This is a genomic window from Ruegeria sp. HKCCSP351 (assembly GCF_017872535.1).
GTDB lineage: Bacteria > Pseudomonadota > Alphaproteobacteria > Rhodobacterales > Rhodobacteraceae > Ruegeria.
The window spans coordinates 1-228,954 of the sequence record NZ_JAEDOV010000002.1 but is presented as its reverse complement, the minus strand read 5'-3'; the positions used below and the strand labels follow the sequence as shown (position 1 = coordinate 228,954).

Here is a 228,954-nt window from a genome sequence, read left to right as displayed (position 1 = left end):
GTCGGCGCGCAGGATCAGACCGTCGGCACCCAGTTCCAGACGAATATCTGCGGAATCTGAGGCTAACAGGCGCTTCGGGCCTGTATCTATGGCAAATCCAAACTTAGCGGGCAGAGCAGGCAATTCGGCCAGTCGATCAATCAACTCCAGTGTCAGCCGCGCGGTCAAATCGCCCGCCTGATAGAGCGGAGTGACCAGAATATTGCGGCGTACTTCGATGCCGGGTTCCGTATCAAGCAAGTTCAGCGCTGCAAGTTCCACAAGCAACGGCTGGTGGTCGCGCTCATCCACGCCGCGCAGTTGCAGGTTGGCACGATTGGTCAGGTCAATGGTGCCGTTGCCGAACCGTTCAGCCAGTTCGCACAAACCAATAGCCTGCCTGGCACTCAGTCGCGCCAGACGCGGACGGACCCGCACGACCAGCCCGTCGCCTGACATCATCGGGCGATGTGCGCCAGGGCACCAGCCTTGAACGATAGGTGCACTCATCCCAAACCCTCCAAGTCGGCACGGATCGAATTCCGGCGTGTGTTCCAAAGCCCCGCTTCCAGCAATGCACGGAACCTGTCTTGCATGGCCTGATGGGCCTTCGGGTTGGCCTCTTGCAGAAAGGCATCAACGGCCTCATTGCCCAATGTGGCTTCGTGGTAGAGATCAAATAGATGCGGAGCGACGGTTCCGGACAGATGCGCAAAAGAGGCCATGTGATCCAGCGTCGCAGCAATCTCGGCGGCGCCGCGAAAACCATGGCGCTGCATCCCCGCAATCCAGCCGGGGTTGGCAGCACGGGCATGAACGACGCGGCTGATTTCTTCCGGCAGAGTCCGGGCGCGCGGATTATCGGGGTTGGTGTTGTCCAGATGGTAAAGCTGCGCGGATCCGCCGACGAATTTCTTGGCGGCGGCAAAACCGGCCTCATGCGTGGCATAATCGTTGGCCAGCAGCAGGTCAGTTTCCGTCAGATCCTGGAGGTGAACAAAACTGTCGGCATTGGCGACACGATCCGTGATTCCCTCTTTGTCTTGCGCAATGTGCTCACCTTCCAGCGCGTACGAGCTGGCCTCCAGCCATGCCTCCCCGGCTTGGGTGCGCGCTTCGTCCGTATAGGTCTCGGACAGATGGGTCATGTTCAGGCCGTAACTGCCGGGTGCCGGGCCAAACACCCGCGCAGCCGGGGCGTGACTGGCATAGGGGTTCCAGTCGGTCGCTTCATCACGCTCTGACAAAGCCCGGACCGCCTGACCATAAAGGGCTGACAACGTAGGGAACACATCGCGAAACAAGCCTGAAACCCGCAGGGTGACGTCCAGGCGCGGGCGGCTCAGGTCGGTGATGGGCAGCACTTCGATACCCGAAACCCGCTCGGACCCCTTGTCCCAAACAGGCTTTACACCCAGCAGGTGCAGGGCCATGGCGAATTCTTCGCCCGCCGTGCGCATGGTGGCCGATCCCCACAGATCGACAATCAGCCCTTTCGGGTAATCGCCTTCCTCCTGCAAGTGCCGCCGTACCAGTTCCTCGGCCAGTTTCACACCTTGCGCGTAGGCTGCGCGGGTGGGCACAGACCGAGGATCGGTGGTAAACAGGTTTCGCCCGGTCGGCAGCACGTCAGAGCGGCCCCGATAGGGCGAGCCGGACGGGCCAGCCTCGATCCGCTTGCCGGCCAGCGCATTGATCAGGGCCTTGCGTTCGGCATGGGCGGATGGGGCTGGGTCGAAACTGCCGGTCACATCCGGGACACGCCCATAGACGTGCAGCCCGTCGCCAAACTGACTTTCCTTGATATCGCAGACAAAGCGGTCGATGCGGGTGATTGCTTCGGCGGTGCTGGTGGCCTGGTCCAGACCCAGATCGTTCTCCAGCCCAATGGCCTGTGCTTCTTCCCGGATATCTTCCTGCAACCGGTCACGGCGTCTGGGGTCAAGGCCGTCCGCGTTTGAAAACTCGTCCAGCAGGGCTTCCAGCCGCACCATCCGATCCGGCGTTCCGCTTTCTTTCATGGGAGGCGGGATGTGGCCCAGAGTCACCGCGCCGATCCGGCGTTTGGCCTGCGCGGCCTCGCCCGGGTCGTTGACGATGAACGGGTAGATCACCGGCAGGTCACGGATCAGCGCCTCGGGCCAGCAGTTTGCCGATAGGGCAACTGATTTGCCGGGCAGCCATTCCAGCGTTCCATGCGCACCGATATGGATCAGCGCATCCGCTCCTAGACCTTTGCGCAGCCACAAATAGAAGGCGACATAAATGTGGCGCGGGGTGCGCAAGAGGTCATGATAGTCGTCATCCCGCAGCTCGGGTGTTCCGCGTTCTGGTTGCAGTGCGACCAGTGCCTTGCCGCGTCGCATAGCCGTGAAGTGAAACGCGCCATGAGCGAAAGTTGGGTCTTGCTCGGGATTGCCCCATACGGTGTGCAGATCGGTGCGCAGGGTCTGGGGTAATTCAGCGAGTGCGCTCAGATAATCCTCAAGCGGCCACGATATCCGGGCGTCCAAGAGTGTGTCGGCAATTGGTTCGCCAGCCGCGATGTTGTAGCCTTCACCGCAAAGATCAGACAACATCGCCTCAGCCGAGGCCAGTGCGTCGAGACCGACCGCATGGGCCATTTGCCAGTCTTTGCCCGGATATGTGGAAAGTACTAATGCGGGAATCTGATCTGCCTTTGGTTTGTCATTCAGGGCAAGCCAGCCCGATACCCGGTCGATGATCGCCTCGATCCGGTCCGGCTCGGCCCGATGCGCAAAACGCGAGTATTCCAGTTGCGGATCGCGCTTGCCCGGCTCTTTGAAGGAGGCAACGCCTGCCGATATTCGCCCGTCCACTTCGGGCAATACCACGTGCATGGCGAGGTCGGCGGGTGACAGGCCGCGTTCCGCCTCGGCCCAGGCCTTGCGTCGCGAGGTGGCGAGGGCGACCTGAAACACCGGCACATCCGCTGCGTCCAGAGGCGACGTGCCGGATGCGCCCTTGCCCGAGAATGAAGTGGCGTTGATGATCGCCGATGGTCTCAGGGCAACGACCTGTTCCCTGAGCCAGTCGGCAGCGACCGGGGCCTTGAGTGAAGGGGCAAACAGACCCACCGCCTGGAGCCCGCGGGCGCGCAGGCTGCGGATCAGGGCCGCGACCGGGGCGGTGTCTGCGGATGTCAGATATGCGCGGTAGAAGGTGACAAGGATGCGTTTCGCATCGTTATCGAACGCGGAATCCACCGGGACGACACCCTGATCCGGGCACCACGCACCGCATTCGGGCAGGGTTTTTGCGCCTATCACTGGCCCGGCATAAAGCCCTGCTGCCAGCGCCATCTGGGCCAATGCGGCCTGCGCGGCGACTTCGCCGCCGGTGTCACACAGATGTGCCAGCCGCCGCAGGGTCGAGAGGGGCAGGGTCGAATACTCATCCAACCGAGTGTCTTCGCGCCCATCCGCCGGTAAAACGGCCAGAGCGATGCCTTTGGCCTGCGCCAGTGCCAGAACCTGTTGCAATCCGTAAGACCAATAGGGCACGCCACCGATCAGACGGATCAGGATGCCCTTTGCGCCTTCAAGTGTCTGTTCAACATAGGTGTCGACGGACAGGGGGTGTTTCAATGCAGCAAGATTGGCCAGCCGCATCGTGGGCATCCGCCCCTCAGGTCCGCCGCCGCGATGCCAGCCCGCCGCGAAAGCACCCAGGTCACTGTCGGAAAAGGACAGCACAACCAGATCAGCCGGGCTTTGGCCCAGATCGGTTGGGGTCTCGGTTTCCTCGAGCCCGTGGCTTTCGCGAAAGACGACGTGCATGACTTACTCGGCAACCTCGGTCACACCCACGAGGATATCACGGATCTCGGCCTCTTTGATGTCGTCATGCTCGGCAATCACGACCAGGCGCGAGCGGCGCTCCTCACCGGGCTCCCACGGGCGGTCGTATTGGTGACGAACCCGTGCGCCGACAGCCTGAACCAGCAGGCGCATCGGTTTGCCTGTGACGGCGGCATAGCCTTTGACGCGCAGAATATTCAGCTCAGATGCCAGACGTTCAATCCTGGCTACCAGTTCCGCCGGGTCGGTCTGTTCCGGCAACTCGACGATGATGCTTTCGAAGTCGTCATGCTCATGATCGTGATGGCCATCGTGATGTGACGGGCGGGCGTCCATGTCATCTTCGGCGGCAGCCTCAAGGCCAAGCACGACACGTACGTCGACGACACCCTCTGCAACCTCGACGACGGGAAGCGGGCGCGGCGCCTCGGCGGCGATAATCTGTTTAGCTTTCGCGACACCTTCGGGACCTGCCAGATCGGGCTTGGTCAGCAGGATGATATCCGCGCACGAGATCTGATCCTCGAACACCTCGGACAAGGGTGTTTCGTGATCAATCGAGTCATCAGCCAGCCTTTGGGCATCCACCGCTTCAACGTTCGGAGCAAAGCGACCGGCGGCCACGGCCTCGGCATCGGCCAGCGCGATCACGCCATCAACAGTGATTTTCGAACGGATATCAGGCCAATCAAATGCTTTCAGCAGCGGTTTGGGCAGTGCAAGGCCGGATGTTTCGATCAGGATGTGATCCGGGCGCGGTTCCAGCGCCATCAGCGCCTCGATGGTCGGGATGAAATCATCAGCCACGGTGCAGCAAATGCAGCCGTTTGCCAGTTCCATGATGTTTTCCGCAGGGCAATCCGGTATCGCGCAGGATTTCAGAATGTCGCCATCAACACCCACATCTCCAAACTCGTTAACAACAATCGCCAGCCGCTTTCCCTGCGGGTTCTGCATCAGATGGCGCACCAGCGTGGTTTTGCCCGAGCCCAGAAAGCCGGTGATCACGGTGACGGGAAGTTTTTCTAGGTTCGACATGATCTCAGCCTCCAATCGGGGGAATGCGCGATGCGCAGTTTTTGCGGAAATGTTCAGGACGGTCGCGCCACTTCACCAGACCATCGTCTGTGGCCAGATACTTGGTCACACCATCGATGATGACATCGACGTGATCGATTTCGTTCAGGTTCTCGTAAACAAAGGTCCAGCGATCCGGCCCGCCCCGAAGAACGATGGAACAGCCCTGATCGCAGTTCGAAAGGCATTCGACAGGTTTCAGAGTGATACCATCTGGCAAGGCAGCCTGTTCCAGGGCCTTGTGCAACAATGTGCCGGGTCGTTCGGCGTCATCCTCGACGGGCAGACCCCGGCGGCAAGTCGTGCAAACCAGTAGCTCTACCGGTGCGGTCTCGGTCATGTCTCTCATCCCCCCAAATCCTCTTCGCGGGGGACGGGGTTTCATGCGGGCACCACGTCTGCACATGGACCCGACACCGGAACACCCCGCCCGGTTTCAACTTCGGGTGTTGGCAGGTCTCCCGGCTTGCGGATGCCAGAGCGGTCGCTCTGTCGGATGTCCCGCCTTCCCGGCACAGGCCAGTGGCATTGGGCATCCTCTCCGGTCACGGTCGCGGGGGCGGCTGCGTTTGGCGGATGAACCGTTGACGCATTCCCTTTTCATCGGCTGTCGCCGACACCAACGACAGGGACATGCGGCACCGCTGACCCGCTTGTCAAGCGGTTCGCGCGCAACAAATAAGCCAAGGTGAAAAAAGCGACCTGTAGGCGTCGTTCGGCGGCATGAAGAACGTGTTCGGTATATGGTCGCATGACGGGAAAACGACGAACTTGGAGATGCGTCATATGAAAGTGGGATTTATCGGTCTGGGTAACGTAGGCGGCAAGCTTTCGGGATCCCTTTTGCGCAACGGCATTGATCTGACTGTGCATGACCTGAACGCGGATCTGGTGGCCGAGTTTGTCGCCAAAGGCGCAAAGGCGGCAGAAGGGCCCGCCCAGTTGATGCGCGATTGCGATGCGGTGATCACCTGTCTGCCGTCTCCGGCAGCATCGGACGCAGTCATGCAGGAGATGTTGCCCGAAGTGGGCCCCGGCAAGATCTGGATGGAGATGTCGACCACGGACGAGGCCGAAGTCAAACACCTGGGTGCCGAAGTCATATCGCGCGGCGGTGCGGCCGTCGATTGCCCGGTTTCTGGCGGGTGCCACCGTGCCGCGACGGGCAATATCTCGATCTTCGCGGGCTGCGACCGGGAAACGTTTGAACGAATTCTGCCGTTCCTGACGACAATGGGCCGCCGGGTTTTGCACACCGGTGAACTGGGCTCGGCGTCGGTGCTGAAAGTGATGACCAACTATCTTGCCACCGCCAACCTGATCACCTGCGCCGAAGCACTGGTTACGGCAAAGGCTGCGGGGATGGATCTGAACACGACCTATGAGGCGATCAAAATCTCGTCCGGCACGTCCTTCGTGCACGAAACCGAAAGTCAGGTCATCCTGAATGGGTCGCGCGATATTTCCTTCACCATGGATCTGGTGAAGAAGGATATCGGTTTGTTTCAGGAGGTCGCCGACCGCGCCGGGGTGCCGCTGGAAATAAATCCGGTGATGATCAACATCTTTAACGATGGTATCGCACGCTATGGCGAACGCGAGCTTTCACCAAATATTATCAAGCGGCTGGAAGAGGCAACTGGTCTGGATATCACTGCCCCGGGCTTCCCAGCCGAAATGACGGATGATGAGCCGGAGGAGCCGGGATACGAGGTTGTGCCACAAGGGCGCGCCTGAACGCCAGGCACATACCAAACCACATCGCGCCCCGTGAACGAGCAGAGGTAGGAAGGTGATCCGAAAAAACACGCCATATCTGGCCCGCAGTTCGACAGAATCGCGGGCCATGAACGTCTGAAAATACCAAGCATCGCAAGCGTGTATTGCGGGGCCAAGTCAGCGATTTGGATGTAGTTGGAGGCGAGTACCGGAATCGAACCGGTGTACACGGATTTGCAATCCGGAAACTTTTGTTGATTTCAAAGGGAAAAATTGTAAACGGACTTGTTTCGTTCAGGGTCACTTTTCAATAGGTTACGAGGCCCAGGTAAACGGTTTTTCACAGGCTCCCACTCGGGCGAAAAGGCAAAGAAAAACCGCTGAGGGGGCGGCCACCCACCTCAACGGCATAGAAGAATATTTCCGTCCCAATACCTACGGCATTTCCGGTCTGACCTCAACCCAATTGGCGGTGAGATCGTGAGTTGGCGCATCGCAAACGAATGCGCCGAGCGCCGCTTTGGCAGCGCCGCGCGCAAGCAGATCATCATGTTCCTGGCTGACAAGGCGAGCGATGACGGCTCGGGCATCTGGTGCTCGAAGGGGACGATCCAGCGCCACACAGAGCTCAGCGAGAGCACTGTGAAGCGCACCATCATCGACTTCCTGCGGGAAGGCATTCTGATCGAGACAGGGCGGCGGCACTGCAAGAACGGCTACACGGTCATTTACCGCATCGTATTGGAGCGCGTGGCCGCGCTCGAACCCACGGCCGAGCCCGACATCGACACGGGGGTCACTGTGAACCCCGTCCAGCCTGAACCCGGTACGGGGTCCACGGTGAACGGGGTACGGGGTTCACGGTGGACCCCAAACCATCCTAAAACCATCCATAAACCACCTACGCGCAGGCGCGAGGCGGCGGAGGAGGAGGTTGAAGATCTTGAATCTGAGAAGATCTTGGCGGCCTATCCCGAGGACAGGGTCCGAGACCGGCGGACCAGTCTGCGCCTGATCGCAGCGGCTGTGAAAGACGCGGTAGAGCCCGATGACCTGCTTCAGGCGGTCAAAGCCTATGCGAAGGAAAGTGAGGGCTTTACGCGCAGCAAGGTCTGTTTCTCGGACAATTGGTTCAAGATGCGCCGGTGGGAGAAGGGGCTGGCCCAGATCCAGGCCGACCGCGAGAAGGCTCGAGCGGCCGAAGCCAAGGGGCGTGCCAGTCTCGCTGAGTGGATCCACGAGCGCCATCCCCTCTGCCGCCATATCACGAACCGGCAGATCGAGGATTTGATCTTGTCAAAGCTGGTGACGCTTGAGCAGGTGCGCGCTGCGGGGTTGCAGGCATGACTTTCGAAGGAAGGCAACGCAATGGTTTCGTTCGAGCAGACGAGTTGTATGAGTGCGGTGAGGTAACCAAGCCATGTTTCGTAATGGTAACCTTAATGCCCTCAATGTTATGCTGAGGAAACATAAATCGTGATGCGAGCCGGGGCGTTGGATCGTCAGGTTAAGCGTGAAAATTGACATTAATGTTTTATCAGCGTAACATTATATCGCTTGGTGTTGCTTGGAGGTTTCATTATGGCTGTTTCGATCAAAATGCCCAGGGCGGCGCGCAAGGAGCTCGTGACACTTGGGGAAAACATTCGCGTTGCGCGACTGCGCCGCAAATTGACCGCTGAGATTGTTGCGCAGCGTGCTGGCACAACGCGGCAGACCATCGCCAAGATCGAAGGCGGGAACCCCGCGGTCAAGATCGGCACTTATGTGGCCGTGCTACAAGCGCTCGGCCTCCTGAAAGGCTGGGGGGACCTCGATGATCCGGTTGGTGAGCAGATGGCGCTGGATGACCTCCCGCAGCGTGCGAGACTGAAAAATGGTTGAGGTCTGGATCGACTGGAAAGGGTTGAAACAGGTCGGCACGCTCCACCGCACAGCGGGGCGCGGCCGAGAGCGGGTGTCTTTTACCTATCATGACGACTGGCTTGGCGACGAAAATGCCTTCGGGCTTTCGCCGGACATGCCTCTCGTCAGAGGGCAATTCGTGCCGGAAACGGGGCAGGATATGCTTGCGCCACTCGGGGATTCTGCCCCCGACACCTGGGGCAGAACGGTGATGCGGCGCTATGAGGGGCGCATGGCAGAGGCCGAAGGGCGACGTCCGAGAGTGCTGCAAGAAACCGACTACCTGCTTGGGGTGAATGATGAGACCCGTTTGGGTGCGCTGCGTTTCAAGGTTGAAGGAGTGTTTCAAGCCCGCGAGGGCATTGGCGTACCTGCGCTGGTGAGCCTCGGAGATTTGCTTCATGCGTCTCAGCGCGTTCTGCGCGGGGAGGAGACCGCTGAGGACCTCAAAATGCTGTTTGCTCCGGGAAGCTCGCTAGGTGGCGCACGGCCGAAGGCCAGCATCCTTGACCAGCACGGCCGTCTTTCTGTCGCCAAGTTCCCGAAAGAGACGGACACTTATTGCGTAGAACGCTGGGAAGCCATCGCACTGGAGCTCGCAAGGCGCGCCGGAATCACGGTTTCTGATCACACGCTTGAGATGGCTGGCGACAAGCCTGTTTTCCTGTCCCATCGGTTTGACCGGAACGAGGACGGCAGGATCCCGTTCATCTCAGCTATGGCGATGCTGGGCGGCAAGGATGGCGAAAGCTACAGCTATTTGGACCTGGCCGATATCATCACCTCAGAAAGCGTCACACCCGATCAAGACCGAGAGGAGCTCTACCGGCGGGTTGCCTTTTCCATTCTCGTGACGAACCTCGATGACCATATGCGCAATCACGGATTTCTGCGTGGGCGGGGCGGATGGCACCTCTCACCAGCCTACGACATCAACCCCGTGCCGAACCAGCCGCGTGTGCTAAAGAGCTATGTCGACGATGACAACCCGGATGCCAGTATCGCCCTGCACCGCGCGCAACATGACTCCTATCTTCTCGAACGCGGCGAGGCAGATCGCATCATTGCCGAGGTGGCCGAAGCGACTATTGCTTGGCGTGACGTTGCTCGGGCTTTGGGGGCTCCGGAGCGAGAGATCAGGGAGATGGCAACAGCCTTCGAGCACGAGGAAGCGGATCTGGCGCGCGCGTGAACTGGGGCCGCTGTTGAATTGGATTGACCGAAAGCCGTTTGGCTGCAGCGAGATTTTGAGGTCCTTGGCCATTCTGATGCGTTACGACGTGGCAGTCGATTTTGGAGTGCCGAACTCAGATCCTCAACGCCGTGTTTCTGATTGCTGAACATAAGCGGGCAGCCGTAGCAGGCGCGGTGCAAGCCCCGCTTCAACAAGAAAATTCCCCTGCGCCAGCGCATTCCTCGCGAGACAAGTTTCTCGCTGACAGCCCCTTGGTGCCAGCTTTGGTCATGTTCATCGAAACACTCAAAGTGAGGATCAAAAGATGACTACTCAAACTCTGAAACTGAACGTCAAATCCGGCGAAAAAGATGGCAAGAACTTCTGGGATCGCTGCGGCGTCCTCTTCGTCAACACCGACGACAGCGGCAACATCACGTCGATCAACGTCAAACACAGCATGTTTCCCGATGTGGAAATGGTCGCCTTCCCGCCCCGCGATGAAGATCCGGTCACCGAGTAACCTTAGCGCCAGGGCGGCTCTCCCGCTCTGGCCTTCATCGATGAAAACTGAAGTGTCAGTTAGGTTGCTTCATCTTGCGTTCGAAACTGAAGGTTCGGACTCGAAAACGCTTTGCTGAAGGCAGCTCCCAGTTTTGGGATACTAACCGCAAGTTGGCCAATTGTCTCGGGCCACGCCTATCCCGCGAAGTCGTGCAGTGCCCTTTCGAAGAGCCGCAGGAGAACTCGCACGCGATTGTTGAGGCTGCGTTCGGCCGGCTTCCTGCGGGTTTACGAGAAACGTTGCTCGCTTCGATCGATTTCGATCTTTGGCTGGCGGCAACCCTTGCCAGCGATCGCAGTATGCCATTCATGATCTTGTTTTTCAGTAAAATCCTGAAATCACGCCGAATTTCGATTGAACGCGACTTGGCTCCCCGCTAGCGTGTAGATAGCACAAAAAATGGACGCGTATATTAATCAAACGCGCCGAGTCGGGAGTGCGAAGTGGATAGTGACAAATCGGAGCTTCGTTGGGGAGTTGCACAGCGCCTCGAGTTCATCGAGTTTCGATTGTTTTGGGAGGGGCATGTGAACCGTAGCGATTTGATGGAGCAGTTCGGGCTATCGGTAAACCAGGCTTCCGCCGATCTAAACCGCTACATCGGCCTTGCTCCGGACAACATGGTCTATGACAAGAGCGCGAGGACGTATGTCCGTGGCCCAGAGTATGCCGCACACTTCCTGAAACCTGACGCGAACCGCTATCTCACGCAGCTACGTTCTTTGGCCGATGGTAACATGGATCGCGATGACACTTGGATCGCCGAACTGCCATCCTATGATGCTGCACCAACGCCCGCCCGCGGAATAAACCCCGTCATTCTGCGATCCGTTGTCGGTGCCATCCGCCGATCCGAGGCCATCGAAGTGAAGTATCAGTCCCTGTCGCGTCCCGAACCGAGCTGGCGGTGGATCGCGCCACACGCAATCGGGTTCGATGGCTTTCGATGGCACACACGGGCATTCTGTCAGGCGGATGAAGTCTTCAAAGACTTCCTGCTCTCTCGCATCCTCGATACTCGCGGTGTTGAAACCAGCGTCGTCACGGATGCTGCCGATGCCGACTGGCAAGAGGATGTCACGCTTGAGATCGGCCCCCACCCTGAACTCTCAGAGAGCCAAAAGAGCGTGATCGCGCTGGACTATGGGATGCGCGGCGGCAAGGCTCGGATAAAGGTTCGTCGCGCGCTACTGTACTACGCTCTCAAGCGTCTTGGGCTGGATACTGACCCCTCAGCGCGCAAACCACACGAACAGCAAATTGTATTGATCAATCGAGACATCGTCTTTGGCGAGCACAACGCCGGTCAGGTATTTTAGGAATTTTCATGAAAGCGTTTGAATTCGACCATCATCTTATCAATTCTTATGAACGATTTTCTCGGTCGTTCAGTTCAATTCGTGCTGAAGATCTTCGTGCTGAAATCGATGCCCAATACGATGCTGGGCGCTTTTGGCCTGATGCTTTACTTTCTCTTAACCCTCGCTTTCTTTCAGGACCAACGGTGGACGATCTGGTCAACTCCGGTGATCTGGATGAAGGCACAGGACAGGTTTTTCGATTTGGAGAAACCCCGCTTCGTTTTCACCGCCATCAGGCTGAATCGATTGCAAAAGCGAAGACTGGCAAAAGCTATGTTGTAACCACCGGGACAGGCTCCGGTAAATCCCTTTGCTTCTTTGTGCCCGTCGTCGATACGATAATTCGCGCGCTCAGGGCGGGCAAGCCGCGCAAGACCCGCGCGATCATCGTCTACCCAATGAATGCGCTTGCGAACAGCCAGTTAAAGGAAATCGAAAAGTTCATCAGTCAATCTGGATTGCCTGAAGCTCTGAAACCGGTGGTCAAACGCTACACAGGCCAAGAGAGCCGAGAAGAGCGCTTGAAAATTGCGGCCAATCCGCCAGACATTCTGCTGACGAACTACATGATGGCTGAACTGCTGCTTACCCGTCAGGATGAACTCGACGCCCAGGTCATCAACAACGCTACCGGCCTAGAATTCATCATCCTTGACGAGCTTCACACTTACCGGGGCCGCCAAGGCGCAGATGTTGCCGTGCTTGTTCGCAGGCTTCGCGACCGTTGCGCACCGGATAAAGCCCCCATCTGCATCGGCACGTCGGCGACCATGGCCTCTGAAGGCTCCGACGAAAACAGGGCCATGGCTGTTGCGAAGGTCGCGACGCGCCTGTTTGGTTCGGATATTGGACCGGACGCTGTCATTGATGAATCCCTGCAGCGTGCAACAGATGACTCTATTGACCTCGCGCAAGCCAAGGCTGGCCTCGCAGCGGTCCTGAACCAACCGATGCCGGACAACTTGAGCGATGAAGTTCTAAAGAGGCATCCGTTGGCCGTGTGGGCGGAGCTTGCGCTTGGACTTGATGACGGTTTGGAACTCAAGAGGAAGAAACCTATTCCCTTCGAGGACGCGGTCATGCGCCTCGCCGACGATAGCGGTGTTGAGGCAGGCCAATGTCGAACTGCGCTCGAAGCATTCCTGACCCGCGTCAGTCTGCCCGAATACGAACGTGGAGGACATGGTGAGGTCGCGTTCCTCGCGTTCAAGTTACACAGGTTCATATCTGGAGCTGGCGAAGTTTTCACGACTTTGGCTTCGCGGCCACGTACAGTGCTCTTCGAAGGCCAACTCGAGGATCCAGATTCGCCCGGAGACCGCCTTTATCCAACACGTTTTTGCCGGAGCTGCGGGCACGAGTATCACGTCGTCACCAAGAGCGACAACGATGGTCAAATCAAGTTCTTGCCACGGAACATTGATGACACGCCGCTGGAAGCTGATGAAGACGACGACGTCGCTGGATACCTTTGCCCGATCCCGGAAATTGATCCGGACTTTGCTTTCAACGGAGATCTTGACAGCTATCCTGAAAGTTGGAGGGAGGAACGTAACGGCATTGAACGGCTTAGGTCATACCGGAAGAAGCGGGCTCCTGTGTCCTATGTGGTCGGCTCGGATGGTCGGCACGGCGCGGGAGGAAAGGATTTCTGGTTCATACCTGGTAAGTTTGCGTTTTGCCTATGCTGCCAAGATGAACCTAACCAAGGCATGCGGGAACGAAGCAAGCTGGCTGGTTTGTCTGGCGAGGGACGGAGTTCCGCGACGACTCTGCTAATCTCGAGCGCCCTTGAGTGGATGAACCATCCTGAAAGTGGCGTCCCAGAGACAAAGAGGAAGCTTCTCGGATTCACTGATAACCGTCAAGATGCGGCGCTGCAGTCTGGGAACTTTAATGATTTCCTTTTCGTGAGCCTGCTGCGCGGCGCTATTCTCCGTGCAATTATTGCCGCTGGAGACGAAGGTCTTACCGAGGATGAGTTTGGCCTGAGAGTCGTCAAGGCTCTGGGGTTTACCTCCGCCAATAAGGACGCACGAGCCCACTGGATGCTCGATCCGTCTTCAGGTGCCGTCATTCGAGAAGATGCACAACGAGCGCTCGCAAAGGTGTTGGCTCATCGTGTCTGGACGGATCTGCGACGGGGCTGGCGATATACCAATCCGAGCTTGTTCGTTCTGAACCTGTTAGATGTCGAGTTTGTTGGCCTCAGCGACATTGCTTCGGATCGCGAGCGGCTGATGACCGTGTTGCCCGAGCTGGGAGAGCTTGATGAGGAACAACGAGCAGACGTACTGAAGAAAGTCCTCGGTGCCATGCTAGAGGGCCTGGCGGTCAATACGGAAGCGTTGGATCTGACGGTTCTTGACGGTGTCGCGCAAAAGTCGCGATCTCTGCTGCGCTCGCCTTGGGCTATCGATGCCAAGGAAAATCCGCGTGGACGTTCCTCCTTGCTTTTGCGAGCCCCCGGAAAAGGCATTATCGGACTGCGTGAAGAGCAGACTCTTTTACGTGCGGGCCACAACTCGCGCATCGCGCGATTGATCAACAAAAAGAGCGTCATTGGAACTAAACTCGGAAAGGAAGAATACCTCGAGTTCTTTTCGCGTCTGCTTGAGTTGCTTGCAGACGAAGGCGTGGTCGTCCCAGTCGAACTGGATGCGGATTTTGTCGGATGGCGGTTGACACCATCGGCTGTCAGACTCGTTCCAGGTGCGGCTCTTTCAGATGAAGGCAAGCGCGGAAACCGCTATTTTGACGACCTGTACGCTTCTATCGCAAATGATCTTGCCTCCGGCCAGAGCGCCTACTGGGGGTTGGAGGGCCGCGAACACACCGCTCAGGTATCGCAAAAGCAACGCGAGTGGCGGGAGTGGCGGTTCAGGTTCGAAGACGATGACCGCGCCAACCTCAGTACGTCAGAATATCGGTCTGAGATACGCGCTTCCGGTGAGTCTGACCAGTTTCTGCCCGCATTGTTCTGCTCGCCTACGATGGAACTTGGCGTTGATATCTCTGCGCTGAACGCCGTCTATCTCCGCAATGTCCCACCGACACCAGCAAATTATGCACAACGCGCTGGTCGCGCAGGACGTTCGGGGCAGGCGGCAGTCGTCGTAACTTACTGCGCATCCGGCTCGCCACACGACCAGTATTTTTTTGATCGCCGCAATGATATGGTGGCAGGCGTTGTCCGCCCTCCAGCCTTGGACATTACCAACGAAGAATTGGTGCGCTCGCATTTGCACGCCGTCTGGCTCGCCGAGGCAAAACTGGCCCTTAAGCCTGATATTCCAGATATCCTTGATCTTACAGGAGCAGGCTATCCGCTCAAAGAGGAGGTTTTGTCTGTAATCTCAAAGTCTGATCTGGCCGCACGTGCCCGTTCTCCGATGAAGCGGGTCCTAGATCAGATCTTGGCGGCGGACGACGGTTCAGCGCCAGTATGGATGGGGGAGCCCGAAGAGTTTGTACTTCATGTCGCAATGAACGCGCCGAAGGAGTTCGATCGCGCGTTCGATCGCTGGCGCGAACTTTACAACTCAGCTCGCACGCAACTGGCAGAGGCTAACGCGCGATCAGAAATCACCGGGCTGTCTGGCTCCGACCGTCGCAAGATCAAGGCAGCGCAGATGCAGGCGAGCGATCAGCTGGCAATCCTTGAACAGGGCAAAGCGTCAAACGGCTCTGACTTCTACTCGTATCGTTACCTGGCAACAGAGGGTTTTCTTCCTGGGTATAACTTTCCGCGTCTGCCACTTTATGCATTTGTTCCAGGGGAAGGGAAAAGTGGCTCGTTTCTGTCGCGCGCGCGCTTCTTGGCGATCTCCGAATTTGGACCTCGGAGCCTCATCTACCATGAGGGCCGCGCATACCGTGTAATGAAAGCCAAGCTTCCTCCCGAGGCGCGCGAAGGCGACGGGTCGGAACTGGCGACGAAAGACATCTACATCTGCCCAAACTGCGGAGCATGTCATGAAGGAGAGGTCGAACGCTGCCACGGCTGTGACACTCACATGGCTGGAGAAGTGCCAGTCAAACGCACGCTTCGTATCGACAATGTCGAGGCAGCGCCAATCGAGCGTATTACTGCCAACGATGAAGAGCGGGTACGCCAAGGCTTCGATATTCAGACTGTTTTCGCTTGGCCCACGAAAGACGGACAACTTCAGGTCACGAACGCCGAGTTCAATTGCGGTGATACCTCGTTGCTCGCGCTTCAATATGCCAACAGCGCAGAGATCAGCCGCCTCAACAAAGGCTTGAAGCGCCGGAAGGATCAGACTGTCTTTGGCTTCAACATCGATCCTCGAACCGGTTATTGGGCAAAAGCGGAAGACGAAGACGCAGAAACCGACACGCCGCCCGATGTTGTCAGACCTGTAAAAATCGTTCCAATCGTCCGGGATAGGAAGAACGCGCTGCTCTTCCGCTTCAAGAAGCCGGAAAGCTTTGATCCTGAAACGATCACAACTGTTCAGCATGCACTGATGCGGGGCATTGAAGTGGTCTATCAGCTTGAGGAAGGAGAAATTCTGGGTGAACCCCTTCCCGCGCGCGACAATCGCAGAGCAATTCTTGCCTACGAGGCAACTGAGGGCGGAGCCGGGGTCCTGAACCGCCTGGTCGATGATCCGAAGGCGATCAGCGAAGTTGCGCGGACAGCTCTTGAACTCATGCACTACGAGAATATCGAAGCTTCAATCAAAGAAGGTGACGCACATCTTTTAACCGAAGAAACCGACGATGCATGTGTGCGCGGCTGCTATCGTTGTCTTCTCTCGTATTTCAACCAACCTGATCACGAACAGATAGATCGAAGCAGCACAGAAGTAGCGCAGCTGCTGATCGACCTGGCGCGAGGGCAGACGCTTTTGGAGGCTCGCGCCTCATTCGACGGTTCCGGGTCTCCTTGGGCAAAGGCTTTCGAAGAAGCGGGACTTCCACATGTGGATACCATGCCGGTCAAATTTGGCGGAACCGATGTGGAGTTCGCGTGGAGGGGTCACGGGGTGGCCGCAACAGCCAACTCCGTGTCGTCTGAAATGTCTCAGGATGCTTTGGGAAAAGGTTGGGAACTGGTCTCGCTTCCAGGTCTTCCGGACGCTGGTATCCCCGAACAACTCATCAATCTACTCAAAGGATAGGCCATGACGCTAAGCTTTTCTCCTGGCGATCTTGTCCTTGCCCGCGGTCGAGAGTGGGTGGCCCTTCCTGCGCCGCGGCCGGGCATTCTTGCACTTCGCCCTCTCGCGGGAAACGAGAACGACGTGGTCATTCTTGATCCCAAGCTGGAAATCGCAAGCGTGGCGGCGGCGAGATTTGATCTGCCAGACGACGCGCGATCCACGGTACAAGCCAAAGCGGCTCTCCTGGCAGATGCGCTTAGACTGACTTTACGTCGCGGTGCAGGACCATTTCGGTCTGCCGCTCAGCTCGCCTTTGAGCCGCGAACCTATCAGCTTGTCCCGCTACTTATGGCCCTGCGGCTGCAGGTGCCCCGTTTGCTGATCGCTGACGACGTAGGCATCGGCAAGACCATTGAAGCGGGCTTGATACTTCGCGAACTGATGGATCGCGGTGAGGTCGACGCCTTTTCAGTCCTCTGTCCACCTCACCTCGTCGATCAGTGGATCATTGAGCTCAAGGATCGTTTCGGTATTGATGCGGTCCCGGTGACATCTGGCACTGCGGCCCGCCTGGAGCGAAACTTACCACTCGCCCAAACGCTGTTTGATGCCTACCCGTTCACGGTCGTCAGCCTTGATTACATCAAGGCTGAGAAACGCCGGGAGGGTTTTGCGCGTGCCTGTCCCGACTTTGTCATCGTTGACGAAGCGCATGCTTGCGTCGGTACACACAAAGGCAAACAGCAACGTTTTGACTTGCTTCAGGGGCTCGCAAAGGTTCCGGAACGCAGGATCGTTATGCTCACGGCCACACCGCACTCCGGAGATGAAGAAGCGTTCGCGCGCTTGCTCTCGCTGATTGATCAAGAGTTCGCCTCAGTAGATTTTGACAATGCGCGTTACCGCGAGCGCCTGGCGCGGCACTTGGTTCAGCGACGCCGGGTCGATCTCATCGAGGGGGATTGGGACGAAGATCGCTCTTTTCCGAAGCATGAAACAACGGAGTTCCCCTATCGCCTTTCGGCCGACCATTTGGCCTTTCAAGAGTCCGCTATCGACTACTGCCTTGAAGTCGTCTCGAAAGCTGGTGATCAGAAGAAAGATCAGCGGCTCGCTTTTTGGGGGACTCTTGCCTTGATGCGATGCGTGGGGTCTTCGCCTGCCGCTGCGCTCAGCGCCCTTAGAAATCGCGCCTCGAACGAAGCAGAACGTTTGGAGCCACAAATCTACGACGAAGATGGCGATGACGAAGACGCTGTTGATGTTGAGCCCAATACGATCTTCGCGAACGATCCAGCTCTCCAAGGTCTCCTGGATCAAGCGTTCAGTCTTTCGCTCGCAAAGGATCCCAAACTTGACGCGCTTGTCAGTGCGCTCAAGCCGCTGATCAAAGCAGGCGCCAATCCGGTCGTGTTTTGTCGATACCTGGCAACGGCGGAACACGTAAAGGAAGGCCTTCGCAAGGCTTTTCCGAAGCTAACCATCGAGGCCGTAACTGGGGAGCTGACACCGGACGAGCGACGTGACCGTGTCTCGGAGATGTCGATTGAAGAAGGTGAAAAGGACATTCAGCGGATCTTGGTTGCGACGGATTGCCTGTCTGAAGGGATCAACCTTCAGCAGCTGTTCGATACCGTCGTGCACTATGACCTGTCTTGGAACCCTACCCGGCACCAACAGCGTGAAGGCCGGGTGGATCGTTTTGGTCAACCCGCCGAACTGGTTCGATCCATAATGATGTTTTCGCCAGACAGCGCTATCGATGGCGCTGTCCTCGACGTCATCTTACGCAAAGCGGAAGAAATCCGGAAAGCAACAGGTGTAACCGTTCCGCTGCCCGATGAACGCGGCCCCGTCACCGATGCGCTCATGGCCGCGATGATGCTTCGTCGCGGTGGGCATAAACAGCTGACACTTGACTTGCGTCTGGACGATGGCACGCACGCGATGGATGCCCGTTGGCGTGATGCAAGCGAGAACGAGAAGAAATCCCGTGCGCGCTTTGCACAGAATGCAATGAAACCGGCCGAGGTTGCGCCGGAATGGAACAAAGTCAAAGACCTGCTCGGCTCGCCGGATGATGCGCGGCAGTTCGTCGAACGAGCCATCTCTCGCTTTGGCGTGCCTCTAGAGCAGAAGCGGTCGCTCTACATTGCGCATGTTCATGCACTGCAGGAGAGCCTGAGAGAAAAGCTGGAGCAACGAGGACTCGAGAAATCCGTTAAACTTGCCACTGCGGAACCCGCGCCTTCGGGCACGTCACTATTGACGCGCACACACCCTCTGACAGCCTCTCTCGCAGAATGCCTTGTCGAGGCTTCGCTGGACCAAGAAGCGCTGCCAGATCTAGGCATTGGGCGGGTTGGAGCTTGGCCTACGCCAGCAGTCTCAGCAATGACCCGTCTCGCGCTCCTACGTATCCGCTACAAGCTCACCATCCATTCTCGCAAGGAAAGACTGCTACTCGCGGAAGAGGCCGCACTGGTTGCCCTTCAAGGGAACAGCATTGTAGCGATCGGAGACACCGCACGTGAAATGCTGAACACGCCAGCAACTGCTGATCTTGCGCAAATTGCGCGAGACCGGCTGGTGAACAACGCAAAGTCGGAGTTGCCCGCGCTCATAGACGGACCGCTGGCGGCATTCGTGAAACAGCGGGCGGAGGCGCTCGTCGAAGATCATGCACGGCTGCGAGCTGCGGCTGGATCGGCCTCGCGTGTCAGCGTGGAGGCCGTAATACCGCCTGACGTCATTGGGATGTTTGTCCTGATGCCGAGCGAGGTTTAAGCATGGCCCGCAAACCCATTACCGATATGTCAGCATGGCCTTCGCTAAGCCTCGAGGGCAATCTCATCGCGCCCGCCATGATTGCAAAGATCGATCAGAGGGCCGCGCCTGAACAGGCTCCGGAGGATTATTCTGTTCGAAAGGGCCTGACGATCCGCGAAGAAATCTCGACGGCTTTCCGCGTCGGGCAGTCTCATTTCGATGCATTCGCCAAGGTCGAGAACCCAACTCAGGAAGCCACTCGGCGCTTTGTTTCGGGCCTCTTCAAGGAAACCTTCGGATACGACGATTTGCAGGCTGCTGAAGCACCCATCGCCCTGATCGCAAGTGGGCGCGTGCCGTTCGTCGTGGTGCCCATGTCCGAAACGCTCGACCGCCGCAGTCCGACCTTGTCCATCGACCGGTCGCGCTCCCCGGCGTTCGCCCTTCAGGACTACCTCAACGACAAGGACGAGGCGCTTTGGGGTATTGTCACCAGTGGCACCCATCTGCGCCTCATGCGGGACAACGCATCGCTGACCCGCCCGGCCTATATCGAAGCTGACTTGGCGCAAATCTTCTCGAACGAGGACATCGCCTCCTTCGCCGTCCTCTGGCTGCTGATCCACCGATCCCGGTTCGGCAACGAAGGGGCACCCGCTACAGATTGCCCGCTTGAGCGGTGGCGAGAGACCGGCTCCAAGGAAGGCGAAGTTGCCCGGGATCGCTTGGCCGACCAGGTTCAGATCGCGCTCAAGGTGCTCGGCTCCGGTTTCCTCGAAGCCAACCCCGATCTCGCGACAAAACTGAAATCCGGCGAAGTGAACCTCACCGAATGGTTCAATGAACTCTTGCGCCTCGTCTACCGCCTGATCTTCCTCATGGTGGCCGAGGATCGGAACCTTCTGCACCCCACCAACGCCAAGACCGACGCGCGCTCTCTCTACGCCCAGGGATACTCCCTCGCAGCCCTGCGAAAGCAGTGCTACCGGGCCGCCACATGGGACAAACACCATGACCGCTACGAAGGCGTCAAGATCGTCTTCAACGCGCTCGCCCATGGCCAGCTAGCACTTGCGCTTCCGGCGCTCGGCGGCCTCTTTGCAGACGACCGTCTGCCTCATCTTGAAACCGCCCGCCTGCGCAACAAGGCGTTCATGGAGGCGCTCTACCGCCTCTCCTGGCTCTCGGACAAAACTGGCATGGTCCCGGTCAACTGGCGCGCGATGGAGACGGAGGAGCTGGGCTCCGTCTACGAATCCCTCCTCGAACTTCAGCCCCAGCTGGGCGACGACGGCAAGACGCTGGTCTTCGCCTCCGAAGCGGCCGAGCAGAAGGGCAACCAGCGCAAGACCACCGGCTCCTACTACACGCCCGACAGCCTGGTTCAGGCTCTGCTCGACACCGCGCTCGACCCCGTGCTCGACAAGACCGAGGCCGAGGCGGACGATCCCGCCAAGGCGCTGCTGAAGCTCTCGGTCATCGACCCTGCCTGCGGCTCGGGCCACTTCCTGCTGGCCGCCGCCCGCCGCATCGCCACGCGGCTCGCGCGCATCCGGGCCGAGGGCACGCCATCGCTAGCTGACTTCCGCCATGCCCTTCGCGATGTCGCGCGCTGCTGCATCCACGGGGTGGATCGCAACCCGATGGCGGTGGAGCTGACTAAGGTCGCGCTCTGGATCGAGACGGTGGACCCCGGCCTTCCCCTCGGCTTTTTCGACGCGCAGATCCGCTGCGGCGATGCGCTGCTGGGGGTTTTCGACCTGAAGGTGCTGGAGGATGGCATTCCCGACGCCGCTTACAAGCCGCTGACCGGCGACGACAAGGACGTGGCCAAGTTCTACGACCGCGCCAACAAGGACGCGAAGAAGGGCCAAGGCACGTTCGACTTCACCGGTGGCAGGTCGGACTTGCCAACCGCGCCGCTTTCGGCCGAGTTCTCCGACTTGCGCGACCTGCCGGAGGAAACAGTCGAGGATGTGGAGGCCAAGGAAAAGGCGTATCGGTCCCTCCGCAAGCAGGACGCCTTCCTGCGGGCGCGCATGGGCTGCAACCTCTACACCGCGGCCTTCCTGCTGCCAAAGACGGGAGAGGTGCCGAACGGCGACTCCGAGCGGACCGTGCCGACCTCGCAGGATGTCTGGCTCGCGGTCGGTCAGGGCAAAGGCCGTAAGCCCATCATGGAGAACGCGAAGGCGGCGACGCGGGCCCGTGCTCTTCATTGGCCACTTGAGTTCCCAGATATTCTGGGACGTGGTGGCTTCGACGTGGTGTTGGGAAATCCTCCGTGGGATCAAATTGAACTGGACCCGGAGGGCTTCTTCGCCAACAGCGCACCAGAAATCTCAACCGCGAAAAAGAAGGCGGACAAGGACAAGCTTATTGACCGACTTTCCCGAGAAAAGCCGGAACTCTATCGTCAGTATCTTGAGTACTGCCGCGAGATCTGGTCCGTGCAAAAGTTCATTCACGGCGCAGAACGATTTCCCACTTCGAGCTATGGACGTCTGAATACCGCTCCCCTTTTCGTGGAGCTGTGCGCTGATCTGATCAATGCGGATGCGCAAGCAGGTTTGGTCGTTCCAACATCTGTGGCCACAGACTCCTTTAACCAGAAACTCTTCGATAAACTTTTCTCAGAGAAACGGCTGGCGAGTCTCGTAGACTTCGAAAACTCCGCGCCACTTTTTCCTGGAGTACACCGCAGCCAGAAGTTCTGCTTGCTTACATTGGGGCGCGATGAACCTGAGACACGATTTGCTTTCTTTCTGACTGAACCATGGCAACTTGCGGAACCAGAACGAAACTTTGTCCTCAGTCCGGAGCAGATAGCTGCGATCAATCCAAATACGAAGACCGCACCGGTGTTTCGTTCCCGCATCGACGCGGAGCTGACCACGAAAATGTACGCCGCAGCACCCGTGTTTATCGAGGAAGCGCGCGGTAGAAAAGGCAACGCTTGGGACGTTTCATTCCAATTGATGTTCATGATGGGAGGCGCGAGCGAGAAGTTCGAGACTGCTACTGACTTGGAGAGTGGTGGCTTTGTGCGCAACGGTACGGATTGGATTGCTCCGGGAACCGAACAAGAGGTCTTTGCGTGGCGTCAGCGGCTGCTGGAAAACAAGCCAATTCTAGACAGCGAACGACTCGAAGCGCCTAGCATCTTTATTCCGCTCTTCGAAGGGAAGATGATCTCATTCTTCGACCATCGTGCCGCTGGATATGGAAAGCGCGGGGATGAAAGAGGCTACCGTGTTCTTCCTGAAACCGAGCAGGAAGAGCATCAAGACCCCTCCTTCGAGGTGGAGCCCTTCTACTGGGTTCCAGAAGAAGATGTCACAGATCGAGTTGCCTCAAGAACTCGCTCGCAGTGGCTCATTGGATGGAAAGACGTAACCGCTGCCACCAACGAACGCACCACCATCGCGGCAGTGCTGCCGTTGGTCGCTGTCGGCCACACTATGCCGCTGCTGTTCACACCACATGCACCTGAAAAGGCCGCCGCGCTTCTTGCAAACCTGAATTCGATACCGCTCGACTACGTCGCGCGCCTGAAGGTTGCAGGCCTCCACTTGACCTATGGATATATCAAGCAGTTCCCGGTTCTGGCTCCGGACTTCTATAGTGAGCCACGTCTCAATTTTGTCACTTCAAGAGTTATGGAGCTTACCTACACCTCGCACAGCCTCGCCCCCTTCGCCCGCGATCTGGGCCATGACGGCCCGCCCTTCGCCTGGGACGAGGACCGCCGCGCCGACCTGCGCGCCGATCTCGACGCCTTCTACGCCCGCGCCTACGGCCTGACCCGCGACGAGTTGCGCTACATCCTCGACCCCGCCGACGTGAAGGGCCCCGAGTACCCCTCGGAAACCTTCCGCGTCCTCAAGGAAAAGGAAATCCGCCAACACGGCGAATACCGCACCCGCCGCCTCGTCCTCGCCGCCTGGGACCGCATGGAAGCGAACGGCGAATTCACGGCGATGGGGATGTAGGGGATGAGTGATGACGACCTCATGCCGCTCATCATCCTCGGAAAAATTCTTTTCTGGGTTCTGATCTGGTATCTTTTTTGGGGTCGAAAAGGCCGAACGGAGGAGCCGCCGGAACCGGTCTCCAGTTCGGTCAATGGCACGATGGAGCGACTTGGCCGTTCGTTCGGCAGAACGGATTTACCGATCATCGGGCCTATCATAAAGGAGCGCAAAAGACGCGAGGAAGAGGCGCGACGCAAAAAGGCCGAGGCCGAAGCCCGCGAACGTGCCGAGCGCGACAGGGCGCAGAAGGAACATGATGCACTGGTCGAGCGGCCCATTCCTCCGGACATCAAACGGGATATGCGCGCCTTTCTCGAAGGCTCTTTCGTCGGCGAAGACCGCTCTCCCTTGGCCTATGTCGGATACAGGGTTGGAAAAACCCGTGGCCTTGTCAGCCGTGAACGACAAAGGCGGCTGGACGTCTGTTTTCGGATCGAGATCCCGTCTGACCTTGATCCAAAATACCAGGGATGGGGCGCACCCGCGACATATCAGCGGTTCCGATCAATCGAGAAGCATCTGAAAATGCTTGCCGATATACGGAGCGGTCGCAGTAACCAAAGATTTGCCGTCGCGGACTGGGAGGCGGACCGGACGTGGTTTCAGGGCGAGTACCGCGAATTGGCCGGGTTGCTGCAACGCCACCCACCTCGGCGCTATTGGTGAGGTATCCCGATGCCAGTGATCCACCCCCAGACCTATGCCAAGTTTAAGCCGATCTTTCTGAACGCTTTGAAGACGCGCACAGAGCCGGGTGCAAGTCGAACCGAAATGATGCATGCGATCATCCATCAGCTGAAGGACGCCTCTTACACTCGGGATGATGCCGAGGATATCAGGCCGTACATCGAGCTGTTTCTGGAAGAGGTCCAGAACGGGACGATCGAGCCCTTTCCCAAGGGGCCCTATCTGGCTGGTTTGGAACCAACGCCGAACCCGGTTTTTGCACCTTTTCAGAAAGACCTGTTCACACCCAAGCCTCAGGAAAAAGCCCCGGCGGAACAAGCACTCATCGACCAGCTGATCGCCGCAACAAAGCTCTATGACTCGAGCGAGGCAATCGAGGCGCTGTTCTCTTTCACGATCAACTTGCGAGAGTTCGCGCCGTTCAATGCAATGCTGCTCCATATCCAGAAGCCGGGCCTGACCCATGCCGCGACTGCGCATGACTGGTGGCATCGCTTTGGGCGCGTCCCGAAGAAGGGCACGCGCCCCTTGCTGGTCTTGCGCACCAAAGGTCCAGTCGATTTCGTCTTCGATATTCTAGATACGGAAGGCCGCGATGTGCCGGTTGATGCGTTCGTGTTCCCGACTTTTGGAGACCTGAGTGACAACCGGTTTTCCGAGTTCATGCGCGCAGTCGCCAAGGAGCGGATTGATCTCGTCGTCTTGGATTCCGGCGATGGACAAGCAGGTTGGATACGTCTTCTGGCTGAATCCAAGGCCAAGACCGGCAAGAACGTTTATCAACTCGCCTACAATCGAAACCACGCCGCGCCGACGCGCTTTGTAACCGTGGCGCACGAGTTGGCACACCTCTATCTCGGACACCTCGGGTCCGATGCCGGACGACGGGTTCCTGATCGGCGGGATACACCGCATGCGTTGATGGAAGTGGAGGCTGAGATGGTTGCCTACCTCGTTGCCATGCGAAATGGGTTAAAACCAAGGAGCGAGAGCTACCTCGCGAATTACAAAGGCGCATTTGAGGACCTGAATCTGTATGCTGTGACGCGGGCTGCCAATGCGGTTGAAACTGCCATGGGGATTGCCTCGCACAAGCTGTGGAACGAGAAGTCATGATCGAAGCGCCCCAGTCTTTCGTTATTCGCCAGGAGTGCGACAAGATCGCGTTCCAGAACGGATTTCGCCGGACTCATGGCGAAACTGGAGGCTGGCGGCGATACAGCTCGACCACAGCGCAAGGTTCGATCTGGCTGGCGGCAGAGGAGAACGGTAATTGGCTGCTCGCGATCGACCATGCCGGTGTTTTGGGAGAAATCGGTCTCGAGATGACTGACTCCGGTGGGCCTGGGCTGGCCCGCTTTCGGTTCGCATCGCTAACTTCGCTCTACGCTATCATGCCTCGCCTCTACGAACTCGCTGTCAGTCTCCCCGACGCTCCGCTCCAAGAGTTCCTGCATCGGACGAGTGAGATGCCCAGGACGACCGAGGCCGAGCGTTTGGTGGTACAGCGTGTTGGACAGGACATATTCCGAGAACGTCTGATCACTTATTGGCAGGGCAGTTGCCCGCTGACGGGCATTTCCGACCACGCCTTACTGCGGGCCTCCCACATCAAGCCGTGGAAGGATTGCGAGAGTGACAAGGATCGACTGGACGTGCATAACGGCTTGCTTCTATCGGCGCTCTGGGATGCCGCGTTCGACCGCGGCCTCGTTACCTTCGATGATGGCGGCCAACCGCAGTTTTCAACTCAGCTGAGTGAAGCGGCTGCTGCCGAATTACGATGGAAGGCCCCAATTCGTCTTACAGACAAGCACCGCGCCCACCTAGAATGGCACCGAAGCGAAGTATTCGACAATGGCGCGGCGGTGGCCGGGTCTGTGACAATTGTTTGAAAAATGCCGTGAAGACTTCGACGATGTAAGCAGTTTGTACAAATTGAGTTGAGCCCGCGCTTAAGCGCGCGGGCAACCTCACCCAATAGACTGCACCGGAGCTCAACGGGCCGTTGGCCCGCTCACCCCGATCCAGACATCATTCCTTTTGTTTGGTCCGCCCAAACATCCCTGACCGTGGCGGTCAACCTTAGTCCATCCCCAAAATCAGCCACCAATTTCCCCTGTGTCGCGGGCGAGCCATTCCTCGCGGAGCAAATTGGCGTCGGATTTTGGCGCAGACATTTTCTTCGCAAATGTGGCCGATTGACAGCCCCGTTCAGGGCCATGGGTCGGGCTTTGCCCTCTCCCACTCTGTTCCGCCGAATACATGCGTATTCGGTCAGATCAGGTGGCCGAGGCGCAGCCCATCGGCGGAAGGGGGCACGAAGCCTCAGCCGCGTCACTTTGATCGAGGAGGCCACAAATGGCACCGAAGTTTGATGTATATGCCCATGTCACCGACACCATTATTGCAGAGATCGAGGCGGGTACGCCACCTTGGCGCAAGCCGTGGACAGGGAGCGCGTCCGGCATTGCCCTGCCGACCCGACACAACGGCGAGGAGTATCGCGGGATTAATATCCTGATGCTCTGGGTCATGGCGGCCAAGCATGGCTATGTGTCCAGCCGCTGGATGACCTACAAACAGGCGCAGGAGCTGGGTGGACAGGTCCGCAAAGGTGAAACGTCGTCGACCGTGGTCAAATACGGGACGTACACCCGAGAGAACGAATTGGGCATTGAGGAAGAACTGCCCTATGCGCGCACATACCGCGTCTTCAACGCGGATCAGATCGAAGGTTTGCCGGAGGAGTACTACATCCGCCCCGAGGCCCCGCGCGATCTTGGCACTGAGGTTGATCCCGAGCTTGAGGCGTTTTTTGCTCGCACGGGTGCGGAGATCGTGACCACCGATGAGCCGCGAGCCTATTACAGCCCGGCCAAGGATCACATCCATATGCCGCCGGTGGCGACCTTCCTTAGTGCGAAAGGGTATTTTGCGACCCTTGCCCATGAATCAATCCACTGGACCGGTAGCGAAAAGCGGCTTGAGCGGATCAAGAAATTTGCGAACCGCGAGGCCTATGCCTTTGAAGAGCTGGTGGCGGAAATCGGCGCTTGTTTCCTTGGTGCCCAGATTGGCGTCGCGCCGGAATTCGACCAAAGCGCCGCCTATGTTGAAGGGTGGTTGAAAGCGCTCAAAGAGGACAAGCGGGCGATTTTTCGTGCGGCGTCCGAGGCGCAGAAAGCAGTCGATTTTGTCCTAGCAGCCGCGGGTCAATCGAAAGCGGCCGCAGCATGAGTGGCCCCGCAATTCTACCCCCAATGATGTGCCGCAAATGCGGCGCGTCAAACCCAGTTATCTTTCTCGCACCGGTCATCGTGAAAGGCAGTTGCACCTGTATTTGCTTGGATTGCGCCGAGGCCCGTTCGTGGCTGGACCCAGACGGCAACTTGAAGCCCGGTGTTGAGCTTTGAGCACCTGCGCCCCGCCTCATGTGGCGGGGCGCAGGCATTTTGAACGGGATGAGAAATTGTGGCCCGTGCTGCTGCGCACGGGCCGCTCTGAGAAACGGACTGTGCGGAGGATCGACCGGCTTTCAGCCCGCTCACCTCCTTCAGGCTTCTTTCAATTTGATTGGTCCGCCCAACATCCCTGTCACGTCCCGTCAATGGGCAAGCGCCGCGCGTGCGCGTCGTCAAAGCCTGCAACCCGTGTCCTCGCGCGGGGCGCGCTGCGGGCCGCACCAGTTGCTGGCGTTGACCCATTGACTGGCCGCTCCTGGGCCGTGGGTCGGGCTGTGCCCCCACCCACTCTGTTCCGCCGAATACATGCGTATTCGGTCAGATCAGATTGGCCGGTGTGCAGCCCATCGGCGGAAGGGGAGCCAAGCCCCAACCGCAGCACCCAAAAGGAGGCCACAAATGGCTCACAAATATCAGCCCCCGAAATTCTGGACCTGCGACTGTGATCGCACGATCGGCGGTCACATCATCGACGGGCTTTATAGCACCTGCGTCTATTGCGGGAAGCATCGGCACGAGCTGAGGGAGATCGTTGTTCCGTCGGGTTTGGGCGGCGTGTTCTGTGTCGAGATCCTCAGCGTGAGGGATGATTGCGCCAAGGTGAAGGTGGTCAAAAGCTCAAACGGCTTTGACGCGCTGCCGCCCTTCATGGTGCCGTTCACAGACATTGCTCCGCGTTGGAAGCACAAGGCGGGAGAAATCCGATGACCCCAGACTATCACAGCGATGATTTTGCGACGGCACGTCTGGAAGACACCGTCAGCTTGCGAAGCGCTGCCCGCGAGGCGCGCGCCACGCTCTACGCGGCGTTGAACCGGCTGGAACTGAACGATCTGGAGGGTGAGGAGCAGCCCTATATCGACGATTGTCTTGGGGCTCTCGCAATCCTTGAGGAGGCGTTGCGATGACCTTGGAAGACATCAAAGCAGCAATGGACGCGGGCAACCGCGTTCATTGGGTCAACAGCGGGTATGTCGTGACGCGTGATCGCCTCGGGCAGTATCTCATCACATTCACTCGGAATGGGTCGGCTATCGGATTGACCAGTCGGGATGGCACCCGCCTGAACGGCAAGCCTGACGAATTCTTCATCAATGAAGGCGGCGGGGTTTGCCATGAAGTATTCTGACATCAAGCAGGCGGCCCGAGAGGGCCGCGCCAGCGTGCATCTGCATGGGTTTTGCAATCTGCCCGATGGCGGGCAGGAGTATTGTGATGATCCTGCAATGATCGATGGCTGGGCGATCTACGTCCGAGTTGAGACACCGGACGACCCGCAACAACCCTTTGATCTGCACGAGCTGCCCGATCATCAAACCTATGCCAGCGCCGAAGGCGCGGCCCGCGCAATAGCGCTGCAATTGCTTGGCGATGCTGAGGCGTGGAACCACGATTAGTGGTGCCATGCTTAGCGCATGTGGCCGGGCTTTGCCCGGCGGTCGCAGCCTATGGCTGCTCCAAACGGAATACAGGCAGTTGATGCAATATTATAATATTGAATCAATTATGGCGAAATGCCATAACAGGACTGCCTGTATGATGCTGGCAAGAAATAGGGGTGATTACTTCACATGGGCCGACCGCGCGCACCACGGCACAAGCGACTGACGCAGAACCAGCGTTTTGCCATCGTGCGCAAGCGTGCCGAAGGGGTGCCGATCGAGGATCTGGCCCGCGAATTCGGCGTCACGACCCGCAGCATCTTTTACACATTGAAGGCCGATCAAAGCCGCAAGCTGGATGCGCGCGTGCGCTCCGAACTGGTGAATGTCCGGCTGACGTCAAAGGAGCTTGCGAGCTTTGATGCGGTGCTGACGCGGCATGATATCAACAGCCGGGCGGAGGGGTTGAGGCGGCTGATCCATGCGTCGAACGATCTCTTCGTTCCTGACGATGAACTGGCCAACCAGATGCAGGGGTTATCGGCTTCGCTCAATCGCACCGGCAACAACATCAACCAGATCGCGCAGCGCCTGAACGAGGCAAAGCGCCACGGCAAGACGCCGCCCTATGGCAACTCTGCCCATAGCCAGGTGCGCGCCTTGGCCGGGCTGATCTTCGATATCGCCGACCAGGTTCAGGACATGGCGCAGCGCCGCCGAAGCGTGCTGTCCGGCGAGGTTGCCCGCGTTCTGGGAGGCTTTGCCGATGGCCCGGAATAGCGCTGTTGCCGCCGCGCAGGAGGCCTTTTTCGATCGCGACTGGAGCCGCATTCGTGGAAGCGTGCCGCGTACCCGTACCAAGCAAATGGCCCGGGCGGCGATGGGGCATTCGCCCGCGATCTTCAAAGCCATTCGCGATGGCGGCACGCACAACAAGACGCAGCTGCGCAACCAGTTGGAATACCTGACCACCAAGTCGAGCTATATCATCGACAGCCGTGGCACCTATGACGGCCAAAGCGTTCTGTCAGCCAAAGAGATCGAGCAGGTCACACGCCGGTTTTCAGCGCAATGGAATGAGGGTTTCCATCCCAAGCTGGGACATACCTCGCACCTGTTGATGGCCTTCCCAATTGGCACGCGCGGCGAGGATGTTGCCGAGATCGCGCGCGAGATCTGTGAGCGGTTCTTTCAGGGCGAAGGCAGCCACTTCGACTACATCGCTGCCGTGCATGAGGACCGGGATCATCCGCACGCGCACATCGTTCTGAACCGGCGCAGCAAGGACGGCGAGTTCTTCTTTCTGAAAGAAGGGCACCACTTCAACTACGACAGTTTTCGCGAGGCTATGGTGGAAGTGTCGGACCGCTATGGGGTGCGGCTTGAGGCGACCCGAAAGCTTGAGCGAGGGATCACAACGAAGAGGCCAAGCGATGCAGACCAGCGTCGTGCGGAAGCCACTGGCCAGAAGCTGGCTGAGCGCAAGCGTGTGGGGCCAGATCTTGACCGTGCCTTGGCTGAGGTGGCGCAGAACGCGCGGCTTTATCGCGGCTTGGCGGCCGAGGCTTCGCGCGAAAACCAGCATGACATTGCAGCAGCCCTGGACAAGGCCGCGACGCTCTTGGCGAAGGGAAAACCGATTGAAGCAGATGGAAAGGTATATGGCATGGCCGAAGAACAGTATTCGTTTGATGAGGTCGTGGATGCCTTTCACGACAAGATCAACCAAGCCGAGCGCATTGTAGCTGACGCCCCGGTGGAGCGGCGTGCAGCGCTGGAGCATGAGCTGAACGACATCTATCGTTCACTGTCGCATCTCAGTCCAATGGGGACGCAGTCCCACACCTTGCTCGAAGATGCGTCCCAAAGTGGGATCTATTCGGCCGCGAACATTCATGCCGAGGCTCAAGGCGCTTTGCAGGATCCAGCGCTCACCGAACGTCTTCAGCAGGCTTTGAAAGGCACTGGAATTGACGCGCAAGAGGTGACACGCCGCGTTGAAATCGGCGCGGGCAATGCCGCGCTGGAGCGGCAATGGCTTGGGCAGGATCTGAAGGCGATTGCCGAGAAGGACGGCTTTGACCTGTCACGCGCCGATGAGCTTGAGAAAGCGATCGACCGTCTTGACCAGGTGCACAGTGATCTGGGCTGTATGTTGGCCGATGCTGAAGTTCTCAAGGACAGTGGGGCGGTGGAGGCCGACCGGGAGGAAGCCATAGTCGACGGGTTGCCGCCGACCACCTCTGACATCCTGAGCCGTTTGAGAGATGATCCGACCGCAGATCCATTCCGAAACGATCTGGAGCGCGAGACCTTGAGGGCCGAACTGGAGGATCTGGCCGGTGAAGAAAATACCCCGGACTTGGCAATTGGCGATGAGACCGCGCTGGAGGAACATATCGAAGACCGCCTGGACCGGCTCTATGCGGCTAAGGCCTACCTGCAGAGCGATGCCGCTTTGACGAACAGTGTGGCGATGGAGCATGTCCTAGACGAGATCGCCAATGAAGAAATTGATGTTCAACGCGAGCGGCATGTCGATGCCGACGGCGAAAAGGGCGCGACGCATGGGTAAGGCGCGGATCGCACTCGGCGTCATGAGCTTTGCCCTTCTTGGCGCGGTGCTGGGGTATGTTCTGGCGTCGGCCTTTCTGACGTTCCGCTGGGTCGGGGTCGGGGCGGATATCGATTTCCTGATGTTGGCGCGCAGCTATGGGGTACTTCGAACAACCCATCCCGACGATATGCAGATCGTTCACTTGATCGTCGGGGTATGCACCTGCGCTGGTGTTTTGCTCAGCGCTGTGTTGATGAACGACGCGCTGACCAAGTTTGGTGAAACTCACTGGCAGCACATGTCTGAGATGAAGCGCAACGGCTTCTTCGGCAAGCCTGGCCACGGCTTTGTGCTCGGAAAAATGGGCAAGCCCAAGAGCCGCAAACCCTTTGTCATGTCCAAGGTTTTTCCCCATGCTTTGATCGTGGCCCCGACCGGACGCGGGAAGACTACGGGTTTCGTCATTCCGAACCTTCTGACTTATCAGGGCAGTGCCGTCGTGCTCGACGTGAAGGGCGAAAACTTCGATGCGACGGCGCGCCACAGGGCCGCGCAGGGCGACAAGGTGTTCCGGTTCGCGCCAACAGATTGGAAGGATGGTCGCTCGCACCGCTACAATCCCTTGCTGCGAATATCGGCGCTGGAAAACGTCGACCGCCAGCAGATGGAGCTGCAGCTCCTGGCCTCCCTGTTTCTGCAAGCAGATAACGACCGCGTTCAAGGGCTTCTCGACGGCGGTATCGATCTATTCGTGGCGGCAGGGCTTTTAGCGTTCGAGCGCAAGCGACCGACCCTGGGCGAGATTTACCGCATCACCGCATCAGGCGGGGACAAGCAGAAGGAGTATCGCCGCCGCGCTGATGAAGTGGTCAATCCAGCCGCCAAGCTGATCTTCATGCGAATGGCCTCGACCAACAACGACACGCTTACCTCTTATCTGTCGCTCTTGATGACATCTGGCCTCAAACAATGGTCCAACCCCGCCATCGACCGTGCGACCGCAACGTCAGACTTCGATTTCCGCGACATCCGAAAATCGCCGTTTTCGGTCTTTCTGGTGGTGGAACCGCTGATGGTGAAACCCCTTGCGCCACTTATCCGTTTGTTCTTCTCAGACTTACTGGCATCGTTACAGGACCACGAACCCGGCAAGGACGAGCCTTGGCCTGTGATGATCATGCTCGATGAGTTCAACCGCCTGGGCAAAATGCCCATCGTTCTGGACAGCATCGAAACTCTGCGCTCCTACCGCGCCGATCTCGCGATCGTCACCCAGACCATCCCTGCACTTGATGAAATTTACGGCGAAAATGCCCGCCGTGCCCTGCAGGGCAACGCGGGCATCAAGCTCTATCTGACCCCCTCAGATGAAAAGACCATCGAAGAGCTCAGCAAAGCCGTCGGCAAAACAACCAAGCGCGTTGTGACCCGCTCGCGTTCCGTCGGCCGAAACCCTTTCGCCGGGCGCAGCATGTCCGAACGGACCGAGGAAACTGCGTTGCTACCCGAGGATGAAGCGCGGCGCATGGATCTTGATGACATCGTTCTGGTGGTCGACGCGCAAATGCCCGTGCGCGCCAAGCGGATCAAATACTATGACGATAGCTTCTTTAAGCAGATCTTCGACAAGCAGGCAGGCGATATGCCATATCCGTCAGCTGGTGACCAGATGCGCGGGCTGCAAGGGCAGATCAAGGCGTTGGAGGCGAAGATTGGGGCGTTGGAGGTGCCAACAGGGGCTGCTGCTGATGCCTTTGAAGGTGGTGGGAACCGGCGCGATGAGATTGAGGAATTGGCGTCCGGTAGTCAAAATGCACAGTCAGGTGATCAGGCCAGTTTGGGGGATTATCAGGCTGGAACTCAAAGGGTGGAAAGGTTCATGGAACGGGCTGCTCGGGGATGAGGGCGAATTCCGGTCGTTCGCTACTTGAGCAACACGACAAAGGCTCATGTGTCAAAGCCGACGTTCGCTTTGATCTATGAAAGCAACCTTTACATGCATGGGGCTTATGCCTCATTAACGATCGCGTGTCCCATTCCCGCTAAGCAGTTGCAATAAAGTTGTTTAATGAAAAAGCTTTTAGATCCTATGCTGACCACACTGGCTGCCCACGGAGCAACACCACAAGGCATCAAGGATGCATTGACCTCCTCAGATGGCAGCCAATACGTGAAATGCGCCTTTCAGGTGAACCCGTTCGCTTATGGAAGCCGTCATTCCAAAACGAATGGTTTTACAGACGAAGATCAGTACAATGGTGCGATGGTCAAGGCATGCCAAGAAAATGGTGTGCATGTGGTCGCGCTTACCGATCACTTCCGTTTTGACGATTCCGAAAACCTCAGAGCGAAGTTGGAAGAGGCCGGGATCACGGTTTTCCCCGGCTTCGAAGCAAATTCCGCTGAAGGTGTACACATACTTTGCCTCTTTCCACCCGGAACATCTGGCACCGATATGAATGAGAATGTGGGTGCCTGCGATATTCGAAATCGCGACGATCCTTCACCCATTGCACGCAAAGGATTCGAGGAAATTCTCGAAGTTGTTAATGAGCGTGGCGGCATCACAATTTCAGCGCACGTAACCCAAAGCAGTGGCTTGCTGAAAGAACTCTCCGGTCAGACGCGCATGAATGCATGGAAGTCGCCATTGCATTTGGCGTCAGCTATCCCCGGACCGCTTGGCGATGTGCCTACTGAATACCGGCAAATTTGCTTCAACAAAGATGGAGCGCACAAACGGGACCGGCCCGTCAGCTTTGTCAACGCATCTGACGTTTCAGCGCCGGGGGATTTCGCGAAACCCGGCAATACGACCTTACTCAAAATGACAGAGGTCTCGATAGAAGGTTTGCGGCAGGCTTTTCTCGATGGTGAAAGCCGGATCATGCTCAACTCGGACGAAGCGCCATCTGATTTCGCGCGAGTTGTCGCCGTCACTTGGGATGGCGGGCTACTCGATGGACAGTACGTTGCGCTGAATGCTGGATTGAATGTGATGATTGGCGGTCGTGGTGCTGGCAAGTCCACAATCGTTGAAAGCCTGCGCTTCGCCTTCGACATACCACCGCTGGGTGCGGATGCAGCGAAGAGTCATGAATCGATGATCAAGCATCTATTGGGGTCGCGTTCAGCGGTTTCGGTCTTGATTTTTTCGCCAAGCCCGTCGCCCGGTTACTACCTGATTGAGCGCGCCTACAAACAGGAGGCCCGAGTTAGAAATCAGTCGGGTGAAATCGTGGCTGATCTGAAGCCCGGTGACATCATTTCTGACTTGGAGGTTTACGGCCAACACGAGATTTCTGAGATCACGAGGCACAAAGGCCAGCTTGCCGAACTGCTTGGGCGCTTTGTCGGTACGGATAACGAAGCGGCGGTCAGTGAGGATGGGATCAGGGAACGCTTCCGAGCCTCTCGAAAGAAAATCACGGATCTTGACGAAAAGATCGCCGAATTGGACCTTGCTCTGGCCGCTCTGCCGGGGCTCAAGGAACAACTCAAACGCTTCGAAGAGACCGAGCTTGCGACCCGCCTGCAAGAACAGGCATCTGTCCAGCATGAACAACGAATACTCGACGACTTCTCCAACGCCATAACTGGATTTGGACAAGAGGGAGACGCGTTAAAGCCGGACGGAGAATCCGCATCAACCGTTTTGCCGCCAGAAAAAGAGGTAAAACTCCCGCACAGGGATGACTTGGCCAATGTCCAAGCGATTGCGCAGGATATGCACGATGCCAAAGTGCAAGCAGCAGAGGTGCTAGCAATAGCGGCTAAAAAGGCAACCGCCGATTTGGCTGCGATACGATCTGAGTGGCAGCCAAAGGCCGATGCTGTTGAGGCGACGTATAAGTCGCTCAAGAAAGAACTGGAGGGTGATGGTTTCGATCCCGACGCCTATCTGACCGTGAAAAATCAGGTCGCTGTACTTGAACCGAAGCAAGGGGAGAAGGATCAGGCAGTTTCGGAACTGGCGATCGAACAAAAGGCGCGACAGAGCATAGTCGATGAATGGGAAAAAGCTGACCGAAAAGCCTATCGTGACCTTGAGAAGGCCGCGAAGAAGGTCAGCAAAAAGCTAAGAGGAACGGTTCGGGCAAGTGTTCGCCCCAGCTCCGATTTGGGGCCACTGGAACAGGTTTTGCGGGATGGAACTGAAGGGCAGATCAGTCAAGCCCTGACGAAGCTGCAAGAGCTTGAGGACCTACTACCTTCGAAACTGGCCGCGACGATCCGTAAGGGTGCTCAAGCGCTCAGCGATGAATTCGGGTTCACCGATTCATCCTCTCAGAAGATCGCCGCTGCAGGCGAAACACTGGCGTTGCTGGTGGAAGAAACGCGGATACCGCCGGAGGCCGTTATTGAACTCAACGTTGGTCGAGACGGGGCCGAGAACTGGAAGGAACTCGACCGCCTATCTGCCGGTCAAAAGGCAACGGCAGTTCTGATGCTGTTGCTTCTGGAGTCTGATGCCCCTCTGATCATCGATCAACCCGAAGACGACCTCGATAACCAGTTCATTGCAGGGCATGTAGTCGAGAAAATGCGCGTCGCCAAGAAGCAACGCCAGTTCTTGTTTTCAAGCCACAATCCAAACATCCCGGTTTTGGGCGACGCTGATCAGATCATTGGTCTCACGCCAGTCGTAGAAGATGGCGAAGATCGGACGAAGATCGATCAAAAGCTGTGCGGTTCGATCGACAAGGAAGAAGTCCAGGAGCTGATAAAGGAGCTTTTGGAAGGCGGCGAGCAGGCGTTTTCGACCCGTCGAAGAAAATATGGCTTTTAGCTTATGCTGAATTGAACACGGCTGAAATGGTGATTTTATGGACGAAGAAGACTGGTTGGAGATACTTCGCCACATTCAAGCAGAACTGCGAGAAATTGGCCTTCATTCAATAGCAGAACTCTCTGGCTATGAAGAAGAGACCCACGAAGCACGTCGATCATTTGGCGCTCGGAAACTGTCAATCCTGATGCTTGAAGCCTTGGACCGGCACATGGCAATCCATTCGTCTGACACGGTAGATCTGGCGTTGAATATGATCCGAGAGAACAGTGATAGCAAAGGACTGGACGGTGCTATCTTGATTAATGACAGGGACGACATCGACGTTGAAGGGCGTGATCATGAAGAAATGCTCCGAGGTGACCCACGTATCCCCTCTGCTATGAAGGACCTGAGGAACTTGATCGGGCAGTTATTGGAGGCCGATAGCTCAGGCAGTGCTGATGGCGAGGATTTTGAATGACGTTGGATCAAGCCAAAGCCAAGAAGGCCATCTCTACATTTTTCACTAAACATAAAGCGTGCATGAAGGCGACGTTGGTAAAGTCAAAAGGCGGAAAGATCTATGAACTTTATTGTTTGGCTAGAACGCTGGAATGGCTCCGATCCACTTATGGTGTGAGCATTCGGCTTGCAAACGGGACCGTGGTGAATTTCAAAGCCAGTCCAGGCAACATCGATCGTTCTAGATCTTACTTCGTAGTGGCCAAGCACGGCAAGTTGTTAGAACTTCACACTGATATCCAAGTCCAAACACTAGGCGCATCAATGATTGGGGGGTGGATTGGAAAAAGTGGATACCACGAGATCGACTTGGTACTGATTGATCCAAGTGTTCATGATGGGGACATGCCACAGCATAGCGACGTGGTTTTGGGCGTTGAGTGCAAGTCTAATGCCAAGTTCGAAAAGGGTATCGTGAAACAGGTTCTTGGCATTAGGCGGGAGCTTTCACTACTTAGCCAGCCAACTACTAATGAATTGGATAGGGCGTTTGGGCCAGCTACGCACATTGTGGGCTACAGCCCGTTCGTAAATGCCGACCCAGCATCTTTGTACTGGCTAAGTTACATAGACCAATCCGGAGATGATTATGCTGGCAGCCCAGGGTTCTTCTCAATCGAATTTAAGCACTGGCAACCATAGCCGCGGAAGTCCAGCAGCCGGCAAAGGAACAGGAGCAAACGGAAAAGTTGACTTTACAGTAGCTGGACCGCAGCAACAGACGAAGCCATAAATAGCGGCTCAGGGCCGAAAATTCCTATTTCAGCCGCTTCGCCCGTTCCGCCACCCGCTGAACCATCGAGACAGTCGCACCGCCTGCCTGCCGTATTCCCGACCCCGCGATCTCGGCGTTTGACCTGGTCCCAAACCGCGCGCGAGCCCGCGATCCCTTAGTGCCGATCAAGCCCTTGGCGAACCCGCTCGGTCCAGGAATGCTCGGCGGCCCGGCCATCATGAAGTTGCCGGAGATTGAACGCACGATCAGCGGGGTAGCGATTATCATGCCGCCTGCGAGGAACATCATCATGAAGAAGGGCACCAGCGCGCCGATGTTGCTTGCGCCAGAGGGATCTCCGAGTTCGGTCATCAGTGAGCGTGACATTCCGACGACGGTAGAAAACAGGCCAGCGATCACGAGGGGGTAGAGCGCGTAGGACACAGTGCTGGACAGCCAGCGGTGGAAATAGTCCTTGCTGACGTCGAACAGCGACAGCGCGATCATGATTGGGGCGATGCCGATCATGAACGCCAGCATGATCTTCGCGAAGATCAGGACAAGGCCGCAGAGCGCGCCGATGACACCCAAAAGGAACGCACCAATCGCGCCGATGAGGGCTCCGGCCATCCAATGCATGTTGTCACCGGCCGCGTTCAGGTAGTCGCCAAATTCCTCGATGAGATCGTCGAAGGCCTCGGCAAAGTAGGATGCACCGGCACCGCCCCCGCCAAGCCCTGCCACCATGCCGCCCGCGAGCTGGTCGAGGCCATTTATCAGCGCGCTTGCGACCACGTTGAATTGGACCCAGTTCATGGCAAACAGCGAGACGAGCATGAGTTTGAGTGCGAACCAGACGGCAGTCCGCCCATCCATGGATTTGTATTGAAAAACCATGTTGAGGAAGACGCCGATCACCGCGAGCGTCGAGGCTACGGCAATGACGCCGCCTAGCTGACCGGCGACGTTGCCAAAGGTGGTTTGGGCTGCGTCATCCAGAAAGTTGTCGGTTGTCTCTACCATCCAGGTGACAACGCCCATGGGATCCTCCTAGGTTAGGTTTAGGCGCTCGAGCCGGTGCGCCGCTTCAAGAAGGCCTTCAGGATGTGTTCGCCGTCGAAATCCGGTACCACTGAGACCAGCTCCCAGCCGTCTTGGCCAAGAACGGTCAGCTGCGCTTCGATCTTTGGCGGCTTTGTCTTGGCGGTGTTGATCTGTTCAATCTTGTATTCAAACATGGGCTGTTTCCTTTGAATGGGCCGGATCAACTGGCAGGTAGAATTCGGTGATGCCGCGTGCGCCTTCATGGCGACCGGCTTGGATGATCACATCGATCGAGCGGGTGATGTAGTCGTTCATGTCTTGGTAGGTCATGGGCACGTCGGTTTTCAGGGCGGCGATGGCCAGGCGCTGCACGGCCAGCTGAGGGGTTTCAGCATGGAGCGTGGTGAGTGAGCCACCATGGCCGGTGTTGATCGCCTCAAGGAAGGTCATGGCCTCTTTGCCGCGCACTTCGCCGAGGACGATGCGGTCCGGGCGCATGCGCAGGGTGGAGGTCAGAAGGACATCAGCGCTGCGCGTGGCCTCATCGCGGTCAGACATCAACGTGACGACATTGGGCTGCGTCGGACGCAGCTCTGCGGCCTCTTCGATCGTGACGATACGCTCGTCGGCGGGCACGAAGGAGAGGATTTTTCGCGCCGTGACGGTCTTGCCGGTGGAGGTTCCGCCTGAGACGATCATGTTGAGCTTGTGCGTCACACAGAACTTGATCGCGGCGTCTATGTCGCCGGTGGCCACGACATCGCGCAGCTCGGCGTTGCGCTTGCGCCTTGCCCCCTCGTTGCTGCGTTCTTTGCCGAAGAGAAAGGACAGTTTGATCTGGTCCAATGGCAGGTCCGCGAAGAACCGCAGAGAAATCGCGTAACCGCCATCAACGGCGGGGGGCTGGATGACTTGCGCCCGGATTGGGCGGTCTCGGTAGGTGATGCTGACCGAGACGATGGGCTTCGTTCGGCTGAGCGTGGTGTTCGCGGCGGAGGCAATCTGATTTCCCAGGTCCTTGATCTCATTCGCCGAGAGCTGTCGATTGACTTTCCGCATGAAGTGATCCCCCTGAAACTCGGCCCACAGCGTGCCGTCGGGGTTGATGCAAAGCTCGATCAGCTTGGGGTCACGCGCCTCGGGGATCTTGTCCATCGAGCTTTGCAGATAGCTGGCCGCCATGGTCAAAAAATCTCCAGATCGCGGTCGACCATCACGGTGACGCGGGCACCTTGGTCGACATAAATCACGGGCGAGACGGAGAGAAATTCGCCAATCACGCTTTGCGCGCTGTCTTGCAGATCTTCGCCAATGCCCTCGAGCACATCCGAGGCGATCTCATCTTCGGTGTTTTGGGCCGCCACGGCGGGCAAGGCTCCGATCAGCGATATTAGGGCGGCGGACCCGAACCGCGTGCCAAAACGGCTGTCGACAAAGCCGGTTGTGCCGGAGCGCCCCAGTTCATCACCACCGAAGGCGCTGATTTCTACGGTCTGGTTGCTGGGCAGAATGATCCTGTCCCAAGCGATCGTCACGCGTTGTTGTGCGATATCGAGGCCAGATTGATAGCGCCCGATCAGTCGTGCGCCGCGCGGGATCAGGATCCGTGAGCCGTCGTAAGCATGGACATCTTCAGAAACCAATGCGCGGACCTGACCGGCGAGCGAGCTGTCGATCGCTGTCTCGAGCACAGCCTGGATCATCGTGCCCTGAACAACCGTGTTTGACGGGTTCACGATCACTTGGGCTTGCGTCACCTCAGCGGGTTCAGCACCATTGTGGACGAAGTCTGTGTCGCCATCAAGGCGCCGTTGCTGCGTGGCGGTTTCGTTGTTGCTGCTTCCACTGCCGCCAAAGGCGATGATTGGGCTGGCGATGCGGGCTTGGAGTTCCTCAAGTTCGGCTTGCCGCCGCCGCTCGAGTTCCTGAAGGCGCAGCTCCTCGGCCGTGGGGCCGGTTGGTGCGGGCGTGCGCGGCGTTTCCAAGCGTGCAAGCTCTAGATCGTTCTGCAATCGCTGGATTTGCCGCGCACGTTCTTCCAGTTCTTCGCGCAAGGCGGTTTGCGTTGCAGCTGCCTCGCTGCGCAGGGCATCGATCTCTGCACCCAAAGTATCCAGCGCCTCCGTGTCGACGGCAGGGGCCTCAGGTGCTGGCGCGTTGCGCAGTGCTTCAAGCTCGCGCCGCATGGCGTCCATTTGCGCGCGCAGCTCTTCTGTTTCGCTGTTTGGTTCCGGCTCCGGCGGCGGGGTTGTGTCAATCGGTGCAGGCGTGGGCTCGAGCGCACCAAAGCCCGGTCCCGCCGCTTGGAATTCATCTGGGGAGGCGGTCTCGAGGCTTTCGGGTTCAGAGCCGCCAGAGAACAACAGCATGAGACTACCAAGGGCAGCGATTGCCGCAATGCCGAGTGCGATAGTGACAGCGGACGGCCGCGCCCTTGGGTTTTGCGCTTTTCCTTCAAGTGCTTCGAGGCGTTTCTTAAGCTCAGATGTTTCACTCATCTCGACTTGACTCGCTCATGTCTTGAACGCAGACCTCGTCCTCACCGAGCCTGAGAACCCATCGATCGCTTACACCTGAGACACGGATCACGCCGTCTGGCCTTGCGAGCGCATTCACGCTGCGTTCGTTGCCACCGGACCAGCGAAAGATCGCGGGCACCGGCGCGTTTGTGGCGAAGCGGAAATAGGTGAAGGTGCCGTCGTCCCAGATTTCACGTGGGGTGATCTCGGATCGTGCGCTGACGCCATAGGCGTGGTTTGCTGGCGCGTTCGCTGCCACTCGCGATTGTCGAGGGGCAGCCTCTGGATAGGTGAAGCGGATGACATAGAACGTCGGAGAGCTCGCCTCAGTGACGTTGAAATAATAGCTGTGCCGGTTGGTGTAGACGGTGATGTTGGTATGCGCGCCGCGCGAAACCGGCTTGATCGCGAATGCCTGGCCACCGGGTACGCCGTCCAAAAGGAACCCTTCAGTGTCGCCCGCAATGATCGAGCGGATGGTCTCGCTCTGGCCAAACTCAATGCTGGTCACATGGGTCAGGCTGGTGCGGATGCGATAGACCTGCCCATCCTGATAGGTGGCCAGCCGGACGCGGGCATCAAAGGGGCCTTGGCGCGGCTGCGTTTCGGCATAGGCGGTGCCAGCAAGCGGAATAATAAAAGCGAGGATCAGGAACAGGCGGCGCATTGGTTACTCCAAACGATCCGAGCGGATCGCGTATTCTGTGACGGTGAAGCCGAAAGGGTTCTGCCAGACATCGTCGATCGATCGGCTATTCTCGGGCCGAAACTCAAACATCAGCGTTGCGGTGAAGAACCCGTTTTGAGTGCCGCGCGGCGAGTTAAGCCGCTTGCGCAGACGTACCTGGGCACGGTTGGCGCTGATATGGGTGATCGAAAGCACCTCGACATCAAGCCGCGCATCTGTGCCGTAGCTGTCTGGCGGATAGGCCTCATGGCCGCTGGTCCAAAGCGCGCGCAGTCCTGCAGCTGCCGCACCATCCGACTGGTCCAGGACCCGCCGCACCCGCACATCATTGTCGAGCTGATTGTAGGTCTCTCGATCAATGACATAGCGGTAGACCTGTGCCTCGATGATAGCGGGGCGTTCCGTGAGTGAGACCGCTTCAACCACGGCATTGGGGAGGGCCATGCCGGTTTCGCTATCAAAGGGCACGATCATGGGCGGCGGGTCCACGTCGAACAGGGCCACGAGGGCGGCGGCGAGGCAACCTGCCATGCCAAACGCTATGCTTGTCAGCCCCAGCTTCTGCCACATGAGCTCGCGTCGGCGTGCGCCGTAGACGAGCTCTTCTTCGATGATTTCTGCCTCACTATTCATGGGATCAGTCCGCGCGCAAGTCTGGCAGGGTGAAGTCCATGTATCGGCGCTCTTCAGCCAGCGTGGCGGCATCCACAACGCCAGATTGGCCCGCGCCGACAGTCTGGATGGCTTCGAGCTCCCACATGCGCGTCATGGCAATAGCCAGCTCGGCTGTGACACGGGTGTTGTGATCGACGGCTTCCTTGAGCGTTTCCATGTCCGGGATTAGCGAGACCAGCTGTTCGACCCGTTCTAGGGATTGCGCGGCTTCTTCATAGCTGTTCTCAGCGGCCGCTGACATCACCGCCCCAGTACCCGCCTGACTGGCAATGCGCTCCGCCCCCGGATTGCCGCTGCTCGCCATGTCGGACAGGCTGTCTTGGTCAAAGCCTGCGTCCTCCAAGGCTTGCGTCATGCGGCCCTCCATCTGAGGGGCGGCATTACCGATCAGGCCGCTGTAATCGCCGCTCTGGATTTGCCTGATGGTGCCCAGAAGATCGCCGAATTCCTGATCGAGAAGCCCGTCGAGATCGCCACCCATGGCCATTTCAATGATGTCCGTCGCGCCGGTCAGCGCGGCGTAGGTCTCATTGAGCGTGTCGAGTTGCTGCTGCACCAGATCGAGCTGCTCGAGAAGCGTGTCGAGTTGGTCGGTCTGGATCCCGAAATCTTCAAGCATCTGCTGCAGCTGACGAATTTCCTGGGCGATGTTGCGTGTGTCGACCGTGGGAACGCCTTGGGCAGACAGGGGTGAGGCAACCAGCAACGCGCAAGTGGCTACGGTGGAAAAAAAGCGGATCATCGGAGTGCCTCCAGATCAAATTGCATGAAGTCTTGTTCGCGCGCCTGAGCGGCCGCCATGGCCAGCTCTGCCGCGCTGAGGGGGCGGGTGTGGGCGGCCTTGAGGCGCGTGCGGATGGCGATCAAGCGGGCGAGTTCGGCCCGCGCATAGGTGTTGAGCGATATGGCAGCGTGAATGTCATCTGTCTCGCCAATGCGCCTGATGATGTCCTGCACGCGCAACGCGGCCGCTTGCACGGAGACCAAGGAGTAATCGCCATAGACCCCTGCGCCGAATGAGGTCAGGCTCATTGTGGAGTTGGCGAGCAAAACTGGATCAATGGTGCCAAGCGCGTCGACGCCGCCCACGCGGACGAGGTAGAGATTAAAACGCTCGGGGATCACTTGAACGTAGTGTTGGGTTTCAGCGAATGGCGGCACACCGCCGTAGCGCTGCACATTGCCGGGACCGGCATTGTAGGCGGCCAGCCCGTGAATGATGTTGCCATCAAACATGGCCAGCATCTGCGCCAGATAGCGCGCGCCGCCCGTGACCTGGATATAGGGATTTTCATAATAGGCGGGATAAATCCCGAGATCCTGCGCCGTACCGGGCATGATCTGGGTCAGGCCGAATGCTCCAACGGGCGAGCGCGCGCCGATGGTGAAGCGGCTTTCCTGCCAGATCAGCGCCTGCAACAAGCAGCGCCATTGTTTGGGCGATAGACCGGCAGCGCGCACGCCGGACATATGATGCGTTTCCTGAGAAGCGCGAATGATCAGCTCTTCAATTGATCCCGAGGCATCGCCGAACATCTGGCCCGCGCCGGGGTTCGGATCGACCGAACCATAGAGCATGTCAGCGGCGCTTTCAGGCGATGAACCAGCTTCCAGGCTTGCGACCAGTGAGCCTGAGTTCCCGCTGGCCAACGTCGTGGCATTGAGGATGTCTTCCAGCGCCTGGAGTTGTTCTTGCTCGAGCTCTTCAAGCTCTTCCTCTTTGGTTAACCGATCCCGCTGCAGCGCCAGATCTTGTTCACCTTGCTGCAAGACGCGCTCGCGCTGCAAAAACATGCCCGCATCAAATGTGGGCACGCCCTGGGCAAAGGCCACTGGCGCGGCGAGCGACACCAAGCCTGCAAAGATATGCAGGCGGTACTTACTCACTGAGACCACCAATCGGTCCGAGCAGCTCGAAATTGCAGTTACTGCGGCTGACCTCGGCAAAAGAGTTGAAGCATTCGGCTTCAGATGGCCGGTATTCCGCGCAGGCTGTCAGGGTCAAAAGGGTAAGGGTCAGCACGCAAAGGCTACGCATCAATCTGTCTCCAAAAATCGGGGTTTTGGCGATAATCCGCGCCGACCAGCGCCTCGCCTTTTTCCATGCCGCCAAGGATCGTGAGGTAGGGGCCAAGTACGCTGAGATCGGCATCGATCACGACCGAGCCTTGATCATCACGCACCAGCGCAAGGCGGGAATTGCTGCTGGTGCCGAGCAAGACGCTCAGCTCTTTGTCAGTGAGCCCCAGCATGGTGTAATCACTGGCCGAGGCGCGGATGTTGGGAAGCAGGAGCTGCGTCGGCACAGCCTCGACAATCGTCTTGCCGGTGCGAGTTTTCTCGAGCTGGCTTGCGTATTGGGTCATCATCACGACAACCGCGTTTTGTTTGCGCGCCGTGACCAGCCAGTTACTGAGCCGATCCGCGAAATACGGGTTGTCGAGTGCCTTCCAGGCCTCATCAATGATGATCAACGTCGGCTGGCGGTCTTCGATCACGCGCTCCACCCGCCGAAATAGGTAGGACAGGACCGCCATGCGTTCTTTCTCGCTTTCGCTGTCGAGAATCCCGGTCAGGTCGAATCCCACCACATCACCATCGAGCGAGAAGGTGTCCTCAGAGCTTTGACCGAAGATCCAGCCATAGCGGCCAACTGCGATCCATTCCTGAATCCGTTCGAACAGATCCCCTTCATCCGCCCCAGCCACAAAGAGCGAGGCCAAATCCTGCCAGTTGCGTAGGGCGGCATCGCTCGCCCCGGCGTTTTGGCGCACCACTTCCTGAATTCGATTGATCTGGACTGGGCTGAGGGGCTTGTCGGTGCGATGTAAGAGCGTGGCCAGCCAATCAGAAAGCCAGGCTTGGCCGCGCCCATCGATTTCGGTGCGCAGCGGGTTGAGACCAGTTGCTTCACCTGCCTTGATGGCGCTGTAGCGCCCGCCATTCGCGCGCACAGCCATTTCCATGCCCGCGCGATAGTCGAAGACAAAGACGCGCGCGTCGCAGCGACGGGCTTGGGTCATGAGGAAGGCCGACAGCACTGACTTGCCTGAGCCAGGACGGCCAAGGATCAAAGTGTGACCGCCCGTCGGCTCTTTGTCCGGCTGACCCGTCTCATGGTAGTTGAACAGAAAGCCTGAGCGTTCAGGCGTCGGGAAGAGGGTAATCGGCTTTCCCCAAGGCACTTTGTGTCCGGGTTTGCCCAGTTGACCGCGATGCAGCGCTGCGAGGTCGGCAAAGTTCGTATTCGTGATGGCGGCCTTACGGCTACGCATCTGTCCGTTGCCTGGATGCTGCGCGAAATAATGGGTGCGCGCCGCAAAGCTCTCGTTCACCAGATTGACGCCTTCACTAGCCGCGATGTTGCGCACTTCGGCTGCAATGGCCTCCAGCTTTTCCTCGGTTTCGGCGAAAACCGTGACGGTCATGTGATGATCGCCAAAGCTGAGCCGCTTGGATTCAAGATAGTCCAGCGCGTCGACCAGTTCTTCCGCAAGGGATATCGCACCATCATCACTGGCCTTCATCAGACGCTGTTGGCGCTTGATCCGGCTGGCCATGATGTTGCTGTTTATGGGCGTGAAGGAATGTGTGACCACCATGTCGACGGGCAGGTTCAGCTCATCGAACATGGTGCAGCTGGTTTTGGCTGGGTAAGTCTTGATCGCAAAACTGGTGCCAAACCGCTTGCCCGCCGTCCCATCGTCCAACGTGAAGCCTCGCCCCTGAAACGTGACGCGGGTGTTGGCTACATCTTCGGCAATGACGCCAAAGCGGGATTTTGCGAATAGCGGTCGCTCTTGGCCAATATTGAGCGCCCCGAGGAACCCGAGTAGCTCGCCGCTTTCAGCTCCAAGTAGGCGCGGGTTCATCTCGGCAAAGGACGACAGCAGAAACCCGATGACTTCCTCAAGCTTGCGTAGCTGCTTCGCTGTCTGGTCTTTCAGGTGTGCGATTGAGTCCGAGCGCTTCAGGCGCAGCCGCGCGCCGAGGGGCGGACGTTTCAGTACCGTGAGCGTGAGAGTCTTGTCCCGCAGACCTGCCCGCGCCATTGCCATTTGCCAGCGGGTATCCAGCGCTTGGGCAAACCCTTCATTTGGCACTGGTGGTAAGGCGGTCCCGATCGCTTTTGAAACCTTGTGCACGTAGAAACTGTACTCTGGCCCGATCTGCGCAATGATCGCCGCGAAGAGCGCGCGGATCTTCTCCAAATGCGCGTCATCGCTGGTCATGCTGTTGACGCCATCAAGGCGGATGCACTGGAACAGCGCATTGCCGCGCGTGCGGATCGTCACGTCATTCACGAGGCCGCAATAGGGCAGCATGCTGGCCATCGGGCGCTCTTTGCGCGCCCAGTCTGGCAGCGTTGCAAGATCATCCGAAGGATCACGGAGCATAGCTGTCCCCCGAATGGATCTTGCGGTTCGGGGTGGGCGGCGTTTCCTGCAGGGCAGTGACCATCACCTCAAGAAAGGCCGGATCCCAATCCGCCGCTTTCCACAGCGCAGGATAGGCCAGAGCGGCAATGATGATCACCGGCCAGCTCTGGACCCACAGAAACAGCAACACAAACCCGAAGAGCCAAACCATGGCATACATGATCGGCAAGCCGATGAGCTTTGGCGGCCGGATCAGACCGAGGAAGAGGCGGGTTTGCGTTGCCATGCCGAATTTACGCGCCCCAGATGGCGGTCACGATGGTCGGCGCAGCTGCAATGCCTGCGATAGCGACCAGCACCCAGAGGGCTTGGCGGAAATCCAGAATGCCAAAGAGCCAGGAGAGGAACACGCCAATCAAGGCCAAGGTGCCGATGACAATGCCCAAGGGGCCGGTGATCGTGTCGACGATGCCCTGCAAAAGGTTCTGCACCGGCGAGAGGTCGATGCTCTGCGCCAAGGCGGGATTGGCAATCATTAGACTGGCCAGAGCCAGCGACAGGATCGTGCGGAATTGTATGTGCATCAGGAGGCTCCAGTCAGTCGGTCACGCACGGCTATGACCCGGCGCACGTGATTTTGGGTTTCTTGGTAGGGAGGGATGCCGCCATAGCGCGCGACCGCGTCAGGCCCTGCGTTGTATGCGGCAAGCGCGAGTTCGGGCGTGCCGAACTGTGCCAACATCATCAGAAGGTAGCGGGCGGACCCGTCGAGGTTGGCCTGCCAATCATGCGGATCGACGCCGAGCTGCGCGGCCGTCGTGGGCATCAACTGCCCGAGGCCAATCGCCCCTGCGGAACTACGCGCATTCGGGCGATAGGCGCTTTCAATCTCGATATTGGCTTGGAAGAGGGCCTGCCATTCCGTCACCGACAGGCCCGCGCGACGCAACGCCGGGTGCCCGCCATAGCGATGCGCGGTGGTTTCAAGTGCGGCGAGGATTTCTGGGCGGGGAACTGCGCGGGTGGGTGCAGGAGGGGGAGCTTCAGGTTCAGGCGCTGCGAAAACGATCAGCTCTGGCGGGTTTGCACCAATCCCGTCGACATAGCTTTGTGCAAAACCTGATTGGGGGGATTTGGTTTCCAGCTGGCCATCGGCCCGCATGGAAAGCACGAAGCCTTCAGAATAGGCGGGTGCAGCGTTGATTGCTGCAAGGACGGCAAGTGTCTTAGCCCGCGTCGTCCAGTTTATGTGAGGCGATCTTGCCTTCGAGCATCGGGATTGAGACGATCGAAACGCCAAGACCCGCGAGGAAGCTGGATAAGCCGTTGATTGTCTTGAACTCTCGGGCAGCCATATTGTTGCGTGCGGTGACGAGCAGGCGACGCGTTTCGCCATCTGGCGAGACGCAATGCACGGTCCAAACTCCGGACCACTGAGCACCTGTACGTTTGGGCGTAACCCGGCACACAACATCCGCCGAATGACCCTCGGCAAGCAGCGTGCGCAGCCCGTCTTCACTGACAACATTAGGGGCGTCTTGCATCAAATTCATAGGATCGAGCCTTGCAGAATTGTGCATTGGCCCGGCAGTCCCTCATGGACTACCGAACCGATACAATATTATAATCTTGCAATCAATAGGTGCAATTTGCGTTATTGCACCATTCATGCGTTGAAACAAATTTACTGCAACGGAGTGGCTGAGCCAAGATATTATGGGGCTTATGAAACAAACATGGGCGGTTGTGGTCGTCCTGAGTTGGGGTTCTGCCGCGATTGCGGGCACTTGCCTGCCGCCCGCGCCGCCGTGGATGCCGACCGATGCCGATGATGTCAGAGCCTATGCGGATTTGTTGAAGCGCGATGCGGAGGCCTATTTTGCGGATGTCGAGAATTATTTCCGTTGCCTAGATCAACAGAGGCGAGAGGTCTTCGAGCAAGCGCGCGAGGTCAGCGAAGGGTATGCTCGTGCAATTGATCTTTTGCGAGGCCACAGGTAACGGAGGTTGATTGCCGGCAAGATTTGCGTCTGTTCGACGGACGGCGAAGGAGGCCCGCAGTTCGACTAAACCGAGCTGCTACGTAAGCCTTCCAGGCAATCCCTGCTTTCCTGAATGTTGTCAGTAGTCTAGTCTCGCGATCGAGGCTAAGGACAAGACCGCAGCGGATTCCGTTCCGGCTTGGAGGAGCTTGCGATGAGATTGCATGTCCTTCTTGTGCGAGAATAGGCTGCAAGCGGTTGGTATAGGCGGCTGGGCTTGAAGGAAAGAAGATGATTTCGATTTTGATAAGGGGACTGACCTACGTGTCGGTTGGGTTTCTAATCTGGTTGATTGGGTTAACAACCGCAGTTACCGAAGCCGGACTTCTGGTGCCGCTAAATGAATTCTCACCCGTAAGTATATTGAATATTATGGATTTTCGAGGGATGCCTGCGTTTGTCTTCCTCGTCTTCTTTGTCGTGAGTTGGTTGCGACTGGTCGCGCCGAAGAGAGTGGGTGGCAACGAGACAAAATTGCTAGCCATAGTCTCTATAATTCTACTCGCGCTAATAATTGCATACATATCGGGGCGTGTCCAAACTCAAGCTGGGCTAGATTGGACCCAAGGAAAACCGATTGTAGAAAACCTGTTATGGCATGCCCTGCTATTCGTCCCAGCATCATTTTACCTTCTCATTGCGCTCAATATGAACCGTAGCGCGGCCGGTGATATGAGTGATGGCGAAAGGTTTGAAGACCGGCTTCATATGAGTTTCCAATATCAGATTTTTGTTCCTTCAGTCCTGTTTTGTACAACATTCTTCTCCATGGGTGTGCTGGCTGCGTACACGTCAGGTGACACGAGCGTTCCTGCGCGTGCGCTTGTGTACCTGTTTTTATTGGCTGCTTGTTTCACTGGATTGTTTAAGTACGCAGCGGGTTCTCGACAAGGCGTCGCGCTTTATCTGCCATTCATCCTAGCCAGCTTGCTGTTTGCATTCGTGGCCGCCGTTTGGGGCGGCTTCCTTTCTTCGAAGCTTATTGTTCTCGCAGTTTCCATTACTTTCGCAATGGGTGTCGCGGAAGTTGCTAAGCGATATGGGCAGGTCCGGTTGGGTAGGCTGAGCGACTATGAAGTGAGCGATGCCGACTACTTTCTCTTAGGTTCAAATTGGGCGTCAATTGTGTTTCCCACTCTCACCTTGGTAATCGTAACAACTTTCGGGGGCTTCACCTTCCTTCCTGCAGCAGTACTGATCGCCGTATTCGTGGTGTCATGGCTGCATCTCACACCAAATGGAAAATCCTCTTTTATTGGACGATCACTGTCCTTGCTTTACGGTGTCATGCTGCCGATTTTGCTGGCATTTGGCTTTCTAAGTTTCGGGGAAGCCGGAATAGCAGAGATCAATCCGCTTCACCAAGCTGATCTGAGCAATATGAGTATTGTCATCACGCTTATTGGTCTAACGGCAACTTTGCTGGCATTTATGAGATTGGCGAAAGACACTGTTGGACTATCGCTCACTGACTTTCTGGATCAAATTTGGGAGCCAGAAAACTATCTATATCGTCCTCAGTGTCTCCTACTGCTTCTGGCGGTGAATTCGCTATATCTAGTCGTATTGCTGTGCCTATTCTTGGGGTCACTAATTATCGGTGGGAACAACGGCCCGATAACGGAGGTTGGTCAAAACATTCTTGGAGCGGGGATTTCTGTTTTCGTGATTTCCATTGTTGGTTTTATCATCACTTTCCTGACGCCCGGTAGTAATGATCGACTCAAGGTCGAGAAGAAGCAAAATCAAGCACGAGCTAATGGAAGAGGCGACTCAACACCTGGCTCTAGCCGAACGATCGCACTCTTTTTGGTTTCTGGGCGCCCAGGTGTTAGTTGGATCGCGGGTTTCGCAGCAGCTGCAACATACTACAACTCGACCGGTTATGTGACATTTGAGGTCGCAGCTGTTTTTGCTGTGATGACAGGATTGACAATGTTCGGATTCGTGGCGAACGATATATCAGATTTCGCTAAGGACAAAGCTGCGAAAAAGAACAGGCCGATAGCCACCGGGAATCTACCCTTAGCCACCGCTTCCGGTCTAGCTGCCGTGCTCCTGACAGCGGTTTTTGCCGTGTCATGGCTCTTGGGTTCTGAGGTATTAGCAGCGTCACTAATCGTCGCGTCAGCACTTATTTTCTACTCACCGTTTGCCCAATGGTACCCAAAACTCAAAGGGCCATATACAGCAGCTCTTTGCGTCTCTCCGTTTTTTGTTGCGCATGGTGTTCTCGCGACGGCGGTAGAACTGCCAGTCATAGCAATAGTCTTTGCGTTCATAGTATTTCGTGAGTTGTTGCTTGACGCCAATGACTTGGAGACTGATAGGAGCTATGGATTGTTCACGCTTGCGGCATCTATCGGTAGAAAACGGTCTGAAACTATTGGTTGGATTGGTATGTTTTCTACGTTCCTATTGGGTATCTTCTTTGTTGACGGCTGGATGCAAAAACTTTCATTGGCATCTGCCATATTTGTGCTCGCCTATGCGCTTTCCAAGTACCGCCAAGATGAAATTATTGCTATGAAAATCACTCGTTTGGCAATGCTGCTAGGTGTTGTAGCAGCGGCAACATGACCGAACGCTTTGCTAATTCCCTGGTGCCGTTGAGCATACTGGCGTTTCTCGTATTAACTGATTTTCTTGCGTGGCTTGGGTACATACCGAATAAGCTTGAGGCCTTCTCATTCTTAGCCTCGTGGCTTGCGGAAAATGGCTTGGTCTTCGTCTTTTTTCTGGCGATCATTGAAAATGCAGCCGTATTGAATGTGTATTTCCCCGGATCAATTGCAATTCTCACTGCCATGGCTGGGGCAGTTGGGAGCTTGCATCGGATCCTGTCTGTCTGGTTTGTAGTTACCCTTGGGTCTCTGGTGGGTCTTTCGCTAACATTCCTCGTGGCCAAGGCTGTCCTCAAATCCAAAAGACGAAGTTCCGGTGATGTAGGACAGGCGGTTTTCCTCGAAAAACATTGGATAATAACTGCGCTCACGAGCTTTTGGCACCCACATGTTGCTTCTTTGACTTGTATCTTATTGGCTCAGAAGAGTGCTTCCTTTTGGAATTTCCTAAGAATTGCCGCCTTCGGGAACATGTTTTGGAACTCTTTTTGGACTGTCATAGTCCTAACCGTTGGGAACGTCTTTTCCGAAGGACTGGCTGGGCTGGTATTGGTTTATTCCTATCTCATAGTTTGGTTGATTTATTCGCTGTTCAAGGCGCGGTAGCGCTTGAGTGAGTTAAGCCTATGGGCGCGATCGTTGGGCTGAACGAAGGTCCTGCGTGGTTCTGCTGTCAGTATCTGCCAACCCGGCCTGCGAACGGCCTTGATATAGAGCGGCCTGCGTTTCGCCGTTATCCCACTGATAAAGCAGACCGATTTCTTCGCCAGTCCTGATACACGTAATTCGACCGATGGCTTCGGCCGTTGTGCGAAAACTCTCAAGTTCGGGCAAAACTAGCCCCTCTCGTTAAACAATTCCTTGGGGTCGACCTCGAGAGCATCCGCGATCCGCTCCAGAACATCGATTGATGCTGAATTTTTGGCGAGTTCGATCTCGCTGATATAGCTGCGATCAACCCCCGCAGCCAAAGCTAGTTGTTCTTGGCTCAATCTTCTGGAACTTCTTAGATTCCGGACGTTTAACCCTACTCGTTCCCGTAGTTTCATGGCCTGTATTCGGCCAGATCACAAGAACCGCTCTACGGAATATATTCCACAAAACGCGCGCGAACATCATAAACCCGATGCTCGCATATGGTGTGAAGGTTGAGGTTAGAGCTAGTGTGTCAATAGTGCAGTAATGTAATCAAAAGGTATTGAGTGATATGCGGTGCAAACTTATCAGGAATTGGACTGCCGGAGTTGCTTTGGCTTTGCTTTCCACCGTGGCTCCACAAGCGGCAAAAGCCTATCAGGTTGACTGCGCCATTCTGCTTTGCCTGGCTGGTGGGTGGCCCGCGTCAGCAGAATGTGCCCATGCCCGCGCCGTGTTTATCCGCCGGATCACGCCCTGGCCGATTGAGCCGCCGTTGCAAATCTGGCGCTGCCCGATGGGTGTTTCTGAGCGCGCGCCTTTGCAAAGCACGGCCCCGAAGATCTGGGAGGCCAGTAACCAAATAGATAAGACGCTCGGCCAGGTCATTCTCGCTCAGGTGGTCGAAGACGGTGCCGATATCGACATCAGTGGCTTGGAATTCGATTTCGTACGCTCGATCCGTGTCTGGGATGTGCGGCATTACAGTCATCGCGAGCGCGGTCGCGACGATGATTGCTCTGAGAGTTATAACATGCGCCTCGGGACCTACGGCACGCAGGGCGAATTCGGTTGGCATCGCACGACTCCAGCGGCCGCCCCGCAATGGGTGCTGCCGTCGCGACGCTGTTCGTCATCAAACTGGCGGCGTGGAGTCGGTGTCGAATGGGAAGATCACGAGGGCAACCACGGATATGAGTGGGTGGCCTACTAAGGCTATTCGCCGATGTCCTTCATACGTTCCGCGATATCGCCCGCAATGCGCTCATACAGGGCGGCTTGCTTGTCCCTTGGCGTCCCAGGCTTTGGGTTTCTTCGACGGATGCGTTTGGCGAGCCAGAACAGCAGCCGCGCGGCTGGATCCGACGTCGCATCCGGTTCTGCAGCCGGGTACTTCTCCTCAAGAGCGACGACGATTTCCTGCGACAGGCTGCGCCGGTTCAGTGTGGCATGCGTTTCCAGACGCTTCTTCAGCGCGGCAGGAAGCAAGAGTTTGAATTGGACCAAGGCTTCTTCTTTCATGATTGCATGATGGACAATATTTGTCCCCAATGATATGGACATTTTATGTCCTTTTGTTGAGGTGTAAATATGAAGACAACCCAGTTCAAACTTAACCTTCCAGCGGACGTGAAAGCCTGGCTCGAAGAGGAGGCTGTGCGGAACTTACGCTCACAGGGCGCTCAGGTGGTGTCTTGTTTGCGGGCAGCCATGTCGCGGCAAGAAGCCGTGGGTGAGAGGGCTGAAAAATGAGCCCAAGCCATATTCAGCTGATTCCGACCCCAGAGCTTGCGCTTCTCTTTGGCTACAGTGAGCCGAGCGCGTCCTTCTATGACTTTTGCCGTAGGACGGGTATCGCTCCGGTGCCAGGACGGCGCGGGTGGTATGACCCGAAACTTATTCGGGCGCGATTGGATGCTGTTCAGGGCATCAGCGCAGCAGAACGCGAGGCCACTTCCCAACCGAGCCTCGTTGCACAGCGGAGAGCACGCCGTGCCCAGAAGTAACCTTCCCAAGGGCGTCCACCGTGTCCGACGAAAGGTTGTGTCCGGTGTTCGCTACCATTTCTATGCTTGGCGGGGCGGCCCCAAATTTTGGGAAGGGACGGACCCAAACCCAAAAGAACCCGAATTCTTCCATGCATTTTCGCAATGCGGTACGCCCGTGAGCTCGGCCGAATATCTGACGACTCACTTGGTCGACGATTTTCTGTCCAGCGCGTCCTTGCCCAAGGCTGAGCGTTCAAAGGCTGATATCCGCAAATGGCTGGAGTTGTTCCGCGAGGAGTTCGGTGCCGATCCTGTCGCGATGTTCGAAGAGCGTGCCTCAAGGGGCGAGGTTAACAATTGGCGCAAGAAGTGGCTTCATTCGCCCAAGCAGCACGATATGGCAGGCACCCACGCGACGCGCGTCCTCAATTGGGCGGTGGAAGAGGGAAAGCTGAAAGAGCATCACTGCCACAAGCTCAAGAAGCTCTACCAATCGAACCGCACAGAGATCATCTGGACGAGCGGGGACATCGCTCAGTTCAATAAGTACGCGCCGAAATGGGTCCAGAGAATCCTGACCGCTGGATGCGAAACCGGTTTGCGAGCGGCCGATCTGGTTCAGGTCAAAATGGACCAATTCGAAGACACGCCGCACGGCAAGCGCCTTCGTTTCAGGACCAGTAAGCGCGGCCAGATCGCATATATCCCGGCCACCTCGGCCCTTGAGAGATTGATCGCAGAGACGCCGGAGGGCCAAGATGTGCTGCTGGTATCAGAGCTTGGCAGGCCTTTGACGGCCCGTTGGGCATCGAACCAGATCACCAAGTGGCGGCGCGAAGCTCAGATCCCCCCTTGGATCGACGGCAGGGAGAAGACTCTGTCTGATACACGCGGGACGGCGGCGACAAGATTGCTGAATGCCGATCTGTCTTTGCGCCAGATTGCGGTGCTGATGGGGTGGTCGGTTCGCTACGCGGCGCAGGTAATCGAGCATTATGCGCAGGTTAGCCCGGACGAAAGCGATGCGGTTTTGCGCAAGCTCAATCGAGCAAAATCACTGTCTCAAGACACAAAAATGTAAACGCCCCTGTAAACGCGGGGCCTCAAACACGGCAAGGAGTGATGTAAGTGATTGTTTTTAAATGGAGGCGAGTACCGGAATCGAACCGGTGTACACGGATTTGCAATCCGCTGCGTCACCACTCCGCCAACTCGCCTTTTCAAGTAAAATCAAATACTTGCTGTGGTGTGACTGGGTTTTTAACAGCTTTCCTCTGGGGCGTCCAGTGGATTGCGTGCGAATTTGCCGGCAAGACCGAAATTTGCCGAAGTCTACGCTCAAGAAGGTGATCACGATTCAGGTTGCGGCAACAGGGGCGTTGCTGGAAGGTTCAGGATATGGCACAAGCCCGACATCTTTGGGAATGAGACGAGATATCCAATGACTGACTTCGCAGCCCGGCGCCGCACAATGGTTGATACGCAGATCCGCCCCTCTGACGTCACCAAGTTCCCGATCATTGAGGCGATGCTGAGTGTTCCGCGCGAAAGCTTCGTACCCGATTCTCAGCGCGAGGCGGCCTATGTGGACGGCCTGATTGATCTGGGTGGCGGGCGCAGCATGCTGGAGCCGCGGACCCTGGCTAAAATGCTGGACGTGTTGAACATATCCAAGGATGAGATGGTCTTAGATATCGCTCCGGCAATGGGGTATTCCACGGCTGTTACCGCACGGATGGCTGAGTTGGTTGTGGGTGTTGAATGCGACGAAACCCTTGCAACCGAGGCGCAAAACCTCTTGGCCGAAGCCGAAGTGCTTAACGCTATCATTCACGTTGGCGCGCTAGAACAGGGTGTGGCAGAACACGGTCCCTATGATGCAATAATGGTGCAGGGCGGTGTCGAGCAGGTGCCCGATGCCCTGTTGGATCAACTCAAGGACCACGGTCGGATCGTGTGTCTGTTTGTCAACGGCAACCTGGGTACAGTTCGGATTGGTCGAAAAACCGGGGGCCGCGTCAGTTGGCGTGATGTGTTCAATGCCAATGCGCCGGTTCTGGAAGGTTTTTCGGCAGAGTGTGCATTTTCGCTATAGTCCGCCGATAGATTTTTCTATCGCCTTGATTAGTTGAAAAGAAGGCCGCAAACTGCCTGCAGGGCAGTGTAATTTCGTTTGAGAGGATTTTGGTATGCGTGGTTCGGCGACAGGTAAGCTGGTCAGGGCGTTTGCTGTGACCGCAGGACTTGCCATGAGCGTGATGCCAGGGCGTGCAGCGTGGGCAGACAACATAACGGATGCGTTCATCGGCGCGTATAACACCAGTGGTTTGCTTGAACAGAACCGGGCGTTGCTGCGCGCGGCGGATGAAGATGTGGCCATTGCGCTTTCTGCGTTGCGACCAATCATCAACTGGACCGTGCAGGTCAGCCAGGATTACACCCGGTCGCGGGTCAATAACGTCGTGACGACAAACGAACCGTCGCGATTCTTTTCGGGCCTGACGCTGAGCCAGCTTTTGTACGATGGCGGCGCGTCTGTGCTGGGCAAGCAGTCGGCGCAAGAAACGGTGCTGTCTACCCGGCAAACCCTGATTGATATCGAACAACAGGTTCTTATTCGCGCAGCAAATGCCTATCTGGGCGTCCTGTTGCAGGAAGAGACCGTGGCGATCCGCCAGAACAACGTGGATGTGTCAGCAGAGGAGCTTAGGGCGTCGAATGACCGCTTCGAAGTGGGCGAAGTAACCCGGACGGACGTCGCATTGTCCGAAGCACAGCTGGCAAGCTCTCAGGCGGATCTGGCGGTGGCACGTGGCGAGTTGAGCATTGCGCAGGCCGAATACGTGAACGCAGTCGGAAAGGCACCGGGGCGAACGGCTGGTCAGCCGAGCCTGCCCAATCTGCCGCGTTCCGAAGCAGAAGCTGTGAATCTGGCGCAGCGCAACCACCCGGCCATTCTTTCGGCGCAGCATCAGGTCAGGGCGTTTGATCTGGTCGTGCAGCAGCAACGGGCAAATCTTGGGCCGAATGTCAGCCTGAATGCCGATGCTGGCGTGTCCGAGCGCTATGACAATAATGACTATGTGAACGATGCGACCGTGTCGCTGAACTTCACACAACCCATCTACGCGGGTGGCCGGTTGGCGGCAAGTGTCCGCCGCGCAATGGCCAGCCGGGATGCCTCGCGTGCGAATCTGCTGAACGTTCAAAAGAACATCACGCAGGGTGTTACCGACCGGTATGCGGCGTTTCAGGCGGCCAGCGCCAGTCTGAGGGCGTCAACCGAGCGCGTTAACGCCTCGCAGGTGGCGTTTGATGGCATCCGGGAAGAGGCAACTCTGGGCGCGCGAACAACTCTGGATGTATTGAATGCACAACAGGATTTGCTGGATGCACAGCTGGCAGAAGTCGCTTCGCGCACCGAACGGTCGCGGGCTGCCTATCAGTTGTTGCAGGCGCAGGGCCTTCTGACAGCCGAGCGTCTTGGGCTGGCGGTGCAAATCTATGATCCGACTTTGTATTACAATCTGGTCAAGAATGCGCCGGCACAGGTCAGCAAGCAAAGCAAGGATCTGGATCGCGTTCTCAAAGCATTGCGACGGGACTGATCGCCAATACTATCTGTTGTGAGGCGCGGATTGTTTGGCTACACTCGATCCAAGGATAGAGCGGTAGAGAACAATGTCTGATAATGTCGTGAAAGCAGGGATCGAAGACGTTCTGTCTTCGGTCAAACGTCTGGTCAGTGAAGACAGTCGTGATAAAACCGTCTCGGATCAAACGACTAAAGCACGAAAGCCGGGGCGGCTGGTGCTTACTGATGCTTTGCGGATCAGCACACCAGATCAATTGGGGGTGATTCCCGCTAAAGCTGTGTCGGAACCCGAAGTTTCAGATGCCGCCAAGCCCATGTTGTTGCGCACCTGTGACATCGTTCAGACGGGTCAACCTGCGAACGCTGACCAGGACAAGCCAGAAACAGCCGAGACGAAACACGCCCCGTCGGATGATGCAACAAACAGCCTGAGTGCAAAGATCGAAGCGCTGGAAGCGGCAATTGCGCAAACAGAAGATCAGTGGGAACCGGACGGTGACAGCCAGGATGCGTATTCGGGCACACCGTCACACGCGCTGCCATGGGATGTCGAAGAAGAATTTGCCGCTGCGATGTCGATTGATGCTGCCGGTGGTGACGAACCAGAGGCGGTTCAGCAGGCCGAAGACGCATCTTGTCAGGCGGAATTCATCCGGTCGTCTCAGGCTGTTGTGTCTGATGCTGATGCCGAAGAACCTGGTTCCGACGAAAATGTCAGGACGATCGACATGGATGAAGACGCTCTGCGCACCCTGATCGCAGAGGTTGTCCGCGCCGAGCTGCAAGGAACGATGGGTGAGCGGATTACACGAAATGTGCGCAAGATGGTCAGGCGAGAGATCGCCCGCGCTCTTGCGGCTCAGGATCTGGAGTAACTCTCAGCCACGGTGCGGGGGCTGCGCGAGGCTGAGCAGCAGGTCAAGGTCCATGTGGCGCTCCAGATGATCGGCCAGATCGTCCAGCGCCTGCTCGACGCCGTCCTCATAGGACAGGTTCGAGGTCACGCCTAACGCTGACAAAAACCGCGCCCGGAATGCGTCGGACGAAAAGATACCGTGCAGATAACTTCCCTTGATCCGCCCGTTTGCGCTGGCCGCGCCTTCAGGGCGACCTTCGACCTCAAGCCATGCATTGGTGCAATCCGGGCCGTCTGTATGGCCCATGTGGATTTCGTATCCGGTGACCGGCTCTCGGTCCGGCAAGGCATGGGCCGTACGCAGAACAACTTGCTTTTGTCCTCCCATGACCGTGTCTACATCCAGCAACCCCAACCCTTCGACCTTACCTGGTCGACCGTCCACGCCATCGGGGTCGGAAATGGTCTTGCCCAGCATCTGAAAGCCACCGCAAAGACCCAGCACATGCCCGCCGCGCCGGACATGACCAAACAGGTCGATGTCCCAGCCTTGTGCACGGAAATAGGCCAGATCTCCGATGGTTGACTTGCTGCCCGGTAGCAAAACCAGATCGGCATCGCCGGGCAAAGGGCGTCCGGCCGGAATGATCTCGACGCTCACTCCGGGTTCGGCAGACAAGGGATCAAGGTCGTCGAAATTCGCCATCCGTTCAAGCTGTGGCACAACAACCTTGCATGTGCCGCCTGTGTGAGAGCGGATGTCCATCATATCTTCGGCCGGAAGCTTCCAGGCGTCTTGAAACCATGGCACAACCCCCAGACAGGGCCATCCCGTTCGAGAGGCGATATCATCGCGCCCTTCGGCAAAAAGGGAAACATCCCCCTTGAACCGATTGACGGCAAAGCCCCGAATTCGCGCAAGATCGCCGTCATCCAGAACCGCCTGAGTGCCAACGATTTGTGCAATCACACCGCCGCGGTGAATGTCGCCGACAAGTATCACCGGAATACTCGCAGCACAGGCAAAACCCATATTGGCGATGTCACCCTTGCGCAGGTTTGTTTCGGCCGGGCTGCCTGCCCCTTCGATCAGAACCAGATCCGCGTCGCTGCACAATCGGTCAAAGCTTTCCAATGCGGCGCTTAGCAGTCTGGATTTATCCTTGCGGTAATCACCGGCTTTCATGGTGCCCGCGCGCTGCCCCTGAACAATGATCTGCGCGCCGGTATCTGTTTCGGGTTTCAGCAATACAGGGTTCATATCGGTATGTGTCGCCCGCCTTGCCGCCCGTGCCTGAAGGGCCTGCGCGCGACCGATTTCCCCACCGTTTTCCGTAACAGCAGCATTGTTCGACATGTTCTGCGGCTTGAAAGGCGCAACCCGAAGACCTCGCCGTGTGAAAACTCGCGCAAGCCCTGCCACCAGAACGGATTTTCCGACATTGCTGCCGGTACCTTGAATCATGATGGCGCGAACCATGGATTGTCTCCTACCTGTCAAGGCGCAGATGACCTGATTTGGGCGGGCAGGGGAAGCCCCGAACTCACCTTGACGCCCGGGATCGGGATCGCGGCGGTATACGCATAGAAAAACGCGCTCTGATGGCAGAGCGCGTTTTTTCTGAGTTGAAACAACCTTGGATCAGGCAGCTTCAGCCTGTTGAGCGGCATTGCGACGCTCGCTTTCTTCACGCGACAGTGCGACCGAGGTCCGCACGCCACGTCCAACGAACTCCATCAGTCCGCTGACAACCCGTTCGTTCGGGTCGATTCCCGCGCAAGACAGCACTTCGCGCCCATCGCGTGAGCGCGCCCAACGGGCAATTTGTTCCGGACCATTGCCATATTTCTTGTCATCGGCAATGGCGTCATCAAGTGCGGCCAACACAACGGCCGCGAAAAGTTTGCGAGCACGATTGCCTTGTTCGTTGTTAAAGGCAGTGCCGTCAACGAAATCTCTCATCTCGTCTTCCTTGTTTTTCTTGCTCTTGCAATTTTCGGCGTGACGGTCCTTATGACCGATAAAGTGCGATTCGGATACAGCTAATATGCATAGTTGCGTTGCGTCATTTGCATATCTCGCTGCACGTGCAGCACTAGGTTTGGTTGTCTTGTCAGGTGTGTTCCCGCCAGATATAGGAGGCGCAACTGACGCATCAACCGTTTGTGAGGATTTATGTAATGCCCAAGATAAATGGGAACGAAATTCGCCCCGGCAATGTGCTTGAGCATAACGACGGCCTTTGGGCCGCGGTCAAGGTTGACCATGTGAAGCCCGGAAAAGGCGGCGCTTTCGCGCAGGTCGAGCTGCGCAACCTGCGCAATGGTTCAAAGCTGAACGAACGGTTCCGCTCGGCTGACAAGGTTGAGCGCGTGCGCCTTGAGCAGAAGGATCAGCAGTTCCTGTATGAAACGGATGGTATGCTGGTGTTCATGGATGCCGAAACATACGAACAGATTGAATTGCCAGCGGATTTGCTGGGCGAGCGTCGCCCCTTCCTTCAGGATGGTATGACGATTGTTGTCGAATTCTACGAAAGTGAAGCGCTGAACGCGACGCTGCCGCAGAAAGTGACCTGCAAGATTGTCGAAACCGAGCCGGTCGTCAAAGGTCAGACCGCCGCGAACTCGTTCAAGCCTGCAATTCTGGATAATGGCGTGAAAGTCATGGTGCCGCCGTTCATCGGACAGGATGAAATGATCATCGTGAACACCGAAACCATAGAATATTCTGAACGCGCGTGACGTTTCGTCGCTTTAAGTGTCAGACCGCGCAGACAGCCGTTGCGCGGTCTTTTTTATGCACTGTCGCGATACCGGTAATGCGCGGGGTCCGGGCCGAATAGTTCCAGCATCAGCTCGTATTTGATGCGGTTGGCACTGACTTGTCTGTAAAAGGCAATCAGGAACGCGGTCGGGCCCTGTATTCGGCCAAGCCCGCTGGTCGCGGCTACCACAGTGCCGACATCAGTCTTGCCCTGCAGCACCAGATAACCGCCCAACATCAGAATACCCACAGTTCCAGCGCCGTTGATCACGCTCAGCAGGAACTTGGCCGAAAGCTTCCAAAGAAACATGCGCCGCCTTGTGTCATAGATGTCGTCGAACAGGGCGTTGATATCCCGCTCGACGGCATCGATATCCTCGGTGGTCAGCCTATCAGTGGCGCTGCGCAAAAGGCGGACGCGTTCGGCGACGAACGTGTTCACTTTGCGTTGCGACACCAGAACGATAATGATCTGCGGCACAATCATGGAAAACGCGATAAGGCCAAGGCCTGGCTGCGTTGAGGATATGTACCCGATCACGCTGACCAGCGTTCCAACCTGAACCACCGGGTCCGAGAACGCGCCCCCGGCAAACTTGCCCAGCTCCTCAGCCTCGGCTGAGATGGCGGTCGTCATGGTACCTTTGCGCAGATTTTCACCCGTTTCCTTCAGGTCGGTCGCGCGCCAGAGCAAGCGTTGCCGGATCAGCCGGATCATGTCTTCGCCCAATGTACCCGCGCGAAAACCCAGAACCCATTTCAGGGCGAGGCTCAGCAGGATGACTATCATCATGCCGATGCCCAGCAGAACCAGCTTTTCGACATGAAGATCGTTGGACGTAAGGTGGTTGACAATATCGCGTTGAAATTCAAGCGGAACCGCGGCAAGCGCAGCAATGGCAATGGATAACAGAATGAGGACAATCTGCCGTCCGGCGCTGGCGCGCCAAATCGCGGAGTAAAGCTGAAACATGCGGGTATCCGTGTTGCCCCTGTGCCGACACATTGGCAGGGCTGGGTAACGGGTTCAAACTTTACGAGATAAACGGCGGATAAGGCCGTGCCGATTTGGCAACAAATTACGCTTGATCCGTCAGGCGAACCACGATGTCTCCGGCCAACATGTCTGCATTCGCACGGTCAAAGCGCAGATACGCGATTCCGTGTCCGCCTGATTGCGTAAACAGGGTGCCGACAGGTTTGCCGTTTGCGGCAATCTCAGTCCCCACCGGAACCGAGCCTTCGACAAAGACCCGCCGCAAGCCTTTGCGTAATTCTGTCTTGTGCTTCATGCGCGCAGTCACTTCCTGACCGACATAGCAACCCTTTTTGAAGTCCACGCCGTTCAGCACCTCGAACCCGGATTCGAGGATATAGCTGTCTGGCGTCAGTTCGACCCCAGCCTCGGGGATGCAGTGTCGAACGCGCAGCGCGTCCCAGTCGGTTCCGTCATCGCCTTCTGGGGCTGTCGAATAGACACGCCAACCCATATCCGGGTGACGGGGGTCGGGCAGGGCGGTGTCCGGTGCTGGACCTGTGCCGCGTTGTAGATGTAGATCCGTGCCTTCGATCACCACATCCGCGCGGAGTTTGTACATGTTCAGGCGCTTGATCAGGTCATCCGCAAGTGGCTCGGCCACGTCCAGCAGCACGCCACCGTCATCGTGTTTCAGAAAGAAATCTGCCAGATACTTGCCCTGTGGAGTAAGCAACGCCGTATAGACAAGCCCATTGCCCAGCCCCCGAACGTCATTGGTGACAAGGTCCTGCAGAAAGTTTTCGGTGTCCGAGCCGGTCAGGCGCAGGATGCGGCGGGTGGGCATGGCTTGGTCCTCGTCATTGCCTTTGGCCTCGTGATATAGGAAGTCCCGCAGTCAAGACCAGAGGTTATCGGACGTGCCCGCACCCGTCACTGTAGTGATTCCAACCTTGAATGCCGCCGGTTCCTTGCCTGCCTGCCTAGAAGCCCTGATGGAAGGGGTGCATTCCGGGCTGATCAGGGACCTGATCGTCAGCGATGCAGGCTCAACAGACCAGACGTTGAGAATTGCAGAAGATGTAGGCGCGCTTGTTCTGAAAGGTGAGCCATCGCGCGGTGGTCAATTGCGCCGGGGGTGTGCGCAGGCTGATGGTGAATGGTTGTTAATCCTTCATGCCGATACCGTGCTGCAACAGGGATGGGCCGAGAGCGTAAGCGCCCATCTGCCATCCAACGCACCAGCGGCGTTTCGGTTAGCTTTTCGCGCGCATGGGTTTGCGCAGGCCTGGGTGGCCGGATGGGCCAATCTGCGCAGCAGTCTGTTCGGTTTACCGTACGGAGATCAGGGGTTGCTGGTTCCGCGTGATGTCTATCTGGCGGCTGGTGGGTATCCGGACCAACCTTTGATGGAAGACGTCGCGCTGGTGCGCGCATTGCCACGGATCGAGATACTCGGGTCGCGTGCCTTTACGAGCGCGGAGCGCTATGAACAGGCAGGTTGGTTTCGGCGGGGTGCACGGAACTTGTGGACACTTCTGCGCTATTTTCTGGGGGTTGATCCACGGGTGTTGGCGCGGGGCTATCGACGTTAAGCGCCCGGCGCAACTCGACCAAAGATTTTCCCAGTCGAAACGGGGCCGCAAAGCTAACAAGACAAAGCGCCACGATTTGCAGAACCAGAATATGGGCATTGGCCTGCAAGTATTCCCACTCGTCCTTCAACTTGCCGACTTGCTGGATCAGGTCGTCATAGCTTTGTGCCAGGATCTGATAATCTCCGGCAATCGCGGGCACCTTGCGGCGCATGTTGTCTATGGCCACCTGGGTTTTGTCGTCTAGAGACGTGAAAACGAGGAACTGGTCGATATCGAAAGCATCAGCTTTAGCCGTCATATCCCGCAGCTCGTCCATTTCATCTTTGCCCTGACTTCCGAACAGGAAGTGCAGTCCCTGCAGGGGGGCCACTTCGTTGGTTACGGCGATGAACAGGGGCAATTCCGAGTTGCTGGCAGTTGATGCCGACAAAAATTCAACCTTGTCGCACAGCACTGCCGTATCAGGATCGTAAGCAGGGTCGCAGAAACGCAGACGAAACCGTGCGGCATCCCGGTCGAATGCCAATGTTGCGGCGTAGGCTACATCAATCTGGCGATCCAGTCGCGAACTGTCCGACGTATAAAGCCCCGCCAGAACAGCCACCAATGCGCCGATACCACCCAGCACGACCCAGACCAGATCGGCCAGTTTCCATGCCCTGTGCCCTGCTGGTTTACGGAACAAAAAGGCGGTGCCGATCGATCCTGACAGAAAAAACAGGATAAGCAGGGGCAATTGGTTGTCAGTCACAAAACTCATGTGCACGATCTTAGAACGTCGCACGCTGCCTGCAACCGGGATCACGTGCAGTTGTAACTTCTTACCAGACACCGGCGCACAGTACGAAACCAGGAGCGGCTTGCGGACACATCCCCGACAGTGGCGGTACTTTAACCACTGGAATCCCGCTTGACAAAAATCCCGGTTTTGGCAGACACCACGCCCAAGTGAAATGGGGCCAAAGACCCTTTTTACGCACGAATTCTGCGGGAAAGGTTCGGGTATGACCCTGTTCGTCATTCTGATTATTCTGTCGGCGGCGCTGCTGCATGCCGTATGGAATGCCATCGTGAAAACGGCAGCGGACCGCACCACCATGCTGGGTCTGGTCGCGTTGGGTCAGGTGTTGCCGGCGGCGGTAATGGTGTTGGTGCTGCCCCTGCCGAACACGCAGAGCTTTGTCTATATCCTGCTCTCGACCGTCGTGCATTTCGGCTATTACTTCATGCTGAGCAAGGCTTACCAGCATGGCGATCTGAGTGTGGTTTACCCCATAGCACGCGGGATTGTTCCGGCACTGGTCTCGCTTTGGGCGATGGCGCTGGTGGGCGAAGTTCTGCCTTGGCAGGCCTGGGGCGGGATCGCCCTGATCGCGGTTGGCATTCAGCTGAGCAGCTGGGCCGCGCTGCGTTCGGGCGTCGGGCGCAGCGCGCTGGGATTCGCGCTGGGAACCGGGTTTTGCATTTCGATCTATTCGGTTGTTGACGGCATCGGGGTGCGGCTGTCAGGCAATACGCTCAGCTATTGGGCGTGGGGGGCCTTTCTGCACCTGTTCATTGCAGGGTTTATCGGGGTCAGGAAACGCGCCACCCTGAAAGACCTGCCAGCCAGAATATGGATGACGGGCCTTTTAGGCGGGCTGGTTTCTATGACAGCGTATGGTCTGGTGCTTTACGCCAAGAACTTTGCGCCGCTGGGGGCGGTTTCGGCCCTGCGGGAAACCTCGGTCATCTTTGCGGCGCTGATCGGGTTCATTTTCCTGAAAGAAGGCAACTGGATGCGACGCCTGGGCGCCGCGGTCCTCATGGCGATTGGCGTCGCGCTGATCGGCACGGCGGTCTGACCCGGTCCGCGTGCGATGGCGAGACCCGTTATCCGGCTGCGCCTTCTGACTGAAGCGCCCGGAAATACCGGATCGTTGCGTCCAACCCTTCCTTCAGCTGCACTGTGGGTTCCCAGTTCAGCACGGTCCGCGCCAGCGTGATATCGGGCTGACGTTGTTTCGGGTCGTCCTCGGGCAACTCCCTGAAACTGATGGGGGTTTCCGCGCCAACAAGCGCCTGCACCTCGCGGGCCAGCTCGTTCATCGAGAATTCGTTGGGATTGCCCAGATTGACGGGGCCGGTGACCTCCTTGCCGGTGTCCATCAGGCGGATGAACCCTTCGATCAGATCATCCACGTAGCAGAATGACCGGGTCTGCGTGCCGTCGCCAAAGATGGTGATCGCCTCGCCCGTCAGGGCCTGCATGATGAAATTCGACACAACGCGCCCGTCGGCGGGGTGCATTCGGGGACCGTAGGTGTTGAAGATGCGGGCGACCTTGATCTCAAGCCCCATCTGACGGTGGTAATCAAAGAACAACGTCTCGGCGCAGCGTTTGCCCTCGTCATAACAGGACCGCGGCCCAACCGGGTTGACGTTGCCCCAATAGTCTTCGGTCTGCGGATGGATGGTCGGGTCGCCATAGACCTCAGAGGTCGAGGCCTGAAAGATCTTGCATTTCAGCCGCTTCGCCAGACCCAGCATGTTGATCGCGCCATGCACGCTGGTCTTGGTCGTCTGCACCGGGTCGTGCTGATAATGCACGGGTGAGGCCGGGCAGGCGAGGTTATAGATCTCGTCCACTTCCACGAACAGCGGGAAGGTCACATCATGGCGCATAAACTCGAACCGCGGGTTGCTGTGCAGATGGTCGATATTGCGCTTGGTGCCGGTGAACAGGTTGTCGACGCACAAAACCTCATGCCCCTGATCCAGAAGCCGGTCGCACAGATGCGAGCCCAGAAATCCGGCCCCACCGGTTACGAGAACACGTTTTCGACTGTCATAAAGGCGGGCCATTGCAAATCCTTAATCGTTAAATCCAAGCCAGCTTGTCACGGGGAAGCCGGGTCTTGATCTGATTAGTAAACCGAAGATGTTTGAATTGCAGTAGATTTTGGTTTTTTGAGGGCGCGTGTGGTGTTGGGGTGTTGTCCAATCCACCCGATGCATGATGCAAAGCATCATACACGCACCCTATTCGCTCGCATGGGCAGGCGCGATGGTTGTGATCAAGTAGGATGGGTGTTTGTTCCCATCTTGACGCGGGGAAATGGATGGGTGCGAGCCCCCATCAAACGCTTGCTTTCCCAAGGTCACAAGAAGGCTTATCCTCAGCTATCCTTATGGCGTTGCAAATAGGTTTCTGTAGCGAAATCCACAAATGCTATTGCACAGGAAGCTGCAAGCCTCGCGTGCCTTGGTTCGAGGCCAATGTGCTTTCCGTCGCGCCCATGCCCTGAGCCGTATAAACCGCGCAATTCTGATATTCCTTTTGTAATAGATGCTAGATTGCTTAGCGTCCTTTTGATACTGCCCGCTCCCTTTGCTTCTTTTGGGACACCCTCAGGAACTAGCGCCAAGGCTTTGCAGAGTTTTTTTGAGAGTGTCGGTAAATCATCAGATTTTTGCGGAGCATCTGCATTTGGCAGTTGTGCAAGGATTGTCTTACAGCAAGATTCGACTAAGTCCTTCGCAGTTCCGATTGCCAAGGCTGGGTCAGTTTCGATAGAGTCTTGAATCCGTCTGATTTCGGCTTGCATCCAATTGGAAGACAATTTTTCTGCCACGGTGCTTGCTCGCTGAATCTGGCTGTGAAACTCGTTGGTTCGCTGGGCGATGAAGACGGCTCTTCCCGCAATCTTTTGAGATTCAACTAGCTTCCAGCTTGCTCGGCCCAATTGATCATTATAGTGGCCGACGATCTTTGCCGCCTCGAAGGCGTCAGGTCGAACGACAGGGTGAACTGTCTCGCACAGAAAGCGTAAGAAGGCGTCATCAGAACAGCCAAGTAGATTAAACCTAGCGTCCGCAAACACCCAGTCTATTGGCCAATCGTTGTTGTTCTCACAATGCTGCCAAATATCTTGGTCAGCAGTTTTGAACCGTTGATCGTAACTTGGGAGCTCACGCAAGTCGTAAAGGCGGCCCAAAAAATCTACGTCGCCAAGTTCGCCAGCGTAAAATATCCGCTCTAATCTGAGACCATCAAAGATATTATTTCGAATTTGTCTTGTGATCTTTTCCAATCGAAATCTTCCAATTCAAACATCCAACTCCTCAACAAACCTCGCGTTCTCCTGAATATATTGGAACCGCAGTTCGGGTTTTTTGCCCATCAGACGCTCGACCAGATCGCCGGTTTCGCCGGGTTCATCCTCGTCGATGGTGACCCGGATCAATTTCCGGGACTTGGGGTCCATCGTGGTCTCTTTCAAGTCCTTGGCGTCCATCTCGCCCAGACCCTTAAAGCGGGACACGTCGATCTTACCCTTGCCACCCAGACCTTTCTTCAGCCACTCGTCCCGCTCGGCTTCGTCCAGACAATAGACGCGTTTGGCGCCCTGGGTCAGGCGGTAAAGAGGCGGGCAGGCCAGGTACAGGTGGCCCGCGTCAATCATCGGGCGCATCTGGGTAAAGAAGAACGTCATCAGCAAGGACGCAATATGCGCCCCGTCCACATCCGCGTCTGTCATGATGATGACCTTGTCATAGCGCAGGTCGTCAACGTTGAACTTGGTGCCAAGCCCGACACCCAGCGCTTGGGTCAGGTCGTTGATCTCGGCATTGGTGCCCAGCTTGGAACTGGCCGCGCCCAGCACGTTCAGGATCTTGCCGCGCAGGGGCAGCAGGGCCTGTGTTTTGCGGTCACGACCCATTTTGGCCGAGCCGCCCGCAGAATCGCCTTCGACGATGAATAATTCGGTGCCGTCGCGTGTTGAACTGGAACAGTCCACCAGCTTGCCGGGAAGACGAAGTTTCTTAGTGGCGGACTTGCGTTGTGTTTCCTTCTCGGCCCGACGGCGCAGGCGTTCTTCGGCCCTCAGGATAAGGAAGTCGAGGATCGCGCCGGCGGATTTCGTATCAGCCGCCAGCCAGTTGTCGAAATGGTCGCGGACCGCGTTTTCGACCAGCCGCTGCGCCTCGACCGTGGCCAGACGGTCCTTGGTCTGGCCCACGAATTCCGGCTCGCGGATAAAGCACGACACCAGCGCGCAGCCACCTGTCAGCAGGTCGTCGCGGGTGATCTGCGCGGCTTTCTTGTTGTTGATCAACTCGCCATAGGCCTTGATCCCCTTGAGGATCGCAGCCCAGAATCCAGCCACATGGGTGCCGCCTTCGGGGGTGGGGACGGTGTTACAATAGGATTGGATGAACCCGTCACGCGACGGTGTCCAGTTGATCGCCCATTCGACCTTGCCGGGGGTGCCGAATTTCTCGTTGAAATCGACGGTGCCCGCAAAGGGCTGCTCGGCATAGGTGGACGAGCCGTTCATCGTCTCTTTCAGGTAATCCGAAAGGCCGCCGGGAAAGTGGAACGAGGCCTCAAGCGGGGTTTCACCGTCATCGATGGCTGTTTTCCAGCGAATTTCGACGCCCGAGAACAGATAGGCCTTGGAACGGATGGATTTGAACAGCCGCGCGGGTTTGAACTTGTGATGGCCAAAGATGTCCGGGTCGGCGTGGAAGGTCACCGTTGTGCCGCGCCGGTTCGGGGCCGCGCCAACCTTTTCGACCGGGCCAAGTGGGATACCGCGCGAGAAACGTTGTTCATATAGCTGCTTGTCCCGCGCCACCTGCACGACCATCGAATCAGACAGCGCGTTCACCACCGACGCACCAACCCCGTGCAAGCCGCCCGAGGTCTGATAGGCCTTGCCCGAGAACTTGCCACCCGCGTGCAAGGTACACAGGATCACCTCCAACGCGGACTTGCCCGGAAATTTCGGATGCGGGTCGATCGGGATACCGCGCCCGTTGTCACGGACGGTCAGGGCGTAGTCGGAATGCAGCTCGACCTCGATCCGGTTGGCATAGCCTGCCACCGCCTCGTCCATCGAGTTGTCGAGGATTTCGGCCAACATATGGTGCAGCGCACGCTCATCTGTGCCGCCAATATACATGCCGGGGCGTTTGCGAACCGGTTCCAGCCCTTCGAGCACCTCGATCGAGGAGGCGTCATAGGTAGAAGTGGCGCTGGGCGTCAACAGATCTTCGGGCATGGGTGCTGCTCTTGTTTTTGGGTTTCCGCCATTATGGCAGGTGATGTGGTCCGGGGGAAGAGGGACGCGAGGTGTTGTGGATTTTCTGTCAAGCCGCTTGCAATCCGTGCAGATAACCAGTCCTTTGATCCCGGTAAAGCGGAGGTGAATAAATGAGCTGGATCAGAACCGTTCCGTTCGAAGAAGCGACTGGAAAGTTGAAGAAACTCTACGAGCGCGTGACCGGGCCGAACAATAACGTAGACAACATCATGATGGCACACAGCCTTCGCCCGCATTCGATGGAAGGCCATATGGCCATGTACAAGGCGGTGCTGCATCATTCGGGCAACAAGATACCGAAATGGTTTCTGGAAGTGCTGGGGGTTTGGGTCAGCTCGCTGAACCGGTGCGGCTATTGCGTCGAGCATCACTTTGCAGGTCTTCAGCGCTTGCTGGGTGACGCGGCGCGCGGCGACACGATCAGGGCAGCGATTGAGGCGCGCGATCCCTTGGCCGCGCCATTGGATGCGGCGCAAATGGCTGCGATGGATTATGCCCGCAAGCTGACCGAAGCGCCGGGCGATCTGGTCGAAGCGGACATCACCGCCCTGCGCAACGCGGGGTGGGATGATGGCGAAATCCTCGAGATCAATCAGGTCTGCTCCTACTTTTCATATGCAAACCGGACGGTTCTGGGGCTTGGGTGCTCAACCGATGGTGATGAATTGGGCTTGTCGCCCAACAATTCTGACAACCCTGACGACTGGGGGCATCGGTAAGGTGCTAAAGATATCGTTGGCGCTGCGACAAAGGCTGCCTGGCTTGCCGTTGCGCGCGGGCGGGGCCTGATTACGTCAGACCAGTCCATTCCAGAATGGCCTGCGCCACGGCCCTCGGGTTTTGATGATGCAACCAATGATCGGTCCCGGGGATCGTGACACGGGTGAGGTGGGTGGCAAACGCCTCCAGCCCCTCAGTGGCTTCGGGTAAAAGGGCTTTGTCATCCGGCCCCCAAATCAACAAGTGCGGACACCTGACATGCAACCGGTCGAGCGGCAGGTCAGGCAGGTCTGTCGCGGGGACACCGGGTCTGGCGACAACCAACGGAGAGGCTCTGTACCAGTTCAGCATCGCCTGCAGCCGACCGGGTCGGGCCCATTCAGTGCGGTAGTCGGCCATGCGAGCTTCGGTCAACCAATCCAGCCCCATACCGTGGCGAAAGAACTGTTCCAGCATCGAAAAGTTGTTTTCGGACAGTTTTTGTGCGGCATCAGGTGCCCGCAGCAGATTGATATATTGCGAGGCTGTGGATTGTGCGCCACCCAAGGCCATGGCGCGTTGAAACGGCACCGGATGTACGCCGTTTGCAATGATTAACCGATCAACCAGTTCCGGGCGGAACACGGCAACGCCATAAGCCACCGATGCGCCCCAGTCGTGACCCAGCAGCGCAACAGGCGCGCCGCAGGTTTCAATCAGTGCGGCCACGTCTGAGACCAGTTGCGACAGGGTATAGTTCTGCACCCCTTCGGGACACCAGCTTTGGCCATAACCGCGCTGGTCCGGAGCAATACAATAAAAGCGTTCTGCCAGATGAGGCGCAAGATCAGCCCAGGCGCCGCTGAATTCAGGGAAACCATGCAGCATCAATAGTGGTGGCGCGGCTTTGTCGCCCCATGTCCTGACGTGGAAAGAATGGCCGTTCAGCTTAAAAAAAGACGTTAGCATTGGAGCAAGTGATCCGCGCTGGAAATCATGGGTTTTTGAGGCATCTATTTGACACCAATCAAAGCGCATTTCCGAGCTTTCTGCTAGCCACCCTTCAGGACAGTAGAAAAGGACAGAATGCATGGACGCCATTGCCACGAACAAAGCGGAACTTACTCAGATCAAACCGGCACCTGCCGACAGCGCGGACCCATCAGCACCCAGCCCCGAGAAAATCCGGCAGGCGTTCGAAAGTGGAAAGTATCCGTACGAGCGCAAGATGGCGCGAGGCACGTATGAGGCGCAGAAAGCCGGGTTGCAGGCCGAATTATTAAAGGTTCAGCTGTGGGCGCAGGAAACGGGGCAGCGGTTTGTGTTGTTGTTCGAAGGGCGCGATGCGGCCGGCAAAGGGGGTACGATCAAGCGGTTCATGGAGCACCTGAACCCGCGTCAGGCCCGTGTCGTTGCATTGAACAAACCCACCTGGGAAGAGAAAGGCCAGTGGTACTACCAGCGCTACATTCAGGAGATGCCGACCGTAGGCGAAATGGTGTTCTATGACCGGTCCTGGTACAACCGTGCGGGTGTGGAACGGGTTATGGGGTTCTGCACACCCAACGAATATCTTGAGTTCATGCGGCAAACGCCCGAGTTGGAACGGATGTTGGTGCGCTCGGGCATTCAGCTATACAAATATTGGTTCTCGGTTACGCAGCAAGAACAGCAGCGCCGTTTCAAAAGCCGCGAAACCGACCCCTTGAAGCAATGGAAACTGTCGCCCATCGACAAGGCAAGCCTCAGCAAGTGGGACGACTATACCGAGGCGAAAGAAGCCATGTTCTTTTACACGGACACGGCTGACGCACCCTGGACGATTATCAAGTCGAATGACAAGAAACGCGCGCGCCTGAACTGTATGCGTCACTTCCTGTCCTCGCTGGATTACCCTGGCAAGGATCACGATATCGTGGGCGAGCCTGATCCGCTGATCGTAGGGCAGGCGCATCACGTTATTCACCGCTCCGAGCATATTCTGGGTACGGCTCTGCACCCCGACGCCCGCTGATTGCAAAGATGCCCGGCCACAGGAAACGGTTGGGCATCAAAGTCTCAATGTGAAATATTGCCGATCCGCCCTTGTCCCGCGCCAAAGCCGCGCATATGGCTGGAGCGATGACAAAGGTGATGACATATCCGGCCCATTTTCGGGCTATTGCCGTTCTTGGTCTGCCACTGGTTGGCGGTCATCTGGCGCAATACGCAATTGGTTTGACCGACACCATCATGCTGGGTTGGTACGGGGTCGAGGCGTTGGCGGCTGTTACCTTGGCCAACAGTTATTATTTCGTGTTGTTTTTGTTTGGTGCGGGGTTTGGCTGGGCCGTGATGCCCATGGTTGCCACAGCAGCGGCGGAAGGGGACGAAACCAGCATTCGCCGCTCGACCCGGATGGGTCTGTGGTTGTCGTTGCTGTATGCCGTGGTTGTCATGCCCTTGCTGTGGTGGTCCTATCCGATCCTGATCGCCATGAAGCAGGAACCGCAAGTTGCTGAAACCGCAGCCGAATATCTGCGAGTTGCCGGTTGGGGATTGTTTCCGGCTCTCATTGTGATGGTGTTGAAAAGCTATCTGGCAGCATTGGAGCGAACACAGATCGTTTTATGGATCACGATTGCGGCGGCGGCTGTGAACGGGCTGACCAATTATGCGCTGATCTTCGGCAACTGGGGCGCTCCCGAACTGGGCGTGACAGGGGCGGCAACCGCCTCGATTACGACACAAGTTGTTTCGCTGATCGCGGTCGTTATCTATGTGGTCCGGACGTTGCCGGAGCATAGCCTATTCCAACGGTTCTGGCGACCGGATTGGGAGATGTTTGCCAGCGTATGGAAGCTGGGTGTACCCATCGGGTTGACCACATTGGCCGAAGTTTCACTGTTCGCGACTTCTGCGGTGATGATGGGCTGGCTGGGTCAAGTCCCGCTGGCTGCGCATGGGATCGCCCTGAACCTGGCTTCGGCCACATTCATGGTTCACCTGGGGTTATCAAATGCGGCGACCATCCGGGCTGGCAATGCGCTGGGCCGTCGGGACAGGGCGCATTTGGAAAAGGGCGCAATCTCTGTGACTGGCATGTCGCTGGTCATGTCAGTGGCAACCATCATCCTGTTTCTGACCTGCGCCGAGCCTTTGATTTCTCTGTTCATGGAAGCAGATGATCCGCAGCGGGGGCAAATCCTGACCATCGGAACCGGATTGCTTGCCGTGGCGGCGTTGTTTCAGCTGGTTGATGGCGCGCAGGTGATTGCGCTGGGCCTGTTGCGCGGGTTGCAGGATGCCAAGATCCCAATGGTCATGGCGGCGCTCAGCTATTGGGTCGTGGGGATTCCTGCGTCGTATTATTTCGGCTTTGTCCGTCATATGGACGGCATCGGCGTCTGGCTGGGGCTAGTGCTTGGTCTCGCCTTCGCGGCCGTGCTTCTCATGACCCGGTTCTGGATGCATTCGGTACAGCAGATACAGGCATCGGCCGAGCCTGCTTAGTCTTTGTCCAGCCGATCTGCCTTTTTTCGTACTAGTACCGTACGCAGGTCGTGCATGGCCATCAGTAACCTGTCTGTCACATCCTCTAGCTGCGTGTCGCTTGCCTTGGACTGCGCCCATTGCGTGGTTAGGTTCAGATAGTCGACTGCGCGATGAATATCGTCGATGTCACGCTGGGCCAGCAGGGCCCGGCGCTCTTCCATCCATTGGGTAATTTCGGCCTGATCCCGGTCAGACAGCGTCCGCTGCCCGTGCGGCTTGACCTCGCCATTGCGGATATTGATGACGGCAATCTGGTCCATCTCGATCCGGCGCTGACGGTTTTCGGTATCGATCCGAAACACCGCAGCACCGTTTTCACGTATGCGAAAGTAATACTCGGGTAGTTCGGCGGTCATGGTCACCTCAGGGAAGCACAAAAGCGCTGGATGCGGCCGCAAGCTTCGGTCAGTGCCGCGTCAGACGTAGCATAGCTGACACGGAAATTCGGCGACAGGCCAAAGGCGGCACCAAATACAACGGCAACGTCGGCCTCTTCCAGCAGTGCGGTTGCAAAGGCTTCGTCGTCTACAAGGACCGTCCCAGCGGGCGTCGTTTTCCCGATCAGTCCGGCGATAGACGGATAGACATAGAAGGCCCCTTCAGGTGTCGGGCAGGTGACACCGTCGATCTCGTTCAGCATCTGAACCACCAGATCGCGTCGGCGCCTGAATGTCTCGTTATTCGGGGCCAGAAAATCCTGAGTTCCGTTCAGGGCCTCGACAGCAGCCCATTGACTGACCGAACAGGGGTTCGAAGTTGATTGCGACTGGATCTTGCGCATGGCCGCGATGATCTCGACCGGGCCGGCGGCATACCCGATGCGCCAACCGGTCATGGCATAGGCTTTTGAAACCCCGTTGCAGGTGAGCGTCCGGTCAAATAGACCGGGTTCAACTTCGGCCGGGGTGCAAAATTCAAACCCGTCATAAGCCAGATGTTCGTACATGTCGTCCGACATGATCCAGACATGCGGATGACGCATCAAAACATCGGTCAGCGCCTTCAGTTCAGCCCGGCTATACCCAGCGCCCGTCGGGTTCGAAGGCGAGTTAAAGATGAACCACTTCGTCTTGGGCGTGATGGCGGCTTCCAGTTGTTCTGAGGTCAGCTTGAAATTGTTTTCCAGCGTCGTCTCGACCACAACAGGGGTGCCCCCGGCCAAAAGCACCATATCGGGGTAACTGACCCAGTACGGTGCAGGGATGATCACCTCGTCGCCTTCGTTCATCGTCGCCATCAAGGCATTGTAGAGCGTTTGCTTGCCGCCGGTCCCGACCGAAATCTGGGCTGGTGAATAATCCAGCCCGTGATCACGTTTCATCTTGGTACACGCCGCTTGCTTCAACTCTGGGATACCGTCCGGTGCGGTGTATTTGGTTTTGCCTGCTGCGATGGCCGCAACTGCGGCGTCCTTGATGTTCTGGGGCGTGTCGAAATCCGGCTCACCGGCGCTTAGCCCGATGACATCACGCCCGGCGGCCTTCAGCTCGGCTGCCTTGGCTGTCATGGCGATGGTGGGTGAAGGTTTGACGCGTGACAGTGTCGCAGACAGAAAACTCATGCTCGGCCTCGGTTTGTATGTTCAGCCTGACTGTCATAGGGTGCGCCCGAGTGACGATCAAGCCGTATAGATAAAGTGAATTGGAGACCCGAATGAATGACGAAAACGACTGGTACGGTCCGGAATCTGCTACATTCGGAGACCGCCTGGCCGGCGCACGAGAAGCCGCGGGAATGACGCAAGCGCAACTGGCGCGGCGCCTTGGGGTCAAAAAGGCAACAATTTCGGATTGGGAAAATGATTTGTCCGAGCCCCGGGCCAACAGGCTGTCAATGATGGCGGGCATGGTCAATGTCTCGATCATGTGGTTGTTGACCGGCGAGGGCGAAGGCATGGATGCGCCCGTGGATGAAGGCGAAGGCGGCATGGAACTGTCCTCGGCCGTGGCCGAACTGCGCGCCATTCGTGCGGAAATGCGCACATGTTCCGAACGCGCAGCGCGTCTGGAAAAGAAAATGCGTCAGATGCTGGAGCAGAAGAATTGAGCGAACCCCGGGATGTGCGCATCAAACGCATGCAAATGCGGTCGATGCGACGCGGCATCAAAGAGATGGACATTATCCTGTCAGCCTATGCCGGTCGCAATCTGGCCGACATGGATACCGCCGGGCTGGATGTCTATGACGCGCTGTTGCATGAAAATGACCAGGACCTTTATCAATGGGTCACAGGGCAGGTGCAGCCTCCGGCGCGATTTGCCAACCTGATTGCAGACATAGCGCAAACCTTTCAGAAATAAGGCAAAGTTCTGTTTAACCGATTTTTCGGAATTTCGGTTCATCGTGTGTCAAACAGCGCGACTGAATCGGAGGGTCGGATGAGTATGGAAATGCAGGTCTCCACACCAGAGACCAAGGGCTTCATAGCCAGCTATCTTGAGGCGTTGGCCCTGGTGGAGCGTCTGCACCGGTTGTTGCTGGATGTCATCAAGGATGAGTTTGAGCGCGTCGGCGTTTTGGAAATCAATGCGGTTCAGGCGTTGTTGCTGTTCAATATCGGTGATCACGAAGTCACGGCAGGCGAACTGAAAAGCCGTGGATACTATCAAGGCAGCAATGTCAGCTATAACCTCAAGAAACTGGTTGAGATGGGCTACATGCACCACCAAAGATGCGAGATTGACCGCCGTTCGGTTCGCGTGCGCCTGACGCCGCAAGGCAGGGAAATCCGCAATATCGTGTCCAAGCTGTTTGCGCGTCACGCAGAAGGTCTGCAAGGCAGGGGGGTGCTTGGGCTTGAAGGCATCGAGGATATCACCAGTTCGCTGCGTCGCGTCGAACGGTATTGGACGGATCAGATACGGTATATTTATTGATCAGTGGCGGGCGTCAGACAGGACAAGGCTGTCCAACTCGCGAAGAAGTTTGCGGGTCATGGCCTCTTCATACGCTTCGAAGCCCAGCGCCACTTCTACGAACGCGTTTGGCCCCAAAATGACCCAGGCTGAATAGTAAGCTGAAAGTTCACCGACCTGAACATATCTCCGATCACCTTCTTTCGGATCGTCGGCGCCGATCACCAGCCCGTTAATTGTGATCCCGTCATGTCGCAAACTGGCTTTCACATCACGTGGATGCGGTCCGATGTTATGTTTGCCATCACCGGACAGATCCAGCGTACGGCGCCAGCACCCCCTTTGCTGATCAAGCAGGGAAGAGCCAAATAACATGGCCGACCCTAGCGCCGTTCCCTGCGGCGCTGCGCTGCGCGAGGTTCGAATCAAACGATCACTGATTGCGATCAGGTCGGCGGGGGACCGTACTTCTGTCCACTCCAGCAGCATCCGTTCATGTCCCCGCTCGCTCCATTCGTAGATCGCCAGACGCAAGGAGGTTGCACCGTCCGACAACATCAGCTGGCTGACTTCGGGGCGGCTCAGGGCCGACGCCAGCCCGTCCAGTTGCAGCCTGTACTCCCGGCTGTCGACCGAACCCGACACATCCAGCCCTAGCGCAAGGGCCTGGCGGCACTCGCCAAGGGCAGGTCCTGAAATCAGGCAAGCCAGAAAGACGATCACGCGACGTATCATGGGCCTTCAATCCGCAATGCTCCGATTTGCAGACCGCTCAGTTCTCGTTTCAGTTTCTTTCGCATGGCGCGCTCGAAATCTTCAAACCCGGTGGCAATTTCCAAAAAGGCGCCGGGCCCGTGCAGGACGTTATTTTCGAAGAAAGGGATCAAGAACAGCTCTCCCTCGAAATCCGCCGCGTTGATCACAAGCCCATTCACGACAGTGTTTTGGAAGGGAAAGTGCCGATAGGCGATCTGCGGCCCATAGCCATCGTTGTTCGTGCCGTCGCCGGACAGGTCAATGGTTTGAAACAAGCATTGCGGCGCTTGCTCCATAAGACTTGCACCGTATGCCAGCGCATAGCCCATAGCTGTTGCCGATCCGCTGTCAGATCGGACGGATTGACTGACCTGACTGGATGCGAACAGCAGATCACCAACGTCATCGATCATTGTCCAGTTCAGGACGACATTTTGGGTTGAGCGGCCACTCCACTCATATACCGCCAGGGCAACGGGCATCGGTGAAGAAAAGAAGGCCTCTTGCACTTCGGGTGCAATCAAGGCGGCGGCTAACCCCTGCCGTTGCAACACATCTTCGGCCTCATCGACTGAAACGGAAATATCCATCGCCAAGGCCAGCGCCAAGCGACATTGCTCGGCCTTGACAGGGCTGGCCTGAACGACCAGCCCAAACGCTATCAGCCAACGGATCACCAGTGACCACTGCTCTCCATGCTGGCCCAGGGTTCGGCTGGTTCGAGTGCTTCGCCATTCTGCAAAAGCTCAACCGAGATATTGTCGGGCGATCGAACGAAAGCCATGCGACCATCCCTTGGCGGGCGATTGATCGTAACGCCGTTGTTCTGAAGATGTTGGCAAACCTCGTAGATATTATCGACACCGTAGGCCAGATGGCCGAAGTGACGGCTGTCGGCGGGCAACTCGTCATCGCCGTCCCAATTGTACGTCAACTCGATCGGCGCGTCTTCTTGTCCCGGAGGGGCCATGAAGATCAGAGAAAATCGCCCGGCTTCACTGTCAAACCGGCGTGTTTCTTTCAGACCCAGAAGCTCGTAAAACGCCATGGATTTTTCCAGATCCTTCACGCGGACCATGGTGTGAAGATATTTCAGCGCCATTTCGGCCATCCTTTTTCGACTCACATTGCCAAGAGCTTAGCGCTCCGCCTCGATGTGTCGATAGAGCCCTCAGCAGCAATTTGTTTTTTGCGTCCGCTGCGGCATATATCGCGGTTCCTGTGCCGGGATCGGCGATATATAGTAGCAGGCGACTCATTGCCAGAAAGGAAGATTCGATGCCGCTGTCCCCTGATCAACAGGCCGAGATCGACGCGCAACGCGCGCAATCGCATCCCACGCGTCGAGTTGTGTCGGCGGGAATGGAAGACCACCTTTACACAGCGCATCAGGTCCTGGATCATGGCTTTGTCCGCGTGATCGACTATATGGGGGACGATGCCGCCATCTGTCAGGCTGCGCGCGTTTCATACGGCAAAGGCACCAAATCCGTCCAGAATGATGAAGGGTTGATCCGGTATCTGATGCGGCACTGGCATTCGACGCCTTTCGAAATGTGCGAAGTCAAATTGCATGTGAAATTGCCAGTATTCGTGGCGCGGCAGTGGATCCGGCACCGGACCGCCAATGTGAATGAATACTCGGCACGGTATTCAATTCTGGATCGCGAGTTTTATATTCCCGCCCCTGAACATGTGGCGGCACAGTCCGAAGTGAACAATCAGGGCCGTGGGGCAACGTTGGAAGGCGAAGAGGCCGCGCGCGTATTGGAAACCCTTAAGGCGGACAGCACACGCTGCTACGACAATTACGAATCCATGATCAGCCAGGACGGGCAACAGGGGCTTGCACGTGAACTGGCCCGCATGAACCTACCCGCAAACGTTTATACGCAGTGGTATTGGAAGGTGGACCTGCACAATCTGTTCCACTTCCTGCGCCTGCGGGCCGACCCGCATGCTCAGTATGAAATTCGCGTTTATGCCGAAGCGATGTGCAAGATCGTCGCTGATTGGGTGCCGTTTGCGTATAAGGCGTTCGAGGATTACCGGCTGGGTGCGGTGAACCTGTCTGCCCAGATGGTCGAAAGCCTGCAACGCATGCTGGCAGGTGAGGCGGTCACGCAGGAAAACTCGGGGATGACAGCGCGCGAATGGCGTGAGTTCGAGGCGATCATTCGTAAATAGAACCGACAAGCTGCATAGCTTTTGTCTATACGTGTCGTCATGGAATTGTTACACTTGTTCCATGGCCCGCGTTTTGCATCTTGCTCTGTTTTGTCTGTTTCTTGGTCTTGCCCTGCCTGCGCAGGCCGAGTCACCCATAGCCGAGGTTTTGTGCGAACCGACGCCCTGGTTGCACCAGAAACTGGAAAGGCAGTTCGGAGCGCGGCGCGTCGCATCGGGTGTTCGCGGGCCGGAACAGATTATGGAAGTCTGGGCAAGTCAGCACGGAGACTGGACCATGGTTGTCACCTACGCGACAGGCACATCCTGCATCGTTGCCATGGGCGAAAACTGGAACACCCACGCCGACGCCAAGCCCGCGCGAGGGTAATGGAACGAAACCGGTGGGGGATGGATAACGGCCGGAAATTGGCCGTCATCCTTAATGATCTACCGCGTGTTTAGCGGGATATTGTTACAGTGGTTTCAAATCAGCTGCCATTTGGCGGCCGTCGCGTCCGTCCTGCAACTCGTACGAAACTTTTTGGTTGTCTGCGAGTCCGGTGAGGCCGGACCGTTCTACGGCCGAGATATGTACAAACACATCTTTGCCCCCTTCGTCAGGGGCAATAAATCCATAGCCTTTGGTGGTATTGAACCATTTCACGGTGCCGGTTGGCATGTCCCGTGTCTCCTTCTACTTACGCATTGTCCCACAAATTGGTGGGGGCTGTGGTCAGCGTCACCACGAAAAAGATGTTTTGGCACTGGCTGAACAGTCCAATTCGTGTGTTTCGCCTTTTTCAACATTGCACGGTGAAGTAAAAAATCAAGAATAACCGCAAGAAGCGGGCAAGATTGCTTAAAATCAAAGCATAGGCAGGAGCGTCAAAGACATGCAACTTTATGGATTGAAAAATTGTGACACCTGTCGCAAAGCATTGAAATCGCTGCCAGACGTCAAATTTTCTGATGTGCGCAGCGACGGCGTTCCGGATTCGGTGCTGTCCCAGGCTTTTGCCGAGTTCGGCAATGACTTGCTTAATACCAGATCGACAACATGGCGCGGATTGGACGAAACCCAGCGTGCCAAGGCCCCTTTGGAGCTTTTGAAAGAGCACCCGACCCTGATGAAACGCCCATTGATCGAAGTCGATGGCAGGCTGTTGTTGGGTTGGACAACTGAAACCCGTGCTCAGCTTGGCATTTCCTGAACGGGTGCTTATCTGCGTGAAAGCAACAATGAGGATTTTCAATGCGTAATGCCGCAATGCTATTGGGTGTAATCGCCGGGTTGATCGGTATGATCGTCGGGTTCTTCGGCTATGCGAAGGTGGTCGTGGTTGAGCATGTCGGCGAGATTGACGGAGTTCTAAGCCAGGTCGACAATCCCGATATGGTGCAAGCCATTTCGATTATCGCGCCCTTGCTTGCAATCGCGGGTGGGGCCATGGCGCCAGCGCGCGCGTTGATAGCCGGGGTTTTGTTGCTGGTGTCAGCGGCTGCAATGTACTACGCGTTCGGCTTTGGTGTTTTCACCATGTTCCCGATCACATTTGCCGGGATCGCCGGGGTACTTGGGCTGGCCGCGGGAAAACCGGACCAGCCCAAGGCGCATTTCTAAGTTACTTAAGGCGCACTATCCGGTCGAGCGAGATAGGCCCTGCGCCGTTGATGACGATCACCAGCATCAGGAAGGTCCACATTGTGCGCTGATCCATCAGGGACGGCGCGGCGTCGAACAGGCTGCCCAGTTTCACGCCATGGCCGGTGACGTCGACAAGGGTCTGCACCCAGATAAAACCGATCATGCCCAAAGCCGCAAGACGCGAGAACAGCCCAACCAGAAGAAGTGCCGGGAGCACAAATTCGGCAACCGTTCCCATGAAGATGACGATGTGTTGGAAGAACGTCATTTGGGACACGTCATACAGAACAGCCTCGGCCGCTTTGGGGAATATCTGACCAAAGGCACCTGCCGAAGGCGAAAAGATCGATCCGTCGATCTTCAGCATGGCCGAGTTCCAGTAATAGACCAGAAGAACCGCAACAAAGACCAGCCGTGCCAGCGTAGGGGTCAACCAGCCAGAGGCAAGGTCCAGTTTTCCCATGGTGTTATTGTAGGTTGAGATCAAAGCAGTCATGTCTCGGGCCTTTCGATAGTCACAGAGGTTATTGCACCGCCCTGCAACAGCAGTGCCAGAGTGGTTCCAAGATCAAATTCAGTCAGTTTGGCAGTCGTTTTTTCATATGCGTCACCGATTGTGTCACCGTCCTGCATACAGGCGATCCAGTCTGCACCACCCGCTGGAAGTGGATTGGGTGTGGGATCGAATTCGGCGCGGGTGATCAACACGTCCTCTGCGCCGGCATTCGGTTTCGGTGCGTTCTCTTCGCTGTTAAATCGCCAGATCGCGAAAATTGGCCAGTCTGAGCGGATCACCTGCATGGCCGGTGCAAACTGCAACCGGGCCTGCATGACCTGTTCGGGTTCGACGGCTAGAACATCTGCCGGTGCAGGTTCGCTGTCGGCGGCGTGGTAGGACTTGCGCAAGGCAATCTCCAACCGGGCCACGTCCGGCAGGTATCCAAGATGGGCAAGTTGGGGCATTCCTGCCAGAAAATCAGGAAACGCCTCGCCATAAAACATCATCAGTGGAGAGGAGGGCGGGTGCTGACGCAGGAATATCCCGGCCAACCCATCCATGTTCTGCGCCCCTATCAATTTGGCAATCACAGGAAACGCCTGATGCATCGCTTCGGTCAGCGACACCGCAACGTTGTTACGGTAAACGCTGAACCTGCGACCGGCCGGTCGCGCACCGCCGTCCAGCAATCCACCGGGAACGGGCGCTGACGCATCCATCATGGCCGCGCGGAATTCAGATTGAGAAACGCTCATACCGGTATCCGGTCCAGTGCGGTTTGCGCGCGAATGGCCTCATCCCGCAGAACGGGCCAATCAGGCACATCAGTGTCCCATTCGATCAGAACGGGTTTTGGCCCCGAACGCTCCAGCACATAATCCAGCAGGGTCCACACCGGATCGACCACTTCACGTCCGTGACTGTCGATCAACAGCGGTTGACCGTGATCGTCTTCATCCTCATCATGGCCGCCAAGGTGGATTTCCGACACCTTCTCAATCGGATAGGTGTCAATATAGCCTTTTGGTGAGAAGTCCAGATTGGTGGCCGAGACAAAGACATTGTTTACGTCCAGCAACAAGCCGCAACCGGTGCGCTTGGCAATCTCCCTCAGAAAATCAGGTTCGGACCAGGTGCTTTCCTCGAAGGCCAGATAGCTGGACGGGTTTTCCAGCAGCATCTGACGCCCGACGGTGTCCTGCACCTGATCGATATGTTCACAAACCCGCGCAAGAGTTTCGTCGGTATAGGGCAGGGGCAGCAGATCGTTGTAGAAATGGCTGTCATGGGTAGACCAGGCCAAATGTTCGGAAAAGCTTGCAGGGTTCAGCCAGCCGACCAGGTGTTTCAACCGGGCCAAATGATCGGAGTCCAGCGCGCCTTCACCACCAATGGACAGGCCAACGCCATGGACTGAGATTGGGAACTTTTCGGAAAGGTGGCGCAGTTGTGCCAAGGGTCGCCCGCCGTCGCCCATATAATTCTCGGCATGGATTTCCAACCATGCGACGGGCTGTGCGTGTTCAAGTATCTGAGCGAAGTGTTGCGGCTTGTAACCAACGCCCGGCGCTGCGGGCAAGCGGTTTGACCGGTGGGTGTCATCCAACATGGGCCAGTTCCTTGATCACGAAAGGGAAAGGGCGGGCGATGGTGCCCGCCCCTTGAAATCGTCAGGCCAGTCTTATGCCGGCAGGTCGCGGTCCAGCGCTTCCAGCGAACCTTTGCGCGGTGTGCCGTTTGCTTCCGCGGGCAATTCGATGTCGGCGCAGGTGCCTGCGTCAACCAAGGTCCATGCGTTGCCCTGATAATCAACGGTCGAGGTGCCCGCGCAGGTGGTGCCGGGGCCTGCGGCACAGTCGTTCTGACCGGCCAGCGATACGCCATAGCACTTTTCTTTTGCCTGTGCGCTTGCTGTGGTTGCGACACCCGATACGGCGGCTGCGACTGCGGTTGCGATAACCAGGGACTTAGCTGTGTTCGACATCTCGGTAATCCTCTTGATGACTGGGTATGTCTGCTTGTGACAATGACAAAGGTAGTGGCTTGGTGGGCAGAGTTGAATTCACGAGCCCGTGTCTCACAAGCGCGTCATGGGGCGGCCTGCCCCCTTGCAGCGTAATACACTGTTTTTGATGAAGAAAGGGTGAAATGTTACAATCCGACCCCTTAGGAGGGGTCGGATTTTTTTGGAAATGGTGCTGTTTGTTACAGCAGATCTGGCGGGGTGGCGGCGTGTGCCAGCTCTTTTGTTACAACATCAAGCGGTTGTACCTGGGTCTGTTTTTCACCCAGTCGCCGCACGCTTACGGTGCGTTCGTCAACTTCGCGGTGACCGACGGCCAGAATTACAGGTACTTTGCCGACCGAATGCTCACGGACCTTATAGTTGATCTTTTCATTGCGGATGTCGGCCTCGGCCCGCACACCCGCAGCACGCAGGGTTTCGACCACTTCGGTGACATAGTCGTCCGCGTCGGACGTGATGGACGCGACGACGACCTGACGCGGGGCCAGCCAGAACGGCAATTTGCCTGCGTGTTCCTCGATCAAGATACCGATGAAGCGTTCGAACGAACCAAGTGTTGCGCGGTGCAGCATGACCGGGCGGTGCTTGGCCCCGTCGGCGCCGATATAGGTGGCATCCAGCCGTTCGGGCAGAACGAAATCGACCTGGAAGGTGCCGCATTGCCAGTCACGCCCGATGGCGTCCGTCAGCACGAATTCCAGTTTCGGACCATAGAATGCACCTTCGCCCGGGTTCAGTTCCGGTTCGATCCCGGCGGCACGGGTGGCGGACAAAAGCGCCGCTTCGGCCTTGTCCCAGACATCGTCCGATCCGGCGCGGGTTTCGGGACGGTCTGAGAACTTCACCGAAAAATCCTCGAATCCCAGATCCTTGTAGATCACACTGAGGAAACGGATGAATTCGGCGGTCTCCGCCTCGATCTGTTCTTCGGTTGAAAAGATGTGGGCGTCGTCCTGCGTGAACCCACGCACCCGCATGATGCCATGCAACGCGCCAGAGGGTTCGTACCGGTTGCACGACCCGAACTCGGCCATGCGCAGCGGCAGGTCGCGATAGGATTTCAGGCCTTGCTTGAAAATCTCGACATGGCAGGGGCAGTTCATCGGTTTGAGCGCGTTGACGGCCTTTTCACGGGCATGTTCCTCGTCCACTTCGACGATGAACATGTTCTCCTGATACTTGTCCCAGTGGCCTGAACGTTCCCACAGTTTCCGGTCAACGACTTGCGGCGTGTTTACCTCAACATACCCACCCTTGCGCTGCTGACGACGCATGTAATCCTGCAACTGGGTGTAGATGGACCAGCCATTGGGGTGCCAGAAGATCTGACCGGGGGCTTCTTCCTGCATGTGAAACAGGTCCATCTCGCGGCCCAGTTTGCGGTGGTCGCGCTTTGCGGCCTCTTCCAGCATATGCAGGTGGTCTTTCAGCTTTTCCTTGCCGGTGAAGGCCACGCCGTAGATGCGTTGCAGCATCGCGCGGTTGCTGTCGCCGCGCCAATAGGCACCGGCGATGGACATCAGCTTGAACGCATCACCGGGAACCTGACCGGTATGTTGCAGATGCGGACCGCGGCACAAATCCTGCCAGTGGCCGTGCCAGTACATGCGCAACGGCTCATCCCCGGGAATGGCTTCGATCAGCTCGACCTTGTAGGGCTCGTTATTGGCCTTGTAGAACTCGATGGCCCGTTCGCGGTCCCAAACCTCGGTGGTGACAGGGTCGCGCTTGTTGATGATCTCTTTCATCTTTTTCTCGATGAGACCAAGATCTTCGGGCGTGAACGGTTCGTCCCGGTCGAAGTCATAATACCAGCCGTTTTCGATAACGGGTCCGATGGTGACCTTGGTCGCAGGCCAGATTTCCTGCACGGCGCGGGCCATGATGTGGGCCAGATCGTGGCGGATCAGCTCGTTGGCCTGGACGTCATCCTTCATGGTGTGGATGGCAATCTGTGCATCGGCTTCGATTGGCCATTGCAGGTCCCAGTGCTTGCCGTCAACGGTGGCTGAGATGGCTTTTTTTGCCAGCGAACTTGAAATATCGGCAGCCACCTGCGCAGGCGTAACCCCTGCGTCATATGAACGTGCATTGCCATCTGGGAAAGTGAGAGAGACGGATTTTGAATCCAGGGCCATGTCGGCTCTCCTCGTCGGTTTGGCGCCCACTGAACGCCCGGTTGCGGGTTATTTGCGTTTGGCTGATGTGGCAGGTGCAGCATTTCCTGTCAAGGGTCGTAGGGGACCGTCACTGACGCCACGACGCCCCGAATTCGGGAATTGCGACCAACGGGCTGCCGTGCATGATGTTACCCAAAGCGTAAGAGGGTTTCATGGCGGCGACGGATTTTCTGGAAACGGCACAAGGGCGGCGACTGGCTTATCACAAGACCGAAGGGGCAGGGCCGACCATCGTTTTTCTGGGTGGGCTCATGTCGGATATGGAAGGCACCAAGGCAGTCCATCTGGAAGCTTGGGCGCAGGCGCGGGGGCGGGCCTTTTTGCGGTTTGATTATTCCGGCCATGGCGAAAGCTCTGGCGCGTTCACGGATGGGTGTATTGGGGATTGGCATGAGGATACTGTCGCTGCGGTCGATGCCTTGACCAAAGGGCCGCTGATCGTTGTCGGCTCGTCCATGGGGGGGTGGCAGGCGCTTTTGCTGGCCAAGGCCATGCCGGACCGGATAGCAGGTATGGTCACGATCGCCGCCGCGCCGGATTTCACGGAAGATGGCTATTGGGCTTCATTCACCGATAACCAGAAAGCCGCCCTGGAAACTGACGGGCATGTCGAGTTGCCGTCCGATTACATGGAACCTTACATCGTTACCAAACGGATGATCGAAGATGGGCGGCAGCGCCTTGTACTGCGCGACACGTTGAACCTGCCGTTCAAGGTTCGTTTCCTACAGGGAACAGCGGATACAGCCGTTTCGACTGAAACGGCCGTTCGGTTGCTGGACCACGCAACAGGGCCGGACATGCAGCTTCTTTTGGTCAAAGATGCCGATCACAGGTTCTCGGATGATGCATGTCTTGGCATGATCGAGGCGGCGGTTCTGGATGTGTTGGGAGACGCGTGATGCGGCGTTTTGGAAGGCTTCTGGGGCGCTTGTTCCTTGCGTTGATTGCCGTCGGTGGCCTTATCTATTGGTTTGGCCCGCGCGAAGAGGTGAACCTGAGCCCAAGCTTTGATCCTCGAAAGTTTGGTGAGGGCGTACAGGTTTATTTCGAAAGCACCGAAGCCGCGTTTGACGATATCGTTCCGGGTGTCGAAAAACGAGTGATCTGGCAGGATGGTTATAACGAGCGGCGCACCCCGTATTCCGTTCTTTACATCCATGGCTTTTCAGCAAGTTCCGAGGAAACCCGGCCAGTGCCGGACCTTGTGGCAGACGCGCTGGGGGCCAATCTGGTTTACACACGCTTGCAAGGTCACGGGCGAACCGGATCAGCCATGGCAGAAGGCACTGCCTCGGGCTGGATGCTGGACACTGCCGAGGGATTGGCAGCCGCACGTGCTGTTGGGGACAAGGTGATCGTGATCTCAACGTCGACCGGTGCGACGCTTGCAGCCGCCGCTGCTTTGGATGCCAGCCTCAGCGAAGACGTTGTCGGCATGGTCTTTGTCTCACCTAATTTTGGGGTCAACACGTCTGCGGCCTGGATCCCCACTTTGCCGTGGGCAAGGGATTGGTTGCCGGTCCTTATGGGGGACGAACGCGATGTATCGGGGCCAAACCCGGAAAAGAACAAGTATTGGTCTACTGTCTATCCGTGGGAGTCGGTCGTTCCGATGTCCGTTCTGGTCGAAAAAGTCTATGCGCTGGATTTCTCGAATGCCCTGGTGCCCGTGCTGTTCTGGTTCTCGGACAACGATCAGGTGGTGCGCCCTGACCGCACACACGAGGTCGCCGAAGCGTGGGGTGCGCCAGCATCCGTCAAATTGGTGACAATGGGCCCCGAGGATGATCCGTCATCTCATGTCATAGCTGGCCGCCTGATGTCGCCAGGGCAGACCGGCGCGGCTGTGGCCGGTATTCTGGATTGGCTAAAAGGGCTGGGGGTGGAATGATGGCAGCCTCGGGTCGAGGGACGATGCGAAAGCCGGGCAGTATGTGGAGCCTTGAGACCTTGGGGCGCGTTCGTCTGTCCCGGTATTTCTTCATGCGCGATTTCCTCTATTCCGAGATCGGGAACTTTCACCAGAAACAGAACATTCCAGACAATCCTGATCTGGCTATCGAGACGGGACGCGCGTTCTGCGAAACTCTGCTGGACCCGCTGGAAGAGACCTTTGGCAGGATCGCTGTGCGCTCAGGCTATCGCTCACCGTCGCTAAACAGGTTTGGCAATGAAAACAAACTGAACTGCGCCCGGAATGATCACCCGTTGGAATGCCACATCTGGGATCGTGGGGACGGGGATGCGCGGATTGCCGGGGCGTCTGTTGTAATTCCGTGGTTTGCAGATCAGCATGCGCAGGGCCGGGATTGGCGGGATCTGGCATGGTGGATGCATGATCACTTGGATTATTCCGAGATCTGGTTTTTTCCGAAACTCTGCTCTTTCAATTTAGTGTGGCGCCCGAAACCGCAGCGCCGGATTGACAGCTACATTGCGCCACGCGGATGCCTGCTGAAACCGGGCGCTGAGCCCGAGGAAAGTGCGGCTTCACGGCGGTCCCGCTATGCTGACTTTCCGGCTTTTCGGGCAATCGCCTATCCGTGACGTTCCGCTTGTTTGAATGTGATAAACTCTCAACCTGACTACAAACCCAAGGGCTCGGATTACCGAGCATATGGAGCCCCCGCGTGATCGAGCCGCTGGTACTGCTACCTGGACTGATGTGCGATGCCCGACTGTATCGCCCTCAGATCGAGGTGTTTTCGCAGACGCGACCCGTAACCGTTGCGCCGCTCTCAGCAGGTGAGCGTATCGAAGAGATCGCCTCGGGTCTATTGGACCAACTTCCACATCGGTTTGCACTGGCTGGTTTAAGCATGGGTGGTGTGGTGGCGTTAGAGCTGATCCGCCGGGCCCCGGAACGTGTGTCACGCCTGTGCCTGATGGCAACTGATGCGCAGGCGGACACGCCTCAAATTGCCGCCGGTCGCGAAGACCTGATCATTGGCGCGCAGGGTGGCCGGTTGGAGGAGGTCATGCGGAAACTTGTGGGGTCCGACACGCTGGCACCGGGCCCGCAGCGTATTCCCATCCTGAACTGCTTGCTGGCAATGGCACAGGATTTGGGTGTTGAAACCTTCGTGCGTCAGATGCGTGCCCTGCAACGACGCCCGGATCAACAGGCCGCATTGCGCCGCATCAAGGTGCCCACGTTGGTTCTGTGCGGTGCGCATGACACTCTGACACCGGTTAAACGACATTCTTTCATGGCAGAGCTCATTCCCGGAGCGGAACTGCTGGTTATTGAAAAGGCCGGTCACTTGCCGACCCTCGAAACGCCCGACATCGTCAATGAGGCGCTGCAAGCCTGGTTGGACGCCTAGCAACGGTTTGATTACTGGAAAAGCGTCGCGCGTTCGGTCTTTGAAATGACAGTTGGCGTCACTACGGGTTTACCGGTTTCTCGGTCGAAAAACGGTGTGTTCTTCCATCGCCCAGACAGGCGCGATCCGACGGCCCTGCGCAACAGTCCAAAAATAGCGGGGCCGGGATTTTCGTGCTTTTGCTTTCCGTTCGGTTGGGGAACAAATCCACGTGTCGTGACGGGCCCAAGCGCCGAAGCACCTCCCGCAACCCTGCCGACGATAACGCCAGCAAACGGGAGTTTCGCGGTTTTGGGCGTTGCCGCCAAAGGTGCGTTACAGCAACTGGCGTACCAACGCAGCATGCCCTTGGGGCTGAGTTGCATCGCCGCAAGATACTGACTTCCGGTGCTGATTTCGATCGCATCCGGTGCGATCTGAAAAATCTCGACAGGCCCAGGTGCCGGGTCAGGTTGCTTGAAATATAGTTGAGCGGCCCGGCAATCGTGGCAGAAACACTCAACATGTGTCCCTTGCTGAACACCGCGGGGTGAAATACGTCCCTGCAAGTTGCCGCATTGGCAGGAAAAGGTGAGGCCATTTTGCGCTGACCCACTCATTTCGGTTAGGCAACCTTGTTGGAATTGGCCGCGCGACGGTTTGGTTTCCGCGTATTTTCGTTCATGAAATCAATCACAAGAGGACGAATGTTGTCGCGCCAGCTGCGGCCTGCGAAGATACCATAGTGACCGGCGCCGGGTTCAACGTGGCTTGCCTTTTTGCTGTCGGGCAGGCCGGTGCACAAATCCAGCGCAGCAATACACTGGCCGGGTGCGGAAATGTCATCATTTGCACCTTCGACAGTCTTCACCGCAACATCGGTAATCTTACTGATGTCCACCTTGTGCCCCGCGACCACGAACTCGTTTCTCGCGATCTCTCGATTCTTAAAGACCCGCTCGACCGTCGAAAGATAGAACTCGGCTGTCATGTCCATAACGGCCAGGTATTCGTCGTAGAAGCGGTTATGCGCATCCTGATCTGAGGCCTCGTCCCGCATGACGCGCTGAATCTGGTCGGAAAACGCTTTGGAGTGACGATCTGCATTCATGGACATGAACGAGGCCAATTGCAGCAGACCCGGATAGACCATACGTCCAACGCCTTTGTACTTGAAGCCAACGCGCTGGATCATTGTTTCTTCCAACTGGCCCATGGTGACGCGACGGCCAAAGTCTGTCACATCGGTCGGCGTTGCGTCCGGATCGACGGGGCCACCAATCAGCGTCAGAGTGCTTGGCTGCGCTTTGGGTTCGATTTCGGCCAGGTATGCCGTTGCGGCCAATGTCAGAGGCGCAGGTTGGCAAACGGCAACAACATGGGTGTCCGGTCCAAGCTCTTTCATAAAATCTACAAGGTAGAGCGTGTAGTCTTCGACATCGAATTTACCTGCGGACACAGGGATATCGCGCGCATTATGCCAATCGGTGATGTAGACTTCGCAATTGACCAGAAGGCTTTTGACCGTCGAGCGCAGCAACGTTGCATAGTGCCCGGACATCGGGGCAACCAACAGCACTTTGCGGGGTTGTTCTTTCCGGCCATTGACGCGGAAATGTACCAGATCACCAAAAGGGCGTTCCAGAACAGTCGTGATTTCAACCAGATGATCCTTGCCATCTTCGCAGGTGAACGTGCGAATACCCCAATCGGGCTTTGCAACCATCCGCTGGAACGTACGCTCGGTAACCTCGCCCCAGGCGGCCATCCAGTTGAATGCGGGGTTCGGCACCATCGAAAACATCGGATAAGACGCCATCGCGCTGGCGGTTGCACCAAGCCATTGGTTGGTGTTTCGCGCAGTTTCCATCAGGTCGTAGGTCATCATATAGCGCATAAACGGGGCCTCCTGAGTGTCAGCCTGATAGTTCGGACCATTCGTCGCTTTGCCCCCCAGCACCCACGACGTTATTCTGCATAGCAGCGAGGTTAGGGGGGAATTGTTAAAATGACAACTAGTGAAGACCACATGCCAGACGTATCCGAAGAACACATTGAACGCCTTAAAGAAAATATGGATAAGGTCGAGAAGTTATCGAAGCGCCTGATTGAGGTCATGGCTGTAAAACGGCCCCACACTCCCGCGCTGGACGGCCCGAATCAAGAGCTTTTCGCACGAGCAGCAAGTGCCTATTGGGCCGAGGCTTGGCAAAATCCCGCCAAATTACTGGAACAGCAGATAGAATTCTGGGGCAAGTCAGTGCTGAACTTTGCCGAGGCGCAGAAAGCGCTGACTGCGTCTGACGCGGAAGACGAAGCACCCAAGCCAGAAGACAAGCGATTTTCGAACCCTCTTTGGGAAACTAACCCCTATTTCCGTCTGATCCGCCAGCAATACCAGACCAATGCGCAAGCGATCGCGCAGGCTGTTGCGTCCGTGGACGATCTGGATGCCAAGGACAAAAGGCGGCTGCAGTATTTCTCGCAACAAATCGTCGACATGATGGCGCCGACAAATTTCCTGGCGACCAACCCGGATGCCTTGCAAAAAGCGGTCGAAACCGAGGGCCAGTCACTGATCAAGGGGTTGGAAAACCTTGTGTCAGATCTTGAGGCCAATAACGGAGAACTGGTCGTCAAACTGGCAGATGAAAGTGCCTTTGAGGTCGGCGGTAACCTGGCGACGACGCCGGGGGAGGTGGTTTTTCGCAACCGGATGATGGAACTGATTCAGTACAAGCCGGCGACCGAAACGGTTTATGAGACTCCGATTGTCCTGTTCCCGCCCTGGATCAACAAGTTCTATATTCTGGACCTGAAAGCCCAGAACAGCATGATCAAATGGATCACCGAGCAGGGATATACCCTGTTTGTTGTGAGCTGGGTCAATCCGGACGAAAGCTATGCCGAAACAGGCATGGAAGACTACATTCAGGATGGTTTCCTGACTGCAATCGAGACGGCCAAGAAGATTTGCAAGGTCAAACAGGTCAACGCTGTGGGGTATTGCATCGCGGGCACCACCCTGAGCCTGACGCTGTCACTGCTGAAACAACGAGGAGACAAGTCGGTCAAATCGGCGACTCTGTTCACCGCATTGACGGATTTTTCCGATCAGGGAGAGTTCACGCCCTTCCTTCAAAACGATTTTATCGACGGAATCGAAGAAGAAGTGAAAAAGGAAGGTGTTCTGCGGTCGTGGATCATGGCGCGCACAATGTCGTTCCTGAGATCACGTGACCTGATTTATGGCCCGGCCATTCGCAGCTATATGATGGGTGAAGTGCCCCCGGCCTTTGATTTGCTGTACTGGAACGGAGACGGGGCCAACCTGCCTGCGAAAATGGCGGTTGAGTACTTGCGTGGGTTATGTCAGCGCAACGAATTCGCCACCGATGGCTTTGAGTTGCTGGGGCATAAGCTGAAGCTTGGTGACGTTGATGTGCCCCTGATGGCCATCACATGCGAAACCGATCACATCGCGGCGTGGAAAGATTGTTATCGCGGTGTGCAAAAGATGGGCTCGCGATCAAAAACTTTCGTGGTTTCCGAGTCGGGTCATATTGCGGGTATCGTGAACCCGCCCAGCAAGAAAAAGTACGGGCATTACACCAACCCGGATTTGAAACCAGACGCCGCCACCTGGTTAAAGGAAGCCGATTTTCATGAAGGGTCATGGTGGCCCATGTGGGATGCTTGGCTGAAGAAACGTTCAGGCAAGCAGGTACCGGCCCGTGAACCGGGCGATTCGAAGCACCCGAGCCTGGCTGCTGCACCCGGAACGTATGTAGTGGCAAAACCAAACGCCTGATTTCATTCTGAAACTTAATTATTTCTGCAGCGCAGCAAAAAAAACTTGCAATGCTGCGTTGCAGCAATCATATTGTCCTCAAGCTGATGAAACCCGGGGTGGGCCCGGACTGGCTAAAAGGATTAAGACAATGGCTAAGACCCAAGACTTTACCGCGATCATGAAAGACATGATGGGTGCATTCCCTGTGGACACAACCGCAATGGAAGGCGCATTCAAATCGACCGCTTCGCTGAACGAAAAGCTGTCGGGCGTTGCTCTGGAAGCCGCTGAGAAATCGGCAGAGATCTCGAGCAAATGGACCAAAGACACGCTGGCCAAACTGACCGAGATGTCGAAAGCCAAGGCAGAGCCTGCCGACTACGCAAAAGCAGCAACCGATTTCGCAAGCGCGTCTGCTGAAGTTGCAGCCGAGAACATGGCCGCTTTCGCAGAAATCGCGAAAAAAGTTCAGACCGAAACCGTCGAACTGCTGATGGCTGCTGGTAAAGAAGCTGCGGAAGAAGCATCCGCCGCTGTAAAAAAAGCAACCAACGACGTGACCACAGCCGCTAAAAAAGCTGCTGCTGCGAAGTAAGAAAAGTCAGCGAAACGCACCCGACCCTCCCTATAGGTGCAATCGCGTTGGGCAGGTCCATTGACCTGCCCTTTCTTTTTGTGCTGCACTCGCATAACCTGTGCTGCAACGCATCATCCTTGGGGAGGGAACCCGGTGTCGGACCAAGAAAAACCGCTGCTGATCAAGCGCTATGCCAGCCGTCGGCTGTATAACACCGAGACCAGCGATTACGTGACGCTCGAAGATATCGCGGGGTTCATCCGCGACGGGCGCGAAGTACAGATTATCGACCTGAAGTCTGGCGACGACCTGACACGGCAGTATCTGCTGCAAATCATTGCCGAACATGAAAGCCGCGGCGAGAATGTGCTGCCTGTCAATGTTCTTAACGACCTGGTGCGCAGTTACATGCTGCCGGGCGGAGGCATGATGCCACAATTCCTGCAAAGCTCGTTCGAGATGCTGCGCGAAAGCCAAAGCAAGATGATGGAAAACATGAATGCCATGAACCCGATGTCTCAGATGCCGGGTTTTGACGCGTTGCAAGCACAGCAGCAGGCATTTTTGAAGGCTATGACAGGTGGGTTGTCTGGCAGATGGTCCTCGCCAGAGAAGGAAAGCGAAAAGTCAAAGCCGAAAGAGGATCTTGACGATATCAAGAAGCAGTTAGCTGAACTACAACAGAAGCTTTCAAAGCTGAATTGAATTGAGCCCGAGTATAAGGCCCACCAATTAAGTGGGCCAGTTTTAGTCTCAGGTGCCGTAGACCGGCATTGGGCCGGTCACTTCGCCGACGGCGGCCAGCAGAATATCCGCGATCACGTCCAGCTCTGCGCGTGTCAGGCGTACGGGCAGTCGGACGTCACACGCTTTCATCAGCATGTCACGTGTTTGCGGCAGCTCGAGCGTTTCCGGCAGGAATTGCCAGTTCCAGAAGGCGCGTGCATTGTCCTGGCTCAGGCCAAAGACCTGAACTTTGACGCCGCGCGCCTCGGCTGCGGCGGCAAATGCGCGAATCTCGTGTTCCTGCAACCCAACCAGATTGAACTGAATCGAATCCGGCGCGCGCTGCTCGGGGGGCAGTGGCGCGGGCACGTCGATATGCGGTGAGGTATTCAAGCGCCCGGCAACATAGTCGTGGTTCGCCAGACCATCGCGGACACGACGGGCCAGTTCCGGGATCTGCGGGCGGATCACAGCGGCGCTCAGGTTGTTTAAACGCAGGTTATAAAGCGGCAGCTTGTTCTGCCAGCGGACGAAGGCCTCTTCCAACTCGGGCGAGTTGTCACCGTGCGGTCCTTTGTGTTTCTTCCAGTTATGTTCGTACGCGCCCGACATGATGACGGCACGGGCCACCAGATCAGCATCGTTTGAGATCAGAATACCGCCTTCGCCCGCATTGATCATCTTGTAGGACTGAAACGAGAAACAGCCGACCTTGCCGATGGTGCCGATATTTTTGCCATGCCAGGTTGTGCCCAGCGAATGTGCGGCGTCTTCGATCACCGGGATGTCACGCGCGTCACACAGCGCCATGATCGCGTCCATATCAGATGTGTGGCCGCGCATGTGGCTGATGATCACCGCCTGAACACTATCCAACTTGGCCTCGAAATCGGCCATGTCGATGCGATAATTCTCACCTACTTCGCACAGAACCGGAATGCAGTCCGCGTGGATGACTGACGAGGGAACCGCCGCAAAAGTGAAGCCGGGGATCAGGACGCGCGCATCGCGCGGCAGACCCAGTGCCTTGAGCGACAGGAACAGCGCAGCAGAGCAGGATGAAACAGCGAGAGCGTATTTTGTGCCCAGCAGTTCGGCAAACTCGGCCTCCAGCAAAGCCACCGGGGCATCTTGCGGGGCGGTATAGCGAAACAAGTCGCCCGACTGCATCAGGGCGTCGATGGCTTCTTTTGCTGCTTCTGGGATGGGTTCGGCGTCATGAACGTTTGGTGGAAGCGTCATATTTGGATTTCCCGAATTCTATCTTTGGTAAAGATAAAGCTATTCAGGTGGCAATCCAAGCCCTCAATCGCCGTGCCAGCGAAAATTTACCAACTTGTCACAAGTAACGTGGATCAGATCCCAAGCCGGTCTCGCATGGCGAACCATGTCATTGCCAGCACGAGCAGCGGGTTGCGTAGGGCGGAACCGCCGGGGAAAGGCAGGGTTGGCACGCGGGCCATTGTATCGAACCCTTCTGCCTGCCCCTGAATGGCCAGTGCCATCAGTTGCCCGGCGTGGGTCGCGGTGCCTACACCATGGCCGGAATAGCCGGAAGCAGACAGAATATTGGGTGCGACACGTACCAGATAAGGCATCCGCCGCATGGTAATGGCCAGAGTTCCACCCCATGCGTAATCGATTTTGACATCGCGCAGATGTGGGAAAATCTCGGTCATCGGCTTGCGGACCTTCGCCGCGACATCCGCAGGAAAACGATAGCCATAACTTTCGCCGCCACCGAACAGAAGCCGGCCATCGGCGCTGAGGCGGAAATAGTTCACCACGAACTTGGTATCCGCGACCGCGACATCCTGAGTCAGGACCCGCACAGCCTCGCTGCCAAGGGGTTCGGTCGCTGCGATGAAGTTGTTGATAGGCATGACACGGGCCGCGACGGTACGGTTGAGATTGCCAAGATAGCCATTGCAGGCCAGCACAACATGGTCGGCCCTTACGTTCCCCTTGGCGGTCCGGATCAGCGCAGGCTGGGTTTCGTCAATATCGATGACTTCGGTGCCCTCAAAGATGCGAACACCCGCTTTGGCCGCAGCCTGCGCCAACCCCAGCGCAAAGTTCAATGGGTGCAGATGAGCGGCCCCCATGTCCAGATACCCGCCCTTGTAAGCGGGTGAGGGGCACAGTTTGTGGCCTTCGTCTTCATCCAGTAGCTTGATCTGGTCATAGTGATACCGGTCGGACAGATGGCCTGCATGGTTATGCAGCTCTTTTCGTTCTGAAGCTGACAGACCCAGAACCGCGACGCCGGGTTGCAAGTCGCACGCGATCTGATGCTTGGCGATCAGTGACTTGACCAGATCCTTGGCGTCTTCGGCCAACTCCCACAGCTTTGCGGCATCCGCGTCTCCGACAAGACGCTCGAGGTCTTCCTGATCCATCCGCTGCGCGCTGCCCAGTTGGCCACCATTGCGCCCTGAGGCACCAAATCCGACACGGTGGGCTTCAAGCAGAACGACATCTAACCCCGCCTCGGCCAGATGCAATGCTGCGGACAGGCCTGTGTAGCCGCCGCCCACAACGCAGACATCCGCCGTAATATCTTCGGCCAAAACAGGAAAGCGTTCTGTTGGGTTTGCCGTCGCGGCATACCAGCTGGCAGGGTATTCGCCCTTGCGGTCATTGGAATAGAGCAGGTTCACGAAAAGTCTCAGACGTTGATCAGCAGATGTTCCCGTTCCCACGGAGAGATGACCTGCAGAAATTCTTCATACTCGGCCCGTTTCACGATGCCATAGACACGGGCAAACTCGGGGCCAAGGATTTCGTGCAGGGCTGTGGCTTCGTCAAACAGATCCAGCGCATCGCCCATGACCTGCGGGATATCCCCTTCGCCTTCATAGGCGTCACCATAGAATTGACGACGCGGACGCTCCTGTTCGACCAGACCCAGATAGCCGCACGCCAGCGACAGGGCGATGCCCAGATACGGGTTGCAATCCATACCGGCGATGCGGTTTTCGACACGGCGCGATTCAGGTCCGGACAGAGGAACGCGAATGCCTGTAGTGCGGTTGTCGCGGGCCCATTCCAGATTGATCGGTGCGGCGTGGTCCTTCACGTAGCGACGATAGGAGTTCACATAGGGTGCCATCACGGCCAGACCGGCGGGCAGATGGTTCTGCAACCCGGCAATGAAGTGATAGAACGCGTCCGTTTCGCCGCCCTGCGGGCCCGAAAAGATGTTCTGGCCGGTCTCCATGTCGATAATCGAATGATGGATATGCATGGCCGAACCCGGCTCTTCCTCGATCGGTTTGGCCATGAAGGTTGCAAAACAATTATGCCGCAATGCCGCTTCGCGGATCAGGCGTTTGAAGTAGAAAACCTCATCAGCAAGTTTGACCGGGTTGCCGTGGCGCAGGTTAATCTCCAACTGGCCCGCACCGCCTTCCTGGGTGATGCCATCGATTTCGAACCCCTGATGTTCGGCAAAGTCATAGATATCGTCGATGACCGGGCCGAATTCGTCCACCGCAGTCATCGAATACGCCTGCCGCGCCGCAGCCGGGCGGCCAGAACGCCCCATCATCGGCTTGATTTCCTGTGCGGGATCGACGTTGGGGGCGACCAGAAAGAACTCCATCTCTGGCGCAACAACCGGTTTCCAGCCTCGGTTGTGATACAGCTGGACCACGCGTTTTAACACGTTGCGTGGGCTGTAAGGGATCGGATCACCATCCCGGTCATAGGCGTCGTGGATCACCTGCAGCGTCCAGTCCCCGGTCCAGGGCGCGGCTGAAGCCGTCGAATAGTCGGGCTTCAGGATCATGTCCTTTTCGATGAACCCGTCGTCACCCGCGGCTTCCCCCCAGTCCCCCGTGATGGTCTGGAAGAAGATGCTGTCGGGCAAGTGAAAGTAGGATTGCTTGGCAAATTTCGTGGCAGGCACGGCCTTGCCGCGTGCAATTCCCGGAAGGTCCGAGATGATACACTCAACCTCGTCCAGCCGCTGTCCGTGGAAATAGGCTTTGGCGGCTTCCGGCAGTTTATCAGTCCAATCAGCCATCAGGCTCTCTCTTTCTTTAAAAACTCGGCCATATGGCGTGCGATAGTGGCGTTGTCATCCGGTGCGGTTTCGCGATTTGCAGCTTCGCGCATCAGGTCTTCGGGGACGACGCCTTTTCCCCGTGTGCGCATCAGGCCCGCGACAAACCCATTGGTGAATTCGGGGTGGGCCTGAACCGTCCAGATCGTGTCTCCATAAGCCAGCATAGCGTTTTCGCAAAATGCGTTCTGACCCAGAACGCGCGCCCCTTCGGGCAGCGCGACAACCTGATCCTGATGCCAGGCATTCAGCCAGACTGTGTTGCCGTCATATTCGTATTCAGTGCGTCCGACGGCCCATCCGCCCTTGAATTTCTCGACCTTGCCGCCCAGTGCCTGCGCGATGATCTGATGTCCAAAGCATACGCCGATCAGTGGCTTTCCGCTTTGCTGTATCTCTCTGACTAAGTCTTCCAGTGGGGCGATCCACGGCAGGTCTTCGTACGCGCCGTGGCGCGAACCGGTAATGACCCAGCCATCTGCGTCATCTGCGCCGCCTGGGAATATGCCGTCGACCACGGCAAAGGTCTGGAACTCAAATCCGTTGCCACCGAGAAGTTCAGGAAACAGCTCATCATAGTCGCCAAATTCGCCATGCAAGGCATCTGGTGTGTGGCCGGTTTGTAAAATGCCGATTTTCATGTGTCACCAAATTTGATCAAATTCACTCTAGCTGAGTCCCAATGAGGCGGCAAGGGGGGTCAAACCGCCTCGAGATAGCTCAGCCAGTGATCTTCAGGAGTGATGCGCTCAAATCGTTCAACTTCCTGTCGCTTGGTCATGGTCAGGTACTGGATCAGGTCAGCCGAAAAAAGTCGGGAGACCAGGGGGTCGGTCTCAAACCTGTCAATTGCGGCCGCCCAATCCGGCATCAGTTGGGGCAGATCTTCGATATCGTAGGCATTGCCTGTGATTGGGGCAGGGGGCTGCAAGCCGTCTTCGATTCCAACTAAGGCTGCGCCCAAAACTGCCGCTAACATCAGGTAAGGGTTTATGTCTCCACCTGCAACGCGGTGTTCGATGCGCCGCGCTGCCGGTGAACCGCCTGGGATGCGAATTGCGGCTGTTCTGTTCTCATAGGCCCAGCAGGCCCCGGTCGGTGCATGCGCGCCCGGTACAAGCCGCGTGTATGAATTACCATGCGGAGCAAAAATCAACGTGCTGCCTGGCATGGCTGCCACACAACCCGCGACGGCGGAATGCAGAATGTCGGTCCCTTCAGGCCCGCCATTGTCAAACACATTGCGCCCGCGTTGGTCCAGCACCGAGAAATGCACATGCATCCCATTGCCCGCGTCATCGGCATAGGGTTTTGACATGAATGTTGCGGCAAACCCGTGTTTGCGCGCCAGGCCGCGTGTCAACGCCTTGAAAAGCCACGTATCGTCGGCACAGCGCAAGGCATCCTGATGATTCAGGTTGATCTCGAACTGGCCAACGCCACTTTCCGAGATGGCGGTTTGCGCGGGGATGTCCATGGCGGCGCAGCCATCGTAGAGGTCTGTAAAGAAATCCTCGAACGCATCCATTTCAGCGACCGACAGAACGGACTCATGTAACAAACGGCGTCCGGTGATCGGGTTCAACGGAGGTTGCGGTTGCGCACCCGAAGCATCGATGAGCGTGAATTCCAGTTCGGTCGCCGCGACGACCGACCAACCGCGTTTGGCATAACGGTCAAGAATGGCAGACAGAGCGTGACGCGGATCACCCGCAAACGGAGTGCCTGCATCGTCATACAAGCTCATCGGAACCAGCGCCGTTTCTTTCGGAAGCCAGGGGACAGGCACAGGACCCCGGTTGGTTGGGCGCAACACACCATCCGCATCGCCGGTTTCAAACACCAGTGGGCTGCCGTGAATGTCCGCGCCCCAGAGATCGACATTGAGCGCCGAGAACGGCATGCGCACGGCGCCTTTTTCCAGCTTTCCCGCATATTCAGGGGGCACGCGCTTGCCCCGCATCTGACCGTTCAGGTCACAGGCAGTCACACGAAAACTGTGCAGGGCGCTCAGGTCCATTTGGGGCTCCGTCAATTCTGTTTCCCCGTGATGTACTTCAATGGATCGGATTTGTCACCAAATTTGATCAAATTTTGATTTTTGGGTCAGATCTGTATGTTCGGCTTGGTTTTCGGCTGATAACACAGGAAGCCCTGCTGGCAAGGCTCGAGCCTTGCGTTTTCATCGGCAAAGATATCGTGGGAACAACTGGTAAAGCATTGATCATATTGGTCAATGAAGGTGTCGGATGCAGGGCCTTGAAACGTTTTATTTCACAAGGGATGTGTGCGCGAAATCGAGACGTAGTGCGGCGCTTCATCCCGCAGAACAGCTTCTTTCTACTTTCCGCAAGATTTGGCTTATTTTGGCGATTTTTCTATGATAGCTGCGGGTTTCGTACTCTTGAGGATGGTTGAATTGACTGCACGTGGAAGAGATAACATTCGACACCATGCAGCCCTGAGCATCGCCCCGATGATGGACTGGACCGATCGCCACTGTCGGTATTTTCATCGGCTGCTTAGTTCGGAAACCTTGCTGTATACCGAGATGGTAACCGCACCGGCGCTTGTTCGGGGTGGGGCGCTGCATCTGTTGGATCATTCACCGCAGGAGCATCCCGTGGCTTTACAGTTGGGCGGGTCCGACCCGGAGGAGTTGGCGCAAGCGGCGCGACTGGGTGCTGATGCAGGATATGATGAGATCAATCTGAACTGTGGATGCCCGTCAGACAGGGTGCAGTCCGGTACTTTCGGGGCGGTTCTGATGAAAGATCCGGCGCGGGTTGCAGAATGCGTCGCAGCAATGCGCGACGCGGTGACTGTGGATGTCACGGTCAAATGCCGCATCGGCGTGGATGATCAAGAGCCCGAAGAAGTTCTGCCCGCGTTCCTTGAGCAGATCAGCGCGGCGGGCTGTCAAAGAGTAACGATCCATGCGCGCAAGGCGTGGTTGCAGGGGTTGAGCCCCAAGGAAAACCGCGATGTTCCACCGCTCGACTATGACCTTGTGCATCGGATGAAAGCCGCATTTGCGGATCTGCATATATCGATCAATGGTGGTATCGCCAGCTTGGACGAAGCAGCAGCACATCTGGACGCGGGTCTTGACGGTGTCATGATCGGTCGGGCGGCCTATCATCAGCCCGGTGATATCCTGGCAGATGCCGATCGGCGCATCTTTGGCGTTGGAACCGTTCGCGATCCGATGACGGTTGTTCAAGAAATGGTGCCCTATATTGAGATGCACCTTGCCAATGGCGGGCGTTTGCACCAGATCACACGGCATATGCTGGGCCTCTTTGCAGGGCGTCCCGGTGCGCGGGCATGGCGGCGCGCATTGTCCGAAGGGGCCGTGCAGGAAGGGGCCGGGCCAGAAGTCATGCTACAGGCCCTGAACCACATAGCGCCGATGGCCGAGGTTTAGACGGCAAAGGGGGGACGATGCCCGAGACAATGTTGCTGGCCCAGATGATGGGCCTTTTGCTTGTGATCGGCGCGCTGGCCGGTGTGCTTGCCGGGCTGTTGGGAGTGGGCGGCGGTATCGTGCTGGTCCCCGCGTTCTTCTATGCGTTTCAAACGCTTGGCTATGGCGGTCCGCAGTTGATGCAGCTCTGTCTGGCGACGTCGCTGGCCACGATCATCATAACGTCTATGCGGTCGGTTCTTGCCCACAACAAGAAGGGCGCGGTGGATTGGGATATCCTGCGCGGTTGGGGTCCGGGTATTGTCGTCGGCGCAATTGTCGGAGTGCTGGTCGCATCGGCCCTGCGGACCGAGGCTTTGCAGGCACTGTTCGGAATTCTGGGCATGGTGATCGGTGCCTATCTTGGGTTGGGTCGCGCAGAATGGCGGTTGGGCGACGCAATGCCCGGCGGTATCAAACGGGCCGTCCTGTCCCCACTGGTCGGGTTTCTTTCCGTTCTGATGGGCATCGGCGGTGGCAGTTTCGGTGTGCCGCTGATGAGCCTCTATAACACTCCTATCCACCGCGCGGTCGCGACCGCTGCCGGGTTTGGGGTGATCATTGCCGTACCGTCGGTCATTGGGTTCTTGTTTGTGGATATCGCCCCCGAGCATCGACCCCCGTTGACCATTGGCACGGTTAATCTTGTGGCCTTCGGGATCGTTGTTGCAATGACAATGGTTACCGCGCCCTGGGGGGTAAAGCTGGCCCATGCGATGGACCCAAAACCGTTGAAACGTGTCTTCGCCGTGTTCCTGACGCTGGTCGCGCTGAATATGCTGCGCAAGGCCGTGGGATTATGAGCGATTTTTCGGCCCGGGGCTGGGTGAAATTCCCGTATGACTCGGTGCTGGCCGAATGGGTGAACCACGCCTTGCCTGCCGCACGGGCGTCGACAACGGACCCGGCCCATGCGGAATGGTTGGATTGTGAAGGGACGTGGTTCATCGGTGTCGACGCACTGCCCAATGACACGAAGGGCAGGGTCGGGCGGTCCGGGCCTCTGACCGGAAAGGCCATGGCGTTCATCGACAAGCACTTTGGAGATATACCGCTGCACAAGGGGCAGGTTTCGGTTGTTTATCCGGGTTATCCGCGCCCGCGCCGGGGCGAGAATGAAGCGGCCACTCGTTACCGTCGACACAGGGATGCGGCCCATGTGGACGGTTTGCGCCCGACAGGACCGGATCGCCGCCGCCGGGTTGATGAACCTCATGTCTGGATTCTGGGCATTCCACTGACCGAGGCCAGCGCAGACGCGTCTCCGATGGTGGTGTGGGACGGCAGTCATCACATTCTGCGGTCCGCGTTCAGGCAGGCGCTTGAAGGGATGCCGCCTGAGGTCCTGCACGACGTTGACATAACGGACATCTACCAATCCGCCCGTCGCGAGGTGTTTGCGACCTGCCCAAGGATCGAGTTGCCTGCAAAGCCGGGAGAGGCCTATCTGCTGCACCGCCATTGCCTGCACGGGGTTGCACCTTGGGCCGAAGGGGCGACGGCGGGGCAAGATGGTCGAATGATCGCCTATTTCCGCCCCGAATGTGCCGGTGGAGTAGCAGAATGGATCGAATCCGCCTAACGTCCTGTCATTATTTGGCTTTGGAGGTTTTGACCGATGATGACGGTTCATACGAATTCTGACGGTGCACTCATAGAAGTCGAGTTGTCGGGGCAAGTAACCAGCGCCGATTACACCAATACTCTGGTACCCGCGATCGAGGCTGCGCTAACCGAACATGACACGGTTAGGTTACTGGCGATAATACAACCGGAATTCCAGGGGTACGATCTGGGCGCGGCCTGGTCTGACACCAAGCTGGGGTTAAGCCATTGGCGCGGGTTCGACCGGATCGCTGTTGTGGCGGATCAGGGCTGGGTGCAGACAAGCGTTCGTCTGGCTGCCCCCATTCTGCCCTGTCCGGTTCAGGTGTTCGATCTGACCGAGCTTGAGGGTGCCCGACGCTGGATGCGTGAGTCACTGGGATCGATCCACGTGACTGATCTGAGCGGCCCATGTGTTCAGATCAGCCTTTTGGGTAAGCTGGACCCCGAAAGGTACAAACAGGCAGAACGTGATCTGGATTCGCTTTTGCAGGACCGGCCAGGCTTTCGCCTGCTGATAGACCTCAGGGAGTTTGACGGCTGGCAAGGGCTGTCAGCGCTTGCGGCGCATTTTCGGTTGGCCAGCCGACATATCGGACAACTGGACCGAGCCGCGATCGTTGGGGACAAAAGCTGGCAGCGAATGGCACAGAAGGTCGCGAGCCATGTTTTAGGGACCCGGACGCAGTTTTTCCCGTCCGAAGAGTACGACAACGCCAGCGCATGGCTTGCCGCCGGATAAACCTTTGACTGCGGAACGCCTGAGCAGGCAACACCCAATCGGTCAAGGTTCGTGACGCAGCCTCGAATCCGGTCGTGCGATGTCAGGCATGATTCGGCGGCTGACGGCGGATTTTTCGCAGCTTCAGCCCCAGCTTTCCTATTCTTGGCAAAGCGTGTCGAAAAGTGACGTTAGGAAATTATGCGCTTTTGTGAGTTTTTCTTGATTAAGGCGTCAATAACGATCAAACGCCGCGTGTTTTCCCCCTTCTTGTGACGGGAAATACCTTTAGCCACACCCTGTCGCCGCGGGTTACCACTCACGTTGAACCTCAATGTTCAAGAGCTAGACCCCCTCGGAGCTCGAACTCGACCCGCAGTGGCACGGTTACTGGAAACGGGACGTCCGCAATGCCAATTAAGACTTTGATAGGAAGACTCACTAATACCAGAAAGACCAAACGTGCGGCTGACGTGCTGCAATCGGAATACGCGCGCAATGATGATCGGCGGTCCAAAACCAGCCAATCCGAGATTGCGCTTTTGTTTCAGAAAGAGTTGCGGGGCACCGCGCCGAACGCACCTATCCCGAAAAGGGCCACACAGCCGGCAGAAATGTCATCAAAACGTCTGCGCTGATCAGTCAGGAGCCATTCATGCGAGCGGCACGCCCGCCGCGCCGCGTGCTGAGACGCGGTTTACGAAAAGGCAGGTCGTTCATGATTTCAGCGCGTTCGCTGCTGTCCATCCTGGACCAGCGAGAGATCTCGTCAATCGTGCGGTAACATCCGGTGCAGATACGCTCGGCCGGATGGACAACACAGATTTGGACACAAGGGCTTTCCACCTCATTGCGCTTCCAAACCATGTTCGTCATTGATCGGTCTCCGACCTGTTACAAAAAGCGCAGCCTGTCCAGCGCTCCCTGCAAGATATAACCTGCTGCAACGTGATCAATAACCTGTCCGCGACGTTTTCGTGACGTATCCGCCTCAAGCAGTGCTTTTTCTGCCGCAACCGTACTCAGCCGTTCATCCCAGAATCCGATAGGTAATTCCGTCAGACGGGACAGGTTTCGCGCAAATGCCCGCGTAGACTGGCAGCGCGGCCCCTCTGTGCCATCCATGTTTTTGGGAAGACCCAACAGAATGCCGCCAATCTCGCGATCCGCAGCAATTTCGATCAACCGGGCGGAATCGAGTGTGAATTTCTTGCGCCTTACGGTTTCCAAAGGGCTGGCCACGCCCCGCATCCGGTCGGAAACTGCCACACCGATGGTCTTTTCACCCAGATCCAGCCCCATCAGCGCATGCATCGGGGGCAGCGCCTTGGCGAAGTCTTCGAAAACGTCGTGGATCATTTCGCAATCCCTGCTTGCAGGGCTGCGGCATCAATGATCTGCAAGGCCTCGGTGTTTCCGGCAAACACCTCCAGCGCCTCATTGTGGATATCCATGGCCCGTTGGCCCTGACCCAGAACACCCAGTGCGGCGATCAGACGAGCCCATTCTTCGGGCGCGCCGCCTTCCGTCGCCAGGCGGTCGGACAACTGATCCACCATTCCCTGAATCATCTGCTGCCGTTCCTCGGGGCTCATTTCTGCCGCTGCGGCCATGTCCTCGCGACTTGGGCCGGACGGTGCGCTTAGGTCCGGTGCGTTGAAAACCCCTGCCCGAAAGGCCAACTCATCAATCTGATCCCGGATCGCACCCGTCCACGGCGCGCTTGCCGGGGCTTCCCTCAGCGTTTCGACCCAAATGCGGTAGGCAAGGTCTGGTCGTCCGGTCTGAACCAACATTTGCCCCCAATAGTATCGGGCCGGGCCGTGATGGGGATCGCGTTTCAAAGCTTCGGCAAGAGCCTGTTCAGCTTCGGGCGACACATATCCACCCGCAGCCAGGATCATCATCTCGGCAAAATCCGCGTAGTGCTCGGCTGTGGCTGCGTCGCCTGACAGTTCGATCACCCTTTGTTGCGCGCTATATCCATCCTTGAAGTTTCCTGAATTGGTCTCATGCTGCGCCAAAAGCATCTGCCCCTGCAGATCATCCGGGCGGGCCGAAACGGTTTCTCGCAACTGCTTGAGAAGAGACGCGTAATTTTCGTCAAGCTGCGCCGCTTGAGGTGGGGTTGCCAGTTCTTCTGCGGCGCTCTGGGACGGACGATTTGCGCGCACCTCCTCGGCCAGTTCCAGCCGCGCAGTAAGGGGCATGTCGGGCAACCCGACGGCGCCGATACGATGATACATCGCCATCGCGCCCCCGGTGATGATCAGCATGACAACCGGAATCGTCACAATCGAGACGGTCCGTGATGGCCCGGCACCCGAGCCACCCTTTTTCATTTGTTCGTCAGCGGCAAGAATTCGTCGCGAGATTTCGGTGCGAACCCGTTCCGCATCTGCCTCACCAATCACCCCGCGAGCCAGATCCCGGTCAACACCAGACAGTTGTTCACGATACACCCGCAAATCGTAAGCCGCCGCAGGTTCATCCCCACGGCGTTTGCGCAGCAATGTGAAACTCAGAAATGCCGCAATCAGAAGCGCGACAAGAAAAATCAGAACCCAGAACGTCATGGCCCCTCCGAAGATACTGCCCTGACTTAGACCTGTGGGGCGTCCGACAAAAGGGACAAATGGCCGCGAATGAACGACATGTCGCAATAGTGCGATATTGCGGCGTTGCGCGGCGCGGTTAAACTGTCACCGCGCGGCATATCTGCGCGCAATCACCGAACCGGATGGATTCGCTTATGAAACACTACTCAGCCTTTGCTGTCGCGCGGGAGGCCCTGCGCTATCACACCGGATGGGAACGCGCCTGGCGTTCGCCCGAGCCAAAGAAACGTTATGACGTCATCATCATCGGTGCTGGCGGGCATGGTCTTGCGACCGCGTATTACCTTGGCAAGAACTACGGCATTCAGAATGTCGCGGTGATCGAAAAAGGCTGGCTGGGTGGTGGCAACACGGGTCGAAACACAACGATCATCCGCTCGAACTACCTGCAGGATCCTTCGGCGGCGATCTACGAGAAAGCACGCGGCCTTTATGAGGACCTGAGCCAGGATCTGAACTACAACATCATGTTCAGCCCGCGTGGTGTGATCATGCTGGCGCAGACCCAGCATGAAATTCGCGGCTATCAGCGCACGGCCCATGCAAACGCCCTTCAAGGTGTGAAGACTGAATGGATCGGGCCCGAACGTGTCAAGGAACTGGTGCCTATTATCAATCTGGACGGCCCCCGTTATCCGGTTCTGGGCGGGCTCTGGCAGGAACGCGGTGGTACCGCCCGTCACGATGCCGTCGCGTGGGGCTATGCGCGCGCCTGTTCAGCGATGGGTATGGATATCATCCAACAATGCGAGGTCACGGGTGTCCGATCGCAGGATGGCCGTGTCGTCGGAGTAGACACCACCAAGGGTGCCATCGATTGTGACAAGCTGGGTATCGTCGTTGCGGGCCACTCCGGTCAACTGGCCGAGATGGCTGGTTTCCGTCTCCCGCTGGAGGCCGTCGCATTGCAGGCACTGGTATCCGAACCCATCAAACCCTGCATGGATGTGGTCGTGATGGCCAACACCGTGCACGGCTACATGTCGCAGTCTGACAAGGGTGAGATGGTGATCGGTGGTGGGACCGACGGGTTCAACAATTTCACCCAACGTGGCAGCTTCCATCATATCGAGGAAACCGTCCGCGCCTTGGTCGAAACCTTCCCGATGATCTCGCGCCTCAAGATGCTGCGCCAGTGGGGCGGTATCGTAGACATGACCGGCGACCGCTCACCCATCCTGTCGAAAACTCCGCTGGGCGGGTGCTTTATCAACTGCGGCTGGGGCACTGGCGGTTTCAAGGCGATTCCCGGGTCCGGCTGGGGCATGGCGCAACTGATGGCCACAGGTCATTCGCCGTTGACCGAGGCCTTCTCGCTGGACCGCTTCAAGGAAGGCCGCTTCATCGACGAAAGCGTGGCCGCCGGGGTGGCACACTGAAGGTGGGTCCGAGGTTGCCAAGAAACAGAATTCCGGTTGGCCATTGCGCCAACCAACCGCCAAAAGGATGACAACATGCTGATCCTGAATTGCCCTTACTGCGGCGTTGATGCCGAAGAAACCGAACTGGCCGCCGGTGGCGAGGCGCATCTGAAGCGTTTTGGTCCCGGCTCGTCCGATGACGAATTCCACGACTACCTGTTCATGCGCGAAAACCCCAAAGGCGTGCACTTTGAACGCTGGCGCCATGCCAATGGCTGCGGCAAGTGGTTTCACGCGGCACGCTGCACAAACACGCTAGAAGTGTTTGGCACCTACACGGCTCAGACCTCCGAGCCGCCGCAGGACATCAAAGATGCCATCGCCGCAAAGCGCCCTGGATGGACCTGGAGAGAGTTCTCCTGATGCTTCATCTTTTCAAAAATACTCCCGCCGGAGGCTTTGACACCTCCACATGCGAAAGGTCCGCGACATGAGCACCCGTCTCGCAAAACAAGGCCGGCTGATTGACCGGTCGAAAAAGGTCACATTTACCTTCAATGGAACCTCGATGCAGGGCTATGAGGGGGATACGCTTGCCTCGGCCCTGCTGGCCAATGACCAGATGATGGTTGGCCGGTCGTTCAAATACCACCGTCCCCGCGGCGTTGTCGCCAGCGGCGCGGAAGAGCCGAACGCGCTTGTCGGCCTGGGGCAGGGCAACCGGTTCGAGCCGAACCAGCGCGCCACAACGACCGAGGTGTTCAACGGCCTGACCGCGATTTCACAGAACCATTGGCCAAGCCTTGAATATGATATCGGTGCGGTGAACACGGCCTTTGCCCGGTTTCTGCCGGCCGGCTTCTACTACAAGACGTTCATCCACCCCAAACCCTTCTGGAAACACGTCTACGAACCGTTCATCCGGCAGTCGGCGGGATTGGGTAAGGCGCCCGACAAAGACAACCGGGATGCCGACACCTATGAACATTTCTACGCCTTTACCGATGTTCTGGTGATTGGCGGCGGTGTGGCTGGTTTGCAGGCGGCCAAGGCGGCGGCACAATCCGGCGCCAAGGTCTTGCTGATCGAGCAGACCGCGCATTGGGGCGGTCGCGCTCCGGTTGACGGCGGCACGGTCAATGATGAGCCTGTGGATAAGTTCGTGGAACAATTGGTTTCCGAACTCGAAACAATGGACAACGTCATCATGCGCACGCGCTGCATGGGCGCGGGTGTTTACGACCACGGTTATGTGTTGGGATACGAACGCCTGACAGACCACACGCCGGGCGTGCAGGGCCCGCGCCATCGCCTCTGGCGTATTCGCGCCAAGCAAATTGTAACTGCAACCGGCGCAATTGAACGACCATTGTCCTTTGCTGGCAACGATGTTCCGGGTGTGATGCTGGCTTCGGCCATGCGCGATTATGTCGTGAACTGGGGTGTCACCCCGGGCGAACGTGTCATCGTCGCCACCAACAATGATGACGCCTACCGCACCGCGATTATCCTGAAACAGGCAGGTGTGGATGTTTTGCGCATTGTTGACGCACGCGCAACGGCCGGACCTTTGGCAGAGGAAGCCCGCCAGTTGGGTATTCGCGTTGATCCGGGCAAGGCCATTGCCAAGGTCAAGGGCGGCAAGCGCGTCAAGAAAGTCGCCATCTGCAATCAGGAAGGCGTTGGCGGCGCGCGTGAAGAAGTTGAGTCAGACGCGGTCGCCATGTCTGGCGGCTGGTCTCCGGTCGTGCACATTTGGTCCCATTGCGGGGGCAAGCTGATCTGGGATGAGGCGAACGCGCATTTCCGGCCGGATCCCGAGCGTCCGCCGCTGGGAGCCGACGGCAAAGGGTTTGTTGTTGCCGCTGGCGCGTCCAACGGTCCTCTGGCGTTGCAAGATGTTCTGACAGACGCCCATGCCGCTGGTAAGGCGGCTGCCAAGGCGGCTGGCTTCAAGCTCAAGAACACCAAGGCGCCCGCAGGGGAAACAACCGTCGAAGCGCCGATGGAAGCAGTCTGGCTCATGCCGGCAAATGCAGAAGTTCAATTGCGCATGAAATCCTGGCTGGACTTCCAGAACGATGTCAAAGTGTCCGACGTTCAGCTGGCAGCACGCGAAGGGTATGAAAGCGTCGAACACACCAAGCGTTACACCACGCTGGGTATGGCAACTGATCAGGGTAAATTGAGCAACATCAACGGCTTGGCTATCCTTGCTGATGCGCTTGAGTCAGAGATTCCCAAGGTCGGCACCACGACCTTCCGTCCGCCCTATACACCCATTTCGATGGGTGCGATCGGGGGCGAGGCGCGCGGTGAAGTATTCCAGCCAATCCGTCAGACACCGATGCACAACTGGCACGACAGGAACGGTGCCGACTGGGAGCCGGTCGGCCACTGGCGCCGGACCTATGCCTATGTCCGTCCCGGTGAATCCGTGCATGACGCCGTGAACCGTGAGGTGAAAAACACCCGCGACAACCTCGGCCTGCTGGATGCCTCGACGCTGGGCAAACTGATCGTCAAAGGCCCGGATGCCGGCAAGTTTCTGGACATGTTGTACACCAACATGATGTCCACGCTGAAAGTCGGCAAATGCCGCTATGGCCTGATGTGTTCGGAAAACGGCTTTCTGATCGACGACGGCGTTGTCGCCCGCATCGATGAAGATACATGGCTGTGCCACACCACCACCGGCGGGGCCGAACGCATCCATGGTCACATGGAAGAATGGCTTCAGACCGAATGGTGGGACTGGAAAGTCTATGTCGCCAACGTGACCGAGCAATACGCGCAGGTCGCCGTGGTCGGCCCCAACGCCCGCAAGGTGCTTGAGAAACTGGGCGGCATGGATGTCAGCAAAGAGGCGCTGCCCTTCATGGAATGGCGCGATGGCAAGATCGGGGACTTCGATTGCCGGGCCTACCGCATTTCGTTCTCGGGTGAGCTGTCTTATGAAATCGCTGTTCCCGCATCTCAGGGTCAGGCATTCTGGGATGCCTTGATGGAGGCGGGAAAAGAGTTCGGAGTGATGCCGTACGGCACCGAATGTCTGCACATCCTGCGGGCCGAGAAGGGCTTTATCATGATCGGGGACGAGACCGACGGCACCGTGATCCCGCAGGATCTGGGGCTCCACTGGGCGCTGTCGAAAAAGAAAGAAGACTACCTTGGCAAACGCGCCCATTCGCGCAGCCATATGGCGGACCCAGAACGTTGGAAACTGGTCGGGCTTGAGACTGTGGATGGTTCTGTTCTGCCTGATGGCGCATATGCAGTGGGTGAGGGCGTCAATGCCAACGGTCAGCGCAACATGATCGGGCGTGTCACCTCGACCTATTTCTCGGCCAACCTCGGTAAAGGGATCGCTATGGGCCTGATCAAGCACGGCCCGGACCGGATGGGTGAAATCGTCGAGTTCCCGGGCACCGATGGCAAAACCTACAAAGCCAAGATCGTGGACCCGATCTTCTTCGACAAGGACGGGGAGAAGCAGAATGTCTGAACCCATCAGCGCACTGAACCACGCCAGCTATGATGGCATCGCCAATATCAGGGAATGTGGCCTGCAAGGCATGATCACCCTGCGCGGCGACTTGTCCGACAAAAGCCTCGCCAAGGCCGTAAAGGATGCGACTGGGCAGAACGTACCCGGTCAGCGCGAGGCGCTGGTCAGCGGCGATACCGGCGTATGCTGGATGTCACCGGACGAGCTGCTGGTGCTGGTCCCTTATGCCGAGGTCGAGACCAAACTGGCCGCAATGGTCAAAGCTTTGGGAAAAACTCACACACTGGCCATCAACGTCTCGGATGCCCGCGCGGTATTCACGATATCAGGCGCCAGCGCACGAGAAGTGTTGGGCAAAGTCGCCCCGGTTGATCTGTCGTCCGAGGCCTTTCAACCCGGCCAAATTCGCCGCTCGCGCCTGGCGCAAGTGGCAGGCGCATTCTGGATGGACGATGCTGAAACCTTCCGCGTGGTCTGCTTCCGTTCGGCTGCGGATTACGTTTTCAAACTGCTGAAGGTTGCTGCGCAACCGGGCAGTGAGGTTGGCGTTTACTGACAGTTTCCTCGGCCCGAAAGTACAAGACCGCCCGCTAATTGCGGGCGGTATCTTTTTTCAGGGCAGCCAACTTAATTTTCCTTTTTAACCTGAGCTTACGATTGTGAACGCGACGGCCTTGCATCCATTTGGAGAAAGTGTTTCAGTCTGTTCGCGCTAGATGCGAAAGAGCGTCTGACGTAAAATTTGCTTTCAAATCAAAGTACTTGGTTTCGATGGCACGGTCATTTTCCCGGATAGGCCCTGATTTTCGCAAGGGCGTAATGACGAAGCATCATTATTCTCACAGCCCCTCTGTTCATCCCTGTGCTGCTAATGCAGGGCCGGCGGCCGAAGGGCGCGAGTTGAAAACAAAGAGAACACAAGAAAAGGTAAATCAAATGAAACTAACTTCTCTTTTTCTGGCTTTTAGTTTGTCGGCAGTCGCTGCTCAGGCGGAAGTGCAAAGCTATGAATGCGACCTGCATAGCACACAGGATCGGGGATGGATTCCACGCAAGGTGCTTTTGAGCGTGGATGCAGACGGCAAGCGCGCAAGAGCCTATGACGGAGCAATTCGTGCGTCAAATGAACTGGCAAGTACTCCTGTTGAAACACCGGCAGACGCCAAATTCAAGAAAACGGGGAAAGGGGAATATCGGTTGTCGTGGCGTGTGACATTGCCAGCGCAAGCAACAGGCGACTATAGGGTTGCGTATACGGCAACGCTCAATCCCAAGAACAATGCCATAAAAATGAGGGTCAGCTTCCCGCACGCAAATGTGGGTCTCCGACCATATGGAACAGGCACGTGCAAACCAATTGCGTCTGCAGGCCTGTACTAGGCGAAAACAACGCCGTCGGGTCAATTGCGGCGCTTAACCTGTCAGCAAAAATGTTTTGAACCCGGAGAAGGTCGAAGCTTTGGTCATACACTCAAAGCTTCGACAGGTCTCGTCACTTGTCTGGCAGTGAGTGTAGAACGAAAGAAGCTCTGCCAATTCCTCCATACGATCCAGTCGTGTCTTCGGCTCCAACAGTCCTGCATGTGTTGAAAGATACAGGGCAGGACGCTGTTGCTTCAACCAGGGCACCAGCGTCGGCAGCACCGAAAATTCAGCGCCTTCGATATCCATCTTCACCAAAGACACGGCGGACAGATCGTTCACTGCGGCGAACTGATCCCAGGCAATCGTCAGAGCATCGGTTCCGTGCGCGCCGTCGTGCAAAAGGGAACTGGTAGAATCCCCGGGTTCGCCACGAACCGAGGCCATGCGGGCGACACCGAACTTATCCGACAGCGCGACACCCAAAGCGGAAACGTTATGAATGTCATTCAGATCGAGGTTCCAGGCCAGATGGCGGAACGCCGTGGGGTCGGGCTCAAAGCACCAGACATGGCGTGCCTTGCGCGCACCATAAAGAACTGTGGGCCCGATCCATGCGCCGATATCCAGGTAATCGCTTTCAGGCGAAAGATACCGGTCCATCACGGCAAAGGTTTCAGGCTCCCACTGGCCAGTGGAGGCTTTACGCCAGAACTTTGAATGGTAAGGGTCCAGACGAAACGGCTCGCCGTTCAGGTTGCCCGCATAGTAACCGCGGGCGCGGTAGAACATCTTGCGCGCCTGTGTCAGCATCGCCTGCCTCCGGGTTTTCTTGTCTCGGCCCTTGACCTGCGGCGGCTGCCAAAGCATTTAACCTTGGGAACCGCAACTCAAATTTAAACAGGGGGCCGACATGGCTTTTGAACTTCCTGATCTTCCTTATGCACATGACGCGCTGGCAGCCAAGGGTATGTCCGCGGAAACACTGGAATATCACCACGATCTGCACCACAAAGCCTATGTCGACAATGGCAATAAACTGATCGCCGGCACCGAATGGGACGGCAAGTCGCTGGAAGAGATCATCGTTGGCACCTACGACGCAAATGCCGTCGCGCAGAACGGTATCTTCAACAACATCAGCCAGCTGTGGAACCACAACCAGTTCTGGGAAATGATGGGCCCCGGCGATAACGCCATGCCCGGTGAGCTTGAGAAAGCTCTGACCGAAAGCTTTGGTTCGGTTGATGAATTCAAATCGCAGTTCAGCGCCGCTGGTGCCGGTCAGTTCGGCTCGGGCTGGGCGTGGCTGGTCAAGAATGCTGACGGCTCGCTGACCGTGACCAAGACTGAAAACGGCGTGAACCCGCTTTGCTTTGGTCAGACTGCGCTGCTGGGGTGCGATGTTTGGGAGCACAGCTACTACATCGACTTCCGCAACAAGCGTCCGGCTTACCTGTCAAACTTCCTCGACAATCTGGTGAACTGGGAAAACGTCGCGTCGCGGATGTAATGAATTGAACCGACGCCGGTTCATAAAGGGCCTGCTGGCGGTGACGCTGGCAGGCCTAATCACATCAGTCTACGGGTTTTTCATCGAACCCGGCCTGCGGCTGCGTGTGCGAAAATGGCACGTACGCCGAGAGGATTGGACTGCGCCGCCGCTCAGGATTGCCGTACTGGCAGATTTGCATCTGGGCGAACCTTTGGTCGGGCTGGACCGAATAAAACAGGTGGTACGGCGTACGAATGCGCTTGCGCCGGATATGATCCTGCTTCTGGGTGATTTCTTCGCAAGCCACAAAGGCGTTTTGCGTCCTGTCGAAATGAAAGATCTGGCACCGGTTCTTGCCAACCTTGAGGCCAAGAACGGCGTCTTTGCTGTACTTGGCAATCACGACTGGTGGGATGACCGGCAGGCGCAGCGCCGTGGTGCTGGCCCCAACCAATATGCCGATGCGCTGGAGCAGAGCGGAATTACGGTTTTGTCGAATACCGCCATCAAGCTAGAAGCTCTTGGTTTCTGGTTGGCGGGGCTTGAAGATCAGCTTGCGATCTGGCGCAACGGTAAACCGCAGGGGCTGGATGATCTGTCAGGGACACTGGCGCAAATCACCGATGACGCCCCGGTTGTGATGATGGCGCATGAGCCTGACATCTTCCCCCAAGTGCCCGCCAGGGTGGCCTTGACGCTGTCCGGTCATACGCATGGCGGTCAGATCCGCCTGTTTGGCTGGTCGCCGATCGTACCCTCTAAATTCGGCAACAGATATGCCTATGGGCATGTGCGCGAAGGCGGGCGGGATCTGGTCGTTTCCGGCGGCATCGGATGTTCCATCCTTCCGGTTCGATTTGGTGTGACCCCCGAGATCACGGTCATCGAACTGACTGCCTAAAGACCTGAGGTTTCACCAACCCCAACTCTAATCCGGATATGTGCGCCAATGATGCACCGCGGCGAGGGGTCGAACACTTTCGCAACCTGCCGGGTCTACCTCAGCTTGTCGCGCAGGGCTGTCATCGCTGTTTCCGCACCTTCAGCCCAGATGACAAAGTCGCCCAATGACCGATCTGCAAAGCCTTGATCGATCACCTGGTGCAGCAGGGTTTTCAACGCGTCCCAATAGCCGTTCACATTGAGGATCACGATGGGTTTGTCGTGCAGGCCCAGCTGCCGCCAGGTCAGTGCTTCGAACAGTTCGTCCAGTGATCCTGGCCCGCCGGGCAGGACAACGACGGCGTCAGCATTCATGATCATGACCTTTTTCCGCTCGTGCATGGTTTCTGTGATCACGAAATGGGTCAGGTCGGTCTTGCCGACCTCTCGTTTGACCAGATGCACCGGAATGACGCCAAAGGTCTCGCCACCGGCCTGTTGCGCGGCCCGGGCGACTTCGCCCATCAGCCCGACATCTCCGGCACCGTAAACCAGCCGCCAGCCTTCCTGCGCAAGAAGGCGGCCAAACTGTCGTGCGGTTTCAGAATAAGCCTTCTCGGCCCCATTGCGTGACCCGCAATACACACAGACGGATTTCTGAGACATGAAAGAGACGCTCCGGGGTTGTGTCAGAGGTTTTGACCCGTGATAGCGGGATTGATAGATTGGCTCAACTGTCCGCTGGAAGGCTTTTGAAGACAAAGCTTTTGTACGGTGGGGTGAAAGGAAAACAATGGACGCCAAATCGGGAAACGGAAGCTCGGGCAATTTTGTCTGGGGTGTGATTGCGGGTCTGGTTGCCGTGCTGGGCGTTGGCGGTTTGTATCTGTCCGGTGCTTTCACCAAAGCGCCAGAGCCTGAGGCGGGCGCACCGCAGGAACCCGCGTCCGTTGCAACCACGCAGCCGCAGGAACAAGCCGCCGAAGCGCCCGCGGAAACCGCCACAACAGAACCAGCTGAGCAGGCCACCGTAACACCGGATGAGGCACCAACCGCTGAACCTGTCGAAGATACGGCTGCGGCAACAGATGTTGTTCCAGATTCTGAACCTGCGGTGGCCCAATCGGAAGAGAATGCACCGGCACGCACGGCCCCCCCGGTTTTAGATCAGATTTTTGTTGAAGCAGACGGAACGGCGCTTTTGTCAGGTGACGCTGAGCCGGGCAGCCAGATTGAGGTTCTGCTGAACGGTGAAACCGTACACACATTCACGGTGGACAGCAGCGGGCAGTTCGCCGAGTTCGTCTCGATCCCCTTCAGCGATACCGCGCAGGGGCTAATCCTGCACAGCAAAAACGGCGCGCAAACGACCCGGTCTGACGACTATCTGATCGCCGCTCTGCCGAAGCCGGTCGAAGAAGAGCCGGTTGCGCAGCAAACTGAAGCTGCCGATCAGGGCGAAACAACCAAAGCTGAAGAACAGATAGCCTCGGCGGTTGTTGATCCAGAGACCGAAACCCCAGTTGAGACCGAAACATCAGACCCTGTAGCGACCGCGCCAGAAACCAGCGAAGCGCAGGTTGCCGACCAGTCGGCAGAGACATCTGAAACGGGTCAGCAGATCGCGGTACTGCGGTCGGGCGAAGAAGGCGTTGAACTCGTGCAACCGCCCGTAGTTCGGGATACCCCGCCGGAACAGGTCGCGCTGGATACCATCGGGTATTCTGAGACCGGTGATGTTCAGTTGACCGGGCGAGTGCAGGACGGGGCGGCCATCAGGGTATATCTGGACAATCGTCTGGTTGCTGACCTCGCTCCGGAACAGGATGGATCCTGGCGGAGTGATCTGGACGGCATCGACCCCGGTGTTTACACGTTGCGTGTTGACGCTGTGAACACGGACGGGACAGTTCGCAGCCGGGTCGAAACCCCGTTCAAACGCGAGCCTGTGGAAGTGTTAGAAGCTGCAACGGGTGGCGGTGACGGAACGGCCGGGCAGGACAATGCACCGGCAATCCGGTCGGTCACTGTGCAACGGGGCGACACGCTGTGGGCGATCTCGCGTGACCGCTTTGGCGATGGCATCCTGTATGTGCGCCTGTTCGAAGCCAACCGCGACTTGATCCGCGACCCGGATCTGATCTATCCGGGGCAAATCTTTACGATACCGGAATAATCAACGCACTGGCCCGTTGCGGGCCAGAGCCTTTCTCTGACCACAGACAAGGTACGTGATGAGACGAACATCTCCGATGGCCTCGAGTGACGGGGTGCAGAGCGGCGAGCGCAGTTCAGGCTGGCGGACAATCCGCAAGGTTGCGCCCTACCTCTGGCCGCAGGACGAGGTTTGGGTAAAGCGCCGCGTGGTTATCGCAATGGCGATGCTGGTTCTGGCCAAACTGATCGCGGTCTATACCCCGATCCTATACAAAGGCGCCGTTGATTCTTTGGCAGGTGAAGGCGTGCCGCCGCTGGCGCTGGGCGCAGTGGGTGTGACGGTTGCCTACGGCGTGGCGCGTATGATGACGGTTGGGTTCCAGCAACTGCGGGACGCCGCCTTTGCCCCTGTCGGACAGCGGGCCTTGCGGGCGCTGGCGTTGGAGACGTTCCGGCATATCCATAACCTGTCCATGCGCTATCACGTCTCGCGCCGCACCGGCGGGCTGAGCCGTATCATCGAGAGGGGCGTCAAAGGCGTGGAATTCCTGCTGCGATTCCTGCTGTTCTCGATCGGGCCGCTGATCCTGGAACTGTTGCTGGTTGCGATCATCCTGATGTGGTTGTTCGACGTCTGGTATCTGGTCGTCGTCGCCGTCACCATCGGCCTTTATATCTGGTTCACCTTTGCCGTGACCGAATGGCGGGTAAAGCTGCGGCGTGAGATGAACGACCAGGACACCGAAGCCAATCAGCGCGCCATTGACAGTTTGCTGAACTTCGAAACCGTCAAGTATTTCAACGCGGAAGCGCGCGAAGCTGCACGTTACGACGTGTCGATGAAAGCCTATGCCGGCGCGGCGCTGAAAACGGCCTATTCGCTGGCGTTTCTGAATTTTGGCCAATCCTTCCTGATCACCTGCGGCCTGATCGGAGTCATGGTTCTGGCCGCGATTGGCGTTCAGAATGGAAACCTGACCGTGGGCGATTTTGTCATGGTCAACGCCTACATGATCCAGATTACCGTTCCGCTGAACTTCCTGGGGACGGTCTATCGTGAGATCCGGCAATCGCTGGTTGATATGGGGCAGATGTTTGATCTGCTCGAACAACCTGCCGAAGTCACCGATCAGCCCGATGCACCCGACCTTGCGGTCAATGGTGGTGAGGTCACACTTGAGGAAGTGCATTTTGGGTATGACCCTGAAAGGGAAATCCTAAAGGGCATTTCCTTGACGGTTCCTGCCGGGCAGACGGTCGCAATCGTTGGGGCAACCGGGTCTGGCAAGTCGACTATCGGGCGGCTGTTGTTCCGGTTTTACGACGTGACCAAAGGCGCACTGAAGATCGATGGACAGGATGTGCGGAATGTGACCCAGACCAGCCTGCACGCGGCCATCGGCGTTGTGCCGCAGGACACGGTGCTGTTTAACGACACCATTCGCTACAACATTGCGTATGGGCGCGATGATGCCACCCCGGAGGATGTCGAGGCCGCAGCCCGGGCCGCCCAGATTCACGACTTCATCACTTCGCTGCCCGACGGGTACGACACCATGGTGGGTGAGCGCGGTCTGAAACTGTCCGGCGGCGAAAAGCAACGGGTTGGCATAGCGCGGACATTGCTGAAGAACCCTCCGATCCTGTTGCTGGACGAGGCGACCTCGGCCCTGGATACCGACACAGAACAGGACATCAAGGATGCGCTGGCGCACGCAGGGGAAGGGCGGACGGTGATCACGATTGCCCATCGCCTCAGCACGATTGCCGAGGCGGATCGGATTGTTGTTCTTGAGGCCGGTGAGATCATCGAACAGGGCACACATGACGAGCTGTTGGCGCGGTCCGGGCGATATGCTCAACTGTGGAACCGCCAGCAGTCGGACAGTGAGGCCGCCTGAGGGCCTCATCTTGCCCCGCGGAATGTGCTAGGATGCGCCGTGCAAAAAGGTGAACGCCATGATCAATGGTTTAGCAAGACGATTGGTACCTATAGCGGTCGTGGTTCTTCTTCCGGCTATGGTGGCGGCTGACCCGATCGAGGGCGTCTGGAAGACCGAACCTGATCGCAAGAACCTGATCTCGCATATCAAGATATCCGCCTGCGCGGACAAGTTCTGCGGCACGATACTTTCGGCTTTTGATTCATCGGGCAAAGAAGTTCAAACGCCGAATATCGGGAAAAAGCTGTTCTGGGACGTGTCCAGCGAAGGCGGTGGAAAATACGGCGGGGGTGAGTTCTGGGTTCCCCTGATCGACGTTGATGCTGTTCCACAGATGACGTTGCAAGGTGACAAGCTCATGGTCAAAGGCTGTGAACATGCGATTTGCGCGCACCAGACCTGGTCCCGACTGTGACGGCAGAAAACGAAAAGGACCGGGAATCCCGGTCCTTTCATCCTTATTCTGCAGCTTTTAGCGGCGATCCCGGAACCTGATCTATAGGTTCGTCTCGCGGCCGGGCCTCGGATTGTGACGGCTCGTCCCACACAATCTCGGTCGCCTGTAGTTTGCGGGCAGAGCGACCAATAGCCATGTCCTGTGCGATCTGACTGGACCGCCCCGCAGTCACACGGGCAAGCCCGCGGCTGAGCCAGACAGCGTAAGTTGTCACCCAGACACGCAGTGCCAGAAGCGACGGCGTCACGATCAGCGTGAGAACAGTGGCGATGCCAAGACCAAAGACAACCGCTGTGGCCAGCTGTTTCCACCACAGGGCGGTGGGACTGTCGATGGAATAGCCGCCATTGATGAAGTCTAGCGAAAGCCCAAACATCATCGGGGTCAGACCTGCCATCGTTGTCAACGTGGTCAGCAAAACCGGGCGGATACGCGATTCCGCAGTGCGGACGATTGCATCGATCCTTGGCATATAGGCGCTGTATTCCTGATAGGTATCGATCAGAACAATGTTGTTGTTCACCACAATTCCTGCCAGCGCAACGATGCCAGTGCCGGTCATGATGATCGAAAAGGGTTGCTCCATCACGATCATGCCGATCAGCACCCCGGTGGTCGAAAGAACAACCGCCAACAGCACCAGCACCGAATTGTAGAACGAGTTGAACTGGGCCAGCAGGATCACGAACATCAGCCCCAATGCGCCCATGAAGGCGTTCACCAGAAATGCGCCGGATTCAGCCTGCTCTTCCTGATCCCCGGTCCATTCCCAACTGATCGAGTTGGCGAAGGGGCTGGTTTCAAGCCATTCGGTCAGAACCGCAATCCGCTCATTCGGGTTAATCAGGGCGAACTGCGTGTCTCCTGCGTCAATCGCGCTACGCAGCTGGTCAATACTCTCTGCACCGGTCAGTTGAACCAGCTCGTAGGACTTTCCTCCGTCGCCGTCCAACACAGTGCCGGTTGGAGAATAACCGTCTGCCACTTCGCGCATTACGGCCAGACGTTCTTCTTTCCCGTCCGGCCCTTTGGTCACAACCTTGCTCAGCCCCGGTTCGACATCGGCCTTCACATCGTAATAACGTTGCTGGTCGACACGGTTGATCTGGGCCAGTTTGGCCACAGGTTCCCGGGTCACGAAGTTCGACAGCGGAACCAACCCGTCCGGCGTGCGGACCTTGAGCGTGTCCAATGTCGACAGCACGCGATCCTCTTCCGGCAATCGGACACGGATCTCGATCTCTTCATCTGTGCTGTCGGGGCGCATCTCACCCAGCAGGATGCCGCGTGTCACCAGCTGCACCATGGCACCGACGGTGGCCACATCAGCCCCAAACCGGCCGGCCTTCGCCACATCGACGTCGATTTGCCAATCGATGCCCGGCAAGGGCAGGGTGTCTTCGGTTTTGATCAGCCCCGGCGTTTCGTCAAATATCTGGCGCGCGGTGACGGTGGCCGATGTCAGTTCGTCCCAACCGTCCCCCTTGATGCGCAGGTGAACGGGCTTGGCCGAGGCCGGGCCCTGTTCCAATGCCAGGATTTCAACAACGATTCCGGGTATTGTCGCCAGTTTGGCGTTAAGATCGTCGATTACGTAATCGCCATCAAATTCTGGAGCCACAAAGTGGCGCTCAAACAATCCCCACAAAGCGGATTCCGAAACGTTCGGGCGATCTTCCCATGGGATAATTTCGAACTGGACGCGCCCCACCGTGTCCGCCGGTGCCTGCGCACCGCCGGTGTTCTGGTTCAGACCACCTTCGCCTGCAAAGGAAAAGACGTTGATTACTGCCGGATGAGATCCAATGATCTGTTCGGCCTGCAGCACCATCTCGTCTTTTTCAGCCAGTGACAGGTTGCCACGGGCACGGACGTAAGCAGTTGCCTGTTCCGGTTCGCTTTCAACGAAGAATTCGACACCTCGGGATTCCTGCGGGAACCAGACGAAGGTCACGAAATACACGGCAGAGAAAACTGCCGCCAGCGACACGATCGGCATGATCGGGTTGCCGACAAGGAACCCGATCACATGTCCGAAAGGTGTGTGTTCGTCAGCGGTGTGGACGTGGTCTTCTTCCGCTCGTTCGAACTTGGCCGCGCTCAGCGTTACAGACCCGGCAAAGGCCCCGAACAGGAACAGCAGGGCACCGGCGACCACTCCTCCGGGCAGAAGATAGTCAGGGTTCAGAACCTGCATTGCGCCAAGGAAAATCATGTAGAGCGACGGGGGCACCATCACCGCCCGAACCCACCACCGGGTACGCGCCCGGAGCCAATTCGAAGACCGGTCAAAAACGCGGCTCAGACGCCCCGAAACACCACCCATGACTGGCAGGTAGATCAGCGCCACGATCAGCGAAGCCGACAGAACAAAGATCAGCGTGACCGGCAACATTCCCATGAATTCGCCCGGAATACCGGGCCAGAACAGCATCGGCAGGAAGGCGCATAGCGTCGTCGCGGTCGAGGATACAATGGGCCAGAACATACGTTGGGCCGCCTCGACATAAGCATGCATCGGGCCGACGCCTTCCTTGATGCGTTTATCTGCGTATTCCACCACCACGATGGCACCGTCAACCAGCATCCCCACGGCCAGAATGAGGCCGAACATAACGATGTTCGAGATACTGACACCCATGACTGCCAGAAACGCGAAACACAGCAGGAACGAGGTCGGGATTGCAAAACCCACCAAAAGCGCGGCCCGCGTACCCAAAGATGCCAGAACCACGATCATTACCAAGGCGATTGCAGTCAGAACGGACCCTTCAAGCTGACTGACCATCGAACCGACAATACGGCTCTGGTCGTTCGACGTCCCAAGCTCGACCGCCGCCTGAAGCTCGGGCGGCCATTTGGTCTTGGCCAGAGCAATGGTTTCTTTCACCTGCGTAACGGTGTCGATCAGGTTAAATCCCTTGCGTTTGACAACCTGCAGCGCGACGGTCGCCTCGCCGTTGAAACGGGCGGTACCTTCGCGATCTTCAAAAGTGTAGTTGATCTGCGCAAGCTCTCCCAGCGTAACAACCCGGTCGCCATTGACCTTGACCGGCAAGGCATAGACATCCTGCGCTGTTTTGAATGACGACGGGATCTTGACCGAGAATGTACCCTGTGCGGTTTCGACTTCGCCCGCTGCGATCAACTGGTTGTTGTTTCGTACGACGTTGATCAGCTCGGCCGCGGTCACGTTGTACGCCTCAAGCCGCAGGGGGTCGATGATGACCTCAAGCAACTCGTCACGATTGCCCGCGATACCCGCTTCGAGAACGGAATCCAGCGCCTCAAGCTCGTCCTGCAAATCCTTGGCGACACGGGCCATTGTGCGTTCCGGAACAGCTCCGGTCAGGTTGACGATGACGATCGGGAATTCGGAAAAGTTGATTTCCGTCAGCGAGTATTGTTCCGCACCTTCAGGGAAATCAGCCTGGGCCGTGTTCATGGCATCGCGCACGTCCGCCATGATCGAGGTCTTGTCCCAGCCGAATTCAAACTCCAGCGCGACCCCGGCATAGCCTTCGGCCGCAGTCGACGTCATTTCCTTGAGTCCGTCGAGATCCGCCAGCTCGGTCTCCATCGGCTTGACCAAAAGGTTTTCCGAGTCTTCTGCTGAAATTCCGGGAAACTGCACCGAAACGAAAAGGGCAGGGATTTCGATATCCGGTTCACCCTCTTTCGGAAGCGAGACATAGGCAAAGCCGCCTACGACCAGTGAAATGGCGATGAACGCCATAACCATTCGGGCCCTGCCTGCGGCCCATGCGACGATACCCGTCATTGCGAGGCTTCCCGATAAGTTGGTGCAACGGTAACACCGCGGATCACGAATTCCTGCCCGACCACGATGATATCAACCGTTTCCGGAAGACCGTCGATCCAGACACCTTCGGCGGTGTCGCGCAGGATGCGGACTGGCATGAAGTCAACAACGTTGCCTGCGCCAACTGTGCGCACACCCAATTGCCCTTCGTTGCTAAGAGTCAGCGCCGATTGCGGCAGCAGGTGGGCTTTCGCGCCCTCGGCGGCGATGCTGATTGTCGCCGTCTGACCGTCGCGAATGGTCAAGTCGGGGTTCGGAACGGTGATTTCCACCTCGAATGTACGTGTTGTCTCGTCCGCGGACCGGCTCAGGAACGTGACCCGCCCCCCCAATTGCCGACCGGTCACAAGTGTTGCCGATGCTTCGGACCCAACAAGCACCCGATTGACTTCGGTCTCGGGTACGAAGCCGACCAGCTTGATCGGGTCCAGTTGAATGACAGTCGCGCAAAGTGATCCAGGCTGCATCAGGCTGCCCAGTTCTGCAGTGTCGCTTTCCAGCAAGCCCTTGAAGGGGGCTTTGATGGTCAGGCGGCCAACCTCTCGCTGCGCGGCCTCGACTGCTGCTGCGGCTGCTTCGATGCCTGCACGCGTGGCTTCCAGTCCGGCTTCGGCTGTTTTCACACCGGCTTCCGCTGAGCTCATCACCGCTTCGCTGGAGATGCGACGGGTTTCCGACGCATAGCCGGTTTCAGCCAGTTTGCGCGAGGCTGTCAGATTGATCTCGGCCTCGGCAACAAGCGCATGTGCCTCTGTCAGGCGTGCTTCGGCTTCGGGTATGCGGCTCTGGGCTTCCAGTTTGCCCGCCATGGCTTCGGCCAGTTGCGCCGGGCGCGTGCCGGGATCAAGCTCGCATAATATATCGCCCGCCTCAACAAACGCACCTTTGCGTTTAGGTTCAGAGATAACGGTGGACGTGGTTTCCGAAAGCACTTCGACCTGCCGGTTTGCCTTGGTCTGACCGCGCAGCAGCACGGCGCTGTCAATTTCACGCGCTTGCGAGCGCAGGGCGACAACACCCACTGCAGAGATATCGGAGTTATCGGTTTCCGCTGCTTCGTCTTGTGTCGCTTCCCCGGCTTCACCGCGCCCGGCAAAGGCGAACAAGGTGTCACGTTCAAACACCAAAAAATACAGTGCAACAATCACGAGAAGAGCGTTGATGAAAGAAATCAAACGCATACAGTGTTTCTCCTAAGAATCTGCGCCATTAAAACTTGGGCTGTTACGCCTTGAAATGGGGTTTGTTCGGCATCTTTTCCATACTGAACTGAATAGTTCGGTTTTCTTTTTTTCGCAAGAGGGAAGCAAAGCGGTCAAAATGTGCAAAATCGGACCCTTGGCTTGGCGTTGGTGCCGGGGTATGACATGGCGCACTTATACAAGATTGACAGCCCGGGGGCATGGATGAGCGATACTGACAGTTTCATTGATGAGGTCACCGAAGAGGTGCGCCGCGACCGGATCTATCTGCTGTTGCGTCGCTGGGGCTGGGTGGGCGTCGTCGCGGTCGTGTTGATCGTAGGCGGTGCGGCTTTCAATGAATACCGCAAGGCTCGGGCCACGGCGCAAGCTCAGCAATTGGGTGACACGATTCTTGCTGCGTTGTCCGAAAATGACCCGGCTGCAAGGGCTGCAGGTCTTGCGCAGGCAGAGGCGATGTCACCGGGCGGGAAAGCCGTGCTGGATATGTTGCTGTCCGCGTCACAGGTCGAATCCGGATCCCGAGAGGACGCGGTCAACAGCCTGAACGCGGTGGCCGTACAGGGCGACCTGCCCGAGATTTACCGCGCGATTGCAAGCTTCAAATCGCTGCTGTTGCAAGGCGATACCTTGCCTGCCGCCGACCGACGCCAGCAGTTCGAGGCGTTGGCAGCCCCCGGAGCCCCGCTGCGGTTGCTGGCGGAAGAGCAGTTGGCCCTGATTGACGTGGCCGATGGCAATGTCGATGCTGCGCTGGACCGGTTGCAGGCACTGCGGCAGGATGCCGAGGTGGGTATCGACCTGCAACAGCGCGCCGCGCAAATGATCATTGCTTTGGGTGGTGAACCTGAACCTTTGGTGGCGCAGCAAGGCTGACCAGGCGGGACAAAAGACTTAACGACAGGCGAGTTCGGAGTATCATGGTAAAAAGATTTTTTTCCCGCACGGGAATGCCTTTTGCGGCGCTGGCCCTGACCGCATTGGCGGCCTGTGAGCCGCCCGAAGCCATTCTGCCCGGTGAACGCGAGGATATTCGCCCTGTTTCAGATCTTGAAACGGTCGAAAAGCGCGGTTCGCAACCGATCAGCCTGCCGGGGCAACAGGTCAACGCCAACTGGTCTCAAAGTCCGGGAACGCCTGCGTACCGGACCACGCATGCCGCTTTGCGCGCGACGCCACAGCGGATCTGGTCAGTTTCGATCGGGCAGGGTGACTCGCGCAAGCAGCGCATTACCGCCGAGCCGGTGGTTGCAGGAGGTTTGATTTTCACACTGGACTCAGGAGCGACCGTTTCAGCGGTCACACCGCAGGGACAGTTGGCATGGGAGGCCGACCTGATCCCGCCAAGTGATGGCGACTCGGATGCAACAGGTGGTGGTTTGGCTTATGCCGACGGCGTCCTGTATGTGTCGTCGGGGTTCGGTCGGTTGACCGCGCTGGACGCTAAATCGGGTGCCGTGCGCTGGCAAAAACGCCTGGAAGCGACGGGCAGCGGCGCACCGCTGGTGAATGACGGGCTGTTATACGTCGTGGCCGGAGACGAAACTGGGTGGGCTGTAAACACAAAGGACGGACGCATAGCCTGGCAAATCGAGGGGACACCCAGCGTCGGGAACGTTCTGGGTGCGCCTGCGCCTGCAATTGCATCTGATCTGGCTGTATTCGCCTTTGGCTCGGGTGACGTGGCTGCCACGTTCCGCCGCGGCGGTATCCGTCGCTGGAACGCGTCTGTAGCAGGGGGGCGTCGCGGGCGCGCTGCGGCGCAGATCGTTGATGTGACCGGCGGTCCGATGGTTGTTGGCAACAGTATCTACATCGGCAATCACTCGGGCCGGACCGTCGCATTTGATGCCGCTTCCGGTGAACGCCGGTGGACAGCAGACGAAGGTGCGGTCGATACTGTCTGGCCTGCGGGCAACAGCATTTTCCTGATCAGTGATCGCAGCCAACTGGTGCGCCTGAACGCGGCGGACGGGTCTGTCATCTGGGCGCAGGATCTGCCGGGCTTTGTCAAGGACAAGCGCGGTCGCCGGGGACCGATCTTTGCGCATTACGGCCCAATTCTGGCCGGTGGTCGTATCGTGGTCGCGTCCAACGACGGGTATCTGCGGTTCTTCAATCCAGTTGACGGAACACTGGTTCATCAGGCTGAGGTTCCCGGTGGCGCGACAGCATCCCCCGTTGTGGCCGGGCAGACGCTGTATGTTGTTTCGACCAAAGGTGATCTACACGCTTTCCGTTGACGGCAAGATGCGTTAAAGGGCGCAACTTGAGTCTTGAAAGTAGAGTATCATGTCGCTGACCCTCGCCATCGTGGGGCGCCCGAATGTGGGCAAATCCACATTGTTCAACCGCCTCGTGGGCAAACGTCTGGCTCTGGTCGACGACCAGCCAGGTGTGACGCGTGACTTGCGCGAGGGCGAAGGGCGTCTGGGCGATCTGCGCTTTACCGTAATCGACACGGCCGGGCTTGAAGACGCGACAGATGACAGTTTGCAGGGCAGGATGCGCCGCCTGACCGAACGCGCAGTAGACATGGCCGATGTCTGCCTGTTCATGATCGACGCGCGGGTCGGGCTGACGCCCACGGATGAGATGTTTGCAGAAATACTGCGCAAGCGGTCCAAGCACGTGATCCTTGCCGCCAACAAGGCTGAAGGCAGCGCAGCGGATGCCGGGGTGCTCGAGGCATACAATCTGGGTCTGGGTGAACCGGTGCGCATGTCGGGTGAACATGGCGAGGGGATGACCGACCTTTATGCTCAGCTGATGCCATTGGCGGATGCAGCCGAGGAAAAGCAGATCGAGGAAGCCCCGGAAACTGAGATCGAGCTGGATGAAGACGGTGAGGGCGAAATGCCCCTGATCACCTCTGCCAAGCCTTTGCAGGTGGCCGTGGTTGGCCGTCCGAATGCGGGCAAGTCCACGCTGATCAACAAAATCATCGGCGAAGACCGCCTGTTGACCGGACCTGAGGCCGGGATCACCCGTGACGCTATCAGCCTGCGGATCGATTGGGCCGACCCGGACGGAGAAAGCACTCCGATGCGGATCTTTGACACGGCGGGAATGCGTAAGAAAGCAAAGATACAGGAAAAGCTGGAAAAGCTTTCCGTGTCAGACGGTTTGCGCGCGGTGAAGTTCGCCGAGGTTGTCGTCGTACTTCTGGACGCGGCCATTCCATTTGAACAACAGGACCTGAGAATTGCCGATTTGGCCGAACGCGAAGGCCGGGCTGTTGTTGTTGCTGTAAACAAGTGGGACGTCGAGGAAAACAAGCAGGAAAAGCTGCGGGAACTGAAAGAAGCCTTCGATCGCTTGCTGCCGCAGCTGCGCGGAGCCCCTCTGGTAACCGTCTCGGCGAAAACGGGCCGCGGGCTTGAGAGATTGCGCGCCGCCATCCTGCGCGCCCATGACGTCTGGAACCGCCGTGTGCCAACCGCGGCGTTGAACCGGTGGCTGACTGCCATGCTGGAACAACACCCGCCGCCAGCCCCACAGGGCCGCCGCATCAAGCTGCGCTATATGACCCAGGCGAAAACGCGGCCGCCGGGTTTTGTTGTGATGTGTTCTCATCCCGATAAGATGCCCGAAAGCTATACCCGCTATCTGGTCAACGGGTTGCGCCAGGACTTTGACATGCCTGGCACGCCAATCCGACTGACGCTGCGCGGGCAGGGTGACAAGAACCCATATAAGGCACGGCGCAAGAAAAATGCCGGCGCCTTGGCCAAACATCTCAAGGGCCGCGCGTAACTGCGCCAATTTTCAGCATCTTACCTCACGGGGGCGTGACAGTTTCTGTTCTCCACGCTAGCATTCATGCGTGTGCATTTGTTTGGGCACGCACTGCTTGCACGCGGACTAGCCGCACCTAGATTTGAACAGAAAACTGAACGGCCATCGTAAGGAGACGGCTGGATGGATTTGAGGGAATATACAAGACATTACGCGGTGCAGGACAACAGATTGGCCGCGGCAAGTTATTTTGGCACATTTGCGGTGTATTTTGCGTCGTTGACCCTTGCGATCACCTTTGTTGATCGCTGGTACATCATGATACCCGCCGGGATCGTGTTCGCCTTTGCCGCAGTACGGCTTTATGTGCTGCAACATGATTGTGGGCATCACTCTCTGTTTGAAACACGGATTCAAAACGAATGGGCAGGGCATGGCCTGTCACCTTTCACTTTCGCCCCGTTCGAGGTGATGAAGCAGAACCACAATCTGCACCATGCGGGCATCGGAAATCTTGAACATCGCGAGACGGGTGAAATTCATACGATGACTCTGCGAGAGTGGAATACGGCTGATTGGAAAACGCGTTTGTTTTACAGGCTGTATCGCAATCCGTTCATCCTGGTTCCGGTCGGCGCGTTGTTCACCTATTTCATCCGATATCGCTGGCCCAAGAACACGGTGCGATTTGGTGCCAAAGGTGTGGTGTTGCACAATCTGTCGATCGTCGTTTTTCTTGGATTGTTGTATCTGATCGCCGGTATGACGGGCATTTGGGTTTGGTTGGTGTTTTCCTTTTTGGGTGGAATGCTGGGCGTCTTCCTCGTTTATCTTCAACACAACTTCGAAGACACTTACTGGGATCGCCGCCCTGACCTGAATCCTCAGACAGCGGCGCTTGAGGGATCATCCGCACTGGATTTCGGGTGGTGGTTCGATATGGCTGTGGCCTGCATCACGTTGCACGACATCCACCATTTCAACGCGCGCATCCCATCATATCGCCTGCGTGCCTGCCATTATAATCTGCCGCCGGAATACACCCCTCGCCGGATCAAGTTTCCCGAGGCCGTGGCGGCATTGAACCTGAAGCTATGGGACGAAGATGCCAAGCGCCTTGTACCCTTTCCGAGAAACAACCGAGCCGCTGGTCTTGCCCATAACTAAGCTGGCAGAACAGAGACGACCACCACACAGCTTGCGGGCTCGTGTATCTTTTGTATATACGAGCCAGTAATCAGACAGAGAAAGGACCCATAATGACCGCTGTGACCGACATAAAAGGTGTAGGAGAGGCGCTTGGCCAGGCCCTTGTTACCAATGGTTTCAAGACCGCCGAGGCAATAGCCAAGGCAACTCCCGCTGATTTGGTCAAGGTCCCTCGGATCGGTGAGGCGCGCGCGTTGGTTTTGATTGCATCTGCCAAAGAAGCCGTTGCCGCAAAACCGGCGGCTGCGAAACCGGCAACACGCCGAACTGCGGCCCGGACTCCGGCGGCGCGCAGGCCTTCCGAACGCAAAGCCGCGCCACGCAAAACAATCGCCGCAGCCGCAGCCGAGAAACGGGTCGAGGAAGCCGCACGCAAGGCGGCAGAAGAAAAAGCAGCCGCCGAAAAAGCCGAAGCTGCTGAAAAGAAAAAGGCCAAAGCCAAGGCTAAGGCCGAAAAAGCCGCGAAAAAACGCAAAGAGATGGAAGCCGCTTTTTCAAAGGCTAAGGACAAGGTGAAGGCCAAATCCAAAAAGGACAAGAAGTCAAAAAAAGACGGAAAAAAGAAAGACGGTAAAAAAAGCGGAAAGAAGAAGGACAAGAAAAAAGCGAAGAAGTGAAACCTCTTCGCCTTCTGTTGATGTCCTAACCGGTGCCGGACGGCGCCGGCTTCGTCTGTCAGGCCAACGTACCGTCCAGTTGCAGGGTCAGCTTGCCGCCCAAATAAGGGCCAAGTGCTTCGGGCAGCGAAACAGTGCCGTCTTCATTCTGCCCATTCTCCAGAACAGCGATTAGGCAACGCCCGACAGCCAGACCGGAACCGTTCAGAGTATGTACAAATTCGGGCTTGCCACCATTTTCAGGCCTGAAACGGGCATTCATCCGGCGTGCCTGAAACGCGCCTGTGGTCGAGACCGAGCTGATCTCGCGATAGGTGTCCTGTCCGGGCAGCCACGCTTCGATGTCATAGGTGCGGCGCGCGCCAAAGCCCATATCACCGGTGCACAAAACAACAGTGCGATAGGGAATACCCAACTGTTCCAGCAGATCCTCGGCGCAGCGCAACATGCGCTTTTGCTCGTCATCTGACGCGTCAGGATGGGTGATCGAGACCATCTCGACCTTTTCGAACTGGTGCTGGCGCAGCATCCCTGCGGTGTCCTTGCCGGCACTTCCGGCCTCGGACCTGAAACAGACAGTATGGGCGGTCATACGGATGGGCAGGGCAGTCTCTTCAAGAATGTCACCGGCCACTGAATAAGTCAGCGTGACCTCGGAGGTTGGGATCAGCCACCAGCCATTGGTCGTCTGATAGCTGTCGTCACCGAATTTCGGCAGTTTATCCGTGCCATACATCGCCTCATCCCGAACCAGGACCGGTGTCTGCATTTCTGTCAGACCGTTCTTGTCGATATGCGTGTCCAACATGAACTGAGCCAACGCGCGGTGGATACGGGCAACCCCCTTGGACAGGTTCACAAATCGGCTGCCGCTGGTTTTGGCGGCGGTTTCGAAATCCATTGCGGCTGCGACGGCGGGAATGTCGTAATGCTCTTTCGGTGCAAAGCTGAAATCACGCGGGGTGCCCCAGCGGGTGACCTCGACATTGTCGTTTTCATCCGCGCCTTGCGGCACGTCATCGGCAGGCAGGTTGGCGATACGGGCCAGTTGATCGGTCAGCAAGGCATCCAGATCCTTGGCCTCGGTCTGCATCCGGGCGACTTCGGCCTTTTTCTCGGCAACCAGCGCGCGCAGGCGTTCGAATTCAGCCTCATCCCCGCGGCCTTTGGCAGCGCCGACCTCTTTGCTGGCCTTGTTCTGTTCGGCCTGGGCCGTCTCTGCGGCCAGAATCTTGGCACGTCGGCTTTCGTCCATCCTCAGCAGATCTGACGACACCGGCGCGTCCCCACGGCGCGCTAGGGCGGCGTCGAAGGCGGCAGGGTTTTCGCGAATGGCGCGGATGTCGTGCATGTCTCAGATCCTTGAATGCGTGAATCACCGAACCCGCTTATGCACCATCTGCGGGGCAGGGTGTAGCACCGGTTACGACTTATCAGCGTCTTCGTGGGTTTCATGCGCCAGATGGCCCTCCCATGCCCCGGCCGGTATTTTAGGTTCAGGCGGGTCAGCCACATAAGAAGGCGTCATGATCTGCACATTGTTTTCGTTAAATACCGCAACAATGTTTCGATGCAGGTCCGAACGGATTTTGGGGATGATGCTGCCACGGGTGGTGTAACCGTTGATCTGATAGTTGATCGCGTAATCGGCCAAGGCCGTCCAAAGCACAAAAGGTCCGGGATTGGCCTTGATGCCCGAGGTGCGGTTGGCCGCCTCGATCAGCATTGCCTCAACCTTCTCAGGGGGTTCTTCGTAGCCGATACCAACGGTCGTGTGCAGCAACAGCCCGCTACCATCAGTTTTCTTCGAAAAGTTCACGACATCTGAATTCATCAGTTGTGCATTGGGGATTGAAATCAGCTCGTTCTTGATCGACTTCAGGTGGGTCTCCATCAGTTTGATCTGAACCACATCGCCGATATGGTCCCCGATCTGGATTCGGTCGCCGATCGAGGTAGATCTGCGGTAAATCACAAACAGCCCGGCCAGCATGTTGGACACGACTGAGTTTGCGCCCAAAGACAGCATGGCGCCGACCAGAATGGTCAACCCCTGGAACGCGGCGGAATCTGAGCCCGGAATATAGGGAACCGCAAAAACCAGCGCGATCAGAATAACGACGACACGGGCAATGTTGAACGTCGGGTTGACCCAGTGTTTTTCGAAATCACCCATTTCGAACGAACCGGCTTCGACCGCATCAAAGAACACGCGCAGGCCCTTGATAATGTACAAAGTGACCCAAGCGATCAGACCCAGCATGATCAGATTGGGGATATAGCTGAGGATGCCCCGGAAGATAAGCAGCACCGGCTCGGTCAGATAGGTTAGCAGAAGCTGCGCGAAATATCGGGTTTCCGCAAAAGCCAAAAGAACAAAGGACAGATAATAGTAGAAACCGAGAAAGAATATGATCAACAGCACGAAGTTCAGACCATAGCGGATAAGTGCCGCGATTGCTTCAGCCTGAACGCTTTTGGCTGTCGCCGTTTCGACATCCTTTAAGAAGCGTTTTACCAGCTTCAACGTGCGACGCCTGATCCGACGGTGCAGCCACAGGATAGTGACAACAAACAGGACAAATCCCAACGTCCAGGCAGCCGCTTCAATAGCACCGGAAACGCGCGCCTGATCGGTTCGGCTGGCTCGGTACGCCTCGATGGACTGTTTGATCGCATCGCCATGCAAGACGCTCAGAACACTTAGTTCCATCTGATCCAGTTCAGCGTCAGCTTTGGTCACGATCGAGATTCTTTGGCCATCGGCCAGAATTCGGATACCAAACTGGGTCTCTTCATAGGTGATCTCGACCAAAGGTGCTTCCGACGCTTCCGCAACCGCAATGATCTTATCGTGTACGCCTTCGGCGCGCTCCGGAGCAGGCAGGGCGCTGGATCCCCGCACCTGAAACAGAATGTCCCCGTCCACGATAACCGGGGCCATGAACGTGTCCGATTCCGCAGTCTCGGACAGGGGGGATTCAGCGGGTGCTTCCTGCGACGAGGCCGCACCGGACAGCCACACACTCACCGACAGGGCAGTCAGTAAATAAAGCAACGAAAGGAAAGGCTTGAGTGGCCGCGTCATGTGTCCCCCTTCGGATAAACTATAACCGGTTTTGGTTATGTTCCTAGGACATATCTGCAACGCTTTGCCCGTAGTTGCCGGTATGTGCCCGTTTTCAGGAGGGATACATGACCGCCTTTGCTTGCAAACCGACATTTCAAAGCATAGGTTCCGCCCAAATTTGCGGAACTGTGCCGCAAGACTAGAACAAAGGAATATCCCATGGATGGTGGTGCAATCGCCCAGTTTCTCCCGCTGATCCTGATCTTCGCGATCATGTATTTCCTGCTGATCCGTCCGCAGCAGAAGAAGATGAAGGAACATCAGGCCATGGTCGATGCCGTGCGCCGGGGTGATCAGGTGATCACTCAAGGGGGCGTGATCGGCAAGGTGTCGAAGGTCAAGGAAGGCGATAACGAGATCGAGGTCGAAATCGCCGAGGGCGTCAAGATTCGCGTGGTCAAATCGACCATCGCCCAGGTTCTGAACAAGACCGAACCGGCGAAGTAATTTCGCGCGAAAATTCCTTGAAAAGGCAGGGTAATGCTGCAATTTGATACCTGGAAGCGGGTTCTGATCTGGCTGGTCTGTGTGATCGGTCTGCTCATGGCCCTGCCAAACGCGTTTTACACGCGGGTCGAACAATCCAACGACGCCAAAGCCGCGATCGAGCTGGGCAACGACACACCCCAGATGCAGGCTGAAGCCGCGCAATGGCCGAGTTGGTTGCCGTCATCCTTGGTCAATCTTGGCCTCGACCTGCGCGGCGGCGCACATCTGCTGGCCGAAGTACAGGTACAAGACGTCTACGACTCCCGGATGGAGGCGATGTGGCCGGAAATCCGCGATGCCCTGCGCGAGGAACGTGCCACAGTGGGAACCATCCGCCGTCAGGACTCGGCCGCGGATGAGATTCGCGTACGCATCAGTCAGCCCGAAGGAATGCCGCAGGCGTTGGAGGCCGTGCGCGGGCTGGCCCGTCAGGTCCAGACCCTGACAGGTGTTGGCGCCACAGATATCGAAGTCCGTGCCGAAGGGGATACAATTGTCGTTCAGTTGTCCGAGGCAGAAAAACTGGCCTCGGATGACCGCACGGTGCGTCAGGCGCTGGAAATCATCCGCCGCCGGATCGACGAGGTAGGCACGCGAGAGCCCACAATCCAGCGTCAAGGTGCTGATCGCATCCTGATTCAGGTGCCCGGCATTGGCAGCGCGGGCGAGCTGAAGGAAATTATCGGAACAACAGCACAGTTGACCTTCAACCCGGTTGTCGGGCGCGGAACCGATCCGGATGCCGTTGCAGGCGTCGGTGAAAAAATCGTGCCGTCGATCGACGAAAACGAAGTCTACTACAACATCGAATCCGCCCCGGTCGTAACAGGAGAGGAACTGGTAGACGCGCAGCCGTCCTTTGATCAGAACGGTCGCCCTGCTGTCAACTTCCGGTTCAACACATCCGGTGCACGCAAGTTCGGGGACTATACCCGTGACAATATCGGCGCACCCTTTGCCATCGTTCTGGATGACGAAGTGATCTCGGCCCCCGTGATCCAAAGCCATATCCCGGGCGGGTCGGGGATCATCACCGGTAACTTCACCGTTGAGGAAAGCACCAATCTGGCCGTCCTGTTGCGTGCAGGTGCGTTGCCTGCGGGGCTGGAATTCCTGGAAGAACGCACCATCGGACCCGAACTGGGGCAGGATAGTATCGACGCAGGCAAAGTTGCCACAATCGTGGCCTTTGTCGCCGTGCTGACCTTCATGGCGCTCAGCTATGGTTTGTTCGGTGTCTTCGCCAATGTCGCGTTGATCATCAACGTGGGCTTGTTGTTCGGCTTGCTGTCCCTGATCGGCGCAACCCTGACTCTGCCGGGGATTGCGGGGATCGTTCTGACGGTCGGTATGGCAGTGGATGCCAACGTGCTGATCTTTGAGCGCATCCGCGAAGAACTGAAATCCGCCAGAGGTCCGGCCCGCGCCATCGATCTGGGATATGAAAAGGCGCTGTCGGCCATTCTGGATGCCAACATAACCACCTTCATCACCGCCGTTATCCTGTTTGCCATGGGCAGCGGCCCTGTGCGCGGGTTCGCAATTACACTGGGTCTGGGTATCCTGACATCGGTCTTTACCGCGATCTTCGTGACGCGCCTGATGGTTGTCATGTGGTTCGAACGCCGCCGACCGAAAACGATCGAGGTTTGATCATGAGACTGAAACTCGTACCCCAAAGCACCTCGTTCGACTTTTTCAATCGCTGGAAAATCTGGCTTGGAATCTCCGGCCTGATGATGGTGATTGCGTTCACCTCATTTCTGCTGCAGGGCCTGAACTTCGGCATCGATTTCCGCGGTGGAACCACGATCCGGACCCAAAGCGCACAAGCAATTGACGTGGGTGTATACCGCGATGCTTTGTCTCCGCTGCAACTGGGTGACGTCACCATCACCGAGATTTTTGATCCAAGTTTTGGTCCTGATGAAAATGTCGCGATGATCCGTATTCAGGCTCAGGAAGATGCCGAAGCGGTCACAGCAGACGTGATCACCCAGGTCGGCGAAGCGCTGGCTGCCGCAGACCCCGGACTCAAACTGCCCTTTGAAAGTGTCGAATCCGTTGGCCCAAAAGTCTCGGGCGAGTTGATCCAGACGGCTGTGATCGCGGTTGTCTTGGCCATCGGTGCCGTTCTTGTCTACATCTGGCTGCGCTTCGAATGGCAGTTTGCCTTGGGGGCGGTTGCCGCATTGGTGCATGACGTGATCCTGACCATCGGCATCTTCTCGGAACTGCAAATCCGCTTTGACCTTGCCATCATCGCGGCGCTGCTGACCATCGTCGGCTATTCGCTGAACGACACGGTTGTCGTTTTCGACCGGGTACGCGAGAACCTGCGGAAATACAAAAAGAAGGACCTGAAAGAGGTTCTGAATCTGTCGATTAACGAAACCCTGAGCCGGACAGTGATGACCTCGGTCACGACTTTGCTGGCGCTGGTCTCGCTTTATCTGCTGGGCGGGGATGTCATCCGCGGATTCGTCTTCGCGATGATCTGGGGTGTCGTCGTCGGGACCTATTCGTCGGTCTTCGTGGCTTCAACCATCCTGCTTTGGCTGGGGGTCAAGCGCGACTGGTCCAAACCGTCGAATACGGCAGGCAACCAGTTTGCCAACATTGATGCCTGATGCCCTACAACAGGCCCTGGCCTTGCCGGGCCTCACTTGGCTGATCCTTACCATCGGAGCCGCGGGACTTGTCCGCGGCTTCACAGGTTTTGGAACCGCGATGATCTTTGTGCCGGTGGCGACCCAGTTCCTGCCAATAGCGGATGTGGTCTTTCTGATGGCCGCCACCGGAATCGCATCAACCTTTGCCTTGGCTCCGCAGGCATGGAGGGATTGCGACAAGGTCGAAATCAGCACTCTGGGCTTTGCCGCAACGATAACCGTGCCGCTGGGACTGTGGATCATGGTGCAGGTGGACTCGGTTGCGTTGCGCTGGGTTGTCTGCGGCATTACCGGTCTGACCCTGCTGGCCGTGGTGACCGGCTGGCGATGGGAGGGGAAACTGGGACTACCCGGACGTCTCGCCATCGGCGGCAGCGCGGGTGTTGTCGGCGGCATGACCGGGCTGACCGGCCCGGTTGTCATCGTGTTCTATCTGGCCAGTTCCACCGACGTGCGCAAGATTCGTGCCAACACGATCATTTTTCTGGCATTGCTGGACGTTGTCATCGTTTTCAACATCCTCATCAGCGGTGCCGCCGATTTGTCCATCCTGTGGATTGTCCTGCTGCTGTGCGTGCCTTACCTGACCACTACACTAATCGGCAAAGCACTGTTCGACCCGAGACTTGAACGGATCTACCGCCTCGCGGCCTATTCGGTTATCCTTACTGCCGTCATTTCCGGGCTGCCGCTTCTGGATTGAAGAAGGGACATCATGCGTCTGAATCAGATTACTTTTACAGATGCCAAACCCATAGATGGGTACGGCCCCGGGTTTTTCCGAATTGGCGGCGATATCTTCCATGGCGCTGTCCTGACAGGCCCGGCAGGCCCGGCAGAGTGGGCCGGCTATGAAGACCGACACCCCCTTTTGGACCTGGCGGGCAGGATTGATGTCCTGCTTATCGGCACGGGCGCGGACATGGCCCAGATCCCCCAATCGCTACGGGTTGAGTTGGAAAATGCCGGACTTGGTGTTGAAGTCATGAACTCTCCCGCCGCCTGTCGCACCTACAATGTGCTGCTCGCTGAAGGCCGCCGCATCGCACTTGCCCTGATCCCAGTCTGACGGGATCCTCTTCATCTGGCCGAAAATATCCCGGGGAGTGTGAGGGGCTGGCCCCTCACTCCGACATGGGGCAGCGGTTGTGTACCGGCATCCTGCGGCAAATCTCGCCTTTTGCCCCTGCGGACAATCCGCTAAGCGGGTCTCATGACTTTGACTGTAACAGATCTGTCGATCACACGTGGCGGTGTTCCCGTCCTTGAAGGCCTCAGCTTTCAGCTGTCGCCGGGCAAGGCTCTGATCCTGCGGGGGCCGAACGGTATCGGCAAAACGACGCTTCTGCGCACGTTGGCTGGCTTGCAACCTCCGCTGGAAGGCAAGATCGAAGGGGCCGAGGACCAGATCGCTTATGCGTCCCATTCGGACGGGCTCAAACCGACATTGTCAGTGACTGAAAACCTGACTTTCTGGGCAGCGGTCTTTGGCACATATGACATCCAGCCAGCGCTGGACGCTTTTGAATTGAACGAACTCGCCGACCGTCACGCCGGCAATCTGTCGGCGGGCCAGAAACGGCGGTTGGGGTTAGCACGGATGCTGGTCACAGGGCGGCCGATCTGGATGCTGGACGAGCCGACCGTCTCGCTGGACAGAAACGCGGTGCAAATGTTTGCCGACGCTGTGCGGACACATCTGGGTCAGGGCGGGTCAGCCCTAATCGCGACCCATATCGACCTTGGCCTGGATGGCGAGGTTCTGGACGTCGGTCCGAACAAGGCCAAACCCAAACCCATCGACGATTTCGACGGAGGTTTCCTGTGATCGCCCTGTTGCTGCGCGACCTGAAACTGGCTTTCCGCGCGGGCGGCGGGTTCGGGCTGGGTCTGGCCTTTTTCCTGATCGTGACCGTGATGGTGCCGTTTGCAGTGGGGCCGCAATCCTCGCTGCTGTCTACGATTGCGCCCGGAGTGCTCTGGCTGGGGGCCTTGCTGGCCTGCCTTCTGTCGCTTGACCGCCTGCTGGCACTGGACTGGGAAGACGGCTCGCTCGACCTGCTGGCTACAGCACCGCTGCCGCTTGAAGCGGTTGTCACGGTCAAGGCGCTGGCCCATTGGCTGACCACCGGCTTACCGCTGGTTCTGGCCGCGCCGTTTCTGGGTGTTTTGCTGAACCTGCCGATGCCGGGGTTTTTCTGGCTGGTGATCTCGCTCCTGATCGGTACCCCAGCCATGAGCGTCATCGGGACATTTGGTGCTGCGCTGACCGTTGGTCTGAAACGTGGCGGGCTATTGCTGTCGCTTCTGGTGTTGCCACTTTACGTCCCCACCCTGATATTCGGGGCCGAGGTTGCCCGGCGTGGTGCAACAGGGATGGAGGTGCAGACGCCACTGCTGATGCTGGCCGGGATCACAGCGGCGACCATCGCATTGTTGCCCTTTGCCAGCGCTGCCGTGCTACGTATCAATCTGCGGTGAACCGCGACAAGTTTGATGGATGTCAATTGAGAACCACCCCAAATCGGACTAGATAGGGCCCATGTCAATCGCAGCCAAAGCTAACGCCCTCTGGGAATATGCCAACCCGCGCAAGTTTCTTGAAACCAGCGAACGGGTCCTGCCGTTTTTCTGGATCGTCTCGACCATCTGCATCGTTGTCGGTCTGATCTGGGGCTTTTTCTATACACCGGATGACTACAAGCAGGGGTCGACGGTCAAGATCATCTATCTGCACGTTCCGGCGGCGTTGATGGCGATCAATTGCTGGCTGATGATGCTGGCCACCTCATTGGTCTGGCTGGTGCGCCGCCATCATGTCAGCGCGCTTGCGGCACGCGCTGCTGCACCGATCGGGATCGTAATGACCCTGATAGCGCTGCTGACGGGGGCTATCTGGGGACAGCCCATGTGGGGTACATGGTGGGCCTGGGATCCGCGCCTGACGTCGTTTCTGATCCTGTTTCTGTTCTACCTTGGCTATGTCGCCTTGTGGGAAGCTATCGAGGATCCTGATACCGCAGCCGATCTGACCTCGGTTCTGTGCCTGGTTGGGTCGGTCTTTGCGATCCTCAGCCGATACGCGGTGAATTTCTGGAATCAGGGCCTGCATCAGGGCGCATCGGTCATGCGGGCCGGGGCCGTTACCGGGGCGGATACGGAAGAGAAAGTCAGCAACGTCTTTTTCTACCCCCTGCTGGCCTGCATCATCGGATTTGTTCTGCTGTTCATCGCCTTGGTGTTGTACCGCACCGGAACGGAAATTCGCGCCCGTCGTATCAAGGCGCTACAGGCACGGGAAAGGGTAGGCGGATGATCCCCGATCTTGGAAAATATGCAGACGCTGTTTTGTCGTCTTATGCTGTTTCCATCGCTCTTATCGTGGCGCTGGTTGCGTTCAGCGTGATGCGCGGGCGCAAAGTGCGCGCGGAAATGGAGAAGGTCGAACAGAGGATGTCGCGCAATGGCTAAAGTCTCGCCCCTGATGATTGCGCCGCCTCTGATTTTTGGCGCATTCGCGGTTCTCGCAGGCATCGGCATGTTTCGCGAAGATCCCAACGCCTTGCCCTCGGCCCGCGAAGGGCAACCTGCGCCGCCCGTGGTTCTCACCGAGTTTCCGGGAAAGACCCTTTTCGACGACGAAACTCTGCGCGACGGAGAGGTCAAGCTGGTCAACTATTGGGCCAGTTGGTGCGCGCCATGCCGTGCCGAGCATCCCAACCTCGAGGCATTGGCAGCTGAAGGCATCCCGGTTTACGGCATCAACTACAAAGACAAACTGAGCAATGCCGAGGCTTTCCTGGATGATCTTGGCGATCCGTACACTGCCATCGGCCGTGACGAAAAGGGCCGTATGGCGATTGACTGGGGTCTGTACGGCGTTCCCGAGACCTATGTGATCGACGGTGACGGAACGATCATTCTGCGCTTTGCTGGCCCGATTACGCAACGTGTTATCGAAAGCACGATCCGGCCTGCGCTTGAAAAGGCGGCGGGCGGTTCATAAACGATAGCCTCCCGTTACCGACAAAACTTCACCAGTGATGAATGAGGCCGCGTCCGACGCCAGAAACCTGATCACTTTGGCTATATCCTCGGGCCGTCCGACCTGACCCAACGCGGTATCCTTCACAAACAGTTCTGTCAGTTCTTCCGAACGAGGCGCTTCAGGAATGTTGATCGCACCGGGGGCCACGGCGTTGACGCGTATCCCATCTGGCCCCAACTCTTTGGCCATGGCACGGGTCCACAGGTTCAGAGCGGCCTTGCTGGCACCATAGGTGACCGCATCACGGGGCGGTAACACCGCATTCATCGACGAGATACTGACAATGGCGGCGCCCCGTTCCAAATGCGGCAAAGCTGCAGCCAGCAAGGCGGCAGGGACCAGCAGGTTCATGTCAAGAATGGCGCGATGTTCCTCGACTTGGAACTCCTCTTTTGGCGTCGACCGAACCAAACCAGCATTGTTCACGATCACATCAAGTTGTCCAAACCGCTCCATCACCTGTGCAATCACTTCCGCTGGTTGATCAGGGGCCGTCAGATCCGAACGGATCGCCAAAGTTCCTCTCTGCAATAGTGCCGCCGGAGGCTTGGTGGACAACCAAGTGAACGCCACCCTATGGTCGCGGCTCAACTCCTCTACGATGGCATGTCCAATTCCCCGTGCTCCACCTGTTACCAACGCCACCTTTTCCATAACCACCTCCTGTTTTCAGAGTACCGCGTATATCCAACCGCATCTGCTAAATATAACTTCGGAGCGCGAGGCAGAGCCTTGTAAAAGAAAGGACGCCCGAAGGCGTCCTCAAAATTTTCTTATCCGCTGCGTTCCTTAGCCAGCCTTGGCCAGATTTCTCAGCACGTAATGCAGCACACCGCCGTTTTCGATGTATTCGATCTCAGGCGCGGTATCGATCCGGCATTTCAACTGGATGGTTGTCTCAGCCCCATCTGCATAGGTGATGGTGCAGGGCACGACCTGCAGCGGCTCGACCGTATCCAGCCCATGGATCGAGACGGTTTCGTCCCCCTTCAGACCCAGGGTTTTGCGGGTATCTCCACCGGTGAATTCGAACGGGATGACGCCCATGCCAACCAGATTGGACCGGTGGATCCGCTCAAAGCTTTCTGCAATCACGGCTTTGACGCCCAGCAGTGCGGTGCCCTTGGCCGCCCAGTCGCGGCTTGAGCCTGCGCCGTATTGTTCGCCACCAAACACGACCAGCGGGGTGCCATCGGCCTGATAGGCCATCGAGGCATCGTAGATCGAAGTCTGTTCACCATCCGGGCCTTTGGTGTATCCGCCTTCAACTCCGTCCAACATCTCGTTCTTGATGCGGATATTGGCAAAGGTACCGCGCATCATGACTTCGTGATTGCCCCGTCGCGAGCCATACGAGTTGAACTCGCGTGGCTGAACCTGACGTTCGGTCAGGTATTTCCCCGCCGGCGTTGTGGTTGCGAATGATCCCGCAGGTGAGATGTGGTCGGTGGTTACCATGTCGCCCAGAATGGCCAGAACTTTAGCGCCTTCGATATTCGAGATCGTGCCCGGTTCCGCTCCCATGCCCTGAAAATAGGGCGGGTTCTGGATGTAGGTCGACGTTGGTGGCCAGTCATAGGTTTCCTGTTGCGGTACCTCGACGCTTTGCCATTTCTCATCCCCTTTGAAGACGTCCGCATATTTCGACTGGAACGCTTCGCGGGTTACGGTCGCTTCAACCAGTTCTGCGATTTCGTTTTGGGTTGGCCAGATATCCTTCATGAAGACGTCGTTGCCGTCCTTGCCCTGACCGATGGGTTCGGACGTCAGATCGATATCGAGGGTACCTGCCAGCGCATAGACAACAACCAACGGCGGCGAAGCCAAGTAGTTGGCGCGGACATCCGGTGAGATACGGCCTTCGAAGTTCCGGTTGCCGGACAGAACCGACGTGGCGACCAGATCGCCCTCGGCAATGGCTTCCGAGATTTCCTTCTGGATCGGGCCCGAGTTTCCGATGCAGGTGGTGCAGCCGTACCCAACAAGGTTGAAACCAACCTTGTCCAGGTCTTCTTGCAGTCCAGCGGCCTCAAGATAGGCCGATACAACCTGCGAACCGGGCGCCAGCGAGGTTTTGACCCAAGGCTTGCGGTTCAGACCCAGCGCTGCGGCTTTGCGGGCCACAAGGCCAGCACCGATCATCACGTAAGGGTTCGATGTGTTGGTGCAGGAGGTGATCGAGGCAATTACAACCTTGCCCGACTCCATGGTGTAGTCTTCGCCCTTGACAGCGACTTCCTTACCCATGGGGCGCTTGAAGGTCTCTTTCATTTCCCTGGTGAAAGCGGCCTTGGCGTCGGTCAGCGCGACGTAGTCCTGCGGGCGTTTTGGGCCTGAAATCGCAGGAACGATCGTGCCCATGTCCAGCGATAGCGTGTCAGTGTAGATCGGCGCATAATCCGGGCCTCTCCAGAACCCGTTTTCCTTGGCATAGGCTTCGACCAGCGCGATGCGGTCTTCGTCGCGGCCAGTGTTGCGCATGTAGCGCAGGGTTTCGCCGTCGATCGGGAAAAAGCCGCATGTCGCGCCGTATTCCGGCGCCATATTGGCGATGGTTGCACGGTCAGCCAGCGGCAGGCGGTCAAGCCCCTCGCCATAGAATTCGACGAATTTGCCCACCACGCCTTTGGCGCGCAACATTTCGACAACCTTCAGAACAAGGTCCGTACCGGTGGTGCCTTCGACCATCGAGCCGGTCAACTCGAAGCCGATCACCTCAGGGATCAGCATCGAGATCGGCTGACCCAGCATTGCGGCCTCGGCCTCGATCCCGCCGACGCCCCAACCCAGAACGGCCATGCCGTTGACCATGGTGGTGTGGCTGTCGGTGCCAACCAGCGTGTCAGGATAGGCGACTTCTTCGCCATTCTGATCGGTGTCAGTCCAGACCGTCTGCGCCAGATATTCCAGGTTCACCTGATGACAAATACCGGTGCCGGGAGGCACAACGCGGAAATTGTTGAACGCGTTCTGACCCCATTTCAGGAACTGATAGCGTTCCATGTTGCGCTCGTATTCGCGGTCGACGTTCATCTGGAACGCACGCGGATTACCGAACTCGTCGATCATGACCGAGTGGTCGATAACCAGGTCGACCGGGTTCAGCGGGTTGATCTTTTGTGCGTCGCCGCCCAGGCCCTTGATCCCGTCGCGCATGGCAGCCAGATCGACCACCGCTGGAACACCGGTGAAGTCCTGCATCAGCACGCGGGCAGGGCGGTACGCAATCTCGCGCGGGTTCTTGCCGCCATTGGCACCCCATTCGGCAAATGCTTTGATGTCATCGACCGAGACCGAAAAGCCACTGTCTTCAAATCGGAGCATGTTTTCCAGCACGACTTTCAGCGCGGCAGGAAGGTTGGAAAAATCACCCAAACCGGCCTGCTGCGCGGCGGGAATCGAATAGTAGGAAATGGATTTGCCATTCACGTTCAGACTGCGGCGTGTCTTGGCGGTATCCTGTCCGACTTTAATGGGCATCGGGTGGCCTCCCTTCTCAAATGACTTGGATTTCGGGCATCGCTGAATGTTATCTGCATCACCCAAGCCGCTGGTTCAAGGTTCAATGACACTGGATTTGCGATTTTGTATACCATTGCACACATTTAGGCGGAGAATTGCAGATACCGCCCTCAAGAAACGTTGATTAGCGGTTGAGCGGCAAAACGGCTATCCCAGAGAATACCCGCTCACTCCGAGAGTTTTTATGTTCAGATCCGCTGCTTTGACCGCCCTGATATCCTGCCTGTTCGCCACCCAGCCCATGGCCGGTGAGGATCCTGTGGTGGTTGAGCTGTTCACCTCGCAAGGGTGTTCGTCTTGCCCACCTGCGGACCGGATCATGCATGAGCTGGCGAAACGCGACGATGTCATCGGGCTGGCGCTGCATGTCGACTATTGGGATTACATCGGCTGGAAGGACGAATATGCCGATCCTGATCACACGCTCCGGCAACGGGCTTATGCCCGCGAGAACGGAAAATCCATGATCTATACGCCTCAGATGATCATAAATGGTCAGCACGATATTGTCGGCGCTCAGGCACAGGAGCTCGACCGTCTGATTGATGCGCATCTAAAGGCCGCCCCCGAAGCGGCGGTGACAGCAATCCGAGACGCTGACGAAGTGACCGTGAATGTGACGCCTGTGGAACTGCCCGAAGGTGAGACCTATGACGTACGTATCGTTCAGTATTCGCCTCTGCGCCATGCATCGATCCGCCGTGGTGAACTAGCCGGGCGGGAATTGGATTATGCCAATGTTGTTGAGACATGGCAGATTGCAGGCCGGTGGGACGGGAAAGCGCCGCAGACTTACTCGGCGCAGCTGGAACCAGAGTTGCCTGCCGTTGTGCTTGTGCAAAGGGCCGGTCACGGGCCAATTGTTGCCGCGACTTGGGCCAAATGATCAGGGCATGTCGTCCGGTTGAACGCCGAGCCCGTTCCAGCTTTTCCAACGCCGGTGGATCCAGAACCACTGTCCCATATGCTTCCGAACCATTTTCTCCAGATCATCATTGGTGAACTGGGTCATGGTTTTGGGATCAGTGTGCGGCACGGGATCATGCAGGATGATTTCAAAGTCGATGCCGTTTGGCTGGCGCACGGCATAGCACGGTATCAGTACGGCCTTGTATTTGATGGCCAGTTCTGCGTTCAGCACGGATGTCACGGCAGGCTTGCCGAAGAATGTCAGCTCTTCGCCCCCCAACGCATGCAGGTCGGACACGATAGCGATAATTCCACCGTTCTTGAGTGACCGAACCATTTCGACCATACCGCGCCGCCCCTGTTCGAACATCGGCGCGCCGGTTTTGTAAAAAGCTTCGACATAGGCGTCGTTGAAATAAGGATTCGCCATCCGCCGGTAGAGGCATCCAATCGGTTTGCCGCTGTGTTTCTGCAGGGCGACGCGTGCGGCCAGATAGTGACCGAAATGCGCCGTGATCATCATTACCGGGCGCCCTTCGGCAATCGCGGCGTCAAACGCAGCAATACCGGGCCCGGATATCTTGGCGTTCACCTGACGTTCGATGAAACCTTCGGGTGAGAAATGCTCCATTATTGCCCGACCGGCATTATCCGACACGTCTCGATAGATCTTTGTGATCTCGGCGTCAGATAAATCAGGGCAGGTGAGCTTTAGATTCCGGCGGACGCGGGTGCGAAATCCGACGACAGGTGCGAGGGTTTTCATGATTGCACCCATGGTTGCTATGCGCCTTTCATAAGGAAGCAGGCGCATAGCGCCGATGATTCCCTGCAGGAGCAGATTGGCGACATAGTATTTTCCAAGCTCAAACCGGTTGAGCTCCGACTTTTCGACGGGCATGGAGGTGTCTCACCGCGTGTTGCGAAATGTTGCCTCAGACATACAACCCGGTACCCGTAACCTCAAGCACCCAGGCGAAATGGCTGCTCCAGCGATCTGGCAGGTGCGCCTGTTCCTGCCTCAATCCACGCTTCCGTCCTCTTCCTTTTCAATCAGCACAATTGTTCCGGCGTCTGACAAGGCACGAACCGCCCCAACGATCTGGGTCATGGCATCTTCGGCCTCAGATTGCTTGACCCGCCCGCGTTCCGCGATTTCCTCGCGCAGGTTTTCTGCCATGCGAGAGGAGATATTCGACAGCAGAAACTCGACAGAAGCCTTGTCATCATCCGCGGCGGCACCGGCCAGGGCCGCGACCAGAACAGGCTGATTGACTTCCCGCAAAATGGCTGGAACATCACGGGGCGAAATCCGGCTGGAGATATGGGCGAAGGTAAAGATCGACTGGCGCACCAGATCGGCAAAATCGGCGTCGTCCTCATCCAGCGCGTTCAGCAGGTTGTCGCGCGTGGCGGAGGCAGACTGGTTCAGAATTGCACCCACCCGCGCGCCTGGACCGTCATTGAAGGCCTGAACAGGCCGCTGATCCAGCTGAGCAGCCAGTGACCAGCCGATCCGCTCAACCGCTTCGGGCGTGACATTTGCTGTTTTCGAGATTGCGTAGGTGATCCGCCGCGCCACCGGACCCGGCATGTGGCCCAGCATCTGCGCCGCCTGTGCCGTATCCATTTTTGAAAGCATCACAGCGGCCACTTCAGTGCTTTCCGCCTGTGCCATGGCCGCAAGGTCCTGGGCTGGAATGTCGCGCAGCCTTTGCCAGGGATCACCGATCTGACGAACTCCGGCAACTTTGCGCAAACGCGCGGCTGTCGCGGGTGTGATTTTTCCACTGACGGCATCCAAGGCCCCGGCAAGACCATGTGGAAAGGCCAGACCGACATTGTCCAGGGCTTCGCTGAATTCCTGTGCCACAGCACCCAGAGTCGTCCGGTCTACAAGGCCCATTTCCCCCAATTGATGTGTCAGTTTCTCTTGCAGGTCATCGGGAAGCTCCTCCAGCGGAAGATCGGCGCCGTCGTTCAACAACAGCCGCACGACCACAGCTGCCTTCTGACGGCTGGTCAAAGATCGGGGAACAAGGCGCGGGCTGTCGCCACCCCCTGCGGAAAATGGGGCCGAAGCCCCTTGAACCGTTTGAATTAATGCGTTGGTGTTTTGCATCTGCCTGTGGAACCAAAGTTTTCGAACCACAGGCAGATTAGAGAGAGTCGGGTTAAATAACCCTGAACCTTAATAGCTGTATGTCAGGCCCGTTCGGATCGCTTCACGCAACGACGCCTCGGCCCAGGTGCCTTCTCCGCCACGGGACTTTATTTCGCGCCATTGCTCGATCGCCAGATCGGTTCGGCCTTCGGACACAAACCCCTGCGCCATGTAGCTGCGCGCCAAAAGATTGTCTGGGTTGGCATTGATCGCGTTTTGATAAAAGACATTTGCCAGTTCCAGCTCGCCCATCTTGCGATAGGTGAAACCCCAATAGGTCAGGACACGATCGTCGTCCTGATCCATGATGCGCAGAATGTCCTGAGCGTACCCGTATTGCCCGTCATACGCCAGTTCGCGGATCGCTTCATACAGCTGATCATCTGTCAGGCTTGACTTGTCGGGTTTGACGCATTTCCCACGGGTTTCGTCATATACACGGCCGAACAGGCATTTCTTGGTTGTATTCGTCGGTTTCGGCGGGCTGCTGCTGTCACCACCTGCGGCATGGACAGCTGGCGCGAAGGCGAAGGCTTGCAAAGCAAGGGCAGAAGCTAACAAAAGGCGCATTTCTTTACTCCGTTCTCGGGGCTCTTATTGAAATCATAGTGTGATCTACAAAAAAGCTAACAGGGGAACGGTCGCTTTTATTCACGAACTGGACAAAAATTGTCAGCTGTTGACAGATTTCGCACAGCTTTTTGTTTCAGTATCCCACGTTGTCCCGGGTGCGCAGGATTGGGTCTGTTTGGAATGTTGTTCGCAGGCAAGCCCGGCTGAGGCCATAAGAACCAGTGCCAATGCGCTTAGGAGTGTTCGGATCATGATGTTTCCCTCGTATGGAAAAAGCACATGCAGGATACCGCATTTCCGTTGATCTGGCAAAAAACAAGGGGGCACACTGCACGTGGCAGAGCACCCCCGGCTAACAGACTGAAAAGATAACCGTTATTCGCCAAACACGCGCGCAAAGATCGTATCGACATGCTTGGTGTGATACCCGAGGTCGAATTTCTCTTCGATCTCTGCAGGGCTGAGTGCGGCAGTTACATCAGCATCCGCCAACAGTTCCGCCTTGAAGTCGGTGCGGTGTTCCCAAACCTTCAACGCGTTGCGCTGTACCATGGCATAGGCGTCCTCACGGCTGACACCTGCCTGGGTCAGGGCCAACAGAACGCGCTGGCTCATGACCAGCCCGGGGAACTTGTTCATGTTCTCGATCATGTTTTCCGGGAAGATCAGCATCTTGTCGATCACGCCTGTCAGGCGGGCCAAGGCAAAATCCAGCGTGATTGTGGCGTCCGGCCCGATCATGCGCTCGACCGATGAGTGCGAGATATCGCGTTCGTGCCAGAGCGCAACATTCTCCATCGCCGGTATTACGGCCGCGCGGACCATGCGCGCCAGACCGGTCAGGTTCTCGGTCAGCACCGGATTTTTCTTGTGCGGCATCGCCGAAGAGCCTTTCTGGCCCATCGAGAAGAACTCGGCCCCTTCCAGTACCTCGGTCCGCTGCATGTGGCGGATTTCTATGGCGATGTTCTCGATGCTGCTGGCGATGACGCCCAGCGTGGCAAAGAAGGCCGCGTGGCGGTCACGTGGAATGACCTGCGTGCTGATCGGCTCAGGCACCAGTCCCAGCTTGTCACAGACATGTTCCTCGACTGCGGGGTCGATATTGGCAAAGGTACCAACCGCACCGCTGATCGCTCCGGTGGCGATTTCCGCACGTGCGTCACGCATCCGGGACAGGTTGCGGTCCATCTCGGCGTAGAAGCGGGCAAAGGTCAGACCCATGGTTGTCGGTTCGGCGTGGATGCCGTGGCTGCGTCCGATACGAACCGTGTTCTTATGTTCCATCGCGCGGCGCTTGAGCGCGGCCAGAAGCCCTTCCAAATCGGCAATCAGGATGTCGGCGGCGCGGGTCAGCTGTACGTTGAAACAGGTGTCCAGCACGTCCGAGCTGGTCATGCCCTGATGCACAAAACGCGCCTCTTCGCTGCCGACATGCTCTGCAAGATGGGTCAGGAATGCGATAACGTCATGCTTGGTAACGGCTTCGATCTCGTCGATGCGGGCGACATCGAATTCCACATCCTTGGCTTTCCAGACGGCTTCGGCATTTTCACGCGGGATCACGCCCAGATCTGCCATGGCATCGCACGCGTGCGCCTCGATCTCGTACCAGATGCGGAACTTGGTCTCGGGCGACCAGATGGCAACCATGTCGGGGCGGGAATAACGGGGAATCATAGGCGACGGCACCTTTTTTGCAGATTGGATGAGGCGTTGGCGCGGGGTTTAGCCGCGTGCGGGGTAGGGAACAAGATGCGAGAGCGAATATGAGACGGTTTGCCCTGATTCTTATCGTTTGTTCGGGCTTTTCAGCAGCTGACGGGTTCGGAAAACTGTCCTGCAAAGGATATGGCACGATAGTGACGGGCAGGGTGCCGCAAAAAGACAGGTTTTGTACCTGCACTAGTTCTCACCGGATCATGCTGCCAGTTGGGGTGGATGCCCGTCTTGCCCTTGCTGCCAAGCGATGCTGGACAAACAGCGCTTTGACAGTTCAATCTGAACGGAAGGAACTAATCAGGTTATTGAGATATGCGTTCATTTTCATGTTCGATACTTGCCCTCTGTGGTGCATTTTACGTCGACACAGCTGCACCAGCACTGGCTGACACCCCCGTGACCTACACCGAAGAAGGCCAAGCGCTTTTTCGGTTCGAAGTGCCCGACTTCTGGATTCTTCGCACCGGCGGCCCGCGCGAGATTGAGGATACCGAACTGGGCGACGCCCGTGCGGTCGCACGGGTTATAGGGTTCCGGCCGGTGACAGACGACGCGGTGTGGATGGGTTTCGTATCACCTGCGGGGGTTGGAACAATTCAGGGCGGTGTCCGGTACCTGCAGGATATCGACAGGTTTCTGGTCAAAGACCCTACGACGACCAGCACCAGCGATACCCGTATCGGCGGATTGCCAGCACGCGTGTTTCGGGGCACCGGGCACCGGGACGGCAAGGGGGTAAGCTTTACCGCCACCGTCATTGACCTTCCGCAAGGCCGGGTTGCCATAGCAGTTGCCATTCTGCGGGACGGAGCAGACCCGAGTTTTGCTGATGATCTGAACGCCGTATTCGCCTCGTTCCGGGCGCTTCAGTAAGGGAGGGGGCGATGAGCATTAGACTGATCAAAAGGATGTCTCTTGCGCTGGGGTTGGGGATCGCGACTTTGACGCTGTCGGCCTGTGACGGTGTGACAGTTGGGGTCGGGTACGGGTATGACCCGTTTTACGACTCGATGCTGTGGAACGACTACTACCATGACGTGGATGTGGACATTGACATAGATCGCCCCAACCGGCCTGATCGACCAGTGCGCCCCGAGCGTCCGAAACCGCCTGTTGCCAAGCCTCCCGCGCGCCCGCGCCCACCTGTGGCGCGTCCGCCGGTTGCCCGCCCGCCCATTCATCGACCGGGCCCGCGACGCTAAGGAACAAAAGGCCGCCTGTCAGGCGGCCTTTCTTATGAAAGAAGCTCGGTCGTAATGTGGGCCGAGCCTTCAAGCGTCCGGTGAACCGGGCACTTGTCCGCAATCTCAAGCAAACGTTGCCTTTGCTCCTGATCCAGCGGGCCGCTCAGGCGGATTTTCCGGCGAAACTGGTCCACCTTGCCGTCATTCACCAATCCGGCATCCTGCGCGTGAACCTTGTCATGACACACATCGACGCTGACATTTGTCAGGGGCCAGCCCTTGCGCCGGGCGTACATGCGTATTGTCATCGACGTGCAGGCCCCCAGACCGGCCGAGACAAAGCCATAAGGCGACATACCCTTATCGGTACCGCCATAAGATGCGGGCTCATCCGCGACCAGATGGTGGTTTGGACCGGCCTGAATATCCTGCATGAACCCGCCCGGATCTGCTTCGGTTATGCGCACAACGCCCTCTGGCGCACCCGGTGGCGGCGCGGGTGGGCACAGTTTCACATAGCGCGAAACCCATGCGGCAATGACATCGGCCGCATATTCGGCGTCAGAGGCACGGGTGATCAGGTGATCGGCATCGTCAAGGGTAACAAAGCTTTTGGGGTGTCTCGCGGCCAGAAAGATCGCGCTCGCATTGTCGATGCTGACCGTTTCGTCGCGTGGGGCATGAAGGATCAGCAGGGCGGCTTTGAGGTCGGCGATTGCAGATGACAGGGCCGATTTGGCAATGTCATCCACAAAAGCTTTGCCGATGCGGAAGGGGCGACCACCCAGAGAGACCTCGGCACTGCCATCCTCTTCGATCTGAGGCAACGCGGCCTCAAAGTGATGCGACACATGGGCGGGGTCCGACGGTGCACCCAATGTCACGACGGCTTTTACAGTGGGAATACCTGCCCGCGCCCGCAACACCGCCGCGCCCCCAAGCGAGTGGCCGATCAGCAGGGCAGGTGCCATGTTTCGACCGGCCAGATATTGCGCTGCTGAAATCAGATCCTCGACATTCGAAGTGAAGGTCGTATTGGCAAACTCGCCTTCGGAATGGCCCAGTCCGGTGAAATCGAACCGAAGCACCGCGATACCCATGGCAGCCAGACGGGCGGAAATGCGCCGGGCGGCCGGGATATCCTTGGAGCAGGTAAAGCAGTGGGCGAACAGGGCCGTTGCCAGCACGGGTCCATCCGGCAAATCCAGTCGCGCCGCCAATTGGCTGCCGTCATGTCCGGCAAAAGTGATGCGTTCCGTGGGCATGTCGGCTCCTTGAATGGTACGGGGGAACACGCCCAATACTGTGTATTTGCCCCTTGGGTCACAACCCTTAAGTCACACGCGTAACAGGAAGGTGAGAACAAACGGGCGTTGCACGGACGGCGCAAGATCCCTGTCGCCTTCGGGCCGCATGACGGCGGAGCTCTTACCTTCTTTTATTATCAAGAATAGTGATGGCGATGCAAACAAACATTCGTTTCACTTATGATCCTCCTCATCCCATCTGTGGTTCCTGAAAGCTGAAACAGGAGACACAGATGTCACATGCAGATATTACGCCCCAGATACCCGACCTGCGTTCACGTATGATCCTGGCTATTGTTCTGGTCGGCCTTGCCGGGTTCGCGGTCGGCCAATCCTGGCCCGCGCCCCAAGGTGGTTCACAGGTTCAGGTCAGCCCTGCCACGGAAGACTGGCATGGAAATGTCCGCCGGTCCCATTGGTCGAATTGAAGGCCCGGCCTTATTCGATCCCCATTAATTGGGGGTCAAAGGGATATCTGGACAGGTTCTCATACCCGGTTTCGGTTATGAGAACCTGATCCTCAAGCTTGATGCTGAAATCGCCACCGACTTCGCCAACGCAGGCTTCGACGCACAGCACCATGCCGGGCTCCAGCGGATAGTCATAAGCGCCTTCCACGGCTTTGTCCGGATACGCGACCAGCGGCCATTCATCACACAATCCCACTCCGTGCATCAGGCAACCGTATTTCTGCGCCTGAAACTTGTCGTCAAGCCTGTGCGACCTGGCGGTAAGTTCCGGGATCATCACACCGGGCTTCAGCATCTGCATGTTGGTCATGATGTGTTCATGCGCGTGCTGCATGGCATAGATCATGTCAGGGCGGGGCTTCTGGTCGCCAATCCACCATGTGCGCGAGATATCGATGCATATTCCGTAGGACCCGATCAGATCGGTGTCGAAGGCGATGATTTCGTTTTGCTGCGTGATGCGCGGGCCGCATTCCTGGAACCACGGGTTTGTGCGTTGGCCTGACGCCAGCAGCCGGGTTTCGATCCATTCGCCACCGCGACGGATGTTTTCCGCGTGCAGAACAGCCCAGATATCATCCTCGGTAGTCTTGCCATTGCCGACATTGGCGCGTGCAAAGCTCTCCATCTCCGCCACAGCGGTTTCGCAGGCGTGATTGGCACAGCGCATGGCCAGAATCTCATCCGGTCCCTTCACGGCACGGGTTTTTTCGGTCAGCTCTTCGCCTTCCATGACCTCAAAGCCCTGCGCCTCAAGCGCGCGCAGACCGTGCAGCATGATCTTGTCGACGGCCAAACGTTTGTTGCCGCCACCATGCGCATCGATCAGCACGCGCACCTCGTTCGAAAAGACATCTGCCGCGATATCCACCTTGTCGCCACGGTCGAAGTAAAACAGGTCCGCACCTGAACGCTGTTCGCGCACCAGCGGATTGAACGTGCTGAGGAAAGGCGAGTTCTTGTAGTCCCATATCACCATATAGCCATCGGCACATAACAGCACCGCGCGAAACGGGTTATGCGTATTCCATAACTGCATGTTCGTGCTGTCGGTCGCATAGCGGATGTTCAGCGGGTCAAAAACCAGCAAACCTCCGTATCCGCGATCAACGATGGCCTGCGTCAGACGCTTCCAGCGATGTTCCCGCATCCGTGCAAGATTGGGCAGTTCCAGACCTGCCGCAGCCCATTCGTCAAAAGCCAGCTGTGTCGGCCCGATCTCGATCCGGTCATTTTCGTTTGGCGTGCCATCACCCAGCGTAGCGCCTCGGCTGGGGTCAATCTTGCGCGTGTCTCGGTAATGCTTGTTCATGACGGACCTCGTTGCTTGTTCAGTCAAACCTAAGGTGCCCATGTGGATCGTCTTGGAAAAATGCGACGGCGATCCTGTCGTTTTCGACCGACAAATATTTCGACCCATGCTAAGTCGCTGGTATGAATAAAATTCTGCAAGATAAAATACCGTATGATGTCGGCGACCCGCGTGCTTTGCCGGGTATCCAGCCTGCAACGATGGAAAACTGGTTGCATCGGGACGAGGCTTTTGCCGGTCAGATGCGACGCCGGGAAAAGCTGCTGACGGAACGCCGTGATGACGTTCTGGCGCTTGATCCGCAGGCAGAACCCGCCGCTCGGGAACTGCTCGACCTTGTGCTGTCGCAGGTCTATCCCAATGCAGCTGAAGAAGTTGTCAGACCCGATGGTGTAACGGTCGCGGTCGACCGGACCCAGCCGCTTGATACATTGTGCAGGCTGGTACAGGAGGATTTTTGCATCCTGCAAAAGCGTGGAACAGAACATGTTTTGACCGGCGCAATCCTGTGTTTCCCGGCCAGTTGGCTTTTGTCCGAGAAATTCATGCGGCCGCTGATCGACATTCATGTGCCGGTCGCAAGTTACGACGAAAATATCGCCAAGCGGGTGCAGCGCCTATTCGACGGGATTCAGCCCGGTCGCCCACTTTGGCGTTTTAACGTGCTTTGGTATGAAGACGCCGAGTTGTTTCAGCCCCGAAGCGCAAATGACAGGCGTTCAGTCACAGATCGACGTCAATCGTCCTACCTGCGAAGTGAGCGGCAAACCCTGCTGCGCTTGCCGAAAACGGATGCGGTCGTTTTTTCGATCCACACTTATGTTCTGGCCGCGAACTCGGTTCCCAAAATGGAAAACCCCGCCTGAAGGCGGGGCATCCAAGGAGGGTCTTCTGTAATTCTCTTATCGGCCCAAGGCGGCCGCAACATCGGCAAACGCATTCGTTGCATTCAGCGCAACTATCGCGAAAGTAAAGACAAGTACCTGTGTGTTGAGGCGAAAATCCTCACCCCGGATCAGATTGACGGCAGCCATTGACAGGGCAATCGGGGTCGAAACGCCTGCCAGTACACCCGTCATGCACCAACTGCTGAGACGCAAAACGTCGCTTGGCTTTACGACCCCATCTTCGTCATCCAATGTTTCCTGACCTGGCCTGTTAGTATCTTCACTGCGAAACGCAATGCTGAGCAATTGTTCATCTGTCAGTTGGATCGGGCGGGCCGCAGGCGTGTGAAGAACACTAATGGTGTCTTCGTTCTCGGGCACATTCACTCCCGAGAATTGCCCGGTCAGCGACTGGAAAATCTGTTTTCTGTCGCGTGTTCGACTGGGGGCCAGAGTGTCAAAGGCGCTCATGAACTGTTCGACCGTCAGAACCGTGTGTGGCGACAGCCATTCAACGCGCCGGGTCGAACAAATGTCGACCATGCGATAAAGAATGACGACCATCATCAGTTCCGAAATCTCGGAGTCATCCAGCAGGGGTGAGACCGGCGTGATCGAAAGAACCAACCTGTTTTGCGGATTTGCGGCGCGGGGTTTTGTTATCGTTTTTAACCCCGCGGCGCGATCCATACGCTCGTACCGGTCTTCCTGCTCGGGGGTGCCTGTATCCAAGGTCAGTCGCACAAGATACTGGCTTGAAACAATGCTGGCTTCAGAATTGCTTAGCAACGCCTTGCGTTCGACCAGATGGCCGTAATCTTCCAGCGTCGTGGCAACGATTGTGCCAAAACGCTCGATCGCGCCATTTGCGTCGCCATTAAATTGCAGGCCGCCATGGTAGCTGTGCTTCCGAGCCACTGCACTGTCCTTTTTTGCGTACTGTTCAGCAAACACTGTAACAACCATTCGTGAGGAGAATTTGGCGGAAAATGCAAAAAAGGTGATTTTACTCCGCTATTGGTTACGCATTGGAAACCAAGAAACTAAAGGCTTTTGTTTGTCACTGTGGCGGAAATGTGGCGAAAGCGGGTGCGGAGTGTGTTTTTGGTGCGACCGGGCTATTGGTCGATTCGGGCGGCCATGATTGCTATGGATTGCTGATAAACAGAGGCCGCGTTCCACTGTTGCAGAACTCGAAAATTCGGCTCCCCTGGCTGATAGCCACGCCCCGGCTTCCACCCTTTCTTGCGAAGAAAATTGGCGGTCGAGGCAAGCGCATCGGTCATGTCATAGAAGTCCACCCGACGGTCGCCAGTGGCATCGACGCCATAGGTCAGGGCGTTGCCCGGCAGGAACTGAGTGTGACCCAACTCGCCATGTTTTGCCCCTTTTGTCGCCACGGTAATGCTTCCTGCGTCGACCAGTTTCAGTGCCCCGATTGCGTGCGGAACAAAGAACTCGGATCGGCGACAATCATAGGCCAGTGTCGTGATTGCGGAAACAACCTGACTGTCTCCCATGAAGGTGCCAAAGCCGGTTTCCATGCCGTGAATGGCGATCAGAACGCCCGCCGGAACACCGTATTGCCGTTCAAGCGCAGCGTAGAAACCCGGATTGGTTGCCTTGCGCTTGCGCCCCTGCGAGACGATTGCATCAGCACCTCTGACACGCATGAATTTGTCCAGCGTGTATTTGAAGCTTTTCTGATTGCGATCCGCCGCAATTGTGCGCGTGGCGTATTGCGACTGGGCAAGCGCCTGAAGTCCCTTCTTTTTCACACCAGCCTTGCGGGCCTGCTGGGCGAAATCGGCCTTCCAGGCCTCGAACCCCGCGCTGGTATTCCCACAAGGCGCGGCCAGAAGGGGCGAAGACACAAGCAGGGCGAATAATACGTAAAGGCGAAACATGCAGATAATCCGGTAGTGTTGAAATCTGTGACCAGCCTACCTTGAGCTTTGAATTGGGCAAAGCAGTTCGTTGGAGTTGCGCCAACCGCTCCTACTCAAGTCAGTTGATTGATCTGAGGAACGCCTTTGAAGGGTTTCAGATCCTCAGCATCGTGCACTGAGCAGGAGCAAACGTAAAAAGGTGATTAATCTGCGCTGTGGCGCCAGAAAAGGCTGAACAGCGACGGACCCGCGCAAATGAAACAGGGGCGCCCGTATAGGCGCCCCTGTAAATCCATGCCGTATTGCTTAGCAGCTGTAATACATGCCGTATTCAACCGGGTGCGGGGTGTGCTCGTAGGTTTCGACCTCTTCCATCTTCAGGGCGATATAGCCGTCGATCTGGTCTTTGGTGAACACGTCACCTTGCAGCAGGAAGTCGTGATCAGAAGCCAGCGCTTCCAGAGCTTCACGCAAGCTGCCGCAGACAGTCGGGATACCGGCCAGTTCCTCGGCAGGCAGATCGTACAGGTTCTTGTCCATGGCTTCGCCCGGGTCGATCTTGTTCTTGATGCCGTCCAGGCCAGCCATCAACAGAGCGGCGAACGCAAGGTAGGGGTTCGCAGCCGGGTCGGGGAAACGAGCCTCAACGCGCTTGGCTTTGGGGCTTTCGGTCCACGGAATACGAACACAACCCGAACGGTTGCGGGCCGAGTAGGCGCGCAGAACTGGGGCTTCGAAACCGGGGATCAGACGCTTGTAGCTGTTGGTTGCCGGGTTGGTGAAGGCGTTCAGTGTCTTGGCGTGCTTCAGGATGCCGCCGATGAAGTACAGCGCTTCGTCCGAAAGATCTGCGTATTTGTCGCCTGCGAACAGCGGCTTGCCGTCCTTCCAGATCGACATGTTCACGTGCATGCCGGTGCCGTTGTCACCTGCGATAGGCTTCGGCATGAAGGTCGCCGACTTGCCGTAGGCATGAGCCACGTTGTGGATGACATATTTGTACTTTTGCAGCTCGTCCGCCTGCTTGGTCAGGCTGTCGAAGATCAGGCCCAGCTCGTGCTGGCAAGACGCTACTTCGTGGTGGTGTTTGTCGACCTTCATGCCCAGACGCTTCATGGTCGATAGCATTTCAGACCGCAGATCCTGCGCTTCGTCGATCGGGTTCACAGGGAAGTAACCGCCCTTGACGCCCGGACGGTGGCCCATATTGCCCATTTCGTATTCGGTGTCGGTGTTCCACGATGCGTCAGTTGCATCAACTTCGTAGGATACCTTGTTGATTGTGTTCGAATAACGGACGTCATCAAACAGGAAAAACTCAGCCTCGGGACCCATATATGCGACGTCACCGATTCCTGATGCTTTCAGGTAGGCTTCGGCTTTCTGCGCTGTGCCACGCGGGTCACGCTCATAGGCTTCGCCTGTATCGGGCTCGACAACCGAGCAGTGCACGCAAATGGTTTTCTCTGCGTAGAACGGATCAACATATGCACTTTCGGTATCGATCATCAGCTTCATGTCCGATGCTTCGATCGACTTCCACCCTGCGATGGACGAACCATCAAACATGAAGCCTTCGTCCAGGAAGTCTTCGTCGACCTGATCGGCCATCAGGGTCACGTGCTGCAGCTTGCCGCGGGGGTCGGTGAAACGGACGTCGACATATTCGGCGCCCTCTTCCTTGATCAGCTGAAGAACTGCGTCCTTGCTCATTCTCTTGATTCCTCTGACTTGAAGATTGTGGTGTTACAGTGCGTCCGAGCCGGTCTCGCCGGTACGGATGCGAATGGCTTGTTCAACCGGAGAGACAAAGATCTTTCCGTCGCCGATCTTGTCGGTCTTGGCTGCCGAAACGATGGCCTCGATGGCCGCATCGACCTGGTCATCGTCCAATACGACCTCGACCTTCACCTTGGGCAAAAAGTCGACAACATATTCCGCGCCACGATACAGCTCGGTATGGCCTTTCTGACGGCCGAAACCTTTGACTTCGACGACGCTGAGACCCTGAACACCTACGTCCTGCAACGCCTCTTTCACTTCGTCCAGCTTGAACGGCTTGATGATCGCTTCGATCTTTTTCATCCGGCTCACCTTCAATGGTTGTCTCTGGGGCAATGATCACGTCTAAGATCGGGCGGCAATGTGATTGCGGTATCGGTCGGGGCGGGATCCGTTGAAATCAGGCTCTGTGCTAATTTTTGAGCTAGTTGCACAAAAAGTAATCGAAATTGAATCGTGTGAGGGTGTGACATGACCGAATTGCTGACAGCGGCGCAGATGAGAGCCATTGAGCACGCGGCTATCGAATCCGGTGGTGTTACGGGCTTGGACCTGATGGAGCGGGCAGGGCAAGGCGTTGTCGAGGCGATCTTTGAGGAATGGCCAGAGCTGGTCAGGCGAGGGGCCGGCCCCTCGCGCTCCCCGGAGTATTTGGCAAAAGATGAAGAAGATCCGCTGCGCGCTGTTGTGTTGTGCGGGCCCGGAAACAACGGCGGTGACGGGTTTGTCGTGGCGCGGCTTTTGCTGAGGTTGGGCTGGAAGGTTAAGGTATTCCTGTATGGCGATCCTGACAGGCTGCCGCCGGATGCGCGGATGAACTATGAGAGATGGGATGAGTTGGGTGACGTCATTGAGTTTTCCAAAGTGAGCTTAAAGGATGATCGTTTGGCTGGTTTTGGGATACCTGATGTATTGGTAGATGCGATTTTCGGAACGGGTTTGACGCGCCAAATTGATCCTGTGCTTGGGCAATCGTTGAAGTTCTTTTTTAGTTTGTCATCACATGTTCGCTTTGTGGCGGTAGATTCACCTTCGGGGCTGTGCATGGACAGCGGAAAGGTGCTTGGAGCCCGAGCAGAAATATTTACCGACGCCAGACCCCTTTCTGCGGGTCTGACAGTAACCTTCGAACGAAGAAAACTTGGGCATGTGTTGAGCGACGGTCCGGCTTATTGCGGGAAGGTGATCGTCGCAGCAATTGGACTGAATGAAACGTCGGAGCGGCACTGGAGGCAGGTTGAATTGCAAGGAGAAGGAGCACGCAGGGTTCCAGTCCGCGGCATTGATCTAAACGACATCGCGATTGATAGCGGGCGGCGCGCAAGAGCAGTTTTGACAAAGCAAAGCCATTTACCTTCAGTCGTTGCGCACAAATACACCCATGGCCACGCCCTGATCCTTTCCGGTGGGCCCGGCAAGACCGGTGCGGCGCGCCTGGCCGCGCGGGGAGCGTTGCGGATAGGGGCAGGGTTGGTGACGCTGGGTGTGCCATCCTTGGCTTTGGAAGAGGTGGCGAGCCGGATCACTGCCCTCATGCTACAGTGCGTTGATGGTTCTCAAATGCTGTCAGACGTATTGCAGGACGTGCGGATGAACGCCCTATGTCTGGGCCCCGGTTTGGGGTTGGAACGAGCGCGGGACCTGGTGCCGGTCGCCCTGATTGCGAAACGTGCGACGGCTTTGGATGCGGACGCGCTGACAGCTTTTGCGGGCGATCCAGAAAACCTGTTTGAAATGCTGCATGACCGCTGCGTTCTGACCCCGCATGGCGGAGAGTTTGCGCGGCTGTTCCCCGATCTGGCGGAAAAGCTGAGCGAAACGCCGGTCAGAGGCCCCGCCTATTCCAAGGTGGACGCAACACGAGAGGCAGCGGCACGTGCGGGATGTGTCGTGTTGTTCAAAGGGCCGGATACTGTCATTGCGGCGCCGGACGGGCGATGTTCGATCAATGCCGCATGCTATGATCGCGCGGCCCCTTGGCTTGCAACCGCCGGGTCAGGCGATGTGTTGGCCGGTTACATCGCCGGGCTATTGGCGCGGGGATTCGATCCGATGACGGCGGCTGAGACAGCAGCATGGCTGCACGTGGAATGCGCCCGTCTTTTCGGGCCGGGATTGATCGCCGAGGATCTGCCTGAGCAGTTGCCCGGTGTTTTCAAACAGCTGAATATCTAGTTGTTTTGGGCAGAAAGCAGCTCAGGCTCTGTCAGAATGGCATGTTTTCGCTGTCAAGATGTGCGCAGATGCATACCGCATATTTGCCAGGTGCATAGGCAGGCATCACTAATCGTTTGCAAGCTGCCAGTACGAGATGGAGCCGTATCTTGTAAGTTAATGAAAAATAATGTAAAATGTCAAAATTATTAGTATGTTCTGTTGCTAAAATACAATTCTTGCGTAAGACAAGGCGCAGACCACTGGAACGCTCGGATTCAGTAAACAAATGGGCAGTATCTGAACCCCGAACCAACTATGGTGAGTGAAATGACCCCAAATATCAAAAAGATATCGGTTGCCGCCTTTCTGACTGCCACGGTCGCTGTTCCGGCAGCCGCAGAGCTGAAATACGAAAATAACAGCGGTGGCTATGTGCTGCTTTACGGGCAGTTAAACCCGGCCTTGATTTCGGTTGATGACGGCCAAGATACCGAGACCCGGGTCCTCGACAACGATCTGTCAAACAGCCGGGTTGGCCTGCGTCTGATGCAGCCGTTTGGCCAGAACGAGTTTACCTTCCGCTTGGAATCGGCGTTGGGATTGCCGAACTCGACTGAATGGAACCAGAACGGTACAAACTTTAGTGGCTGGACCCGCGACGATATCCGGTTTGTGGATTTTGCCTTGAAGGGCAGCTACGGCAAGTTCTCGGCAGGTCAGGGCAGCATGGCGGCAGATGGTGCTGCAGAAGTGGACCTGTCCTATGTCGGCACCGCGCTGTATTCGTTTACAAACGATGAGAACTCTGGCTTTTTCTATCGCGGCACAAACGGTGTGCTGAGCGGTATTACGGTTGGTGACAGTTCCAGCAACTTTGATGGCTCACGTCGTGGGCGCGTCCGGTATGACACTCCAACGGTTAACGGATTCTCGGCAGCTTTTGCATATGGTCAGAACATTCTGTCCAGCAGTGACGATGATGACTACTACGATGTCGGCGTGTTCTATGAAAACACCTTTGCAGGCGGTGTAGAGTTTGCGGCAGCTGTCGCGTATTCGGTGCGGGAGCGGGATGACAATTCAGGGGATCGCAAGGATACAATCGGTTCGGCCTCGGTGCTGTTGCCCAGCGGTCTGGGGTTCACCATTGCCGGCGGCACGCGTGACGATGACCGAGCCGGCCAGACGGATCCGAACTACTGGTACGGCAAGGTCTCGTACGAGGGGAACTGGGTATCCTGGGGCAAGACTGGTGTCGGTATCGACTATTACGACGGCGCGGATTTCGAAACCAACGGGTCCGACACCAAGGCATGGGGTATCGCTGTCGTGCAGAAGGTCGAAGCGATCAATACCGATGTTTACCTGAAGTATCGCAACCACGATTTCGATGACGGAACGTCGTTCGAAAACAACGAGGCCTGGGTTCTGGGTGCGCGCTGGAAGTTTTAATCGCCTTCCAGAGACCCAACACGAACGCCCCAGTTTTCGGGGCGTTCTTTTTTGCCAAAACCAGGTTGATTCAGCCTTTGCCCCTTGCACGTTGGCGGCAGGGCAAATAGAAGGCGTCAAATTTGCCCGGCGCGCCCGTTTTGCGCGCCCTGAATCCTATGGGGACTACCAAAATGCAGGTTACCGAGACGCTGAACGAAGGTCTGAAACGCGGCTACAACATCGTTGTGACCGCAGCCGAACTGGACGACAAGGTCAATGAAAAGCTGACCGAAGCACAGCCGGAAATCGAAATGAAAGGCTTCCGCAAAGGCAAGGTGCCGATGGCGCTGCTGAAAAAGCAGTTTGGCCAACGCCTGCTGGGTGAGGCGATGCAGGAATCCATCGACGGTGCAATGAACAAGCATTTCGAGGACAGCGGCGACCGCCCGGCGCTGCAGCCCGAAGTCAAGATGACCAACGAGGACTGGAAAGAAGGCGACGATATCGAGGTCGCGATGTCCTACGAAGCGCTGCCCGCGATCCCTGAGGTCGATCTGAAATCGGTTGCGCTGGACAAGCTGATCGTCAAGGCGGATGACGCCGCCGTCGAGGAAGCGCTGAACAACCTCGCTGAAACCGCTCAGGACTTCAAAGCCCGCCGCAAGGGGTCGAAAGCCAAGGATGGCGACCAGATCGTGTTCGATTTTGTTGGCAAGGTTGATGGCGAAGAATTCGAAGGCGGATCAGCCGAAGACTATCCGTTGGTTCTGGGTTCAAACAGCTTCATCCCCGGTTTTGAAGAGCAACTGGTCGGTGTGAAGGCCGAGGAAGAAAAAGACGTTAACGTGACATTCCCGGAAGAATATGGTGCCGAACATCTGGCCGGAAAAGATGCGGTCTTCACCTGCACGATCAAGGAAGTGAAAGAGCCGGTTGCAGCCGAGATCAACGATGAGCTGGCGATGAAGTTCGGCGCCGAGGATCTGGCCGCTCTGAAAACTCAGATTTCGGAACGTCTGGAAGCAGAATATGCGGGCGCGTCGCGTGCTGTCATGAAGCGGGCCCTGCTGGACGTGCTGGACGAAAAAGTGTCGTTCGACCTGCCGCCGTCGCTGGTTGAAGCCGAAGCCAAGCAGATTGCACATCAGCTGTGGCACGAGGAAAACCCTGAAGTAACCGGTCACGACCACGATGAGATCGAACCCACCGATGAGCACAACAAGCTGGCCGAACGCCGCGTGCGTCTGGGTCTGCTGCTGGCCGAGCTGGGCCAGAAGGCAGAGGTGGAAGTCACCGATGCCGAGATGACCCAGGCGATCATGAACCAGGCGCGTCAGTACCCGGGTCAGGAACGCCAGTTCTTCGAGTTCGTGCAGCAGAACGCTCAGATGCAGCAGCAACTGCGCGCGCCGATCTTCGAAGACAAGGTTGTCGACTATGTGTTCGAGCTGGCGCAGGTCAGCGACAAGGAAGTCAGCAAGGACGACCTGCAAAAAGCCATTGAGGCATTGGAAGAGGAATAATCCTCTTCCTTCCCTCTTTGTTCAGAGAGGGGTAAAAAAAACGGAGCCGCCTGTAAACAGACGGCTCCGCATGGGTGGCTTTTGTATCTATGAGGTGAGGGGGTCAGGCCTCATGAGCAAAAGCACGGGGGGTATCTAGCAGAGCGATCTTCTGCTCTGGTGTGAACGTATCCGAGAGCGCTTCGATCAGCTTCAAAACGTCCTGACGTTCAGCTTCGTTTCTTGCGGCGCTCATCTGTTCCACAAAATACTTCTCAAGTTCGGTCAGTGGCTTGTGATCCTGATTGGCCGGGCTCTGGGTTGCTGCCTTCTTGGCTGCAAACAGTGCCAGTGCCTCTTCGTCATCCATAAAGACGTTCTCATGGATGCCTGCAAACTCACGCAGACCCGAGATGCGTTCATCGGTGCAATCCAACAGGGCGGCCAGTGCCGAGACTTTCCCCATGGGAACCGTTTCGCCGACATAGTCATATGGCGCGCAGTTCGACCGTTTCAGAACCCGGTCCATGACCGGATCGATTACGGTGATGATATCCTGAATACCTGCGTTCTTGGCATATTCCAGAGAGCCGATCATAAGCTCGCAGGTGGCATAAGAGACTGAGTTCTTTTCCTTGCCGCGTGTAAGGCGTTGCGTGTCCACGCAGAAGCGTGTCGATTCCCACATTGTTGCGCTGCGCAGTGGTGCTTCCCCGCAGAGGATGGCCGAAAACACATCCGACAACATATGAGGTCCTGTGGTCTGAAGGGCACGCACGGCTGCGACGACATTCCCCCCGTCGTCGAGTCCGATTACGTATGCCGGGTCCAGATGATCGAATTCATCAATTTCCTTGCCGTCTTCGATCTTTACGTCCCATCCAAGACGTCCGCCAAAAACACGCGCTCTCAACTCGAACATTTCGTCAAGAACTTCGCTGAACATGTGTCTGTTCAGGCCATCTACCACGATGATCATTTCTTCCCCCTTCGAGTGGTTGTTCGGTAATACTGACGTTACCGCTCTCGAAAGATTTTTCTATTGGGGGATTCCCGTATTTTGGCGAAATTTGGGGATTTTTTTGTTTATCCCGGGGTAATAAGCCCGATCGCTATCGCCCGCCCTACGGCCTGCGGGGTGGTCAGCGCACTAAGCTTTTCCCGGCTAGAACGCAAGTGTACTTCTACGGTTCGGTGCGAAATAGACAAAATATCGCCGATATCCTGCTGCGACTTACCTGCAGCGACCCATTGCAGGATTTCCGCTTCGCGAGAGGACAAGGTCGGATGATATAGTGCACCGGTCAGCTGATCCGAGGACACGACGTTGTCGTGGATGTGCACGGCCATGGCCTGCAAATCGCCGATAAAGTTTGTGTAAAGCTTGCGCCACTCTTCCTTGCTGCAATTTCGGGTAGCGCTCAGCAGGCCAATATCACCGTAAGGGCCGCGTACCGGGATCGTAACACCCTGACTGGGCAAGCCAAAATCATGAGCATCCCGGAACACGCGTTGAAAGTCTGGACTTCTTTCCAGACGGCTCCAGTCCACCGGCGCAATACTGCGGCGGGCCATGTGGATGGTCGGATCGATCATGATCAGACCCTGTTTCTGGTAGTGCTCATTCCAGGCGTCGTCATAGGTGACAAAGCCAGCCACTGTTCCAGCTGCTGGGTTCATACCAGCATAGGCAGCATGATCCATGTCATGCTTCTCACAGATTTGCCTTAGAAATTCGGTGTATCGAACTTCTGAATCCGGCAGAGTGCTCAGATCGACAATTTCCATGTGGCGCCTACCAGCTGTGGCCCATCTTGCCGCCCGATGGTGTCGTCGAGCATGCGTATTACACAGAGTGGAACCCGTTTACCTCACCAAGTCAGAACACCATACTTTTCTAAACATGACAAGGAGAGGTCTTAATTGTCTGTGCAATACAGCATATTGCGACAACCAATAGAGCATTTTTGTCACTATTCACTCTCAAGTGCTGATTTTGGTCGATTTCTGACGCGAATGACCGTCAGGGTGCAGGTCTCAAGCCGGTTTCGACCAGCATACCCTTGGCTTTTGCCTCTGGATAGTAACCTTTGGCGTACAAGAAAATAGCCCTGCGTTGATCCCCGTCGGCCAGCAGCCAGGCTCCGCGCAGGTACCTTCCCGCAAACTCAAGGTTGGTGTCCGCGTCAAGCAAACCTTCGGCTTTTCCGGAATAACCCATCGAGCGCGCCGTGGCGGGCAGGACCTGTAGAAGACCGTAATAGGGCTGGTTGACGGCCCATGGTCGGTGGGTGCTTTCACGAATGGCCAGCTTGTGAACCAGCTCCCGCGGAATCTCGTAATGGTCCGCCCATCTGTTGATCGCAGCTCTCAGCTCGGGCGTTTCATTCGGGTGGAGCGGCGGGTCAAAATGTGGCGTACCCGCTTTGGAGACCTGGTCTGCCCCGCAGGCAACCAACGACACAAATAGAAACAGTGCCAGGAAACTTTGGCGCAGAAATACAAGCATTTTTCGGTCCTCTGAGTTTCGGCGGCGATGATACGGATCGACAATCAGCCTTCAAGCTTACCCCGGAAAATGGGCTGAAACTTGCCGGTACGACATGTGAACACACAGGGAAAAAAGAAAAGGCCGCGCTTTGGCGCGGCCTTTAAAGTTCTCACAAGCAGCCGGATCAGGCTTTGGCTTCGTCTTCTTCAACCGGTGCCGCGTCGGCAACCATGTCATCATCATCCGAAGCGGCCGAGCCGATGTCGTCGAACAGTTCGGCGATCTCGAATTCAGCAGCGGCTTCTTCTTCAGCAGCCAGTTCCTGAATCGATTTGCCCGAAGCCTGCAGTTCAGCTTCTTCTGCCGAACGGGCTACGTTCATCTTGATTTCGACTTCAACCTCGGGGTGCAGTTTCACTGCAACGGTGTGCAGACCCAGTTCCTTGATCGGGGCGATCAGGATGATCTGTTTCTTGTCGACGGTGAAACCTGCTTCGGTTGCGGCGTCAGCGGCGTCACGCGGGGTGACCGAACCGTACAGAGCGCCGGCATCCGATGCCGAGCGAATCACGACGAACTGCTGACCGTCCAGTTTTTCAGCCAGGGCCTCAGCTTCTTTCTTGGTTTCCAGGTTGCGGGCCTCAAGCTGCGCTTTCTGGGCTTCGAACGACGCGATGTTGGCGTCAGATGCGCTCAGGGCTTTGCCTTGGGGCAGCAGGAAGTTGCGGGCGTAGCCAGGCTTGACGTCAACGACGTCGCCCATCTGACCCAGTTTCGCAACGCGTTCCAGCAGGATAACTTGCATGTCAGTCTCTCCTTACTTCACAGCGTAGGGCAGCAGGGCGAGGAAGCGGGCGCGCTTGATAGCGCGGGCCAGTTCACGCTGCTTTTTCGCCGAAACGGCGGTGATGCGCGAAGGCACGATCTTGCCACGCTCAGAGATGTAGCGCTGCAGCAGACGGGTGTCTTTGTAGTCGATTTTCGGCGCATTTTCACCCGAGAACGGGCAGACCTTGCGGCGGCGGAAAAATGGTTTTGCGGCCATGGGTTATAGTCCTTTTCTCAGGCGTTGATCAGCGGCGTTCGCGGCGTTCGCCACGTTCGTCGCGCTTCTGCATCTGAACCGACGGACCATCTTCGTGTCCGTCGACCTTGATGGTCAGAACGCGCATGACATCTTCATGCAGACGCATCAGGCGTTCCATTTCCTGCACCGCGCCCGAGGGGGCATCGGTTTTCAGAAAGGCATAGTGGCCCTTGCGGTTTTTGTTGATCTTGTAGGCCATCGTCTTGACGCCCCAGTACTCGCTGTCAACCAGCTTGCCGCCGTTGTCAGCCAGAACGGTGCCGAAATGTTCGACGAGGCTTTCCGCCTGCGCGTTGGACAGATCCTGACGCGCGATCATTACATGCTCATACAGTGGCATGTGCACTCCTGTTTATATCAAGGCGCATTTCATAGGCGGGGCCAAACATTCCTTCGCGACCCTGCCACGAGAGGCTGCGCGATTCATATGACTGCGAAGGATGGCCCCGTATACACGTCTGAGCCGCAGGAGCAAGCCCTGCCACACATGCCTCTGAGACGCCGCCCAAATTCCTTTGGGTCGCCCAATTGCTGACGCTTTTCGGCTCAAAGTTGTTTTGCATACCGGGCATCAACCGGATCAACAGAATTTCGAAAGTAACCTTAAAAGGGTGACGCGTTATGACCGCTACTAACACAAACGCATATCAGGAAAACGTTGCCGGCTCGCGCTTTGAGAATTCGGTGCCGGTAATGATCACATTTGCACCGAACTGGAAGGCCCGCCTGATACTGGCGCGGATGGTCGGGGCGTTTTTGATCGTTTCCGCGTTTTCAATGTGGTTGATGCCCGGATCGGTCGTTGGCGCAGATGTTTGGCCGATCAAGATGGCGGCATCCATGCTGTTTCTGGTCGTTGGCGTCGCCTTGTTGACAATCGAGGTTTTCGACCCGCGCCCTGACGCCTATTTCGACCCGATCCGCCGCGAAGTCCGGGTATTGCAAAAGAACGAAGACGGACGCCCTCAGACTGTCCTGCGCCGCAGCTATGACTCGCTGGGTGGGGCGCGTTTTGAAGAGAATGAGGTTCACCTGTTTGACGTGGACGGAAGTCTTTTGATGAAGCTGCCGCTTGAATCGGCGGATGTCAGCCGGGCGCTGAAAGGGCAGCTCAGCAAAAGCGTAACAATTTTCGGTTGATTTTTATTCTGTTCAAAAAAGAACAGAAGTTGTGAATCAAAAAAGGTTGTGTGCCGCCCTTGGGCGGCACATTTTGTATTCAAGCAGTCCTGACGGACTGCATTCACAAAACCGCGGAGATTGATATGAAATCCACCCTTCTTGCTGCTGCATTGGCCGTATCAGCGACAACGGCATTCGCCAGCGCCGAGAAATACGTGTTGGATCCCAGCCACAGCCAAGTCATTTTCAGCTATGACCACCTTGGGTTTTCAACCACGACTGGCATGTTTTCCGGCTTTGAAGGCGAGATCATGTTCGACCAGGAAAACCCCGCCGCTTCGAGCGTGAGTGTGTCGATGCCCGTTTTGGAGATGTTTACCGGCTGGAAACCCCGTGAAGATCACTTCATGACCGAGGATTTCTTTGGCGCGGCCGAAGGAGATTTGATCACCTTTACCTCGACAGGAATCGAAGTGACTGGTGAAAACACCGCGAACATCACCGGCGATCTGACGATGAACGGTGTGACCAAATCGGTTGTTCTGGACGCAAAGCTCAACAAGGCTGACACCCACCCGATGGCAAATCAGCCCTGGGCTGGTTTCAACGCGACAACAACGCTTGTCCGTAGCGAATTCGACCTGGGGCAGTTTGCACCGTTTGTCAGCGACGAAGTGCAAATCCAGATTTCGGTCGAGGCACAAAAAGCCGAGTAATCCCAGAATCACGAACAGAAAAACGCCGGTGATCAAATCGCCGGCGTTTTTTTGCCTTACTGACCGCGTGCCGCTGTGAGTTCTACGGATACTGCGACGGTAAAGCCCAGCGAGTCTTCGGTAGGCTGCGATGTGCCTACATCAAACTCCAGCCGGTTAAGCTCGATTGTGCCCGCCATGGTGGCTGTGTCGCCCTGAAGATCCAGCGAGAAGGGCAAAACGACATCGATCGACTTGTCGCGAATTGTAAGCGGACCGCGCGCCTCGTAACGATTTTCGGTTTTATAAAGGTCGGCTTTGAACTGAGCAGTCGGGAACCGGGCGTTGTCGAAGAAATCCGGTCCCATGGCCTGATCGGTTACGGTTCCAAGACTAAGCGAGCTGATGGCTATCGTGACATCGACAGACCCTGCCGGGCCCGGCTCTGTGGGTTCGTCAAAAGTAATTGCGGCCGTCCAGTCCGAAAACGAACCTGTGACGGGGCTATTCAGTTGCGAAATCGTAATCGACAGCGTGCCGTTCTGAACCTGCCATTCGGATTGAACCTCGGTCAGTTGGACATCCGGTGCTTCACCTACGTTAGGGGTAAGCTTACCCGTTGCCCAGCCTCCGGTGACGACGACACCCCAGACCACCAATGCGGCGACGGCTGGAATCAGTGAATGGGTTTGATGTGGTGGTTCCGGCACATCAGACAGGCCCGGTAACATCCGGCGCAATGTGCCGTCCTTGTCGACGATGTGATGTTTCAGCGCACCTGCAACGTGCAGGACAAGGGAAACGACCAGAACCCACATGAAAAGCCAGTGCAGAACCCCTGTTACCTCGGCCACGGCGGTGGATTTCGGTACAAAAGGCAGGTTTTGGCCGAAGGGCCAAAGGATTGGGGCAAAGCCTTCGGTCGCGGCGTGGTGAATCCAGCCGGTCAGCGGCACAAGGACCAGCGAACCGTAAAGCAGCCAGTGGACGGTTTCAGCGGCGAAGGCTTCGGGCTTGTTGTCAGCATTCAGAAGGCCGGGCTTGGTTTGCGTGAACGCCCAAAGAATGCGGGCCAATGCCACGAAGAACACGGTAACCCCCACGGTTTTATGCAATGAGAACACGCGCGCCGCACGGGCAATTTCCAACTCGGTAGGGGCCGTTGCCGAGTGCAGTACCGCATGCGCCAGATTATCTGCGACCCAGCCGAGGGGCAAAGCCGTGAAGATCAGCAAGGCGGTCAGCCAATGAAACGTCTTTGCGATGCTGCCGTAGCTTGAAAAGGAATTGGTCGATTGCATATGTCGCGCGCTCCGGGATTCTTGGGTGTGCCCAAGGTAAAGCCGGATGAAACAGACACAAGTGAGCGCGGGTGCACACAAAAGGTGCCAGAATGCAGAAAGCAGGCAATGCTTGTGCCAGACGGTCAGTCAGTTTACACCCCGCCGCAACCTGACACCATCCATGAGGTTGCAATGACACTCGCGTTCGTTTTCCCGGGGCAAGGCGCCCAGACCATAGGTATGGGCAAAGCTCTGGCTGAGGCCTACCCGGCGGCTCAGGCCATTTTCGATGAGGTGGACGACGCGTTGGGCGAGAAGTTGAGCAGCCTGATCTGGGATGGCGATATTGCTGACCTGACACTGACCCAGAATGCACAACCCGCGTTGATGGCAACGTCGATGGCAGCCATGCGCGCTTTGGAAGCCGAAGGCGTATCTGTCAGCAAGGCGGCTTTTGTGGCGGGGCATTCACTGGGTGAATACTCGGCTCTGGCCGCGGCGGGTGCCTTGTCTGTTGCAGATACTGCGCGTCTGTTGCGCACCCGTGGTCAGGCCATGCAAAGCGCCGTACCCGTGGGCGAGGGGGCCATGGCCGCCATTTTGGGGCTGGATCTGGAGGCCGTGCGCGCCGTTGCGGAAGAAGCCGCACAGGGCGAGGTCTGTCAGGCCGCAAATGACAACGATCCCACACAGGTCGTCGTGTCGGGTTCAAAAGCGGCTGTCGAGCGCGCAGCCGAGATCGCCAAGGAAAAAGGTGCAAAACGTGCCGTTATGTTGCCGGTAAGTGCTCCATTTCACTGTGCGCTGATGAAACCTGCTGCAGATGTAATGGCAGAAGCGCTTGCTGCCGTCGAAATTAAGGCCCCTGTCGTACCTTTGGTGGCCAATGTGCGCGCCGAGGCTGTCAGCGAACCGGATCTGATCCATCAATTGCTGGTCGAGCAGGTGACGGGTTCGGTTCGCTGGCGGGAAAGCGTGCAATATATGGCGGCTCAAGGCGTGACTGAAACATGGGAAATCGGCGCTGGCAAAGCGCTGTCCGGTATGATCCGCAAGATCGATCGCGAAATCGCGGGCAAGGCTGTGGGCACACCGGAAGACGTCCAGAAGGCCATTCAGGCCGAATCGTAAGCTCAATTCGCGTTGTAACCGACGCAGCAAGAGGGAAACCGAATGTTTGATTTAACAGGTAAGAATGCGCTGATCACCGGTGCTTCGGGCGGTATCGGAGGCCACATCGCACGTGCGTTGCATGGCGCAGGTGCAACGGTTGGGTTGTCCGGTACACGCGTTGAACCGCTTCAGGCTCTGGCCGACGAACTGGGCGAACGCGCGCATGTTCTGCCCTGCAATTTAAGCGATCCGGAAGCCGTGGAAGCGTTGCCAAAGCAAGCGGCCGAGGCGATGGGATCGGTGGACATTCTTGTAAACAACGCCGGAATCACCCGCGACAACCTGTTCATGCGCATGTCTGATGAGGAATGGCAAAGCGTCATTGACGTGAACATGACCTCGACCATGAAACTGTGCAAAGGTGTGATCCGGGGCATGATGAAGGCGCGCTGGGGCCGGATCGTCAATGTCTCGTCCGTGGTGGCCGCAATCGGCAATCCGGGGCAGGCGAACTATGCAGCGTCGAAGGCCGGTATGATCGGGTTTTCCAAGGCTTTGGCCCACGAAGTCGCGACCCGCGGAATTACTGTGAATGCCGTGGCACCTGGATTTATCACGACGGCAATGACCGAAAAACTGACCGAGGAACAAAAAAAGGGTCTGTTGCTCAAGGTTCCGGCCGGGCGCATGGGCGATCCGGAAGAAATTGCAGCTGCGGTTCTGTATCTTTCCAGCCCCGAAGCGGGCTATGTTACCGGAAGCACCTTGCATGTAAATGGCGGTATGGCCATGTTGTGAGCGCGACAGGGGCAAGTGCGAAAGCGTTTGCCTCTTGCGCCGACTATGCTATAGGCGGCGCATCTATGCGGGGCCGGTCGTTCAGGTCGGCCTTCTATTTCCCGGTTCGCCGGGACCGAAACCGCCCAAAACGGGCAAACCAAAGCCAACCCGTGCGGGCAAGGGCAGAATCGGGCGGACCGCCCTGTAAAGGAATGAGGAATAGACATGAGCGACGTCGCAGATCGCGTTAAGAAGATCGTTGTTGAGCACCTGGGTGTTGAAGAAGATAAAGTCGTGGAAAACGCGTCCTTCATCGACGATCTGGGCGCAGACAGCCTGGACACTGTTGAGCTGGTCATGGCCTTCGAAGAAGAGTTCGGCATCGAGATCCCCGATGACGCAGCCGAGACCATCCAGACCTTTGGCGACGCCGTCAAGTTCATCAGCGAAGCGTCCTAAGCGTTTCTTTCTGATCAAAATCGGCGCTTCCGGGCAACGGGGGCGCCGTTTTTTTATGCCTGCCCGAATTTCGGGCTTGCGTGGCTATTGTGGCCTGCGCACTGTTTCCACTGAGGCAAAACTCAAAGTGGACAGGGCATGATAAGATCCACTCCGATGATAAATACCGCGCGTTTGACGCTGTGCGCCATGCGCCCAGAGGATTTTGACCGGTTCGCGGAAATCTGGCGTAACCCTTGCGTCGTGCAGCATATCGGAGGTTCTCCCCGATCGCGTGGCGAAGCGTGGGATTCGTTCTTGCATAATGCGGGGCATTGGCAGATGGCCGGTTTTGGTCAGTGGGGCGTAATGCAGCAATCGAATCGTACGCTGATCGGGCATGCCGGATTCTTCTATAGCAACCGACGCATGGGCGAGGATTTCGACGGCTTCCCCGAGGCAGGGTGGGTACTGGTCCCCGAAGCACAAGGGCAGGGATTGGGATACGAGGCCGCCAAGGCTGCGCATGACTGGTTTGACCGGGTGATTCCCGGACCGTTGGTCGCGATGATAAACGCATCGAACGCGTCTTCGCAGAAACTCGCCAAAAAGCTTGGCTATGTTCTGATGCGGGAAGGGGTGTATAATGAAACCCCGGTGCATTTGTTAAGGCGCAACGGACCGCCAGCCCGCGCGTAAATTCGCCACTTAATCAGTATGCCGCAAAATGGCCAAACTGTGCCGATCCCGGAGATTTCGGGCGGGCATTCCAGTTGTATGGTGCCGGGGATTTCAAAACGATTGAGCGGAGGACCGAGCTCATGAGGATTTACCCCACGATGGAACTGCAGAACGGCCGGTGTGTCTCACTGGACAAAGGTCGTCTGGATGATGCGATGATCTGGCACGTGAATCCGGTAGATACCGCACGGAGCTGGGCAGAGGCGGGTGCCGAATGGATGCACCTGACGGATTTCGACGCGATCGAGGGCAAGGATACCAACGCGCAGCTGGTCGAAGATATCATTCGCAAGGCCGAGATTCCGGTGCAGTTGGCGGGTGGCATGCGCACGCGCGAACAGATTGAGCGCCGGATCGACAAGGGCGCGGGCCGCGTTGTGGTTGGCACGCTGGCCGCGCGCGAACCGAACCTGGTCAAGGAACTGGCCAAGCTTTACCCGGATCAGATCGTGCTGTCGGTTGATGTGTGGCAAGGCCTTGTCATGACTGACGGCTGGCGCAGCCAAAGTGCATTCACGCCCGAAGCCTTTATTGATGCGTTCGGCGATGCGCCCTTTGCCGCTATCGTGGTAACCGACATCGACAGTGACATGGAAGATGTCGAGGCACAGCTTGGTCTGATTTCGCGGCTGGCAAACCATTCGCGTACCCCGGTGATTGCCAGCGGTGTCGTGCGCACAGCAGACGATATCTCGCGGCTGGCATACATCCCCAATATCTCGGGCGCGATTGTCGGGCGTGCGTTGTTCCGCAAGACACTGGACTTGGCCACAGCGCTTGAAACTGCCAAATCGGCCCACGAGCCGGTCGCGCAGTTTCAGTAAGCAACTCCGCCCTTTCGGCTGGACGCGCGAAGGGGCGGTTTTTGACAAGCGTCGAATTTCCGGTTTCCTTGGGAAATCGGCGGCAGGACGCCAGGGCGGAAAGAACCGTTGCTCTTGCCCCCGCACCCCGGGCCGGGGTATGAGCGGTTCTCATAAGAGGAAGCAGGCAAGAGGCACTTCATGCGCAGAGTCGTTGTAACCGGTCTTGGATTGGTCACTCCTTTGGCCAGCGGGGTCGAGGAAACCTGGTCGCGGCTGCTGGACGGAGAGTCCGGCGCAGGTCCAATCACGCATTTCGATGCAGAGGCAAGCGGGGTCGCAACGACCTACGCCTGCGAGGTGCCGCGCGGCGACGGAACCAACGGGACCTTCAATCCCGATGACTGGATGCCGCTGAAAGAGCAGCGCAAGATCGAGGACTTTATCCTGTATTCCATCGCGGCCGCAGAAATGGCCTGTAAGGATGCAGGCTGGCTGCCGGAAGACGAAGAATCGCGCTTGCGGACCGGTGTTCTGATCGGCTCGGGCATTGGTGGTCTGGGATCGATTGCCAATACTGCGAACCTGATCCGCGACAAAGGTCCGCGTCGGGTATCGCCGTTCTTTATTCCGGGCGCACTGATCAACCTGGCCTCGGGGCAGGTATCAATCCGTCACGGGTTCAAAGGGCCGAACCACTCGGTCGTGACCGCATGTTCAACCGGTGCGCACGCTATCGGCGACGCCAGCCGCATCATCCGGGCGGGTGACGCGGATGTCATGGTGGCAGGCGGTGGCGAGGGCTGCATCTGCGAGATCGGTATTGCCGGGTTCAACGCATGTAAGGCGCTGTCGACCAAATACGCAGATAATCCCAAGGCTGCCAGCCGACCCTATGACGTGGACCGTGACGGTTTCGTGATGGGCGAGGGTGCCGGCATCGTGGTTCTGGAAGATTACGAACACGCCAAGGCGCGTGGTGCCAAGATCTACGCCGAGGTGCTGGGCTATGGTATGTCGGGCGACGCCTATCACATCACCGCCCCGTCCGAGGATGGCGACGGGGCCGAACGCTCCATGAGAGCGGCGTTGCGCAGCGCCGGGCTGGAGCCGAAAGACCTGGATTACATCAACGCGCATGGCACCTCGACTATGGCGGACACGATCGAACTGGGCGCGGTTGAGCGCCTGTTGGGCGAACATGCCGGGAATGCGACGATGAGTTCGACCAAGTCGGCAACCGGTCACTTGCTGGGTGCTGCAGGCGCGATTGAGGCGATTTTCTCAATCCTGGCGATCCGCGATCAGGTCGCACCGCCAACAATCAACTTGGACAACCCGGCAGTTGAAACTCCGATTGATCTGGCCCCCAACGCCAAGCGCGAGCGTGAGATTAACGTGGCGCTGTCGAACTCGTTCGGGTTTGGCGGAACCAACGCCAGCGTGATCTTCGGAAAGGTCAGTTAAATGTGGCGGGCCATCGCTTCGAATGCGCTGACCATCCTAGTGGTCGGCCTGTTTCTGGTGGGCGGTCTGATCTTGTGGGGACAGTCGCAGTACAAGGCCGAAGGCCCACTTGAAACTGCGATTTGCCTTCAGGTCAAAAGCGGCTCGAACATGACACGTGTCAGTCGCGATCTGGAAGATCAGGGTGCCATTCGCAGTTCAATTCTGTTTCGGATGGCCGCTGACTATACCGATCAGGCGCAGCGGTTGAAAGCGGGCAGCTTTCTGGTGCGCGAAGGCGCGTCGATGGCGCAGATCATCGAAGAGATCACCAGCAGCGGCGCCAGCACTTGTGGGTCGGAAATCGAATACCGTATCGGTGTAACGCGTACCCAAACTCGCGTGCGTGAACTGGACCCGGCAACATTGGATTTTGTCGAGATTGCTTCATTTGATGCGGCAGAGGAAGAAACGCCTAATGCTTATACCGAGAAGCGCAACGAGGCTGACACGCGCTATCGGGTGTCACTGGCCGAAGGTGTGACCTCGTGGCAGGTGGTCGAGGCCCTTAAATCATTCGAAGCGCTGTCAGGTGAGGTGACCGAGATCCCGGCTGAGGGAATGTTGGCCCCGGACAGTTACGATGTTGTGGCCGGACAGGACCGCAATGCGATTTTGCAGGCCATGCAGGACAAGCAACAACTGCGGATCAATGCGGTTTGGGAAAGCCGCCAAGGCGGGTTGCCGCTGGACAGTCCGGAAGAGATGCTGATCCTTGCGTCTATCATCGAAAAGGAAACCGGTGTTCCGGAGGAACGCGGCCAGGTCGCCAGTGTGTTCGTGAACCGCCTGAAACAAGGGATGCGGTTGCAAACCGATCCGACCGTCATCTATGGCGTGACAAAGGGGCAGGGCACATTGGGTCGCGGGTTGCGGCGCAGCGAATTGAACCGTCCGACACCTTGGAACACCTATCAGATTGATGGGCTGCCCCCGACGCCGATTGCAAATCCGGGTCTGGCGAGTCTTGAAGCTGCGGTTGCGCCAGATGACACCAACTATGTGTTCTTCGTCGCCGACGGCTCGGGCGGGCATGCGTTTGCAGAAACCCTGCAGGAGCACAATCGCAACGTTGCCAAATGGCGCGAGATCGAGGAACAGCAGAGCTCGGGGAATTAAACCCGGCGGGTTGCTGGTTTAGCTAGCAAAAAACGCCGACGCCGGTATAGCAACTGGCGTCGGCGTTTTCTTTGGCAGCCTCTTCAGTCCTTAGGCGGCTGAGCGTCTTTTGTTGGGACGGCGCCGTCTGCCGCTGGACGGTTTCGCATCGCCGTTGGCCGGTTTGGGCTTGAACCCGCGACGGCGGTTGTTTTGACGACGTGCAGGTTGCTGAACCTCGACCCCTTCCGGCATGGTGCCGCTTGTGACGGGGATTTCAGTTTTCATCAGCTTCTGGATCTGACGCAGCAGGTCGACTTCTTCCGGAGCACAGAACGCAATCGCTTCGCCTTCGCGCCCGGCACGGGCGGTACGCCCGATACGGTGGACGTAATTGTCGGGCACGTCGGGCAGGTCGAAGTTGATGACATAGGCGACGCCAGGGATGTCGATGCCACGCGCGGCAACGTCGGTGGCCACCAGTATGTTCACCTCACCAGCGCGGAAGGCCTTGATCGCCCGGTCACGCTGGCCCTGGCTTTTGTTCCCGTGAATGGACGCCGCGTTGAAGCCGTCGTCCACCAGCCCTTTCATCAGCCGTTCAGCGCCGTGTTTTGTGCGGGTGAAGACCAGCGTCAGAGCATCCGCGTCCTGCGACAGGATTTCGCGCAGTTTCGACGGTTTTCCGGGTTTCGAAACAAAGTGAAGGGACTGGGTGATCTTGTCTGCGGCCTTGCCCGGAGGCGAAACCTGCACCCGCTGCGGATTGTTCAGATAGGCGCGGCTGAGCTCCTCCATCTGTTTCGGCATTGTGGCCGAGAACAGCATGGTCTGGCGGGGCGTGCCCAGTGCAGGTGCGATGCGACGCAGAGCGTGAATGAAGCCCAGGTCAAGCATCTGATCCGCTTCGTCCAACACCAGATGGCGAACCGAACCAAGGTCAACAGCGCCCCGTTCCATCAGGTCAATCAGGCGGCCCGGGGTGGCGACGAGAATATCGGTGCCTCGGGCAAGGAACATCACTTGTTTGTTGATCGACTGGCCACCTACAACTGTGGCGACTCGCAGCTTTGTTCCTTTGGTGAGGGTGCGCAAACTGTCGGCGATCTGATTCACCAACTCGCGGGTGGGGGCGAGGATCAGCGCTTTGGCTGTTTTGGGATCGGGCTTGCCGGGCTGCGCCAGCAAGTGGTCGATCAGGGGCAGGCCAAAGGCCAGTGTTTTGCCGGTGCCGGTTTGGGCCAGCCCGAGGATGTCATGCCCATTCAGGGCCAGCGGAATGGCCTGGTTCTGAATCGGGGTGGGTTGTGTGAAGTTGGCGCGTTTCAACGCGTCATTCAGTGTCGGCGCAAGGCCGAGCATATCGAAGTCGAACAAAGAATTATCCTTTACGGCCCGCAGGTTAAACCGCACGAGCAGGTGGTGACTGGCCACGTTCAGTGACCGGCAGGGTTGTGCGAGACCTCGGGATGCGCGGGCGAATCCAGCGCCATCCGGCCATCGCGTAAAGAACCCTGCGTGAAGGGGAACCGGGAGTTATGTGTTGGCGCTGTGGGGCCTGAAGCCCGACGATGCTCACGCGGTGGCGCCGTGATGAGGGGCACATGAGGGTTTCGGGGGGGAATGTCAAGGACTGGTTTTGCAGCGCGCAGGACCCTGACGCGCCGAAATCGGGTGACGCGGGTGATTTTGCACCCGATTTCGGAAATGTCAGATTTGTACACGCGTACGCGCGGGGTTTGTACAATTTGTACGCTCCGAAAGCGGTACGGCGGTAACCCTGTGTTAATCCCTCTGGTCGGTGAGGCGGTCAGGGCTTGGGAAGCCCAAAGGACGGGTCGGCGTTTTGGCCGAGGATTACCGCAGCCGGAAATTCACTGTCCGTTAACCCTCACCGTACGATCCCTGTTGCGCGACTGTTGCGTAAACCCTTGACTTTGCGCGCTTTATCCCGTATAGGTTGTGTCATGCTAGAAGAAGTGGGCAAACGGCCTCGGGGTGACCCGGTGGCCGTTTTTTCGTTTCTCTCGTGCGGAGAACACTCACGCATGAGGTCACAGGCAAACATGACTTTGATTACCCCGGAAGAGCGGATTTCCCAGACGGCTGAACTGTTGCAGTCCCTGGAAAGGTCCATTCGCGATCTGCGGCAAGCGGCAGAAGACCTGCGCAAACAGATCGGTGCCGGGGAGGATGCAGATCTTGCTGGTTCAGCCAAGCGACTCGGTCAGCTGGAGGGGCTGATCCGAAGTTGCCAGAAAGTGGAGACAAGCTTTGTCGAACAACATTACAGACAAGCCGGAATTGCCCAAGGGGGCTATGCGCTCGACCTTGAGCGGGCCCGATTTGAGATCGGGTGCAGGCTGGCTCGCCTCCGCCAATGCTGCGGTGCGGGAGAGATTTCTGAGTGAGATCGGGGAGGGGGGGCTGTGTGCCCTCCCTTTCCTGTTTGAATTCTGGGCGCTACCGCATCAATTGCCGCCCGAAGGCGACTGGCGGTCCTGGGTGATCATGGGCGGGCGTGGCGCGGGCAAAACGCGGGCAGGGGCCGAATGGGTCAGATCGATGGTAGAGGGGCCGAAACCGCTGGACAAGGGCGAGGCGTGCCGCGTGGCGCTGGTGGGTGAGACATTCGATCAGGTGCGCGACGTGATGATCTTCGGCGACAGCGGGATATTGCAATGCTCGCCCCCGGATCGGCGGCCCGTGTGGAAGGCATCCGAACGCAAGCTGATCTGGCCCAACGGGGCCGAGGCGCAGGCGTTTTCAGCACATGATCCCGAAGGGTTGCGCGGGCCGCAATTTGATGCGGCCTGGGTGGATGAGCTGGGATGTGCGGCAATCGACAAGGGCACGAACCAGCCGAACAAGTTTCTGGACCCGAAATCGTCTGAATCGCTGTTGCCTGCATATTCAAACGGGCTGCGCGACGATTTCATTCAGGTCCAGTACCTTGCGGCGACCCTTGGATATTGGAGCGACCCGAACATCAACCCGGTGTCGCAAGTCTATGGCGGGCCAATGCTGGATCTGGCGAATGCTTATGTCTGGGCGTGGGATACCCGCCCGTTTCCGACCTTTCCAAATCTGCGAAGCCAGTGGGATGATGGGGCAAACTATGACCGGGGGCATTGGCTGAACGGCCGGTCCGGCTCGCGCACGCTGGCCTCGGTCGTGACTGAGATATGCCACGCGGCAGGGGTGACGGATATCGATGTTTCCGGGCTTTACGGCGTGGTTCGAGGATATGTCATCGAAGATGTGACAAATGCGCGGTCGGCTTTGCAGCCGCTGATGCTGCGCTATGGGTTCGACGCGATCGAACGGAACGGCATCTTGCGCTTTCAGATGCGCGATGGCTATGGCGCGATTGCCCTGAACCCTGATCATTTGGCGATCAGCGGTGATCTGGATGGCACGGTTGAGCACCGGCGAGAAGCCGAGGCCGAGATGACCGGTCGCGTGCGCCTGCGCTTTGTCCAGTCGGATGCGGATCACGATCTGGTCGCGGAAGAGGCGGTTCTGCCCGAGGACAGCACGCATTCGGTCTCGGTCAATGAGATGCCGTTATCCATGACACGCACCGAAGGCCGACAAACGGCTGAGCGCTGGTTGAGCGAGGCCCGTGTTTCCCGCGATACGGTGCGGTTTGCCTTGCCGCCATCGCTGCTGCATCTGGGCGCAGGTGATCTGGTGCGGTTGTCAGAGACCGAAAACAGCCCCCTTTACCGGATTGACCGTCTGGAATCTGCCGATCTGCAATTGGTCGAAGCGGTCCGGGTTGAACAGGGTGTATATAAGGCATCGCAACTGCACGACGACCCGGCGGTTGCCAGACCCTATGCCGCGCCCGTTCCCGTGCTGCCGGTGTTTCTGGACCTGCCGCTGATCACCGGGTCAGAGATCCCGCATGCACCTTATCTTGCGGTGACCGCTGATCCCTGGCCGGGGGCCGCGACGGTTTATTCCTCCTCAACCGATGAGGGGTACAGCCTGAGTGATGTGATCCCCGGTCAGGCCATTATGGGCGTGACCGAAACGCCGCTGAGGCGCGCCAGCATCGGCGTCTGGGATGAAGGCCCGGCGGTGAAGGTGCGGCTGTTGGCCGGTCAGTTGGAATCGCGTCCGCGTGGCGCGGTTCTGAACGGTGTCAATCTGGCGGCCATCGGCGACGGAACACCCGGCAACTGGGAGGTGTTCCAGTTCTCGGATGCCACTCTAGACTCCGCCGGCGTTTACGCCCTGTCCGGGAGGTTGAGAGGCCAGTTGGGGTCGGATGCCCTGATGCCGGATGTCTGGCCGGATGGGTCTATATTCGTGTTGCTGAACAATCAGGTGCAGCAGATCAACCTGTTGCGTAACGAGCGGGGATTGGCCAAGCATTATCGCATCGGCCCGGCGACCCGTGGTTACGACGATCCGGCTTACCAGCACCTGATCGCCTCATTCGACGGCAATGGTTTGCGCCCGTATTCCCCGGTTCACCTTCAGGTGCGATCCGACGCAACCGGCGATCACCTGACCTGGGTGCGGCGCGCCCGGTTGGATGGGGATGACTGGTCAGGGCTGGAGGTGCCGCTGGGCGAGGAAAGCGAATCCTATCTTGTGCGTTTTTTTGCGGGGGGAACCGTTGTCCGTGAAGAGATGACATCCCTGCCGGGGTGGTCCTATTCGGCGGCGATGAAGGCGACAGATGGTCTGACCGGGTCATATGAGGTCGGGATTGCGCAGGTGTCGGCCATTTACGGCCCCGGTGCGATGGCGCGTCTGGTTGTCGGGTAAGCGGTCTGATGCGACCGCTATTGCACGGTGATGTAAGTGCCGCGGCGCGCGCCTTGTTGGCGGCGCCGCCACCAGAGCGGACCCGCTTATGCGTCCGGATGATCCATGAGGCGGAACTGGCCGACATACACCGGGCGCGCACGGGTCGGCTGCATCCGGTTTACGGCAATGGCTCGCTGATGGCGGTTGCGCGCAACAGGGTGCTGGCCGATGAGCCGGGGTTTGACGATTTGCAATATTGTCAGTGTTTTTCGCTGGTTCTGCACCATCTTGCCGAGTTTCTGATCACCCGGTCGCGCAGCTGACGCATTTGCTGGCAGCCAGATCCAGAGACAATCGCCCATCGGGAATACGGTCGCCGCAATCTTCGCAATACCCGTATTCCCCCTCGTCCAGCCGCATAAGCGCGGCCTGAAGGCGGCGGGTTTCGACATTGCGATTCACCTGTTGCGCCTTTGCCATCGCCTGGTTTTGCAGCGCATCCATGCGGCTGAGCCGACCAACCGCCTGCTGATCCAGTTCAACAACGGCCTGAGCCTGCTGGCCTGATGCGGACAACTGATCCAGTTCGGCCAGACGCTCGCGAATTCGTGTTTCGAAATATATGCGCTCGGACTCATTCATTTTCGTTGTATCGCGGATCACGGGTTTGCGTTTGGCCTTTTTGCCACTAAATGGCATTCTAGGCGCAGCAAAGGATCAAAAGCTATGTTTGAAAAACGCAGCCCTGTGACACCGGTCGATCCGGTCTGGGACCGTATCACATCCGAGGCCCAAGCAGCCGTCGAGACAGAACCGCTTATGGGCGGGCTTGTGCACGCCTGTATCCTGCATCACCGCAGCCTTGAGCGTGCGCTGTCCTATCGGATCGCGGCCAAGCTGTGTTCGAACGAAATGTCGATGATGGTGCTGCGCGAGATCGTGGACGAGGCCTATGCAAACGATCCCGGTTTGCTGGAAGCCGCCCGCGCCGACCTGATGGCGGTTTACGAGCGTGATCCGGCCTGCCATCGGTTGTTGCAGCCGATCCTGTATTTCAAGGGCTATCAGGCCATGCAGGCCTATCGCGTCGCGCATTGGCTGTGGCGCAAGGGGCGCTTTGATCTGGCCTACTTCTTCCAGATGCGATCTTCGGAGATTTTCGGCATCGATATTCACCCGGCCGCAAGGATCGGCAAGGGGATCATGATCGACCACGCCCATTCCATCGTCATCGGTGAAACCGCCGTGGTCGGAGACAACGTGTCGATGTTGCATTCGGTGACGCTGGGCGGAACCGGCAAGGAAGAGGAAGACCGCCATCCCAAGATCGGAGACGGTGTTCTGATCGGGGCCGGGGCAAAGGTTCTGGGTAACATCAAGGTCGGCCATTGCAGCCGTATCGCTGCCGGTTCGGTGGTGTTGCAGGACGTTCCGCCGTGCAAGACCGTTGCCGGTATCCCGGCCAAGATCGTGGGCGAGGCTGGATGCGATCAGCCGTCGATCTCGATGGACCACATGCTGGGCAAAGATCAGTAGGTCGATTGGACTAACAAAAAAGGCCGCCTCGATATTCGAGGCGGCCTTTTTTTGCGAGGTCGGTATGGCTTACGCCAGCATGACCATCGGGTTTTCAAGATTGTCGACAATGGCCTTGAGCAGTTCGGCCCCAAGCGCGCCGTCGATGACGCGGTGATCAACGGACATGGTGACAGACATCACCGTTGCCACGGTCAGCTCGCCATCATCCCCGACAACCGGTTTCTTGACGCCGGTGCCGACGGCCAGAATACCGGCATGGGGCGGGTTCACGATGGCATCGAAATTGTCGATGCCGAACATGCCCAGGTTCGAGATGGCAAAGGTGCCGCCCTGATATTCATGCGGAGCCAACTTGCGCTCGCGTGCGCGGGCGGCAAGGTCTTTCATCTCGGTCGAAAGGGCTGACAGGGATTTCATGTCAGCGTCTTGCAGGACCGGCGTGAACAACCCGCCTTCGATTGCGACGGCAACAGCCACATCTGACGGTTTCAGTTGCAGCACCCGGTCACCTGCCCAGACGGCGTTGCAGGCCGGAACCTGTTGCAGCGCATTGGCGACGGCTTTGATGATGAAGTCATTGACGCTGAGCTTGACGCCGCGACCTTCCAACTGCTTGTTCAACTGACCACGGAATTTCAGCAGCGCGTCCAGCTTGATATCGCGGCGCAGGTAGAAATGCGGGATGGTCTGTTTGGCCTCGCCCAGGCGTGCAGCAATGGTTTTGCGCATACCGTCGAGCTTGATTTCCTCGTACGGGCGGCCTTCGTACATCCGCGCGACCATATCCGCCGATGGACCAGACGGAGCTGCTGGGGCAGCTGCGGGCGCGGCGGCGGCGGGAGCAGTGGCAGGAGCTGCTGCCGGAGCGGTGGCAGTTGCGCCTTCGACATCGACCTTGACGATGCGACCATGCGGGCCGGAACCGGAAATCTGTGTCAGGTCGAGACCTTTTTGCGCAGCAATCCGGCGGGCCAGAGGCGAGGCAAAAATCCGACCGCCATCTGCCTTGGCCGGAGCGGCCGGGGCAGGGGCGGGCGCCTCGGGTGCCACTGGCGCGGCAGCCTCGTTGCCCGCGACGGCTGCGGGGGCAGCCGCCGGAGCAGCCGCCGGAGCCGTGCCGATGTCATCGGCGCTTTCGCCGTCTTCCAGCAGAACCGCGATGGCGGTGTTGACCTTGACCCCTTCGGTGCCCTCGGGAATCAGGATCTTGCCGATGGTGCCTTCGTCAACGGCCTCGAATTCCATCGTGGCCTTGTCGGTTTCAATCTCGGCCAGCAGATCACCGGAGGAGACGGTATCGCCTTCCTTGACCAGCCATTTGGCGAGCGTGCCTTCCTCCATGGTCGGGGACAGGGCGGGCATCAGAATTTCTGTAGGCATCTGTCTGTCGCTCCTTACCGGTAGGTCACTTGTTTGACGGCGGCGATCACCTCATCCGTGGTGATCAGGGCCAGCTTTTCGAGATTGGCGGCATAGGGCATCGGAACGTCCTTGCCAGTGCAATTGATGACCGGCGCGTCGAGGTAATCAAACGCCTCCTGCATCACGACCGAGCTGATGTAGCTGCCGACAGACCCCTGCGGCCAGCCTTCTTCCACTGTCACCAGACGGTTGGTCTTCATCACCGAGTTGATGATGGCGCCAGTGTCCATCGGGCGGATGGTGCGCAGGTCGATCACTTCGGCGCTGATGCCGTCTTCGGCCAGCTTGTCAGCAGCTTCCAGCGCGTATTGCATGCCGATGCCAAAGCTGACGATTGTCACATCTGACCCTTCGCGCCAGATGCGGGCCTTGCCCAGCGGAATGGTCAGGTCATCCACCTGCGGCACTTCGAAGGAGCGGCCGTAGAGGATTTCGTTTTCCAGGAACACTACCGGGTTGGGATCGCGGATGGCCGATTTCAGCAGACCTTTGGCATCAGCGGCTGAATAGGGCATGACGACCTTCAGGCCGGGGATCTGCATGTACCACGCGGCATAGTCCTGGCTGTGCTGTGCGGCCACGCGGGCCGCGGCCCCGTTGGGCCCCCGGAACACGATGGGGCAACCCATCTGGCCACCGGACATATAGAGCGTTTTAGCCGCAGAGTTGATGATCTGGTCAATCGCCTGCATGGCGAAGTTGAAGGTCATGAACTCGACAATCGGTTTCAGACCGCCAAAGGCCGAACCCACCGCGATACCGGCAAACCCGTGTTCGGTGATCGGAGTGTCGATCACGCGTTTGGAGCCAAATTCATCCAGCAAACCTTGCGAGATTTTGTAGGCCCCCTGATATTCGGCGACTTCCTCGCCCATCAGGTAGACGTTTTCATCGCCGCGCATTTCCTCGGCCATTGCATCGCGCAAGGCCTCGCGCACGGTTTCGGATTTCATTTCAGCATCCGCGGGCCAGTCGGGTGACAGGTCCACCGCCGGAGCAGCGGGGGCTGCTGCGGCAGGAGCTGGGGCCGGGGCTGCTGCGGGGGCGGTCTCGGGCGCCGCTGCGGCTGCGGGGGCTGCCGCGGGCAGGGCCGAGGCGTCTTCGCCTTCTTCGACCAGCACGGCGATAGGAGTGTTCACCTTGACCCCTTCGGTGCCCTCGGCGATCAGGATCTTGCCAACGATGCCTTCATCGACGGCTTCGAACTCCATCGTTGCCTTGTCGGTTTCAATCTCGGCCATGATGTCGCCCGAAGATACGGTATCGCCTTCCTTGACCAGCCATTTGGCCAGCGTGCCCTCTTCCATCGTGGGGGAAAGGGCGGGCATGAGAATTTCGGTTGCCATGTCTTATTCGTCCTCTCAGGCGTAAATGTCAGTCCAGAGCTCTTCGACCGAAGGCTCGGGGCTTTCTTTCGAGAATTCGGCGGCCTGATTGACGATCTCCTTGATTTCCTTGTCGATCGCTTTCAGGTCATCCTCGGTCGCGTGCTTGCCGGTCAGCAGCAACTCGCGCACATGTTCGATCGGGTCGCTTTGTTCGCGGACCTTCTGAACTTCTTCGCGGGTTCGGTACTTGGCCGGGTCGGACATCGAGTGGCCGCGATAGCGGTAGGTCTTGATTTCCAGGATATAGGGGCCTTTGCCCGCGCGGCAGTGCGCGACAGCCTTTTCGCCCGCTTCTTTGACCGCCAGCACATCCATGCCATTGACGATCTCGCCCGGAATGCCGAACGCTTCGCCGCGATGGAAGATGTCCTTGGTCGAGGTCGAGCGGGACTGAGCGGTGCCCATGGCGTATTGGTTGTTCTCGATCACGAAAATCACCGGCAAGCCCCAGATGGCCGCCATGTTGAAGGTCTCATACACCTGACCCTGGTTCGCGGCACCGTCCCCGAAATAGGTGAATGTCACGCGGCCGTTTTCCTTGTACTTGTCGGCAAATGCCAGCCCCGCGCCCAGCGGAACCTGCGCGCCGACGATACCATGCCCGCCGTAGAAGTGCTTTTCTTTCGAGAACATGTGCATCGAGCCGCCCTTGCCTTTGGACAGGCCACCGATGCGCCCGGTCAGTTCGGCCATCACGCCGCCCGGATCCATGCCGCAGGCCAGCATGTGACCGTGGTCGCGATACGAGGTGATGCGCTTGTCGCCTTCCTCTGCTGCGGCCTCAAGCCCGACAACAACGGCCTCTTGTCCGATATAAAGGTGGCAGAACCCGCCGATCAGGCCCATACCATAAAGCTGACCGGCCTTTTCCTCGAATCGGCGGATCAGCAGCATCTCGCGGTAGTATGTCTGGAGTTCTTCCGCAGAAACATTTGGTTTCTTTGTGGTTTTTCGCGCAGCCATCGTGGCGATCTCCCCCTTTCGGACAGATAGTTTAGCGTTAAACTATCTCATAAAGCATTTGAAGCTTTCTGGCGAGGGTAAATGTGACGCAGCGTTCGCCACGGCGCATCCCGGCCGAAACGCCGGGCCTGAGTTGCCTTTTCTGAATAGGGTCTTTGATCAGCGGATCACGATTTCGTCCGACCGGATCATGCCCAGAACCGAGCGCGCCTGCTGGTCCAGCAGGTCCAGATCCAGATAGGTGTCGGACAGACGCCGTGTCAGGTTTTCCATCTCGGCGATTTCGACATTCAGTTTTTCCAGACTGCGTGACAGAGCGTCCCGTTCCGCCGCAATTTCGACCCGCCGGAACAGGCCGTAATCCCCTTGAACAGCGGCAAAGGTGAAATACACACCCAGCATGAAAGCCACCGAGAAGAAGAGAACTGCACCCAAACCGGGCCGATGGGAACGGGACACTCTGTTTACCGCCGTATGAAAACTTGCCTCAATAACGGGCTCTTTCCGAGCCTCTGATCGCACTATGTCACAGGCGATTCGGGTTGTGAATCCCCTGATTCGGTTTTTTCATCAGTATTTCGTGTGCGTCCCGGTTAAAGCTCAGCGCCAGGACTGAAGCTGCTGATTTCTTGCGACCGTCTGCTCTTTCATACAGGTCCAGTAGAACATGGGCGCAGCGCTGCCGCCGCCGGATAGTTCCTTGTCGCAGGTGGCGTCCCGCGCCTTTAGCCACGCACGTTGTTCCGCCAGAAGGGCATCGCCGTTGCCACGTGCATCAGCGACCGGCTTGATCTGTTTCCACAACCGGTTGAGGTCGCGGTCAACGGCTTCCCATTGTTCCTTGGCACAGAAATTTGCATCAAGCTGTGTCTGGCCACCGCAACTGGATTGTGCTGTTGCAGGCCACGGCATTGCGAGAAGGACGAGCAGGTATAGTGACCTCATGACATAATCCCCCGTTCAAATAGGGGATAATACCATGAACCGTGACAAGCGGCCAAATGCGATCAGTGCTGCTTATTGTTCCAGCGCAGCGACACCGGGCAGGGTTTTGCCTTCCATCCATTCAAGGAATGCACCGCCTGCGGTCGAGATATAAGTGAAATCCTTGGCCGCCCCCGACGCATTCAGCGCCGCAACCGTGTCACCGCCACCCGCGACCGAAATCAGCTGACCCGACCGGCTGAGTGCTGCGGCTTTCAGGGCCGCGGCATTGGTGGCTGCGTCGAACGGCTCCAGCTCGAACGCGCCCAGCGGGCCGTTCCAGATCAGGGTCTGGCTTTTGTCGAAAATCGCGGTAATCGCGGCGACGCTTTCAGGGCCCGCGTCCAGGATCATGCCATCCGCAGGGCATTGATCGGCGGGCAGAACCTTGTGGGGCGCGTTGGCCTCGAATTTCTCGGCCACTACAACGTCACGCGGCAGGACGATCTGGCAGCCCGAGCTTTCGGCCTTGGCCAGAATTTCGGCGGCGGTGTCCTTCATCGCAGTTTCAGCCAGTGATTTGCCAACGCTGATACCTTGGGCGACAAGGAATGTGTTTGCCATACCGCCACCGATCACCAGATAATCGACCTTGTCGATCAGGTTGCCCAGCAGTTCCAGCTTGGTCGAGACCTTGGCGCCGCCGACAACCGCCGTTACCGGTCGCTTGGGCGCACCCAGCGCGCTTTCCAGCGCCTGCAACTCGGCCTGCATCAGGCGGCCCGCACAGGCGGGCAGCAGACGGGCGATGGCCTCGGTCGAGCTGTGGGCGCGGTGCGCGGCTGAAAACGCATCGTTGCAATAAATATCCCCCAGCTTGGCCATGCCAGCGGCCAGATCGGCGTCGTTTTTGGTTTCGGCCGCGTGAAAGCGGGTGTTTTCCAGCAGTAGGACCTGACCGGGCTGCAAGGCAGCGGCGGCCAGTTCCGCCTCGGCCCCGACGCAATCGGCAGCAAACAGAACCTTTGCGCCAAAAGCGCTTTCCAAAGTCGGGACCAGTTGTTTCAGTGACAGGCTTTCACGCCGTTCGCCACCGGGACGGCCAAAATGAGCCAGAAGGATCGGTTTGCCGCCAGCGGCCAGAATATCGCGCACCGAGGGGACGATCCTTTGAATGCGGGTGGCGTCGGTCACAACACCGTCAACCACGGGCACATTGATGTCCACACGCACCAGCACGCGTTTGCCGTTCAGGTCCATATCGTCCAGTGTTTTCCAGCCCATTGTGTGATCCTTGTCATTGGCAACCGATTTAGGCGGTTCTTTTCCTGCATTTTGCCCTCAGGTCAATGCGTCACTTGGCATTCGCACGCGTGCGTCATAGGTATTTGCGCAAGATAAACGACAGGAGGGCCTCATGGCCGAGATCAAAGACCCCGAAAACACAATCATCATCGAGCTGAAAGGCGGCAATGTCGTCATCGAGCTGCTGCCGGATGTAGCGCCTCTGCACAGTGCGCGGATGAAGGAACTGGCCCGTGGCGGTGAATATGACAATGTGGCCTTTCACCGTGTGATCGACGGTTTCATGGCGCAAACCGGCGACGTGCAGCATGGCGATATGGAAGACGGGTTCAACCTGCGCATGGCGGGCACCGGCGGTTCGTCGCTGCCGAATGTTCCGGCAGAATTTTCCAAGCTGCCCCATGATCGCGGCACGCTGGGCGCGGCGCGCTCGCAGAACCCGGATTCGGCCAATTCGCAGTTCTTCATCAACTTCAAGGACAATCACTTCCTGAATGGTCAGTACACGGTCTATGGCCGGGTCATCGACGGTATGGAGCATGTGGACGCCATCGTACGCGGTGAGCCGCCTGCAAGCCCGGACCGCATGATCAGCGTCAAGGTGGCCGCAGATGCATAAACTGGCTGCGGCTTTTGCCCTGCTGGCGAGCCCGGCGCTGGCCAGCGGTTTGCAGATCGAGGTCGAAGGGGAAGGGGCCAATGGCACAATCTCGATCGACCTGTTCGAAGATGTGGCACCCCAGCATGTGGAACAGATCACCGCTCTGGCTGCTGACGGTCAGTATGACGGCGTCGTGTTTCATCGCGTAATCGATGGCTTCATGGCGCAAACCGGCGACGTGCAATACGGCAACTCGGGCGCGGACGGCTTCGACATGCGTTATGCCGGGCGCGGCGGGTCGGATCGCGCGGATCTGCCTGCCGAGTTCTCGGACGTGAGTTTTGACAGGGGTGTTGTCGGCATGGCCCGGTCCAGCGATCCGGATTCAGCCAATTCGCAGTTCTTCATCATGTTCGCCCCCGGCCCGTTTCTGGACGGCCAGTATACCGTGGTTGGTCAGGTGACAGACGGTATGGATGTGGTTGACGCGATCAAGCGGGGCGAAGGCCAGAACGGTGCGATCATCGGTGCACCGGATGTGATGAAAAAAGTCACCGTTACCGAATAAGATGATTTAGCCCGGCTTAAGCGCCGGGCTTTTTCTTTGGTCTATTGGTCTATTGGTCTATTGGTCTATTGGTCGATGAAGTCGCGGATGGCACGGGTATAGGCACCAGGATCCTGAAAAGATGCGAAGTGGCTGACATCTTCCAGAACAAGCAACTTAGCGCCCGGAATCGCGTCAGCAATTGCTTGTGAATGCGCCATCAGAATGGCCTCGTCATGTACGCTTTGAACCACGAGTGTCGGGACGGTGATCGATGACAGCGCCTCAAGCCCGCCGGTTTTTTCGGTGCCCCACATGGTGGCAACCCCACCAAGGAATGCCTCGAACCCGTCAGGGGTGGGGGACATGGCCGCATAATCTTGGGCCATCATGCCCACGTAAGTGCCAAACACCTCGTTGGTTTCCACCGAAGGATCGATCCCGTCCAGCGTGACATTGCCTGCGTGGGCAAAGTGACTGGCCAGCCGATCCGGGTTGGTGGTCGAGATTGAATACCCGATATTTGCCCCGTCGGACCAGCCGACCAAGTGCACCTGATCGACCCCCAGATGATCCAGCAGCGCCAGATAATCCTGCGACAACAACGCGTAGGAATAGGGGCTGCCATCGTTGGTGGATCGTCCATGGCCGCGCGTATCCGCCACAATCACCCTGTGGTCCTGCGACAGGTCGGCAACCTGCGTGGCCCAGACATCGCCATGGGCAAGCCCGCCGTGGATCAACAGAACCGGGGTGCCGCCCGCATCGCCATACGTGGCGTAATACATGTTGATGCCGTTGATCTCTGCCGTGCCCGCCTCGGTGGCGGCGGGCATCTGGGGGACTTGCGGGATGCTCAGCCATTTGTCTTCGGCCCAGCCTGCCGTCGCGGCGCAGCTTAGGAAAAATGCTGTGGTAAATATCTTCATTGTATCCTCCCGTTGAACCAAAGGCCGTGACCTAGCCAGATTTGACGGAAGGATACCGTGTTTTTCAGTAAACGGGATAGTTACCTTTCCCGCGCGGATCAGTCATCCGAGGACATTGCTTTCCAGATCAAAGCACCGATTGCGCCGCCAATCAGGGGGGCTACCCAGAACAGCCAGAGCTGAGCCAAAGCAGGGCCGTCGGCAAACAAGGCAACGCCGGTCGAGCGCGCCGGGTTGACGGAGGTATTCGTCACCGGGATTGAGATCAGGTGGATCAGGGTCAGCGCCAGACCGATGGCAATCGGAGCGAACCCGGCAGGTGCCTTGTCCGACGTCGCGCCCAGAATGATCAGAATGAAGAAAGCCGTCATCACGATTTCGATGATCAAAGCCGACATCAACGAGTATCCCTGTGGCGAGGCCTCACCATACCCGTTTGACGCGAACCCACCGACACCAGCGAAATCGGGTGCGCCACTGACGATCAGGTACAGAACCACTGCGGCGGCAATTGCGCCAATGACCTGTGCAACCCAATAGGGCAGAAGGTCTTTGGCCGGAAACCGTCCTCCAATCATCAGGCCCAAACTGACCGCCGGGTTGAAATGCCCGCCCGAGATTGGGCCGACTGTATAAGCCATCGTCAAAACTGTAAGGCCAAAGGCAAAGGAAACACCAAGCCAACCGATGCCGACATCTGCGACACCAGCCGCCAGAACGGCACTGCCGCACCCCCCTAGAACCAACCAGAACGTGCCGAAGAACTCGGCAAGTAGTTTCGATGACATAGAAAATCCTCCGCCCAATAATGAGGTTAACCGTAATTCAAGAATTAACTTATGTTAAATTGTTGCGAACGGGGAATTTTTTACGACGCTTCCTCAATCGGGTCAGAACTGACCTCTGTGCCATAGAGCGGGATCAAGATGAAAAAGCTTAGACAGCTGTTCATAGATTGCCGGGTCAGAGGATTTCAGTTCCTTCGGCCGTTCAAAGAACACTTCGACCGAAACGGCAAAGAATTCTTCGTGCCCTTCCGCGCCGTAGGGATCGATTACTGTGGGTTTTCCGTTTTCCACGGCATGAACATGTGCCTTATAACCGTTCAGAAAGGCGGTTTCCCACTCGCCAAAGCTTTGGCCATTGCTGAGCACGGGAACACCATTGGTTGCGCCCGAGAGGTCATCAAGCTGGTGCGCGAACTCGTGAAAGACGACGTTCCGGCCATCGTGATCATTCAGGGCACCGCGCTGGCTGTGGGTCCAGGACAGGATCACGGGGCCGCGGTTCCAGCTTTCCCCGCTGCGGATGATTTCCTGTTCGGTGACGACATAGCCACTGTGACGGCGCTGTTTTGATTTGAAGGCACCGGGGTAAACCAGAATGGTCGTCAGGTTGTCGTACCACTGGTCCGTATTCACCACGAGCAGACAGGCTTGGGCGGCAATCGACACCTGCATGTCTTCGGTAACGTCCAGCCCGTCGCAGCCGACGAAATCGACCTGATCAAGGAACAGGTTGATCTTTCCTTCCAGCGCCCCGCGCAGGTCTTTGGGCAGTTTCCGGATTATCGGCACCTGAGCGCTCACAATATCGCGCTGGTGCTGGGACAGCGACGTGGCCAGCAAGGTCAGGCGGGATTGTCTTTTCGACCAGAAGTGAAAGGCCGCAGCGCCAGCGATCAGCGCAACAACCGTCAGAAAAAGCAACATGGATCGACTGTAGCGCGATCAGAAAGGGACGAAAACGGGAATCCCGACCCCAAACGGTCGCGCAATAGAAAAGACGCCACGGGTTGCCCCACGGCGTCCTGACAAGAAATGCAGTCTGCTTACTGTTTGACTTCTGCCGCCGGGTTCGATCCGGCTTTGGCGCTGCGGCCGGGGTTGAGAGGGTCGTCCTGACGCTGAACCGAGCCTTCGAAATGCGCGCCGCTCTCGATGGCAATGGTCTTGTGGATGATGTCGCCTTCGACCCGGGCCGTCGATGTCAGGCGAACCTTGAGGCCACGCACGCGGCCAACGATGCGACCGTTGATCACAACGTCATCTGCGGTGACTTCACCCTTGATCGTTGCCGATTCACCAATGGTCAGCAGATGGGCGCGGATGTCGCCTTCGACGGTGCCTTCCACCTGAATGTCACCGCTGGTCTTGATGTTGCCGGTGATGTGCAGATCCGAGGACAGGACCGAGGCCGGCGGCTTGGGCTTGGGTGCCATTGCAGGTTTCGCGTCAGCCGGAGCAGGGGCCGCTGGGGTCGCCGGAGCGGCAGGTTTGGCCGCCTCAGGTGCTTTGGGTGCGGGCTCGTTGATTTTGCTTTTAGAAAACATTTTTCGCAGCCTTGATGTAAGTCATTGGGTTTACGGGATTTCCGTTCACGCGCACCTCATAGTGCAGATGCGTGCCGGTGGACCGTCCGGTGCTACCCATATCAGCAATATGATCCCCGCGCGAGACCCTTTGGCCGACCTTTACGTTGATCTTGGTGTTATGAGCATAAAGTGTCTCAATTCCGAACGCGTGCTTGATTTTCACAAGGCGTCCGAAGCCTGATTGCCAGCCGGCATGCGTGACCACACCATCAGCGGTCGCGAATATATCTGTGCCTTGCGGTCCTGCAAAATCGACACCGTTATGCTGCCGACGACCACCGGACTTGGGGTCACGCCGGTTGCCGTAGCCACTGGTGAAACGCACGGCAGAATGTACGGGATTGGCGAAGGGGGCCTTTTCCGCAGCAATCCGGTACAGGTTCAGCTGATCCATCTGGCGCAGCAACGTGTTTGCGCGGACTTCTTCGGGCGAAAGCTCGTCTTCTTCGCCGCGTGTGCTAAGGGATAAAGGGGTCAGCGGACCGCCCATACCGCTATATCCGCGCCGGACCTCTTCGATGATGCGATCGGTGGGCATTCCGGCCTGACGGAACATCTTGTCCAGAGGTTCGACCGAGATGACCATCGCCTCTTCCAGCTGGCGGAAGATTTCGTCGCTGCGTTCCTGCATAAGACGGATTTCAAGTTCCAGATCGTCCCGCTGTTCCAGCGCGTCCTGCGCGTTGGAGGCGATCAGATCGCGTTCTTTGGCGGTCCGCGCCAAGGCGTCGGTCATGAAGGCCATCTGTACCGGGGCGCTGGAAACCGCGGCATACATATCAGAGCCGCTGGTGTCCTGTTTCAATTGGGCCAGCTCTGAGCGCGCCTCTTCTCGCTGTTTCATCGTGGCGCGCAATGTCGTCTGGATAACTTCGATACCTGTCTCAAGCTCGCGGCGACGGTTTTCCGAGGCCAGCAGTTCCGACTGCATCGCGGAAATCTGGTCCAGCGCGGCATTGAACCGGTCCTGAGCGGCCAGTGCTTCATGTGCGCGGGAATCGCGTTCTGCCGACAGGGTGTTCAGGCGTTCCTGATAGATGGCTTGATCGCGCTTTGCCTGTTCCCGGAAATTCCCGGCCCCGATGCTGTCCATCAACAGTATGGCTGTCGCAACCGCTGTCCATCCGACCATGACGGCAACTCCGGCCACTGCGACCACCTGAGTTTCCGAACTGAGCCGGATAAACCTTGTGTCCTTGTCGGATTTCAGAAAGACCCGGCGTTCCGGGAAATGCCTCTCAAGCAGTGAGTGCAGTTTAATTGTCAGACGTGTTCGCACGCGCCCTACCTTTCATCCCCAAGATCGGAACCGGTCGTGAGTGCCTGCCGTCCCTTGCGCCGATTGCATAAAGCGGCAGCGGCGTTCGGGCAAGTTTGTTGACCAATCAAGTGCAAACGGCGCTGAAATCTCCCAAAGATCGGCGAGATTTTGCCGAAAATAATGCAGAAGTGTCAGTTCGAGAGGTCTCCGGGCGCGGGCAGGTCTTCGGTCAGGGGCCAGTAGAAATCGGGGGGCAACCCGGCTTCGGCCCGTTTTTCTTCGTTGAAGGGCGGTTTGAGAACACCGTGGAAATATCGCCGGACCAGCGCGTGAAACACATCCTTGGGGTCGGCATTTTCGCGGCCGCACAGGAAGTGGAACCATTTTGAGCCGTAAGCGACGTGGCCGACCTCTTCGGCATAGATTACCTCGAGCGCGGCGATGGCCTGCTCGGCCTTGGCCTTGCGGAATATCTCGATCATGCCGGGGGTCACATCCAGCCCACGCGCTTCGAGCACCATGGGAACAACGGCCAGCCGTCCCATCAGGTCGTCTGCGGTGTCCTCGGCCGCGCGCCACATGCCTGCATGGGCGGGCAGGGCGCCATAGTGGCTGCCCATCTGTTCCAGACAATCGCAGACCATCTCGAAATGGCGCGATTCTTCTTCGGCGCATTTCACCCAGTCATCATAGAACCCGATGGGCATGGGAACATGTCCAAAGCGCGCGATGATGTCCCAGTGCAGATCGACGGCGTTCAGCTCGATATGGGCAACCGCGTGTAGCAGGGCAATGCGCCCGGCCTCGGTACCCGGTTTCCGTTTGGGTACCTCACGCGGAGACAACAGCGCGGGCTTGTCCGGGCGCGCGGGGGACAGGGGCGGTGATGCGGTGCCGATCTCGATGGGTTCACCCTCGGCCTTGCGGGAGGCAAACCACGCGGCGGCATGGGCTTTGGACAGGGCGGTTTTGGCCCGCCCGTCCGCTGTTGTCAGAACCTCTGTCGCCATCTGTGTCAGTGTTTTGGGCACCGGGTCGCTCCGCCTTTGGCATGTCAGCGCGGGTGATAGACCGGATGGCGCGGCAGGTCGAGGGGGGCTTAGGTCGCCTTCACCGCTTCCAGCACCTCATCCACATGGCCGGGCACCTTGACCTTGCGCCAGACCTTGGCAATGCGTCCTTCGCTATCAATGACAAAGGTTGATCGCTCGATCCCCATCGATTTCCGGCCATACATGTTCTTTTCAACCCATACGCCATAGTCCTCGCAGACGGTCGAGCCTTCGTCCGACAACAGCGGAGTGGTCAGCCCGTGTTTGGCGACAAACTTGTCATGCTTGGCGACGCTGTCCCGCGAAATGCCGAAAACGTGAGCCCCTGCATCGGTAAACGCCTGAAGCTGCTCTGAGAAACCGATGGATTCCTTGGTGCAGCCCGGCGTATCATCACGGGGATAGAAGAACAAAACCACGGTGCCACCGCGCAACGCCGAAAGCGTCACCTCGCCACCGCCGTCGCGCGGCAAAGTGAAGTCGGGGGCGATGTCTGAAACGTCGGGCATTGGAAACTCCGCTAAAGGTTTTTAAAGGCTGCCCATCATCATAGGGCAACGCGTGCGGGTTGGAAGGCGTGGATAGCAAATTGAAGCAGCACGAAGACGACGACGAAGTAAAGCCGGGCAAGCCCGTGCGAAGTCGGTCGCGCCACCGCACTGCTGGTCTGTGGGCCATGCGTGGGGCCATTGTGCTGGTGCTTCTGGCGTTGTTCACCGGTTTCATGGTCGTGGGGCAGAGGATGCACGCACCTGTCTGGCTGCGCGACAGGGTCGAAGCCCGGCTGGAACGGGCGCTAGGCGGGCTGCAAATCCGGTTTGGAGACGCCAGTTTCATCATCCACGAAGGCTGGCGCCCCCGTCTGCGGCTGACCGATGTTGCCATCAGTGACGCGGCAGGCCAGCAGATTGCGCAGGTTTCTGACATGCGCGCCAGCCTGGCCATGCGCCCCTTGCTGCGCGGTCGGGTCCGGCCCAAGCGCATCATTCTGAGTGGCGCGCAGATCACCATGACCCGCGATCAGGACGGGGCGCTGACCCTGACCGTAGGATCCGGCAGCGCGCCGGTTCAGGAAGCGCCGAACCTTGCACAACTAATCGAGGCCTCGGACGAGGTGTTTCAGTCTCCGATCCTGTCGGCACTGACCTCGGTCGAATTTGATGCGATTACGCTGGATTACCGCGACCTGCGACAGGGGCGGTCGTGGGTTCTGGACGGTGGGCATCTTCAGGCGAACCGCAGTGGCAACGAAGTGCGGCTTGCGACCGGGTTTTCGGTTCTGTCGGGGCGTGACTATGTCAGCAGTATCGAGGCCAACTATACCAGCGTACTGGGCACGCTTGCCGCCAGCTTTGGCATCTCGGTCACCGATCTTCCGGCCGAGGACATAGCAGGCCAAAGCCCCGCCCTTGCCTGGTTGCAGGTTCTGCGCGCACCGATTTCAGGGGCCTTGCGCGGCAGTGTCGATGAAAACGGGGCCACAGGAACCGTGTTCGCAACCCTCAATCTGGGGGCCGGGGCGGTGCAGCCCAACCCGGAAACGCGCCCGGTTCCTTTCGAATCTGCCCGCACGTATTTCACCTATGACCCGAAAGCCCAGATGCTGGACTTCAATGAGGTGTCGGTGGTGTCGGCCTGGGGCGAGGTTCAAGCCGATGGAAAGGCGTTTCTGCAAGGGGCTGAGGATGGTGTGCTGGACAGTCTGGAGACGCAGTTGCGCTTGTCCGGGATCAATGTGAACCCGGCGAACCTGTTCCCAGAGCCGATTCAGCTGTCGCGCGCCAGCGTGGATTTCAAGATGGCGTTCAACCCGTTCCAGCTGCGCCTTGGCCAGATGACCATCGAAGATCCGGGCCACACCGTGCGCGCCTTCGGGGAATTGCACGGGCGTCCCGATGGCTGGGCTGTGGCGCTGGATGCCCATCTGGATCAGATGAGCTCGGACAATGTTCTGAGCTACTGGCCCGAGCGTCTGGCACCGAAGCCACGGGAATGGGTGACGGAAAACCTCTATCAGGGGGTTCTGTCAGACATGGATTTCGCCCTGCGTCTGGAGCCCGGTTCCAAACCGGATCTGTATCTTGATTTCGGGTTCGATCAGGCCAAGGTCCGCTTTGCCAAGACCCTGCCGCCGATCGAGAATGCGCAGGGGCAGGCCAGTCTGATCGACAGCCGGTTTGCGGTCACTGCGCAGCACGGGGTGGTGATCGCCGATGACGGGGGGAGTGTGGATGCCGCGGGGACGTCCTTCATCATACCTGACACGGATATCAAGAAATCCGCACCCGGCATCGCGCGTATTCAGGCAAAGGGCAGCGTGACCTCTGCGTTGTCGCTGCTGGACCGACCGCCGCTGGAATTGCTGAGCAAGGCCGGGTTGCCCGTTGACGTTGCCACAGGCACGGTTGCGTTGACCGGAACGCTGTCCCTGCCGTTGAAAAAAGAGTTGAAGTTTCAGGATACCGAATTTCACTTCAGCGGTACGCTGGCCAATCTGTCCAGTGACCGTCTGGTGCCGGGATTTTCCGTAAGTGCCCCGATGCTGGATATTTCCGGCAATCAGTCGGGTGTTCAGATTCAGGGACTGGGTCAGTTCGGCGATGTACCGCTAGAGGCACTTTGGCAGCAACCCATTGACGGCGAAACTGAACAGCGCAGCACCTTGACCGGCCAGATCGAACTGTCCCCGCGTCTGATGGATGAGATCAGGGCCGGTCTGCCGCCGGGGATGCTGACGGGCAAAGGAACTGCCGATATTACACTGGGCCTGGGCGCTGGGGTACCTCCGAAACTGTCTGTTGTTTCGGACCTTCAGGGCGTGGCACTTGCCATCCCCGAACTTGGCTGGCGCAAGGCAGCGAACACCACGGGATCGCTGACTGCGGACGCGACGTTGGGCGCGCAGCTGAAGGTGGACGACCTGCGGATCGATGCAGCGGGACTGCGCACAACCGCATCCATTTCCTTTCACGAAAACGGTGAATATGACCGCGTCCAGTTCAGCTCGTTCGACCTGGGGGACTGGCTTGCGGTTCCAGCGGAGCTGATCGGGCGGGGGGCTGCTGTCCCGGATATCCGCGTCTTAGGCGGTGTGCTGAACATGGGGCGTGCGAATTTCGGGGAAAGCGGCGGAGGATCGGGTGGCGGCGGGGCCCCCGGGCCGAAGCTGGACGTGGCACTGGACCGTCTTCAGGTCACCGAAACTGTCGCGCTGACAGGATTCCGGGGGGCGTTCCAGACAACCGGTGGCGTAAATGGCGCCTTCACAGCGCGGGTGAACGGCGGTGCGGCTGTTTCCGGTCAAGTGACCCCGCGAGGAAATCGAAGCGCCGTTGACCTGACGTCGAAAGACGCGGGGGCCGTTTTGCGATCAGCCGGGGTTCTGACACAGGCGCGCGGCGGTGATCTGGACCTGAAGCTTGAGCCAGTAGCTGCGCCCGGCAGTTACGACGTGATCCTGAAGATCGTTAATACCCGGATCACCGATGCCCCGGCCATGGCCGCGATCCTGAACGCGATCAGCCTTGTTGGTCTGCTGGACGAGATGGCCGGGCAGGGGATCTTCTTTTCGGCGATTGACAGCCGCATGAGGATATCGCCCACCGACATCAAAGTGCTGAGTGGCAGCGCTGTTGGCCCGTCAATGGGGCTTTCGTTTGATGGCACAATCGACACCGTGAACAGCCTGCTGAACCTGCGGGGGGCGATTTCACCGATTTACCTTCTAAATGCCGTTGGCAGCGTATTTACCCGCAAGGGTGAAGGCGTCTTTGGGTTCAATTACACGCTCACCGGGCCGATATCCTCGCCCAAAGTCGCGGTGAACCCTCTGTCCGGTCTGGCGCCCCTGTTTCTGCGTGATCTCTTGCGTCAGCCTGCGCCAACGGTCTCGGACGGCCCCAATGCTGCGCCGGTGGAACCAGACGAGCCGAAACCGACTTTTGGCTCTCCTCCCAGTGACCGCTGACGGGATATGGCAGAATCTTTTGCGGGGTTGTAAGGCGCGGTCATGAAGCTCAGCGATTTTGATTTTGACCTGCCCGACGACCTGATTGCCACGCGGCCTGCCAGCCCGCGATCCTCTGCGCGCCTGCTTGTGGCGCAGGGGGGTGCTACAGTGGACAGCCACGTGTTCGATCTGCCCGATTTTCTGCGGCCAGGTGACCGACTGGTGCTGAACGACACGCGCGTTATCCCGGCGCGCCTGAACGGGCGGCGCCACAGGGACAGCGCGCAAGGCCCGGTTTCCGCCGGGATCGAGGCCACTCTGCTGGATCCGCAAGCCGATGGCACCTGGTCTGCGCTCATCAAGCCGCTTAAGAAAGTGAAGCCGGGGGAAGTGATCGTGTTTTCGGCCGATCTGAGCGCGACGCTGGATCGGGTGGAAGACGGGCAGGCCATTTTGCGCTTCAATCTTAGCGGAGAAGATTTCGACAAGGCGCTGGATCAGGCCGGTGCGATGCCGTTGCCGCCCTATATCGCCGCCAAACGTCCGGCGGATGAGCAGGACAAGACGGATTATCAGACCATCTGGGCCCGCAGGTCCGGTGCGGTGGCAGCCCCGACCGCCTCGTTGCATTTTGACGATGCCCTGATGCAGGCTTTGTCGGACCGGGGTGTCGCCGTCACACATGTGACCCTGCATGTCGGCGCCGGAACCTTTTTGCCGGTCAAGGTCGAGGATGTGACAACCCACAAGATGCATGCCGAATGGGGGCAGGTCAGCGCCGAGGCTGTTGCCGAGATACAAGCCACCAAAGCTGCGGGCGGGCGTGTCATCCCGGTGGGCACCACCGCCCTGCGCCTGATCGAAAGTGCTGCGCGTTCGGGCACGATCGAACCGTGGGAAGGTGACACCGATATCTTCATCTATCCCGGTTTCCAGTTTCATGTGACCGATGCGCTGATGACAAATTTTCATCTGCCGAAATCCACGTTGCTGATGCTGGTTTCGGCGTTGATGGGTCAGGATCGGATGCGCGAGGTTTACGCCCATGCCATTGCGCAGAACTACCGGTTCTTTTCTTATGGCGATGCGTCGCTTTTGATCCCCGGATAGGCGCGCATACGGCATCACCGACAGGGAATGTCGTAGACAAGCGCGATGGAAGCGGTCTTTGATCGCAGAACAAAACTCAAACAAGGTTGGCACCTATCGGAGGCCCAAATGATTCAGGTTCTGTCCAGCGCATGGGCATTGTTGCTCGGCATGGGGTTGCTGATGGTCGGAAACGGCCTTCAGGGCACGATCCTGGGTGTTCGCGGACAGCTCGAGGGGTTTTCGACCCTTGAGATGTCTTTTGTAATGTCAGCTTATTTTGTTGGTTTTCTGGGCGGTTCACGGCTTGCGCCCGAGATGATCCGGCGTGTTGGCCATGTGCGGGTCTTTGCTGCACTGGCGTCTTTCATTTCTGCCGTGATGATCATGTATCCGATGCTGGCAGACCCGATTGCATGGGTTCTGGGGCGCGTGGTGATCGGGTTCTGTTTCTCGGGTGTTTATGTCACTGCGGAAAGCTGGCTCAACAATTCAGCCAATAATGAAAACCGCGGGCAGGCCCTGTCGCTTTACATGATTGTTCAGATGTTGGGAATCATCGGCGCGCAGGGCCTTTTCCTGTTGGGCGACCCTGCCGGATACGAAACATTCGTGATCGCCTCGATCCTTGTTTCGGTTTCTTTCGCACCGATTTTGCTGTCAATTTCACCAACCCCGGCGTTCGATACCACCAAGCCGATGACGCTGCGGGAGCTAATGAAAAGCTCTCCGTTGGGGTGTGTGGGCATGTTTCTGCTGGGGGGCGTGTTCTCGGCGCAGTTCGGGATGTCTGCGGTTTATGGAGCTCAGGCCGGATTGTCCTTGGTTGAAATCTCGGCGTTTGTGGCGGCGTTCTATGTTGGGGCAATTGTCCTGCAATACCCGCTGGGCTGGTTCTCCGACCGGATGGACAGGCGTTTCCTGATCCTATTGGCTGCGGCAACCGGGGCAGTTGGCGCTGTCAGTGGTATGCTTTATGGCTTTTCCTTCGAAATCCTTCTGGCGTCTGCTTTTGTGATCGGCGGAATGACCAACCCTCTGTATTCATTGCTGATTGCGCACACCAACGATTTTCTGGAATACGAAGATATGGCCGCAGCGTCCGGCGGCCTGATCTTCATCAACGGCCTTGGGGCAATTACCGGACCTGTTATCACAGGTTGGCTGATGGGTGACGCAGTGTTCGGCCCGCCGGGCTTTTTCCTGATCATCGCCGTATTGCTTGTCGCATTGGCCGCCTATTCGGTCTACCGGATGACCCAGCGTGCAGCAGTTCCTGTTGACGAAACCAGCACCATGTCGACGCTCTATCCCACCGCGTCGCCCGTTGCATTCGAGGTCGCACAGGAAGTTGCCATTGAGGCGGCAGAAGCCGAGTTCGAGGAAGGCGCGCGCGAAACCGCTTAAGACACGAAATTATGTCGGTTGTGTTGCAATATGTTACTGTAACAGTTCTGTAAAAGGGACTTTAATGACGTTACGTCTGGGGCGCGGGCAATTGACGGAGTTTAAGGCAATGGTAACGCCTGAAGAAGTATTGAGTTTTTGGCTAGATGAAGTTGGCCCTAAGGGTTGGTATCTTGAAGATGAGGCGCTGGATGCAGACATTCGGGCGCGGTTTCAGTCAACTTGGGAAGCAGCGGCAGCGGGTCGGTTCTCGCTCTGGCTGACTTATCCCAGTGGGGCGCTTGCCTATATCATCCTGACAGATCAGTTCCCGCGCAACATGTTCCGGGGGGAGGCGCGTGCCTTCTCGACCGATCGCGCGGCTTTGGCGGCAGCAAAATGCGCAGTCGATAAAGGCTGGGACAAAAAGATCGACGAACCGGCCAGACAGTTCTTTTACCTGCCCATGATGCACTCGGAAAACCTGTGTGATCAGGAACGGTGCGTGCGTCTGATCTGCCAAAACATGAGCAGCGACGCAAGCAACCTGCTGCACGCCAGAGCGCATCGCGAGGTGATCCGCAAGTTCGGTCGTTTCCCGTATCGGAACGCGGCGCTGTCCCGCAGCTCGACCCCGCATGAAACGGCCTATGTCGATATGGGCGGGTACGGCACGACCGTGCGCGAACTACAGGCAACGGGCTGAGCGCGAAGCCGCAACCGCGCTTTGGTCGCGGCTGCGCTTTATGACTCCGGTGTACATCCCCGCAATGCCAAAACGCGTTCTGCCGCGATATCGGCACCGGTTTGGATCGCCTGCGCAATCAGCACTTCTGGCGTGTCAGCAAGTTCCGAAATCCGCTCCTGAACCGTTTGCAGCTTCTGTTCTGCTGCATTCAGGCGCCCCAGCGTTGCCCGGAGGTTTTGCGCGGCTTGGCTGTCTGCCAACGTGTCTTGTTGTAAAAGTACCGTCAAATCAGTCCGCAACGCCGCAAGCTCGTCCCGAATGCCCTTTGCCTCATCCCGGAGGGGGGGCACGGCCTGAACCGTTTGTGAGACTTCAGCAGTGATGCTTTCGGCTTTCGACGCCAGTTTCCAGCCCAGAAACAGGCACAGCGCAACAAGTATCAATGTGGCGTTGAGCAGGGCAAGCAGCAGATCTTTCAGAGTTTTGGCCATGGTCAGCCCCTTGAATGGGTTGAGAAAAGAATAGGTCCGACCGGTGTCGGCGTTTCTTTTCTAGCCATTGCATGGCCTGGGGTATAGGCTGAATTCCGCAAGTTCAGGCATCGCTTACCATGCGTCCTATTTGTCGCGGGATCGGTATATTGATGCGTTCCGAATAATAGTTTAATGGTAAACTAAATTTTCAACTCCTGCGCCGAGAGGAACACATGGCTGCACAATCCTATGATCTGATCGTAATCGGGGCTGGCCCCGGCGGCTATGTCGCTGCAATCCGCGCAGCCCAGCTGGGCTTGAAAACCGCGGTTGTCGAGCGCGAGCATTTGGGGGGGATCTGCCTGAACTGGGGCTGTATTCCCACCAAGGCGCTGTTGCGGTCGTCCGAAGTGTTTCATCTGATGGAGCGCGCCAAGGATTTCGGTCTGAAAGCCGAAAAGATCGGATATGATCTGGATGCGGTGGTCAAACGATCCCGTGGCGTGGCCGCACAGCTGTCAGGTGGCATCGGCCACCTGTTGAAGAAGAACAAGGTTGCCGTCGTGATGGGGCAGGCCACGATCCCAGCAAAGGGCAAGGTCAGCGTCAAGACCGACAAAGGCACCGAGGAACTGACCGCCAAGAACATCATTCTCGCAACCGGAGCACGGGCGCGGGAACTGCCGGGCCTTGAAGCTGACGGCGATCTGGTCTGGACCTACAAGCACGCGCTGCAACCGCCGCGGATGCCGAAAAAACTGCTCGTCATCGGGTCTGGTGCAATCGGCATCGAGTTTGCCAGCTTCTACAATACGCTGGGCGCAGACACCACGGTTGTCGAGGTGATGGACAGGGTGTTACCGGTAGAAGATGCCGAGATCAGCGCATTGGCCAAGAAGGCGTTCACCAAACAGGGCATGACCATCATGGAAAAAGCCATGGTCAAGCAGCTGGACCGTGGCAAGGGCAAGGTGACCGCGCATATCGAGATTAAAGGCAAGGTTGAAAAACACGAGTTCGACACAGTGATCTCGGCCGTTGGGATCGTCGGCAATGTCGAAAACCTTGGTCTGGAAGCTCTGGGTGTCAAGATCGACCGGACACATGTGGTCACGGACGCGTATTGCCGCACCGGTGTTGAGGGCCTTTATGCGATCGGTGATATTGCGGGGGCTCCCTGGCTTGCGCATAAAGCAAGCCACGAGGGTGTCATGGTCGCGGACCTCATCGCGGGTCAACATGCGCACCCGGTCAAACCCGAAAGCATCGCAGGATGCACCTATTGCCAGCCTCAGGTTGCCTCGGTTGGATATACCGAAGCAAAAGCCAAAGAGCTGGGTTACGACATCAAAGTCGGCCGTTTCCCCTTTATCGGCAATGGCAAGGCCATCGCTTTGGGTGAGCCTGACGGGCTGATCAAAACCGTGTTCGATGCCAAAACAGGCGAGTTGCTGGGCGCCCACATGATCGGCGCCGAAGTTACCGAATTGATTCAGGGTTACGTGGTCGGTCGTCAATTGGAGACAACGGAAGAAGACCTGATGAACACTGTCTTCCCGCACCCGACACTGTCAGAGATGATGCACGAAAGTGTGCTGGATGCCTATGGCCGCGTGATCCATATGTAAGACCGGCGTATTTGCCCCGGCCGGGTGGGGGGCTCTGCCCCCGCCGCGCGTGCCGCGCGCCTCCCCCGGGATATTTTGGGCCAGATGAAGCAGGGATCCATTATTCATCTGGCTGCAAATATCCCGGAGCGCGAGGCAGAGCCTCGCAAAAAAAACTATGTGTTCAAAGCATCCAGAATGCGCGCCCATGACCGGATGCCCTTGTGGAAGCTTTTCACGTCATATTTCTCGTTCGGCGAATGGATGGCATCATCTTCGTTTGCATAGCCAACCAGCATCGAGTCGAGCCCCAGAACGGTGTTGAAATAGCCGACAACAGGGATTGATCCCCCCATGCCGGTGAACACTGCCTCGCGGTCCCACTCATCCGACAGCGCGCCGCGCGCGGCTTCGAATTCGGGTCGGGTGATATTCATGACCGACGCGGGAGAGCCTTCCATATCGTTGTCCCAGGCCACTTTGGCGTCCGGGGACAGCCGATCCTCGACATGTTTGCGGATTTTGGCGCGCAGCGCGTCCGGGTCCATGTCACCAACAAGGCGGCAGGTGATTTTGCAATGGGCCTCGGACGGAATAACGGTTTTGGAGCCCGCACCGTTATAACCGCCCCACAGCCCGTTCACTTCGAGCGTTGGTCGTGCCCATTGTTGCTCCAAGGTGGAGTACCCCTTTTCGCCATGCGGCTGGGTGTAGCCGACCGAATTCAGATAATCCGCTTCGTCGAAGCCGCAATTCTGCCATTGGCGCAACTGGTCTTCGGGTACTTCATGCACACCTTCGTAGAATCCGTCGACCGCGACCCGTCCGGTTTCGTCGTCATAAAAAGAGGTCACGATTTTCGACAGTTCGCGCAGCGGATTCAGGCCCGGGCCGCCATAGTGGCCGGAATGCAGGTCGATGCGCGGCCCCACAATGGTAAACTCGTCCTTCAGCATGCCCCTCAACTGCGCCGCAATTGACGGAACGCCGCGTGACACCATGGATGTATCGCAGACCAGCGCCAGATCCGCTTTGAGTTCGGCGGCATTTTCCTTGAGGAAAGGAACCAGTGAGGGCGAGCCTGATTCTTCTTCGCCCTCGAAAAAGAAAGTGATGCGGCAGGGCAAGGATCCGTGCACGGCCTTCCAGGCGCGGCAGGCTTCGACAAAAGTCATCAGCTGACCCTTGTCGTCTGATGCTCCGCGTCCGCGGATGACTGGACCGGTTTCGGTGTCCTCAATGGCGGGATCGAACGGATCCCGGTTCCACAGGTTCAGCGGATCGACCGGCTGCACATCGTAGTGGCCGTAAAACAGGAAATGCGGAGCAGTCGCGTCCTCACCCACGTGACCGACAACCATTGGGTGGCCCGGTGTTTCCCGTTTCTCAGCCGCAATCCCTATACTGTTCAGATCAGCAACCAGCCAGTCCGCGGCGCGGCTGACCTCGGCCTTGTATGCGGGGTCGGTCGAGATCGACGGGATACGCAGCAGTTCCATCAGGCGGTCGATCGAGGTTTGCAAATCTTCGTCAATCCGGTTCAGCACGGCGTCTAGCGACATGGGAGGCTCCTGCCTGTTTTGTTGTTCCTGCGAACCCTAGCAGCGTTGCCGGCGCCGTCCAGAGGTGTTGACACGGATTGCGGCCCGGCAGTGTAATCCTTGGGTAGGGGGCGAGACCTGCGTCGTTTCCACGCGTCCGATGGCCGTAACTTTACTTGTCGGATGGGGTGCAAACTTATATTTGATGCAAATCAAAGTTGGGTTCACCTTTTCGGCTGTAACCAGCTGAATAAGGGAACACAAAACCACCGAAGCAGGTTAAGCTGTGGGAGGTGACGGAAATATCGCCCAATGGGAAACCGGAAAACGGGCGTTCAAGGAGGGTCCTTTGGACTATACTGCTCAGCTCGATTCAGCGATCGCCAGGCTGCATGACGAAGGACGTTACCGGACCTTTATTGATATCGAACGTCGAAATGGACATTTCCCCCATGCGGTGCGCACGCGTTCGGACGGGTCACAGCAGAATATCACCGTATGGTGCGGCAATGATTATCTGGGCATGGGGCAAAACCCGGTCGTTCTGAATGCAATGCACGAAGCTGTTGATGCAGCCGGTGCAGGTTCGGGCGGTACGCGCAATATCTCGGGCACCACAGTTTATCATAAAAGGCTTGAGGCTGAACTGGCCGATCTGCACGGCAAGGAAGCCGCGCTGCTTTTTACCAGTGCCTATATCGCCAATGACGCAACGATCAGCACGCTGCCCAAACTGTTCCCGGGCCTGATCATCTATTCTGACGCGCTGAACCATGCCTCGATGATCGAAGGTGTGCGCCGGAACGGCGGGGCTAAGCGCATCTTCCGGCACAATGATGTGGCGCATCTGCGCGAACTGCTTGAGGCGGATGACCCCGCCGCGCCCAAACTGATCGTATTCGAGTCGGTTTACTCTATGGATGGCGATTTTGGTCCGATCGAGGAGATCTGTGATCTGGCAGATGAGTTCGGCGCACTGACTTATATCGACGAAGTGCACGCCGTAGGCATGTATGGCCCGCGCGGCGGCGGTGTGACCGAGCGCGATAACCTTGCCCACCGGATCGATATCATCAATGGCACGCTGGCAAAGGCCTATGGCGTGATGGGCGGCTATATCGCGGCCAGCGCCAAGATGTGCGACGCCGTGCGGTCATACGCACCGGGCTTTATCTTTACCACGTCCCTGCCACCTGCGGTTGCGGCCGGGGCTGCCGCATCTGTTGCCTACCTGAAAACTGCACCTGAACTGCGCGAGCAGCATCAGACGCAGGCAAAAATCCTCAAGCTGCGGTTGAAGGGGATGGGACTGCCGCTGATCGACCACGGAAGCCATATCGTGCCCGTGATCGTCGGAAACCCGGTCCATACCAAGAAACTCAGCGATATGCTGTTGGATGATTACGGCATTTATGTGCAACCGATCAATTTCCCGACCGTTCCGCGTGGAACCGAGCGTCTGCGCTTTACCCCTTCACCGGTGCATGGGCCTGACGAAATGAACCGTCTGGTGCAGGCGATGGACGAACTTTGGTCACATTGTGCGCTAAATCGCGCCGAACTTGCCGGTTAACCTCACGCCAAAGTGTGCAACGTATTTGCCGCGTGTTAAGCTTACGCTAACAAAATTGGCGGACGAATCGTTTTGGGGATGATTCGCCGCTATCGCGAAACGCGCGACAGGCAGAATGGGGCAGCAGGAATGATTGGGCGCAGATCACAGCGCGAATCTGATGAGGACGTAGATGTCAGACCAAAAGGGTTTGACGACTACGAAGTACGCCTTGGTGACAAGATGCGCGGCGAACGCGCAACCATGGGCAAATCCCTGTTGGATGTTCAGCGCGAGCTGAGGATCAAAGCCAACTACATTGCTGCCATCGAAAACGCAGATCCTGATGCCTTTGACACGCCCGGCTTTATTGCCGGGTATGTGCGTTCTTATGCGCGTTATCTGGGGATGAACCCGGATGAAACATTCTCGACTTTCTGCGCGGAAAGCGGTTTTGCGGTCGCGCATGGCATGTCGGCCGAAGCCTCGGTGGTGCGAAAGCCGACCGGCGCGCTTCCGGCGCGCGGGCCAATGGGGCGCGATCCCTTCATCTCGCCCAATACGCCGTATATTCCGGGCAAGGAATCTCTGGTCAGTCAGATTGAACCGCGCGCCATCGGCTCGTCGCTGGTGCTGTTGGCGGTTATTGGTGGCATCGGCTATGGCGGGTGGGCCGTTCTGAACAAGATCCAGCAGGTGCAGGTCAGCCCGGTTGAACAAGCGCCTGTGGTGCTTTCCGACCTTGATCCACTTGATGCCGTGCGCGGTGGCATTGGCGAGGACGAGGTGGCAGTGGCGAACACCGAGGCATTGGACCGTCTCTATCGTCCGCAGGCCTTGGATGTGCCGGTTCTGGTTGCCCGCGATGCGCCGATCTCGACCCTTGATCCACGCGATGTCGGAACCTTCCGCCCACCAAGCCTGCCGCAGTTCGAAGTTGCCGAAGTGCACACCGTTGAACGACTAGCCTTGCCGCAGGTCGTGGAACAGGTTGATACCACGCTGAAAATCGTAGCTGTCGATCCGGCTTGGATGCGGGTAACGGCGGCAGATGGCAGTGTCATTTTCGAAGGCACCCTTGGAACGGTCGAGCAAGGCAGTGTCTTTGAGGTTCCTTTGACGGAAGAACCGCCGCTGTTGCGGGCAGGGGCGTCGGGATCGGTTTATTTCTCGATGAACGGCGAGCACTATGGCCCGGCAGGGGCGCCCGGCACAGTTGCCAAAGGGGTGATCCTTTCGAAAGACGCGGTGTCTGAAGTTTATGCCGTTGCCGATCTTGAGGCGGAACAGAACAGCGCACTCAAGCAGCTGGTGGCTGAGCTGCAAACCGAGGCGACAGAAGCGCCCGCCGATTGATCTTGCCATTGCGGTAACCCCTGTGCCGGACTATCTACAGTCGCAACTCATGCAGACGCGGATCCGTCCTTATGTCCCTTAATCACGTGCGCCCCTGGCGCGACATTTATCGTCGTAAATCCCGTCAAATCATGGTCGGCAACGTCCCTGTTGGGGGCGATGCCCCGATCGCTGTTCAGACCATGACCAACACCCTGACCACCGATGTGGCGGCAACGGTGGCGCAGGTTCAGGCCGCGGCGGAGGCTGGCGCGGATATCGTGCGCGTTTCAGTCCCCGATGAGGCGTCGGCTAAGGCATTGAAAGAGATCGTGCGCGAAAGCCCGGTGCCCATCGTTGCGGACATCCATTTTCACTATCGCCGCGGTATCGAAGCGGCCGAGGCAGGCGCTGCCTGTCTGCGCATCAATCCCGGCAACATCGGCGATGAGCGCCGGGTGAAAGAAGTCATTCAGGCCGCGCGCGACCACAATTGCTCGATCCGCATCGGCGTGAATGCGGGCAGTCTGGAAAAGCACCTGCTTGAGAAATATGGCGAGCCGTGCCCCGAGGCGATGGTCGAAAGTGGGTTGGAACATATCCGGATTCTGCAAGACAACGACTTCCACGAGTTCAAGATTAGTGTGAAAGCCAGCGACGTATTCCTGTCCGCCGCCGCGTATCAGGGCATAGCCGAAGCCACAGATGCGCCCATCCATCTGGGTATCACCGAGGCGGGCGGGCTGGTGTCCGGCACCATCAAATCTGCTATCGGTTTGGGCAACCTGCTGTGGATGGGGATCGGTGACACGATCCGCGTCAGCCTGTCTGCCGATCCGGTAGAAGAGGTTAAGGTCGGCTTTGAAATCCTCAAATCCCTTGGTCTGCGCCACCGGGGCGTCAATATCATCTCATGCCCGTCCTGCGCGCGACAGGGGTTTGACGTTATCAAGACCGTCGAGGCGCTGGAACGTCGTCTGGAACACATCAAGACACCGATGAGCCTGTCGATCATCGGTTGCGTGGTCAACGGACCGGGCGAGGCGCTGATGACCGATGTCGGGTTTACCGGTGGCGGGGCAGGATCCGGGATGGTTTATCTGGCGGGCAAGGCCAGCCACAAGATGTCCAACGATCAGATGATCGACCACATCGTGGAACAGGTCGAAAAGAAAGCGGCTGAATTGGACGCGGCTGCGGAAGCGGCAGAGTAGTGTGGGGTCGGCTGTGTCGGTAACGCAGGCATAGCGACCTTACTCATCCCTTGCCCCAGTGCCTGAGCTGTTGCTAACTTGTTTCGTGACTGAACTTGCCTGTTTCGCCGCTGGTTCCGTCGGTAAGCAGACCAGCGCGGACCCATGATTTGGGAGGAGTGTGTCATGACATCCAAGACCGCAGGCCCTACGCCACCCGAGAACCTGACGCCACACCAGCAGGCCATGCCCAAGGTCAATCGTGTTACTTCGGATGATATAAAGGCGTCACTGAAAGCTGGGTTTTCCGATTTTCTGGCGCGCCCCTTCATGAGCGGTTTCTTCGGGCTTTTCTATGCAGCTTTCGGAATCCTGATGGTCTGGAGCTTGGTCTGGCTTGGCAAGATCTGGATGATCATTCCTGCGATTGTCGGATTTCCTCTGGTCGCGCCTTTCGCCGCTGCAGGACTTTATGAGATGTCCCGGCGGTTAAAGAAGGGCGAGAGTTTTGGCTGGTATGAAATCCTCACTGTCATGGCCGATCAACGCAAGCGCGAAATGGGCTGGATGGCCTTTGTCACGCTGTTCATTTTCTGGGTTTGGGTTTATCAGGTCCGGCTTTGGCTTGCGATCATCCTGCAGAATTCATCCTTTTCGGATTTTGACGGATTCTTGAACATCATCTTGTTCACTCCGCAGGGTTGGACATTCCTTGCAATCGGCACCTGTGTCGGGGCGTTCCTGTCGGCTGTCCTGTTTTCGGTCACTGTCGTCGCCATGCCCATGCTTCTGGACCGGGAAACAAATTTTGTTTCAGCCATGTTGACGTCTTTACGCGTCGTCTCGGAAAGCCCTGTGGTCATGCTCGGCTGGGCAGCGATCATCTCGGTCACAATGTTATTGTCGATGGTTCCGGCGTTTATGGGCTTGATCTTTACCTTGCCGATCCTTGGCCATACCACGTGGCATCTCTATCAAAGGGCCGTGGAACCGGTAGACGGCTGAGGTCAGCGATCAGTCCGCCTTTTTGTCTGGGGGCAGCTGTGCCGCCCCCAATACCTATCAACCCTGTTCTGCGCGAACGCCATCTGCAATCTGCTGCATCTGATCGGCGGGCAGATAGCCGCGCAGCAACTCGGTTCCCAACACGAATGAGGGCGTGCCCGAAATCTGCATCCGTTGCGCCAGGGCACGGGTGCGGCTGATCTCATCCGTGACGCTGTCGCTGTCCATCGCGGCGATGATCGCGTCACTGTCCAGACCCAGCCCGTCAGAGATGCGACGCAGAGTAACTTCTGAGGGTTCGCCGCTGAATTCCATTAGCGCATCGTGAACCTGTTTATAGGCGTCATTGCCTGCCACTTGCTTGGTTGCCACCGCAAAGCGCGAGGACAAAACAGATGCGTCGCCCAGAATTGGCAGTTCTTTGATCACAAACCGGATATTGCCATCGCTGGCCAGCAGGTTTGCCACTTCGGGCACCGCGCGGCGGCAATAGCCGCAGCGGTAGTCCATAAACTCGACCAGTGTAATATCGCCGTCCGGGTTGCCGCCGACCCAGCTATAGTCATCGTCGAACAGTTCTTCCGCATTGGCGGCGACCAGTTCCTTGTCTGCGGCCGCTTCGGCCATTGCATTTCGCTGTTCGAGGATATTGATTGCCTCGATAATGACTTCGGGGTTTTCCAGCAGGTATTCGCGTACCTGAGCGCCAAACTCTGCCTTTTCGGCATCATTCATCGCGTTCAGGTCCAGCGCCTGTGCTGAGGTCGCCGCCATGGAAAGCCCCAGAAGGGCGGGTGCAGCATGTCTGAGGATCATTTCCGTTTCCTTTTATCTTTCTTGAGTCGTTCTGAGGCAATCAGCACGTCTTGTGCCCTTTGCCAACCCGGAGAGCCTTCGGGCAATTGCGCCACGGCCCGTTTCGCGTGAATTCCGGCATCCTCCATCCGACCTTGCAGCGCATAACGCTCTGCCGTCACGGTCGAAGCCATGCCGTTATTTCCGACCTGTGCATAAGCCACACCCAGGTCTTGCATCAGGCGTGCATTACGAAAGTCGCGCGCACGCGCCTGTTCCAAGGCATTCAATGCCTGTTTTGTTTCCCCTTGCGCCAGCAGGGCGCGCCCATAGCCCGCAAGGATCAACGCATTGTTCGGGGCCATTTCAACAGCGCTTGCATAGGCTTTAACAGCCTCGCTTACCCTTCTGTTTTCTAACAGGATTTGCCCCTTCAGGTCGTAATAGAACGGGTCATCAGGACGTTCGGCAAGTGCCGCGTCTATCGCGGCACGGGCGCGGGACAGATCGCGGTTCTGATGATAGGCCGAAGCCTCTCGCATCAGGCGGATGTCGCGATAGGGTTCTTCACCGGCACGCCGCAAGGTCCAGCTGGGTGACCGCAGAAAGGCCGACAGCTTGCCTTTAACCCGCGCAAACCAGTAATCCGAATTGGGGTTTGGAACGGCGCGGTCGCCAAACTCGTCCAGGAACGCCTCGGCGGCGCGCAGACGATCACGGCTTGTTGGGTGTGAGCGCATATAGGGGTCCTGATTGGCGACACTCAGCAGTTCCTGACCGGCGAACTTCCGATGCAGTTCCACCATCCCGCTGGGTGAGATTTCGGCCCATCGCAGGTAACTTGCGGCGCTGCGGTCAGCGGATGCCTCTTCCGCGCGGGTGTGACCCAGAAAACCGCGAATTGCTGCGCCTTGGGTGCCAGCAGCGATCCCGATGGCGGCCTCGCCCCCACCTGCCGCAGCTGCCAGCAGGGCCAAAGCCGTGCCGAGGCTGGCATTGCGCTGCGCGGCTTTCAGGTTCTCGGCCCGCCGTGCCAGATGACCATTCGAGATATGGGCGGCCTCGTGGGCGATGACAGCCTGCAACATTTCGGGGCTTTCGACGGTCAGAATCAGCCCGTAGTTCACATAAATCGCGTTGTAGTCGATGACGAATGCATTGAACGTGTTGTCGTTTACGACCAGAATCTGAACCCGGTTCGTGTTCAGCCCCGCAGCCCGCAACACCGGAAAGGCCAGTTCACGCAGGCCATGTTCGATATCAGGGTCGCGGATCAGGCTTTGCGCGTGCGATTGCACCGCTGCCGCCAGCCAGACGACAACGGCAACCATCAAGGCCGGGATTGACGCCAACCGGGATACGCGCTCAAAAGCCATGACTGCAACATGGGAGATGGGCATGAGAAACTCAACCCGGTCCGGGGTCGATCCCTTCATCGTGATGGATGTGATGGAGGCGGCACGCAAGGCCGAAGAGGCAGGTCGCCACGTGATCCACATGGAAGTCGGCCAGCCCGGAACCGGCGCGCCAAAGGGTGCGACCGAAGCTTTGGCCGCGGCGATGGAGCAAGGCCCGCTGGGCTATACGGTTGCCCTGGGTCTGCCCGCCCTGAGGCAGCGGATCGCCCGGCTTTACGGCGATTGGTACAATGTCGACCTGAACCCCGAGCGGGTGGTGATCACTCCTGGCTCGTCCGGCGGATTCCTGCTGACCTTTACCGCTTTGTTCGACAGTGGCGACCGTGTCGGTATCGGGGCGCCCGGCTATCCGTCCTATCGCCAGATCCTGAAGGCGCTGGGTCTGGTCCCGGTCGACTTGCCGACCGCGCCGGAAAACAGGTTGCAGCCCGTGGCGGCAGATATTCAGGGGATGGACCTGAAAGGGCTGATGGTAGCTTCACCCGCAAACCCGACCGGTACGATGTTGGATCGCGCCGCCATGGGTGCCTTGATCGAGGCGGCTCATGGGCAGGGCGCGTCATTCATCAGTGATGAGATTTACCACGGGCTGGAATACGAAGCCAAGGCCGTGACGGCGCTGGAACTGACAGATGAATGCTATGTGATCAACTCATTCTCGAAATACTTTTCGATGACCGGATGGCGCGTAGGCTGGATGGTGGTGCCCGAGGATCAGGTGCGCGTGGTCGAACGTATCGCTCAGAACATGTTCATCTGCGCCCCCCACGCCAGTCAGGTCGCAGCGCTGGCTGCCATGGACTGCGACGACGAATTGCAAGCCAATCTGGACGTGTACCGCCGCAATCGCGCGCTGATGCTGGACGGGCTGCCCAAGGCCGGGTTTTCGAACATCGCGCCGCCCGACGGGGCGTTTTATGTCTATGCAGATGTGTCTGATCTGACCGATGACAGCCGCGCATTTGCGGCCGAGATTCTGGAACAGGCCGGTGTAGCCGTGACACCTGGGCTGGATTTCGACCCGCAGCGCGGCCATACCACATTGCGTTTTTCCTATGCGCGCGCGACGGATGACATTCAGGAAGGCCTTGAGCGTTTGCGCCTGTTTATGACCCGGCGCGGCGCTGTCAGGGAACGGGCCTGAGCCGTTCACAAACCGCCCCTTGTGGTATAGGGTGACCGACAAACGATCTCGGGAAAACTTGAGGCCATGAGCAGGATCTTCTTAAGCATTGCGCTGTTCTGGGCGTTGGCTGGTGGTGCCATTGCGCAGGATTTCAGCGCGTTGGCGCGTGTCCAGCCTGAGCAGAGCCGTATTACGGATGTCGGGCGTACCGGTGTTCGGGTGGACATCGCCCTCAGCCAGGGCGTTCCCTACAGGATTTTCACCTTGCAGGATCCCTACCGTATGGTTCTGGACTTCAACGAAGTGGATTGGGCCGGGCTAACCCGCGAAGATTTCCTACAATCCGATCGCATCAGCGGCGTGCAGTTCGGCGCATATGTTCCGGGTTGGTCACGTCTGGTGCTGGAACTGGGTGCGCCGATGGCAGTGACGAAAGCAGAATTGTCGGTGGCAGAGGATTCGGGGGCCGCATTGCTGTCGCTCGACCTCAAGGGGACGGATTTCGATGCTTTCAACGCCTCGGCAGGTGCGCCGCGAAACCCGGGCTGGGACTTGCCGGAACCGGCGGATGTGCCGCAAGCCGCGGTGCGCAGTGCCGACCGACCCTTGCGTGTCATGCTGGATCCGGGCCACGGAGGCATTGATCCGGGGGCCGAGACTGACGCGATTGATGAAAAAACCCTGATGCTGACTTTCGCGCGTGAGCTGCGCGAAATCCTTCTAAGATCAGGCGGGTACGAGGTGGTTCTGACACGGGTCGACGATCAATTCGTCTCGCTGGAGCGCCGAATTGCGCTGGCGCACCGGGCCGGTGCGGACCTGTTCATTTCGCTGCACGCTGATTCCCTGTCCGAAGGGCGGGCGCATGGCGCGGTGGTATATACCCTGTCCAACGATGCCTCGGATGTGGCCAGTGCGAAGCTGGCGGAACGGCACGACCGCGGGGACTTGATTTCCGGTATCGATCTGAACGGGGCAGATGATCAGGTCACGGATGTCCTTCTGGACATGGCCCGTCAGGAAACGATGCCACGCACAAGCGCGCTGGCCAAAGCCATTGCAAACGGTCTGGCACAACAAGGCGGGCCGATGAACGGCAAACCCCTGCGTACCGCATCTTTTTCAGTACTCAAGGCGGCGGACATCCCGTCGGTTCTGGTCGAGCTTGGGTTTCTGTCCAGCCCCAGAGACCTCAAGAACCTCAAAGATCCTGATTGGCGGGCAAGAATGGCGCTGGGAATTCATCGGGGGCTTGAAGATTGGCGCCATCAAGATGTGATCCGCAAATCCCTTATTGGCCAGTGACCTTGCGGCGCAAAACGGCTAGAATACGCTCGGTGTTTTGACCCTTGGGCGGCGCATCACTATATAGGCGGCACCGCGAGAAAAAGGCAGTAACGTGATCCGGTTCATTCTTTCGATTTTCGGGGCGATTTTCAGCCTCGTGACATTGGGTATTTTCATGGCCGCGCTGGTGATCGGTGCGGTGTTCTGGATGTATGGGCGCGATCTGCCCAGCCACGAGTCGCTGGCACAGTACAAGCCACCCACGATCAGCCGGATCTATTCGGGTGAAGGCAAGCTGATCGATGAATTCGCGCAGGAACGCCGCCTGTTTACCCCGTCCGAGGAAATCCCGGATCTGGTGAAGCAGGCGTTTATTTCGGCGGAAGACAAGAATTTCTACAACCATCAGGGCTATGACCCGCGCGGCATCATTGCCGCCGGGGTCGAGGCGGTACGGACCAAGGGCGAAACCGTACGCGGTGCGTCGACCATCACGCAGCAGGTCATGAAGAACTTTCTGCTGTCCGGTGACCGCCGGGCCGAGCGTAAGATCAAGGAAATCATTCTTGCGACCCGGCTTGAGGATACATTGGACAAGGAACAGATCCTCGAACTTTATATGAACGAGATATTTCTGGGCCAGAACTCTTACGGTGTAACTGCCGCCGCGCAGACCTATTTCAACAAGACCCTGCAGGAACTTGCCCCGCATGAGGCCGCCATGCTGGCTGCCATGCCCAAAGCGCCGTCAGATTACCACCCCGTTTGGCAAAAAGAGCGCCTTCTGGCCCGGCGCAATTACGTGTTACGCGAGATGCAGCAGAACGGTTACATCGATCAGGCGACTTTTGAGGCCGAGGTCGAATTGCCACTGCGCTCAGTCCAGAACGGAGATTTTGAAAGTTTCCGTACAGCCCTGCCGCCCCGAGACTATTTCACCGACGAAATCCGTCGCCAGCTGAGCGAAGATTTTGGTGAGGGCGAGTTCTTTACGGGCGGCTTCACCGTGCGGGCATCGGTGGATGAGGAAATGCAGGTTGAGGCCGCACGTGCCTTGCGCGAGGCGCTCGAGAAATATGACCGCTCCCGTGGTAAATGGCGCGGAACAGGTGACGTGATCCCGGAAGAAAAACTAGCGGATGAGGCGCAATGGCGCGAGGCGCTGGCGGCCGTGGAAGTTCCGCGCGACGTCATTCTGCCAACCCGGTGGTATCCCGCCGTGGTCCTGGGCATGACCGACCAGCAACTGACAGTTGGTGTCGAAGAAGGTCCTGCCGATGGGATAATCCCGCGCGCGGACATCAAATGGATGCAGGGTGATTTTGCGGCCAACTTCAAGCGCGGCGATGTCATTCTTGTTGTTGCGGGTGAAGATGGGCAATGGTCAGCCCGCCAGGTGCCAGAGGTGCAGGGTGCCTTTGTCGCGATGGATGTGAACTCGGGTCGTGTTCTGGCGATGCAGGGCGGGTTCTCGTATCAGGATACCGTGTTCAACCGGGCCACACAGGCACAACGCCAGCCGGGATCGTCCTTCAAGCCGTTTGTCTATGCTGCCGCGCTGGACAGCGGATACAGCCCCGCGACCATCGTTGTCGATGCACCCATCGAAGTGAACACGCCGCAGGGTCTGTGGCGCCCCAAGAACTCCTCCAACAAGTTCTACGGTCCAACTCCTTTGCGTACAGGGATCGAACAGTCGCGGAACCTGATGACCATCCGTCTGGCGCAGGAAGTTACAATGCCCGTCGTTGCGGGCTATGCGGAACGGTTCGGTGTCTATGACAGGATGGGCGCGTTTTTGGCCAACTCACTGGGGGCCGAGGAAACCACGCTTTACAAGATGGTCGCGGCCTATGCGATGTTCGCCAATGGTGGCCAGCGTGTGGAACCGACTCTGGTCGACCGCATTCAGGACCGGTTCGGCAAGACCATCTATCGCCACGATGACCGTCAGTGTCTGGACTGTAACTCGACCTGGCTGGAACCAGATGAATCGCCGACCCTTGTCACGGACCGCGCGCAGGTCATGGATGCGATCACCGCCTATCAGCTGACATCGATGATGAAGGGTGTGGTCGACCGCGGGACGGCATCCAGAGTTGTGAATCTGCCCGTGCCAACAGCAGGCAAGACCGGAACCACCAACGAATCCAAGGATGCGTGGTTCATCGGCTTTACGTCGAACATCGTGGCCGGTTGCTACATCGGTTATGATCGACCGCGCCCGATGGGGCGGGGGGCTTATGGTGGTACCTTGTGCGGCCCTGTGTTCCAGAGCTTCATGGAAAAAGCCGTCGAAAAGTATGGCGGCGGGCCGTTCGAGGTGCCGGAAGGTGGTCATTTCATCAAAATTGACCGTTTCAGCGGCGCCCGCCTGCCGGATGACGCCACCGGTGACTATGTCGTGGCCGAATTCTTCCGCGACGGCGTCGATGGTTTTATCGACCGTGTCTATGATGGTGGTTTTGCCATCGGATCGGACCTGCCATTGTTTGAAGAAGTCCAGCGCGCGGGGGTTCAGGTCCAGACGTCAACGGGCGAGACCGTGACCGTTGGACCGAAAGCTTCCCAAGGGGACCTGAGCACCGGTGGGCTTTACTGACAAGGCGCATTCCAATTGGCTAAAACTCCGCTGATTCCGCACTCTTTGCTGGGGGCACCCGGACAGTTGCGCATTTCTCCGGGCGTCCTCTCGGGTCAGCACGTGTTTCTCACCGGCATGACCGGAAGCGCGGCGGACGGCTCGATGCCAAGCGATCCGGAACAACAATTCCGAAACGCCTTTGCAAAGATTGCAGAGGTCTTGAAGGAAGCCAGCCTTGGATTGGATGCAGTGGTCGAGATGACGACGTACCACGTTGAAATGCGAGATCATTTCGACCTGTTCGATCGCGTGCGCCTTGAGGTTCTGACCGCGCCTTACCCGGCCTGGACCGCAGTTGAAGTTGCGGGATTGCGACGGGAAGGGGCGCTGGTGGAAATTCGGGCGATTGCGCATCTTTCTGATTGAAAGCTCGATAGCTGTTTCAGCATCCAGCCTGTCTTGTGGTGTCTCGCACCTCTTGCTATCACGCAGGCCTGATTGAGCAAGTTGGGACAAGACCATGCGCGCCGAAACCCAGAACATCGTGGCGGATATCAAAAAGTCGCTGGAGCTGCTGGCGCAGCGTATGGACTATGAAACCGCACCGCATCGCCTTGAGGAATTCAACGCGCGCGTCGAAGACCCCAACCTTTGGGATAACCCTGAAAACGCGCAGAAACTGATGCGCGAGCGGCAGATGCTGGTCGATGCAATCGAGACGTATGAATCCATCAAGACCGACCTCAACGACAATATCGAACTGATTGAGTTGGGCGAGATGGAGGAAGACCAAGAAGTCGTTCAGGATGCCGAAGCCGCGATCAAGACGCTGAAAGCCAGAGCCGCCAAAAAAGAGCTTGAGGCGCTGCTGGACGGTGAGGCCGACAGCAATGATACGTTCCTCGAAATCAACTCGGGCGCGGGGGGAACCGAAAGCTGCGACTGGGCGTCGATGCTGGCGCGCATGTATGTGCGCTGGGCCGAGAAAAAGGGTTACACTGTCGAGCTGCAATCCGAGACACCGGGCGAAGAAGCGGGGATCAAATCCGCTGCCTACAAGATTTCCGGTCACAACGCCTATGGCTGGCTGAAATCGGAAAGCGGCGTACACCGGCTGGTGCGGATCTCGCCCTATGACTCGGCAGCAAAACGCCACACGTCTTTCAGCTCGGTCTGGGTCTATCCGGTGGTCGACGACAATATCGAGATTGAGGTGAACCCGGCCGATATCCGCATCGACACCTACCGCTCTTCGGGGGCTGGCGGCCAGCACGTGAACACCACCGACTCGGCTGTTCGGATCACGCACATCCCGACCGGGATTGTTGTGACCAGCTCGGAAAAGTCGCAGCACCAGAACCGCGATATTGCCATGAAAGCCCTGAAATCGCGCCTGTACCAGCAGGAACTGGATCGCCGCAACGCGGATATCAACGCGGCGCACGAGGCTAAGGGCGATGCGGGCTGGGGCAACCAAATCCGGTCTTACGTGTTGCAGCCCTATCAAATGGTCAAGGACCTGCGAACCAATCACGAAACCTCGGATACCAAAGGTGTTCTGGACGGGGACCTGGACGGATTCATGGCGGCAACCTTGGCCCTGAACGTGTCAGGCAAAAGTCGATCCGAGGCGCAGGGCGACAGCTAAGGTGACACGCCAGCGTTCCTTTCTGGACCTGCTGAAAGGGCACTGGCAGCTAATCCTGATCACCGGTCTGGTCTTTGCGCTCTGGAACACGCCGGTTGTAGTTCCGCTGAAAATTCTGGTCGTCTTTCTGCATGAGCTGTCTCATGCCGTGACAATCCTACTGACTGGCGGTTCGGTCGAGAGTTTCACGATCTCACCCCAGCAAGGAGGGATGGTGATCGGCCGGGGCGGCAGCAGGTTTCTCAGCCTGTCCGCCGGCTATCTCGGCTCGCTCGTGTTTGGCATGGCGCTTTTGATCATCGCCTTACGGACAAATGTTGACCGGGCTGTTTTGGCTGTTTTCGGCGCAATCATGTGTCTGATCGCACTGCTGTACATACGCGATGCTTTCGCCTTGTTATTTTGCGCAGGCGTCGGGGCCGCAATGATTGCGACAGCGTGGTTCATGAGCCACGAGGTCAGTGATCTGGTGCTGCGCGTCATCGGGCTGACCAGCATGATCTATGTCCCGTTTGATATCTTTGATGACACCATCCGACGGTCCGGCGCGCGCTCGGACGCGTTCCTACTGGCCGAGGAATTCGGCGGCACCGCGATGCTGTGGGGTGGGGTCTGGCTGGTGTTGAGTAGCGCGGCCATTGCCGTTTGCCTACGGTATTGGCTGGGCCGGGACAGCAACCTGCCATTGCACCGCAAAGCACTGTGATGCTGTTGTTAGTAAGACAAGAAAAGATACATCTAAACAGTGGGTTTAAATGAGGTGAACCGCTCGCTAGGCTGTCGAAGACCAACAACAGACTGGCGTGTTATGGACCTGACCCGGATATCTGCCACAGAGCTTCTGAACCAACTGGCTACCCGGCAGGTTTCGGCCACGGAAGTCATGCAGGCCACGCTGGATCGTATTGCCAAGGTCAACGGTGACGTGAACGCCATCGTAGCGCTGCTGGACAAGAGTGAACTGATGGCCGAAGCACAGGCCCGCGACAGCGGCCCCGTCACTGGCACGCTGCACGGCTTGCCAATTGCGGTCAAGGATTTGGTCAATGTGGCAGGTATTGTCTCGTCGCACGGATCGCCTGTTTTCAGGGATGTCGTTCCTGACAGGGATGATCTGATTGCCGTAAGGATGAGGGCCGCGGGCGCCATCCTGATCGGCAAGACCAACACACCGGAATTCGGGCTGGGCTCGCACACGTTCAACCCGGTCTATGGTGCAACGCGCAACCCGTATGATGCCAGTTTCACCTGCGGCGGCTCATCCGGTGGTGCGGCAGTGGCTTTGGCAACGGGTATGGTGGCATTGGCCGACGGGTCTGACATGATGGGCAGCCTGCGCAACCCGGCAGCCTGGAACAACGTCTACGGCTTTCGCCCAAGCTGGGGCAGGGTGCCGTCTGATCCTGTGGGTGACAGTTTCCTGCATCAACTGTCCACGCTGGGGCCGATGGCGCGCAGTCCCGAAGATTTGGGTATCCTGCTCGATGTGATCTCGGGGCCCGATCCGCGCCTGCCATTGGTCGGAGAATACGCACCGGTTTCCCCGGTGGTCGCAGCAGATCTGAACGGGTTGCGCATTGGCTGGCTGGGTGATTGGGGCGAGGCCTTTCCTATTGAAGCCGGAATTCTTGAGCTGTGCCAAGATGCGATGAAGGTGTTCGAAGCGCAGGGCGCGCGCGTTGAACATGTCGCCCCGCCTTTTGATGCCGAACGGTTATGGACCAGTTGGATCACCTTGCGATCCTGGAGTGTTGCTGCGGGGCTTGAACCCTTGGCTGAACGACGGAACCATCTGAAAGACACAGCCCAGTGGGAGTTGGACCGGGGTCTGACGATGAGTGCCATGGATGTGCATCACGCCAGCGTAATCCGGTCAGAATGGTTCCGGCGCGCGGCTGAACTGTTCGAGCAGTTTGATGCCCTTGTCCTGCCATCCGCACAGGTTTGGCCGTTTGGGATCGAAACGCCATACCCCACCCGGATCGCGGACCGCGCAATGGATACATATCATCGCTGGATGCATGTCACGGTACCGGTCAGCCTGATCGGCTTGCCTTGTCTGGCCGCACCCGCGGGATTTGGTGTGCAGGGTCTGCCCATGGGCTTTCAATTGTTTGGACCAAGAGGGTCGGATCACAAATTACTGTCGGTCGGAGCGGCATATCACGCCGAAATTGACTGGCCAAACAAGAGACCGGCGATGTCATAACGTCGGTAAGGGAGGAGAAGACGACATGGAAAAGCCTTTTGGTGTTCCGGACATGCGCCCGGTAGATACCGCTATGCTGCGCACGGCGTTGAAGCGCGCCTGGGCCGACTTTCTGCGTGCGCCGCAGTTCGGGTTGATCTTTGCCGGGTTCTACGTGCTTGCAGGATGGGCGATGGCATGGGTCACCATTCAGACCGGTACAACCTTCTGGCTGGTTCTGGCAGCCATTGGCTTTCCGTTGATCGGCCCGTTTGCCGCTGTTGGCCTTTATGAGGTGTCGCACCGGCTGGAACAGGGCGAACCGCTGGACCTTGGCGCGATCTTTGGTGTCGTGCTGCAACAAAGCCGCCGGCAATTGCCGTCGATCTGTGCCATCATCGTCGTGGTGTTTCTGTTCTGGTTTTTTCTGGGGCACATGATCTTTGCCCTATTCCTTGGGCTGGCTACGATGACAAACGTGTCGTCCTCGCTTGAAGTCTTTCTGACGGTGAACGGCCTGACAATGCTGGCTGTGGGCACGGTGGTTGGGGCGGTTTTCGCAACCGTTCTGTATATGATCACTGTTTTGTCGATCCCACTGCTGTTGGACCGCGAACTGGATTTTGTCACGGCGATGATTGCAAGCTTTACCTATGTGTCCGGAAATTTTCCGGTGATGCTTGTCTGGGGGGTAATCATCGCTGTTCTGACGTTCCTGGCCATGGTGCCCTGGTTTCTGGGCCTTCTGGTGGTCCTGCCACTGTTGGGCCACGCCAGTTGGCACCTGTATAGACAAATCACCCAAGTCGAAGGCGGGGAAGCATCGTCCTGAGATAACCGGTCAGAGTTGCTGAGCCGGATTGTTCGTAGACAGCCGCGCAGCGGCGAAAATTGCAGCTGCATCATGCCCGAGATATTTCAGAACCACGGGCTCCGGTGCTTCAGGGGTGGCCGGGCTGATAACCGTACCCCGCCACTGAACCGCTGTTCCCGTCGGATCGGGTGAAATCATATAAACGCGACTGTTTTGACCCTCCCGCTGAGAGGTCAGCATATAGACGGAATCGCCGGAGCAGGCGACGATCCCCTGTATTTCGCGCGCTTGCGGCGTTGCCTCAGGCATCGCCGCGCGCGACACATATCCGCGTATCAATGTGCATTGGGCCTGTGGCCGGGCGTGCAGAAGGGTCATACGGTGCGAGGCCGAGACGCTTTCGATCACGGCGTAAAACCCCGGAGAAAACGCAGTTCTGGCGATCATGTCCACACCTGACCCAAGAAACTCGGTCAAGGCAGTTTTCGCGGCGTGATCCTCGACCTTTTCAATTTCGTCCAGCGGCTTCAGAAGAATGCGCGCATCCACGTCGAAAAACCGACAGATGCGATCCAGAACATCTGGCCGTGGAACACTTTCGCCCGAAAGATACCTGTTGAATTGCGTGCGATTTACGCCAAGCTTGCGGCACAGTGCCGAGACTGACCGATACCTTCGTGCCAATTGCCGCAGGTTCGCGCCAAACATCGCGCGAACTTCAGCCGGGCTGCGAATGTCGTTGGTCATGGATGCCCACGTCTTGCTGAGATTCCTGAAAAACCATCGCAGCACTGGAACCAAGCCCCGGCGCGCAGTGAAAAATCGTACAGATTGACCCCAAGCAACGTATCCCCACGTCGCGTTGCGGCATCAAGGCTAAAGCCATAAAGCGCAATGGCAATAGGCTTTATCTAAAAATGACTGATCTTTATCTGGAAAAGACAGTTCTATGGCAAATTTAGCGCATAGAAAGGCGTTTGGGCCGTTTTTTGAAAGGCCCACCAACCTCAAATAGTGTTCCCACCTGGGGGCAAGATAATCCCCAAGGCGGGCATGTTGTTCAGTCGCCGCGCAGCAGGGCCGCCACGCCGGTACGGGCGATTTCCATCAGGCCCAGCGGGCGCATCAGGTCAGCAAAAGCGTCGATCTTGTCGGGCGCGCCGGTGATTTCGAAGATGAAAGAGTTTAGGGTGCTGTCAACCACATTGGCGCGGAAGATGTCAGCCAGGCGCAGCGCCTCGACTCGTTTGTCGCCTTCACCCACGACCTTGATAATGGCAAGTTCGCGTTCAACCGAAGGGCCTTCGACCGTCAGGTCATGCACGTCATGGACAGTCACGATCCGGCCCAGCTGCGCCTTGATCTGTTCGATCACCTGCGGTGTGCCAGTGGTGACAATGGTGATGCGGCTCAGGTGTCCTGTGTGATCCACCTCGGCCACGGTCAGGCTTTCGATGTTGTATCCGCGCCCCGAGAACAGACCGATCACACGGGCTAGGACACCGGGTTCGTTCTCGACCAGCACGGCAATGGTATGGCGTTCCTGCACGTCCGAGAAGGTAGGTCGTAGGTTGTAGGCCGAATGGCGATTGGAGCCTTTTTTGATATGTAGGGCAGACATTTATGTCCCTTTCATCATCCTGTGTTTGCCGAGTGCAATGGTCGCCCGGCGGTAATCCTTGGACGGTATCAGACCAGAACCGAACCTTTGCTGTCGATCACGCCCTGCGTCTCGGCCTCGCCCAACAGCATCTCGTTATGGGCCTTGCCCGACGGGATCATGGGGAAGCAGTTCTCGTGCTTCTCTACCACACAGTCGAAGATTACCGGACCGTCGTAGTTGATCATTTCCATGATCGCGTCGTCCAGATCGGCGGGGTCGGAACACAGGATACCTTTGGCGCCAAACGCCTCGGCGAGTTTCACGAAATCGGGCAGGGCTTCGGACCAGCTGTGCGAATAGCGCTCGCCATGCAGCAGTTCCTGCCACTGACGGACCATGCCAAGGCGCTCGTTGTTCAGGATGAACTGCTTGACGGGCAGGCGGTACTGAACGGCCGTGCCCATTTCCTGCATGTTCATGAGCCAAGAGGCTTCACCGGCGACGTTGATTACCAGCGCGTCCGGATGTGCCATCTGGACACCGATGGAGGCGGGGAAACCGTAGCCCATGGTGCCCAACCCGCCCGATGTCATCCAGCGGTTGGGGTCTTCGAACCCAAGATATTGTGCTGCCCACATCTGGTGCTGGCCAACCTCGGTGGTGATATAGCGGTCATGCTTTTTCGTCAGCTCTTCAAGACGTTGCAGCGCATATTGCGGTTTGATCGACTTTTCGCTGTTGGTGTAGGACAGACAGTTAATCTTGCGCCACTCAGAGATCTGTGCCTGCCATTTCTTGACGGCTGCTGCATCGGTCTTGCGCCCGCGTGATTTCCACACCTTCAGAATGTCTTCCAGTACATGCGCCACGTCGCCGACAATCGGGATGTCCACACGGATGACCTTGTTGATCGAAGACGGATCAATGTCGATATGGGCTTTCTTGGACTTTGGAGAGAACGCGTCAATGCGCCCTGTGATCCGGTCGTCGAACCGTGCGCCGATGTTGATCATCAGGTCACAGCCATGCATTGCAAGGTTCGCCTCGTAAAGGCCGTGCATCCCCAGCATACCCAACCAGTTTTCGCCCGACGCGGGATAAGCGCCCAGACCCATCAGGGTTGAGGTGATCGGGAAGCCGGTGGAATCCACCAGTTCGCGCAGCAACTGGCTGGCTGCGGGGCCAGAATTGATGACGCCACCGCCCGTATAGAAAACCGGCTTCTTCGCTTTTTCAATGGCTGCAACAAGCTCGTTGATTTCCTCCAGATCGCCTTTCAGCACAGGCTGGTAGTGCGAGGTCGAAGGTTTCGGACTGTTGTATTCACCCGTGGCAAACTGCACATCCTTGGGAATGTCGATCAGAACTGGGCCGGGACGGCCCGACTTGGCCACATGGAAAGCCTCGTGCAGCGTTTCGGCCAGCGAATTCGTGTCCTTTACCAGCCAGTTATGTTTGGTGCAGGGGCGGGTGATGCCAACGGTGTCGGCCTCCTGAAAGGCATCCGATCCGATCATGAAGGTCGGGACCTGTCCGGTCAGAACCACAATCGGGATCGAGTCCAGCAACGCATCGGTCAGGCCGGTAACGGCGTTTGTGGCACCGGGACCAGAGGTTACAAGCGCAACACCCGGCTTGCCGGTCGACCGCGCATAGCCTTCGGCGGCGTGGATTGCACCCTGTTCGTGACGCACCAGAATGTGGCGAATGTCGTTTTGCAGAAAGATCTCGTCATAGATCGGTAGGACGGCGCCACCGGGGTATCCGAATACCGTGTCCACGCCCTGATCCTTGAGGGCCTGAACCACCATCTTTGCGCCGGTCATCTCACGTGTCATCTGCTTTGCTCCGTTCGCGACATGTGTCTTGCGTTTGACAAAAAAAAGCCCCCGAATTTTCGGAGGCGCATGGGTTCGATTATGGTTTACCGTTACCGGCCCATGCGCGTGGTTCCTACGATTACGACTAGCGTTCTCATCGCCAGAGGCTCCTTTTTGCTTGCAGGGGACATTATGGTCGGGGGGGAGGAGCGTCAACAGGCAAATCTACCAATTTTCTATCTCAATGGCGGTATTTTGCGAAATTTTGTTGCGCAGATTGCCGCATGCCCGGAATTTCCGGGAAAAGGGCGGTCGTTCTCCTGAGGGCGGGACATTTATGAAGGTCTGAATGCGGCAGGCCGATGTCTGAAACTGGCATGATCCGGCGTTTTGTCTGGGTCACGCTGACCTTGTGTGCGCAAACGAGGGAGGCAGAGCATGTTACAGGACCTGGTAGATCTGGGGCGGTATCCGATCGATCGCCCGGATTCGCCAGCTTACAGGCGATTGATCGGGGATTTGCGGCGCGAGTTGGAACAGGACGGATGTGCGGTTCTACCGGGTTTCGCACACGCGCAAGGGATCGAGCTGTTGGTGCAGGAGGCAGATGAGGTGGCGCCCAATGCACACCGGTCTTTCAATCGCACAAATGCCTATTTCACCAAAGACGACCCACGGTTCGACGCCGCCCATCCGATCAGACGGTTCTATGACCGTTCGAACGCGTTTGTTCCTGCCGACAATTTTGCGCATTCCGGTCCTTTGCGCAGGATTTACGAGTTTAGCGGATTTCTTCCCTTCATTCGGGATGCGCTGGATGAGCCTGAGGACCGCTTCTTTCGTTACGATGATCCATTGGCAGACGTGATCATCAATGTCGTGGAGGAGGGGCGGGGCTTTCCCTGGCATTTCGACACCAACAACTACACCGTGACACTGGCGATCCAGAATGGCGTGCAGGGCGGTGCATTCGAATACGCACCCAATCTGCGCACAGCCGAGGATGAAAATTTCGATCAGGTCGCGTCGGTTCTGGACGGAAACAAGGCGCGCGTTCATCGGCTGGACCTGCAACCTGGGGACCTACAGATATTCAAAGGCCGCTATTCCCTGCACAGAGTCGCCCCGGTCAAGGGCACACGGCGGCGGTATGTGGGGATCTTTTCATTTGTCGAGGCCGAAGGCATGTGCGGCGGGATCGAGCGGACGCAGCAGCTCTATGGACGCGTGTTGCCGCACCATTACGAGCGTGCGGGTTTGCGAAGGGATCAGTTGCTGGATTAACAGATCATCACGGGTAAACTGAAACTATTTCTGGACCTGTCCCATTTTTGTGCCGCCCCAAGTGCTCGTTTAGGCCACTTTCCGTT

General features: G+C 57.6%; 217 protein-coding genes, 1 tRNA gene, 1 pseudogene and 1 riboswitch (1 of these 220 only partly in view). Of the genes and pseudogenes, 123 read left to right on the top strand and 96 right to left on the bottom strand.

The genetic code is table 11. From position 1 onward, the window contains the following. The 4 genes in view from I9182_RS05250 to I9182_RS05235 are tightly spaced (at most 4 nt apart) and all read right to left on the bottom strand, a layout consistent with a single transcriptional unit that may run on beyond the window. A protein-coding gene (locus I9182_RS05250) for a cobalamin biosynthesis protein CobG (protein ID WP_209597016.1) crosses the window boundary here: on the bottom strand, positions 1–489 show its start. It extends 633 nt beyond the left edge of the window; only the first 489 of its 1,122 coding nucleotides appear in the window; the start codon lies at positions 487–489; its stop codon lies off the left edge, out of view. Then, positions 486–3,779, bottom strand: coding sequence for a cobaltochelatase subunit CobN (gene cobN, locus I9182_RS05245; RefSeq protein ID WP_209597015.1), 3,294 nt, complete (start codon positions 3,777–3,779; stop codon positions 486–488). Before cobN ends, I9182_RS05250 begins: the two co-directional genes overlap by 4 nt. Before the next feature lie 3 nt (positions 3,780–3,782). Further along, on the bottom strand, positions 3,783–4,838 hold the full coding sequence (gene cobW, locus I9182_RS05240; RefSeq protein WP_209597013.1) for a cobalamin biosynthesis protein CobW: 1,056 nt from the start codon (positions 4,836–4,838) through the stop codon (positions 3,783–3,785). A 4-nt stretch (positions 4,839–4,842) separates the two neighbouring features. Continuing rightward, complete coding sequence (locus I9182_RS05235; RefSeq protein WP_209597011.1) at positions 4,843–5,217, bottom strand: DUF1636 domain-containing protein; 375 nt, start codon at positions 5,215–5,217, stop codon at positions 4,843–4,845. Positions 5,218–5,310: 93 nt separating this feature from the next. Next, positions 5,311–5,516, bottom strand: a riboswitch (cobalamin riboswitch). An 84-nt stretch (positions 5,517–5,600) separates the two neighbouring features. Here I9182_RS05235 and I9182_RS05230 point away from each other — a divergent pair. The 24 genes and pseudogenes from I9182_RS05230 (at position 5,601) to I9182_RS05115 (ending at position 37,558) form a co-directional block, all read left to right on the top strand. Continuing rightward, positions 5,601–6,614, top strand: coding sequence for an NAD(P)-dependent oxidoreductase (locus tag I9182_RS05230; RefSeq protein ID WP_280922663.1), 1,014 nt, complete (start codon positions 5,601–5,603; stop codon positions 6,612–6,614). A gap of 462 nt (positions 6,615–7,076) precedes the next feature. Continuing rightward, on the top strand, positions 7,077–7,943 hold the full coding sequence (locus I9182_RS05225) for a hypothetical protein (protein WP_209597009.1): 867 nt from the start codon (positions 7,077–7,079) through the stop codon (positions 7,941–7,943). Between the two features lie 234 nt (positions 7,944–8,177). Further along, positions 8,178–8,480 (top strand): helix-turn-helix transcriptional regulator, encoded by a 303-nt coding sequence (locus I9182_RS05220; RefSeq protein ID WP_209597007.1) that lies wholly within the window; start codon positions 8,178–8,180, stop codon positions 8,478–8,480. Beyond that, on the top strand, positions 8,473–9,693 hold the full coding sequence (locus tag I9182_RS05215; protein WP_209597005.1) for a type II toxin-antitoxin system HipA family toxin: 1,221 nt from the start codon (positions 8,473–8,475) through the stop codon (positions 9,691–9,693). Before I9182_RS05220 ends, I9182_RS05215 begins: the two co-directional genes overlap by 8 nt. Before the next feature lie 307 nt (positions 9,694–10,000). Continuing rightward, the gene (locus tag I9182_RS05210; protein WP_209597003.1) at positions 10,001–10,198 is read left to right on the top strand and encodes a hypothetical protein; all 198 of its coding nucleotides are present in this window, start codon (positions 10,001–10,003) and stop codon (positions 10,196–10,198) included. 74 nt (positions 10,199–10,272) lie between these two features. Then, entirely contained in the window at positions 10,273–10,620 is a 348-nt protein-coding gene (locus tag I9182_RS05205) for a hypothetical protein (RefSeq protein ID WP_209597001.1), read from the top strand. 63 nt (positions 10,621–10,683) lie between these two features. Further along, entirely contained in the window at positions 10,684–11,559 is an 876-nt protein-coding gene (locus tag I9182_RS05200) for a WYL domain-containing protein (protein WP_209596999.1), read from the top strand. 8 nt (positions 11,560–11,567) lie between these two features. Continuing rightward, positions 11,568–16,748: a DEAD/DEAH box helicase gene (locus tag I9182_RS05195; protein ID WP_209596997.1), complete on the top strand. Its 5,181-nt coding sequence runs from the start codon at positions 11,568–11,570 to the stop codon at positions 16,746–16,748. A 123-nt stretch (positions 16,749–16,871) separates the two neighbouring features. Next, positions 16,872–19,517: a DEAD/DEAH box helicase gene (locus tag I9182_RS05190; protein ID WP_348540380.1), complete on the top strand. Its 2,646-nt coding sequence runs from the start codon at positions 16,872–16,874 to the stop codon at positions 19,515–19,517. 2 nt (positions 19,518–19,519) lie between these two features. Next, positions 19,520–23,491 carry an N-6 DNA methylase gene (locus I9182_RS05185; RefSeq protein ID WP_209596993.1) on the top strand — a complete coding sequence of 1,324 codons (3,972 nt, stop codon included), beginning with the start codon at positions 19,520–19,522 and terminating at the stop codon, positions 23,489–23,491. 3 nt (positions 23,492–23,494) lie between these two features. Next, positions 23,495–24,199 carry a hypothetical protein gene (locus tag I9182_RS05180; protein WP_209596991.1) on the top strand — a complete coding sequence of 235 codons (705 nt, stop codon included), beginning with the start codon at positions 23,495–23,497 and terminating at the stop codon, positions 24,197–24,199. Positions 24,200–24,208: 9 nt separating this feature from the next. Further along, the gene (locus tag I9182_RS05175; RefSeq protein WP_209596989.1) at positions 24,209–25,336 is read left to right on the top strand and encodes an ImmA/IrrE family metallo-endopeptidase; all 1,128 of its coding nucleotides are present in this window, start codon (positions 24,209–24,211) and stop codon (positions 25,334–25,336) included. Then, positions 25,333–26,115, top strand: a complete 783-nt coding sequence (locus I9182_RS05170; protein WP_209596987.1) for an HNH endonuclease — start codon at positions 25,333–25,335, stop codon at positions 26,113–26,115. Before I9182_RS05175 ends, I9182_RS05170 begins: the two co-directional genes overlap by 4 nt. Positions 26,116–26,581: 466 nt before the next feature. Next, complete coding sequence (locus I9182_RS05165) at positions 26,582–27,460, top strand: zincin-like metallopeptidase domain-containing protein (protein ID WP_209596985.1); 879 nt, start codon at positions 26,582–26,584, stop codon at positions 27,458–27,460. Between the two features lie 623 nt (positions 27,461–28,083). Then, positions 28,084–28,392 carry a hypothetical protein gene (locus tag I9182_RS05160; RefSeq protein WP_209596983.1) on the top strand — a complete coding sequence of 103 codons (309 nt, stop codon included), beginning with the start codon at positions 28,084–28,086 and terminating at the stop codon, positions 28,390–28,392. Beyond that, a complete protein-coding gene (locus I9182_RS05155; RefSeq protein WP_209596982.1) occupies positions 28,389–28,592 on the top strand; it encodes a hypothetical protein in 204 nt (67 codons plus the stop codon). Before I9182_RS05160 ends, I9182_RS05155 begins: the two co-directional genes overlap by 4 nt. Then, positions 28,589–28,777, top strand: a pseudogene (locus tag I9182_RS05150) (hypothetical protein); the annotation flags it as partial. The gene I9182_RS05155 and the pseudogene I9182_RS05150, both read left to right, overlap by 4 nt. A gap of 22 nt (positions 28,778–28,799) precedes the next feature. Further along, positions 28,800–29,081, top strand: a complete 282-nt coding sequence (locus tag I9182_RS05145; RefSeq protein ID WP_209596980.1) for a hypothetical protein — start codon at positions 28,800–28,802, stop codon at positions 29,079–29,081. Positions 29,082–29,255: 174 nt separating this feature from the next. Beyond that, entirely contained in the window at positions 29,256–29,846 is a 591-nt protein-coding gene (locus I9182_RS05140) for a hypothetical protein (protein ID WP_209596978.1), read from the top strand. Then, positions 29,833–31,641, top strand: coding sequence for a relaxase/mobilization nuclease domain-containing protein (locus I9182_RS05135; RefSeq protein WP_209596976.1), 1,809 nt, complete (start codon positions 29,833–29,835; stop codon positions 31,639–31,641). The genes I9182_RS05140 and I9182_RS05135 overlap by 14 nt, the downstream gene beginning before the upstream one ends. After that, positions 31,634–33,526 (top strand): type IV secretory system conjugative DNA transfer family protein, encoded by a 1,893-nt coding sequence (locus I9182_RS05130; protein ID WP_209597567.1) that lies wholly within the window; start codon positions 31,634–31,636, stop codon positions 33,524–33,526. Before I9182_RS05135 ends, I9182_RS05130 begins: the two co-directional genes overlap by 8 nt. Before the next feature lie 165 nt (positions 33,527–33,691). Further along, positions 33,692–36,412 (top strand): TrlF family AAA-like ATPase, encoded by a 2,721-nt coding sequence (locus I9182_RS05125; protein ID WP_209596974.1) that lies wholly within the window; start codon positions 33,692–33,694, stop codon positions 36,410–36,412. A gap of 37 nt (positions 36,413–36,449) precedes the next feature. Then, the gene (locus I9182_RS05120; RefSeq protein WP_209596972.1) at positions 36,450–36,875 is read left to right on the top strand and encodes a hypothetical protein; all 426 of its coding nucleotides are present in this window, start codon (positions 36,450–36,452) and stop codon (positions 36,873–36,875) included. Then, positions 36,872–37,558 (top strand): hypothetical protein, encoded by a 687-nt coding sequence (locus I9182_RS05115; RefSeq protein ID WP_209596970.1) that lies wholly within the window; start codon positions 36,872–36,874, stop codon positions 37,556–37,558. The genes I9182_RS05120 and I9182_RS05115 overlap by 4 nt, the downstream gene beginning before the upstream one ends. Positions 37,559–37,673: 115 nt before the next feature. Here I9182_RS05115 and I9182_RS05110 read toward each other — a convergent pair whose 3' ends face one another. The 13 genes from I9182_RS05110 to I9182_RS05050 all read right to left on the bottom strand — a co-directional run bounded on the left by I9182_RS05110 (position 37,674) and on the right by I9182_RS05050 (position 48,480). Then, entirely contained in the window at positions 37,674–38,672 is a 999-nt protein-coding gene (locus tag I9182_RS05110) for a type IV secretion system protein (RefSeq protein WP_209596968.1), read from the bottom strand. A gap of 20 nt (positions 38,673–38,692) precedes the next feature. After that, positions 38,693–38,869 (bottom strand): DUF4177 domain-containing protein, encoded by a 177-nt coding sequence (locus tag I9182_RS05105; RefSeq protein WP_209596966.1) that lies wholly within the window; start codon positions 38,867–38,869, stop codon positions 38,693–38,695. Beyond that, on the bottom strand, positions 38,862–39,857 hold the full coding sequence (locus I9182_RS05100; RefSeq protein WP_209596965.1) for an ATPase, T2SS/T4P/T4SS family: 996 nt from the start codon (positions 39,855–39,857) through the stop codon (positions 38,862–38,864). The genes I9182_RS05105 and I9182_RS05100 overlap by 8 nt, the downstream gene beginning before the upstream one ends. A gap of 2 nt (positions 39,858–39,859) precedes the next feature. After that, positions 39,860–41,173 (bottom strand): TrbI/VirB10 family protein, encoded by a 1,314-nt coding sequence (locus tag I9182_RS05095; RefSeq protein WP_209596963.1) that lies wholly within the window; start codon positions 41,171–41,173, stop codon positions 39,860–39,862. Next, positions 41,166–41,861 carry a TrbG/VirB9 family P-type conjugative transfer protein gene (locus I9182_RS05090; protein WP_209596961.1) on the bottom strand — a complete coding sequence of 232 codons (696 nt, stop codon included), beginning with the start codon at positions 41,859–41,861 and terminating at the stop codon, positions 41,166–41,168. The genes I9182_RS05095 and I9182_RS05090 overlap by 8 nt, the downstream gene beginning before the upstream one ends. Positions 41,862–41,864: 3 nt before the next feature. After that, entirely contained in the window at positions 41,865–42,515 is a 651-nt protein-coding gene (locus tag I9182_RS05085; RefSeq protein ID WP_209596959.1) for a type IV secretion system protein, read from the bottom strand. 4 nt (positions 42,516–42,519) lie between these two features. Next, positions 42,520–43,299, bottom strand: a complete 780-nt coding sequence (locus tag I9182_RS05080) for a type IV secretion system protein (RefSeq protein WP_209596957.1) — start codon at positions 43,297–43,299, stop codon at positions 42,520–42,522. Beyond that, complete coding sequence (locus I9182_RS05075) at positions 43,296–44,351, bottom strand: lytic transglycosylase domain-containing protein (protein WP_348540387.1); 1,056 nt, start codon at positions 44,349–44,351, stop codon at positions 43,296–43,298. Before I9182_RS05075 ends, I9182_RS05080 begins: the two co-directional genes overlap by 4 nt. 236 nt (positions 44,352–44,587) lie before the next feature. Then, positions 44,588–46,954, bottom strand: a complete 2,367-nt coding sequence (locus tag I9182_RS05070; protein WP_209596953.1) for a type IV secretion system protein B4 — start codon at positions 46,952–46,954, stop codon at positions 44,588–44,590. Then, on the bottom strand, positions 46,944–47,222 hold the full coding sequence (locus tag I9182_RS05065) for a VirB3 family type IV secretion system protein (RefSeq protein ID WP_024096577.1): 279 nt from the start codon (positions 47,220–47,222) through the stop codon (positions 46,944–46,946). The genes I9182_RS05070 and I9182_RS05065 overlap by 11 nt, the downstream gene beginning before the upstream one ends. Positions 47,223–47,229: 7 nt before the next feature. Next, entirely contained in the window at positions 47,230–47,520 is a 291-nt protein-coding gene (locus I9182_RS05060) for a TrbC/VirB2 family protein (protein WP_114885057.1), read from the bottom strand. Further along, positions 47,520–48,098: a lytic transglycosylase domain-containing protein gene (locus I9182_RS05055; RefSeq protein WP_209597565.1), complete on the bottom strand. Its 579-nt coding sequence runs from the start codon at positions 48,096–48,098 to the stop codon at positions 47,520–47,522. The genes I9182_RS05060 and I9182_RS05055 overlap by 1 nt, the downstream gene beginning before the upstream one ends. Positions 48,099–48,162: 64 nt before the next feature. Continuing rightward, a complete protein-coding gene (locus I9182_RS05050) occupies positions 48,163–48,480 on the bottom strand; it encodes a hypothetical protein (protein WP_245222503.1) in 318 nt (105 codons plus the stop codon). A gap of 181 nt (positions 48,481–48,661) precedes the next feature. On the opposite strand from I9182_RS05050, the gene I9182_RS05045 reads away from it, so the two are divergent. From I9182_RS05045 to I9182_RS05035, 3 genes are all read left to right on the top strand, one after another. Further along, positions 48,662–48,937: a hypothetical protein gene (locus I9182_RS05045; protein ID WP_245222502.1), complete on the top strand. Its 276-nt coding sequence runs from the start codon at positions 48,662–48,664 to the stop codon at positions 48,935–48,937. A 272-nt stretch (positions 48,938–49,209) separates the two neighbouring features. Further along, entirely contained in the window at positions 49,210–51,558 is a 2,349-nt protein-coding gene (locus I9182_RS05040) for a UbiA family prenyltransferase (RefSeq protein WP_209596950.1), read from the top strand. Continuing rightward, positions 51,555–52,208 carry a hypothetical protein gene (locus I9182_RS05035; protein WP_209596948.1) on the top strand — a complete coding sequence of 218 codons (654 nt, stop codon included), beginning with the start codon at positions 51,555–51,557 and terminating at the stop codon, positions 52,206–52,208. The genes I9182_RS05040 and I9182_RS05035 overlap by 4 nt, the downstream gene beginning before the upstream one ends. 230 nt (positions 52,209–52,438) lie before the next feature. Here the strand turns inward: I9182_RS05035 and I9182_RS05030 are convergent, their stop codons facing one another. Continuing rightward, positions 52,439–52,651 carry a helix-turn-helix transcriptional regulator gene (locus I9182_RS05030; protein ID WP_209596947.1) on the bottom strand — a complete coding sequence of 71 codons (213 nt, stop codon included), beginning with the start codon at positions 52,649–52,651 and terminating at the stop codon, positions 52,439–52,441. A gap of 200 nt (positions 52,652–52,851) precedes the next feature. On the opposite strand from I9182_RS05030, the gene I9182_RS05025 reads away from it, so the two are divergent. Next, positions 52,852–53,451 carry a hypothetical protein gene (locus I9182_RS05025; RefSeq protein ID WP_245222500.1) on the top strand — a complete coding sequence of 200 codons (600 nt, stop codon included), beginning with the start codon at positions 52,852–52,854 and terminating at the stop codon, positions 53,449–53,451. Between the two features lie 2 nt (positions 53,452–53,453). On the opposite strand, the gene I9182_RS05020 is transcribed toward I9182_RS05025, so the two are convergent. Next, complete coding sequence (locus I9182_RS05020) at positions 53,454–53,759, bottom strand: hypothetical protein (protein ID WP_131727396.1); 306 nt, start codon at positions 53,757–53,759, stop codon at positions 53,454–53,456. A gap of 642 nt (positions 53,760–54,401) precedes the next feature. On the opposite strand from I9182_RS05020, the gene I9182_RS05015 reads away from it, so the two are divergent. Then, entirely contained in the window at positions 54,402–55,307 is a 906-nt protein-coding gene (locus tag I9182_RS05015) for a tyrosine-type recombinase/integrase (RefSeq protein ID WP_348540379.1), read from the top strand. A 62-nt stretch (positions 55,308–55,369) separates the two neighbouring features. On the opposite strand, the gene I9182_RS05010 is transcribed toward I9182_RS05015, so the two are convergent. Beyond that, positions 55,370–55,443, bottom strand: a tRNA-Cys gene (locus I9182_RS05010). A 224-nt stretch (positions 55,444–55,667) separates the two neighbouring features. Between I9182_RS05010 and I9182_RS05005 the strand changes: the two genes are divergently transcribed. From I9182_RS05005 to I9182_RS04995, 3 genes are all read left to right on the top strand, one after another. Continuing rightward, positions 55,668–56,321, top strand: a complete 654-nt coding sequence (locus tag I9182_RS05005) for a protein-L-isoaspartate O-methyltransferase (RefSeq protein WP_209503353.1) — start codon at positions 55,668–55,670, stop codon at positions 56,319–56,321. 94 nt (positions 56,322–56,415) lie between these two features. Further along, the gene (locus I9182_RS05000; protein WP_209596941.1) at positions 56,416–57,834 is read left to right on the top strand and encodes a TolC family outer membrane protein; all 1,419 of its coding nucleotides are present in this window, start codon (positions 56,416–56,418) and stop codon (positions 57,832–57,834) included. A gap of 73 nt (positions 57,835–57,907) precedes the next feature. Then, positions 57,908–58,696 (top strand): hypothetical protein, encoded by a 789-nt coding sequence (locus I9182_RS04995; RefSeq protein WP_209596939.1) that lies wholly within the window; start codon positions 57,908–57,910, stop codon positions 58,694–58,696. Between the two features lie 3 nt (positions 58,697–58,699). Here the strand turns inward: I9182_RS04995 and I9182_RS04990 are convergent, their stop codons facing one another. Both I9182_RS04990 and I9182_RS04985 read right to left on the bottom strand, forming a co-directional pair. Further along, positions 58,700–60,157: a cobyric acid synthase gene (locus I9182_RS04990; protein WP_209596937.1), complete on the bottom strand. Its 1,458-nt coding sequence runs from the start codon at positions 60,155–60,157 to the stop codon at positions 58,700–58,702. Between the two features lie 162 nt (positions 60,158–60,319). Then, a complete protein-coding gene (locus tag I9182_RS04985; protein ID WP_037310273.1) occupies positions 60,320–60,640 on the bottom strand; it encodes a DUF6280 family protein in 321 nt (106 codons plus the stop codon). A gap of 218 nt (positions 60,641–60,858) precedes the next feature. On the opposite strand from I9182_RS04985, the gene efp reads away from it, so the two are divergent. Further along, positions 60,859–61,422 (top strand): elongation factor P, encoded by a 564-nt coding sequence (efp, locus tag I9182_RS04980; protein ID WP_209596935.1) that lies wholly within the window; start codon positions 60,859–60,861, stop codon positions 61,420–61,422. Between the two features lie 53 nt (positions 61,423–61,475). Here the strand turns inward: efp and I9182_RS04975 are convergent, their stop codons facing one another. Then, the gene (locus tag I9182_RS04975; RefSeq protein ID WP_209596934.1) at positions 61,476–62,417 is read right to left on the bottom strand and encodes an ABC transporter transmembrane domain-containing protein; all 942 of its coding nucleotides are present in this window, start codon (positions 62,415–62,417) and stop codon (positions 61,476–61,478) included. Between the two features lie 106 nt (positions 62,418–62,523). Beyond that, a complete protein-coding gene (locus tag I9182_RS04970) occupies positions 62,524–63,267 on the bottom strand; it encodes a folate-binding protein YgfZ (RefSeq protein ID WP_209596931.1) in 744 nt (247 codons plus the stop codon). Between the two features lie 73 nt (positions 63,268–63,340). Here I9182_RS04970 and I9182_RS04965 point away from each other — a divergent pair, with 73 nt between their 5' ends. Continuing rightward, positions 63,341–64,015 (top strand): TIGR04283 family arsenosugar biosynthesis glycosyltransferase, encoded by a 675-nt coding sequence (locus I9182_RS04965; protein ID WP_209596929.1) that lies wholly within the window; start codon positions 63,341–63,343, stop codon positions 64,013–64,015. Between the two features lie 1,007 nt (positions 64,016–65,022). After that, positions 65,023–65,862: a DMT family transporter gene (locus I9182_RS04955; protein WP_209596927.1), complete on the top strand. Its 840-nt coding sequence runs from the start codon at positions 65,023–65,025 to the stop codon at positions 65,860–65,862. A 28-nt stretch (positions 65,863–65,890) separates the two neighbouring features. Here I9182_RS04955 and I9182_RS04950 read toward each other — a convergent pair whose 3' ends face one another. The 3 genes from I9182_RS04950 to parE all read right to left on the bottom strand — a co-directional run bounded on the left by I9182_RS04950 (position 65,891) and on the right by parE (position 70,065). Continuing rightward, positions 65,891–66,862, bottom strand: coding sequence for a UDP-glucuronic acid decarboxylase family protein (locus I9182_RS04950; RefSeq protein WP_209596925.1), 972 nt, complete (start codon positions 66,860–66,862; stop codon positions 65,891–65,893). A gap of 314 nt (positions 66,863–67,176) precedes the next feature. Further along, the gene (locus I9182_RS04945) at positions 67,177–68,091 is read right to left on the bottom strand and encodes an abortive infection family protein (RefSeq protein WP_171228422.1); all 915 of its coding nucleotides are present in this window, start codon (positions 68,089–68,091) and stop codon (positions 67,177–67,179) included. Positions 68,092–68,106: 15 nt separating this feature from the next. Continuing rightward, complete coding sequence (gene parE / locus I9182_RS04940) at positions 68,107–70,065, bottom strand: DNA topoisomerase IV subunit B (protein WP_209596923.1); 1,959 nt, start codon at positions 70,063–70,065, stop codon at positions 68,107–68,109. Between the two features lie 152 nt (positions 70,066–70,217). Here parE and I9182_RS04935 point away from each other — a divergent pair, with 152 nt between their 5' ends. Then, entirely contained in the window at positions 70,218–70,826 is a 609-nt protein-coding gene (locus I9182_RS04935) for a peroxidase-related enzyme (protein ID WP_209596921.1), read from the top strand. Positions 70,827–70,896: 70 nt separating this feature from the next. On the opposite strand, the gene I9182_RS04930 is transcribed toward I9182_RS04935, so the two are convergent. Further along, entirely contained in the window at positions 70,897–71,775 is an 879-nt protein-coding gene (locus I9182_RS04930) for an alpha/beta hydrolase (protein WP_209596919.1), read from the bottom strand. Between the two features lie 121 nt (positions 71,776–71,896). On the opposite strand from I9182_RS04930, the gene ppk2 reads away from it, so the two are divergent. Then, complete coding sequence (ppk2, locus tag I9182_RS04925; protein ID WP_209503381.1) at positions 71,897–72,820, top strand: polyphosphate kinase 2; 924 nt, start codon at positions 71,897–71,899, stop codon at positions 72,818–72,820. Between the two features lie 107 nt (positions 72,821–72,927). Then, positions 72,928–74,298 carry an MATE family efflux transporter gene (locus I9182_RS04920; protein ID WP_209504856.1) on the top strand — a complete coding sequence of 457 codons (1,371 nt, stop codon included), beginning with the start codon at positions 72,928–72,930 and terminating at the stop codon, positions 74,296–74,298. Here the strand turns inward: I9182_RS04920 and I9182_RS04915 are convergent. Continuing rightward, positions 74,295–74,696: a hypothetical protein gene (locus I9182_RS04915; RefSeq protein ID WP_209503383.1), complete on the bottom strand. Its 402-nt coding sequence runs from the start codon at positions 74,694–74,696 to the stop codon at positions 74,295–74,297. The genes I9182_RS04920 and I9182_RS04915 overlap by 4 nt on opposite strands. Positions 74,697–74,698: 2 nt before the next feature. Further along, positions 74,699–75,901: a pyridoxal phosphate-dependent aminotransferase gene (locus I9182_RS04910; protein WP_209596917.1), complete on the bottom strand. Its 1,203-nt coding sequence runs from the start codon at positions 75,899–75,901 to the stop codon at positions 74,699–74,701. A 92-nt stretch (positions 75,902–75,993) separates the two neighbouring features. Between I9182_RS04910 and I9182_RS04905 the strand changes: the two genes are divergently transcribed. The 3 genes from I9182_RS04905 to I9182_RS04895 all read left to right on the top strand — a co-directional run bounded on the left by I9182_RS04905 (position 75,994) and on the right by I9182_RS04895 (position 77,216). Next, positions 75,994–76,386 carry a helix-turn-helix transcriptional regulator gene (locus I9182_RS04905; protein ID WP_209503387.1) on the top strand — a complete coding sequence of 131 codons (393 nt, stop codon included), beginning with the start codon at positions 75,994–75,996 and terminating at the stop codon, positions 76,384–76,386. Next, positions 76,383–76,640 (top strand): succinate dehydrogenase assembly factor 2, encoded by a 258-nt coding sequence (locus tag I9182_RS04900; RefSeq protein WP_245220393.1) that lies wholly within the window; start codon positions 76,383–76,385, stop codon positions 76,638–76,640. Before I9182_RS04905 ends, I9182_RS04900 begins: the two co-directional genes overlap by 4 nt. Positions 76,641–76,724: 84 nt before the next feature. Then, complete coding sequence (locus tag I9182_RS04895) at positions 76,725–77,216, top strand: winged helix DNA-binding protein (RefSeq protein ID WP_209504857.1); 492 nt, start codon at positions 76,725–76,727, stop codon at positions 77,214–77,216. Here the strand turns inward: I9182_RS04895 and I9182_RS04890 are convergent, their stop codons facing one another. From I9182_RS04890 to I9182_RS04880, 3 genes are read right to left on the bottom strand one after another with little or no spacing between them, the layout of a single operon-like run. Further along, positions 77,217–77,930, bottom strand: a complete 714-nt coding sequence (locus I9182_RS04890; RefSeq protein ID WP_209503391.1) for a DUF1194 domain-containing protein — start codon at positions 77,928–77,930, stop codon at positions 77,217–77,219. It lies immediately after the preceding gene. Further along, the gene (locus I9182_RS04885) at positions 77,927–78,628 is read right to left on the bottom strand and encodes a DUF1194 domain-containing protein (protein WP_209596915.1); all 702 of its coding nucleotides are present in this window, start codon (positions 78,626–78,628) and stop codon (positions 77,927–77,929) included. The genes I9182_RS04890 and I9182_RS04885 overlap by 4 nt, the downstream gene beginning before the upstream one ends. After that, entirely contained in the window at positions 78,625–79,053 is a 429-nt protein-coding gene (locus I9182_RS04880; protein WP_209596913.1) for a VOC family protein, read from the bottom strand. The genes I9182_RS04885 and I9182_RS04880 overlap by 4 nt, the downstream gene beginning before the upstream one ends. A gap of 176 nt (positions 79,054–79,229) precedes the next feature. On the opposite strand from I9182_RS04880, the gene thyX reads away from it, so the two are divergent. Then, the gene (gene thyX / locus I9182_RS04875) at positions 79,230–80,138 is read left to right on the top strand and encodes an FAD-dependent thymidylate synthase (protein ID WP_209503397.1); all 909 of its coding nucleotides are present in this window, start codon (positions 79,230–79,232) and stop codon (positions 80,136–80,138) included. 61 nt (positions 80,139–80,199) lie between these two features. Further along, the gene (locus tag I9182_RS04870) at positions 80,200–80,508 is read left to right on the top strand and encodes a hypothetical protein (RefSeq protein ID WP_209503398.1); all 309 of its coding nucleotides are present in this window, start codon (positions 80,200–80,202) and stop codon (positions 80,506–80,508) included. An 84-nt stretch (positions 80,509–80,592) separates the two neighbouring features. Here the strand turns inward: I9182_RS04870 and I9182_RS04865 are convergent, their stop codons facing one another. Continuing rightward, positions 80,593–80,799 (bottom strand): cold-shock protein, encoded by a 207-nt coding sequence (locus I9182_RS04865; RefSeq protein WP_008758035.1) that lies wholly within the window; start codon positions 80,797–80,799, stop codon positions 80,593–80,595. Positions 80,800–81,013: 214 nt separating this feature from the next. Here I9182_RS04865 and I9182_RS04860 point away from each other — a divergent pair, with 214 nt between their 5' ends. After that, positions 81,014–81,331 carry an ArsC/Spx/MgsR family protein gene (locus I9182_RS04860; RefSeq protein ID WP_209596911.1) on the top strand — a complete coding sequence of 106 codons (318 nt, stop codon included), beginning with the start codon at positions 81,014–81,016 and terminating at the stop codon, positions 81,329–81,331. Positions 81,332–81,372: 41 nt separating this feature from the next. Beyond that, complete coding sequence (locus I9182_RS04855; protein ID WP_209596910.1) at positions 81,373–81,741, top strand: hypothetical protein; 369 nt, start codon at positions 81,373–81,375, stop codon at positions 81,739–81,741. A 1-nt stretch (position 81,742) separates the two neighbouring features. On the opposite strand, the gene I9182_RS04850 is transcribed toward I9182_RS04855, so the two are convergent. From I9182_RS04850 to thrS, 5 genes are all read right to left on the bottom strand, one after another. Further along, positions 81,743–82,261, bottom strand: a complete 519-nt coding sequence (locus I9182_RS04850; RefSeq protein WP_209596908.1) for a hypothetical protein — start codon at positions 82,259–82,261, stop codon at positions 81,743–81,745. Continuing rightward, positions 82,258–83,019 carry a DNA-binding domain-containing protein gene (locus I9182_RS04845; RefSeq protein WP_209596907.1) on the bottom strand — a complete coding sequence of 254 codons (762 nt, stop codon included), beginning with the start codon at positions 83,017–83,019 and terminating at the stop codon, positions 82,258–82,260. Before I9182_RS04845 ends, I9182_RS04850 begins: the two co-directional genes overlap by 4 nt. Beyond that, positions 83,016–83,873, bottom strand: a complete 858-nt coding sequence (locus I9182_RS04840; RefSeq protein ID WP_209596905.1) for a DUF692 domain-containing protein — start codon at positions 83,871–83,873, stop codon at positions 83,016–83,018. The genes I9182_RS04845 and I9182_RS04840 overlap by 4 nt, the downstream gene beginning before the upstream one ends. Before the next feature lie 72 nt (positions 83,874–83,945). Next, on the bottom strand, positions 83,946–84,248 hold the full coding sequence (locus I9182_RS04835) for a DUF2282 domain-containing protein (protein ID WP_209503410.1): 303 nt from the start codon (positions 84,246–84,248) through the stop codon (positions 83,946–83,948). A 221-nt stretch (positions 84,249–84,469) separates the two neighbouring features. Next, positions 84,470–86,428 (bottom strand): threonine--tRNA ligase, encoded by a 1,959-nt coding sequence (gene thrS, locus I9182_RS04830; RefSeq protein ID WP_209503412.1) that lies wholly within the window; start codon positions 86,426–86,428, stop codon positions 84,470–84,472. Between the two features lie 194 nt (positions 86,429–86,622). On the opposite strand from thrS, the gene I9182_RS04825 reads away from it, so the two are divergent. The 4 genes from I9182_RS04825 (at position 86,623) to I9182_RS04810 (ending at position 89,799) form a co-directional block, all read left to right on the top strand. Then, a complete protein-coding gene (locus I9182_RS04825) occupies positions 86,623–87,372 on the top strand; it encodes an alpha/beta fold hydrolase (RefSeq protein ID WP_209596903.1) in 750 nt (249 codons plus the stop codon). Next, positions 87,372–88,364: an alpha/beta fold hydrolase gene (locus I9182_RS04820; protein WP_209503415.1), complete on the top strand. Its 993-nt coding sequence runs from the start codon at positions 87,372–87,374 to the stop codon at positions 88,362–88,364. Before I9182_RS04825 ends, I9182_RS04820 begins: the two co-directional genes overlap by 1 nt. A 41-nt stretch (positions 88,365–88,405) precedes the next feature. After that, positions 88,406–89,020, top strand: coding sequence for a hypothetical protein (locus I9182_RS04815; protein WP_209504858.1), 615 nt, complete (start codon positions 88,406–88,408; stop codon positions 89,018–89,020). Between the two features lie 83 nt (positions 89,021–89,103). Continuing rightward, a complete protein-coding gene (locus I9182_RS04810; protein WP_209596901.1) occupies positions 89,104–89,799 on the top strand; it encodes an alpha/beta fold hydrolase in 696 nt (231 codons plus the stop codon). Positions 89,800–89,810: 11 nt separating this feature from the next. Here I9182_RS04810 and I9182_RS04805 read toward each other — a convergent pair whose 3' ends face one another. Further along, the gene (locus tag I9182_RS04805; RefSeq protein ID WP_209596899.1) at positions 89,811–90,398 is read right to left on the bottom strand and encodes a DUF6151 family protein; all 588 of its coding nucleotides are present in this window, start codon (positions 90,396–90,398) and stop codon (positions 89,811–89,813) included. Positions 90,399–90,403: 5 nt separating this feature from the next. Continuing rightward, positions 90,404–91,675, bottom strand: a complete 1,272-nt coding sequence (gene phaZ / locus I9182_RS04800) for a polyhydroxyalkanoate depolymerase (protein ID WP_209503422.1) — start codon at positions 91,673–91,675, stop codon at positions 90,404–90,406. A gap of 111 nt (positions 91,676–91,786) precedes the next feature. Here phaZ and phaC point away from each other — a divergent pair, with 111 nt between their 5' ends. The 3 genes from phaC to phaR all read left to right on the top strand — a co-directional run bounded on the left by phaC (position 91,787) and on the right by phaR (position 94,853). Beyond that, the gene (gene phaC / locus I9182_RS04795) at positions 91,787–93,589 is read left to right on the top strand and encodes a class I poly(R)-hydroxyalkanoic acid synthase (protein ID WP_209596897.1); all 1,803 of its coding nucleotides are present in this window, start codon (positions 91,787–91,789) and stop codon (positions 93,587–93,589) included. Between the two features lie 130 nt (positions 93,590–93,719). Beyond that, positions 93,720–94,166, top strand: coding sequence for a phasin family protein (locus tag I9182_RS04790; protein ID WP_209503426.1), 447 nt, complete (start codon positions 93,720–93,722; stop codon positions 94,164–94,166). A gap of 135 nt (positions 94,167–94,301) precedes the next feature. Then, positions 94,302–94,853 carry a polyhydroxyalkanoate synthesis repressor PhaR gene (gene phaR / locus I9182_RS04785; RefSeq protein WP_209503428.1) on the top strand — a complete coding sequence of 184 codons (552 nt, stop codon included), beginning with the start codon at positions 94,302–94,304 and terminating at the stop codon, positions 94,851–94,853. A gap of 48 nt (positions 94,854–94,901) precedes the next feature. Here phaR and I9182_RS04780 read toward each other — a convergent pair whose 3' ends face one another. The 5 genes from I9182_RS04780 to I9182_RS04760 form a co-directional block, all read right to left on the bottom strand. Then, positions 94,902–96,116, bottom strand: coding sequence for an aminotransferase class I/II-fold pyridoxal phosphate-dependent enzyme (locus tag I9182_RS04780; protein WP_209596895.1), 1,215 nt, complete (start codon positions 96,114–96,116; stop codon positions 94,902–94,904). 113 nt (positions 96,117–96,229) lie between these two features. Continuing rightward, positions 96,230–97,534 carry an FAD-binding oxidoreductase gene (locus tag I9182_RS04775; RefSeq protein WP_209596893.1) on the bottom strand — a complete coding sequence of 435 codons (1,305 nt, stop codon included), beginning with the start codon at positions 97,532–97,534 and terminating at the stop codon, positions 96,230–96,232. Between the two features lie 8 nt (positions 97,535–97,542). Continuing rightward, on the bottom strand, positions 97,543–98,901 hold the full coding sequence (locus tag I9182_RS04770) for a glutamine synthetase family protein (protein ID WP_209596891.1): 1,359 nt from the start codon (positions 98,899–98,901) through the stop codon (positions 97,543–97,545). Continuing rightward, on the bottom strand, positions 98,901–99,581 hold the full coding sequence (locus I9182_RS04765) for a type 1 glutamine amidotransferase (RefSeq protein ID WP_209596889.1): 681 nt from the start codon (positions 99,579–99,581) through the stop codon (positions 98,901–98,903). The genes I9182_RS04770 and I9182_RS04765 overlap by 1 nt, the downstream gene beginning before the upstream one ends. A gap of 59 nt (positions 99,582–99,640) precedes the next feature. Beyond that, positions 99,641–100,960, bottom strand: coding sequence for a glutamine synthetase family protein (locus I9182_RS04760; protein ID WP_209596887.1), 1,320 nt, complete (start codon positions 100,958–100,960; stop codon positions 99,641–99,643). A 399-nt stretch (positions 100,961–101,359) separates the two neighbouring features. On the opposite strand from I9182_RS04760, the gene dusA reads away from it, so the two are divergent. Genes dusA through I9182_RS04740 form a run of 4 tightly spaced genes read left to right on the top strand, consistent with a single transcriptional unit; the run spans position 101,360 to position 104,753 of the window. Beyond that, complete coding sequence (gene dusA / locus I9182_RS04755; RefSeq protein ID WP_280922662.1) at positions 101,360–102,367, top strand: tRNA dihydrouridine(20/20a) synthase DusA; 1,008 nt, start codon at positions 101,360–101,362, stop codon at positions 102,365–102,367. Positions 102,368–102,384: 17 nt separating this feature from the next. Further along, positions 102,385–103,209: a sulfite exporter TauE/SafE family protein gene (locus tag I9182_RS04750; RefSeq protein ID WP_209503442.1), complete on the top strand. Its 825-nt coding sequence runs from the start codon at positions 102,385–102,387 to the stop codon at positions 103,207–103,209. Beyond that, positions 103,206–103,988: a hypothetical protein gene (locus I9182_RS04745; RefSeq protein ID WP_209596883.1), complete on the top strand. Its 783-nt coding sequence runs from the start codon at positions 103,206–103,208 to the stop codon at positions 103,986–103,988. The genes I9182_RS04750 and I9182_RS04745 overlap by 4 nt, the downstream gene beginning before the upstream one ends. Before the next feature lie 36 nt (positions 103,989–104,024). Next, entirely contained in the window at positions 104,025–104,753 is a 729-nt protein-coding gene (locus tag I9182_RS04740; RefSeq protein ID WP_209596881.1) for an STAS/SEC14 domain-containing protein, read from the top strand. A 621-nt stretch (positions 104,754–105,374) separates the two neighbouring features. Here the strand turns inward: I9182_RS04740 and I9182_RS04735 are convergent. From I9182_RS04735 to ccmI, 3 genes are read right to left on the bottom strand one after another with little or no spacing between them, the layout of a single operon-like run. Then, positions 105,375–105,608: a DUF1289 domain-containing protein gene (locus I9182_RS04735; protein ID WP_209596879.1), complete on the bottom strand. Its 234-nt coding sequence runs from the start codon at positions 105,606–105,608 to the stop codon at positions 105,375–105,377. Between the two features lie 18 nt (positions 105,609–105,626). Further along, a complete protein-coding gene (gene ruvX / locus I9182_RS04730; protein ID WP_209503452.1) occupies positions 105,627–106,091 on the bottom strand; it encodes a Holliday junction resolvase RuvX in 465 nt (154 codons plus the stop codon). Continuing rightward, complete coding sequence (ccmI, locus tag I9182_RS04725; protein WP_209596877.1) at positions 106,088–107,308, bottom strand: c-type cytochrome biogenesis protein CcmI; 1,221 nt, start codon at positions 107,306–107,308, stop codon at positions 106,088–106,090. Before ccmI ends, ruvX begins: the two co-directional genes overlap by 4 nt. Positions 107,309–107,484: 176 nt before the next feature. On the opposite strand from ccmI, the gene I9182_RS04720 reads away from it, so the two are divergent. From I9182_RS04720 to I9182_RS04700, 5 genes are all read left to right on the top strand, one after another. Then, on the top strand, positions 107,485–108,729 hold the full coding sequence (locus I9182_RS04720; protein ID WP_209503456.1) for a sarcosine oxidase subunit beta family protein: 1,245 nt from the start codon (positions 107,485–107,487) through the stop codon (positions 108,727–108,729). A 75-nt stretch (positions 108,730–108,804) separates the two neighbouring features. Further along, a complete protein-coding gene (locus I9182_RS04715) occupies positions 108,805–109,134 on the top strand; it encodes a sarcosine oxidase subunit delta (RefSeq protein WP_209503458.1) in 330 nt (109 codons plus the stop codon). A gap of 67 nt (positions 109,135–109,201) precedes the next feature. After that, a complete protein-coding gene (locus tag I9182_RS04710) occupies positions 109,202–112,216 on the top strand; it encodes a sarcosine oxidase subunit alpha family protein (protein WP_209596875.1) in 3,015 nt (1,004 codons plus the stop codon). Next, positions 112,209–112,775 carry a sarcosine oxidase subunit gamma family protein gene (locus I9182_RS04705; RefSeq protein WP_209596873.1) on the top strand — a complete coding sequence of 189 codons (567 nt, stop codon included), beginning with the start codon at positions 112,209–112,211 and terminating at the stop codon, positions 112,773–112,775. Before I9182_RS04710 ends, I9182_RS04705 begins: the two co-directional genes overlap by 8 nt. Positions 112,776–112,990: 215 nt before the next feature. After that, on the top strand, positions 112,991–113,599 hold the full coding sequence (locus I9182_RS04700) for a hypothetical protein (protein ID WP_209596871.1): 609 nt from the start codon (positions 112,991–112,993) through the stop codon (positions 113,597–113,599). A gap of 33 nt (positions 113,600–113,632) precedes the next feature. On the opposite strand, the gene I9182_RS04695 is transcribed toward I9182_RS04700, so the two are convergent. Further along, the gene (locus I9182_RS04695; RefSeq protein WP_209503466.1) at positions 113,633–114,394 is read right to left on the bottom strand and encodes an FkbM family methyltransferase; all 762 of its coding nucleotides are present in this window, start codon (positions 114,392–114,394) and stop codon (positions 113,633–113,635) included. 100 nt (positions 114,395–114,494) lie between these two features. Here I9182_RS04695 and I9182_RS04690 point away from each other — a divergent pair, with 100 nt between their 5' ends. Continuing rightward, positions 114,495–115,094 carry a superoxide dismutase gene (locus I9182_RS04690; RefSeq protein WP_209503468.1) on the top strand — a complete coding sequence of 200 codons (600 nt, stop codon included), beginning with the start codon at positions 114,495–114,497 and terminating at the stop codon, positions 115,092–115,094. A gap of 4 nt (positions 115,095–115,098) precedes the next feature. After that, on the top strand, positions 115,099–115,977 hold the full coding sequence (locus I9182_RS04685; RefSeq protein ID WP_209503470.1) for a metallophosphoesterase: 879 nt from the start codon (positions 115,099–115,101) through the stop codon (positions 115,975–115,977). Between the two features lie 95 nt (positions 115,978–116,072). On the opposite strand, the gene I9182_RS04680 is transcribed toward I9182_RS04685, so the two are convergent. After that, positions 116,073–116,624: a TIGR00730 family Rossman fold protein gene (locus I9182_RS04680; RefSeq protein ID WP_209596869.1), complete on the bottom strand. Its 552-nt coding sequence runs from the start codon at positions 116,622–116,624 to the stop codon at positions 116,073–116,075. 127 nt (positions 116,625–116,751) lie between these two features. Between I9182_RS04680 and I9182_RS04675 the strand changes: the two genes are divergently transcribed. The 3 genes from I9182_RS04675 (at position 116,752) to I9182_RS04665 (ending at position 120,473) form a co-directional block, all read left to right on the top strand. Further along, on the top strand, positions 116,752–118,134 hold the full coding sequence (locus I9182_RS04675) for a LysM peptidoglycan-binding domain-containing protein (RefSeq protein ID WP_209596867.1): 1,383 nt from the start codon (positions 116,752–116,754) through the stop codon (positions 118,132–118,134). 76 nt (positions 118,135–118,210) lie between these two features. Then, positions 118,211–120,016, top strand: a complete 1,806-nt coding sequence (locus tag I9182_RS04670; protein ID WP_209597560.1) for an ABC transporter ATP-binding protein/permease — start codon at positions 118,211–118,213, stop codon at positions 120,014–120,016. Between the two features lie 100 nt (positions 120,017–120,116). Further along, positions 120,117–120,473 carry a DUF2147 domain-containing protein gene (locus tag I9182_RS04665; protein ID WP_348540378.1) on the top strand — a complete coding sequence of 119 codons (357 nt, stop codon included), beginning with the start codon at positions 120,117–120,119 and terminating at the stop codon, positions 120,471–120,473. A 43-nt stretch (positions 120,474–120,516) separates the two neighbouring features. On the opposite strand, the gene I9182_RS04660 is transcribed toward I9182_RS04665, so the two are convergent. Further along, complete coding sequence (locus tag I9182_RS04660) at positions 120,517–124,296, bottom strand: efflux RND transporter permease subunit (protein WP_209503478.1); 3,780 nt, start codon at positions 124,294–124,296, stop codon at positions 120,517–120,519. Then, positions 124,293–125,519 carry an efflux RND transporter periplasmic adaptor subunit gene (locus tag I9182_RS04655; protein WP_209503480.1) on the bottom strand — a complete coding sequence of 409 codons (1,227 nt, stop codon included), beginning with the start codon at positions 125,517–125,519 and terminating at the stop codon, positions 124,293–124,295. The genes I9182_RS04660 and I9182_RS04655 overlap by 4 nt, the downstream gene beginning before the upstream one ends. 225 nt (positions 125,520–125,744) lie before the next feature. Between I9182_RS04655 and I9182_RS04650 the strand changes: the two genes are divergently transcribed. The 5 genes from I9182_RS04650 to I9182_RS04630 all read left to right on the top strand — a co-directional run bounded on the left by I9182_RS04650 (position 125,745) and on the right by I9182_RS04630 (position 131,104). Then, positions 125,745–126,416, top strand: coding sequence for a hypothetical protein (locus tag I9182_RS04650; protein ID WP_209596865.1), 672 nt, complete (start codon positions 125,745–125,747; stop codon positions 126,414–126,416). Between the two features lie 74 nt (positions 126,417–126,490). Continuing rightward, complete coding sequence (locus tag I9182_RS04645) at positions 126,491–127,783, top strand: PQQ-like beta-propeller repeat protein (protein WP_245222499.1); 1,293 nt, start codon at positions 126,491–126,493, stop codon at positions 127,781–127,783. Positions 127,784–127,832: 49 nt separating this feature from the next. Continuing rightward, complete coding sequence (gene der, locus I9182_RS04640; protein WP_209596863.1) at positions 127,833–129,296, top strand: ribosome biogenesis GTPase Der; 1,464 nt, start codon at positions 127,833–127,835, stop codon at positions 129,294–129,296. Positions 129,297–129,461: 165 nt separating this feature from the next. Further along, entirely contained in the window at positions 129,462–130,445 is a 984-nt protein-coding gene (locus I9182_RS04635; protein WP_209596861.1) for a fatty acid desaturase, read from the top strand. Between the two features lie 92 nt (positions 130,446–130,537). After that, positions 130,538–131,104, top strand: a complete 567-nt coding sequence (locus I9182_RS04630; protein WP_209596859.1) for a helix-hairpin-helix domain-containing protein — start codon at positions 130,538–130,540, stop codon at positions 131,102–131,104. 58 nt (positions 131,105–131,162) lie between these two features. Here the strand turns inward: I9182_RS04630 and serS are convergent, their stop codons facing one another. Both serS and I9182_RS04620 read right to left on the bottom strand, forming a co-directional pair. Beyond that, on the bottom strand, positions 131,163–132,455 hold the full coding sequence (gene serS / locus I9182_RS04625; protein WP_209596856.1) for a serine--tRNA ligase: 1,293 nt from the start codon (positions 132,453–132,455) through the stop codon (positions 131,163–131,165). Positions 132,456–132,527: 72 nt separating this feature from the next. Then, complete coding sequence (locus tag I9182_RS04620) at positions 132,528–134,192, bottom strand: mechanosensitive ion channel domain-containing protein (RefSeq protein ID WP_245220394.1); 1,665 nt, start codon at positions 134,190–134,192, stop codon at positions 132,528–132,530. Between the two features lie 201 nt (positions 134,193–134,393). Here I9182_RS04620 and yajC point away from each other — a divergent pair, with 201 nt between their 5' ends. The 10 genes from yajC to I9182_RS04570 all read left to right on the top strand — a co-directional run bounded on the left by yajC (position 134,394) and on the right by I9182_RS04570 (position 141,401). Beyond that, positions 134,394–134,681 carry a preprotein translocase subunit YajC gene (yajC, locus tag I9182_RS04615; protein ID WP_209503494.1) on the top strand — a complete coding sequence of 96 codons (288 nt, stop codon included), beginning with the start codon at positions 134,394–134,396 and terminating at the stop codon, positions 134,679–134,681. A 33-nt stretch (positions 134,682–134,714) separates the two neighbouring features. Continuing rightward, positions 134,715–136,376 carry a protein translocase subunit SecD gene (secD, locus tag I9182_RS04610; RefSeq protein ID WP_209596854.1) on the top strand — a complete coding sequence of 554 codons (1,662 nt, stop codon included), beginning with the start codon at positions 134,715–134,717 and terminating at the stop codon, positions 136,374–136,376. 2 nt (positions 136,377–136,378) lie between these two features. Beyond that, a complete protein-coding gene (gene secF, locus I9182_RS04605; protein ID WP_209596851.1) occupies positions 136,379–137,353 on the top strand; it encodes a protein translocase subunit SecF in 975 nt (324 codons plus the stop codon). Next, positions 137,346–138,098 (top strand): sulfite exporter TauE/SafE family protein, encoded by a 753-nt coding sequence (locus I9182_RS04600; RefSeq protein ID WP_209596849.1) that lies wholly within the window; start codon positions 137,346–137,348, stop codon positions 138,096–138,098. Before secF ends, I9182_RS04600 begins: the two co-directional genes overlap by 8 nt. 12 nt (positions 138,099–138,110) lie before the next feature. Beyond that, the gene (locus I9182_RS04595; RefSeq protein WP_209596847.1) at positions 138,111–138,464 is read left to right on the top strand and encodes an Mth938-like domain-containing protein; all 354 of its coding nucleotides are present in this window, start codon (positions 138,111–138,113) and stop codon (positions 138,462–138,464) included. A 144-nt stretch (positions 138,465–138,608) separates the two neighbouring features. Beyond that, positions 138,609–139,223, top strand: a complete 615-nt coding sequence (ccmA, locus tag I9182_RS04590; protein WP_209596845.1) for a heme ABC exporter ATP-binding protein CcmA — start codon at positions 138,609–138,611, stop codon at positions 139,221–139,223. Next, on the top strand, positions 139,220–139,876 hold the full coding sequence (ccmB, locus tag I9182_RS04585) for a heme exporter protein CcmB (RefSeq protein WP_209503504.1): 657 nt from the start codon (positions 139,220–139,222) through the stop codon (positions 139,874–139,876). The genes ccmA and ccmB overlap by 4 nt, the downstream gene beginning before the upstream one ends. 61 nt (positions 139,877–139,937) lie before the next feature. After that, positions 139,938–140,711: a heme ABC transporter permease gene (locus I9182_RS04580; RefSeq protein WP_209596843.1), complete on the top strand. Its 774-nt coding sequence runs from the start codon at positions 139,938–139,940 to the stop codon at positions 140,709–140,711. Then, entirely contained in the window at positions 140,708–140,866 is a 159-nt protein-coding gene (gene ccmD / locus I9182_RS04575; RefSeq protein ID WP_209503508.1) for a heme exporter protein CcmD, read from the top strand. The genes I9182_RS04580 and ccmD overlap by 4 nt, the downstream gene beginning before the upstream one ends. Beyond that, positions 140,859–141,401, top strand: a complete 543-nt coding sequence (locus tag I9182_RS04570) for a DsbE family thiol:disulfide interchange protein (RefSeq protein ID WP_209596841.1) — start codon at positions 140,859–140,861, stop codon at positions 141,399–141,401. Before ccmD ends, I9182_RS04570 begins: the two co-directional genes overlap by 8 nt. On the opposite strand, the gene I9182_RS04565 is transcribed toward I9182_RS04570, so the two are convergent. Together I9182_RS04565 and acnA are read right to left on the bottom strand one after the other, a co-directional pair. Continuing rightward, the gene (locus I9182_RS04565; protein ID WP_209596838.1) at positions 141,396–142,097 is read right to left on the bottom strand and encodes an SDR family oxidoreductase; all 702 of its coding nucleotides are present in this window, start codon (positions 142,095–142,097) and stop codon (positions 141,396–141,398) included. The two genes, I9182_RS04570 and I9182_RS04565, sit on opposite strands and share 6 nt — an antisense overlap. 135 nt (positions 142,098–142,232) lie before the next feature. Next, a complete protein-coding gene (acnA, locus tag I9182_RS04560) occupies positions 142,233–144,923 on the bottom strand; it encodes an aconitate hydratase AcnA (RefSeq protein ID WP_209596836.1) in 2,691 nt (896 codons plus the stop codon). Between the two features lie 226 nt (positions 144,924–145,149). On the opposite strand from acnA, the gene I9182_RS04555 reads away from it, so the two are divergent. Next, the gene (locus tag I9182_RS04555; RefSeq protein WP_209596834.1) at positions 145,150–145,851 is read left to right on the top strand and encodes a DUF1223 domain-containing protein; all 702 of its coding nucleotides are present in this window, start codon (positions 145,150–145,152) and stop codon (positions 145,849–145,851) included. On the opposite strand, the gene I9182_RS04550 is transcribed toward I9182_RS04555, so the two are convergent. From I9182_RS04550 to purB, 4 genes are all read right to left on the bottom strand, one after another. After that, a complete protein-coding gene (locus I9182_RS04550) occupies positions 145,852–146,775 on the bottom strand; it encodes a lysophospholipid acyltransferase family protein (RefSeq protein WP_209596832.1) in 924 nt (307 codons plus the stop codon). 120 nt (positions 146,776–146,895) lie between these two features. Beyond that, entirely contained in the window at positions 146,896–147,996 is a 1,101-nt protein-coding gene (locus I9182_RS04545; protein ID WP_209596830.1) for a FliG C-terminal domain-containing protein, read from the bottom strand. A 69-nt stretch (positions 147,997–148,065) separates the two neighbouring features. After that, on the bottom strand, positions 148,066–148,608 hold the full coding sequence (locus I9182_RS04540; RefSeq protein ID WP_209596828.1) for a tetratricopeptide repeat protein: 543 nt from the start codon (positions 148,606–148,608) through the stop codon (positions 148,066–148,068). Positions 148,609–148,986: 378 nt separating this feature from the next. After that, on the bottom strand, positions 148,987–150,291 hold the full coding sequence (gene purB, locus I9182_RS04535) for an adenylosuccinate lyase (RefSeq protein ID WP_209596826.1): 1,305 nt from the start codon (positions 150,289–150,291) through the stop codon (positions 148,987–148,989). A 354-nt stretch (positions 150,292–150,645) separates the two neighbouring features. On the opposite strand from purB, the gene I9182_RS04530 reads away from it, so the two are divergent. Beyond that, on the top strand, positions 150,646–151,206 hold the full coding sequence (locus tag I9182_RS04530; protein WP_245222498.1) for a hypothetical protein: 561 nt from the start codon (positions 150,646–150,648) through the stop codon (positions 151,204–151,206). Positions 151,207–151,217: 11 nt separating this feature from the next. Then, entirely contained in the window at positions 151,218–151,535 is a 318-nt protein-coding gene (locus I9182_RS04525) for a hypothetical protein (RefSeq protein ID WP_209503526.1), read from the top strand. 32 nt (positions 151,536–151,567) lie between these two features. Here the strand turns inward: I9182_RS04525 and I9182_RS04520 are convergent, their stop codons facing one another. Continuing rightward, entirely contained in the window at positions 151,568–152,782 is a 1,215-nt protein-coding gene (locus I9182_RS04520) for a bifunctional alpha/beta hydrolase/OsmC family protein (protein ID WP_209596824.1), read from the bottom strand. Positions 152,783–153,057: 275 nt separating this feature from the next. Here I9182_RS04520 and I9182_RS04515 point away from each other — a divergent pair, with 275 nt between their 5' ends. Next, complete coding sequence (locus I9182_RS04515) at positions 153,058–153,252, top strand: hypothetical protein (RefSeq protein ID WP_209503530.1); 195 nt, start codon at positions 153,058–153,060, stop codon at positions 153,250–153,252. A 10-nt stretch (positions 153,253–153,262) separates the two neighbouring features. Here the strand turns inward: I9182_RS04515 and dddP are convergent, their stop codons facing one another. Beyond that, on the bottom strand, positions 153,263–154,606 hold the full coding sequence (gene dddP, locus I9182_RS04510) for a dimethylsulfonioproprionate lyase DddP (protein WP_209596822.1): 1,344 nt from the start codon (positions 154,604–154,606) through the stop codon (positions 153,263–153,265). Positions 154,607–154,728: 122 nt separating this feature from the next. Here dddP and I9182_RS04505 point away from each other — a divergent pair, with 122 nt between their 5' ends. Continuing rightward, positions 154,729–155,472 (top strand): DUF3445 domain-containing protein, encoded by a 744-nt coding sequence (locus I9182_RS04505; protein ID WP_209596820.1) that lies wholly within the window; start codon positions 154,729–154,731, stop codon positions 155,470–155,472. 36 nt (positions 155,473–155,508) lie between these two features. Here the strand turns inward: I9182_RS04505 and I9182_RS04500 are convergent, their stop codons facing one another. The 4 genes from I9182_RS04500 to I9182_RS04485 all read right to left on the bottom strand — a co-directional run bounded on the left by I9182_RS04500 (position 155,509) and on the right by I9182_RS04485 (position 159,467). After that, entirely contained in the window at positions 155,509–156,411 is a 903-nt protein-coding gene (locus tag I9182_RS04500) for a hypothetical protein (RefSeq protein WP_348540307.1), read from the bottom strand. A 200-nt stretch (positions 156,412–156,611) separates the two neighbouring features. Then, entirely contained in the window at positions 156,612–157,400 is a 789-nt protein-coding gene (locus I9182_RS04495) for a lytic murein transglycosylase (protein WP_209503538.1), read from the bottom strand. Between the two features lie 288 nt (positions 157,401–157,688). After that, the gene (gene glnA / locus I9182_RS04490; protein WP_209503540.1) at positions 157,689–159,095 is read right to left on the bottom strand and encodes a type I glutamate--ammonia ligase; all 1,407 of its coding nucleotides are present in this window, start codon (positions 159,093–159,095) and stop codon (positions 157,689–157,691) included. Between the two features lie 33 nt (positions 159,096–159,128). Further along, positions 159,129–159,467: a P-II family nitrogen regulator gene (locus I9182_RS04485; RefSeq protein WP_209503542.1), complete on the bottom strand. Its 339-nt coding sequence runs from the start codon at positions 159,465–159,467 to the stop codon at positions 159,129–159,131. Between the two features lie 168 nt (positions 159,468–159,635). Here I9182_RS04485 and I9182_RS04480 point away from each other — a divergent pair, with 168 nt between their 5' ends. The 3 genes from I9182_RS04480 to tig all read left to right on the top strand — a co-directional run bounded on the left by I9182_RS04480 (position 159,636) and on the right by tig (position 164,278). Further along, positions 159,636–161,339, top strand: a complete 1,704-nt coding sequence (locus I9182_RS04480) for an NAD(P)H-hydrate dehydratase (RefSeq protein ID WP_209596818.1) — start codon at positions 159,636–159,638, stop codon at positions 161,337–161,339. A 309-nt stretch (positions 161,340–161,648) separates the two neighbouring features. After that, a complete protein-coding gene (locus I9182_RS04475; RefSeq protein ID WP_209596816.1) occupies positions 161,649–162,773 on the top strand; it encodes a porin in 1,125 nt (374 codons plus the stop codon). A gap of 173 nt (positions 162,774–162,946) precedes the next feature. Then, on the top strand, positions 162,947–164,278 hold the full coding sequence (gene tig / locus I9182_RS04470) for a trigger factor (RefSeq protein ID WP_209597556.1): 1,332 nt from the start codon (positions 162,947–162,949) through the stop codon (positions 164,276–164,278). 103 nt (positions 164,279–164,381) lie between these two features. Here tig and I9182_RS04465 read toward each other — a convergent pair whose 3' ends face one another. The 6 genes from I9182_RS04465 to rpsF form a co-directional block, all read right to left on the bottom strand. Next, positions 164,382–165,236, bottom strand: coding sequence for an acyl-homoserine-lactone synthase (locus I9182_RS04465; RefSeq protein ID WP_209503550.1), 855 nt, complete (start codon positions 165,234–165,236; stop codon positions 164,382–164,384). A 107-nt stretch (positions 165,237–165,343) separates the two neighbouring features. Next, positions 165,344–166,045: an autoinducer binding domain-containing protein gene (locus I9182_RS04460; RefSeq protein ID WP_209596813.1), complete on the bottom strand. Its 702-nt coding sequence runs from the start codon at positions 166,043–166,045 to the stop codon at positions 165,344–165,346. A gap of 235 nt (positions 166,046–166,280) precedes the next feature. Then, positions 166,281–166,766 (bottom strand): lytic transglycosylase domain-containing protein, encoded by a 486-nt coding sequence (locus I9182_RS04455; RefSeq protein WP_209596811.1) that lies wholly within the window; start codon positions 166,764–166,766, stop codon positions 166,281–166,283. A 166-nt stretch (positions 166,767–166,932) separates the two neighbouring features. Continuing rightward, the gene (gene rplI, locus I9182_RS04450) at positions 166,933–167,553 is read right to left on the bottom strand and encodes a 50S ribosomal protein L9 (RefSeq protein ID WP_209503556.1); all 621 of its coding nucleotides are present in this window, start codon (positions 167,551–167,553) and stop codon (positions 166,933–166,935) included. A gap of 12 nt (positions 167,554–167,565) precedes the next feature. Beyond that, positions 167,566–167,793 carry a 30S ribosomal protein S18 gene (gene rpsR / locus I9182_RS04445; protein WP_005608650.1) on the bottom strand — a complete coding sequence of 76 codons (228 nt, stop codon included), beginning with the start codon at positions 167,791–167,793 and terminating at the stop codon, positions 167,566–167,568. 28 nt (positions 167,794–167,821) lie between these two features. Further along, on the bottom strand, positions 167,822–168,175 hold the full coding sequence (gene rpsF / locus I9182_RS04440) for a 30S ribosomal protein S6 (protein WP_209503558.1): 354 nt from the start codon (positions 168,173–168,175) through the stop codon (positions 167,822–167,824). A gap of 281 nt (positions 168,176–168,456) precedes the next feature. On the opposite strand from rpsF, the gene I9182_RS04435 reads away from it, so the two are divergent. Beyond that, positions 168,457–168,975: a hypothetical protein gene (locus I9182_RS04435; protein ID WP_209596809.1), complete on the top strand. Its 519-nt coding sequence runs from the start codon at positions 168,457–168,459 to the stop codon at positions 168,973–168,975. Between the two features lie 125 nt (positions 168,976–169,100). Beyond that, complete coding sequence (locus I9182_RS04430) at positions 169,101–169,673, top strand: YceI family protein (RefSeq protein WP_209596807.1); 573 nt, start codon at positions 169,101–169,103, stop codon at positions 169,671–169,673. Positions 169,674–169,729: 56 nt separating this feature from the next. Here the strand turns inward: I9182_RS04430 and I9182_RS04425 are convergent, their stop codons facing one another. Then, complete coding sequence (locus I9182_RS04425) at positions 169,730–170,953, bottom strand: cytochrome b/b6 domain-containing protein (protein ID WP_209596805.1); 1,224 nt, start codon at positions 170,951–170,953, stop codon at positions 169,730–169,732. A gap of 174 nt (positions 170,954–171,127) precedes the next feature. Between I9182_RS04425 and fabD the strand changes: the two genes are divergently transcribed. The 7 genes from fabD (at position 171,128) to mltG (ending at position 177,435) form a co-directional block, all read left to right on the top strand. Then, positions 171,128–172,066 (top strand): ACP S-malonyltransferase, encoded by a 939-nt coding sequence (gene fabD, locus I9182_RS04420; RefSeq protein WP_209596803.1) that lies wholly within the window; start codon positions 171,128–171,130, stop codon positions 172,064–172,066. 42 nt (positions 172,067–172,108) lie between these two features. Beyond that, a complete protein-coding gene (gene fabG, locus I9182_RS04415) occupies positions 172,109–172,846 on the top strand; it encodes a 3-oxoacyl-[acyl-carrier-protein] reductase (RefSeq protein ID WP_209596801.1) in 738 nt (245 codons plus the stop codon). A 207-nt stretch (positions 172,847–173,053) separates the two neighbouring features. After that, positions 173,054–173,287, top strand: a complete 234-nt coding sequence (locus tag I9182_RS04410; protein ID WP_050602116.1) for an acyl carrier protein — start codon at positions 173,054–173,056, stop codon at positions 173,285–173,287. Between the two features lie 138 nt (positions 173,288–173,425). Continuing rightward, a complete protein-coding gene (locus I9182_RS04405; protein WP_209596799.1) occupies positions 173,426–173,965 on the top strand; it encodes a GNAT family N-acetyltransferase in 540 nt (179 codons plus the stop codon). 122 nt (positions 173,966–174,087) lie between these two features. After that, on the top strand, positions 174,088–174,831 hold the full coding sequence (locus tag I9182_RS04400) for a 1-(5-phosphoribosyl)-5-[(5-phosphoribosylamino)methylideneamino] imidazole-4-carboxamide isomerase (protein ID WP_209596798.1): 744 nt from the start codon (positions 174,088–174,090) through the stop codon (positions 174,829–174,831). A gap of 180 nt (positions 174,832–175,011) precedes the next feature. Continuing rightward, the gene (gene fabF, locus I9182_RS04395) at positions 175,012–176,277 is read left to right on the top strand and encodes a beta-ketoacyl-ACP synthase II (protein WP_209596796.1); all 1,266 of its coding nucleotides are present in this window, start codon (positions 175,012–175,014) and stop codon (positions 176,275–176,277) included. Next, complete coding sequence (mltG, locus tag I9182_RS04390) at positions 176,278–177,435, top strand: endolytic transglycosylase MltG (RefSeq protein WP_209596793.1); 1,158 nt, start codon at positions 176,278–176,280, stop codon at positions 177,433–177,435. It begins immediately after the preceding gene. A gap of 90 nt (positions 177,436–177,525) precedes the next feature. On the opposite strand, the gene I9182_RS04385 is transcribed toward mltG, so the two are convergent. Continuing rightward, positions 177,526–178,791: a DEAD/DEAH box helicase gene (locus tag I9182_RS04385; protein WP_209596791.1), complete on the bottom strand. Its 1,266-nt coding sequence runs from the start codon at positions 178,789–178,791 to the stop codon at positions 177,526–177,528. A gap of 689 nt (positions 178,792–179,480) precedes the next feature. Here I9182_RS04385 and I9182_RS04380 point away from each other — a divergent pair. The 3 genes from I9182_RS04380 to I9182_RS04370 all read left to right on the top strand — a co-directional run bounded on the left by I9182_RS04380 (position 179,481) and on the right by I9182_RS04370 (position 182,501). Beyond that, positions 179,481–179,825 (top strand): hypothetical protein, encoded by a 345-nt coding sequence (locus I9182_RS04380; protein ID WP_209503580.1) that lies wholly within the window; start codon positions 179,481–179,483, stop codon positions 179,823–179,825. Between the two features lie 100 nt (positions 179,826–179,925). Continuing rightward, positions 179,926–182,196 carry a glycoside hydrolase TIM-barrel-like domain-containing protein gene (locus I9182_RS04375; protein ID WP_245222497.1) on the top strand — a complete coding sequence of 757 codons (2,271 nt, stop codon included), beginning with the start codon at positions 179,926–179,928 and terminating at the stop codon, positions 182,194–182,196. Positions 182,197–182,204: 8 nt separating this feature from the next. Further along, complete coding sequence (locus I9182_RS04370; RefSeq protein WP_209596789.1) at positions 182,205–182,501, top strand: hypothetical protein; 297 nt, start codon at positions 182,205–182,207, stop codon at positions 182,499–182,501. On the opposite strand, the gene I9182_RS04365 is transcribed toward I9182_RS04370, so the two are convergent. After that, positions 182,482–182,877 (bottom strand): TraR/DksA C4-type zinc finger protein, encoded by a 396-nt coding sequence (locus I9182_RS04365; RefSeq protein WP_348540377.1) that lies wholly within the window; start codon positions 182,875–182,877, stop codon positions 182,482–182,484. The genes I9182_RS04370 and I9182_RS04365 overlap by 20 nt on opposite strands. Positions 182,878–182,904: 27 nt before the next feature. On the opposite strand from I9182_RS04365, the gene cysE reads away from it, so the two are divergent. Further along, the gene (gene cysE, locus I9182_RS04360) at positions 182,905–183,714 is read left to right on the top strand and encodes a serine O-acetyltransferase (protein WP_209503587.1); all 810 of its coding nucleotides are present in this window, start codon (positions 182,905–182,907) and stop codon (positions 183,712–183,714) included. A 69-nt stretch (positions 183,715–183,783) separates the two neighbouring features. On the opposite strand, the gene I9182_RS04355 is transcribed toward cysE, so the two are convergent. The 6 genes from I9182_RS04355 to I9182_RS04330 all read right to left on the bottom strand — a co-directional run bounded on the left by I9182_RS04355 (position 183,784) and on the right by I9182_RS04330 (position 189,698). After that, positions 183,784–185,097, bottom strand: coding sequence for a pyruvate dehydrogenase complex dihydrolipoamide acetyltransferase (locus I9182_RS04355; RefSeq protein ID WP_209596787.1), 1,314 nt, complete (start codon positions 185,095–185,097; stop codon positions 183,784–183,786). Between the two features lie 14 nt (positions 185,098–185,111). After that, positions 185,112–186,485, bottom strand: a complete 1,374-nt coding sequence (locus I9182_RS04350) for a pyruvate dehydrogenase complex E1 component subunit beta (protein WP_209596785.1) — start codon at positions 186,483–186,485, stop codon at positions 185,112–185,114. Positions 186,486–186,500: 15 nt separating this feature from the next. Further along, positions 186,501–187,490 carry a pyruvate dehydrogenase (acetyl-transferring) E1 component subunit alpha gene (pdhA, locus tag I9182_RS04345; protein WP_209503593.1) on the bottom strand — a complete coding sequence of 330 codons (990 nt, stop codon included), beginning with the start codon at positions 187,488–187,490 and terminating at the stop codon, positions 186,501–186,503. 159 nt (positions 187,491–187,649) lie between these two features. Next, positions 187,650–187,949, bottom strand: a complete 300-nt coding sequence (locus tag I9182_RS04340) for a septum formation initiator family protein (protein ID WP_209503595.1) — start codon at positions 187,947–187,949, stop codon at positions 187,650–187,652. Positions 187,950–188,090: 141 nt separating this feature from the next. Beyond that, positions 188,091–188,435, bottom strand: a complete 345-nt coding sequence (locus I9182_RS04335) for a lysozyme inhibitor LprI family protein (protein ID WP_209596783.1) — start codon at positions 188,433–188,435, stop codon at positions 188,091–188,093. A gap of 72 nt (positions 188,436–188,507) precedes the next feature. Then, positions 188,508–189,698 (bottom strand): phosphoglycerate kinase, encoded by a 1,191-nt coding sequence (locus tag I9182_RS04330; RefSeq protein WP_209596781.1) that lies wholly within the window; start codon positions 189,696–189,698, stop codon positions 188,508–188,510. Positions 189,699–189,831: 133 nt separating this feature from the next. Here I9182_RS04330 and I9182_RS04325 point away from each other — a divergent pair, with 133 nt between their 5' ends. Then, entirely contained in the window at positions 189,832–190,338 is a 507-nt protein-coding gene (locus I9182_RS04325; RefSeq protein WP_209503601.1) for a peptidylprolyl isomerase, read from the top strand. Then, positions 190,331–190,888, top strand: coding sequence for a peptidylprolyl isomerase (locus tag I9182_RS04320; RefSeq protein ID WP_209503603.1), 558 nt, complete (start codon positions 190,331–190,333; stop codon positions 190,886–190,888). The genes I9182_RS04325 and I9182_RS04320 overlap by 8 nt, the downstream gene beginning before the upstream one ends. Before the next feature lie 65 nt (positions 190,889–190,953). On the opposite strand, the gene I9182_RS04315 is transcribed toward I9182_RS04320, so the two are convergent. The 7 genes from I9182_RS04315 to I9182_RS04285 all read right to left on the bottom strand — a co-directional run bounded on the left by I9182_RS04315 (position 190,954) and on the right by I9182_RS04285 (position 196,992). Further along, a complete protein-coding gene (locus I9182_RS04315) occupies positions 190,954–191,796 on the bottom strand; it encodes an alpha/beta fold hydrolase (RefSeq protein WP_209596779.1) in 843 nt (280 codons plus the stop codon). Between the two features lie 98 nt (positions 191,797–191,894). Further along, positions 191,895–192,584 (bottom strand): aquaporin Z, encoded by a 690-nt coding sequence (gene aqpZ, locus I9182_RS04310; protein WP_209503607.1) that lies wholly within the window; start codon positions 192,582–192,584, stop codon positions 191,895–191,897. A gap of 102 nt (positions 192,585–192,686) precedes the next feature. Continuing rightward, positions 192,687–193,508 carry a M90 family metallopeptidase gene (locus tag I9182_RS04305; protein WP_209503609.1) on the bottom strand — a complete coding sequence of 274 codons (822 nt, stop codon included), beginning with the start codon at positions 193,506–193,508 and terminating at the stop codon, positions 192,687–192,689. 119 nt (positions 193,509–193,627) lie between these two features. Next, positions 193,628–194,128 carry a polymer-forming cytoskeletal protein gene (locus tag I9182_RS04300; RefSeq protein WP_209596778.1) on the bottom strand — a complete coding sequence of 167 codons (501 nt, stop codon included), beginning with the start codon at positions 194,126–194,128 and terminating at the stop codon, positions 193,628–193,630. Then, on the bottom strand, positions 194,118–195,449 hold the full coding sequence (locus tag I9182_RS04295; RefSeq protein ID WP_209503613.1) for a M23 family metallopeptidase: 1,332 nt from the start codon (positions 195,447–195,449) through the stop codon (positions 194,118–194,120). Before I9182_RS04295 ends, I9182_RS04300 begins: the two co-directional genes overlap by 11 nt. Positions 195,450–195,622: 173 nt before the next feature. Next, positions 195,623–196,441: a ferritin-like domain-containing protein gene (locus I9182_RS04290; protein ID WP_209597550.1), complete on the bottom strand. Its 819-nt coding sequence runs from the start codon at positions 196,439–196,441 to the stop codon at positions 195,623–195,625. 89 nt (positions 196,442–196,530) lie between these two features. After that, positions 196,531–196,992 carry a peroxiredoxin gene (locus I9182_RS04285; protein ID WP_209596776.1) on the bottom strand — a complete coding sequence of 154 codons (462 nt, stop codon included), beginning with the start codon at positions 196,990–196,992 and terminating at the stop codon, positions 196,531–196,533. 68 nt (positions 196,993–197,060) lie between these two features. Between I9182_RS04285 and I9182_RS04280 the strand changes: the two genes are divergently transcribed. The 4 genes from I9182_RS04280 to I9182_RS04265 all read left to right on the top strand — a co-directional run bounded on the left by I9182_RS04280 (position 197,061) and on the right by I9182_RS04265 (position 203,613). Further along, positions 197,061–200,450, top strand: a complete 3,390-nt coding sequence (locus I9182_RS04280; protein ID WP_348540376.1) for a DUF3971 domain-containing protein — start codon at positions 197,061–197,063, stop codon at positions 200,448–200,450. A gap of 42 nt (positions 200,451–200,492) precedes the next feature. Beyond that, a complete protein-coding gene (queA, locus tag I9182_RS04275) occupies positions 200,493–201,542 on the top strand; it encodes a tRNA preQ1(34) S-adenosylmethionine ribosyltransferase-isomerase QueA (protein ID WP_209596772.1) in 1,050 nt (349 codons plus the stop codon). 108 nt (positions 201,543–201,650) lie between these two features. After that, the gene (locus tag I9182_RS04270) at positions 201,651–202,928 is read left to right on the top strand and encodes an MFS transporter (protein WP_209596770.1); all 1,278 of its coding nucleotides are present in this window, start codon (positions 201,651–201,653) and stop codon (positions 202,926–202,928) included. Positions 202,929–203,037: 109 nt separating this feature from the next. Beyond that, positions 203,038–203,613 (top strand): DUF924 family protein, encoded by a 576-nt coding sequence (locus I9182_RS04265; RefSeq protein ID WP_209504864.1) that lies wholly within the window; start codon positions 203,038–203,040, stop codon positions 203,611–203,613. A gap of 38 nt (positions 203,614–203,651) precedes the next feature. Here I9182_RS04265 and I9182_RS04260 read toward each other — a convergent pair whose 3' ends face one another. After that, positions 203,652–204,086, bottom strand: coding sequence for a hypothetical protein (locus I9182_RS04260; protein WP_209596769.1), 435 nt, complete (start codon positions 204,084–204,086; stop codon positions 203,652–203,654). 215 nt (positions 204,087–204,301) lie between these two features. On the opposite strand from I9182_RS04260, the gene lpdA reads away from it, so the two are divergent. After that, positions 204,302–205,696 carry a dihydrolipoyl dehydrogenase gene (gene lpdA / locus I9182_RS04255; protein ID WP_209503622.1) on the top strand — a complete coding sequence of 465 codons (1,395 nt, stop codon included), beginning with the start codon at positions 204,302–204,304 and terminating at the stop codon, positions 205,694–205,696. A 155-nt stretch (positions 205,697–205,851) separates the two neighbouring features. On the opposite strand, the gene I9182_RS04250 is transcribed toward lpdA, so the two are convergent. Then, positions 205,852–207,237, bottom strand: coding sequence for a M20/M25/M40 family metallo-hydrolase (locus I9182_RS04250; RefSeq protein WP_209596767.1), 1,386 nt, complete (start codon positions 207,235–207,237; stop codon positions 205,852–205,854). Between the two features lie 328 nt (positions 207,238–207,565). On the opposite strand from I9182_RS04250, the gene hemA reads away from it, so the two are divergent. The 4 genes from hemA (at position 207,566) to I9182_RS04230 (ending at position 212,301) form a co-directional block, all read left to right on the top strand. Next, positions 207,566–208,789, top strand: coding sequence for a 5-aminolevulinate synthase (hemA, locus tag I9182_RS04245; protein ID WP_209503624.1), 1,224 nt, complete (start codon positions 207,566–207,568; stop codon positions 208,787–208,789). A gap of 129 nt (positions 208,790–208,918) precedes the next feature. After that, positions 208,919–210,124 (top strand): helix-turn-helix domain-containing protein, encoded by a 1,206-nt coding sequence (locus I9182_RS04240; RefSeq protein ID WP_209597548.1) that lies wholly within the window; start codon positions 208,919–208,921, stop codon positions 210,122–210,124. Between the two features lie 71 nt (positions 210,125–210,195). Next, positions 210,196–211,317 carry a flavodoxin-dependent (E)-4-hydroxy-3-methylbut-2-enyl-diphosphate synthase gene (gene ispG / locus I9182_RS04235; protein ID WP_209503626.1) on the top strand — a complete coding sequence of 374 codons (1,122 nt, stop codon included), beginning with the start codon at positions 210,196–210,198 and terminating at the stop codon, positions 211,315–211,317. A gap of 165 nt (positions 211,318–211,482) precedes the next feature. Then, a complete protein-coding gene (locus tag I9182_RS04230; protein ID WP_209596765.1) occupies positions 211,483–212,301 on the top strand; it encodes a DUF2189 domain-containing protein in 819 nt (272 codons plus the stop codon). Positions 212,302–212,358: 57 nt separating this feature from the next. Here the strand turns inward: I9182_RS04230 and I9182_RS04225 are convergent, their stop codons facing one another. Beyond that, the gene (locus I9182_RS04225; protein WP_209596763.1) at positions 212,359–213,117 is read right to left on the bottom strand and encodes a DsbA family protein; all 759 of its coding nucleotides are present in this window, start codon (positions 213,115–213,117) and stop codon (positions 212,359–212,361) included. Beyond that, the gene (locus I9182_RS04220) at positions 213,114–214,496 is read right to left on the bottom strand and encodes a M48 family metalloprotease (protein ID WP_209596761.1); all 1,383 of its coding nucleotides are present in this window, start codon (positions 214,494–214,496) and stop codon (positions 213,114–213,116) included. Before I9182_RS04220 ends, I9182_RS04225 begins: the two co-directional genes overlap by 4 nt. On the opposite strand from I9182_RS04220, the gene I9182_RS04215 reads away from it, so the two are divergent. The 8 genes from I9182_RS04215 (at position 214,495) to I9182_RS04180 (ending at position 224,179) form a co-directional block, all read left to right on the top strand. Further along, positions 214,495–215,658: an aminotransferase class I/II-fold pyridoxal phosphate-dependent enzyme gene (locus I9182_RS04215; protein WP_209596759.1), complete on the top strand. Its 1,164-nt coding sequence runs from the start codon at positions 214,495–214,497 to the stop codon at positions 215,656–215,658. The genes I9182_RS04220 and I9182_RS04215 overlap by 2 nt on opposite strands. A 66-nt stretch (positions 215,659–215,724) precedes the next feature. Further along, positions 215,725–216,945: an N-acetylmuramoyl-L-alanine amidase gene (locus I9182_RS04210; RefSeq protein WP_209596757.1), complete on the top strand. Its 1,221-nt coding sequence runs from the start codon at positions 215,725–215,727 to the stop codon at positions 216,943–216,945. A gap of 94 nt (positions 216,946–217,039) precedes the next feature. After that, positions 217,040–219,529: a PBP1A family penicillin-binding protein gene (locus I9182_RS04205; protein ID WP_209596754.1), complete on the top strand. Its 2,490-nt coding sequence runs from the start codon at positions 217,040–217,042 to the stop codon at positions 219,527–219,529. A gap of 15 nt (positions 219,530–219,544) precedes the next feature. After that, positions 219,545–219,937, top strand: coding sequence for a RidA family protein (locus I9182_RS04200; RefSeq protein WP_245222496.1), 393 nt, complete (start codon positions 219,545–219,547; stop codon positions 219,935–219,937). A 94-nt stretch (positions 219,938–220,031) separates the two neighbouring features. Next, positions 220,032–221,159 carry a peptide chain release factor 2 gene (gene prfB / locus I9182_RS04195; protein WP_209596752.1) on the top strand — a complete coding sequence of 376 codons (1,128 nt, stop codon included), beginning with the start codon at positions 220,032–220,034 and terminating at the stop codon, positions 221,157–221,159. A gap of 1 nt (position 221,160) precedes the next feature. Next, positions 221,161–221,865 carry a M50 family metallopeptidase gene (locus I9182_RS04190; RefSeq protein ID WP_348540375.1) on the top strand — a complete coding sequence of 235 codons (705 nt, stop codon included), beginning with the start codon at positions 221,161–221,163 and terminating at the stop codon, positions 221,863–221,865. A gap of 102 nt (positions 221,866–221,967) precedes the next feature. Beyond that, complete coding sequence (locus tag I9182_RS04185; RefSeq protein WP_209596750.1) at positions 221,968–223,368, top strand: amidase; 1,401 nt, start codon at positions 221,968–221,970, stop codon at positions 223,366–223,368. A 25-nt stretch (positions 223,369–223,393) separates the two neighbouring features. Beyond that, the gene (locus I9182_RS04180) at positions 223,394–224,179 is read left to right on the top strand and encodes a DUF2189 domain-containing protein (RefSeq protein WP_209503635.1); all 786 of its coding nucleotides are present in this window, start codon (positions 223,394–223,396) and stop codon (positions 224,177–224,179) included. A gap of 9 nt (positions 224,180–224,188) precedes the next feature. Here I9182_RS04180 and I9182_RS04175 read toward each other — a convergent pair whose 3' ends face one another. The 3 genes from I9182_RS04175 to I9182_RS04165 all read right to left on the bottom strand — a co-directional run bounded on the left by I9182_RS04175 (position 224,189) and on the right by I9182_RS04165 (position 227,602). Next, the gene (locus tag I9182_RS04175) at positions 224,189–224,908 is read right to left on the bottom strand and encodes a helix-turn-helix transcriptional regulator (RefSeq protein ID WP_209596748.1); all 720 of its coding nucleotides are present in this window, start codon (positions 224,906–224,908) and stop codon (positions 224,189–224,191) included. A gap of 313 nt (positions 224,909–225,221) precedes the next feature. Continuing rightward, positions 225,222–225,782 carry an acetolactate synthase small subunit gene (ilvN, locus tag I9182_RS04170; RefSeq protein WP_209503637.1) on the bottom strand — a complete coding sequence of 187 codons (561 nt, stop codon included), beginning with the start codon at positions 225,780–225,782 and terminating at the stop codon, positions 225,222–225,224. Between the two features lie 68 nt (positions 225,783–225,850). After that, a complete protein-coding gene (locus tag I9182_RS04165) occupies positions 225,851–227,602 on the bottom strand; it encodes an acetolactate synthase 3 large subunit (RefSeq protein WP_209503638.1) in 1,752 nt (583 codons plus the stop codon). Positions 227,603–227,671: 69 nt separating this feature from the next. Between I9182_RS04165 and I9182_RS04160 the strand changes: the two genes are divergently transcribed. Together I9182_RS04160 and I9182_RS04155 are read left to right on the top strand one after the other, a co-directional pair. Then, complete coding sequence (locus I9182_RS04160) at positions 227,672–227,908, top strand: hypothetical protein (protein WP_209596746.1); 237 nt, start codon at positions 227,672–227,674, stop codon at positions 227,906–227,908. 114 nt (positions 227,909–228,022) lie between these two features. Further along, positions 228,023–228,868, top strand: coding sequence for a hypothetical protein (locus tag I9182_RS04155; RefSeq protein ID WP_209596744.1), 846 nt, complete (start codon positions 228,023–228,025; stop codon positions 228,866–228,868). Positions 228,869–228,954: the final 86 nt, after the last annotated feature.

Excerpts from the sequence above, each read along its gene's own strand:
- cobN (WP_209597015.1), bottom strand. The coding sequence starts at position 3,779 with ATGCACGTCGTCTTTCGCGAAAGCCACGGGCTCGAGGAAACCGAGACC.
- cobW (WP_209597013.1), bottom strand. The coding sequence starts at position 4,838 with ATGTCGAACCTAGAAAAACTTCCCGTCACCGTGATCACCGGCTTTCTG.
- I9182_RS05235 (WP_209597011.1), bottom strand. The coding sequence starts at position 5,217 with ATGACCGAGACCGCACCGGTAGAGCTACTGGTTTGCACGACTTGCCGC.
- I9182_RS05230 (WP_280922663.1), top strand. The coding sequence starts at position 5,601 with ATGAAGAACGTGTTCGGTATATGGTCGCATGACGGGAAAACGACGAAC.
- I9182_RS05220 (WP_209597007.1), top strand. The coding sequence starts at position 8,178 with ATGGCTGTTTCGATCAAAATGCCCAGGGCGGCGCGCAAGGAGCTCGTG.
- I9182_RS05215 (WP_209597005.1), top strand. The coding sequence starts at position 8,473 with ATGGTTGAGGTCTGGATCGACTGGAAAGGGTTGAAACAGGTCGGCACG.
- I9182_RS05210 (WP_209597003.1), top strand. The coding sequence starts at position 10,001 with ATGACTACTCAAACTCTGAAACTGAACGTCAAATCCGGCGAAAAAGAT.
- I9182_RS05195 (WP_209596997.1), top strand. The coding sequence starts at position 11,568 with ATGAAAGCGTTTGAATTCGACCATCATCTTATCAATTCTTATGAACGA.
- I9182_RS05185 (WP_209596993.1), top strand. The coding sequence starts at position 19,520 with ATGGCCCGCAAACCCATTACCGATATGTCAGCATGGCCTTCGCTAAGC.
- I9182_RS05180 (WP_209596991.1), top strand. The coding sequence starts at position 23,495 with ATGAGTGATGACGACCTCATGCCGCTCATCATCCTCGGAAAAATTCTT.
- I9182_RS05175 (WP_209596989.1), top strand. The coding sequence starts at position 24,209 with ATGCCAGTGATCCACCCCCAGACCTATGCCAAGTTTAAGCCGATCTTT.
- I9182_RS05170 (WP_209596987.1), top strand. The coding sequence starts at position 25,333 with ATGATCGAAGCGCCCCAGTCTTTCGTTATTCGCCAGGAGTGCGACAAG.
- I9182_RS05165 (WP_209596985.1), top strand. The coding sequence starts at position 26,582 with ATGGCACCGAAGTTTGATGTATATGCCCATGTCACCGACACCATTATT.
- I9182_RS05160 (WP_209596983.1), top strand. The coding sequence starts at position 28,084 with ATGGCTCACAAATATCAGCCCCCGAAATTCTGGACCTGCGACTGTGAT.
- I9182_RS05155 (WP_209596982.1), top strand. The coding sequence starts at position 28,389 with ATGACCCCAGACTATCACAGCGATGATTTTGCGACGGCACGTCTGGAA.
- I9182_RS05145 (WP_209596980.1), top strand. The coding sequence starts at position 28,800 with ATGAAGTATTCTGACATCAAGCAGGCGGCCCGAGAGGGCCGCGCCAGC.
- I9182_RS05140 (WP_209596978.1), top strand. The coding sequence starts at position 29,256 with ATGGGCCGACCGCGCGCACCACGGCACAAGCGACTGACGCAGAACCAG.
- I9182_RS05135 (WP_209596976.1), top strand. The coding sequence starts at position 29,833 with ATGGCCCGGAATAGCGCTGTTGCCGCCGCGCAGGAGGCCTTTTTCGAT.
- I9182_RS05130 (WP_209597567.1), top strand. The coding sequence starts at position 31,634 with ATGGGTAAGGCGCGGATCGCACTCGGCGTCATGAGCTTTGCCCTTCTT.
- I9182_RS05125 (WP_209596974.1), top strand. The coding sequence starts at position 33,692 with ATGAAAAAGCTTTTAGATCCTATGCTGACCACACTGGCTGCCCACGGA.
- I9182_RS05120 (WP_209596972.1), top strand. The coding sequence starts at position 36,450 with ATGGACGAAGAAGACTGGTTGGAGATACTTCGCCACATTCAAGCAGAA.
- I9182_RS05115 (WP_209596970.1), top strand. The coding sequence starts at position 36,872 with ATGACGTTGGATCAAGCCAAAGCCAAGAAGGCCATCTCTACATTTTTC.
- I9182_RS05110 (WP_209596968.1), bottom strand. The coding sequence starts at position 38,672 with ATGGGCGTTGTCACCTGGATGGTAGAGACAACCGACAACTTTCTGGAT.
- I9182_RS05105 (WP_209596966.1), bottom strand. The coding sequence starts at position 38,869 with ATGTTTGAATACAAGATTGAACAGATCAACACCGCCAAGACAAAGCCG.
- I9182_RS05100 (WP_209596965.1), bottom strand. The coding sequence starts at position 39,857 with ATGGCGGCCAGCTATCTGCAAAGCTCGATGGACAAGATCCCCGAGGCG.
- I9182_RS05095 (WP_209596963.1), bottom strand. The coding sequence starts at position 41,173 with ATGAGTGAAACATCTGAGCTTAAGAAACGCCTCGAAGCACTTGAAGGA.
- I9182_RS05090 (WP_209596961.1), bottom strand. The coding sequence starts at position 41,861 with ATGCGCCGCCTGTTCCTGATCCTCGCTTTTATTATTCCGCTTGCTGGC.
- I9182_RS05085 (WP_209596959.1), bottom strand. The coding sequence starts at position 42,515 with ATGAATAGTGAGGCAGAAATCATCGAAGAAGAGCTCGTCTACGGCGCA.
- I9182_RS05080 (WP_209596957.1), bottom strand. The coding sequence starts at position 43,299 with ATGATCCGCTTTTTTTCCACCGTAGCCACTTGCGCGTTGCTGGTTGCC.
- I9182_RS05075 (WP_348540387.1), bottom strand. The coding sequence starts at position 44,351 with ATGTTTTTGCAGCGCGAGCGCGTCTTGCAGCAAGGTGAACAAGATCTG.
- I9182_RS05070 (WP_209596953.1), bottom strand. The coding sequence starts at position 46,954 with ATGCTCCGTGATCCTTCGGATGATCTTGCAACGCTGCCAGACTGGGCG.
- I9182_RS05065 (WP_024096577.1), bottom strand. The coding sequence starts at position 47,222 with ATGGCAACGCAAACCCGCCTCTTCCTCGGTCTGATCCGGCCGCCAAAG.
- I9182_RS05060 (WP_114885057.1), bottom strand. The coding sequence starts at position 47,520 with ATGCACATACAATTCCGCACGATCCTGTCGCTGGCTCTGGCCAGTCTA.
- I9182_RS05055 (WP_209597565.1), bottom strand. The coding sequence starts at position 48,098 with ATGCGGGCCGATGGCCAGCTGGAAACCAAATCCCCCCAATCAGGTTTT.
- I9182_RS05050 (WP_245222503.1), bottom strand. The coding sequence starts at position 48,480 with ATGCAAGACGCCCCTAATGTTGTCAGTGAAGACGGGCTGCGCACGCTG.
- I9182_RS05045 (WP_245222502.1), top strand. The coding sequence starts at position 48,662 with ATGAAACAAACATGGGCGGTTGTGGTCGTCCTGAGTTGGGGTTCTGCC.
- I9182_RS05040 (WP_209596950.1), top strand. The coding sequence starts at position 49,210 with ATGATTTCGATTTTGATAAGGGGACTGACCTACGTGTCGGTTGGGTTT.
- I9182_RS05035 (WP_209596948.1), top strand. The coding sequence starts at position 51,555 with ATGACCGAACGCTTTGCTAATTCCCTGGTGCCGTTGAGCATACTGGCG.
- I9182_RS05030 (WP_209596947.1), bottom strand. The coding sequence starts at position 52,651 with ATGAAACTACGGGAACGAGTAGGGTTAAACGTCCGGAATCTAAGAAGT.
- I9182_RS05020 (WP_131727396.1), bottom strand. The coding sequence starts at position 53,759 with ATGAAAGAAGAAGCCTTGGTCCAATTCAAACTCTTGCTTCCTGCCGCG.
- I9182_RS05005 (WP_209503353.1), top strand. The coding sequence starts at position 55,668 with ATGACTGACTTCGCAGCCCGGCGCCGCACAATGGTTGATACGCAGATC.
- I9182_RS05000 (WP_209596941.1), top strand. The coding sequence starts at position 56,416 with ATGCGTGGTTCGGCGACAGGTAAGCTGGTCAGGGCGTTTGCTGTGACC.
- I9182_RS04995 (WP_209596939.1), top strand. The coding sequence starts at position 57,908 with ATGTCTGATAATGTCGTGAAAGCAGGGATCGAAGACGTTCTGTCTTCG.
- I9182_RS04990 (WP_209596937.1), bottom strand. The coding sequence starts at position 60,157 with ATGGTTCGCGCCATCATGATTCAAGGTACCGGCAGCAATGTCGGAAAA.
- I9182_RS04985 (WP_037310273.1), bottom strand. The coding sequence starts at position 60,640 with ATGAGAGATTTCGTTGACGGCACTGCCTTTAACAACGAACAAGGCAAT.
- efp (WP_209596935.1), top strand. The coding sequence starts at position 60,859 with ATGCCCAAGATAAATGGGAACGAAATTCGCCCCGGCAATGTGCTTGAG.
- I9182_RS04975 (WP_209596934.1), bottom strand. The coding sequence starts at position 62,417 with ATGTTTCAGCTTTACTCCGCGATTTGGCGCGCCAGCGCCGGACGGCAG.
- I9182_RS04970 (WP_209596931.1), bottom strand. The coding sequence starts at position 63,267 with ATGCCCACCCGCCGCATCCTGCGCCTGACCGGCTCGGACACCGAAAAC.
- I9182_RS04955 (WP_209596927.1), top strand. The coding sequence starts at position 65,023 with ATGACCCTGTTCGTCATTCTGATTATTCTGTCGGCGGCGCTGCTGCAT.
- I9182_RS04950 (WP_209596925.1), bottom strand. The coding sequence starts at position 66,862 with ATGGCCCGCCTTTATGACAGTCGAAAACGTGTTCTCGTAACCGGTGGG.
- parE (WP_209596923.1), bottom strand. The coding sequence starts at position 70,065 with ATGCCCGAAGATCTGTTGACGCCCAGCGCCACTTCTACCTATGACGCC.
- I9182_RS04935 (WP_209596921.1), top strand. The coding sequence starts at position 70,218 with ATGAGCTGGATCAGAACCGTTCCGTTCGAAGAAGCGACTGGAAAGTTG.
- I9182_RS04930 (WP_209596919.1), bottom strand. The coding sequence starts at position 71,775 with ATGCTAACGTCTTTTTTTAAGCTGAACGGCCATTCTTTCCACGTCAGG.
- ppk2 (WP_209503381.1), top strand. The coding sequence starts at position 71,897 with ATGGACGCCATTGCCACGAACAAAGCGGAACTTACTCAGATCAAACCG.
- I9182_RS04920 (WP_209504856.1), top strand. The coding sequence starts at position 72,928 with ATGACAAAGGTGATGACATATCCGGCCCATTTTCGGGCTATTGCCGTT.
- I9182_RS04915 (WP_209503383.1), bottom strand. The coding sequence starts at position 74,696 with ATGACCGCCGAACTACCCGAGTATTACTTTCGCATACGTGAAAACGGT.
- I9182_RS04910 (WP_209596917.1), bottom strand. The coding sequence starts at position 75,901 with ATGAGTTTTCTGTCTGCGACACTGTCACGCGTCAAACCTTCACCCACC.
- I9182_RS04905 (WP_209503387.1), top strand. The coding sequence starts at position 75,994 with ATGAATGACGAAAACGACTGGTACGGTCCGGAATCTGCTACATTCGGA.
- I9182_RS04895 (WP_209504857.1), top strand. The coding sequence starts at position 76,725 with ATGGAAATGCAGGTCTCCACACCAGAGACCAAGGGCTTCATAGCCAGC.
- I9182_RS04890 (WP_209503391.1), bottom strand. The coding sequence starts at position 77,930 with ATGATACGTCGCGTGATCGTCTTTCTGGCTTGCCTGATTTCAGGACCT.
- I9182_RS04880 (WP_209596913.1), bottom strand. The coding sequence starts at position 79,053 with ATGGCGCTGAAATATCTTCACACCATGGTCCGCGTGAAGGATCTGGAA.
- thyX (WP_209503397.1), top strand. The coding sequence starts at position 79,230 with ATGCCGCTGTCCCCTGATCAACAGGCCGAGATCGACGCGCAACGCGCG.
- I9182_RS04870 (WP_209503398.1), top strand. The coding sequence starts at position 80,200 with ATGGCCCGCGTTTTGCATCTTGCTCTGTTTTGTCTGTTTCTTGGTCTT.
- I9182_RS04865 (WP_008758035.1), bottom strand. The coding sequence starts at position 80,799 with ATGCCAACCGGCACCGTGAAATGGTTCAATACCACCAAAGGCTATGGA.
- I9182_RS04860 (WP_209596911.1), top strand. The coding sequence starts at position 81,014 with ATGCAACTTTATGGATTGAAAAATTGTGACACCTGTCGCAAAGCATTG.
- I9182_RS04855 (WP_209596910.1), top strand. The coding sequence starts at position 81,373 with ATGCGTAATGCCGCAATGCTATTGGGTGTAATCGCCGGGTTGATCGGT.
- I9182_RS04850 (WP_209596908.1), bottom strand. The coding sequence starts at position 82,261 with ATGACTGCTTTGATCTCAACCTACAATAACACCATGGGAAAACTGGAC.
- I9182_RS04845 (WP_209596907.1), bottom strand. The coding sequence starts at position 83,019 with ATGAGCGTTTCTCAATCTGAATTCCGCGCGGCCATGATGGATGCGTCA.
- I9182_RS04840 (WP_209596905.1), bottom strand. The coding sequence starts at position 83,873 with ATGTTGGATGACACCCACCGGTCAAACCGCTTGCCCGCAGCGCCGGGC.
- I9182_RS04835 (WP_209503410.1), bottom strand. The coding sequence starts at position 84,248 with ATGTCGAACACAGCTAAGTCCCTGGTTATCGCAACCGCAGTCGCAGCC.
- thrS (WP_209503412.1), bottom strand. The coding sequence starts at position 86,428 with ATGGCCCTGGATTCAAAATCCGTCTCTCTCACTTTCCCAGATGGCAAT.
- I9182_RS04825 (WP_209596903.1), top strand. The coding sequence starts at position 86,623 with ATGGCGGCGACGGATTTTCTGGAAACGGCACAAGGGCGGCGACTGGCT.
- I9182_RS04820 (WP_209503415.1), top strand. The coding sequence starts at position 87,372 with ATGCGGCGTTTTGGAAGGCTTCTGGGGCGCTTGTTCCTTGCGTTGATT.
- I9182_RS04815 (WP_209504858.1), top strand. The coding sequence starts at position 88,406 with ATGTGGAGCCTTGAGACCTTGGGGCGCGTTCGTCTGTCCCGGTATTTC.
- I9182_RS04805 (WP_209596899.1), bottom strand. The coding sequence starts at position 90,398 with ATGAGTGGGTCAGCGCAAAATGGCCTCACCTTTTCCTGCCAATGCGGC.
- phaZ (WP_209503422.1), bottom strand. The coding sequence starts at position 91,675 with ATGCGCTATATGATGACCTACGACCTGATGGAAACTGCGCGAAACACC.
- phaC (WP_209596897.1), top strand. The coding sequence starts at position 91,787 with ATGACAACTAGTGAAGACCACATGCCAGACGTATCCGAAGAACACATT.
- I9182_RS04790 (WP_209503426.1), top strand. The coding sequence starts at position 93,720 with ATGGCTAAGACCCAAGACTTTACCGCGATCATGAAAGACATGATGGGT.
- I9182_RS04780 (WP_209596895.1), bottom strand. The coding sequence starts at position 96,116 with ATGACGCTTCCACCAAACGTTCATGACGCCGAACCCATCCCAGAAGCA.
- I9182_RS04770 (WP_209596891.1), bottom strand. The coding sequence starts at position 98,901 with ATGGCTGATTGGACTGATAAACTGCCGGAAGCCGCCAAAGCCTATTTC.
- I9182_RS04765 (WP_209596889.1), bottom strand. The coding sequence starts at position 99,581 with ATGAAAATCGGCATTTTACAAACCGGCCACACACCAGATGCCTTGCAT.
- I9182_RS04760 (WP_209596887.1), bottom strand. The coding sequence starts at position 100,960 with ATGGACCTGAGCGCCCTGCACAGTTTTCGTGTGACTGCCTGTGACCTG.
- I9182_RS04750 (WP_209503442.1), top strand. The coding sequence starts at position 102,385 with ATGCCCGAGACAATGTTGCTGGCCCAGATGATGGGCCTTTTGCTTGTG.
- I9182_RS04745 (WP_209596883.1), top strand. The coding sequence starts at position 103,206 with ATGAGCGATTTTTCGGCCCGGGGCTGGGTGAAATTCCCGTATGACTCG.
- I9182_RS04740 (WP_209596881.1), top strand. The coding sequence starts at position 104,025 with ATGATGACGGTTCATACGAATTCTGACGGTGCACTCATAGAAGTCGAG.
- I9182_RS04735 (WP_209596879.1), bottom strand. The coding sequence starts at position 105,608 with ATGACGAACATGGTTTGGAAGCGCAATGAGGTGGAAAGCCCTTGTGTC.
- ruvX (WP_209503452.1), bottom strand. The coding sequence starts at position 106,091 with ATGATCCACGACGTTTTCGAAGACTTCGCCAAGGCGCTGCCCCCGATG.
- ccmI (WP_209596877.1), bottom strand. The coding sequence starts at position 107,308 with ATGACGTTCTGGGTTCTGATTTTTCTTGTCGCGCTTCTGATTGCGGCA.
- I9182_RS04720 (WP_209503456.1), top strand. The coding sequence starts at position 107,485 with ATGAAACACTACTCAGCCTTTGCTGTCGCGCGGGAGGCCCTGCGCTAT.
- I9182_RS04715 (WP_209503458.1), top strand. The coding sequence starts at position 108,805 with ATGCTGATCCTGAATTGCCCTTACTGCGGCGTTGATGCCGAAGAAACC.
- I9182_RS04710 (WP_209596875.1), top strand. The coding sequence starts at position 109,202 with ATGAGCACCCGTCTCGCAAAACAAGGCCGGCTGATTGACCGGTCGAAA.
- I9182_RS04705 (WP_209596873.1), top strand. The coding sequence starts at position 112,209 with ATGTCTGAACCCATCAGCGCACTGAACCACGCCAGCTATGATGGCATC.
- I9182_RS04700 (WP_209596871.1), top strand. The coding sequence starts at position 112,991 with ATGGCACGGTCATTTTCCCGGATAGGCCCTGATTTTCGCAAGGGCGTA.
- I9182_RS04695 (WP_209503466.1), bottom strand. The coding sequence starts at position 114,394 with ATGCTGACACAGGCGCGCAAGATGTTCTACCGCGCCCGCGGTTACTAT.
- I9182_RS04690 (WP_209503468.1), top strand. The coding sequence starts at position 114,495 with ATGGCTTTTGAACTTCCTGATCTTCCTTATGCACATGACGCGCTGGCA.
- I9182_RS04680 (WP_209596869.1), bottom strand. The coding sequence starts at position 116,624 with ATGTCTCAGAAATCCGTCTGTGTGTATTGCGGGTCACGCAATGGGGCC.
- I9182_RS04675 (WP_209596867.1), top strand. The coding sequence starts at position 116,752 with ATGGACGCCAAATCGGGAAACGGAAGCTCGGGCAATTTTGTCTGGGGT.
- I9182_RS04670 (WP_209597560.1), top strand. The coding sequence starts at position 118,211 with ATGGCCTCGAGTGACGGGGTGCAGAGCGGCGAGCGCAGTTCAGGCTGG.
- I9182_RS04660 (WP_209503478.1), bottom strand. The coding sequence starts at position 124,296 with ATGACGGGTATCGTCGCATGGGCCGCAGGCAGGGCCCGAATGGTTATG.
- I9182_RS04655 (WP_209503480.1), bottom strand. The coding sequence starts at position 125,519 with ATGCGTTTGATTTCTTTCATCAACGCTCTTCTCGTGATTGTTGCACTG.
- I9182_RS04650 (WP_209596865.1), top strand. The coding sequence starts at position 125,745 with ATGAGCGATACTGACAGTTTCATTGATGAGGTCACCGAAGAGGTGCGC.
- I9182_RS04645 (WP_245222499.1), top strand. The coding sequence starts at position 126,491 with ATGCCTTTTGCGGCGCTGGCCCTGACCGCATTGGCGGCCTGTGAGCCG.
- der (WP_209596863.1), top strand. The coding sequence starts at position 127,833 with ATGTCGCTGACCCTCGCCATCGTGGGGCGCCCGAATGTGGGCAAATCC.
- I9182_RS04635 (WP_209596861.1), top strand. The coding sequence starts at position 129,462 with ATGGATTTGAGGGAATATACAAGACATTACGCGGTGCAGGACAACAGA.
- I9182_RS04630 (WP_209596859.1), top strand. The coding sequence starts at position 130,538 with ATGACCGCTGTGACCGACATAAAAGGTGTAGGAGAGGCGCTTGGCCAG.
- serS (WP_209596856.1), bottom strand. The coding sequence starts at position 132,455 with ATGCACGACATCCGCGCCATTCGCGAAAACCCTGCCGCCTTCGACGCC.
- I9182_RS04620 (WP_245220394.1), bottom strand. The coding sequence starts at position 134,192 with ATGACGCGGCCACTCAAGCCTTTCCTTTCGTTGCTTTATTTACTGACT.
- yajC (WP_209503494.1), top strand. The coding sequence starts at position 134,394 with ATGGATGGTGGTGCAATCGCCCAGTTTCTCCCGCTGATCCTGATCTTC.
- secD (WP_209596854.1), top strand. The coding sequence starts at position 134,715 with ATGCTGCAATTTGATACCTGGAAGCGGGTTCTGATCTGGCTGGTCTGT.
- secF (WP_209596851.1), top strand. The coding sequence starts at position 136,379 with ATGAGACTGAAACTCGTACCCCAAAGCACCTCGTTCGACTTTTTCAAT.
- I9182_RS04600 (WP_209596849.1), top strand. The coding sequence starts at position 137,346 with ATGCCTGATGCCCTACAACAGGCCCTGGCCTTGCCGGGCCTCACTTGG.
- I9182_RS04595 (WP_209596847.1), top strand. The coding sequence starts at position 138,111 with ATGCGTCTGAATCAGATTACTTTTACAGATGCCAAACCCATAGATGGG.
- ccmA (WP_209596845.1), top strand. The coding sequence starts at position 138,609 with ATGACTTTGACTGTAACAGATCTGTCGATCACACGTGGCGGTGTTCCC.
- I9182_RS04580 (WP_209596843.1), top strand. The coding sequence starts at position 139,938 with ATGTCAATCGCAGCCAAAGCTAACGCCCTCTGGGAATATGCCAACCCG.
- ccmD (WP_209503508.1), top strand. The coding sequence starts at position 140,708 with ATGATCCCCGATCTTGGAAAATATGCAGACGCTGTTTTGTCGTCTTAT.
- I9182_RS04570 (WP_209596841.1), top strand. The coding sequence starts at position 140,859 with ATGGCTAAAGTCTCGCCCCTGATGATTGCGCCGCCTCTGATTTTTGGC.
- I9182_RS04565 (WP_209596838.1), bottom strand. The coding sequence starts at position 142,097 with ATGGAAAAGGTGGCGTTGGTAACAGGTGGAGCACGGGGAATTGGACAT.
- acnA (WP_209596836.1), bottom strand. The coding sequence starts at position 144,923 with ATGCCCATTAAAGTCGGACAGGATACCGCCAAGACACGCCGCAGTCTG.
- I9182_RS04555 (WP_209596834.1), top strand. The coding sequence starts at position 145,150 with ATGTTCAGATCCGCTGCTTTGACCGCCCTGATATCCTGCCTGTTCGCC.
- I9182_RS04550 (WP_209596832.1), bottom strand. The coding sequence starts at position 146,775 with ATGCCCGTCGAAAAGTCGGAGCTCAACCGGTTTGAGCTTGGAAAATAC.
- I9182_RS04545 (WP_209596830.1), bottom strand. The coding sequence starts at position 147,996 with ATGCAAAACACCAACGCATTAATTCAAACGGTTCAAGGGGCTTCGGCC.
- I9182_RS04540 (WP_209596828.1), bottom strand. The coding sequence starts at position 148,608 with ATGCGCCTTTTGTTAGCTTCTGCCCTTGCTTTGCAAGCCTTCGCCTTC.
- purB (WP_209596826.1), bottom strand. The coding sequence starts at position 150,291 with ATGATTCCCCGTTATTCCCGCCCCGACATGGTTGCCATCTGGTCGCCC.
- I9182_RS04530 (WP_245222498.1), top strand. The coding sequence starts at position 150,646 with ATGCGTTCATTTTCATGTTCGATACTTGCCCTCTGTGGTGCATTTTAC.
- I9182_RS04525 (WP_209503526.1), top strand. The coding sequence starts at position 151,218 with ATGAGCATTAGACTGATCAAAAGGATGTCTCTTGCGCTGGGGTTGGGG.
- I9182_RS04520 (WP_209596824.1), bottom strand. The coding sequence starts at position 152,782 with ATGCCCACGGAACGCATCACTTTTGCCGGACATGACGGCAGCCAATTG.
- I9182_RS04515 (WP_209503530.1), top strand. The coding sequence starts at position 153,058 with ATGTCACATGCAGATATTACGCCCCAGATACCCGACCTGCGTTCACGT.
- dddP (WP_209596822.1), bottom strand. The coding sequence starts at position 154,606 with ATGAACAAGCATTACCGAGACACGCGCAAGATTGACCCCAGCCGAGGC.
- I9182_RS04505 (WP_209596820.1), top strand. The coding sequence starts at position 154,729 with ATGAATAAAATTCTGCAAGATAAAATACCGTATGATGTCGGCGACCCG.
- I9182_RS04495 (WP_209503538.1), bottom strand. The coding sequence starts at position 157,400 with ATGTTTCGCCTTTACGTATTATTCGCCCTGCTTGTGTCTTCGCCCCTT.
- glnA (WP_209503540.1), bottom strand. The coding sequence starts at position 159,095 with ATGAGCAAGGACGCAGTTCTTCAGCTGATCAAGGAAGAGGGCGCCGAA.
- I9182_RS04485 (WP_209503542.1), bottom strand. The coding sequence starts at position 159,467 with ATGAAAAAGATCGAAGCGATCATCAAGCCGTTCAAGCTGGACGAAGTG.
- I9182_RS04480 (WP_209596818.1), top strand. The coding sequence starts at position 159,636 with ATGACCGAATTGCTGACAGCGGCGCAGATGAGAGCCATTGAGCACGCG.
- I9182_RS04475 (WP_209596816.1), top strand. The coding sequence starts at position 161,649 with ATGACCCCAAATATCAAAAAGATATCGGTTGCCGCCTTTCTGACTGCC.
- tig (WP_209597556.1), top strand. The coding sequence starts at position 162,947 with ATGCAGGTTACCGAGACGCTGAACGAAGGTCTGAAACGCGGCTACAAC.
- I9182_RS04465 (WP_209503550.1), bottom strand. The coding sequence starts at position 165,236 with ATGATCATCGTGGTAGATGGCCTGAACAGACACATGTTCAGCGAAGTT.
- I9182_RS04460 (WP_209596813.1), bottom strand. The coding sequence starts at position 166,045 with ATGGAAATTGTCGATCTGAGCACTCTGCCGGATTCAGAAGTTCGATAC.
- I9182_RS04455 (WP_209596811.1), bottom strand. The coding sequence starts at position 166,766 with ATGCTTGTATTTCTGCGCCAAAGTTTCCTGGCACTGTTTCTATTTGTG.
- rplI (WP_209503556.1), bottom strand. The coding sequence starts at position 167,553 with ATGCAAGTTATCCTGCTGGAACGCGTTGCGAAACTGGGTCAGATGGGC.
- rpsR (WP_005608650.1), bottom strand. The coding sequence starts at position 167,793 with ATGGCCGCAAAACCATTTTTCCGCCGCCGCAAGGTCTGCCCGTTCTCG.
- rpsF (WP_209503558.1), bottom strand. The coding sequence starts at position 168,175 with ATGCCACTGTATGAGCATGTAATGATCGCGCGTCAGGATCTGTCCAAC.
- I9182_RS04435 (WP_209596809.1), top strand. The coding sequence starts at position 168,457 with ATGACCGCTACTAACACAAACGCATATCAGGAAAACGTTGCCGGCTCG.
- I9182_RS04430 (WP_209596807.1), top strand. The coding sequence starts at position 169,101 with ATGAAATCCACCCTTCTTGCTGCTGCATTGGCCGTATCAGCGACAACG.
- I9182_RS04425 (WP_209596805.1), bottom strand. The coding sequence starts at position 170,953 with ATGCAATCGACCAATTCCTTTTCAAGCTACGGCAGCATCGCAAAGACG.
- fabD (WP_209596803.1), top strand. The coding sequence starts at position 171,128 with ATGACACTCGCGTTCGTTTTCCCGGGGCAAGGCGCCCAGACCATAGGT.
- fabG (WP_209596801.1), top strand. The coding sequence starts at position 172,109 with ATGTTTGATTTAACAGGTAAGAATGCGCTGATCACCGGTGCTTCGGGC.
- I9182_RS04410 (WP_050602116.1), top strand. The coding sequence starts at position 173,054 with ATGAGCGACGTCGCAGATCGCGTTAAGAAGATCGTTGTTGAGCACCTG.
- I9182_RS04405 (WP_209596799.1), top strand. The coding sequence starts at position 173,426 with ATGATAAGATCCACTCCGATGATAAATACCGCGCGTTTGACGCTGTGC.
- I9182_RS04400 (WP_209596798.1), top strand. The coding sequence starts at position 174,088 with ATGAGGATTTACCCCACGATGGAACTGCAGAACGGCCGGTGTGTCTCA.
- fabF (WP_209596796.1), top strand. The coding sequence starts at position 175,012 with ATGCGCAGAGTCGTTGTAACCGGTCTTGGATTGGTCACTCCTTTGGCC.
- mltG (WP_209596793.1), top strand. The coding sequence starts at position 176,278 with ATGTGGCGGGCCATCGCTTCGAATGCGCTGACCATCCTAGTGGTCGGC.
- I9182_RS04380 (WP_209503580.1), top strand. The coding sequence starts at position 179,481 with ATGACTTTGATTACCCCGGAAGAGCGGATTTCCCAGACGGCTGAACTG.
- I9182_RS04375 (WP_245222497.1), top strand. The coding sequence starts at position 179,926 with ATGGGCGGGCGTGGCGCGGGCAAAACGCGGGCAGGGGCCGAATGGGTC.
- I9182_RS04370 (WP_209596789.1), top strand. The coding sequence starts at position 182,205 with ATGCGACCGCTATTGCACGGTGATGTAAGTGCCGCGGCGCGCGCCTTG.
- I9182_RS04365 (WP_348540377.1), bottom strand. The coding sequence starts at position 182,877 with ATGCCATTTAGTGGCAAAAAGGCCAAACGCAAACCCGTGATCCGCGAT.
- cysE (WP_209503587.1), top strand. The coding sequence starts at position 182,905 with ATGTTTGAAAAACGCAGCCCTGTGACACCGGTCGATCCGGTCTGGGAC.
- I9182_RS04355 (WP_209596787.1), bottom strand. The coding sequence starts at position 185,097 with ATGCCTACAGAAATTCTGATGCCCGCCCTGTCCCCGACCATGGAGGAA.
- I9182_RS04350 (WP_209596785.1), bottom strand. The coding sequence starts at position 186,485 with ATGGCAACCGAAATTCTCATGCCCGCCCTTTCCCCCACGATGGAAGAG.
- pdhA (WP_209503593.1), bottom strand. The coding sequence starts at position 187,490 with ATGGCTGCGCGAAAAACCACAAAGAAACCAAATGTTTCTGCGGAAGAA.
- I9182_RS04335 (WP_209596783.1), bottom strand. The coding sequence starts at position 188,435 with ATGAGGTCACTATACCTGCTCGTCCTTCTCGCAATGCCGTGGCCTGCA.
- I9182_RS04330 (WP_209596781.1), bottom strand. The coding sequence starts at position 189,698 with ATGGGCTGGAAAACACTGGACGATATGGACCTGAACGGCAAACGCGTG.
- I9182_RS04325 (WP_209503601.1), top strand. The coding sequence starts at position 189,832 with ATGGCCGAGATCAAAGACCCCGAAAACACAATCATCATCGAGCTGAAA.
- I9182_RS04320 (WP_209503603.1), top strand. The coding sequence starts at position 190,331 with ATGCATAAACTGGCTGCGGCTTTTGCCCTGCTGGCGAGCCCGGCGCTG.
- I9182_RS04315 (WP_209596779.1), bottom strand. The coding sequence starts at position 191,796 with ATGAAGATATTTACCACAGCATTTTTCCTAAGCTGCGCCGCGACGGCA.
- aqpZ (WP_209503607.1), bottom strand. The coding sequence starts at position 192,584 with ATGTCATCGAAACTACTTGCCGAGTTCTTCGGCACGTTCTGGTTGGTT.
- I9182_RS04305 (WP_209503609.1), bottom strand. The coding sequence starts at position 193,508 with ATGTTGCTTTTTCTGACGGTTGTTGCGCTGATCGCTGGCGCTGCGGCC.
- I9182_RS04300 (WP_209596778.1), bottom strand. The coding sequence starts at position 194,128 with ATGTTTTCTAAAAGCAAAATCAACGAGCCCGCACCCAAAGCACCTGAG.
- I9182_RS04290 (WP_209597550.1), bottom strand. The coding sequence starts at position 196,441 with ATGGCGACAGAGGTTCTGACAACAGCGGACGGGCGGGCCAAAACCGCC.
- I9182_RS04285 (WP_209596776.1), bottom strand. The coding sequence starts at position 196,992 with ATGCCCGACGTTTCAGACATCGCCCCCGACTTCACTTTGCCGCGCGAC.
- queA (WP_209596772.1), top strand. The coding sequence starts at position 200,493 with ATGAAGCTCAGCGATTTTGATTTTGACCTGCCCGACGACCTGATTGCC.
- I9182_RS04270 (WP_209596770.1), top strand. The coding sequence starts at position 201,651 with ATGATTCAGGTTCTGTCCAGCGCATGGGCATTGTTGCTCGGCATGGGG.
- I9182_RS04265 (WP_209504864.1), top strand. The coding sequence starts at position 203,038 with ATGGTAACGCCTGAAGAAGTATTGAGTTTTTGGCTAGATGAAGTTGGC.
- I9182_RS04260 (WP_209596769.1), bottom strand. The coding sequence starts at position 204,086 with ATGGCCAAAACTCTGAAAGATCTGCTGCTTGCCCTGCTCAACGCCACA.
- lpdA (WP_209503622.1), top strand. The coding sequence starts at position 204,302 with ATGGCTGCACAATCCTATGATCTGATCGTAATCGGGGCTGGCCCCGGC.
- I9182_RS04250 (WP_209596767.1), bottom strand. The coding sequence starts at position 207,237 with ATGTCGCTAGACGCCGTGCTGAACCGGATTGACGAAGATTTGCAAACC.
- I9182_RS04240 (WP_209597548.1), top strand. The coding sequence starts at position 208,919 with ATGATTGGGCGCAGATCACAGCGCGAATCTGATGAGGACGTAGATGTC.
- ispG (WP_209503626.1), top strand. The coding sequence starts at position 210,196 with ATGTCCCTTAATCACGTGCGCCCCTGGCGCGACATTTATCGTCGTAAA.
- I9182_RS04230 (WP_209596765.1), top strand. The coding sequence starts at position 211,483 with ATGACATCCAAGACCGCAGGCCCTACGCCACCCGAGAACCTGACGCCA.
- I9182_RS04225 (WP_209596763.1), bottom strand. The coding sequence starts at position 213,117 with ATGATCCTCAGACATGCTGCACCCGCCCTTCTGGGGCTTTCCATGGCG.
- I9182_RS04215 (WP_209596759.1), top strand. The coding sequence starts at position 214,495 with ATGAGAAACTCAACCCGGTCCGGGGTCGATCCCTTCATCGTGATGGAT.
- I9182_RS04220 (WP_209596761.1), bottom strand. The coding sequence starts at position 214,496 with ATGCCCATCTCCCATGTTGCAGTCATGGCTTTTGAGCGCGTATCCCGG.
- I9182_RS04210 (WP_209596757.1), top strand. The coding sequence starts at position 215,725 with ATGAGCAGGATCTTCTTAAGCATTGCGCTGTTCTGGGCGTTGGCTGGT.
- prfB (WP_209596752.1), top strand. The coding sequence starts at position 220,032 with ATGCGCGCCGAAACCCAGAACATCGTGGCGGATATCAAAAAGTCGCTG.
- I9182_RS04185 (WP_209596750.1), top strand. The coding sequence starts at position 221,968 with ATGGACCTGACCCGGATATCTGCCACAGAGCTTCTGAACCAACTGGCT.
- I9182_RS04180 (WP_209503635.1), top strand. The coding sequence starts at position 223,394 with ATGGAAAAGCCTTTTGGTGTTCCGGACATGCGCCCGGTAGATACCGCT.
- I9182_RS04175 (WP_209596748.1), bottom strand. The coding sequence starts at position 224,908 with ATGACCAACGACATTCGCAGCCCGGCTGAAGTTCGCGCGATGTTTGGC.
- ilvN (WP_209503637.1), bottom strand. The coding sequence starts at position 225,782 with ATGTCTGCCCTACATATCAAAAAAGGCTCCAATCGCCATTCGGCCTAC.
- I9182_RS04165 (WP_209503638.1), bottom strand. The coding sequence starts at position 227,602 with ATGACACGTGAGATGACCGGCGCAAAGATGGTGGTTCAGGCCCTCAAG.
- I9182_RS04160 (WP_209596746.1), top strand. The coding sequence starts at position 227,672 with ATGGGTTCGATTATGGTTTACCGTTACCGGCCCATGCGCGTGGTTCCT.
- I9182_RS04155 (WP_209596744.1), top strand. The coding sequence starts at position 228,023 with ATGTTACAGGACCTGGTAGATCTGGGGCGGTATCCGATCGATCGCCCG.